Below are 207,199 nucleotides of genomic sequence, written 5' to 3'. Positions count from 1 at the left end.
GACTTCCTACATCACTACAATCACCACCGCGGCCACACCGCACTCAAGGGCGCCTCACCCGCCGACCGCGTACCCAACCTCCATGGGCAGAACAGCTAGCGTGCGCCAGGAGTCACCCCAGGAGCGCACGCACCTCCTCGGCGGACTCGCACCGTAGGGCACGCCCGGCCAGGTCCTGAAGGTCGGTCAGGCTGCTCTCCCGCAGGCGAGCCTTGACGTCGGGCACGGTCGCCGCCGTCGCGCTGAGCTCCTCGACGCCGAGGCCGATGAGCAGGGCCGCGGCCGCCGGGTCACTGGCGGCATCGCCGCACACGGCGACCCGCACACCTTCGGCCACCTCGGTGCACACCGTGTGGACGAGCCGAAGGACCGCCGGGTCGAGGGGGTCGGTGAGACCGGCGAGGGCAGCGCTGCCGCGCTCGGCCGCGAGCGTGTACTGCGTGAGGTCGTTGGTCCCGATGCTGACGAAGTCCAGCTGGGCCGTCATCGCCTCGGCCCGCAGCGCGGCCGCCGGCACCTCGACCATGATGCCGACCTCGAGCCCCTCGGGTCGTCCGCCGCCGGCGCGGACAGCGGCCTCCTCCAGCCGGGCCAGCGACCACTCGACCTCCTCGACCGTCGCGACCATCGGGAACATCAGCCGCACGGCGTGCCTGCGGGCGACCCGGCACACCGCCTCGAGCTGGTCGAGCAGCAGTGCGGGGTCGCGACGGAACGACCGCACCCCGCGCACACCGAGGAACGGGTTGGTCTCGGGCTCCTGACGCAGGTAAGGCAGCGGCTTGTCCGCGCCGATGTCCCAGGAGCGCACCGTCATGGGCCGTCCGTCCATCGCGACGGCGATATCGGTCAGGGCACGCACCTGCTCCTCGACCGTCGGCGGGGTCGTCCAGGCGCCGAAGACGACCTCGGTGCGGACGAGGCCCGAGCCCTCCGCTCCCTGACCGACGGCCTCGGCCGCCTCCTCGGGGTCGGTGACATTGGCCTTCACCACGACCGTGTGGCCGTCCGACGTGGTCGCGGGTTCGCCGGCCCGGGCCTGGTGCTCACGGCGGGTGTCGGCCCGCTGCACGAGCATGGCCTCGAAGTCGGCCCCCTCCTGCGGGTCGGGGTCGACCAGCAGCCGCCTGGCGCGCTCGTCCAGGGCGACGAGCGTGCCGGTCTCGACGTCGGCACGCTGCCCGGCACCGGTGAGCACCGGCACGCCACGGGCCCGCAGCACGATCACGCCATGCCCTGTCGCACCTCCGGCGATGGTCACGACCCCTTGGCACAGGGTGGTGTCCAGCGTGGCTGCCGTCGCAGGGTCCAGCTCGTCCACCACCAGGATCCCGGTGGCGTCCGGGTCCTCCTCGGGCATGCCGAGCAGGGCGCGCTCCACCCGGTGCATGACACTACGGACGTCCTCTGCGCGGTCCCGCTGGTAGGGGTCGGCCAGCCCCGCGAAGTCGGCGGCGACCCGGCTGACCTCGTCGTGCCAGGCCGCGGTGGCAGCACGCCCGGTGCGCAGCACCCGCGTCACGGGCTCCACCAGCGAAGGGTCGTCCAGCAGCGCCAGGTGGGCCTCGAAGATCCCGGCCTCACCGTCCCCACCGCCGGCCCGGGTGCGCCGGACGAGCGCCCGGAGGTCGGCGCGTGCGGTGTCCATGGCTCGCCGTAGCCGCTCGGCCTCCTCGCCGGGGTCGCCCGTCCCGCGGTAGGCGCTGAGGTCAGGCGTGGTCCGCCGCCGGATGGCAGGCCCCATGGCGGCACCGAGTCCCAGGCCCAGTGCACGGGTGCGACGTCGCGGCGGCACCTCCTCCGGCCGTGCCCTGTCCTCGGGGTCGGCCCGATCTCCGGCGACAGCACCGTCGGCGGCGTCGTCGGCACGCTCGACGGGACGGTCTCCGAAGCCCTCGTCCGCCAGCTCGGAGAGGGCGGCCAGCACCTCGGAGGCCTGGGGCCCGGAGGCGAGGAACTCCACGTCGTGTCCTTGCAGCACGCCCAGCGTGGCCACGGCAGAGAGGCTGCGGGCGTCCGCCGGTCCCTTGCCCGTGTCGAGGTCGGTGATCCGCACGACGGCGTCGGGGTGCCGGTTGACCGTCGCCACGAGCCGGGCGGCCGGCCTGGCGTGCAGGCCGTGCTCGACAGCGACCGTGACGCGCAGGTGCTGCTCCTCGCCGACAGGCGCCGCCTCGACGGTCTCCTCCTGGCCGGTGGCTGCGCCGGCGTCGGTGCCACCGTCACCGACGTGGTCCGCCTTGGCGCTCAGCCCGCGACGTGCCTCTGCGGCGACGGTGTCCAGGTCGGCACCGGCGGCGGCCGTGACGACGGCCGCGACCAGCCCCTCCACCAGCGGTGCGCTCGACAGCCTCGTGCGCGAGGCGAGGTCGCTGTCGACGAACTCCAGGGCCATCTCCGCCGAGAGCACAGCACTGCCCAGGTCGAGCAGCACCAGCACACCGTCGGGCGAGTCGGCGCGGCCGATCGCCTCGGCGACCGCCGCCGCGTCGGTGCCGAAGGTGTGCTCGTCGAGCCCGGCCGCGACCTCCACCACGGGGCGCGTGGACTCGTCGACCATCTCGGCGGCGAGCTCCACGGCGGCCGTGCCGAGGGCATGGCTGTGACTGACCACGACGATCCCGATCATCGTCGGCAGCGCTCAGGCCAGCGTGCGCGCAGCGGACTCCAGCAGCAGCGTGGTGCTGGTGGCGCCGGGGTCGATGTGACCGCGACTGCGCTCACCGAGGTAGCTGGCACGGCCCTTGCGAGCGACCAGGTCGAGCGTGTCGTCCCGGCCTCGCGCCGAGGCGGCAGCCGCCGCCTCCAGCGCGCCGCGCAGGTCGGCGCCGTCCGCCGTAGCGGTGGCGTAGGCATCCAGGGCCGGTGCCCACGCGTCATACATCGTCTTGTCCTCCAGCTCGGCCTTGCCGCGCGCCAGGATGCCGTCGACCCCGGCCCGCAGAGCCGCACCGACCTCCTCGACGCCGGCGTCGGCGACCCCGGCCAGAGGACCCGCCAGGCGCAGGAAGAACGTGCCGTAGAGCGGTCCGGAGGCACCTCCCACGGTGCTGACGAGCGTCATCCCCACCTTCTTGAGATAGGCCTCGCTGGAGGCGAAGTCCTCCGCCTCCGCCAAGGCTGCGACCTTGACCGTCCCCCGCGCCATGTTGATGCCGTGGTCGGCGTCACCGATGGCCCGGTCGAGGTCGGTGAGGTAGTCGGCCTGCTCCTTGACGACCTCGGCGTAGTCGGCCATCCACCCCTGGAAGCTCTGCAGGTCGGCCATCAGGCTCCCCAGCGCAGCCCAGGCGTGTTGACCGGCGCGTCCCACAGGCGCACGGTCTCGTCGTCCGCCCGCAGCAGGGTCACCGAGCAGCCGGCCATCTCAAGGGACGTGATGTAGTTGCCCACGAGCGAGCGCGCCACGCTCACACCCGCGCCCTCGAGGAGCTGCGAGACCTCGTGGTACATGAGGTAGAGCTCGATGAGCGGGGTGCCGCCCATGCCGTTGACGAAGGCGATGACGCCGTCACCCCGGCTGAGGCCGAGGTCGCTGAGCACCGGCTCGACCAGCATCGCCGCGATGTCCTTGGCCGGCGCCAGCGGCTTGCGCTCGCGCCCGGGCTCACCGTGGATCCCGATGCCGATCTCCATCTCGTCCTCGGCGAGGTCGAACGTCGGCCTGCCGGCGGACGGCACCGTGCAGGACGTGAGCGCCATCCCCATCGACCGTCCGGCGCGGTTGACCTGCGTGGCCAGGTCGGCGCACTCCTGCAGCGAGCGGCCCTCCTCGGCGGCGGCCCCGACGATCTTCTCCAGCAGGACCGTGACGCCGACGCCACGACGCCCGGCGGTGTAGAGCGAGTCCTGGACCGCGACGTCGTCGTCGGTCACGACGGACTTCACCTCGGTGCCGGCATCGGCCGCCGCGAGCTCGGCAGCCATCTCGAAGTTCATCACGTCACCCGTGTAGTTCTTCACGATGTGCAGGACGCCCGCGCCACCGTCGACCGCCTTCGTGGCGGCCATCATCTGGTCGGGCACCGGGGAGGTGAAGACCTCGCCGGCGCAGGCGGCGTCGAGCATGCCGGTGCCGACGAAGCCACCGTGCATCGGCTCGTGCCCGGAGCCTCCTCCGGACACCAGCCCGACCTTGCCCTCACGGGGCCCGGCCGCGCGGTAGACGATCTTGTGGTCGTGGTCGACGCGGAGCCGGTCAGGGTGCGCCGCAGCCATGCCGAGCAGCGCCTCGCTGACCACGTCGGCGGGGTCGTTGATGAGTTTCTTCATGGATCTCACTCAACCACTAACCGTTGCGGGTGACCAGAGCGGGTCGGCTAGAACCCCAGCCGCTGCAGCTGCTTCGGGTCGCGCTGCCAGTCCTTGGCGACCTTGACATGGAGGTCGAGGTAGACCCGGTGGCCGAGCAGGGCCTCGATGGCGTGCCGGGAGCGGGTGCCGACCTCTCGCAGGCGGGACCCACCGCGGCCGATCACGATGGCCTTCTGGCTGGGCCGCTCGACGAAGACGTTGACCCGCACATCCGTCAGCGGGTCCCCCTCCGGGCGGTCGGGGCGCGGCACCATCTCCTCGACCACGACCGCGAGCGAGTGCGGCAGCTCGTCCCGCACGCCCTCCAGCGCCGCCTCCCGGACGAGCTCGGCGATCATGACCACGGTGGGCTCGTCGGTGAGGACGTCGTCGGGGTAGAGCGCCGGGCCCTGCGGCAGGTAGGACGCGAGCACCTCGGCCACCTCGTCGACCTGGTCTCCGCGCACCGCGGAGCAGGGCACGATCTCGGCCCAGTCCCCGAGCTTGTCGATGGCCATCAGGTGCTGAGCGAGCCGGTCACGGTCGACCGCGTCGGACTTCGTGGCGATCGCGACCACCGGCACCCGCTTGGCGCGCTGCAGCTCGAGCAGGTCGCTCGCGATGTACTGGTCCCCCGGGCCGGGCCGCTGGTCGGCCGGCAGGCAGAAGCCAATGACGTCCACCCCGAGCAGGGTCTCGCGCACCAGGTCGTTGAGCCGCTGCCCGAGGAGGGAACGGGGACGGTGCAGGCCAGGGGTGTCGACGAGGACGAGCTGCGCGGAGTCCGTGGTGCGCACCCCCCGGATGGCGTGCCGGGTCGTCTGCGGCTTGCTCGAGGTGATGGCGACCTTGTGCCCGACCAGGGCGTTGGTGAGGGTCGACTTGCCGGCGTTGGGTCGTCCCACCAGGCAGGCGAACCCGGATCGGTATGCCGTGCTGTCGGTGCTCATGGTCGTCCTCGCGCTGGGCGTCGGGCTGTCGGGACCATCATGCCCGCACACCCACGCCCCGAGGGCCGAACCAGGCTCGGAGCAGGCCGCCGGACCGGCCCGTAGGGTCGGTGAGCCGGGTGTCGGCGTGGTCTGTGTTGCGCTGCTGGACGTCGTCGCGGGCACCGGGATGGCCCACCCCCGCAGCCTGCCCTCCGGGACCGTCACCCGGCCGGTCGCGCGTCGGCTCCCCCCGGGGCCCCGCGTCGGGGCCGACGTCAGCAGCGCCCGCGTCGCCGGAGCCGGGGCGGCCTCGCACGGCGTCCGGCTCCTCCGCTGGGCGCAGCTCGTCCTTGTCCATCTTGCGGGCGAGCACGGTGGCCACGCGACGGCGCCGGCCGGCCATGCGCTCTGCGGTGAGCTCCAGTCCGGCCACCTCGCAGGACGACCCCACGATGGGCACCATCCCGATGGTGGCCGCCAGCAGGCCACCGACGCTGTCGACGTCGTCGACCTCGATCTCGACGTCGAACAGCTCCGCGAGGTCGTCGACCGGCATGGTGGCCGGCACCCGGAACCGGCCGTCGCCCAGGGGCTCGACGCCCATGACGTCACGGTCGTACTCGTCGGTGATCTCGCCGACGATCTCCTCCAGGATGTCCTCGATGGTGACCAGGCCCGCGGTGCCGCCGTACTCGTCGACGGCGATGGCGAAGTGCAGGCGCTGCTGCTGCATCTCCCTCAGGAGGGCGTCGACGGGCTTGCTGTCGGGCACCCGCAGCACCGGCCGCATGATCTCGGTCACCGGCACGCCGGTCGCCTGGTCCCCGTGCGCGTTCACGTGCCGCGCCACGTCCTTGAAGTAGAGCACCCCCAGCACGTCGTCGGCCCCGTCGCCGATCACCGGCACGCGGGAGAACCCGGAACGGAGGAAGAGCGACATCGCCTGCCGCAGGGTGCGGTCGCGCGCGACCGTCACCATGTCGGGGCGTGGCACCATCACCTCTCGGGTCACGGTGTCACCCAGCTCGAAGATCGAGTGGATCATCTCGCGCTCCTCGGCCTCGATGACCGAGGACTCACCGGCGAGGTCCACGAGGTCGCGCAGCTCGGCCTCGGAGGCGAAGGGGCCCTCGGAGTAGCCGCGGCCCGGCGTCACGGCGTTGCCGATCGTCACCAGGGCCTTGGCCAGCGGGCCGAGCACGGTCCGGAGCAGGCTCACCACGGGAGCGGCCAGGAGGGCCACCGGCTCGACGTGCTGTCGGCCGACGGTGCGCGGCGAGACGCCCACGCCGATGAACGAGACGACCGCCATGATGCCGACGGCCAGGAGCGCTGTCTGCCAGTGGCTGTCGGTGCGGGTGTCCACCGCCACGGCGACCGCGACGGCGGTCAGCGCCTCGGCCGTGACCCGCACGAAGGTGGCGACGGCCAGGTAGGGAGCAGAGTCGGTGACGATGCGCAGCAGTGCGGTGGCACCGCGGCGCTCCTCCTCGACGAGCTGCTCGGCCCTATGTCGGGACATGCGCTGCAGGGCCGTCTCGGCGGCTGCCAGCAGTGAGGCGATGAGAGTCGCCGCGACGGCGACGATGATCAGGGGGGTCATGACCGTTTCCGTGGTGTGGGTGGGGACGTCGTGGCGTCGTGGAGGGTCAGGCGTCGTCGAGACGGGCAGCGGGCGCCGCCGTCGTCGTCCGTCCGCGCTGGGCGAGGTAGGTGAGCAGCAGGGTGCGTTGCAGGTCGAACATCTCCTGCTCGCCCGCGGGCTCGGCATGGTCGAAGCCCAGCAGGTGGAGGATGCCGTGGGTGGTCAGCAGGAGCAGCTCGTCGGCCACGGAGTGGCCGGCCTGGGCGGCCTGCCTGCGGGCGACCTCGGGACAGAGCACCACGTCACCCAGGATGCCCTCGGGGCTCGTGCCGTCCTCGGTGCCTGGACGCAGCTCGTCCATCGGGAAGCTCATCACGTCGGTGGGGCCTGACAGGTCCATCCACTGGACGTGCAGGGCCTCCATCGCCGCCTCGTCCACCAAGGTGATGGTCAGCTCGGCCCGCGGGTGGACCTGCAGCTGGTCCAGCACGTAGCGCCCGAGGTCGTGGAGCTCCTGCTCGCCGACCGGCGAGGGCACGACGCCCGACTCGTTGAGGATCTCGATGCTCACCGCGTGCTCCGCGCGGCGCGCGTCCTTCCGGCGGCACGAGCACCGGCGTCGTGCCGGCCGTAGGCGTCGACGATCGCGCTCACGAGCCGGTGACGGACGACGTCCTGGCTCGTGAGGGTGGCGAAGTGGACGTCCTCCACCCCGCGCAGGATGTCCTGCACGATGCGTAGCCCCGAGGTGGTGCCGCCGGGCAGGTCGACCTGCGTGACGTCGCCGGTGACGACCATCCTGGACCCGAAGCCGAGCCGGGTCAGGAACATCTTCATCTGCTCCGCCGAGGTGTTCTGCGCCTCGTCGAGGATGATGAACGCGTCGTTGAGGGTGCGTCCCCGCATGTAGGCCAGCGGGGCGACCTCGATCGTGCCGGAGGCCATGAGCCGCGGGATCGAGTCGGGGTCGATCATGTCGTGCAGCGCGTCGTACAGCGGCCGCAGGTAGGGGTCGATCTTGTCGTTGAGCGTGCCGGGCAGGAAGCCCAGCCGCTCCCCCGCCTCGACGGCCGGACGGGTGAGGATGATGCGGGTCACCTGCTTCGCCTGCAGCGCGGCGACCGCCTTGGCCATGGCCAGGTAGGTCTTGCCGGTGCCCGCAGGGCCGATGCCGAAGACCACCGTGTGCTGGTCGATGGCCTCGACGTAGTGCTTCTGGTTGAGCGTCTTGGGTCGGATCGTGCGACCACGGTTGCTCACGATGTTCATCGTCAGCACATCGGCCGGCCGGTCCGAGGTCTGGCTGCGCAGCATGCCGACGGCACGCTCGACGGCGTCGCGGTTGAGCGGCTGCCCGGCGCCGACGATCGCGATGAGCTCGTCGATCAGCCGCTCCACCAGGGCCAGCTCGGCCGACTCCCCGGTGAGCCGGAACTCGTTGCCGCGCACGTGCACGTCGACACGCGGGAAGCTGCGCTCCATGGTGCGGAGGAGCTCGTCACGCGACCCGAGCAGCGCCACCATGGGCACGTCGGACGGGATGACGACGGTATGGGTGGGCACCGCTGAGGGGTGCTCCGGATGCGGAAGGTCTGTCATCAGGGCGTCAAGTCTACCCGCGCGTGGCGACCATGGGGCCCACGCGCTGCCCGCCGAGGAGGTGGACGTGCACGTGCCCCACCTCCTGGCCGCCGTCCTCGCCGACGTTGCTGATCAGTCGGTACCCCGTGTCGGCGATGCCCTCCGCCGCCGCGACCTCGCCCGCCAGCGTGAACAGGTCGGCAGCGCCCTGCGCGTCGACGGCGGCCATCCCCGCCAGTGTCTCGTGGTGGTCGCGGGGGACGACGAGCACGTGCACGCGCGTGCGTGGCTGGATGTCGCGGAACGCCAGAGCTGTGTCGGACGTGGCCACGACGTCGGCAGGGATCTCCCCCGAGGCGATCTTGCAGAACAGGCAGTCGCTCATGGGCCGAGCCTAGCCCGGGTGCGCGAGGCCGTCAGCACGGCGGCCAGACCGGCGACCACACTGCTCAGGGCCACCGCGGTGAACGCGACGCGCGCCGAGGCGGCATACAGCGCCGTGAAGGCGACCCCGGCACCCGCCAGCACCGCGGCACTGGCCAGCGCCTCGCTCACCTGGAGCGAGGAGGAGTTGGCACCGACGCTCGCCGGCGGCGACAGGCGGAGGGTGAGCAGCGACGTCGTCGGGTAGGCGAAGCCCACGCCCAGGGTCGTCCACCCCCAGATGGCCAGGATGGTCCACCCCGGCCAGTCGCCCAGCACGGCCGCGACGAGCAGCACGGCGCCGGACAGGATCACGAGGCAGCCGACGACGAGGAGGCGGTAGCGGTCCACGTGGTCGGCCAGGCTGCCCTGCCACCACGAGCCGAGGGCCCAGGTGACGGACCCGACGGCCAGGACTCCTCCGGCCCCCGTCGGCGAGTAGCCGTGCAGCTGCTGCAGGAGCAGGGGTAGGTAGGCCTCGGCCGCCAGGAATGACGCCCCGATGGCCCCACGGGAGGCGATCACCGAGGGCAGCCCCCGCCGCAGGGTCAGGGTCCCGGGCGGCAGCAGCCGCACGGTCGCCAGCAGGAGCAGCACCACGACCGGGGCGCCCACCAGCAGGTCACGGCTGTTGACCTGCGGGCCCGCGAGGTTGAGAGCGGCCACGCTCACCGCCGCGACCAGGGCCCACACGATCGTCGACGGTCGCAGGTATGCCGCGTCGCCCGCCGGGCCGGTCCACCCCAGAGCAGGTCGCAGCACCCACAGGGACGCCAGCACCAGGGGCACCACGGAGAGGAAGACCCAGCGCCAGCCGAGCGTCTCGACGACTGCGCCGGCCAGCACCGGCCCGGCCAGCCCGGGCACCACCCAGGCCGCGGCAAGCAGCGAGAACATCCTCGGTCGCAGCACGTCGGGCACCCCCTGGGCGATCACGACGTAGATGGCGACCGAGGCCAGCCCGATGCCCAGTCCCTGGAGCCCGCGGGCAGCCACGAAGACCTCCATGGTGGGCGCCAGACCTGCGCCCACCAGGCCGGCCGCGAACGTGAGGCAGCCCGCCAGCACCGCGGGCGCCGGGCCGGCGTGGTCGGACCACCAGCCGCCCAGGATCATCCCGACGACGCCGGCTGCGATGGTGGCCCCGAAGGCCAGGGAGTAGAGCGCGAGCCCGTCCAGGTCGGCGGCGACGGTCGGCATCGCGGTGCCGACAGCGATGTACTCGACGGCGAAGAGACCGACCAGTCCCGTGGCCCCGATGCTGACGTTGCGGACCGGAGGACGCCACAGGCTCGGTGCCTCCGGCGCGGTCACCGCCAGCGGGCCTGGCCGGACAGGACCGCGATCGCGGCAGACCCCGCCGTGGACGTGCGCAGCACGGTCGACCCGAGCCGCACGGCCCGGGCCCCAGCCTCGACGAAGGCGTCGGTCTCCTCGGGGGTGATGCCGCCCTCGGGGCCGACGACCAGCACGACCTCACCGGATTCGGGGAGGTCGACGGTGGCCAGCGGCTCCGTGGCCTCCTCGTGCAGCACCAGCGCCAGGTCGGCCCCGGCGATGCGCTCCACGACCCCCCGGCGGTCGGCGAGGTCCGTGAGCTCCGGCACCCGCGCCCGGCGGGCCTGCTTGGTCGCTGCGAGCAGGGTCTGCTCCCACCTGCGCAGGCCCTTGGCGACCCGCTCACCTCGCCAGCGCGAGATGCTGCGGTCCGCCTGCCAGGGCACGACGGTGTCCAGGCCGAGCTCGGTGCCGACCTCGACGGCCAGCAGGTCACGGTCACCCTTGGCGAGCGCCTGCACGAGGGTGAAGGACGGGTCGGGCACAGGCTCCTCGGCCAGAGACACGGTCACGGCGTCCAGGCTGCCGCGGTCGACCCGCGTCACCTCGCAGCGCGCCAGGCGACCGGAGCCGTCGGCGAGCAGCACGGGCTCGCCCACCCGGAGCCGAGTGACGTCGGCGGCGTGCCTGCCCTCAGGACCGTCCAGGTGCAGCGCCGAGCCCGGCGCGGCCGTGGCCAGGGCCCCGTCCGGCAGCAGGAAGAGGGGCGCGCTCACCGTCCGCTGAAGGCTTCCTTGAGCTTGCCGAAGATGCCGCCGTGCGCCGGTGACATCAGGCCCTGGGGACGGGACTCGCCCCGGGAGGCGGCGAAGTCCTTGAGGAGCTGGCGCTGCTCGTCGCTGAGACGGGTGGGCACCTTGATGTCGAGGTGGACGACGAGGTCGCCACGGCCCGTGCCCCGCAGGTGCGTCACGCCCTGCTCGCGCAGAGTGACAGTGTCCTGGGGCTGGGCCCCGGCCTGCAGGTCGACCTCGGTCGGCCCGTCGAGCGTCTCGACGGTGAGGGTGGCACCCAGGGCGGCCGCCGTCATCGGCACCTCGATGGAGCAGTGCAGGTCGTCACCGCGGCGCCGGAAGGTCTCGTGAGGGCGCACGGCGATCTCCACGTAGAGGTCACCGGCCTCGCCGCCGGCCGGGCCGACCTCTCCCTCCCCCGACATGCGGATCCGGGTGCCGCTGTCCACGCCGGCGGGCACCTTGATGGTGATGTCGCGGCGCAGGCGCACGCGACCCTCGCCGGAGCAGTCGAAGCAGGGATTCTCGATGACCTCGCCGAAGCCGCGGCAGGCGCTGCACGGCCGTGAGGTCATGACCTGGCCCAGGAACGAGCGCTGCACCGTCTGCACCTCGCCGCGCCCACCGCAGACGGAGCAGGTGCGTGTGCCCGTGCCGGGCTGCGCCCCGGACCCCGAGCAGGTGGAGCAGTGCACGGCGGTGTCGATCGTGAGCGTCTCCTCGCCGCCGAACACGGCGGTCGCCAGGTCGATGTCGAGCTGGACGAGTGCGTCCTGGCCTCGCTGGGTGCGCGAGCGCGGCCCCCGGCCACCGGCGGCGGTGCCCCCGAAGAAGGCGTCCATGATGTCGGTGAAGGTGAAGCCCTGGCCGAAGCCGGACGTCGCGCCGCCGTAGGGGTCCTGGCCGCGGTCGTAGGAGGTCCGCTTCGCGGGGTCGGACAGCACGTCGTAGGCCTGGGAGACCTTCTTGAACTCCGCCTCGGCGTCGGGACCGGGGTTGACGTCGGGGTGCAGCTTGCGCGCCATCTTGCGGTAGGCGCGCTTGACGTCCTCCGCGCTCGCGTCCCGGGGCACCCCGAGGTCGGCGTAGTAGTCGTTCACGTGCGTTGTGTCCTGTCGGTCGGGGTCAGGTGTCCAGGATGGTCGAGACGTAGTGCGCGACCGCGCGCACCGCCGCCATCGTCATGGGGTAGTCCATGCGGGTCGGGCCCACGACGCCCAGTCCGCCGGCCGGACCGTAGGTGGAGGTGACCACCGAGGTGGTGCGCAGGCCGGCATACGGGTTCTCGGCGCCGATGCTGACGGCCACCGCCTCGTCGTCGAGGGTGGCCATACTTCCCATCAACTTCAACAGCACCACATGTTCTTCCAGGGCCTCCAGCACCTCGCCCAGGGAGGTCGGGAAGTCGCTGCCCACGCGGGCCAGGTTGGCGGTGCCCGCGAGGACCACGCGCTCCTCGGTCTGCTCCTCCAGCGCGTCCTCCAGCGCGGAGACGACGGCCCGCGCGATGTCACGGTCGGCCGGGTCCACCTGCTCCAGCGCACCCTGCAGCAGGGCAGGAACTGCGGTGAGGGCCTGCCCCGCGGCGGTGCGGTTGACCAGGGAGCGCAGGTCGGCGACGACCTGCTCGTGCCCGGCGGCAAGGTCGCGGCCGACGTCCACGACGCGCTGCTCCACCCGACCGGTGTTGACGATGAGCACGACCATGAGACGCGTGCCACCGATCGGAACGAGCTCCACGTGGCGGACCGTGGAGCGGGTCAGCGAGGGGTACTGCATCACCGCCACCTGATGGGTCAGCGACGAGAGCAGGCGCACGGTGCGGCCCACCACGTCGTCCAGGTCGACGGCGCCCTCGAGGAGTCGCTGGATGGCGACCTTCTCGGCCTTGCTCAGCGGCTTGATGCCGGAGAGCCGGTCGACGAACATGCGGTAGCCCGCGTCGGTGGGCACACGGCCGGCACTGGTGTGGGGGGCGGTGATCAGCCCGTCCTCCTCCAGCGCGGCCATGTCGTTGCGCACGGTGGCTGCGGACACGCCGAGGGAGTGTCGTTCCAGCAGTGCCTTGGAGCCCACCGGCTCACTGGTGCGCACGTAGTCCTGGACGATGGCACGCAGCACGTGCAGCCGACGGTCCTCGCTCACGGGCGGTCACCTCCTGCGGACATCACATGTTCTGGCACTCGGGGGTTGCGAGTGCCAAGTCTACCCGGCCTCCCACCGGACCGTGCTCACGGCAGTCGTGCGTGCTCCGCCGGGTGCGCCTGCGACGGCCCGTCGTCGCAGGCTGGCACACTCGCGTCCGTGATGGATCGGTATGGAGCTGACGTGCTGTCCGGCGACTGGAAGGCACCGCGCCGGGGGCGGGCGCAGCCCGTGGAGGCGCAGACGGGGCTCGTCGTGGAGGACGTGGAGACCGGCTGGGTGGGAGCGGTGGCCCGCGTCGAGAAGGCCGGTGGCATGCACGTGGTGCACCTCGAGGACCGTCGCGGCCGACTCAAGGGCTTCCGGCTCGGGCCAGGGTTCCTCCTCGACGGCCGACCGGTCGTGCTCACCGCACCGACGCCGGTGCCGGCAGCGGCGTCGACCGCGGCCCGGCAGGCAGCCTCGCGCACGGCCAGCGGCTCACGGGCGGTCCAGGACCGACAGGCCCGCGTGGCAGCGGGGTCCCGCATCTTCGTCGAGGGACGGCACGACGCCGAGCTCGTCGAGAAGATCTGGGGTGACGACCTGCGCGTCGAGGGCGTGGTCGTCGAGCTGTTGGAGGGCGTCGACGACCTGGACTCGGTCATCCGCGGTTTCGCGCCCACCCGGGAGCGGCGCATGGGGGTCCTCGTCGACCACCTCGTGCCCGGCACGAAGGAGCACCGGGTCGTCGCCGAGGCCGCCCGCGTCACGCCCCACGCGCGCTGGGTGAAGATCCTCGGGCACCCCTACGTCGACGTCTGGCAGTCGGTGCGGCCACACCGGCTCGGGCTGGATACCTGGCCCGTCATCGAGCGCGGCACGTCGTGGAAGCACGGTGTCCTGGCGCACCTCGGCTGGCCCCACGCCGACCAGGCCGACGTCGCGCATGGTTGGAAGCGCATCCTCGGCTCGGTACGGTCGTATCAGGACCTGGAACCCACACTCCTCGCGAGCGTCGAAGAGCTGATCGACTTCGTGACCGTCAACCCTCAGGAGTAGGACATGAGCACCACCCCCCCACCGCCCCCGCCCCAGCCCGACGACCGCGACCAGGAGACCGAGCAGCACGACGGCGAGCACACCGCGACCCCGCCTGAGCAGCAGCCCTACGAGTCCCAGCCGCAGCACGGCGAGGGCCAGCAGCAGTACGGCACCCCGCCGCACGAGGCCCAGCAGCAGTACGGCGAGGGCCAGCAGCAGTACGGCGAGGGCCAGCAGCAGTACGGCACCCAGCAGCCTCAGTTTGCCCCGGCGCAGGCTGCCCGCCCGCTCGGGGACTCCGAGGAGCGCACGTGGGCGATCTTCTCGCACCTGTCGGCGCCGATCGCGTTCCTGCTCAGCGCCGGGTCGCTCAACTTCCTGGGCCCGCTGATCATCTGGGCCATCTTCAAGGACCGCAGCCAGCTGGTGCGCACCGCGTCAGCCGGGTCGTTCAACTTCAACGTGACCATCTGGATCATCAACGCCGTCGCGGGACTGATCGCCGTGCTGACGCTGGGCCTCGGGCTCCTGCTGGCGATCCCGGTGTGGATCACCACCTTCGTGGTGGCCGCGGTGCTCCACATCATGGCGGCCATCAAGGCGAGCAACGGGGAGGCCTACACCTACCCGCTGCAGATCCCGATCCTGAAGTAGCTCCGGCCTGTGGACCCGTCTGCCCCGCTCAGGGGCAGGCGGGTTCGACGTCCTCGGTCAGCAGCCGGTGCACCACGGTATCCGCGAGCATCCGCCCCTGCCGGGTCAGCACGACCCGGCCGCGCACGGCGGCGGCCCCGTCCACCAGGCCCTCGGCGATCATCGCTGCCACGGCCCGCCGACCTGGCGGGTGGACGACGTCCAGCGGCAGCCCTGTGGCCAGGCGGACGCCGAGCAGCACGCGCTCGTCGTGCCGCTGACCCGGTGTCAGGACCTCGCGCCCGTGCGCCGGGCTGGTGCCCTCGCCCAGGCGGGCCGCGTAGGCAGCAGGGTGCTTGACGTTCCACCACCGCACGCCGCCGACATGGCTGTGGGCGCCCGGACCGATCCCCCACCAGTCGTCCCCGGCCCAGTACGCCACGTTGTGGCGGCACTGCCGGTCAGCGGCCCTGGCCCAGTTGGAGATCTCGTACCAGTCGTATCCCGCGCCGGCCAGCATCGTGTCCGCAAGCTCGTACTTGTCGGCCTCGTCGTCGTCCTCCGGCATCGGCACGGTGCCACGGCGCACCTGCGAGGCGAGCTTGGTGCCCTCCTCCACCGTCAGCGCGTAGGCGCTCACATGGTCGGGCTCCAGCGCCAGGGCCGTCTCCAGGCTCGTCCGCCAGTCCTGCAGGCTCTCCCCCGGTGTGCCGTAGATCAGGTCGAGGCTCACCTGCAGGCCGACGGCCCGGCAGGCGGCGACGGCCGCGGCGACGTTGGCAGGGTCGTGCGTGCGCTCCAGCGTGGCGAGCACATGCGGGACCGCCGACTGCATGCCGAGGCTGACCCGGGTGAACCCTCCCGCGGCCAGGGTCTCCGCCACCTGAGGGGTCACGGTGTCGGGGTTGGCCTCGGTGGTGACCTCGACCCCCGCCTGCAGCCCCCACGCGTCGGCGACGCCGTCGACGACGCCCACCAGGTCGCCGGGCGCCAGCATGGTCGGGGTGCCGCCGCCGACGAAGACCGTCGACACCGCCGGCACCGCGGCCCCCTCCAGCGCCCGCCTGGCCAGCGCGACCTCCGCGAGGGCGGCCTCGGCATACGTCTCCACACCGGCGCCGTGCCCGCCCAGCTCAGGGATCGTGTAGGTGTTGAAGTCGCAGTAGCCGCAGCGGACGCGGCAGAACGGGACGTGCACGTAGACACCGAAGCGGCGGCTGCCGACCTGCGCCAGGGCGTCCGGAGGGAGCGAGCCGTCGGCGGGTGCGGGGTCTCCGAGGGGCAGTGCCGGCATACCCCCAGTGTCCCAGCCCGTCACGGGTGCCTCGGTCCCGCGCTCAGCCCCCAGGGGTGTCCCAGTGCGTGCTGCTGGACGGTCGACATGGGGCACGGGCGGCCGTCTCCACGCACTCGGTGGCCCGGTCGACGCCTGTGGACAGGGAGCTCAACGGTCGCTCCTACCGTCGTCTGGCCAAGGCATCTAGGTGTCTGCGGAGATCATCCCCGGCACTTTTGTAATGGCACGAGCAGCGCTGCCGGCGACCGGCGACGACCGAGCGGTGGCCAGCCCCCACATCGCTGCGCTGCTGGGGGGCGGTGTGGTGCCCCACCACCACCTCGTGCAGTCACCCGTCCCGGCGGGTGGCGTGCGGGTCACCGCTCCGGTCCACACCTTCCTCGACCTGGCCGCGGTGCTCGATGTGGTCGACCTGGTCGTCCTCGGCGACTCGCTCGTCCGCCGGGGCGTCGGGGTGTGCCGACCGCACGCCGCGCCGCGTGAGTGGTCCGCGCAGGTGTCGACTCGGCCATGGGGTCGCGCTCCCGCATGCTCATCCTGCTGGCATGCCTGCCCGAGCCCGTCGTCAACCACACGCCTACGACGACCACGGCAACGTGCTGCTGCGCCTCGACCTGAGCTACCCCGAGCTCCGTCTGGCGGTGGAGTACGACGGTCGCCAGCCTGCCGAGAGCGCCTCGCAGTGGAAGCGCGACGTGCGTCGTCGCGAGGAGCTCGACAGCCTGGGATGGCGCGTGGTCGTCCTGCTCGCCCAGGACGTCTACCGCACACCGCAGGACACGCTGGACCGGATCTGCGGCGCGCTGCAGGCTCGTGGGCTGAAGGTGGCCGTCCGCAGCGACGAGTGGAGGCGGTACTTCCCGGGACACACGCGTTGACCGAGTGCGTGGAAGTGAACGCCGGGCCGGCCGAGGGTGGACGACCTGCAGCCCAGCTAGGCGCGGTAGGCGAGGTCGACGATCTCGCGGCCTGCGGCAAGGCCCTTGAGCTCGAAGCGCGTGCGCGGACGCAGCGGCGCCCGTCCGGTCGACGCCAGGGTCCAGCGGCTGTCCGCGGCCATCACCTCACGCAGGTGCGCGGCGTAGTCGGACCAGTCGGTGGCGATGCGCCAGAGCCCCCCCGGCTCCAGCAGGCGGTGCACGGTGTCCACGAAGGCCGGCTGGATCAGCCGCCGCTTGTGGTGCCTGGCCTTGGGCCAGGGGTCGGGGAAGAAGGTCCAGACCTCGTGTGCGGCGCCCGCCTCCAGCATCGTGGACAGCGCCAGGCAGGCGTCGGCCTCGACGAAGCGGACGTTCGGCAGCGGGTGCTCCCCCATCCGGGCCAGGGTCTGGGCGATGCCCGGTCGCCACACCTCGACGGCCAGCACGTCCCAGTCCGGGCGTGCCTGGGCGCCCGCACGCAGCGCGTCCCCCGAGCCCGACCCCACCTCGACCACGAGAGGAGCCTGCCGGCCGAAGGTCCCGGGCAGGTCGAGCCGGAAGTCCGGGTCGACCGTGGTGACACCGCCGGCGCCACGGGGCACGTCGACGACGTACCTGCCCGCCAGATGCTCGTAGGCCGTGCGGTGGCCCTGCGGCATACGTCCACCGCGCCGGGAGAAGGACCGGGTGCGGGACAGGTGCGGCGAGGTGCCGGCAGCCCGGCCCGGGTCCCCGGAGCCGCGCGGCTCCGGGGAGGTGGGCGCAGTCACTTCTTGGCCTTCTCCGCCGCCGCTCCGCCGTCCTGGGAGAGCGCCGCGATGAAGGCCTCCTGCGGCACCTCCACGGTGCCGACCATCTTCATCCGCTTCTTGCCCTCCTTCTGCTTCTCCAGCAGCTTGCGCTTGCGGCTGATGTCCCCGCCGTAGCACTTCGCCGTGACGTCCTTGCGGATCGCGCGGATGGTCTCGCGGGCGATGACGCGCGAGCCGATCGCCGCCTGGATCGGCACCTCGAACTGCTGCCGCGGGATGAGCTCGCGCAGCTTGCCGACCATCATCACCCCGTAGGCGTAGGCCTTGTCCCGGTGCACGACGGCGCTGAACGCGTCGACGGTGTCGCCCTGCAGCAGGATGTCGACCTTGACGAGGTCGGACTCCTGCTGCCCGTCGGGCTCGTAGTCGAGCGAGGCGTAGCCCTTGGTGCGGGACTTCAGGGCGTCGAAGAAGTCGAACACGATCTCGGCCAGCGGCAGCGTGTAGCGCATCTCGACCCGCTCCGGGGACAGGTAGTCCATCCCGCGCAGCGTGCCGCGACGCGACTGGCACAGCTCCATGATCGTGCCGATGAAGTCGCTCGGCGCCAGGATGGTCGCGCGCACCACCGGCTCGGTGATCGAGGCGACCCTGCCGCCGGGGAACTCGCTGGGGTTGGTGACCTCGATCTCCTTCCCGTCGTCCATCCGCACCTCGTAGACCACGTTGGGCAGCGTCGAGATGAGGTCGAGGTTGGACTCCCGCTCGAGACGCTCCCGCACGATCTCCAGGTGGAGCATCCCGAGGAAGCCGACGCGGAAGCCGAACCCGAGCGCCGCCGACGTCTCGGGCTCGTAGACCAGGGCGGCGTCGTTGAGCTTGAGCTTGTCGAGCGCGTCGCGCAGCGTCGGGTAGTCGGAGCCGTCGATGGGGTAGAGACCGGAGAAGACCATCGGACGCGGGTCCTTGTAGCCCCCCAGCGACGTGGTGGCACCATGGCGCTCCGAGGTGACCGTGTCGCCGACCCGCGACTGGCGCACGTCCTTCACCCCGGTGATCAGGTAGCCCACCTCGCCGACGCCGAGGCCGCGGGAGACGACCGGCTCCGGGGAGATCACCCCGATCTCCAGCAGCTCGTGGACGGCCCGGGTCGACATCATCTGGATGCGCTCGCGGGGGCGCAGCGCCCCGTCGACGACCCGCACGTAGGTCACCACACCGCGGTAGGTGTCGTAGACCGAGTCGAAGATCATCGCCCGGGCGGGTGCGTCGGCGTCTCCGACCGGCGCCGGGACCTCGTCCACGATGCGGTCCAGCAGCTCGGGCACGCCCTCCCCGGTCTTGCCCGAGACCAGCAGCACGTCCTCCGGGTCGCAGCCGATCAGCCCGGCCAGCTCCTCGGCATACCTGTCCGGCTGCGCGGCCGGCAGGTCGATCTTGTTGAGCACCGGGATGATGGTGAGGTCGTTCTCCATCGCCAGGTAGAGGTTGGCCAGCGTCTGCGCCTCGATGCCCTGGGCGGCGTCCACGACGAGGACCGCCCCCTCGCACGCGGCCAGCGACCGGCTGACCTCGTAGGTGAAGTCGACGTGCCCCGGGGTGTCGATCATGTTGAGCACGTATGCGGTGTCGCTCCCGGTCGCGGGGTCGGTGACCCCCCAGGGCAGCCGGACCGCCTGCGACTTGATCGTGATGCCGCGCTCTCGCTCGATGTCCATCCGGTCGAGGTACTGGGCTCGCATCTGCCGCTCCCCGACCACGCCGGTGACCTGGAGCATGCGGTCGGCCAGGGTGGACTTGCCGTGGTCGATGTGCGCGATGATGCAGAAGTTGCGGATGACCTCGGGCGGGGTGGCCGCGGGCTGCGGCGCGGTCTGGGCGATCGGGGACACGCGGGATGGACCTCATCGGGCTCGGGGACAGTCCTGGCCAGTGTCCCACGCGAGAGGGTCGCTGCGACCACCCACCAGATGCGGCAGCCGAGCGGCAGGACTATCGTGATTCCGAACAGTGCCAACGTCATTCCGCTCAATGGAACGAGGTCACGTCCATGCCGTCACTGCACCTGCCCGAAGGCGTCCAGGTCACCGGCCCGGTCGAACCGGGCTACGAGGAGATCCTCTCCCCCACCGCGCTCAAGCTCGTGGCCGCGCTGCACCGTGCCCTCGAGCCGCGCCGGCGCGAGCTCCTGGCAGCGCGCACCGAGGTGGTCGACCGCATCGACGCCGGAGGCAGCCTCGACTTCCTCGAGGAGACCCGGCACATCCGTGAGGACGAGACCTGGCAGGTGGCCGAGCCCGCCCCCGGCCTCGTGGACCGGAGGGTGGAGATCACCGGCCCCACCGACCGCAAGATGACCATCAACGCGATGAACTCCGGTGCCCGCGTGTGGCTGGCCGACCAGGAGGACGCCAACACCCCCACCTGGGGCAACGTCATCGAGGGACAGGTCAACCTGCGCGACGCGATCACGCGCGACATCGACTTCACCTCCCCCGAGGGCAAGGAGTACTCCCTCGACGAGGGCGACCTCGCCGTCATCGTCATGCGGCCCCGGGGCTGGCACCTGGACGAGAAGCACGTCACCGTCGACGGCGAGCGGGTCTCCGGCGGCCTCGTCGACTTCGCCCTGTACATGGCCAGCTCTGCCCAGCCGCAGATCGACGCCGGCTACGGGCCCTACTTCTACCTGCCGAAGATGGAGCACCACCTCGAGGCACGGATGTGGAACGACGCCTTCGTCCTGGCCCAGGAGCACCTGGGCATCCCGCGCGGCACCATCCGGGCCACCTGCCTCATCGAGACCTACCCCGCGGCCTTCCAGATGGAGGAGATCCTCTACGAGCTGCGCGAGCACTCCTCGGGCCTCAACGCCGGCCGGTGGGACTACATCTTCAGCGTCATCAAGACCTACCGGAACCGCGGCGACGAGATGCTGTTGCCCGACCGGAACGCCGTGACGATGACGGTGCCGTTCATGCGCGCCTACACCGAGCTGCTCGTCCGCACCTGCCACAAGCGCGGCGCCCACGCCATCGGTGGCATGGCCGCCCAGATCCCCAGCAAGGACGAGTCGGTGAACGAGGCGGCCTACGCGAAGGTCGCGGCCGACAAGACACGTGAGGCGAACGACGGCTTCGACGGGTCCTGGGTGGCCCACCCCGGCATGGTGCAGACCTGCAAGGACGCCTTCGACGCCGTCCTCGGGGACGCGCCACACCAGCTGCACCGCAAGAGGGAGGACGTGTCCGTCACCGCTGACGACCTGCTCGCCGTCTCGCAGACCCCCGGCGGGGTGACCGAGGCTGGCCTGCGCAGCAACATCTCGGTGGCGGTCCAGTACCTCGCGACCTGGATGACCGGCCGCGGAGCCGTCGGCATCTTCGACCTCATGGAGGACGCCGCGACGGCCGAGATCTCCCGCTCCCAGATCTGGCAGTGGCTGCACAACGACGTCACCCTGGACACGGGTGAGACGGTCACGCGCGAGCTCGTCGACCGCCTGGTGCAGGAGGAGGTCGCCAAGCTGCACGGGGACCCGGCGCAGTACGAGCAGGCGCAGGCGCTCTTCCTCGAGGTGGCCGTGGCCGACGACTTCGCCGACTTCCTCACGCTGCCCGCCTACGAGCGCATGCCCTGACCGCCCGACCACCCCCGGAGGCGACGATGGCGACCCACCCAGGACACCCCTCGGTGCCCGACCGGTCCGACGGCATGATGCACGGCCTCGACCCCGCTGCCGAGGACCGCGCCCAGACCGCACCGGCCGGTGCACCGAGCCGGGGCGGGACGGTCGCCGACGTCCTGGCCGAGCTGCGCGGGACGCTCCCGGATGAGGCCCTGCTCACCGACCCCGCGCGCCTGGCGACGTACGAGTGCGACGGTCTCGCCGCCTACCGGGTCACGCCCGGCCTCGTGGTCCTGGCGTCGACGCCCGAGCACGTCGCGGCCACCGTCCGTGCCTGCGCCAGGCACGCCGTACCGTTCGTCGCCCGCGGCTCCGGGACGGGGCTGTCCGGCGGAGCCCTGCCGCACGCCGAGGGCGTCCTGGTGGTGACCAGCCGGCTCCGCACCCTGCACGAGGTCAGTGCTGCCGACCAGCGTGCCGTGGTCGACCCCGGGGTCATCAACCTGCAGGTCACCAAGATGGCGACCCCGGAGGGCTACTACTTCGCCCCTGACCCCTCCAGCCAGCAGATCTGCTCGATCGGCGGCAACGTGGCGGAGAACTCCGGCGGTGCGCACTGCCTGAAGTACGGCTTCACGACCAACCACGTGCTCAGCCTCGACATCGTCACGCCCGACGGTGACCAGGTGACCCTGGGCACCCGCGCCCCCGACGCACCCGGCTACGACCTGGTCGGCGCGTTCGTCGGCTCGGAGGGCACGCTGGGCGTCGCCACCCGGGCGACGGTGCGGCTGGTCCGGCTGCCGCAGGAGGTGCGCACGGTCCTGGCGGGCTTCGCCGGCACCGACGAGGCGGGCGCGGCCACCAGCGCGATCATCGCGGCGGGCATCGTGCCCGCCGCGATCGAGATCATGGACGCCCTGGCCATCGAGGCCGCCGAGGCAGCGGTGTCCTGTGGCTACCCCGCCGGTGCCGGCGCGGTGCTGGTCGTCGAGCTGGACGGCGCCCGGCACGAGGTCGCGGACGAGTACGCCGCGGTGGAGCGGATCTGCCGGCAGGAGGGCGCCTTCGAGTTCCGCATGGCCACCGACGCCGCCGAGCGGGCCGCGATCTGGAAGGGTCGCAAGTCCGCCTTCGCCGCCGTGGGACGTATCTCCCCCGACTACATCGTCCAGGACGGCGTGGTGCCCCGCACCGCCCTGCCCGAGGTGCTCCGGCAGATGACCCGGATCTCGGCCGAGCAGGGGGTCCGGGTGGCCAACGTCTTCCACGCCGGGGACGGCAACCTGCACCCGCTGGTGCTCTTCGACGGCAGCAAGGCCGGGGAGACCGAGCGCGCCGAGGCGGTGTCCGGGATGATCCTCGACCTGTGCATCGAGCACGGAGGGTCCATCACCGGGGAGCACGGCGTCGGCTCGGACAAGGCGAAGTACATGCCGCGGATGTTCACCGACGACGACCTGGACACCATGCAGCTCGTCCGCTGCGCCTTCGACCCGCACGGCATCGCCAACCCGGGCAAGATCTACCCGACGCCCCGGTTGTGCGGCGAGCGTTCCGGGCGGCGCCAGGGCGCCCACCCGCTGCAGGAGGCCGGGCTGGGAGAGGTGTTCTGATGACCTTGCTGGACGAGCTCGCCGACATCTGTGCGGTGCGGGAGGCGGGCGAGGCCGACGAGGTCGACGGGGTGGCGGCCCGGGTCGTGGCGCGGCCGGCCTCGACGTCCGAGACCTCCGCCCTGATGCGCGCCTGTCACGAGCGCGGCGTCGCCGTCGTGGTCCGGGGCACCGGCAGCAAGCTGACCTGGGGGTCGCCGCCCACGCGGCTGGACCTCGTCCTGGAGACAGGGGCCATGGACGAGCTCGTGGAGCACGCGCACGGGGACCTCATCGCGACCGCCCAGGCCGGTATGCCGGTGCGCGCGCTCGCGGCCGCGCTCGCCGGTCGGCACCAGCAGCTGCTCGTCGACGACCCCGTGGGTGCCAGCACGCTGGGCGGGATGCTGGCGGCGAACGTCTCCGGCCCGCGCAGGATGCTCCCCGGCGCCATCCGCGACCTGCTCATCGGCGTGACCATGGTCAGGGCCGACGGCACCGTCGCCAAGTCCGGCGGCAAGGTCGTCAAGAACGTCGCCGGCTACGACCTGGGCAAGCTGCTGGTCGGGTCCTACGGGACGCTGGGGGTCATCACCGAGGCGACCTTCCGGCTCCACCCCGTGCCCCCGGCCACACGCTGGGTCGAGGCCCCGGTCCCCGCCGGGCGGCTCACCGACACGCTCGGCGCCCTGGTGCACTCCCAGCTCGTGCCCGGCGCCCTCGAGGTGGACCGGCCGGCCGGTGAGGACACCACCACCGTCGCGGTGCTGGTCACCGGCACCGAGGGGGGCGTGGAGTCCCGCGCGGCGGCCCTCTACGAGATGCTGCCCGGCGCCCAGCTCGGCGACGACCTCTCCTGGGCGTCCCACTACCCCTGGCAGCACCGCGGGTCCGACACTGAGCACCTCGCCCTGAAGCTGACGACCCGTCTCAGCGGCGTCCCGACCCTGCTTGCTCAGGCCGCGGACGCCGGCGTGCACATGCGGGGCTCAGCCGGCGTCGGGGTGCTCTACGGGTCGGTGCCGGCGGCCGACAGCACGCCCGAGACCGTCGCACAGCTGCGGGAGACCTGCACGATGCTCGGCGGGAGCCTGGTGGTGCTCGACGCCCCCCGCGCGTCCAAGGAGACCCTGGACGTCTGGGGCCCGGTGCACGGACTGGACCTGATGCGCCGGGTCAAGCACGAGTTCGACCCCACCGGGGTGCTCGCCCCGGGCCGCTTCGTGGGAGGAATCTGATGACACACAAGCAGGTGCGGCTCGGCATGCCGGGTGTCCGGGGCCAGGACGAGCCCGCGTTCGACAGCCTGCGCCCACCGAGCCCCGAGCTCGTCGACGACTGCGTCCACTGCGGCTTCTGCCTCACGACGTGCCCCACGTATGCGCTGTGGGGCGAGGAGATGGACTCGCCCAGGGGCCGCATCCACCTGATGAAGACCGGGCTGGAGGGCGCTCCGCTGAGCGACACCATGGTCGGTCACTTCGACGCCTGCCTGGGCTGCATGGCCTGCGTCACCTCCTGCCCGTCCGGCGTGCAGTACGACCGCCTCATCGAGGCCACCCGTGCCCAGGTGGAGCGCCGGCATGACCGCACCCCCAAGGACCGCGCCCTGCGCTCGGCCATCTTCGCCCTGTTCCCCTACCCGCGTCGGCTGCGCATCCTCCGTGGCCCGCTGCGTCTGACCCAACGGCTGGGCGCGGACCGGCTGCTCCGGCGCTCCGGGCTCCTGGAGCGGCTCAGCCCCCAGCTGGCCACCATGCAGTCCCTGGCCCCGCAGCTGGGCAAGGCCGAGCCGACGCCGGAGCGCACCCCGGCCGTGGGTGAGCGGCGAGCGGTCGTGGGTATGCTCACCGGCTGCGTCCAGCGCGAGTTCTTCCCCGGGGTCAACGCGGCCACCGCCCGCGTGCTGGCCGCGGAGGGCTGTGACGTCATCGCGCCCCGCTCGCAGGGTTGCTGCGGCGCGCTCAGCACACACACCGGCCGGGAGGAGGAGGGTCGCGCCTTCGCCCGGGCACTGATCGACACCTTCACCGCAGCGGGGGTCGACCACGTGGTGGTCAACTCGGCGGGGTGCGGGTCCTCGATGAAGGAGTACGTCCACCTGCTGGCGGACGACCCCGACTACGCGCAGCGAGCGGCCGACTTCTCCGCCCGGGTGCGCGACTTCGCCGAGATCATCGCCGAGCTCGGCCCGGTCGCACCGCGGCACCCGGTGGAGGCGGTCGCCGCCTACCACGACGCCTGTCACCTGGCGCACGCCCAGGGGATCCGCAGCCAGCCGCGTGAGCTGCTGCGGGCTGTGCCCGGCCTGGAGGTGCGGGAGATCCCGGACAGCGAGATCTGCTGCGGCAGCGCCGGCGTCTACAACGTCCTCAACCCCGAGCCCGCCCGCGAGCTCGGCGACCGCAAGGCGGCCAACATCCTGTCCACCGGCGCAGAGCTGCTGGTCACCGCCAACCCCGGGTGCCTCATGCAGGTGGCCACCTCGCTGGAGCGGTCCGGCCGGCGCATCCGCCTGGCGCACACCGCCCTGGTGCTCGACGCCTCGATCCGCGGGGTGCCCCTCGAGACGATCTGAGGCGTGCCCACGGGTCCGTGGTCAGTCCGTGAGGGCGTCCCGGGCGCGCCCGACCAGCTTGGTGTCCGGGGCGAATACCACCTCGTGGTCCTTGCCCTCGTAGTCGAACTGGTGCAGGAAGGCGCGGATCGCGTTGACCCTCGCCCGCTTCTTGTCGTTGCTCTTGATCGTCGTCCAGGGGGCGTGGTCGGCGTCCGTGTGCGCGAACATCGCCTCCTTGGCCTCCGTGTAGGCCTCCCACTTGTCCAGGCTCTCCAGGTCCATCGGGGACAGCTTCCAGCGCCGCACCGGGTCGATCTGGCGGACGGCGAAGCGCGTGCGCTGCTCGTCCTGGGTCACGGAGAACCACAGCTTGGTCACCGTGGTGCCGGAGTCCACCAGCATCTGCTCGAACTGCGGCGCCTGCCGGACGAAGACGTCGTACTCCTCGCCGCTGCAGAAACCCATGACCCGCTCCACCCCTGCCCGGTTGTACCAGGAGCGGTCGAACAGCACGATCTCCCCGGCGGTGGGCAGGTGGCCCACGTAGCGCTGGAAGTACCACTGACCCATCTCGGTCGTCGTCGGCTTGGTGAGCGCCACCACCCGGGCGGCCCGGGGGTTGAGATGCTCCATGAAGCGCTTGATGGTGCCGCCCTTGCCTGCGGCGTCCCGGCCCTCGAAGACGATGACGTGCTTGGCGCCCGTGTCGATGGTCCAGTACTGGAACTTCAGCAGCTCGATCTGCAGGAGGTACTTCTCCACCTCGTAGCTGTTGCGGGACATGAGCCGGGGGTAGGGGTAGTCCTGCTTCCACGTCTCCACCGCACGCCCGTCAGGAGCGATGAGCACCGGGTCGTCCCCGTGGTCGTCCCGCACCGTGTAGCCGCCGAGCTTCAGCTTGTCGATGTACTCACGCAGACTCATCTTTTGCGCCATGAGGCCAATCTAGGGCCCAGGTCGCCCGCCCCGGGAGTGGCAGGGCCCATGCAGGTCGCGGAGCGTCAGCCGGTCGACGGCCCCGGCGTCAGCCGGCCAGCACGACGACAAGCGTGCGGGGGCCGTGGACCCCTTCCACGCGGTCGAGCTCGATGTCGCTGGTGGCACTCGGCCCCGCGACCCAGGTCTGGGGCCGGCGGGGGTCCAGCCGGGCCACCGCCTCCGGCGGAAGACCCACGACCTGGTCGGTCCGCACCACACAGACATGGACGTCCGGCACCAGGCTGATGGCTCGACGCCCGCACCACACGTCGCCGTCGAGCACGATGACCCCGGTCTCTGCGATGGCCAGCGCGGCGCCGGTCACCACGGCTGCCACGCCGTCCAGGTCGCCGGTGCTCACCTCCGGGTCGTCGGCGACCACCTGCACCTGCTGCCCGGACGCCGGCTCCTCGAGCCACTCCACCACTACCCGGGGCGGCGCGACGACGGAGGTCAGCCCGTGCTCGACGAGCACGCCGGAGACCGCCGCGGAGATCTCCTCGCGCGTGTCCCCGCACGCCACCACCTGCGCCTTGTAGTCCTGCAGGCGCTCGGTCAGCAGCTCCCGGAGGACGTCGACGTCATACCCTGCCTCCGTGCGGTAGCCACGCGGCACGACCGGGACGTGCGGCTCCTCGCCGATCGCCGACCGGATCCGGCGCAGGATCTCCGTGCGGGCCTCACCCACCGTGGCCACCGCTCTCCCGCTCGGCCCACCACTCGCGGAAGGTCTGGTCCGGCAGGGTGGGCACGTCGCGCGAGCTCGACCAGCCGGTCATCACCGAGGAGAGCGGACCGCGCAGGTGCCCGTCCTTCATGAAGGGACGCCCCCATCGCATCGAGCGGGTGGCGGCGGCGAACCGCTTCTCGTCGCGCATGACGTAGGCCGCGGCGGCCATGGCGACCGCCTCGGGGCTGGGCACACGCAGGCCGGTGCGGCTCTGCTGCGCCTCGACGTGCCGCGCCCGCAGGTCGACGAGGATGGACGGGATGTCGATCTTCACCGGGCACACGTCGTAGCAGGCCCCGCACAGCGAGGAGGCGTAGGGCAGCGAGTCGTTGACCGAGTCGCCGGTCAGGCCGGTGAGCTGGGGGGACAGGATCGCACCGATGGGCCCGGGGTAGACCGACCCGTAGCTGTGCCCGCCGGTGCGCTCGTAGACGGGGCAGACGTTGAGGCAGGCCGAGCAGCGTATGCAGTGCAGGGCGGCCCGTCCAACCTCGTCGGCCAGCACGTCGGTGCGGCCGTTGTCGAGCAGCACCAGGTGGAACTCCTTCGGCCCGTCGGGCCCGGTGGTGCCCTCGGTGTGCCCCGTCGTGCCGGTCCAGAACGTGGTGTAGGGGTTCATCCGCTCGCCCGTCGACGAGCGGGGCAGGAGCTGGAGGAACACCTCGAGGTCCCGCCAGCGGGGCAGCACCTTCTCGATGCCCATCACCGTGATCAGGGTCTCCGGCAGGGTGAGGCACATCCGCCCGTTGCCCTCGGACTCCACGACCGTGAGCGTGCCGGTCTCGGCGACCGCGAAGTTCGCGCCGCTCACCCCGACCTTGGCCCGCAGGAAGAGCTCGCGCAGGTAGGTGCGCGCTGCCATCGCCAGCGCGCGCGGCTCGCTGGTCAGCAACGGGTCGACACCGGGCATCCGGGTGGCGAAGACCTCGCGGATCTCCGTGCGCGAGAGGTGGATGGCCGGCACCAGGATGTGGCTGGGCTGGTCCTCGGCGAGCTGCACGATGAGCTCGGCCAGGTCGGTCTCGTAGGCCGTGATGCCCTCGTCCTCGAGGTGCTCGTTGAGCCCGATCTCCTGGGTGGCCATCGACTTGACCTTGACGACCTCGGTCTCGCCGGTCGCCCGGACGAGCTCGGTGACGATGCGGTTGGCCTCGTCGGCGTCGCGTGCCCAGTGCACGGTGCCGCCGGCGGCCGTCACGTTGGCCTCCAGCTGCTCCAGCAGCTCGGGCAGGCGCGCCATCGTCTCGGTCTTGATCGCCTCGGCGGAGTCCCGCAGCGCCTCCCAGTCGGGCACCTCGCCGACCACCGCGGCCCGCTTGCCGCGGATGACCGACGTGGCGTGCCCCAGGTTGCGGCGCAGCACCGAGTCGCCGAGTGCCTGGCGGGCCGCGGCCGGGAAGTCCCTCACACCCTGGATCGGTGAGGACGGCTCCTGGACCCGCCGCGACGGCATACCGAGGTAGGTGCTCATGACACCGCCCCCGCTCCGTCGGTCGAGGCGAGGATCTCGGCCAGGTGCATGGTGCGCACCCCGGTGCGCTGGTGTCTCAGCCCGCCACCCATGTGCATCAGGCAGGAGGCGTCGCCGGCCGTCAGCACGGCGGCCCTGGTCTCGCGCACGTGGGTGACCTTGTCGCTCAGCATGGCGGTCGAGGTGTCGGCGTTCTTCATGGCGAACGTGCCACCGAACCCGCAGCACTCGTCGGCGGCAGGCAGCTCGACCAGGTCGATGCCGCGGACCTCGCGGAGCAGCTGCAGGGGCTTGTCCCCCACCCGCAGCATCCGCAGGGAGTGGCAGGTGGGGTGGTAGGTCACGCGGTGCGGGAAGGAAGCGCCGACGTCGGTCACGCCGAGCCGGTCGACCAGCAGCTCGGACAGCTCGAAGGTCTGCTCGGCGACCCGCTCCGCGCGCTGCGCCAGCGCCTCGTCCCCGGCTCGCCGCGCCACCATGGCGTGCTGGTGCCGCACCGAGCCCACGCACGACCCCGACGGTGCGACGACCGCCTCGGCTCCCTCGTCCAGGGCGCGCTCGAAGGTCGTGACGTGGTGCTCCACCAGCCCCAGCGCGTGCCCCTGGTAGCCGGTGTTGGTGTGCATCTGCCCGCAGCAGGTCTGTGCCGTGGGGAAGACCACCTCGTGGCCGAGCCTCTCCAGCACGGTCACTGTCGCCCGGGCGGCCTCGGGGAAGAGGCTGTCCGCCAGACAGGTGACGAAGAGGGCGATGCGCATGGCTCAGCCTCGCACGCGCACGGCGTTCAGGCCACCGTGCTCTGCTGCGGCCGACTGGCGTCGCGGCGCAGCATCCACATCACCAGGGCGGCCAGCCCCGCGAGCAGCAGCACCAGCGCGACCGTGCCGAGGTTGAGCCCGAAGCCGTAGATCATGAGGTAGCCGACCGCTCCGCCTGCGATGCAGTAGTAGAGGGTGACCAGGACCGTCTTACGGATCAGGTCGCCCTCACGACCGAGCAGCCCGACGGTCGCCGAGGCCGCCACGATGTTGTGGATCGCGATCGGGTTGCCGCCGGCGCCGCCGACGGCCTGGGTGGCGACGACCTGCTCCGGCGGGACACCGATCTGCTCACCGGTCGAGAACTGGAAGAGCGCGAAGGTGAGGTTGGACACCGTGTTGGATCCTGCGATGAACGCTCCGAGCGCCCCGATGGTCGGGCTCAGCATCGGCCAGCTGGCCCCGCTGACCGCGGCCGCCCCTTCGGCGAGGACCACCGGCATGCTGGCCAGGCCGGAGTCGTTGAAGTCGGCACCGGAGCGGATGAGCACCCGCACCAGCGGCAGGGCGAACAGCAGCGCCACCGCGGTGCCGGCGAGCTGCCGTCCCGAGATCCGCCAGGTGGCGGCGATCTGGCTGCCGCTCATCCGGTAGAGGCCGTAGGCGACGACGCTGGTGAGCACCAGGATCGACCCGGGCGAGTAGAAGATCTGCACGGCCGAGAAGTCCATCCCGGTGCCCAGTGCGTTCTGCCAGGTCAGCGACAGCGGGGGTGTGTCGGAGGTGAGGAACTGCTGGATGGGGTCGATGACCCGGGTGCCGACGAGGAGCACGGCGAGCACGACGTAGGGCAGCCAGGCGTACCACGTCTTCATGGTGTGGCTGGTGTCGGCCGCCTTCTCCGGGTCGACGTTGCCCATCCACCGCTCCTCCCAGGACGACCGCGGCCCGAAGTCGAAGGTGTCCTTGGGCATGAGGAAGCCCCGGCTGGAGGTGAACATGACGAGCACCAGGCCGAACAGGCCGCCCAGCAGCGAGGGGAACTCCGGGCCCAGGAAGCGTGCGACGAGCACCGAGGGGACCACCATGGCCAGTGCCGCGTACAGCGCGAAGGGCGCGACCTTCAGGCCGTCGGAGAAGCGGCGGTCGGGGCCGAAGAAGCCGGTGAGCATCACCGCCAGGATGAGCGGGATCAGCAGACCCACGATCCCGTGGATCAGCGCCACCTGGAAGCCGATCTCCGCCACGAACTCCGGGTAGGTCAGCCCCATCTCGGCCGCCCGCTCGTTGACGCCGTCACCGTCCCGCAGCCCGTTGCCGACGCCCACGATGATCGGGGTGCCGACAGCACCGAAGCTCACCGGGGTCGACTGGATGATGAGCCCGACCATGACCGCCGCCATCGCGGGGAAGCCGAGGGCCAGCAGCAGCGGCGCGACCACGGCTGCCGGCGTGCCGAACCCTGAGGCACCCTCGATGAAGGACCCGAACAGCCAGCCGATGATGATCGCCTGGACCCGGCGGTCCGGGGAGATGGTCGTGAACCCCGAGCGGATCGTCGACATCGCCCCGCTCACCGTCACGGTCGACAGCAGCAGCAGAGCTCCGAAGACGATGTAGAGCAGCGTCGCCGCGACGATCAGGCCCTCGATGGACGCCGCTGCGACGGCAGTGAAGTCCATCTCCCAGACGAGCAGCGCGATCAGCACGACCACGACGTAGCCCACCGGCATGGCGTACTTCGCCGGCCATCGCAGACCCGCGAGCAGCACCCCCACCACCAGGATCGGCGTCAGGGCCAGCAGGCTCAGCACACCCAAGTTGTCCACGATGACACGTTCCCTCCGTCGGCGGTGACCCGGGCGTGACACTAGACCCATTCCGGCCGTCGCGCCATGGGTCGGCTCGAGCCGGCTCGGCCACCTGCGCCGTCACGGATCGCTACGCTGGACTCCTCTCACCGCAACAGCCCTTTCACTGAACGGAAGAACTCACTGTGCCGACCGTCGATCGCACCGACACCCGCGTCTGCGGACATCTCGGCTGACCGTGCAGTCCGTCGACCGGGTCCTGGACGTCCTGGAGGCGCTCGCCGCCGCGGGTGCCCCGCTGGGGGTCACCGAGGTGGCGCGTCGCGCCGGACTCCCCCAGGCCAGCACACACCGGCTGCTGACGGCCCTGGCCGACCGGGGATACGTCCGCCAGGACGCCGACCGCCGGTATGCCGTGGGGCTCGCGGCGCTCCGCCTCGGCGACCAGGCCTACCGCGAGCTCGGGGCCCTGGCCCTGCCGCACCTGCGGCATGCCGTCGTGCGGACCGGGGAGACCGTCAACCTCGCGGTCCTGGAGGGCGGCCTCATGGTCTACGTGGCGCAGGCACCGTCTCCGCACACCCTGCGCATCTTCGCCGAGGTCGGCCGCCGCGTGCCGGTGCACTCGACGGCGGTGGGCAAGGTCGCGCTCGCAGGGATGAGCGACCACGAGGCGGCCCGGCTGCTCGGCACGCGACCGATGGAGGCACGCACGCCGCATACCCTCACCACGCGCGAGGCGGTGCTGGCCGCGGTCCGGCGGGCCAGGGTGGAGGGCTACGCGCTCGACGACGAGGAGCAGGAGGTCGGGGTCCGCTGCGTCGCCGTCCCCGTCGGGGTGCGCGCGGCGCTCTCGGTCTCCGCACCCGTCGAGCGGCTCTCCGCAGAGGCGGCCGTCGGCCTGGTCGCCGACCTGCAGGAGGTGGCGACCGACCTGGCACGAGCGTTCTGACCCCGCTCGGCGTCGGGGGGCCGGCAGTACGAAGGGGCCCCGTCCGGTCGGACGAGGCCCCTTCGACACGCCCTGGCGGACGCTCACGGTGGAGCTGAGGGGACTCGAACCCCTGACCCCCTCCATGCCATGGAGGTGCGCTACCAGCTGCGCCACAGCCCCGTGAGGACCGGAGAATCATACGCACAACGGGGGGTGGTGCACCAAATCGTCGGCCGGCCACCGCGCGGAATGCCCGGCAAACGGAGCGCGTTCCGGATGTGTCCTGTCACCGACCGCGCAGAAGGCCCACGATGACTCTCGTCGACACCGTCCGCACCGCAGCCACCGCCGTCCCGATCCTCGAGGTCCTGGCGGAGCGCTGGAGCCCCCGGGCCTTCGACCCGCGGGGCGAGGTCGAGGACGCGGCGATCGACCGCGCCCTGGAGGCCGCACGCTGGACCCCTTCGGCCAACAACTCCCAGCCGTGGCGGTTCGTCGTCGCCCGCAGGGGCTCGCCGACCTTCCACCTCGTCCACGGCTCCCTGGCCGGCGTCAACCGGACCTGGGCCGACAAGGCGGCGGTGCTCGTGGTCAGCATCGCCGAGGTGGCCGACGCGGACGGGCGGCCCCGGCCGTGGAGCCACTACGACCTCGGCCAGTCCGTGGCCTACCTGACGGCACAGGTCCACCACGACGGCCTCCACGCCCACCAGATGGCGGGGTTCGACACCGAGGCGCTGCGAGCGGCTCTGTCCCTTCCCCCCCGGCTCGACCCGGTCACCGTCGTCGCCGTCGGGCCCCTGGGGGACGCTGATGCGCTCCCCGAGCCGCTGCGCGAGCGCGAGCGCGCTCCCCGGCAACGACGTGCGGTCACCGACCTGGTGCTCCACCGCGACCCCGCCTGACGGCATACTGCCCAGGTGACCGCTCCCGAGGCGCCGAGGCCGACCAGGTCCTGCGCCGGCTGCGGCCGGACGATCACGTGGCGCAAGGCCTGGGAGCGGGACTGGCAGCACCTCCGATGGTGCTCCTCCGCCTGCCGCCGACGGGGTCTCACCCCGGTGGACCGGCAGCTGGAGGACGCCCTGGTGCAGCTGCTGCGGGAGCGTGCCCGAGGGGCCACCGTCTGCCCCAGTGAGGCGGCCCGCGCCGTGGGCACCGGCGAGGGGTGGCGGGAGCTCATGGAGCCCGCGCGCGCCGCGGCACGTCGGCTGGTCGTGGCGGGGCAGGTCGAGGTCACCCAGGGTGGTCGCGTCGTCGACCCGTCCACCGCCAGAGGTCCGGTCCGGGTGCGCCTGGTCGGCCGTGGCTGAGCCGCTGCCGACGCCCGGACCCGGGCCCGAGGCGGCACGCGCCTGGGTCGCCGACCATCTCGGCCACCTCACCGCCGAACCGGCCGGGAGGATCCGGCCCAGCCCCCGGTTCCGGGGAGGCCAGCAGGCGGCCGACACGGCTCTGGCCGCCTTCGACGTCACGGGCTATGCACGTCGGCGCAACGAGGTCTGGCCGGTCGGGCGTCGCGGGGCGAGCGCACTGTCCCCCTGGGTCAGGCACGGCCTGCTCCCCCTGCGGACGGTGTGGGAGCACGTGGCGCAAGGGCCACCGGAGGACGTGCGACGGTTCCGTGACGAGCTCCTGTGGCAGGAGTTCGCCCGGCACGCCTACGCCCGGCTCGGCACCAGGAACGGCCGGTCCCTGCGGTATGCCGTGCCCGAGCGGACGGTGCCCGCTCCGCCGCCGGACGCGGTGTGGGACCCGCGGATGGCCTGCCTGGACCTCGCCTCGCAGGAGCTCCTCGAGGACGGGTGGGTGACCAACCAGACCCGGCTGTGGCTCGCGTCGCACTGGTCCGTGCGCGGGGAGTGGGGGTGGCGTGACGGGGAGGACCACTTCTTCCGGCACCTGCTCGACGGCTCGCGTGCCGCCAACCGCCTGGGCTGGCAGTGGACCGTGGGGGCCGGGACCGGCCGACCGTACGGCTTCTCGCGGTGGAACGTCCGCACACGGGCCCCCGGGCTGTGCGCCTCCTGCGCGCTGGCGAGCGCCTGTCCGGTCGAGGACCGGCCGCCCGAACGCCCTCTCGCCGCAGCACCGCCCGCTCCCCTGCTGCGCACGGACCCCGCGTCGTCGGAGACCGCGGGACCCGACCGGCCCACCGGCGCCGGCAGGCCCGGCGTGGTCTGGCTGACGGCGGAGTCACTGGGCGACGCCGACCCTGCCCTCACGGCCCACCCGCGGCTCCCGGTCACCTTCGTCTTCGACGAGCCGCTGCTCACGCGGCTGCGCCTGTCCGGCAAGCGCCTGGTCTTCCTCGCCGAGACGCTCGCCGACCTGGCGTCGCGACGCGAGCTGCAGGTGCTGCTCGGCTCCCCGGTCGAGGCGATGACCGACCGCCGTCCGGCCGTGACGTTCGCGCCCGTGCCGGGCTTCCGACGCAGCCTCGAGCGTCTCGACGTGGCCGCGCTGCACCCTTGGCCGTGGCTGGTCAGACCGCACGGCGGCCCGGTGACCTCGTTCAGTGCGTGGCGGAGGCGTTCCAGCTGACCAGGCGCCAGCCGGTCGACTGCTCCTCCAGCTCGGCCCAGTGACAGTTGCGCAGACCGACCAGGCACAGCCACGCGTCACGCTGGGTCCAGCCGAGCAGCCCGGCCACCATGGTGCGGCCGGCCATCCCGTGGGTCGCGACGACCACCAGGTCGTCCGGGCCCATCGCCGCGGTGATGTCGGCTGCGGCCGCGGCGGTGCGCCGGGCGACGTGCTCGACGCTCTCACCGTGCTCACCCCGCACCACGTCGTGCCCCCGGGCGATGGCGGCAGTGTCCTCGGGGTAGGCCTCGACGATGTCGGTGTGGCTGCGACCGGCCCAGGAGCCGACGTCGATCTCCCGCAGCCGGGGGTCGTGGTCGACGGCCAGCCCGGTCGCAGCAGCCAGGGCTGCGGCGGTGTCCATGGCACGTGCCAGGTCACTGGCCACGATCCGGTCCGGGGCATGACCGGCCAGGACCGCCGCGGCGCGCCGCGCCTGCTCGTGCCCCCGTGAGGACAGGTGCGTGTCGAGCTGTCCCTGGTAGACGCCGCCCGCGTTGTGGTCGGTCTCCCCGTGGCGCCAGACGACGAGCCGGCGGCTCACGAGTCGTCGTCGCCCGCTGTCTCGGGCTCGGCAGCGCTGTCCTGGTCGGGCACGTCGTGGATGGCGAGTGCCACGGTCGGGCAGTCCTTCCAGAGACGCTCCAGGGCGTAGAACTCGCGGTCGTCCGAGTGCATCACGTGCACGACGATGTCGCCGTAGTCGAGCAGGACCCAGCGCGACTCCTTGTGCCCCTCCCGGCGCAGCGGCTTGGCCTTGAGCTGCAGCAGCCGCTCCTCGACGGCGTCGACGACGGCGTCGACCTGTCGCTCGTTGGGGGCGGAGGCGATGACGAAGACGTCCGTGAGGGCCAGCTGCTCGCTGACATCGAGGGCCACCACCTCCTTGGCCAGCTTGTCCGCGGCCGCCGCAGCGGCTGCCTGCGCGAGGTCGAGGGCCCGTTGGGTCGCCGCCACTCAGTGCTCCTTGGTGTAGAGGTCGTACTTGCCGATGTACTGGACGACGCCGTCGGGCACGAGGTACCAGACCGGTCGGCCGGAGGCCCGCCGCTCACGGCAGTCCGAGGATGAGATCGCCATCGCCGGCACCTCCAGCAGGGTGACCCGGTCCTCGGGCAGCCCGTCGTCGGACAGGTGGTGACCGGGGCGGGTCACGCCGACGAAGTGCGCGAGCCGCCACAGCTCGTCCACGCCCTTCCAGGACAGGATCTGGGCCAGGGCGTCGGCACCGGTGATGAAGAACATCTCGGCGTCCGGCCGCTCGGCCCGCAGGTCGCGCAACGTGTCCAGCGTGTAGGTCGGGCCCGCCCGGTCGATGTCGACCCGGCTGACCGTGAAGTGCGGGTTGGATGCGGTCGCGATGACGGTCATGAGGTAGCGGTGCTCGGCCGGCGTCACCGTCCTGGCGTCCTTGCGGTAGGGCTGGCCGGTGGGCACGAACACCACCTCGTCCAGGTCGAGCAGGGCTGCGGCCTCGCTGGCGGCCACCAGGTGGCCGTGGTGGATGGGATCGAAGGTCCCACCCATCACACCCAGGCGCATCAGTGGCTACTGCGTCCCGAGTCGGGGCTGGCGCTCACGTCGGTGCCGGTCTCCTCGTGCTCGGTGTGCGGGTCGAGCGCCAGGGTGTTGCGGAAGCTCCAGAGCAGCGCCAGCAGCGCCATCAGCAGCCCGAAGGCGATCACGCCGAACCAGATCGGGTCGAAGATCAGCTCGTTGTGGTGGGCCTCGCCCTCGGCAGCCGCGAACAGCACAGACGTCATGGGCACACCTTACCCGTCGTCCGCCGCCTACAGTGGTGGGCATGTCCGTGCACCTGTCCGTCGTCGTGCCCATGTACGACGAGGCCGAGGTGCTGCCCCTGCTGGTCGCGCGCCTGCGGCGTGTGCTCGACGGCCTCGACGTCACCTACGAGGTGGTGGCCGTCGACGACGGCAGCCGCGACCAGACCCCCGTGCTGCTGCAGCGGCACCGGCGGGAGTGGCCGCAGCTGCGGGTCGTCCGGCTGCGGGCCAACGCCGGCCACCAGGCCGCCATCTCCGCCGGTCTGGCCTGCGCGCGGGGTGACTGGGTCGTCACCCTCGACGCCGACCTGCAGGACCCACCCGAGGTGATCGTGCCGATGCTGCAGGCCGCCCGGTCGCAGGGTGTCGACGTCGTCTACGGCGTGCGGACCGACCGTTCGTCGGACTCGCTGTTCAAGCGCTCCACCGCGCGCGCCTTCTACGGCGTGATGCGCGCCGCGGGCGCACGGGACGCCCCCGACGACGCGGGCGACTTCAGGATGATGTCGAGGGCGACGGTCGACGCGGTCAACGCCTTGCCGGAGGCGCACCGGGTGCTGCGGCTCGTGGTGCCCTCCCTCGGCTTCCCGTCGGCCTCGGTGGGCTACGTCCGCGACGCCCGGGCGGCAGGCACCAGCAAGTACCCCCTCGGCACGATGCTGCGCCTGTCGGTCGACGGCTTCACCGGCTTCTCGCTGGCCCCGCTGCGCCTGGCCACGTGGTTCGGTCTCGGAGGCTTCGTCGGCGCGCTGCTGCTGCTCGCGTATGCCGTCGCGGCCAAGGTCGCAGGGTTCACCGTGGCCGGCTGGACCTCCACCGTGGTCGTCGTCGCGGCCGTCGGGGCCGTGCAGCTGCTCTGCCTGGGGGTGCTCGGAGAGTACGTCGGGCGCATCTACGCCACCCTGCAGGGACGCCCGACCTACTACATCGCCCACGACTCAGCGTCCCTGGGCCTCCAGGACGAGCACGTCCCGGGAGAAGGACCACAGGAGTAGCCCCAGTCCCACGGCAGCGGCCAGCGCCGCCAGCCACCAGGGCACGACCGGCCCGGTGATCCCCGCCAGGATCCCGCCTTGCGTCGCGGCGACCGTCCGACGGGCCTGGCTGTAGGGCAGCGGACGGCGCCAGCGCGGTCGCAGCCACTGGCCCAGGAGGAACAGGTAGCGCATCAGGCCGCTCAGCAGGACCCACCAGCCGACGACCTGCGCCGCGACGACCGACAGGACCAGGATCAGGGCGGCGTCGGTCTCCGCGTCGAGCCGCCCACCTGCACCGCTCGAGGACGCGGTCCGACGCGCGATCGCCCCGTCGACCCCGTCCAGCACCAGCGCGGTCACGCTGATGCCGAGCAGCCACCAGGACTGCGCCGGGAGAGCTCCCTGCAGCGTGAGCACCATCCAGCACGTGCAGACGGAGGCCAGACCTGCACGCACCAGGGTGACCGTGTCCGCCGGACCGTACCGGCGCGGCCGCCGACGGGACAGCCCTGCCAGGAAGACCAGCAGGAAGGCCGTGCCCGCCGCCACGGCCGCGACTGCGCCGGGCCCCGAGGGCCGCGGGGAGCCCTGCCCGAGGATGAGCACACAGGCCAGGACCGTGAGCACCAGCGCGGCAGCCCCCTGCGCCCCCATGCGCAGGGGGGGCACGGCCGGAGACATGGGCACACCCTACGGAGCGCAGAGCCCTTCGTATGCTGGTGGGTGATGCCATCCCCCGACGACGCCCCGGAGGCCCCTGACCAGGCCCGCACCTGCCGTGCCTACTGGACCGTCGCGCCCGGCGCGGGCGAGATCCGCACCGCCGACCTCCCCGCCCCGGGGCCGGGCGAGGCGAGCGTGCGCACGCTGCACAGCGGGGTGAGCCGCGGCAGCGAGACCCTGGTCCATCGCGGCGAGGTGCCTCCCGAGGTCGCCGCGGCGATGCGGGCTCCCTTCCAGGAGGGCGACCTCCCGGGCCCGGTGAAGTACGGCTACCTCTCGGTCGGCGTCGTCGAGGAGGGCGCCCCCTCGTGGGTGGGCCGCCGGGTCTTCTGTCTGCACCCGCACCAGGACCGCTATGTCGTGCCCGTCTCGGCGCTGGTCCCGGTGCCCGATGACGTCCCCTCGGCCCGGGCCGTGCTCGCCGGCACGGTGGAGACCGCGGTCAACACCGTGTGGGACGCCGCCCCGCGCTGGGCCGACCGGGTCGCGGTCGTCGGGGCGGGCATGGTGGGCGCGTCCGTGGCGGCCCTGCTGCGCGACCATCCCCTGAGCGAGCTGGTCCTGGTCGACCCGGACCCCGGTCGTGCCGAGCTGGCAGGGGCCCTGGGCGTCCCCCTGGTCCGTCCCGAGGACATTCCTGGCGACCTGGACCTGGTCGTGCACTGTTCGGCCACCGAGGCAGGTCTGGCGACCGGGCTGGACGCCCTGGGCTTCGAGGGCACGCTGGTCGAGGTCTCGTGGTTCGGGGCCACGGCGCCGCGGGTGCCGCTGGGCGGCGCCTTCCATGCCCGCCGCCTGACGATCCGGGCCAGCCAGGTGGGCGCGGTCTCCCCCTCGCGCCGGGCCCGGCGCAGCACCCAGGACCGCCTGGCCCTCGCGCTCGCCGAGCTCGCCGACCCCGTGTACGACGTCTTCCTCACCGGCTCCTGCTCCTTCGAGGAGCTGCCTCAGACCCTCGACCGGCTGGCACGGCCGGGGCCCGCCGGGCTCTGCACCGTCGTCGACTACACCTGAAGGAGACCTCTGTGTTCAGCCTCACCGTCCGTGGCCACATGATGATCGCCCACAGCCTCCCCGACCCCTTCTTCGGACCCGCGCAGGGCCTGCACGGAGCCACCTACGTCGCCGAGACCACGTTCAGCCGTCCCGAGCTCGACGAGCACGGGGTCGTCCTCGACATCGGCGCCGCCCAGGGCCATCTCGACGCCGTGCTGGGCGCGCTGAGCTACCGCAACCTCGACGAGCACCCCGACATGGTGGGGCAGCTGACCACGACCGAGGTGCTGGCACGTCACGTGGCGCTGCGCGTGGTGGAGCGGATGCGCAGCAGCGACCCCGCGCACGGCATCGAGCGCGTCCAGGTCACCTTGCGTGAGCACCCCGACGCCTGGGCGACCTACGAGGTGGCCGTCGCCGATGCCCCCGACTGACCGCCCGCCCCTGGTCCTGTCCCCCGCCGACCTGCCGGGCCCCAGCGGCGGCACGGTCTACAACACCCGCCTGGCCCGGGAGTGGGGCACCGAGCCGGTGCCGGTGGCCGGGGCCTGGCCGCACCCGGATGCCGCCGACCTCGCCCAGCTCGAACAGGTGCTGCACGCACACGCCGGGGACCGCCCGCTCCTCGTGGACGGCATCATCGGGTGTGCCGCGCCGGAGGCCGTCGCCCGGGTCTCGGCGCACGCCGCCGTCTGGCTGCTGGTCCACCTGCCGCTGCCGGCCGACGCAGCGTCAGCCGAGGCGCCCCGGCTGGCCCGCTCCGAGGGCGCCGCCCTGCACGCCGCCACGGGTGTGGTCGTCACCAGCGGATGGGCCGAGAGGGACGTGCGCCGGCGCTACGGTGACCTGCCCCTCCTGGTCGCCGAGCCCGGCACCGACCCGTCCCCGCCGTCCCGAGGCAGCGAGCCGCCCCGGCTGTTCACCCCGGCGGCCTACACCGTGCGCAAGAACCACGTGCTGCTCCTGCAGGCCCTCACCGCGGTGCAGGACCTCTCCTGGACCGCCCACTGGGTGGGCACCGGACCGGACCGGGGCACCGGTCCGAGCCTGCGCGCCGGGATCGAGGCGGGCCACCTCGCCGGGCGGGTGCGGATGGACGGGCCGGCGACCGGCACGTTGATGGAGCGCGCCTGGGACGCTGCCGACCTGCTGCTCCTGCCCTCGACGAGCGAGACCTACGCGATGGTCGTGGCCGAGGCCCTGTCCCACGGCATACCGGCCTTCGTCTCCGCGGGCACGGCGGCCGCGCAGACCCTGGTGGGGACGGACGGCGACGACCCCGCCGGGGCGGCCCTGGACCCGCAGCTGCCGCAGGAATGGGCGGCCACCCTGCGCCGTTGGCTCGAAGACACCGCGCTGCGCCGCCACTGGAGCACCCGGGCACGTAGCCGCGGTCGACAGCTGCCCACGTGGGCCGACACCGCCCACACGGTGCACACGCACCTGAGCCAGGAGCACCGATGAGCACGACGCCGACCGGCGGGGCCCGCAGGATCGCCGGGGACTGGCTGGCCGCCCGACGGTCAGCCGACACGGCGGCGCGCGAGGCGGCACTCCCCCTCGTCCGCGACCTGGCACGGCAGGTGGGCACGAGCGGCGAGCTGAGCCTCGTCGACCTGGGCGCAGGCACCGGGGCCAACCCCGCCTGGCTGGTGCCGCGGCTGGCCCGGGCCGGGGCCGACGCCCAGCGGTGGGTCCTGGTCGACCACGACAGCGACCTGCTCACCGCAGCCGACCTGCCCGCGCACGAGGCCCTGCGCGCCACCGAACGGGTGGTCGGCGGCGTGGACGACCTGCCCCGGGTGCTGGCCGACCGGGCGCGTCCTAGGGTGGTGACCTGTTCGGCCCTGCTGGACCTGCTCACACCGGGCCAGGTCGTCCGGTGCGTGGCCGACGTCGTGGCAGGAGCGGAGGCCGCGCTGTTCTCCCTCACCGTCACCGGGTCCTTCCTCGTCACGCCCGAGCACCGCGACGACGCGACGCTGGTCCGCGCCTTCAACGCGCACCAGCGTCGTCGCCTCGAGGCCATGGCAGAGCCCCTCGCCGGCCCGGACGGGTGGCAGGTGGCCGCGCAGGCCTTTGCAGCCGCCGGCTGGCGGGTCACCGAGGCGGCGACCCCCTGGGAGCTGGGGCCCGGCCACGAGGCGCTGCTGCGCCGCTGGCTCGCCGAGCGCGTCGACGCCGCCCTGGAGGTCGTCGGCGGCGACCCCGAGAGCACCCGACGGATCGAGGGCTGGTGGCGAGACCGCTCCGGGCAGCTCGACGACCACGCGCTGAGCGCTGTCGTGGACCACGTGGACGGCCTGGCCGTGCCTGGGAGCCCGTCGTGAGCGAGCCGGCACGCCCCGCGCGGCATCGCGGGTGGACGGTCGTCCAGGTGCTGGTCTCGGTGCTGCTCGTGGCGCTCCTGGTCGCTGCCTTCGGCGCCGAGCCGTTCATGCGTGCGGCGCGGGCCGTGGACGGCCCGGCGGTCGTCGTCGCCCTGCTGCTGGGACTGGTGGCGGTGGGCGCACAGGCGGACCGGTGGCGACGGATCGCCCACGGGTATGCGGCTCGCCCGCGGGTCCGCGAGGCGGTCTCGCTGACCTACGAGGCGACCTTCCTCAACCTGGTGCTGCCCGGTGGCGTCGCGGGTGACGCCGTCCGGGCCCTGCGGCACCCGACAGAGGAGGGCGCCCGGCTGCGCACCGGGGTCACCGTGGTGGCTCTCGAGAGGCTGCTGGGCACCCTCGTCACCGTGCTCGGTGCTGCTGTCGCCCTGGCCGTCGGTGGCCGCACCCCGGTCGTGACGGCGCTGGCCTTCGTGGGCAGCGCCGCGCTGCTGGCCGCCCTGTGGCCGGGCCTACGCCGCGTGCGACCCGGGGAGCTCGCGCGGGCGCTGCTGGCCTCGCTGGCGATGTGGGGCTCGCTCATGGCCCTCTTCGTCTACGCCGGCACCACCAGCGTGCCCGGTCTGAGCATCGGCGACGCCCTCCCTCTGGGCGCCGTGTGCCTGGCGGCCATGGCCATCCCGGTCAACGTCGGTGGGTGGGGACCCCGCGAGAGCGCCACGGCCGTCGCGGCCATGCTCTGGGGCCTGCCCATGGTCGACGGCGTCACCGCTGCGGCGACCTACGGCGTGCTGGCCATGGTCGGCTCGCTGCCGGGAGGGGCGCTGGTGCTGCTGGCCGTGGTCCGGTCGCGCCGGCTGAGCGCGCCGCGTGAGGGCGTCGCCGCCGACGCCTAGACACCCCAGGGCGCCGCTTGTCCGGCCCGGTTCAGCTGTCAGGCCGGATGCGCCCGGGCAGCGCTGTCGTGGCCCACGTCGGTCAGCCAGAGCTCGGTGCACACGTCGTCCCCCAGCAGGAAGCGCCGCACGGTCGGTCGCAGCGCCCCGGAGAGCCGCTCGGCCCCGTCGAAACGGATTCCCGGCACACCGTCGCCGATGAGCATCGGCGCGGTCGTGACGTAGAGCCGGTCCAGCACCCCGGCGTCCAGGAAGGCCGACACGGTCCGCCCCCCACCCTCGACCAGCACCCGGCGCAGACCCCTCCTCCGCAGCAGCCGCAGGACCTCCGCCGGGTCGAACCCGCCCTCGCGCAACGGCATACGCACGACCTCCACGTGCTCCCCCAGGCCTGTCGGCGCCGGCGTGCCGGCGGCGAGCACCCAGAAGGTCGGGGCGGCGCCGTCGGCGAGGACGTGCGCCGTCGTGGGCACGCGGCCCCGAGGGTCGAGGACGACGCGGACGGGGTCCTGCCCCGGCACGGCACGCACGGTCAGCCGGCAGTCGTCGGCACACACGGTGGCTCCGCCGACGACCACGGCGTCCACGAGGCCGCGCAGCCGGTGCAGGTGCTCACGGTCCTGCTCCCCGGAGACGTACTCCGCGTGGCCGCTGCGGGAGGCGATGAACCCGTCGAGACTCTGCGCGAGCTGCGCCAGCACCAGGTCGGGGCCCGCCGACACGACCGGGCCGTACCGCTCGACGAGGACCTGGTCGGCCGGGTCGGTCACGACGTCAGGGACGATGCCCTCCAGCAGCTGCTCCCACACGAGGTCACCCTGGGGGTGGTCGTGCGACATGCGCAGCCGCTTGGTCGCGAGGTACATCGCGTTCTCGACGCGGTCAGGGACGATGAGGCTGCGGCGTTCCTGCACCGTGATGCCGTGTGCCTCGACGGCACGCTCCTTGGCGGGGTTGGACGAGAGCAGCACGATGCTGTCCAGCCCGAGGTCGTGCAGCATGGCAGCAGCGGGACCGTAGTCGCGCGCGTCAGGTGGATGCCCCAGCTCGGTGTTGGCGTCCACCGTGTCCAGCCCCTGGTCCTGCAGCGCGTAGGCCTTGAGCTTCTCCAGCAGGCCGATCCCCCGCCCCTCGTGGCCCCGGAGGTAGAGGACCGCTCCCCGGCCGTGTCCCGCCACGATGCCGAGGGCGGCGTCGAGCTGCTCACCGCAGTCGCAGCGGCGCGAGCCCAGCGCGTCACCGGTCAGGCACTCGGAGTGCAGCCGCACCAGGGGCACGGGTGCCTGCGGGTCGTCGTCATCGTCGTCACCCATGACCAGCGCCACGCTCTCCTGGCCGGAGGGCCCGAGGTAGCCGAGCAGCCGGAAGACCCCGTGCCTGGTCGGCAGCGTGGTCTCCACCACCCGCTCCACCTGCGCCGTTGTGTGCGACGGTGTCCGATCGACTGCCATGGCCCAACTGTAAGCGGGCTTCAGCGCGTCTGCCCCTCACCCTCCACGACCCACTTGGTCGTGGTCAGCTCCGGCAGCGCCATGGGTCCTCGTGCGTGCAGCTTCTGGGTGGAGATCCCGATCTCGGCGCCGAAGCCGAACTCGCCCCCGTCGGTGAACCGGGTGGAGGCGTTCACCAGCACCGCCGCAGCGTCCACCTCGGCGACCCAGCGGCGTGCGGCAGCGCGGTCACCGGTGACGATCGCCTCGGTGTGGCCCGAGGTGTGCTCCTGCACATGAGCCAACGCGGCGTCGAGGTCGGGCACCACCCGGGCGCTGATGTCCAGGCTGAGGAACTCGGTGTCGTCGTCCTCCGCGGTGACCGGGACGTATGGCGTGCCGGCCTCCTGTGCGTAGCGCCCCATGGCGTGGTCCCCGTGGACGGTCACCCCTGCCTCGGCGAAGCGCCGCATGATCTCCGGCAGCACCTGCTCGGCGATGCCGGCGTGCACCAGCAGAGACTCGGCGGCGTTGCACACCGACGTGCGGTGGGTCTTGGAGTTGAGGACGAGGTCGACCGCCATGTCCGGGTCCGCCCCTGCGTCGACGTAGACGTGACAGTTGCCGGTGCCTGTCTCGATGACCGGCACGGTGGACTCCATGACCACGGTCCGGATCAGGTCGGCACCCCCGCGCGGGATGACCAGGTCGACGAGGCCGCGCGCCGTCATCAGAGCCCGACCGGCGTCGCGGCCGCCCTCGCTGAGCAGGTTGACGGCGTCGGCGGGCAGGCCGCAGCCGGAGAGCGCCTCGCGCAGCACGGCCACCAGGGCGGCGTTGGTCGACCCGGCTGCCGAGCCGCCCCGCAGGATGACGGCGTTGCCGGACTTCAGCCCCAGACCCGCGGCGTCGACGGTGACGTTGGGCCGCGCCTCGTAGATCATGCCGACCACCCCCATGGGCACCCGGACCTGCCGGAGCTGTAGCCCGTTGGCCAGCGTGGACCCCCGCACGACCTCGCCGACGGGGTCGGGCAGACCGGCGACCTGGCGCAGCGCGTCGGCCACGGCGTGCACCCGGGGCGCGTCGAAGGTCAGACGGTCCTGGAGGTTGGCGGGCATGCCGCTCTCCCGACCGCGCTGCACGTCCTCCTGGTTGGCGGACACCACCCGTTCGGTGGCGGCGTCGACCGCGTCGGCCATCGCCAGGAGCGCCGCGTCCTTCTCGGCACGGGTCAGCAGCGCCAGGGCGCGGGCAGCGACCCGCGCACGACGGGCGACCTCATGGACGCCGGCGACGACGGCGGGGTCGATCTCGGTGGTCTGGACCGGGCTCATGATGGCGGGGGCTCCTCGGGGATGCGGGACGGTGCCGGGGTCGGAGGACGACGGGTCACAGGACGACGAGGTCGTCACGACGCACGACGGTACGCGGTGCACGCCCGGCCGGAGGTCGGGAGCGCGTGCTCGACGTCGTGTCGAGCCGGCGACCCACCAGGGGGGCCAGCTCGGTGGAGTTGTAGCCGACGAGCCCCCGGGCGACGACGTGGCCGTCCGGCGCACACAGGTCGACCGTGTCCCCCGCGGCGAACCGGCCCTCGATGCGGGTCACCCCGACGGGGAGCAGGGACGTCTGCCGCTGCACGACGGCCTCGACGGCCCCCGCGTCGAGAACCAGCCGGCCCGTCACGTTGCTGGCGTGCGCCAGCCACCGTCGCCGAGCCGACTTCTTGGACCCCGTGGGCGAGAAGAGGGTGCCCACGTCGTCACCCTGGAGAGCCTCGTGGGCCTGGGCCGCCGACGTCAGCACGACCGTGATGCCCTCCTCGACGGCCATCGTGGCAGCCGCCAGCTTGGTCACCATGCCACCGGTGCCCACGTGTGAGCTCCCGCTGGAGACGTCGACACCGACCAGCTGCTCGGTGCTCGTCACGAGGGGGATGCGCGCGGTGCCCGCCACCCGCGGGTTGCCGTCGTAGAGGGCGTCCACGTCGGAGAGCAGGATGAGTGCGTCCGCGTCGACGAGGTGGGCCACCAGCGCGGCCAGCCTGTCGTTGTCGCCGAAGCGGATCTCGTCGGTGGCCACCGTGTCGTTCTCGTTGATGACCGGCACCACCTCGAGCTCGAGCAGCCGCTCCAGCGTCCGTGAGGCGTTCACGTAGTGGCTGCGGCGGTGCATGTCGTCAGCGGTGAGCAGCACCTGCCCCACAGTCAGTCCGTGCGGGGAGAAGGCCTGCGTGTAGGCCGCCATGAGGCTCCCCTGGCCGGCACTGGCGGCGGCCTGCTGGGTCGCGAGGTCCTTGGGCCGGCGGCTGAGCCCCAGGGGCGTCATCCCTGCCGCGATGGCACCCGAGGAGACCAGCACCACCTGGGTCTCCCCCTGCCACCGCTTGGCGATGGCGGTGGAGAGCGCCTGGACGCGGTAACGGTCGATCCCGCCCTGAGGTGCGGTGATGGACGAGGACCCCACCTTGACGACGATGCGGTGCGCGTCGCGCACAGCGGAGCGGAGATCGGACACGCACAGCATACTAATCCATCACCGCACATAATCATGCATGCAAGGTCCGTCTACTCCTCGTCGACCCAGCGTCCCGCCTGGCGGTCGGCCGCGAGCTCCTCGCGCGCCGCCTGGGCGGCATCCATCTTGGCGTAGAAGGACTCGCGCTTCTCGCTGCGGGTCGGCCGGTCACGCTCCTGCAGGCGCAGGTCCTGGCCGCGCTGACCGAGCAGCTCGGCCCCTGAGGACAGGGTGGGCTCCCAGTCGAAGACGACCGCGTCGTCCTCGGGCCCGACGAGCACGGTGGAGCCGGCGACGGCACCGGCCTTGAGCAGCTCGTCCTCGACCCCGAGACGGTTGAGCCGGTCGGCGAGGTAGCCGACCGCCTCGTCGTTGCTGAAGTCGGTCTGGCGCACCCACCGCGTGGGCCGCTCGCCGATGACGCGGAAGAGCTCTCCGTCGGAGGTGTTCTCGCGGCGGACCGTGAAGCCGCTGTCGTCCACGGCCTTGGGTCGCAGCACCACGCGTGTGGGCTCGGCCGGCGGGGCCGCCGCGCGGGCACGGACGACGTGGCCCGACAGCGCGTAGGTGAGCTCCTTGAGCCCCTGGTGCGCGACGGCAGAGACGATGTGCACCTCCAGGCCGCGGGCCTCCAGGTCGGGCCGGACCATCTCGGCCAGCTCCCTGGCCTCGGGCACGTCGGCCTTGTTGAGCACGACGATGCGCACGCGGTCGGCCAGGGGGATGCCGCCGAGAGAGGCATCGGGGACGTACTCGGCGAGCTCGTGCTCGATCACGTCGAGGTCGGTCAGCGGGTCGCGCCCGGGCTCCAGCGTGGCGCAGTCGATGACATGGACCAGCAGGTGGCAGCGCTCGACGTGGCGCAGGAACTGCAGGCCCAGCCCTTTGCCCTCGGACGCCCCGGGGATGAGGCCCGGGACGTCGGCCACGGTGAACCGCTCGCCACCGGCGGTGACCACCCCCAGGTTGGGCACGAGGGTGGTGAACGGGTAGTCGGCGATCTTGGGCTTGGCCGCGCTGAGCACGGAGACCAGGGAGGACTTGCCCGCGGACGGGAAGCCGATCAGCGCCACGTCCGCCAGGGTCTTGAGCTCGAGGACGACGTCGCGCTCCTCGCCCGGCTCACCGAGCAGGGCGAACCCCGGGGCCTTGCGGCGCGGTGAGGCCAGCGCCTTGTTGCCGAGGCCACCGCGCCCGCCCTGGGCGGCGACATACTCGGCCCCGTCCCCCACCAGGTCGGCCAGCACCTCCCCGTGGCGGTTGGACACCACCGTGCCCTCGGGCACCGCCAGCACGAGGTCCTCGCCGTTGGCGCCATGCTTCTCGCTGCCCCCACCCGGCTGGCCGTTGGGAGCACTGCGGTGCGGGCCGCGGTGGTAGTCCAGCAGCGTCGTCATCTGGCTGTCGACGCGCAGCACGATGTTGCCGCCCCGACCCCCGTTGCCTCCGTCGGGCCCCCCGAGCGGCTTGAACTTCTCACGGTGCACGGAGGCAACGCCGTGCCCGCCGTTGCCCGCTCGCAGGTGCAGGACGACACGGTCGACGAACGTGGTCATGGTTCATCCTCTCAAGGGACGGATACAGCAGGACGCCGGTGGAGAGCTCCTCGCTCCCACCGGCGTCCGGCTGTTGGCTGCGTGTGCGGCGTGTCCGCGTCAGACGGAGACGTCCTCGGTCAGCACGTTCACGGTCTTGCGGCCCCGCTTGGAGCCGAACTGGACGGTGCCGTCGACCAGGGCGAACAGCGTGTCGTCGCCGCCACGGCCGACGCCGTCACCGGGGTGGAAGTGGGTGCCGCGCTGGCGCACGAGGATCTCCCCCGCGCCGACGACCTGACCACCGAAGCGCTTGACGCCCAGACGCTGTGCGTTCGAGTCGCGACCGTTGCGGGTCGAGGACGCACCCTTCTTGTGTGCCATGGCTGATGCCTACCTTCTGCTCAGTGATGGAGGGGTTGTGAGCGGCGCTCAGGCGTTGATCGCGGTGATCTTGACCTGCGTCAGCGGCTGGCGGTGGCCCTGACGCTTCTTGTAGCCGGTCTTGTTCTTGTACTTCTGGATGATGATCTTCGGACCCTTGGTGGCCTGGACGACCTCGGCGGTGACGCTGGCCTTGGCCAGCGAGTCCGCGTCGGAGGTGACCGAGGAGCCGTCGACGAGGAGCAGCGGAGCGAGCTCGACGGACTCGCCGGCCTGGGCGCTCACCTTGTCGATGATGAGGACGTCGCCGACGGAGACCTTCTCCTGGCGGCCGCCAGCACGAACGATCGCGTACACGTTGCTACTCACTTCCTGCAGTCTGATGGAGGGACGACGTCCCTTTCGTGGTGCTCGGGTGGGACTCTCGTCCCGGACGGGCCGGACCCGCTGCCCGGAGGGCAAGATCCTGGGCGCGCACCGACGAGTAAGCCTACAGCCCTGGTGGGCCGGCGGCCAAACCCGGCTCAGCTGGCCGACACCTCCGTGGTCTCCGTGGCTCCGGGCGGGCCTGCCGGTGCCACGACGCGGCCACGCCGACGCCGCGGGCGGGCCGCCGGTGCCGGCTCCACCGGCTCCGGGACCACGGCCGGCGCGGGCCCGGTGGTCTCCGCCGGCTCGCCAGCCTCCGGGGCATCCGAGGACCCGGCCTCCGCGCCGTCCCGAGGCGCGGCGGCCCCGGGAGTGTCCGCGGCCGCCTCAGAGACCGGAGACGGCGTCCTCGTCGTCGCGTCGTCCTCGGACATCTCCTGCACGACCGCCTTGGCCTGGGCGTTGGCGGTCTCGTCGCTGGACCCGGCGTTGAGCGCCGCAGCATGGGCCGCCGCAGCGATCTGAGCCGGCGTCGGGCCGTTCGGGTTGGGCGGCGGCAGCACGTTCGGCGCACCCTGGCCGGTGACCTCACCGGAGCCCGCACCACGGCCCTTGCGCGAGCGTCCCTTGCCACTGCCACCGTTGCCGTTGCCCGCGTCCCCGGAGGACCGCTCGACCGGCTCGGTGTGCACGACCAGGCCGCGTCCGCTGCAGTGGGCACAGGGCTCGGAGAAGACCTCGATGAGCCCGGAGCCCACCCTCTTGCGGGTCATCTGCACGAGCCCCAGTGAGGTGACCTCGGCCACCTGGTGCTTGGTGCGGTCGCGGCCCAGGCACTCGAGCAGGCGCCGCACCACGAGGTCACGGTTGCTCTCCAGCACCATGTCGATGAAGTCGATGACGATGATGCCGCCGATGTCACGCAGGCGGAGCTGGCGGACGATCTCCTCGGCCGCCTCGATGTTGTTCTTCGTGACGGTCTCCTCGAGGTTGCCACCGGAGCCGACGAACTTGCCCGTGTTGACGTCGACCACCGTCATCGCCTCGGTGCGGTCGATGACCAGCGACCCGCCGGAGGGCAGCCACACCTTGCGGTCCATGGCCTTGGCGAGCGCCTCGGTGACCCGGTAGTGCGTGAAGACGTCCTGCTGGCCGGTCCACTTCTCGACCCGGTCGGCCAGGTCGGGCGCCACACTCTCGATGTAGTCGCTCACCTCGGTCCAGGCACGCTCACCGGAGACCACCAGACGGGAGAAGTCCTCGTTGAACACGTCCCGGATGACCCGCACCGTCATGTCGGGCTCACCGTGCAGCAGCACCGGGGCGCTGGCGCCCTTGGCGGCCGACTTGGCCTGGATGCGCTCCCAGACGGCCGTGAGCCGCTCCACGTCGGCGCGGAGCTCGGCCTCGCTGGCACCCTCGGCCGCCGTGCGCACGATGACCCCGACACCCTCCGGCACGACCTCCTTGAGGATCTTCTTCAGGCGTGCCCGCTCCGTGTCGGGCAGCTTGCGGGAGATGCCCGTCATCGTGTTGCCGGGCACGTAGACCAGGTAGCGCCCCGGCAGCGAGATCTGGGAGGTCAGCCGGGCTCCCTTGTGACCGATCGGGTCCTTGGTCACCTGCACCAGCACGGAGTCCCCGGAGGAGAGGGCGTTCTCGATGCGCTTGGCCTGGTTGACCTCCAGACCGGCGACGTCCCAGTTCACCTCACCGGCGTAGAGGACCGCGTTGCGGCCCTTGCCCACGTCGACGAACGCTGCCTCCATGCTGGGCAGCACGTTCTGCACGCGACCGAGGTAGACGTTGCCGACCATCGTCGCCTGGGTCTCCCGCGAGACGTAGTGCTCCACGAGCACGCCGTCCTCGAGGACACCGATCTGGGTGCGGTCCTGCAGCCCGCGGACGACCATCACCCGCTCGACGCTCTCGCGGCGAGCCAGGAACTCGGCCTCGGAGATGACCGTGCGGCGGCGACCCGCCTCGCGTCCCTCCCGGCGGCGCTGGCGCTTGGCCTCCAGCCGGGTCGACCCCTTCACCCCCGACACCTCGTCACGGGCGGCACGCTCGGTGCCCTCCCCGCGGCGGCGGCGACGACGTCGTCGGCTGCCCGACTCCCCCTCGTCGGAGTCGTCGTCGGAGCCGGAGGCAGACCCGTCCTGCTGGCCGTCGTCGGACCCGCCACGCTGTCCCCGGGCGGAGTCCTTGTCGCCGTCGCCTCGGCTCCCGTCCCCGGCGCCCGGCTTGTCCTCGTCCTGCTCGTTCGTGTCCTCGGTGCCGCCCCTGCTGCGCCGGCCCTTGCCCCCGCGCCGGCGGCGGCGCCCGCGCGAGCCCTGCCCGTCGCCGGCGTCGTCGTCGCCGTCCTGGTCGGTGCCGTCGGACTCACCCTCGTCGGTGGGCTGTCCACCCTGGGGCGAGGCACTGCTTTTCGAGTCCCCCTTCGCGGCCGTGTCCTCGCCCTTCTTCTTCGTCCTGGGCTCCTCGCCCTGACGGGCCCTGGGCGCCTGCTCCTCCGTGGGCTGCTCGTCGTCCTTCTCCCCCGCAGCCTGATCGGACTCGTCGCGCCGGCGGCGCGGCCGTGCCGGGACCTCGGAGAGGTCGGGCGCCTGGAAGACCAGCCCGAAGGGCGAGCCTCCGGAGGCTGGGGCCGGGGCCGCGGCCGGGGTGGGGGAGAGCGGCTGCGGATCTGCCGGCTCGGGGGCCGAGAAGAGGGACGGCGGTGCGTCCGGGTGGGTTGCTGCCGGGGTCTCGGGGGTGGAGTTGTCCGTCATGGACGTGTCGTCCTTCCATGCCGGGCGAGAGGGCCCACACCGGGCCGTATGGCCCACCCTCTGCCTGGCGCGGGTGCGTCGTCGGACCCAGGCGGGCCGGACGGAAGTCAGTCCGCTGCATCTCCGGGCTCGCGCACCTCGCGCGTCATCCGGCGATGCCGGTGCCCCCGAGCGCCGGAGCGGCGCCACGCGTGCCGGCTGGAGGCCGCACTGCGGGTGAGGTGTCACCGGGACTCGCGGCGGGTGTGGGATGACCGCGAGGCCATCGGCAGTATCGCACAGCCGGCCGAGGACGGGCTGCTTCGCCAGGTCAGACCGGCGGGTCGAGGACTGCACCGTCCTCGGTCAGCGGCCCCTGTCGCAGCCGCGTGCTCACCGGCCTGGGCAGGTCGGCACCCGTGACGGCGCGCATCGCCGTCCAGATCTCCTCCGGCCGGATGGTGGGGATCGTATGCCGGACCGTGGCCTCGACCCGTGCCCCGTGCTGGGCCGTCTCGACGCCCACCAGCGCCGCCCTGACGTCGAGCTCCCGCGGGCCCTGCTTCATCATCCGGGTCACCCGGAGCTCCTCGGTGGCCAGCAGCCCCGTGGCCGCCGCGCGGACCGCCCCGGCGTCGCCGTCCCGGAAGTCCATCTCCCAGACGCTGGCCTGGAGCGCGTCGGCCAGGGCCCCGGGCGGGGAGCGGACCACGGAGACGACGTCCAGACCGGCCGGCAGCGCCGCGTCGAGCAGAGGACCCACGGAGTCGGGGTCCACCTCGCGGGTCAGCGAGATCTCGACGTACTCCGCCTCGCTGGCGGCCCCGGTCGGCGCCGCGTTGGCATAGCTGATCCTGGGATGGGGGTGGAAGCCGGCCGAGAACGCCATCGGCAGCCCTGCCTTGCGCACCGCGCGCTCCAGGGCACGCTGGAAGTCGCGGGTGGAGGTGAACCGCATACGCCCGCGCTTGGCGTACCGGATCCGCAGCTTCTGCACCGCGGGGTCGGGGGCCGGCCCCTCCGGTGTGCGCCGGGCCACGGTCAGCCTTCGCGCCGGGCCACCACGAGGCCTGCCCGGGCCTTGGGCGTGAACCACGTGGACTTGCGCGGCATCTTGGCCCGGTCGAGGTTGACCGCCACGAAGTCGTCGACGCGCACCGGCGCGATGAGCACCGCGACAGCGGCATGCCCCGCGTCCACCTGCTCGCGTAGCCAGGCCGCGGGGTAGTCGCCGCCGATGTAGCGGATGCGCTTGTCCCCCGGGTCCCAGCCCAGCACGCCCCGCACCACCACGGCCTCGACGACGGCGTGGTCGAGGCGGTCGACGCCGGCAGCGCCCGCGGGCACCGGCAGGCGCACGGCATACCCGCCCGTGGGCGTGTGCAGGTGGACGACGCCGGGCTCGCCGGGCACCTCTGTGGGTCCCTCGAGTGGTGAGACCTGGGCGCCCCGGCTGCGCAGTGCCTCGACCAGGTCGGGCACCTCTTCGGGCAGCGCGGAGAGAAGCCGGTGGTAGGGGTCGAGGTCGACCGAGCCCGGAGTCGTCACGACAGACAGGAAGCGGGTGAGCCCGGCGGTCTGCGCGGCCAGGCTCCGGTGGTTGCCGTCGGCCACCACCAGCTCGCCGCCGCCGGCCAGGTCACAGATCCGTCCCACGACGGCAGGGTCGGAGACTGCCCAGACCTCGTGGACACGCCCCGCCTGGTCGACGTCCCGCACGTCCGGCGCCACGGTCTCGGTGACCTGCACCAGCGCATCCTGCAGCGCGGCGTCGTGCTCGGTCTGCAGCAGCAGCACCGGCGAGAGCAGGTGGTCCACGGCCTCGATCAGGGCGACCCGCTCCCGCACCTTGTCGAGGAAGACGTCCTCGTTGCGGATGACCAGACCCGGCTCGTCCGCACGGCCGGAGATCTCTGCCGTGTCGACCATGGCGAACACCCCGTGGGACGCACGACCCCCGGGGCGGCCCGAGATGCGGTAGACGCCGAGCACGTCCCGGGCCGAGCGGTAGGCTCCCGCCCGCTGGGCGGCAGCCAGCCTCTCGGCCGCCGCCGGCAGCGCCTCGGCGAACGTGGCACCGAGGCTGTCCGGTGCCCGATGCGGCATCTCGACCCCCAGCGCACTGTGGGGGGCGTCCTGCAGGATCCGGCTGATCTCGGCGTCGTCGGCGAACTCGTCGTAGTTCTGGGCACCGGTGCCACCGGTGCTGATCCAGGCCTGGCTGATGGGGTGCACGGCGCTCATGCCGCAGGAGGCTACCGGGGTTGCCGCGTGGTCAAGCACGCCGCTGCAGGTTGCTACGCTGTGGCCTCCGCAATCACGACCCTGAAGGTGGAAGACCTGTGCGTGTCTACAACTTCGCCGCGGGGCCGGCGACGATGCCCCTCGACGTCCTCGAGCAGGCGCGGTCCGAGCTCACGGACTGGCGCTCCAAGGGCATGTCCGTGATGGAGGTCTCGCACCGCAGCAAGGACTTCGTCGCCGTCGCAGAGCAGTCCGAGGCCCTGGTCCGTGAGCTCCTGGGCGTGCCCGCGGGCTACCACGTGCTCTTCCTGCAGGGCGGGGCGACGGGACAGTTCTCCGCGATCCCGCAGAACCTTGCCCCCGAAGGCGCCTCCGTGGACGTGGTCAACACCGGGGCCTGGTCGGCGAAGGCGATCGCCGAGGCCGAGAAGTACGCACCGGTCACCGTCGTGGCCGACGAGGCGGCCTCCGGCTACAGCACGGTGCCCGCCCAGGGCGCCTTTGGCTCGAGCGACGGAGCGGCCTACCTCCACTACACCCCGAACGAGACCATCGGCGGGGTGGAGTTCGGGTACGTCCCGGAGGTGGACGTGCCCCTGGTCGCGGACATGTCCTCCACAATCATGTCCCGCCCGCTGGACGTCTCGAGGTTCGGCCTCATCTACGCCGGAGCCCAGAAGAACCTCGGGCCGGCCGGGCTGTGCCTGGTCATCGTGCGCGAGGACCTCGTCGGCCACGCGCGGCAGAGCACCCCCTCGGTGTGGGACTACTCCCGGATGGCGGCCAGCGGCTCCATGCTCAACACCCCTCCCACCTTCGGGTGGTACCTCCTGGGGCTGACGCTCGAGTGGATCAGGGACACCGGCGGCCTGCAGGCCATGGGCGAGCGCAACAAAGCCAAGGCCGACCGCCTCTACGCGGCCATCGACGCCTCGGACTTCTACTCCAACCCGGTCGCGCCGCAGGCGCGGTCCTGGATGAACGTGCCCTTCCTCGTCGCCGACCCCGCCCTGGAGAAGGACTTCGTCAGCGGCGCCGCAGCCGCAGGACTGGCCAACCTCGAGGGCCACCGCTCCGTGGGCGGCATGCGAGCCAGCATCTACAACGCCATGCCCATGGAGGGCGTCGAGGCCCTCATCGACTTCATGAAGGAGTTCGAGCAGAAGCACGCGTGAGCGGCCGACTGCGGACACGACCATGACCCAGCGCATCAGGACCTACAACGCCATCAGCCCGATCGGGCTCGCCCGCCTGCCTCGGGACTTCGAGGTCGGCCCCGACGTCTCCTCTCCGCAGGGCATCCTGCTGCGGTCCGCGGACCTCCACAAGGAGCCCGTCGACGAGTCCGTGCTCGCCATCGCCCGGGCGGGGGCGGGCACCAACAACGTGCCTGTGGCCCGGATGAGCGAGCGCGGGGTGGTGGTGTTCAACACCCCAGGCGCCAACGCCAACGCCGTGAAGGAGCTGGTCATCGCCGGCATGCTGCTGGCCGCCCGCAACATCTGGCCGGCGGCGAGGTTCACCGCCGACCTCACCGACGACGCGGGAGACCTGGACCCGGCGGTGGAGCAGGCCAAGAAGCAGTTCGCCGGGTTCGAGCTGCCCGGTCGCACCCTGGGAGTCATCGGCCTGGGTGCCATCGGGGTGCTCGTCGCCAACGCGGCCGCAGGCCTGGGCATGCGGGTCCTGGGCTACGACCCTGCACTGACCGTGACCCGGGCGTGGCAGCTCAACTCGTCGGTGCAGCAGGCGACCTCGCTGGACGAGCTCTTCCGCCGCGCCGACATGGTCACCGCGCACGTGCCCTTGGTGGACGCCACCAGGGGCCTCGTGGGTGCCGAGCAGCTCGACAGGATGAAGCCGGGGGCGACCATCCTCAACTTCGCCCGCGGTGGGATCGTCGACGAGCAGGCGGTGGTCTCGGCGCTCGACGACGGTCGGCTGCACGCCTACATCTGTGACTTCCCCTCCCCGACACTCGTCGCTCACCCCAAGGTCGTGGCCCTGCCCCACCTGGGTGCGTCGACGGCCGAGGCGGAGGAGAACTGCGCCGTCATGGCGGCCGACCAGATGCGCGACTACCTGCTGGACGGGACCATCCGCAACAGCGTCAACTTCCCGGAGGCGCAGCTGCCTCGCAGCGCCGGCGCCACGCGGGTCGCCATCGTCAACGCCAACGTGCCCAACATGGTGGGCCAGATCTCCGGCACCCTGGCCGAGGCAGGCCTCAACCTGGCGGACCTGCTCAACAAGTCGAAGGGCGAGATCGCCTACACCCTGATCGACGTCGACGGGGGCCTGCCGGCCTCCCTGGCCGAGCGCCTGCGCTCGATCGCGGGAGTCATCCGCGTCCGCATGCTCTGAGCGAGCCTGGCCGTCGACGCCGATGGTGCTGCGTGCCTCGCGGCCGGAGCGGATCGTGACCTCGGGCGCCCGCCCCCGGTCAGACGACGCTGAGCGGCAGCAGCCTCTTGCCGGTCGGGCCCACCTGGATCGCCGTGTTCATCTGCGGGCAGACCCCGCAGTCGAAGCACGGGGTCCAACGGCAGTCCTCGACCTCGCGACCGTCCAGGGCGTCCTGCCAGTCGTCCCAGAGCCACTCCTTGTCCAGCCCGGAGTCGAGGTGGTCCCACGGCAGCACCTCGCTCTCCCCCCGCTCCCGCGTGGTGAACCACGCGACGTCCACCGGGGTGCCGGCCAGCACGCGCTCGGCCGCGCTCATCCACCGCTGGTAGGAGAAGTGCTCGCTCCAGCCGTCGAACCGGCCCCCGTCACGCCACACCTGCTCGATGACGGCACCGAGGCGGCGGTCGCCGCGTGACAGCAGCCCTTCGACGATGCCCGGCTGGCCGTCGTGGTAGCGGAACCCGATGGCCGAGCCGTACCGGCGGTCGGCCCGCAGGGCCTCCCGCAGCCTCGCGAGGCGGGCATCGGTCTCCTCGGCCCCCAGCTGCGCCGCCCACTGGAAGGGGGTGTGCGGCTTGGGCACGAAACCCCCGATCGAGACCGTGCACCGGATGTCCCTGCGGCCGCTGACCTCGCGTCCGGTGTCGATGACCCGCTTGGCGACCTCGGCGATCTGCAGCACGTCCTCGTCGGTCTCCGTCGGCAGCCCACACATGAAGTAGAGCTTCACCTGTCGCCACCCCGCGGCATAGGCGGCCGCGACGGTGCGGATGAGGTCGTCCTCCGTCACCATCTTGTTGATCACCCGGCGCATCCGCTCACTGCCTCCCTCGGGAGCGAACGTGAGCCCGGAGCGCCGCCCGTTGCGGGTCAGCTCGTTGGCGAGGTCGATGTTGAAGGCGTCGACCCGGGTCGAGGGCAGGGACAGGCCCGTCTGCGTGCCCTCGTAGCGGTCGGCCAGGCCCTTGGCGATGTCACCGATCTCCGAGTGGTCGGCGCTGGAGAGCGAGAGCAGCCCCACCTCCTCGTAGCCGGTGCTGTCCAGCCCACGCTGCACCATCTCGCCGATGCCGGTGATCGAGCGTTCGCGCACCGGCCGGGTGATCATCCCGGCCTGGCAGAACCGGCACCCGCGGGTGCAGCCGCGGAAGATCTCCACACTCATCCGCTCGTGGACCGACTCGGTGACCGGCACCAGGGGCTGCTTGGGGTAGGGCCAGGCGTCGAGGTCCATGACCGTGTGCTTGGACACCCGCCACGGCACGCCGGGCCGGCGCGGCGCGACCCGCTGGATGCGGCCGTCCTCCAGGTAGTCGACCGTGTAGAACGCGGGCACGTACACCCCACCCGTCGCGGCCAGACGGGCGAGCACCTCCCCGCGCCCACCGGGCCGCCCGGCGAGCTTCCAGGCACGGATGATCTCCGTCGCGGCCAGCACCGCCTCCTCGCCGTCACCGATGACCGCGGCGTCGACGAAGTCGGCGATCGGCTCGGGGTTGAACGCAGCGTGTCCGCCGGCCAGCACGATGGGGTGCTCCAGGGTCCGGTCCCTGGCGTGCAGGGGGATCCCGGCGAGGTCGAGTGCCGTGAGCATGTTGGTGTAGCCGAGCTCGGTGGCGAACGACAGGCCCAGCACGTCGAAGTCGCCGACCGCGCGGTGGCCGTCGACGGTGAACTGCGGCACTCCTCGCTCGCGCATCAGCGCCTCCAGGTCTGGCCACACGGCATACGTACGCTCCGCCAGCGCGTGGGGGTGCTCGTTGAGCACCTCGTAGAGGATCATGACGCCCTGGTTGGGCAGGCCGACCTCGTAGGCGTCGGGATACATCAGCGCCCATCGCACCGTGCCCTCCTCCCCGAGGGGACCGTGTCCGCCGACGTGCCAGTCCTTCGTGCGGGAGTTGAGCTCACCGCCGATGTACTGCACCGGCTTGGTGACCTCCTCCAGCAGCGGCTCCAGGGACTCGAAGATGCTCTCGCCGGGTGCTCGGCTCGGAGTGGAGGTCATGGCACCAGGGTAGGCCGACGCCCGGTGTGCTGGGCCGATGCGAGCAGCCCCACCGCCATCCAGCAGGCCAGCATCGAGGACCCGCCGTAGGAGACGAAGGGCAGCGGCAGCCCGGTCACGGGCACCAGTCCCAGGTTCATCGCGATGTTCTGGAAGGTCTGGAACGCGAACCACGTCGCCACCCCGACGGCGACGAGGCGACCGAAGGGGTCGTCGGTCACCACGGCGACCCAGAGTGCTCTCATGACGAGGAAGCCCAGGAGCACCACGAGTCCGGCCGCCCCCCAGAACCCCAGCTCCTCACCGGCCACCGAGAAGACGAAGTCCGTCTCCTGGAAGGGCACGTAGCCACCCTGGGTGCGCGGGCCGGAGCCCAGCCCGGTCCCCTCCCACCCCCCGCTGCCGATGGCGATCCGCGCCTGTCGGGTCTGGTAGCCGATGCCCTCCGGGTCCAGCGACGGGTCGGCGAACGCCAGGAGCCGGTCGACCTGGTAGCGGTCGAGCAGCGGCACCCGCACCGCAGCGACCACCGCGGTGGCCGTCCCCGCCGCCGCCGTCGCGGTCCACCACCACGCCGCCCCCGAGGTGGCCACGACGCCCACCGTCATCGCCGCCAGGACCACCGCGGTGCCGAGGTCGGGCTGGGCGAGGACCAGCAGCACGGGCACACCACCGAGCACCCAGGCCGGCAGCACCTCGGCGGCACCGGGACGTCGACCGGGGTCGCGCCCGGAGGCCAGGATCATGGCCAGCCCGATGCACAGGGAGATCTTGGCCAGCTCCGCAGGCTGGAGCGAGAACCCGCCCGGCAGGAACAGCCAGGACCGTGACCCGTTGACCGTCTGGCCCCACGGGCCGAGCACGACCAGCAGGCCCACCATCCCGGCGAGGTACGCCCACGGAGCGGCGGCCCGCAGCCACCGCACGTCGACCCGCACGAGCAGGACCGCCACCGTCAGCCCGACCGTGGTGTTCACCAGGTGGCGCACGGTCAGCGCCGCACCGACCCGCTCATGGGTCGCCGACCACACCAGGAGCGCCCCGACCAGGGACAGGCCCAGGGCGGCGACGTACAGCCCCCAGTCGGTGCGCAGGTACCGGGTGCGCACGCTCCCGGGGGCCGAGGACGGCATGTCAGCCCAGGAGCAGGGAACGGCTGGCGGTCACGTCGCGCGCCATCTGCTGTGAGAGCTGGGCGACGGTCTCGAAGCGCAGGTTGCCGCGCAGCCGGGCGACGAAGTCGACGGCGACACGCTCGTCGTAGAGGTCGAGGTCGGTGCGGTCCAAGACGTAGGCCTCGACGGTGCGCTCCAGCACGTCGTCGAAGGTCGGGTTGGTCCCGACGGAGATCGCGGCGGGGAGCCGATGGTCCTCGTGGTCCTCCGGCAGGGAGGGGCGCTCGAGCCACCCGGCGTACACGCCGTCGCCGGGCACCATACCCTCGCTGTCCGGACCGAGGTTAGCCGTGGGGTAGCCGAGCTCACGACCCCGGTGGTGACCGTGCACGACCGTGCCGGTCACGCGGTGGGCCCGGCCGAGCACCTCTGCGGCCGTGGCGACGTCTCCGGCCCGCAGTGCTGACCTGAGCCGCGTGGAGGACCATGTGCGCTGCCCGTGCGTGCACTCCCCGACGGGGTCCTGGGTGACCACCTCGAAGCCGTAGCGCTCCCCGAGCGCGCGCATCGTGGTGATGTCCCCCGAGTTGTGCACGCCGAAGCGCGTGTCCTCGCCGACCACCACGACCTGGGCACGGAGGGCCTCCACGAAGGTCTGCCGGACGAAGTCCTCCGGGGTGAGCCGGGCGAACTCCCGGGTGAACTCCAGCACGAGCGTCGCGTCCAGCCCGCAGCGGTCGAGCAGGTCGAGCCGGTGCTGCAGCCCGGTGATCTGCTCCGGAGCCCGTTCCGGGTGGAGCACGGCGACCGGGTGAGGGTCGAAGGTGATGGCCACGGCAGCTGCCGAGCGGGCGTGCGCGATGCGGACGACGGTGTCGAGCACCGCACGGTGGCCGCGGTGGACGCCGTCGAAGTTGCCCAGGGTCACGACCGTCGGGCCCAGGTCGGGAGGGATCTGCTCCAGGTCGGTCCAGCGGTGCACGGCGGCCACTCTAACTGCCTAGCGGGGCGCGAAGACGACGTGACTGCGCGTCCGGGCTGCTGACTCGTCGAGCACGGCGACCAGCTCGCCGGCCGGGCCCAGCGCCGCGACCGGGTCACGACGCCCGGGCTGCTCCGACTCGACGCGTCCGCCGTAGCCGAGGGCGCGCGCCTGCTCCTCGTCGAGGTGCCGCACCGGCATGACCGCGGCGGCGGCGTCGGCCAGCGGGACCAGGCGGGACCCCGGGTCACCCTCGGCCGCGGTCAGGGTGACCGCCTGGTCGAGGTCGATGTCGCCGACCCGGGTGCGCCGCAGCGCGGTCAGGTGCCCCCCCACCCCCAGCACTGCGCCGAGGTCACGCGCCAGGGCACGCACGTAGGTGCCCGAGCTCACCTCGACCTCCACGTCGACGTCGGTATGCCGGGGCTCGCGGGCGGTGCGCACCTCCAGCACGTCGAACCGGTGGACGGTGACGGGACGGGCACGGAGCTCGACGTCCTCGCCCGAGCGCACCCGGGCGTAGGACCTCCTGCCGTCGACCTTGATCGCGCTGACGGAGCTGGGGACCTGCTGGATCGCACCGGTCAACGTGCCCACAGCGGCCTCGATGCGCGCCCGGTCGAGCCCGGACGCGTCGTGGTCCTGCGTGACCTCACCCTCGGCGTCGTCGGTCACGGTCGACTGCCCGAGCCGGATGGTGGCGGTGTAGGACTTGTCGCACCCGACCAGGTAGGTGAGCAGCTTCGTGCCGCGGTTGACCCCCAGGACCAGGACTCCGGTCGCCATGGGGTCCAGGGTGCCCGCGTGGCCCACTCGGCGCGTGCCGCACAGCCGCCGGACCCGACCGACCACGTCGTGGCTGGTCCACCCGGCCGGCTTGTCCACGACCAGCAGGCCGTCCCCGACCTGCCTGCTGTCGTCAGCGACCCCGGGACCGCGCACCCTCACCCGCGGTCCGGGTCGAGGCCCTCGACGTCCTCGTCCTCGTCGCGCGGCTTGCGGTAGGGGTCGGGCTCCCCGGCATACGCCGCCGCGTCGCGCGCCGCAGCCAGCTCTGCGTCGCGCTGCTGGACCTGGCGCAGCACCTCGTCGAGGTGGGCGGCGTCCTCGGGCAGCGCGTCGGGCACGAACTCCAGGGTGGGCGTGAGCCGGATGCCCAGGCCCTTGCCCACGAAGGAGCGCAGCCGCCCTCGGTAGGCCTCGAGGACCTCCGCGGTGGCGGCCCGGTCCGCGTCCTCGCCCAGCACGGTGTAGAAGACCGACGCCTGCTGCAGGTCACCGGTGACCCTGACGTCGGTGACGGTGGTGAACCCGAGCCGGGGGTCCTTGACCAGCGTGTCCAGGCCCTGGGTGACGAGCACCTTGATGCGCTCGGCGACCTTGCGTGCGCGGGCGGGATCAGCCATGACTCCTCCTCGGATGACGGGCGGGGCGGTGCCGGACCAGTCTAGGTGTGGGCTCGGCCGTGTCGTCGCCACGGCGAGGGCCGGACACCCGTGCGGGTGTCCGGCCCTGCCGCTGACAGCGGCCACTCAGCTGCGGGGGATCTCCCGCATCTCGTAGGTCGTGATGACGTCCTCGACCTGGACGTCGTTGAACGACCCCAGGTTGATGCCGCACTCGAAGCCCTCGCGGACCTCGGTGACGTCGTCCTTGAAGCGCCGCAGACCGGCGATCTGCAGCCCCTCGGTGACGACCACGCCGTTGCGCGTGATCCGTGCCTTGGCGCCGCGACGGATCTCGCCGTCGCGCACGATCGAACCCGCGACGTTGCCGAACTTCGAGGAGCGGAAGATCTCGCGGATCTCGGCGGACCCGGTCTCGAACTCCTCGTACTCTGGCTTGAGCATGCCCTTGAGCGCGTTCTCGATGTCCTCGATGGCCTGGTAGATCACCGAGTAGTAGCGGATCTCGACGCCCTCGCGGTCGGCGACGTCGGCGTTCTGTCCCTCGGCCCGCACGTTGAAGCCGAGGATGATCGCGTCCGAGGCCATCGCCAGGTTGATGTTGTTGAGGGTGATCGCGCCGACACCACGGTCGATGATGCGCAGGTCCACCTCTTCGCCCACGTCGATCTGCAGGAGCGCGTCCTCGAGCGCCTCCACCGAACCGGACACGTCGCCCTTGAGGATGAGGTTGAGGGTCTCCACCTTGCCGGCGGCGAGTGCCTCGTTGAGGTCCTCCAGGCTGATCCGCTTGCGTGCCTTGGCCAGGGAGGCCTGACGGTCAGCAGCCTCCCGCTTCTCGGCGATCTGCCGGGCCGTGCGGTCGTCCGGGGCCACCACGAAGGTGTCACCCGCACGCGGCACGGACGCCAGGCCGAGCACCTGCACGGGGCGCGACGGGGTCGCCTCGGCGACGTTGTTGCCGTGCTCGTCGAGCATGGCGCGCACACGGCCGTGGGCCGCGCCCGCCACGATCGAGTCGCCGACCCGCAAGGTGCCCTGCTGGACCAGCACCGTGGCCACCGGACCGCGGCCGCGGTCCAGGTTGGCCTCGATCGCCACGCCGCGCGCGTCCTTGTCGGGGTTGGCCCGCATGTCCAGCGCAGCGTCGGCGGTCAGCAGGACGGCCTCGAGGAGCTCCTCGATGTTCTGGCCGGCCTTGGCGGAGACGTCGACGAAGAGCGTCTCGCCGCCGTACTCCTCGGCGATGAGGTTGTACTCGGTGAGCTGCTGGCGCACCTTCTGGGGGTTGGCACCCTCGACGTCGATCTTGTTGACCGCCACGACGACCGGCACGTCCGCCGCCTGGGCGTGGTTGAGCGCCTCCACCGTCTGCGGCATGACACCGTCGTCGGCGGCGACGACCAGGATCGCGATGTCGGTCACCTTCGCACCACGTGCACGCATGGCGGTGAACGCCTCGTGCCCCGGGGTGTCGATGAAGGTGATCGCGCGGTCCTCGTCCTCGTGCTCGGCGTGGACCTGGTAGGCACCGATGTGCTGGGTGATGCCACCGGCCTCACCCTCGGCGACGTCCGCCTCGCGGATCGCGTCGAGCAGGCGGGTCTTGCCGTGGTCGACGTGACCCATGACGGTGACGACCGGGGGCCGCGGGAGCAGGTCCTCGTCCGTCTCGGCGTCGGCCTCGGCGTCCAGGTCGATGTTGAAGGCGTTGAAGAGCTCGCGCTCCTCCTCCTCCGGCGAGACCAGACGGATGTCGTAGCCGAGCTCGGAGCCGAGGATACCGAAGGTGACCTCGTCCAACGACTGGGTCGCCGTCGCCATCTCACCGAGGTGGAACAGCACGGTCACCAGCGATGCCGGGTCGACGTTGATCTTGTCGGCGAAGTCGGTCAGCGACGCACCGCGGCGCACCGTGACGGTCTGGCCGTTGCCGCGTGGGACGTTGACGCCGCCGATGGCGGGCGCCTGCATCTGCTCGAACTCTGCGCGCTTGGCCCGCTTCGACTTGCGTCCGCGGACCTTGCCGCCGCCACGACCGAAGGCACCCTGGGTGCCGCCGCGACCGCGCGGACCGCCACCGCGGCCACCTCCGCGGAACCCACCGGGCGCACCGCCGGGGCCGCCCGGACCACCACCGGGTGCACCGGGGCGACCACGACCGCCACCAGGGCGGGCCGGCCGGTCGCCCGGCCGCGGAACCGCAGCCCGGTCGGGCATCATGGCGGGGTTGGGGCGGGCGCCGCCGGGTCGAGGCGCCGCCGGACGAGGACCGCCGGGGCCGGACTGGCCACCGCGCGTGCCACCGGGCCTGGGCATGCCCTGGCTCGGGGCGAAGGGGTTGTTGCCGGGACGGGACGCTCCCCCGCGGTCCCCGCGCTCGGGGCGCTCGCCACCACGGCCGGAGCGCATGCCCTGGCTGGGGGCGAACGGGTTGTTGCCGGGACGGGGCCCTGGCTTCACGCCGGGGCGGGACGCGTCGCCGCGCCCCCCGGAACGTCCGCCCTCCGGCCGCTCGGCCCGGGGTGTGGGCCGCGGTCCGGGGCGTGCCGAGGCGGCAGCGTCCTTGGTCTCGGCGGCAGCCGGCTCTGCGGCGTCCGCTGCCGGCTCGGCAGCGGGAGCCGCGGGCTCGGCAGCGGGAGCGGCGGGCTCGGCAGCGGGTGCCGCCGGCCCGGGACGCGGCCCGGGAGCAGGCGTCCCGGACCCGGTGCCTGCGTCCTTCGGGGCGGCCGGAGCGCCGGTCCCGGGTGCAGCGGGCGTGGACTCCGCAGGAGCCGCGGGACGTGCCGGGCCCGGCGTGGGCGACGGCGTGCTGGAGGCGCCGGGCTTGCCGGACGCCGGCTTCTTCTTCTCCGGGGCAGGCTTGCCTGCTGCCGCGGGAGGGCTCTCTCGAATCTTGCGAACGACAGGGGGTTCGATGGTCGACGACGCCGACCGGACGAACTCTCCCTGCTCCTTCAGATGGGCGAGCAGTTCCTTGCTCTCGACCCCGAGCTCCTTGGCGAGCTCGTAGACCCGGACCTTGGCCACGTTTCTCCTTGTGTTGCGCCGCGGCTCGGGCCCTGGGGGGCACGCAGCCGTGACTAGTGCTGGTGGGTGCTCATCGCTGAGTACTCATCGGGTGCTCATCAGCGTCAAACCCGCTTCCGGTTCCTCGATGACAGAGCCAGGTGGCTCCGCCCTGTGGCGACCGGGCCTGGTGGCCCGGTCGTTGTGCCCTCCGTCCGCGTGGGACGACGGGCCCGTCACGTCTCCTGCTGCCCCAGCCACGCCTCCAGCGCACGGATGTCCGGCCGCCCGCTTCTCCGCAGGGCCCTGCCGAACGCCCGGCGCTCGGTCGCGAGCCGGACACAGGCCGGGTCGGGGTGCACGTAGGCACCACGACCCTGGCTGCGGCGTCGTGGGTCAGGGACGACCTCCCACGGCATACCCGTGGGGCCCGGCTCCTCCCCGACGACGCGCAGTAGTGCCGCCTGCTCGTCACGGTGCCGGCATCCCACACACGTGCGCACCGGAACGGTGCTCGATGCGATGGGAGGCTGCTGACGACGACGAGCAGACACGACCATCCTACAGGTTCACCGCGCGGGGTTCACTGCTCGGGCGCTGTGTCGGGCCGGATGTCGATGCGCCACCCGGTCAGCTTGTTGGCCAGACGGGCGTTCTGGCCCTCACGCCCGATCGCCAGGGACAGCTGGTAGTCCGGCACGACCACCCGCACCTGCTTGGTGCTCTCGTCCACCACCCGGGCCGAGAGCACCCGTGCGGGCGACAGGGCCGAGGCCACGAACTCCGCCGGGTCCTCGGACCAGTCGACGATGTCGATCTTCTCGCCCTGCAGCTCCGCCATCACCGCACGGACGCGCTGCCCCATGGGGCCGATGCACGCGCCCTTGGCGTTGATGCCCGGCACGGTGGCCCGCACCGCGATCTTGGTCCGGTGGCCGGCCTCGCGCGCCAGCGCTGAGATCTCCACCGACCCGTCCGCGATCTCCGGCGCCTCGAGCGCGAAGAGCTTGCGGACCAGGTTGGGGTGCGTCCGGGACAGGGAGATGAGGGGCCCGCGCGGGCCACGCTTGACGCTGACCACGTAGCAGCGCAGCCGCTGACCGTGCTGGTAGCGCTCCCCGGGGACCTGCTCGGCGCTGGGCAGCTCGCCCTCGACGTTGCCGAAGTCGACGAGCACCGTGCGGGGGTCGCTCGACTGCTGGATGACCCCCGAGACGATCTCGCCCTCACGGCCACGGAAGTCGCCCAGCACGGCGTCGTCCTCCAGCTCGCGCATGCGCTGGAAGATCACCTGGCGCGCGGTGGCGGCAGCGACGCGGCCGAAGCCCTCCGGGGTGTCGTCGAACTCCGGGCCCGGCTCCCCGCGCAACCCGTGCTCGTCGGTCTCACCGGGCTCGCGCGCCCAGACCGTGACGTGACCGGTCTTGCGGTCGAGCTCCACGCGGGCATGGCTGTAGTGGCCCTCCACGCGCTCGTAGGCGCTCAGGGTGGCCTGCTCGATGGCGGTGACGAGCACCTCCAGCGGGATCTCGCGCTCTGCGGCGAGACCACGCAGGAGCGCCATGTCGATGTCCATCAGTTGTCCTCCTCGGCGTCGTGGCGGGTGAACTCGACCTGGACCCGCGCTCGGGAGATCTCGTCGTACAGCAGGGTGCCGTCGGGGTCGTCCGTCAGCCGGATGCCGTCGACTCCCGCACGCACGACGCGGCCCTGGCGGCTCGTGCCGTCCACGAGCGTGAGCTCGACGAGGCGACCGACGTTGCGCCGGAACCTCGCGGGCGTCGTGAGGGGCTGGTCCACCCCGGGTGAGCTCACCTCGAGGGTGTAGGGCGCGGGCCCCATCAGGTCGCCGTCCTCCAGGACGTCGTCGACCGCACGGCTGGCCAGGGCGACCTCGTCGAGGGTGAGGGGCAGGACCGGAGTCCCGGTGTCCGAGTCCAGGAGGGCACCGACGTCGCGCGCCACGGTGACGCGCACCAGGCGCCGCTTGCCGGCGGGCTGCACGCTCACGTCCTCGACCACCATCTCGGTGCCGGCCAACGCGTCGTCGACCACGCTACGGATCTGCTCGGCCCGGGTCCGCTGGTCCATGCGCGTCTGCCTCTCTTCTCCTGTCGGCTCCGGCGGAGGGCAGCACGCTGCCTCGCTCCACGCGGAACGACCACTGTAGCCGCTTCCGGCGAGGCCCCCGACCGTCTGCGATGATCCAGCCATGCCCTCCCGTCCGACCCGCCGCACGCTGCTGGCCGCTGTGGGCCTCGGCGGATGGGTGGCGCTGACCGGCTGCCAGGAGCAGCCGGAGAGCCTGGCGGAGGTGGCCCCCACCGACGGCGCGGGCAGACCGATCCGGTCCGAGGCCGCCGACGTGCTGGTCATGTTCCGGGCGCTGGAGCGCACCCGGTCACTGCAGATGATGGCTGCTGGGCTGCTGGACGGGGCACCGGACAGCAGCACCGTCCCGGAGATCCACGAGGCCCTGAGCGGACAGGCCGAGGTCCTGGAGGAGCTGCTGCGCGCCGCCGAGGTCGAGCCGGGCCCGGGGCCGGCACGACGACCTGTGGCGGACGACGCCGCCGCGACGTCCGCCTCGCGGTCCGGCGGGGCGGACGACAGCACCGCGACGACGGGAGGCATCCCTCGGGCGGACCGCGTCGCCACGCTGGCCGACGCGCTGGCCGACGACGCCGGCGCCGAGGCGCTGGCCGAGGTCGCGGGCACGAGCCCGGCCAACCTGCCGGTGCTGCTCTCCCTGCACGGGCAGCGCGCCGCCGCCGCCGTCCTGCTGCGCCGGACGCCGGACTGGCCACCGCTGTCAGGACCCGAGGGAGCCGCCGCGGTCGGCATGCTCGTGGCGCTGCGCGAGGTCGTCTATGCCCTCGAGGTGGCTGCGGCCAGAGCGTCCGGCGACGAGCGGGCAGAGCACGAGGTCGTGCTGAGCTCGATGCGGACCCTCACCGACCGGCTGGTGACCCTCGCCGGGCCGGCCGCACCTGCGCCGCCGCTGGGCTACGGGCTGCCAGGGCCTGTGGACAGTGCGGACGCACGTCGGGCGCTGGTCGTCCGGACCCTCGAAGCCGTCCCCACGGCTGTGCTGGACGGCAGTGGGGGGCTCGTCCAGGACGAGGTGGCCGTCGCAGGCTGCACCCAGGTGCTGGCCGAGGTCGTCTCGCAGGCCCAGCGGCTCGGCTCGCCGCTCCCGGCGTTCCCCGGCCTGAGGACACCGTGACCCGGTGGGACGGGACCACGCTTCCGCAGGAGGTCGTCGACCGGTTCCGGTCCCTGCCGCCGGACAGCCCCGACGGCCCCTCCGGAGACGCCTGGCTCTCCGGTCTGCCCGTGCAGGTCGACGAGCTCCTGGACCGGTGGAGGCTCCGGGTCGAGGGACCTGCCCGGCACGGTGTCGCTGCCCTCGTGCTGCCCACCCTGCGCGAGGACGGCTCGAGGGCTGCACTCAAGCTCTCCTGGCCGCACCGCGAGGCTGCATACGAGCACCTCGCCCTGCGCGCCTGGGACGGACGGTCCGCGGTGCGCCTGCTGGCCGCCGACCCCGCCCGGTGGGCCCTGCTGCTCGAGTGGCTGGATCCTGACCACGACCTGGACCGGCTCGACGACGTCAGCGCCTGCAGGGTCGTCGGCTCGTTGCTGCGCGCCCTGGACAGGCCTCGTCTTCCACAGATGGACACCTTGTCGGCTCACCTGGCCGCCCTGGTGGACGACATCGACCGAGTCCGGGCCACCGGCCGGGGTGGACCTCTGCCGCGCCGCCTGCTGGACCAGGGCCGGGCCATGGCCCTGGGTCTGGCCGACCATCCCGCGGTCGACGCGCGCCTGGTCCACACCGACCTCCACGGCCAGAACGTGCTGCGCCGCCCTGGCACCGGTGCCTGGGTGGCCATCGACCCCAAGCCGCTGTCCGCGCTGCCGGAGATCGGTGTGGCTCCGGTGCTGTGGAACCGCTGGTACGAGGTGGCCGGCTCCGACGACCCGCGCGGGGTGCTGAGACGACGCGTGGAGACGGTCTGCGAGCACGGTGGGCTCGACCCCGACCTCGCCCGTGTCTGCAGCATCGTGCGGATGGTGCGCACCGCGCTGTGGGCGGCCGGGACACCGGGTCGGCACACCGACGAGGTGACCGTCGCGGTGACGGTGGCCAAGGCCCTGCTGCCCGACTGAGCGCCGGCGTCACACGGGCTGCGGCAGCCCGAACCGGGTGCGCACCCCTGGTGAGTAGAGCACGCTGTCCGGGGCGGCGCGGGCAGGCAGGTCAGGGATGCCGGTCGCCTGCACGAGCTCGTCGTCGAGCCGGGTGAGCACAGCACGGTGCAACGGCCAGGGGCCATGGGTGTTGGGCACCCACAGCGAGCGGTTCAGCAGCGAGGTGTGCAGCCCGAACCGGGCGGTCAGGAAGAGCTCGAGCGGGCTCGGCTCGGCGACCGCGTCTCCGACGGTCACGCTGAGCCGTGAGACCGGACGGGACCGGTGGGGCCACAGACGCTGGGTCTCGTAGTGGGCCTGCCGACCCTGGACCGCACCGGTCATCCGGGCCCAGAAGTAGGGGACGTTGAACGCGGCACGGGCCCCCAGCACGACCGCGGCCCGCTGTGCCTCGAGCGACAGGAAGGTCACGCCCCGGCGCCCGTGGTCGTCGGTGCTGTAGACACGGACGTTGGTCTCCCAGAACGTGCCCAGCCACGGCACGCCGGGCAGCAGGCCGGGTGCGGCACCCACCATCCGGAAGGGGATCAGCCCCACCCACGCCGAGCCGTCGAACAGGTCCGGACGGACTCCTGGTGCCAGGAACGGCGCGACGAGCTCAGGTGGCACCTTCCAGTGGACGAAGGTGATGTCCCGCCACCACTGAGTCATGATGACCGGCCCTCGCAGGGGTGCGCCCTGGGCCCGCAGCGGCTCGGGGCCTCGCGGTGCGCGCTGCTGTGCGACGTCGGGCATGACACCAGTGTGGTGGTTCACCTCCTCGAGACCGCGCCCGGCCCTCACCTGTCGGCGCTCACCCGTCCCGCCAGCTCCTCGCCCCAGGCACGCGCGCGGCCGAGCTCGCCGTCGATCAGCGGCCCGGAGACCCCGTTCACCCAGAAGGACATCGTCGGTCCCTGGGCGTAGCCCAGCCGGGCCAGCCGCTTCTCCGCGCCCCGGGCGGCCGACCCAGGGATCCCTCGCTTCCGGACCCGTGTGTCGAAGGCCGCCGACGCCACCCCGGGCTCGGCGGGCTCGAGCGCCGCGAGCCACTCACGGAGCCCGGTGTCCGCCCCGCCGTCCGGGTGCCCGCCCTGGCGCACCGCATCGGCACGGGTGCCCTCACGGCTCAGCCCGAACGCGTGGGTGGGACCCCCGACGACGAGCAGGCGCACCTCGGGAGCGACCTGGCTCGGTGCCTCGGTGACGGGCACGGCGTCGCCGTCCACCCCACCGGCCGACAGCCCCTCGACCACCGCCCGCGCCACAGCGAGGGTGTTGCCGAACATCGACTCGACCACGACCAACGCACGCATGCCGTCTCCTCCGGCCGTCAACGTGCGATCGCGACCGGGCAGTGCGCCCGGTGCATGACGCTGCGGCTCACCGAGCCGAGCAGCAGGCTCACCAGGTCACCGTGACCTCGGGCGCCCACCACGACCAGGGCGGCGTCGCGGGACGCGTCCGCCAGGAGCAGGTCCCCGCGCCCCTCCTGGACGAGCTCCCGCACCACCACCTCCGGGTGGGTGCCTTCCACGACCTCCTTGGCCCGCGCCACGTGGGCGGCCCCGGCCGAGCGGGCGGCGGCGATGCTCTCGTGACGCCAGTCGTCGTCGGCGAGGTACAGACGGCTCCAGTGGTCGATGGCCGGGGTCTCCCAGGCGCTGGCGACCACCAGCTCGGCGCTGGTCCCGGCGGCCATGTCGGCCGCCAGCCTCACCGCCTTGTCGCTCCCGCTCGACCCGTCGACACCGACCACGATCGGGTGCTCCGGTCCCGGGTAGACCTCGCTCTCGGCCGGCACCACGACCACGGGGCAGTGTGCGTGGGCCGCAGCGGCGAAGGCCACCGACCCGAGCAGCACCCCCGTCACCCGGCCGTGCTTGCGTCCGCCGACCACGATGATCCCGGCGTGCTCGGACAGGTCCTTCAGCGCCGCGGCAGCACCCCGGTGGCTGGTCCTGACCTGCACGACGACGCCGGGGTGCGCCGCACGAGCGCGAGCCTCTCCGGCGGCGACGATCCCGTCCGCCGCCTCCTGGACGGTGGCGGGGCTCCACGCGTCCAGGAACTCCGGGCTCACCCGGAGACGGTCGTAGTCGGAGGCGAAGAGGACCAGCAGCGGCCGGTCCCGACGCACCGCCTCCGCAGCCGCCCAGTCGACGGCCCGGTCGGCCTCCGGTGACCCGTCGTAGCCCACCACCACTGCACCAGTGACGTCACTCATCGAACCCTCCTTCACCGGCGACTCGACCGCTGCCCCACTCGGCGGCGGCTTCACCATCACCTCGGGCACCACCTTCCTCTCCTGGAGGGCATGACGCTAGGGACCAAGGTCCCCGCTGCGGTGGGAGCCGGCGGGCGGACCGGGAGGGCTCAGCTCGGGTAGAGCTGGTCCAGCTGGTCCTTGTACTTGCGGGTGACGACCCGGCGCTTGAGCTTCATGCTGGGCGTCAGGTCCCCGCTCTCGACGGACAGGTCGTGGTCCAGGATGACGAACTGCTTCACCTGCTCCCAGCGGTTCAGCTGGGCGTTGAGCTGGTCGACATACCCCTGGACCATCTCCCGCGCCTCGGGTGAGCCGACGATGTCCTCGTAGCTGCGCTCCCCCATGCCGTGGTGCTCGGCCCAGGTGCGGATGGCGTCGGGGTCCAGCGTGATCAGGGCGGAGACGAAGTTGCGGCCGTCGCCCTCGATGACGAGCTGGCTGGCGTAGGGGCAGATGCCCTTGAACATGGACTCGATGACCGAGGGCGCGACGTACTTGCCGCCCGAGGTCTTGAAGAGGTCCTTCTTGCGGTCGGTGATCCGCAGGAAGCCGTTCTCGTCGAGCACCCCGATGTCGCCGGTGTGGAACCAGCCGTCGTCGTCGAGCGACTCGTGCGTGGCCTGGTCCAGGCCGTGGTAGCCCTGGGTCACCCCGGGCCCCCGGAGCAGGATCTCGCCGTCCTGCGCGATGCGCACCTCGGTGCCGGGCAACGGCCATCCGACCGAGCCGAACTGGTAGCTGCCCGGCAGGGGACGGTTGACGAACGAGGCGGCACTGGTCTCGGTGAGCCCGTACCCCTCCAGGATGAGCAGCCCGACCGAGTCGAACCAGCGCGCGACGTCCTCGTTCAGCGCCGCCGAGCCGGAGATGAAGAAGCGGATCCGACCGCCGAAGCGCTCGCGGACCTTGTGCAGCACGAGCTTGTCCGCAAGGCGGTACTGCGCTGCCAGTGCCCCGGTAGGCTCCTTGCCCTCGGCCCGCAGCGCGGCGACCCGGGCACCGACCTTGGTCGCCCATCCGAACAGCCGTGCCTTGACCCCCCCTTCCTCGGCCACGGTCGTGGTGATGCGTCCGTAGGCCTTCTCGAAGATGCGCGGCGCCGCTCCCATGAACGTGGGACGGACGACAGCGAGGTTGGGCACGATCTGGTCGATGCGCCCGTCGACCACCGTGGGGAAGCCGATCTGCAGCGGGAGAATGAGCAGCACCTTGCCGAAGACGTGGGCCAGGGGCAGCCAGAGGTACTGCAGGTCGCTGGTGTCCAGGATGCGGATCGCGTCGACCGCGGCACCCTCGTACGTCAGCGCGGAGTGGGTCAGCCGCACTCCCTTGGGTCGGCCGGTGGTCCCCGACGTGTAGATGATCGTCGCCAGGTGCTGGGGTGTGAGGGCGTCGGTGCGCTCCTGCACGACCCCGGGCCGCTCGGCCAGCAGCGCCCGCCCCCGGGACTCCAGGTCAGCGAAGGACAGGACCCAGTCGTCCTCCCCCTCGCCTGCCCCGGCGTCGATGACGACGACCGCCACCACGTCGGGCATCTCCTCGCGGTGGGCACGCAGCTTGTCCAGCTGCTCGGCGTCCTCGGCGATCACGACCCGGCTGCCGGAGTCGGCGATGATGTAGGCGACGTCCGAGCTCAGCGTGGTGGGGTAGATGGTCGTGGTCGCGGCACCGGCGCACATGACGGCCAGGTCCGACAGCACCCACTCGATCCGGGTGGCGCTGGCGAGCGCCACCCGCTCCTCGGGCTGGACCCCCAGCGCGACCAGGCCCGCGGCGAGGGCGTACGCCCGGTCGGCCGTCTGCTCCCAGGTGAGGGACACCCACTCCTCGCCCTCCCGGTAGCGGAAGGCCTCCGAGCGCCCCGAGGTCGCCACCCGGTTGCGGATGAGATGCCCCACGCTCTCCGCACGGTCGTCGATCACCTGCTGGTCGAACTGCTCGTCCTTCGCTGAACGGGCCATCCCCACTCCTTCGTCGGCACATCACGGGTGTTGCGGAGATGATGTCAGTCCGACGCACCGCTGACCAGTGATCCACGCCACCCGAGGGGACCCGTCCGATGAACCGCCTCGCCCGCAGCACCAGCCCGTACCTCGCCCAGCACCGGGACAACCCCGTCGACTGGTGGGAGTGGGGCCAGGAGGCCTTCGACGAGGCACGCCGTCGCAACGTGCCGGTGTTCCTCTCGGTGGGGTATGCCGCATGCCACTGGTGCCACGTGATGGCACACGAGTCGTTCGAGGACGAGGAGGTCGCCCGGGTGCTCCGCGACGGCTTCGTCGCGGTCAAGGTGGACCGCGAGGAGCGCCCCGACATCGACGCGGTCTACCTCAGCGCGACCACCGCCATGACCGGGCACGCGGGATGGCCGATGACGTGCCTGCTCACCCCCGAGGGCGAGCCCTTCTGGTGCGGCACCTACCTGCCGCGCCCACAGCTCCTCCAGCTGCTCGGTGCGGCCGGCACCGCGTGGGCCGAGCGGGAGCAGGAGGTGCGGGCCGGCGGCGAGCACGTCGTGCGCACCCTGCAGCAGGCGCAGGCGGCCTCCCGTCGCGAGGGCGCGGTGACCGAGGACGTGCTGGCCGGTGCCGTCGCGGCACTCTCCCGCGACTTCGACGTCGAGCACGGCGGGTTCGGTGGCGCACCCAAGTTCCCCCCGTCCATGGTGCTGTCCTTCCTGCAGCGCCACCACGCCCGCACGGGGAGCGCCACCGCCGCACGCATGCTGCTCGAGACGACCACCGCGATGGCGCGCAGCGGCATGTACGACCAGCTGGGCGGCGGTTTCGCCCGGTACGCCGTGGATGCCGGCTGGGTCGTGCCCCACTTCGAGAAGATGCTCTACGACAACGCGCTGCTGCTCGGGGTCTACGTCGACCTCCTGGCGAGCCTCGACGGGCCTGACCGCACACTCGCAGAACGGGTCGTGCGGGACACGGCCGGCTGGCTGCTGCGCGAGATGCGGACACCGGAAGGCGGCTTCGCCAGCTCGCTGGACGCCGACACCGAAGGTGTCGAGGGAGCGACCTACGTGTGGACGCCCGCACAGCTCACCGAGGTGCTGGGCCCGGAGGAGGGCCGGCAGGCAGCCACGCTCCTGGGGGTCACCGACAGCGGCACCTTCGAGCACGGCCGGTCGACCCTGCAGCTGCCTGTGGACCCGGCCGACCCGCAGTGGTGGGAGCGCACCCGGGGCGCCCTGCTGGCCGCCCGTGCAGAGCGGCCGCAGCCAGGCCGCGACGACAAGGTCGTCACGGCCTGGAACGGGCTCCTCGTCGGCGCCCTGGCCCGGGCCGGTGCGTGGTGCGACGAGCCGGAGTGGGTTGATGCCGCCCGCCGCTGCGCGCACCTGCTGACGGACCTGCACCTCGTGGGGGGACGGCTGCGGCGCAGCTCCCGGGACGGCAGGGTGGGAGCGGCCGAGGGCGTGGCCGAGGACTACGGCAACCTGGTCACGGGGCTGACCGTCCTGCACACGGTCACCGGTGAGGCCCGGTGGCTGCACGAGGCGAAGGCACTGCTCTCCGATGCCATGGACCGCTTCTCCGACAGGTCGGGCGGCTTCCACGACACCGCGCACGACGCGGAGCCCCTCGTGCTGCGCCCGCAGTCCTCGGGGGACAACGCCGAACCGTGCGGGCACTCGGCTCTCACCGCGGCCCTGGTGAGCTACGGGGCCGTGGCGGGCTCTGCCGACCATCTGGCACGCGCCGCCCAGGCGGTGGACGCCCTCGGTGGGCTGGCGCGCACGGCGCCCCGCTTCGCAGGATGGCTGCTGGCCGCGGCCGAGGACCTGGCCCGGGGCCCGCTGCAGGTCGCCGTGGCGACCGGAGGCGACGCCCCAGGGGCGGCGGGCCTGGTCGAGGCGGCCCGACGCGCTGGTGCCGGCGTGCACGTCGTCGTCGGTGAGGGCGACGACCACGGCATCCCCCTGCTGCGAGGACGGGGCACGGTGGACGGGGCCCCGGCGGCCTACGTCTGCCGCGGCACGGTGTGCGACGTCCCTGTCACCGACGTGGGCGCGTTGGCGCGGGCCCTGCCTCCGGTCCGCCTACCCTGAGGTCATGTGGAACGCACTGACCGCAACTGCCGTCGCGACGGCGCTGCTGGTGGCCGGGTGCGCCGGGGCGTCGAGCGACGAGTCGGCCGGCACACCCGCGCCACCCGCGGAGGAGGTCTCCGGCACGGCGCCGGTGGCCGGGGAGACGGGGGACGCCGGACCCGGGACGGCGCCGGCGGACACAGCCAGGGACACCGCGACGCACCCGGAGGACACGTCGGCGGAGGACGACCCCGGAGAGCTGTCGGTGACGGTCGGCGCGGCGGGCGACCTGCTCCCGCACGCGAGCGTCATCGCCAGCGCCGCCGACTACGCCGGAGGGGCCGAGGGCGGCTACGAGTTCGGCCCGATGTTCGACGACGTGGCCGACCTGCTGTCCACGTCCGACCTGACCCTGTGCCACCTGGAGACTCCCCTGACCCCCGACAACACCGGGCTCACGACGCAGGGCGTCCTGTCGTTCAACACGCCCTACCAGCTGGCAGGGACCCTGGCCGAGGTCGGCTTCGACGGGTGCGAGTTCGCCTCCAACCACACGATGGACCGCGGGCTGGACGGCGTGGCCGACACCGAGCAGGTCGTCCGTGACGCCGGGCTGGGGTATGCCGGGCCGACCGCGCAGGAGGACCGGGCCGGACTGGCGGAGGTCTACGACACCGCGGGCGCGGCGGTGGCCCACCTGGCCTACACCTACACCTACCCCAACGACGGCAGCCCCACCACGGTCGTGCCCGGGGAGGCCCCCTGGCTGGAGCGCAACCTGTGGCCGGTCGTCGGGGCGGAGGGCATCCTCGAGGACGCGGCGGCGGCCCGTGGCGACGGGGCCGACTTCGTCGTGGTGAGCATGCACTGGGGCCAGGAGTACGCCACCGAGCCCACCACCGACCAGCGCCGCATCGCCTCCGAGCTCCTGGAGTCCGACGACGTGGACCTCGTGCTGGGCACGCATGTCCACGTCGTCCAGCCGTGCGAGGTGGTCAACGGCAAGCACGTGCTCTACGGCCTGGGCAACTTCCTGTCCAACCAGTCCCCCGACACCACGGGCGGCGCCCTGCGTCCGGAGACGCAGGAGGGCATGGTCGCCGAGGTGACCCTGCATCGCGACGGGTCCGGCGCGGTCACCTCGGAGCTGCGGGTCCAGCCCACCTGGGTCGACCTCGACGGGCACGTCGTCCGCCCGGCGACCATCGCCACGCGTCCCGAGACCTACCGGCGCACCCTGGAGGCCCTGACCTCCCTGGGCACCTGCGACCCTGGGCCCCTGGAGCCCTGACCCTTGGCCGGGCTCCCTCAGGCTGTGAGCTGCACGACGGTGTCGTAGCCGATCTTGAGGATGAAGGCGCCCACCAGGACGACGAAGACGACCCTCACGAAGCGGTCGCCCCTGGCCACCGCCGTCCGGGCGCCGAGGTAGCCGCCCAGCACGTTGCAGACCCCCATGACCAGCCCGATCTGCCACATCACGGCCCCCTGCGGCACGAACACGCACAGGGCGGCGAAGTTGGTGGCCAGGTTGGCGATCTTGGCCTTCGCGCTGGCCTGCAGGAAGCCGTAGCCGAGGACGCCGACCAGGGCGAAGACGAGGAACGACCCTGTGCCCGGGCCCAGGGCACCGTCGTAGACCCCCACCGCAAAGCCGATGGTGCCCGCGGTGACGTGGTGCCGACGACCCTGGAAACGTAGCGCTGACAGCGCTCCCATGCTCGGCCTGGCCAGGGTGTAGCCCCCGACGCCGACCAGCACCAGCAGGATGAGCGGGTTGAACAGCTCCTTGGGGATCACCGACCCGATGAGCGCCCCCACCAGGCCACCGGCGAACGCGAAGCCCGCCATGGGCAAGGCGGTGCGCAGGTCGGGACGGACCCGACGCCAGTAGGTCAGGGAGCTGGTGGCGGTGCCACAGATGGACCCGAGCTTGTTGGTCGCCAGGATCTGCACCGGGCTGGCCTGGGGGAAGCCGATGAGCAGCGCAGGGAGCTGGATGAGTCCGCCACCTCCCACCACGGCGTCGACCCAGCCGGCCACCAGCCCGGCCAGTGCCATGGCGGCGAAGAGCCACGGCGAGATGTCCTCGATCACCCGTCGCCCGCCCCGGACCTCCACCCGTGCACGATGCCGGCGATGTCGGCCAGGTGGTGCGCGACCGCGTGCGGGGTCACGTCCACCGCGACGGTCTGGTCACCGGGGATGTCACTGTGCGGGATGTGCACCGTGCGCATGCCCACCTGGCGCGGGCCGTGGACGTCCTCGTAGAGACGGTCGCCGACGTAGATGCACTCCCCCGGGTCGGCCTCCACGGCGCGCGCCGCCGCGAGGAAGGCCTCGGGATGGGGCTTCACCACGTCGAGCTCACTGGTGTAGACGTCGCCGTCGACGAGCTCCAGCACACCGTCACGAGCGAACAGCCCGCGATGGTAGTCGCGGCTCCAGATCGTGTTGGACAGCACACCCACCTTGATCCCCTGCGTGCGCAGCCAGGCCCACAGGGGGTGCACGTGCGGGTCGGTGAAGGTGTGCGGCTCCCACCAGCGCTCGTAGCTCGCGCGCACCGTGGGGCCGTCGACGGCCGACGGGTCGAGGCCCACGGCGGCGCAGGCGTGCTCCAGCACCTGCTCCAGCGTGGAGCTGCGGTGCTCCTCCCGGCCCAGCCGCACGTGGTGGGCGTCGGCGTCGCACAGCGCGTCGGTGAGGGCCTCGGCCGCCGCGTGGTCGTCCGGGTGCGCGTGCGCGGCATACGTCTGCCGCCACTGTGCCCGGACGTCCACGGTGTGCCAGGGCGTCAGGGTGCCGCCCCAGTCGAAGACGACCGCTGCCACCCGCATCAGCGGAAGGAGACCGCGGCGGGGTGACCGATCTCGACCAGGACCTCACCGACCGCGTCACCGACGGCCACCTGACGACGCTCGGCCGTCTGGCGGTCCTTGATCTCCAGGACCCCCTCTGCCAGGCCCCGGCCCACCACCACGATCGTGGGCACCCCGAGCAGCTCGGCGTCCTTGAACTTCACCCCGGGTGAGACCTTCGGGCGGTCGTCGTAGATCACCTCGACCCCGTGCGCCTCCAGGTCCACGACGAGCCGCTCGGCCGTCTCGAAGACGGCGCGGTCCTTGCCGGTGGCGACGATGTGGACGTCCGCCGGGGCCAGCTCGCGCGGCCAGCACAGGCCGCTGTCGTCGAGGGTGCCTTCGGCGACCGCCGCCACAGCCCGGCTCACACCGACCCCGTAGGAGCCCATGGTCACCGTCACGAGCTTGCCGTGCTCGTCGAGCACCTTGAGCTCGAGCGCCTCGGCATACTTGCGACCGAGCTGGAAGATGTGGCCCATCTCGATGCCCCGGTCCAGGGTCAGCCGCCCCTGACCGTCGGGGCTGGGGTCGCCCTCGCGGATGCCGGCGGCCTGGATGGTGCCGTCGGCAGTGAAGTCGCGGCCGTGCACGAGGTCGAAGACGTGCCTGCCGTGCTCGTCGGCACCGGTCACCCAGGCGGAGCCCTCGGCGACGGAGGGGTCGAGCAGGTAGCGGATCCCACTCGCCTTCTGCGCACCGAGCACGCCTGGCCCGATGTAGCCCTTGGCCAGCACGGGGTGGGCCGCGAACTCCTTCTCGTCGAAGGCCTCCGGCACGGCCGGCGACACGGCGGCCTCGAGCCGTTTCCGGTCCACCTCACGGTCCCCGGGGACACCGATGGCCAGGGGCTCGCGGCTGCCGTCGGGGTGGACGAGCATCACCAGGACGTTCTTGAGGGTGTCGGCCGCAGTCCAGGGCCTCCCGTCGGCGCGGGGGTGGTCGGCGTTGGCCGCGGCCACCAGGGTGTCGATGGTCGGGGTGTCGGGGGTATCCTCCCCGTGGGCCGCCGGGACCTGCGAAGCGTCGACCGGGGTGGCCTGGGGCATGACGACGGCCTCGACGTTGGCGGCATACCCGCTGGCCTCGCAGCGCACGAAGGTGTCCTCGCCGTGCGGGCTCACCGCGAGGAACTCCTCGGAGGCCGAGCCCCCCATGGCTCCGGAGTCGGCGTGCACGATGACGTAGTCGAAGCCGAGGCGGTCGAAGATGCGCACGTAGGCCTCGCGATGCCGCTGGTAGGCGGCGTCGAGCCCGGCGTCGTCGACGTCGAAGGAGTAGGAGTCCTTCATGATGAACTCCCGGCCCCGCAGGAGACCGGCGCGCGGACGCGCCTCGTCGCGGTACTTCGTCTGGATCTGGTAGAGCGTCAGCGGCAGCTCCTTGTAGGAGCTGAACATGTCCTTCACCGCGAGGGTGAACATCTCCTCGTGCGTCGGCCCGAGCAGCATGTCGACGCCCTTGCGGTCCTGGAGACGGAACAGGTTGGGGCCGTACTCCGTCCATCGTCCGGTCGCCTCGTAGGGCTCGCGCGGCAGCAGCGCCGGGAAGGACAGCTCCTGGCCGCCGATGGCGTCCATCTCCTCGCGCACGACGCGCTCGACCTTGCGCAGGACACGCAGACCCAGCGGGAGCCAGCTGTAGACCCCGGGCGCGGCGCGGCGGATGTAGCCCGCCCGCACGAGCAGCTTGTGCCCCGGCATCTCGGCGTCGGCCGGGTCCTCGCGCAGGGTCCGCAGGAACAGGGTCGACAGGCGCAGGGCCACGGTGTCACTCCTTCAGGAGGTATGCGGTGGGAAGGGTCCGGGCGCGCGCCGCGGGCCTCGTGTGAGGGTACCTGTCAGCCGCGGAGTGCGGCGACGCCGTCAGCCACGGCGTCGACGAGCCGTTCGACGTCCCCGGCGTCGGTGTAGGGGGCGATGCCGGCCCGGACCGCGCCGGTGTCGCCGAGCCCCAGACGGCGTGCGGCCTCGATCGCGTAGAAGTGGCCTGCCGGGGCGTTGACCCCGGCCTCGGCCAGGTGCCGGCTGAGCGCGGCGGACTCCACTCCCTCGACGGCGAAGTAGACCGTGGGGGTGCGCCGGGCCGCCCGCGAGTGCAGCACCACCCCGTCCACGCCGCGCAGCCCGGCCTCCAGCCGCTCGCGCAGCCCGTCCTCGTGGGCCTCGACCGCCGCCATCGACGTCTCGATCCGGGACCGCCGGCTGCCGATGGCGTCCAGGTCGAGCGCGGCGATCGCCTCGACCGCAGCCGTCGTGCCGGCGAGCATCTCGTAGGGCAGCGTGCCGAGCTCGAAGCGCTCGGGCACCTGGTCGGTCGAGGGCAGCAGCTTGTCGGGGTGCAGGGTCTCGAGCAGGGCCGGGTCGGCGGCCTGGACACCCAGGTGGGGGCCGAAGTGCTTGTAGGGCGAGCACGCCAGCACATCGGCCCCGAGCGCGTGCCGGTCGACCACGGCGTGCGCTACGAGGTGCACCACGTCGACGTGCACGAGGGCACCGACGGCATGCGCGGCCGCCGCGACCGCCGGCACGTCCGGCCGGGTGCCGACCAGGTTGGAGGCACCGGTGACCGCGACCAGCCGGGTGCGCTCCGAGAGCTGCTCCTCGACCGCTGCGACAGGCAGCTCCCCGGTGGCGGGGTCGAACTCCGCCCAGCGCACGGTGGCACCGGCCCGCTCGGCCGCCTGCACCCAGGGCCGGATGTTGGCGTCGTGGTCGAGAGAGGTGACCACCACCTCGTCACCGGCGCTCCAGCCCCGGGCCAGCGTGCGCGCCAGGTCGTAGGTCAGCGCGGTCATGCTCCGCCCGAAGACGACCCCGCCGGCCTCGGTCCCCAGCAGGTCACCCATGGCCGCGCGCGCCTCGAGCACGATGTCGTCGGCCCGCCGCTCGCTCGCGGTGACCCGGCCGCGGTTGGAGATCGACGAGGTCATGGTGCGCGCGACCGCCTCCGCCACCGACGCCGGGGTCTGGGAGCCACCCGGTCCGTCGAAGTGGGCGGTGCCCTCCCGCAACGCCGGGAAGCCTGATCGGACGGTCTGCACGTCGAAAGCCATGTCGCGGACCCTAGACCGTCCGTCCCGGTGCCACGAGCGGGGGCCCTGGTCGGGCGGGCACGCACCGCCGCCCCTGGCTAGGCTCACCCGCATGAGTGGACGGGTGCGCTTCGGGCAGTGGTCGCCCTACCGTCGCGACAGGGGCGTGCAGGGTGACCTCAGGGTCATGCAGGAGGTGCACGTGCCGTCGCTGGGTCGCACGACGGACCTCTACGCCTGGCTGCCGCCCGGTCACGACGAGCACGAGCGCCGCTACCCCGTCGTCTACCTGCACGACGGTGGCAACCTCTTCGACCCGGCGCTGTCCTACAGCGGTGCGACATGGCGGGCCGACCAGGCCCTGGGCGCGCTGTCGGCCAGAGGCCTCGACGCCATCGCCGTGGGGGTGCCCTGCTCGCCCACAGCTCGGGCCGAGGAGTACACGCCCTACCCCCACCCCGAGTCCGGCGGTGGCCGCGCCGACGACTATGTCGACTTCCTCGTCGAGGACCTGTTGCCGGCGGTCGACCGCACGCTGCCGACCCTGACGGGGCCGAAGTCCACCCTCGTCGCGGGGTCGTCGCTGGGCGGCGTCGTCAGCATGCACGCCTGGACGCGCCGTCCCGACGTCTTCGGGGGCGCCGGGGTCTTCTCCCCCGCCTTCTGGTGGCCGGGCCGGCCCATGCTCGACGACCTGCAGGAAAGGCTGTTCTCGTGGCCGCACCAGCCCCACCAGCGAGTCTACCTCGACGTCGGTGGCCGGGAGCAGCCCGACGACGCCGCCATCGAGGCCGCCTACGTGCGCGACGCCGAGCTCGTGCTCGGCTGGCTGCGCGGCGCCGGAGTGCCGGTGCGCTACCTGTTCGAGAGCCAGGCGCACCACGCCGAGAGCGCCTGGGCAGAGCGGCTGCCGGCCGCCCTGCACTGGCTGCTCTCGGGGTATGCCGTGCCCGCACCCCCCCGTGACGCAGGACCTGCACGGGAGGGCGTCCCGCCGTCGTGATGGGGTAGGCCCCATGAGCACCGACCCGCATGCCTGGCTGGAGGACGTCCACGGCACCGAGGCGACGGCCTGGGTCCACGCCCGGAGCGGTGAGGCCGAGGCGGACCTGCAGTCCGAGCCGCTCTTCGAGGAGCTGCGCGCCGGCATCCAGGACGCGCTGGAGGCCGAGGACCGGATCCCGCTGGTCACCCAGGTGGGTGACCACCTCTACAACCTGTGGACCGACGCGGCGCACCCGCGCGGCCTGTGGCGCCGGACGACGTGGGAGTCCTACCGCACGGCCCACCCGGAGTGGGAGGTGCTGCTGGACGTCGACGCGCTCGGCGAGGCCGAGGGCGTGCCGTGGGTGTGGCACGGCGCCCGCCTGCTGCGTCCCGACCACGACCGGGCGCTCGTGGACCTGTCCCCGGGAGGCTCCGACGCCGACGTCACCCGGGAGCTCGACCTGCGCACACGCACCTTCGTCGAGGACGGCTTCGTGCGCCCCGAGGCCAAGGGCGGGCTCGCCTGGGTCGACCGTGACACCGTCTTCGCGTTCACCGACGTGGGAGAGGGCTCCCGGACACGGTCCGGCTACCCCCGCACCGTGCGACGCTGGAGCCGCGGCACCGCGCTCGCCGACGCACCCGAGGTGTACGCCGGTGGGGTGGACGACCTCCTCGTGAACGCCTCCCACGACAGCACCCCCGGGTTCGAGCGCGACGTCGTCCACCGTGCCCTCGCGTTCTACCGCAGCCGCACCTACCTTCTGCAGGACGGGGAGCTCGTCCTCGTCGACGTCCCCGAGTCCGCGGAGGTCTCGCTGCACCGGCAGTGGCTGGCCGTCCTGCTGCGCCACGACTGGGCACCGCACGACTGGGCACCGCCGGGCGAGCACCCGACCGGCGCCACGGCATACCCGGCGGGGTCACTGCTCGTGGTCGAGCTCGACCGCTTCCTCGCCGGCGACCAGGACCTCATCCCGCTGTTCGTCCCGGACGGCAGCAGCAGCCTGGTCGACCACACATGGACCCGGTCCCACCTGGTGCTCACGGTGCTGCGTGACGTGCAGCACGAGGTGGTCGTCTGCACCCCCGGCCCGGACGGCTGGTCGCAGCGGCCGCTCGACACCCAGGCACCCGACCTGGCGACGGTCTCCGTCGCCGCCGTCGACGACGAGCACCAGGACGACCTGTGGGTGGTCACCACCACCTGGACCCGGCCGATGGCACTGTCTCTCGCCCGTCTCGGCGACGACCCGGCCTCCGCCACCCTCGAGGTGCTGAAGCAGGCACCCGCGCGGTTCGACGCGACCGGGCTGAGCGTCACGCAGCACTGGGCGACCTCGGCCGACGGCACCCGTGTGCCCTACTTCCAGGTGGGCCCCGCGGACCTGCCCCTCGACGGCACCACGCCGACCGTGCTGCACGGTTACGGGGGCTTCGAGGTGCCGCTCACACCCGCCTACGACCCTGTCGTCGGCCGCGCCTGGCTGGCACGAGGGGGCGTGTACGTGGTCGCGAACATCCGCGGCGGTGGGGAGCTCGGCCCCGCGTGGCACCAGGCGGCCCTGCGCGGACACCGCCACCGCGCGTACGAGGACTTCGTGGCCGTGGCGCGGGACCTCGTGGCGCGTGGGGTCACCGCCGTGGCGCACCTCGGGTGCTCGGGCCGGTCCAACGGAGGCCTCCTCGTGGGCAACATGCTCACCGGGTGTCCCGAGGACTTCGGCGCTGTCGTCTGCCAGGTGCCGCTGCTGGACATGCGCCGCTACACGCACCTGCTGGCGGGCGCCTCGTGGATGGCCGAGTACGGCGACCCGGACGACCCCGAGCAGTGGGAGCTGATGCGGACGTTCTCGCCCTACCACCGCTTCGCCCCTCACCGGCCCACGCCCCCGGTCTACCTCGCGACCTCCACCCGGGACGACCGCGTGCACCCCGGCCACGCCCGGAAGATGGCCGCGTTGCTCGCCGCCGCCGGGCGGGACGTGACCTACTGGGAGCAGACCGAGGGCGGCCACGGAGGTGCCTCGACGGCCGATCAGTGGGCGCTGTGGCACGCGCTGCCCTGGGCCTTCCTGCACCGCCACCTGGGCTGAGGAGCGAGGTCAGAGCAGGACGGTGGTGAACATCCCGGTCTGCTCGAAGCCCACGTGCCGGTAGGTCGCCAGCGCCGCGGCGTTGAAGTCGTTGACGTAGAGGGTCACGACCGGGGCGATGTGCGCCAGCGTGTGCTCGACCACCGCGGCCATGGCCGGCACGGCGATGCCCCTGCCGCGGCTCAGCGGGTCGACCCACACCCCCTGCACCTGAGCCACCCCGAGAGCCACCGAACCGAGGTCGGCCTTGAACACGACCCGTCCGTCCTCGACGCGCACCAGCGTGTGCCCACGGTGCAGCAGGTTGGCCACGCTCTGCCGGTAGGCGGCGTCGGACCCCCGGTAGGGCGGGTAGCCGATCTCCTCGGTGAACATCGCCGCCGCTGCCGGCGCGACGAGGTCCACCTCGTCAGGACGGGCCACGCGGACGAGCGGGTCCACCGTGACACCGGCCGCGGACGGGGGGCGGGAGATCGTCAGCACCGGCTGCTGCGCCCGCACCTCACGCGCCGGCCCCCAGGACGGTGACAGCAGGGACCACAGCCGCAGGACCTGCTCGGAGGGTCCGAACACCGAGGAGGCGAAGCGCCGGCGCTTGACGACCCGGGAGGCGAGGGCCCGCAGCGCGGCCGGGCTGCCGCCGACCGGCACGACGTTGGCGGACGACCAGCACAGGGCACGCTCCCCGCCGCGGTCGTAGGCGAACATGGCTGCCCTGCTGTGGCCCAGCGCCCCGTCCACCAGACGGGCCGCCACGAAGACATGGCTGACCGGGTCCTCGGCGCACACCTCCAGGGCCCAGGCCCGATCGGCAGGACCCAAGGTCCGGGTCGCACCGACGCCGCGCAGCATGCCGGCAAGCCTGCCGCACACCCGCACACGTGTCGATCTCGGCGTGCTAGTAACGTACGTCACACCGGCCCTGCGACGAGGCATCTGACCTCGACGTTCGGCGGTCGACCTGTTCGCACACCCGGGAGGACATCGTGCACGCACAGCCGCTCACCGCCCAGTCCAGACAGGACGCCCTTGACGTCCTCGCCGCCAGCGGGGAGGGCGGACCCGAGCTCGACGTGCTGGTCATCGGCGGTGGTGTCACCGGTGCCGGCGCCGCGCTCGACGCCGCCACGCGCGGGCTGCGGACCGCTGTCGTCGAGGGCCAGGACTGGGCCTCCGGCACCTCTCAGTGGTCGACCAAGCTCGTCCACGGCGGTCTGCGCTACCTCCAGATGCTGGACTTCAAGCTGGTGCAGGAGGCGCTCACCGAGCGCGGGCTCCTGCTGCAGAAGCTCGCCCCGCACCTGGTCAAGCCGATGCCCTTCCTGATCCCCCTGGAGCACCGGGTCTGGCAGCGCGCCTACTACGGGGCCGGGGTCTCCCTCTACGACGCCCTGGCCAACCTGATGCCCGGCCGCCGTGCGCTGCCGATCCACAAGCACCGCACGCGCAAGGGGCTGGAGCAGTCCTTCCCCGACCTGCGGCACGAGACGGCGATCGGCGCGGTGCAGTACTACGACGCCACCGTCGACGACGCGCGGCTGGTCGCCATGCTGGTGCGCACGGCCGTCACCTACGGTGCCCACGCCGCCAGCCGCACCCAGGTGGTCGAGATCACCAAGGACGAGACAGGACGCGCCAACGGAGCCGTGCTGATGGACCTGGAGACGGGCACCCGGATCACCGCTCGCGCCCGGCACATCATCAACTGCACCGGGGTGTGGACCGAGGACGTCGAGGACCTCGCCGACACCAGTGGCGGGCTCAACGTGCTCGCCTCCAAGGGCATCCACCTGATCATCCCGCGGGACCGCATCCAGGGCACCTCCGGCCTGTTCATCCAGACCGAGAAGTCGGTGCTCTTCTTCATTCCCTGGTCGCGCTACTGGATCCTGGGCACGACGGACACCCCCTGGGAGCTGGACCGCCACAACCCGGTGGCCACCGCGGCGGACATCGACTACGTCCTCGACCACGCCAACGACGTCCTGAAGAAGACGCTCACCCGTGACGACGTGATCGGGTGGTATGCCGGGCTGCGCCCGCTGCTCCAGCCGGGCACCAAGGAGGGCACCAGCTCGGCCAAGGTGAGCCGGGAGCACACCGTGGCCAGCCCCATCCCCGGTCTCACCGTCATCGGCGGCGGCAAGCTGACGACCTACCGGGTCATGGCCAAGGACGCGGTCGACTTCGCCCTGGGCAACCGGGCCGAGGAGCTGGCATGCATCACTGACGAGATCCCGCTGCTGGGCGCTGTCGGCGAGGCTGCCGTGCGCCGCCGCATGCCCGAGCTGCAGCGCCGCTTCGGCTGGTCGGACATGATGGTCGACCACCTGCTGCACCGCTACGGCTCGCTCATGGACGAGCTGCTCGACCTCATCGCCGAGGACGAGTCGCTGGCCACGCCGCTGGAGCACGCGCACGCCTACCTCCGGGCCGAGATCGCCTACGCCTGCACCAGCGAGGGGGCGCTGCACCTGGAGGACATCATGTGCCGACGCACCCGGCTGGTCTACGAGGTGCTGCACCAGGGCCTGGACGCCGTCCCGGAGATCGCCGACATCGCCGCCGACCGGCTCGGCTGGGACGAGGCGCGCAAGGAGAAGGAGGTGTCCGCCTACCGTGCGAGGGCGGAGGCCGAGGAGGCTGCTGCCCGGCAGCCGGACGACGCCTCGGCGGCTGCGGAGCGCAGCAAGGCCGAACCGATCACCCCGCTGCACCCCATCGGCTCCGGTGGCTGAGCGCCTCGGCCACGTGCCGAGCGTGTCGTCACCGAAGCGACGCCGGCATCACGCCTGCGCCGTGACCCACCACTAGGTCGAGATCGGAGAACTACATGGACATGGGAGAGGTCTTTCTCTCTGAGGTGTTGGGCACAGCGATGCTGCTGCTGCTCGGTGCAGGTGTGGTCGCCAACGCCATCCTGCCCAAGACGAAGGGCTTCAACGGCGGCTGGCTGTTGATCAACTTCGGATGGGGGCTCGGTGTCTTCGCCGGAGTCTTCGTCGCCTTCAAGTCCGGCGCCCACATCAACCCCGCGGTGACGGTCGGCCTGCTGGCCAACGGCGCCGAGGAGTTCGCGGCCGGGGTGGAGGCGTCCTTCGTCAACGCGCTGATCTACATCGCCGCCCAGCTCATCGGTGCCTTCATCGGAGCCGTGCTGGCCTGGCTGGCCTACAAGGACCACTTCGCACAGGACGCCGACCCGGCCGTCAAGCTCGGCGTGTTCTCCACCGGCCCGGAGCTGCGCAACTACACCTCCAACCTCATCACCGAGGTCATCGGCACCTTCGTGCTGGTGTACGTCGTGCTGATGTTCGGGAACACCCCCCAGGAGCTCGGCCCGCTGGCCGTGGCGCTGCTGGTCGTCGGTATCGGCGCCAGCCTCGGTGGACCCACGGGCTACGCCATCAACCCTGCCCGTGACCTCGGCCCCCGCATCGCCCACGCCATCCTGCCCATCCCGGGCAAGGGCTCCAGCGACTGGGGCTACTCCTGGGTGCCGATCGTCGGCCCGCTCATCGGTGGCGCCCTGGCCGGCCTGCTCGCCGCGGCCGTCGGCTGACCCGCCCGTGACCACAGGGGTGCCGGGCGCTGACCTGGCCGCACGGCACACCTGACCGAGTCCGACCCGGTCGGGTCGTCCGCGAGGGCGGCCCGGCCGGGGGCCAGGTACCAACCGCACAACGACGTGGAGGAGAAGACCATGGCAGACTACGTACTCGCCATCGACCAGGGCACGACCAGCACGCGTGCCATCGTGTTCACCAAGGGCGGCACGATCCACTCGGTCGGCCAGCACGAGCACGAGCAGATCTTCCCGAAGGCCGGGTGGGTCGAGCACAACCCCGTCGAGATCTGGGACAACACCCGCGAGGTCATCGGCCAGGCGATGGGCAAGGGCAACCTCAGCAACGACGACATCGCGGCCATCGGCATCACCAACCAGCGCGAGACCGCCGTGGTCTGGGACAAGAACACCGGTGAGCCGGTCTACAACGCGATCGTCTGGCAGGACACCCGCACCTCCAAGATCGTCGCCGAGCTCGGCGCCGACGAGGGTCCCGACCGGTTCAAGGCCAGCTGCGGTCTCCCACTGGCCACCTACTTCTCGGGCCCCAAGGTGAAGTGGATCCTGGACAACGTCGAGGGCGCGCGGGAGCGTGCCGAGGCCGGCGACCTGCTGTTCGGCAACACCGACTCGTGGGTCCTGTGGAACCTCACCGGCGGCGTCGACGGCGGTGTGCACGTCACCGACGTGACCAACGCCTCCCGCACGATGCTCATGAACCTGGAGACGCTCAGCTGGGACGAGGGCATCGCCGGGGCCATGGGCATCCCGATGTCCATGCTGCCGGAGATCAAGTCCTGCTCGGAGGTCTACGGCCACAGCACCAAGCTCGGCGTGCCGATCGCCGGCATCCTGGGTGACCAGCAGGCGGCGACGTTCGGCCAGGCGTGCTTCGAGAAGGGCATGTCCAAGAACACCTACGGCACGGGCAACTTCATGCTGCTCAACACCGGCACCGAGATCGTCCCGAGCCACAACGGCCTGCTCACCACGGTCTGCTACAAGATCGGTGACCAGGACGCCGTCTACGCGCTCGAGGGCTCCATCGCGGTGACCGGGTCGCTCGTCCAGTGGCTGCGCGACAACGTCGGTCTCATCAAGGAGGCGCCCGAGATCGAGACCCTGGCCAAGGAGGTCGACGACAACGGCGGCTGCTACATCGTCCCGGCGTTCTCGGGTCTCTTCGCCCCCTACTGGAAGGACGACGCGCGCGGTGCGATCGTCGGCCTGACGCGCTACGTCAACAAGCACCACATCGCCCGGGCCGCGCTGGAGTCCACCGCGTTCCAGACCCGCGAGGTCTCCGACGCGATGACGGCGGACTCCGGTGTGGAGCTGGCCGAGCTGCGCGTGGACGGCGGCATGGTGGCCAACGAGACGCTGATGCAGTTCCAGGCGGACATCCTCGGCGTCGACGTGGTGCGCCCGGAGGTCGCCGAGACGACGGCGCTGGGAGCCGCCTACGCGGCCGGCATCGCCGTGGGCTTCTTCTCCGGTGAGCAGGACGTCATCGACAACTGGAAGGAGGGCAAGCGCTGGTCGCCCTCCATGGACGAGACCGAGCGCGAGCGGCTCTTCCGCAACTGGAAGAAGGCCGTCACCAAGACCTTCGACTGGGTCGACGACGACTCCGAGGCCGAGGAGAAGTCCGCCTCGGAGGACGCCGACGCCTGACCACCGGAACGTGGAGCCCGGTCCCGCCGAGGCGGGGCCGGGCTCCACGATGCCCGCGGTGTCGGCGTCAGACCACGGGCTCGTCCTTGTCACCGTGGAAGAGGTCGGGTCGTCGCAGGTCGGTGTTGTCCAGCACCCACGTGGCCTGCTGCACCGGGGCCTGGTCGAGGTAGAACCGCTGGGCCTCGACGTAGCGGGCGTGCGTCGGATGGCCGGGGTCCTCGTCGCCCGCGACCCGTCGGTCGGGGAATCGGGCTGCGCCCCGAGGCACGGACACCTCGAAGGGCACGTGCACGAACAGCGTGGCGTCCCATCGCGCCACCAGCTCGGGGCGGTGCAGGAAGACCCCGTCGACCAGGAGAAGCGCGTCGTCGTCGGCCTCGACCGGGTCGGGGTGCACAGCGACGTCCCGGGTCACGTCACGCACGGCCGGCACGATCTCCCGGCCGGCCCGGAAGGGCTCGAGCACGCTGCGCTGGAAGGCGTCGTAGTCGAAGGCGTCCCGGTAGTAGGTCTGGGCGGTGCGACCGTCCCGGTAGCGACGGGCGCGGGGATGGTGGAAGCCGTCCATCGAGACGCTGAGCACCTGCCGCCCCGCAACGTGCTCCGCCAGGGTCACCAGCTCGGCCGCGAGGTGCGACTTGCCCGCGCCGTCCACCCCGTCGATCGCGACGACCGCCCGCTCCCCCGGCCGGACGCCGAGCATGAGGCCGAGCAGGTCGACGAGGACCAGCTGGCGGACGGGCACGAAGCCGGGGTACGACATACCCCGAGCCTAGGCACGGTGGTGCGCCGTGGACGAACCCGGCGCGTGGGGCCCGGCGTCAGCCGACGGTGACCGAGGGCGCGCCGGCGGCCTCACCGTCGACGGGCTCCCCCATCTCCTCGGCGATGCGCATGGCCTCCTCGATGAGGGTCTCGACGATCTGGCTCTCCGGCACTGTCTTGATGACCTCGCCCTTGACGAAGATCTGGCCCTTGCCGTTGCCGGAGGCCACCCCGAGGTCGGCCTCGCGGGCCTCGCCCGGACCGTTGACCACGCAGCCCATGACGGCCACCCGCAGCGGCACCTCCATGCCCTCCAGCCCGGCGGTGACCTCCTCCGCCAGCGTGTAGACATCCACCTGGGCACGGCCGCAGGAGGGGCAGGAGACGATCTCGAGCTTGCGAGGCTTGAGGTTGAGGCTCTGCAGGATCTGGTTGCCGACCTTGACCTCCTCCACCGGTGGCGCCGAGAGGGACACCCGGATGGTGTCCCCGATGCCCTGGGACAGCAGCGCACCGAAGGCGACCGAGGACTTGATGGTGCCCTGGAACGCCGGACCGGCCTCGGTCACACCCAGGTGGAGCGGCCAGTCACCACGCTCGGAGAGCATCTCGTAGGCCCGGACCATGACCACCGGGTCGTTGTGCTTCACGGAGATCTTGAAGTCGTGGAAGCCGTGCTCCTCGAACAGCGAGGCCTCCCACACGGCGGACTCGACGAGGGCCTCCGCCGTGGGCTTGCCATACTTGTCCAGCAGCCGCTTGTCCAGCGACCCGGCGTTGACGCCGATGCGGATCGACACGCCGGCGTCCTTGGCCGTGCGGGCGATCTCCTTCACCTGGTCGTCGAACTTGCGGATGTTGCCGGGGTTGACCCGCACCGCCGCGCAGCCGGCCTCGATGGCCGCGAACACGTACTTCGGCTGGAAGTGGATGTCGGCGATGACCGGGATCTGCGACTTGCGTGCGATCACCGGCAGAGCGTCGGCGTCGTCCTGGGTCGGACAGGCCACGCGCACGATGTCACAGCCGGTCGCGGTGAGCTCGGCGATCTGCTGCAGGGTGGCGTTGATGTCGGTCGTCGGCGTCGTGGTCATCGACTGCACGGAGATGGGTGCGTCGCCGCCGACCTCGACCTTGCCGACCCGGATCTTGCGGGTCGGTCGTCGAGGTGCGAGCACCGGCGGGGGTGCGGACGGCATACCGAGTGAGATGGGGGTGCCAGCAGTCATGTCTTCCAGTATCTCTCAGCCGCCGAGCCGGATGGGGTTGACCAGGTCGGCGTAGACGAGCAGCAGGGTCATCGCGATCAGGCCGATCGCGACGGAGTAGGCCACCGGTAGCGCCTTGGCGACGTCCACCGGCCCCGGGTCGGGCAGTCCGCGCAGCCGGGCCCAGGTCTTCTTGAGCCCCTCCCACAGCGCACCGGCGATGTGGCCGCCGTCCAGCGGCAGCAGCGGGATCATGTTGAACACGAAGAGCGCGATGTTGAGCGAGGCGAGCAGGGAGAGCAACAGCACCATCCGGGCGCTCACGCTGTCCGAGAGGAGCCCGAGGTCGCCGGAGGTCACCTCACCGGCGACGCGGCCCACGCCGACGACGGACATCGGTCCTTCGGCGTCCCGCTCTTCGCCGACGAAGGCTGCCTCCCAGACGCCCACGAGCTTCTGCGGGAGCTGGAGGAAGATGGCCGCGGTGTCCATCAGCGCCTGTCCCACGAACGCAGGAGCCTCGGTGAGTGGCTGCGTGACGTACTCCAGCGACCCGCTGGCTCCCAGGTAGCTGACCGGGCCGACGACGGGGGCGCCGGCCTCGTCCACCTGGACGCTGCCGTCCGGGTTGAGCAAGGGGCGGTCGCGCACCACCATGTCGGCGACCAGCGTCTGCTGGGCACCGTCCCGCTCGACGAGCAGCTCGGCCTGGCTGCCGGACTGCTGGATGAGGTAGGACGCACCCGTCCAGTCGTCCACCGCCTGCCCGTCGACGGCCAGGATGCGGTCGCCCACCTCGAGCCCCGCGGCGGCAGCCGGAGCCGCGGGTTGTCCCTCGCAGTCCTCGGCCGTGACATCGGTCGGCGCGCATGCGGCGACCGCGGACACCTGTGCGGTCAGCTGCGGCAGCCCGTAGACGGTGATGATGCCGGTCAGCAGGACGGTCGCGATGAGCAGGTTCATCAGCGGCCCGCCGGACATCACGACGAGGCGCTGCCAGACGGGGAGCTTGTAGAAGACCCGGTCCTCGTCGCCGGGCCCGACCTCCTGCAGCGACTCGGCGCGCACCTGCTCGCTCATCTGGCTCCAGCGCCCGGTGCTGGAGGCGCGCAGCCTGCCCTCGTCCTGGGGTCGCGGCGGGAACATGCCGATCATCCGTACGTACCCGCCCAGCGGGATCGCCTTGACGCCGTACTCCGTCTCCCCGCGGACCCGCGACCAGATGGTCGGGCCGAACCCGACCATGTACTGCGTGCACTTGACGCCGAACTTCTTGGCCGGCACCAGGTGCCCGATCTCGTGCAGGGCGATGGACACGGCGATCCCGACGAGCATCAGGAGGACGCCGAGCAGGTAGAGCATCAGCGGGTCCCCTTCCCTCGTGAGCCGGTCGTCGTCTCCATCATGGCGCGTGCGGCGCCCCGCGCCCAGGCTTCCGCCTGCAGCACGTGCTCCACCGTGAGGTCAACCGACGAGACAGCCGCGGAGTTCCCGGCCTCATACTCGTCGACCACGGCCGCCACCGTGTCGACGATGTCGGTGAAGGTGATGACGCCGGCGTGGAACGCCGCGACGCACACCTCGTTGGCAGCGTTGTAGACGGCCGGGTAGGTGCCGCCGGCCTGTCCGACCTGCCTGGCGAGCCGCACCGCGGGAAAGGCCTGGTCGTCGAGCGGGTGGAACTCCCACGAGCTCGGCCCGCTCCAGTCGCACGGCTCGTCGACGTCCGGGAGGCGCTCCGGCCAGGACAGCCCCAGGGCGATCGGCACGAGCATCCGCGGTGGACCCATCTGGGCGATGGTGGACCCGTCGTGGAACTCGACCATCGAGTGGACCTGCTGCTGCGGATGGACCACGACGTCGATCCGGTCGAAGGGCACCCCGAAGAGCAGGTGCGCCTCGATCACCTCCAGGCCCTTGTTGACCAGGGTCGCGGAGTTGGTCGTGATGACCGCGCCCATGGCGAAGTTCGGGTGCCGCAGCGCCTCCTGCGGCGTGACCTGAGCCAGCTGGTCCCGGGTGCGGCCACGGAACGGGCCTCCACTGGCGGTGAGGACCAGTCTGCGCACCTCGTCGGCGCGTCCACCGCGCAGACACTGGGCGATGGCGCTGTGCTCGGAGTCGACCGGCACGATCTGACCGGGTCCCGCTGCGCCGGTGACCAGGGGCCCCCCGACGATCAGTGACTCCTTGTTGGCCAGTGCCAGGGTGCTGCCGCCTCCCAGAGCCGCCAGGGTGGGCTCCAGCCCGATGCTGCCGGTGATCCCGTTGAGCACCACGTCGGCCCCTGACCCGGCCAGCTCGGCCGAGGCGCCGGGCCCGGCCAGGACCTCCGGTCGGTATGCCGGGTCGCCGGCCGCCCGCGCGGCCGCCGCGACCGCCTCGGTGAGCCGGTCACGGCCCTCGGGGTCGGCGACCGCCACCCGCTCCACCCGCAGCCGCACCGCCTGCTGCGCCAGGAGGGACAGGTCGGACCCACCCGCTGCGACGGCCTCCACTCGGAACCGGTCGGGGTGGGACCCCACGATGTCGACCGCCTGGGTGCCGATGGACCCCGTCGAGCCGAGCAGGACCAGGGAGCGTGTGTCTGTCACGCGTCCATTGTCACCCGTGGGCCCCGGGTGCCCGCGCCGTCGCCCGGTGCGCCACCTGGGACGGCGAGCCCGGCTGCACCGTCCACCCCGTGTCGTCACGGGCCTCCAGGACGTAGCACCCGCTCGGTCCCAGGGCGAGGAGCAGGGCTGGTGGCGGCGGCCGGTCGGTGTGGAGCTGCACCGACTCCGCCAGCACCACCGGGTGCCCCAGGGTGGCCAGCAGGTCGGCAGCCGCGGTGCCGCCCGGCACCTGCCAGGACGTGCGCTCGGGTGCCGGAGCAGCATCGGGCGGGACCAGGAACTCCACCCCCAGCGCCTCCCTGTCCTTCGCCTCCACGACGGACAGGGTGTGCACGCCGCCCTCGGTCAGGTCCTCGCAGACGACGACCGGATCCAGCACGAAGAGGTAGCGGGTGAGCGACGTCTCCCCGACCCGCCGGTGCAGCACGACGACCTCCGGCGCACCGGCCCGCACCGACAGGACCGAGCCCAGGCTCGTCGCCTCTCCGTCCGGTCCGCTCCCCTCGGCCGGCAGCAGCCCTCGAGCGGTGAGCGAGCGCGCCGCGGCCCGTCGTGCGGCGGCACGCTCCTCGTGCTCGAGGACGGACAGATGGGGCCGGGACACGACGTCGTCGCAGCCGTCGGTGAGGACGTCGAGCTCCTCGTCGGTGAGGTGGGCCACCACGACCCGCGGCACTCCCGCGTCACTCATGGGGCACCGGGCCGAAGGACGTCAGGGACGGGCGGCCAGGGCAGCGGGCCCGGGTGGACCGGAAGTCGCGGCACCGCCACCCCGGGGGTCAGCTCCAGCACGCTGCCGGACGGCGGGACGACCTGGTCGGCCGGGGCCGGCGGCAGCTCGACCGGACCGATCGGGACGGCCGGCGGAGCCGGAGCACCCGTCCACCATGGCACGAGCTCGGTCAGGCGGGGCACCCGGATGTCGGCCAGGTCGACGCGGGGCAGCTCGCCGAGCCGGAGCGGGCGCCCCAACGGGAGCCACCCCTCGGCCATCGCCTCCCGGACCTCCTGACCCACCCGTCCCAGACCCTGGGCCACCCCGTCCCGCCCCCGCGTGGCGGTGCGGTCCGCTTCCTCGCGGCCCTCGCGGAGCACCCCGACGAGGTGCGCAGCCCCGCGGCGTCCCGCGGCGTGGGCCGCCCCGCCGACCCGTGCCAGGGTGTGCCGGTGGTCGTACGCGACGTTGCCGGCGGTCCACAGGCTGTAGCTGCCCAGCACGGCGAGGCTGCCACCGATGGCGACCGGGTGCGGCGCGAAGACACCCACGGAGGCCGGCAGCGACGCTGCGGCGAGCGCCCGGGTCGTCCACCCTCGGGCTCCGGAGTAGCCACCTCCCGTGACGACGTCGGGCACAGCGGTGAGCCAGACGACCAGCGGTGTCTTGACCACGGCGAAGCGGGACAGCTGGGAACCTCGCCGAGCCCCGGCGAGGACGCGCTGCGCGGCGTCCCGGGCATGCTCCCGCAGGGCGGCCCGCACAGCGAGGTCGGCGGTCCGGGCGTAGTCCACCGCCCAGCGGAGCACCTGCCCTGAGACGAGCAGCTGGGCGCCGGCTCGTCCGGCCTGGACCACCGCCCCGCCCAGCGCATGCACCTCGCGAGCGACCTCGACGGTTGCCGTGCTCCAGAGCTGCTCCAGCCGCTCGGCCACGTCGTCGGCGGCACACTCCACCCGCGCATCCGCGGCGGCGATCTGCTCGCCGGCCCGGTGCACGAGACCCAGCAGCTCGACGCGCCGCCGCATCAGGACCGGTCGCGTGGTCTCGTCGGCCAGCCCCATCCGGACGTCCAGATGGCGGATCTCCGCGGCCCAGGTGTCCCTCTGCGCGGTCCACGACCGCACGTCAGCCTGCGCGGTGTCGACGTCGGCTGCGAGCAGGGCGAGGTGCGTGGCCAGCTCCTCGACCGGGTCCGCGCACCGCCCCACGCCCCCGGACCAGCTCTCGAGCGCGGCCCGGGCCGACACGGCCGCCAGGCCCGACCAGTCCGCGTACGACCCACTCAGCAGGCCCGCGCGTGCCACCTCCCGGGCGCTCGTGCCGTGGGCATGGAGCCGGCGGGAGGCCACCCGCAGCTCGGCGGGCGACATCGTCAGCGCTGTCACAGCACGTCTGTCCCGTCATGCCGGTGCGTGTGCCAGCGCACGGTCTGCTCGGTCTCCACGACCCGGTAGGCCGTCGCGGCCGCTCCGGCCGCCCGGGCCAGCTCCGCACCCGCACCGGCGAGGTCACCCACACGTCCTGCCCACTGGTGTGCCGCACCCTCCGCCGCGACGGCCAACCGGGTCCGGCCGGACGCGGCCGCCACCTGACGCAGGGTCGTGCCGAGCGCCCGCGCCATGCCGTCGACCTCGGCCGACAGCCGTGCCACCTCCCGCGCCGACCCGGCCAGCGCCTCGGGGTCGACCCTGTAGCTGTTGGACACCCGCACCACCCCTTGACCCGCCCGTCCCGGTCCTCACCCGGCTCCCGGCCACCGTAGGGCCGTCGTCACCGGGACGCGGAAGCCTGTCCACAGGCTCGCAGCGTGTGCGCCAGGTCACATGTAGTGGCAGTCTGGGTCTGTCGACCCGGAGGGTGGGCCGACCTCCATCCACGGAAGGCACGACATGAGACACCTCACCAAGGCCGCCCTCGGCGGCATCGCTGCCGCTGCACTGGTCGCAGCGACGTACGCGCCCGTGTCGGCGCATCCCGGGCATGACCTGAAGAACCCCGGCACCGAGCAGCTCAAGGGGGTGAACTACACGGGCGTCCTGGGTGAGGTCAGCCCCGGCGGCGTGCCCATGGAGGCCATGTCCGACGTCCGCTGCGAGGACGGCATGGCGGGCATCTTCCCCTGCCACAAGGTCGACCTCGCCTCGTTCACGCCGCTGCCGGACATGGAGGCGACCTTCGTCAACGACGTCTGGGGCTGGGAGGACGAGCAGACCGGCATGCAGGTCGCCATCGTCGGCAGCTTCGAGGGCACCGCCTTCGTCGACGTCACCGACGGGAGCAACCCGGTCTACCTCGGCACCCTGGAGTCGCAGGTCCCTGGCGACTACGGCAACATCTGGGGCGACATCCGGGTCTACGAGGACACCGCCTACATCGGCAGCGAGGCGATCGACCTCGGCACCTATGACCCGGCCACCGGTGAGATCGAGGGCTTCGGCATCCAGGTCGTCGACCTGACCCAGTTCCGCGGCGCCACCGGCGAGGTCGACGTCGAGCTGACGAACCACCTCGACGACGTCACCAACTCCCACAACATCTCGCTCAACGAGGAGACGGGGCGGATGTACGTCGTGGGCTCGGTCTACAACGTCGAGGAGTGTGGCACTCCCAACCCGGGCTTCCCCGTGCTCAACGGCAACGGCGGCGCCATCGTCTACGACGTGGCCGGCGACCCGCACAACCCCGAGTTCCTCGGCTGCCTGACGGAGGACGGCTACACGCACGACATCCAGTGCGTGGAGTACGCCGGCCCGGACGCGGACTACACGGGCCGTGAGATCTGCATCGGCTCCAACGAGGACACGGTGACCCTCTACGACGCCACGGACCCGGCGGACCCGAGAGTGATCGACCGGCTCACCTACGTCGACGAGGATGAGCTCGACGACATCTACACCCACCAGGGATGGCTCAGCGAGGACCACAGCTTCTTCTTCCTCGGTGACGAGCTCGACGAGATCAACGGCGTCGTGACCGAGCGCAGCACCTACATCTGGGACATGACCGACCTGGACGACGCACGCCTCGTCGGAACGCACACCGACGGCAGCTCCTCCATCGACCACAACATGTTCGTCAAGGACTCGCTGCTCTACCAGGCCAACTACACCTCCGGGCTGTGGATCTACGACACCTGGAAGAAGGAGCAGGGCCGGGTCACCATGCGCGGCTACTTCGACGTCTTCCCGGCCAACGACGAGACCGTCTTCGCCGGCTCGTGGGGCACCTACCCGTACTTCGGGGACGGCAAGGTCGTCGTGACCAGCAGCGACGAGGGCGTCTTCGTGGTGCAGTCGCGAGCCAAGAGCTCGGACAACAGCGACAAGGGCAACGGCCGCGCCGGCCAGGGCAGGGGCGGCTCGACCCGCTAGCCGCCCGGCCGGTCCCGCAGCACCGCCGCCAGGTCGCCCAGCACCGTCGGATCCTCGATGGTGCTGGGCACCGGCGGCGTCTCGCCGTCGGCGATCTGGCGCATGGTGCGCCGCAGGATCTTGCCCGACCGGGTCTTGGGCAGGGCGTCCACGATGTCGACCCGCCGCAGCGCGGCCACGGCGCCCACCTCGGAGCGGACCCGGTCGACCAGCGCCGCCACGAGGGCAGCCCGCTGCTCCTCGCCGTCGACCTCGACCCCGGCCTTGAGCACGACCAGCCCGCGTGGCACCTGGCCCTTGAGCGGGTCGCTCACCCCGATCACCGCACACTCGGCCACGGCGGGGTGGCCGGACAGCGCCTCCTCCAGCGACCCGGTCGACAGGCGGTGGCCGGCGACGTTGAGCACGTCGTCGGTGCGGCCCATGACGTAGAGGTAGCCGTCCTCGTCGAGATAGCCCCCGTCACCGGACAGGTAGTAGCCCTCGTGGGCCGACAGGTAGGACTGCACGTAGCGGTCGTCGTCGCCCCACAGGGTGGGCAGCGTCCCCGGGGGTAGCGGCAGCCGGATGCAGATCGCGCCCTCGGTGTCCGGCCCCACCGGTCGCCCTCGCTCGTCGAGCACCTGCACGTCGTAGCCCACGGTGGCCGGGCCGGGTGACCCGGGCTTGATGGGCAGGGCACCCACCGGGTTGATGGCGATGGGCCAGCCGGTCTCGGTCTGCCACCAGTTGTCGATGACGGGCACGCCCAGGGCGGTGCTGGCCCACTCCCACGTGTCGGGGTCGAGCCGCTCTCCGGCGAGGTAGAGCGCCCGCAGCCGGGACAGGTCGTGGCGGCCGACCAGCTCGCCCGCCGGGTCGACCTTCTTGATCGCCCGGATCGCGGTGGGGGCGGTGAACGCCGCGACCACACCGTGCTCCTCGATGAGCCTCCAGTAGGCCGCAGCGTCAGGGGTCCCCACCGGCTTGCCCTCGTAGAGCACGGTCGTGGCACCGGTGAGCAGCGGCCCGTAGACGATGTAGGAGTGCCCGACCACCCACCCCACGTCGGACCCGCAGAACCACGTCTCCCCGGGCTGCAGTCCGTAGAGGTGCTCCATCGACCAGCGCAGCGCGACGGCATACCCGCCGGTGTCCCGCACGATGCCCTTGGGCCGGCCGGTGGTGCCGGAGGTGTAGAGCACGTAGAGCGGGTCGGTCGCCTCCACCGGCACGACCGAGGCCGGCTGGACCGCGTCCGGACGCATGAGCAGCGACCAGTCCAGGTCCCGGTCCCCCATCTCGCACTCGAGCTGCGCGCGCTGCAGGATGACGCAGTGGTCGGGCTGGTGGGACGAACGGCGCAGCGCCTCGTCGAGCATCGGCTTGTAGGGCACGACCCGGCTCGGCTCGACGCCGCACGACGCCGACACCACGACCACCGGCTCTGCGTCCTCGATGCGCGCTGCGAGCTCGGCGGGCGCGAAGCCGCCGAAGACCACCGAGTGCACCGCCCCGATGCGAGCGCACGCGAGCATCGCGATGACCGCCTCGGGCACCATCGGCAGGTAGATCACCACCCGGTCGCCCTTGCCCACCCCCAGCTCGCGCAGGACTCCGCCGAAGCGGGCGACGAGGTCGAGCAGCTCGGCGTAGGTGTAGCTGCGTCTGCTCCCCGTCACCGGGCTGTCGTAGACCAGCGCCGTCTGGTCGGCGCGGCCGTGCACGACGTGGCGGTCCAGGGCGTTGAAGCACATGTTGAGACGCCCCCCGCGGAACCAGCGGTAGAACGGCGGAGTGCTGTCGTCGAGGACCTGCCGGGGGTCGGTGAACCAGCTGATGCCCGCGGCCGCCTCACCCCAGAAGCCCTCGGGGTCGGCCACGCTGCGCTGCACCAGGTCGCGGTAGTCACTCATGACGACATCGTGCTGGCTCGGCAGGCCACGCGCCAGGGCTCGCTGTGGCTACCCTGCACAGTATGACGAACCTCACCCCTGCGGACGGGATGCGCCCGCACGAGGTCCGCTACACCCGCCCCACCCACTCCGGGCCCGCTCCCGCGCTGCGCGAGGTCGAGGACGAGCAGCAGCTGGCCGACCTGCTCGCACAGGGGCGGAGCCTGGAGGGCCGGCGGCTGCAGGGCCTGGACCTCACCGTGTTCGAGGACCGCCTGCTGCGTCACGACGACCTGCACGGGCTGGTCGTGCTCGGCGGCACGGTGCCTCCACGCCTGGAGTCGCACCTGAGGACGCACGGCGCGATCATCTTCCCCTCCGACCCCGCAGCGCCGGTCAGGCCCTACCGGGGAGAGCTCTACACCGCGCGTGAGCTCTACGCGGGCATGGCCGACCGCGGCTACCCGGCGACCCCCGATGCCCTGGCCTACACCTGGGCGGAGGATGCCGCCCTGCGGCACGACGCCTACGTCACCGCGCTGCGCGCGATCCATGACGACGCCATGAACGACGCCCTCACCGGCCTGGTCCTCGGCCGGGACGTCGTCGGCGTGATGGGTGGCCACGCCGTCGCGCGGGGCACAGCCGACTTCGCGCAGGCGGCGCGGCTGGGACACGCCCTGGCCGCGCAGGGGTGTCTCGTGGCCACCGGTGGGGGCCCGGGTGCGATGGAGGCCGCCAACCTCGGTGCCTGGGCGACCGACACCGCCGAGCTCAGCCGCGCCCTGGGTGCGCTGGCCGCGGTGCCCTACTTCGACACCGGGATCGAGGGCTGGGCCGGCGCTGCCCTGCAGGTGCTGGACTGGCACCACGACATACGGTCGGCTGCCGACGTGCGCAGTCTCGGCATCCCGACCTGGCACTACGGCCACGAGCCGCCCAACGTCTTCGGCGACCGGATCGCCAAGTTCTTCTCCAACGCCCTGCGTGAGGACCTGCTGCTGGAGCAGAGCACCGCGGGCCTCGTCGTGCTGCCCGGCGCGGCAGGCACGGTGCAGGAGGTGTTCCAGATGGCCACCCGTCTCTACTACGAGGTCGACGTGCCGCTGACACCGCTGGTGCTCGTCGACCGGGGGCACTGGACCGAGCACCTGCCCGTGTGGCCCTTGCTGCAGTCCCTGGCGCGGGACCGCCCGATGCGCGGCGCGCTGCACCTCGTCGACGACATCGGGGACGTGCCCGGCCTGCTCCTGGGCTGAGCACCCGCCCGGGCGAGCCCGACGACGAAGGACCCGGGACCTTCGGCCCTAGGCCGCGCAGCCTCCACGGAGCGAGGCTGGAGTGTCCAGATCCACTGACACTGTCGTCGAGGAGTGATCACTCATGAACACCGAGCTGAGCCGGACGAGTCCCATCGCGGACATGATCGACTGGTTCGAGAACGGAGCCCCCCGCGCCCTGCGCACCCTCGGGCTGACCCCCTACGTCCGGGTGGAGGACTACGTGGAGGACGGCACCTACGTCGTGCGCGCGGAGATGCCGGGCATCGACCCGGACGAGGACGTGACCCTCAGCGTCTCCGGGGACGTCCTGACCATCGCCGGCGAGCGACGCGAGGAGACGAAGGAGAAGAACCGCCAGGAGCTCCACTACGGCTCGTTCCGCCGCAGCGTCCAGCTGCCCCGAGGGGTGCAGCCCGACCAGATCTCGGCCACCTACACCGACGGCGTGCTGGAGGTCCGGGTCCCCGGGGTCGACCGGGAGAGCACGACCGTGACGGTCCCCGTGAAGACCGCACCGAGAGGGGAGACGTCATGAGGGCGAAGGTGGGCGACCACATCGTGCTCGCGGCCGAGCACGTCGACGACGCCACCCGCGACGGCACCATCACCGAGGTGCGAGGTGCCGACGGGAGCCCGCCCTTCCTCGTCCGGTGGAGCGACGGCCACAGCGGTCTGATCTACCCCGGGCCGGGCTCCGTGCTGCGTCTGACCGGGCCCGGGGAGTCGACGTCGCCGGACGCCCATCGGCCGCCGGAGGACGAGGCGACCGCGACCGGCCGGATGCACGAGTGGACGGTGCGGGTGTCCATCTTCGAGAGCGGCGACGACACCAGCGCCACGGCCGTCCTGCTCTCGGACTCACCCCTGCACATCACCGCCAAGGGCGAGAGCCACCGTTCTCCCGACGACGACGTCGTGCCCGAGATCGGCGACGAGGTGGCGGCCGCGCGCGCCCTGCGACACCTGGCGGAGAAGCTCGTGGCGACAGCCGAGAGCGAGATCGAGGACATGACAGGCCGGGAGGCCCACATCAGGCCGAGGTGACCTCGGACGTGGCTGCAGGACCGTCCATGACCAGCACGGCCGCGCCGTCGACCCGGTCGTGGGCGAGGTCGGCCAGGGCGAGGTCGGCCTGCTCGAAGCGCGCCGGAGTGGTGTGCACGCGCAGCCCGAGCCGAGCCGCGAGCAGCAGGAACTCCTCCCCGTCGCGCCTGGTGTTGCTGGTCACGCTGCAGAGGGAGCGCTCCTGGAAGAGGTGCCGCTGGTAGTCCAGGGGCGGGACGTCGCTGAGGTGGATGCCGGCGACCGCCAGCGTCCCGGCCGGGCCCAGCGCCTCGAGGGCGACCGGGACCAGGTCGCCCGCGGGGGCGAAGATGATCGCCGAGTCCAGCCTCTGCGGAGGCCGCTCCCCCGGGCCACCCACCCAGCTCGCGCCGAGACGGCGCGCCAGCCGGCGGCCACGCTCACCACGGGTGACGACGTGCACCTGGGCTCCCTGGGCCAGGGCCAGCTGGGCGGTCAGGTGGGCACTCGCCCCGAAGCCGTAGATGCCGAGACTGCCACCCGGCGGCAGCTGCGACCGGACCAGGGACCGGTAGCCGATGATCCCCGCGCAGAGCAGCGGCGCGGCCTGCTCGTCGTCGAACTCCTCGGGCAGCCGGTAGGCGAAGGCCTCCGGCACGGTGGTGAGCTCGGCGTAGCCTCCGTCGACGTCCCAGCCGGTGTAGCGGGACGACGGACAGAGGTTCTCCCGGCCGGCCCTGCACCAGCGACAGGCCCCGCATGTGGAGCGCAGCCAGGCGACGCCGACCCGGTCCCCGGGGCGGAACCGCACCGCGCCGGCACCCAGGTCGACCACCTCCCCGACGACCTCGTGGCCGGGCACCACGTGGTCCCGGCGTGGAGGAAGGTCACCCTCGGCGACGTGGAGGTCGGTGCGGCACACGCCGCAGGCTCGGACCCGGAGGAGGACCTCGCCCGGTCCCGGTGTCGGGTCAGGCAGGTCCACCAGCTCCAGCGGATGCTCGTCCACCGGTGCCGGCTGCCGGACCCTCCATGCCCGCACGACGCCGCCTCAGGTGACCGCCGCGAGCTGCCCGCAGGCTCCGTCGATCTCCGAGCCCCTCGTGTCGCGCACGGTCGTGGGGATGCCGTGGGCGCGCAGCCGTTCGACGAACTGCTGCTCGACCCCTGGCCTCGACGCGGTCCACTTCGACCCCGGCGTGGGGTTCAGCGGGATGGGGTTGACGTGGACCCACCCCTTGCCGCGAGCACGGAGTTTCTGGCCCAGCAGGTCGGCACGCCAGGCGTGGTCGTTGATGTCCCGGATGAGGGCGTACTCGATGCTGACCCTCCGCCCGGTCACCTCGTAGTAGCGGTAGGCGGCGTCCAGAGCCTCGTCGACCTTCCACCGGGTGTTGATCGGCACCAGCTCGTCGCGCAGCTCGTCGTCGGGAGCGTGCAGCGACAGCGCCAGGGTGACCGGGATGCCCTCCTCGGCGAGCCGGTCGATGGCAGGGACCAGCCCGACGGTCGACATCGTCACCCCACGCGCCGACATGCCCAGGCCCGCCGGGGTGGGCTCCACCAGCCGGCGGATCGCGCCGATCGCAGCCTTGTAGTTGGCCAGCGCCTCGCCCATCCCCATGAAGACGACGTTGCTCACGCGCAGCGCCTGCTCGGTCGAGACCTCCTCACCGCCCTCGCCCGCCAGGTCTCCGTGTCGCAGGGCTCGGGCTGCCGCCACCACCTGCTCGACGATCTCCGCGGTCGAGAGGTTGCGCGTGAGACCGGCCTGCCCGGTCGCGCAGAAGGGACAGTTCATCCCGCAGCCGGCCTGGCTGGAGATGCACATCGTCACCCTGCCCGGATAGCGCATGAGGACGGACTCGACCATGGCCCCGTCGTGCAGGCGGTGCACCTGCTTGAGGGTGGCGCCCTCGTCGGTGGAGAGGGTGCGCACCGGGGTGAGCAGGGGCGGCAGCAGGGTGCTGACCAGCTCGTCCCGGCCGGCGGCCGGCAGGTCGGTCATCCGGGTCGGGTCGGCCACGAGACGCTCGAAGTAGTGCCGCGAGACCTGGTCGGCGCGGAACCCCTGCAGACCCAGCTCCTCGACCCAGGCGCGGCGCCCGGCGAGGTCCAGGTCGGCGAGGTGACGTGGGGCCTTGCCCCGTCGCGGCGCGGTGAAGGTCAGCGCCCCAGGGGCGGGCGGTGTGCTGGTGGGGGTCGGCAGGTCGGTGCTCATCGACACCAGTGTCTCAGGTCGTCCGGGCTCCCCGCTGCGCTCAGGCGGGCACGAAGAGCGTGAGCAGGGCCCAGCTGACCGGCACGGTCATCAGCAGCGAGTCCAGGCGGTCCATCACGCCACCGTGGCCGGGGAGGATCGAGCTCATGTCCTTGATGCCCACGTCACGCTTGAGGGTCGACTCCGCCAGGTCGCCGACCGTGGCGAAGCAGGCCACGGCGACGCCCAGCACCACACCCGCCCACCAGGGACCGTCCAGCAGCACCACGATGCTGACCACCCCGACCAGCACACAGCTCAGCACGGAGCCGGCGAAGCCCTCCCAGGACTTCTTGGGGCTCAGCGACGGCGCCATCGCGTGCCTCCCGAACAGCACGCCCACGGCATACCCGCCGATGTCGCTGGAGATGGTGACGAGCACGAAGACGAGGATGCGCTGCGGACCGTCGTCCTCAGCGAGCATCAGTGCGCTCAGGCCCGCCAGCAGCGGCACGTAGGCCAGCACGAAGACCCCACCGGCGATGTCCCGCAACGCCCCGTGGGAGCCTTCCACCGCGCGCCACAGCAGCACCCCCAGACAGCCCAGCGCGAAGCCGGTGGCCAGCCCCTCGGCGCCGCCGAGGTAGGCCGCGGGCACGAGCAGAAGCCCGGCCACCACTGTCGGCACGAGAGGCACCTCGATGTGGCCGGAGCGCAGCGCCTCCACCAGCTCCCACATCGCCACCCCCACGGCGAGGGTGACCACGATCGCGAAGGCGGGCTTCCAGAAGTACAGCGACGCCATGATCAGCGCGACCAGGACCACACCCACCGCGACCGCGGCGGGCAGGTTGCGGCCCGCCTTGGACGGCACCGGGGTCGTGTCCTGGCCGGCGCCGGCACGCAGACGGGCCTTGTAGGAGCGTCGGGACGTCACTGTCTCGGGCATGCGGCTCACACCTCCAGGAGCTCGGCCTCCTTGTGCTTCAGCACGTCGTCGATGGCGTCGACGTGCTTCTTGGTCAGCGCCTCCAGCTCCTTCTCGGTGCGGGTGCCCTCGTCCTCACCGATGTCGCCGTCCTTGACCGCCTTGTCGATGGCGTCCTTGGTGTGCCGGCGGATGTTGCGCACCGACACCTTGGCGTCCTCGCCCTTGCTGCGGGCGAGCTTGATGTAGTCACGTCGCCGCTCCTCGGTGAGCTGCGGCATCACGATCCGGATCTGGACACCGTCGTTGCTCGGGTTGACACCGAGGTCCGAGTCGCGCAGCGCCTTCTCGACGGCGGTCATCGAGCTCTTGTCGTAGGGCTGGATCAGCACCGTGCGCGCGTCCTGCACCTGGAACGACGCGAGCTGCTGCAAGGGGGTCGGGGCCCCGTAGTAGTCGACCTCGAGCTTGCTGAACATGCTGGGGTGCGCCCGGCCGGTGCGGATGGAGGCCATGTCCTCACGCACCACCTCCAGGGCCTTGCCCATCTTGTCCTCGGCCTCCAGCATGGCCATCTCCGTGCTCTCGGACATCGTGTTCGCTCCTCGCGGTGTGTCTGTCGGGTCTCCGTGCGTCGCGGGTGTCAGTCCGCGGTGACCAGTGTGCCGATCCTCTCACCCCGGATGGCCCGGGTGATGCTGTCCTCGCCGTCCATGCCGAAGACGAGCATCGGCAGCTCGTTGTCCATACACAGGCTGAAGGCTGCCGCGTCGACGACCCGCAGGTTCTGGGTCAGCGCCTCGTCGAAGGTCAGCGCGTCGAGCTTGACGGCGGCCGGGTCGGTGCGGGGGTCGGAGGTGTAGACACCGTCCACGCCGTGCTTGCTCATCAGCACCGCGTCACACTTGATCTCCAGTGCCCGCTGAGCCGAGACGGTGTCGGTGGAGAAGTAGGGCATGCCGGCGCCGGCGCCGAAGATGACCACACGCTCCTTCTCCAGGTGCCGGATGGCGCGGCGCGGGATGTAGGGCTCGGCCACCTGACCCATGGTGATCGCGGTCTGCACGCGCGTCGGGACCCCTTCCTTCTCCAGGAAGTCCTGCAGTGCCAGGCAGTTCATCACGGTGCCGAGCATCCCCATGTAGTCGGCACGCGCACGCTCCATGCCACGCTGCTGGAGCTCGGCGCCCCGGAAGAAGTTGCCCCCACCCATCACGACGGCCACCTGGATGCCCTCCCTGGCAGCCACGGCGATCTGTCGCGCGATACCGCGCACGACGTCGGGGTCCACCCCGATCCTGCCTCCGCCGAACGCCTCACCGGACAGCTTCAGGAGCACCCGGCGGATGTGACCGGGGGCCTCGACAGGGACGACCCCGTGCTGGTGGAGCGCCTGGTGGGTGGGGTCCTCGTGGGCATGGTTCATCGAAGCCTCCCGGCAGATCGTGCGACGCGGTCGATCGATCCTTCCACAGTCCCCTCGCCCGGGGCAGGTCGAGCACGAGCACGGCATGATGTGCTCCGTGGACGACGAACGGGTGCGCACGGAGCTGGTGGCGGTCATCACCGCCGTGGTCGACGGCGTCCCCCGTGTCCTGACCGCGGACGACGGTCCCCGCCTGCCCTCCGGTCCGCTGCGCTCGGACCACCGCTCCCTGCAGGGCGGTCTTCGTGCCTGGGTGGAGCAGCAGACCGGGCACCGGCTGGGCTACGTCGAGCAGCTCTACACGTTCGCCGACCCCGGACGCGCGTCCGCCGGCGGACGGCGGGTGATCTCGGTGTCGTACCTGGGACTGACCCGGGTCGGAAGCAGCGGTCCGGCCTGGGCCGGCTGGTACGACTTCTTCCCGTGGGAGGACCGACGCCCCGAGCCGGACCTTCCCGACCCGGTCGCCCAGCTCGGCGAGCGGCTGCTGCAGTGGACCGGCCGCGGGGACGACGACGAGACGGCCCGGCGCCGCCTGCGCGCCGAGGTGACCTTCGGCCTCCACGGTCGCCCGTGGCGCCCCGAGCTGGCGCTGCAGCGCTACGAGCTGCTCTACGAGGCCGGGCTGGTGCCGGAGTCCCCGTTCGGCGCCGCCGACGTGCGCCTGGCGCCCGGCGCGACGATGGCCCACGACCACCGCCGCATCCTGGCCACCGGGGTCGCCCGGCTGCGCGCGATGATCCAGTACCGCCCCGTGGTGTTCGAGCTGATGCCGGCGGAGTTCACCCTGGGCCAGCTCCAGGACGTCGTCGAGGCTCTGGCCGGGCAGCACGTGCACAAGCAGAACTTCCGCCGGCTCGTGCAGCAGCAGGACCTGGTCGAGGAGACAGGACACACGCACGCCGGCACCGGAGGCCGTCCGGCGATGCTCTTCCGGTTCCGGCGCGAGGTGCTCGACGAACGGCAGGTCGGCGGCACCAAGCTGCCCGTGCAGCGGGTGCGCTGACAGGGCTGGACGACTTTACTTATGCTCATATCTAGCAATACACTCGGCGGCAGATGGCCGGCACCCTGACGGACATCCCGACCCACGGAGGCCGCCATGACCGACGTCCTTTTCTCCACCGACGCGCTCTACGACCGGGTCAAGCACGTCGTGCCGGCAGTCGAGTGGCCCTCCTTCGCCGAGGACATCGCGGCGATCGAGGACCTCAAGCGCACCCGCAGCGCCGTCGTCCTCGCGCACAACTACCAGACCCCCGAGATCTTCCACTGCGTCTCGGATATCGTGGGCGACTCGCTGGCCCTGGCACGCGAGGCCCAGCAGGTCGAGGCCGACGTGATCGTGATGGCCGGGGTGCACTTCATGGCCGAGACGGCCAAGCTGCTCAACCCTGCACGCACCGTGCTCATCCCCGACCTGCGGGCGGGCTGCTCGCTGGCCGAGTCGATCACCGCTGCGGACGTGCGAGCCCTCAAGGCAGCGCACCCCGGGGTGCCCGTCGTCACCTACGTCAACACCTCCGCCGACGTCAAGGCAGAGAGCGACATCTGCTGCACGTCCGGCAACGCGGTCAAGGTCATCGAGTCCCTCGGCGTCGACCGCGTCATCATGATCCCGGACGAGTACCTCGCCCAGAACATCGCCCGACAGACCGGCGTCGAGGTCATCACCTGGGCCGGTCACTGCGAGGTGCACGAGCGGTTCACCCCACAGGACATCCGGCAGATCCGGGTCGACCACCCGGACGCCGTGATCCTGGCGCACCCCGAGTGCCCACCGGACGTCGTGGACGAGGCCGACCTGTCCGGGTCGACGGCGCAGATGCTCGACTACGTCACCCGACAGCGGCCCCGTCAGGTCGCCCTGATCACCGAGTGCTCCATGAGTGACAACATCGCGGCCGCTAACCCCGACATCGACTTCGTGCGGCCCTGCAACCTGTGCCCGCACATGAAGCGCATCTCGCTGCGCCGCATCCGGCACGCGCTGGAGACGATGACCCACGAGGTGACGATCCCCGACGACGTCGCTGCGCGGGCGAGGGTGGCCGTCCAGCGGATGCTCGCGGTATGACGCAGCACCCGCCGGTCGTCATGGGCGCCGGCCTGGCCGGGCTCACCACGGCGCTGGCCCTGGCGCCGCTGCCGTGCCTGGTCCTGTCCCCGGCCCCGCTGGGTGAGGGGTCGGCGAGCGGCTGGGCGCAGGGCGGGATCGCGGCGGCGCTCGATGACGCCGACTCGACCGCGCTGCACGCCGCCGACACCCTCGCGGCCGGAGCGGGACTGTGCGACGAGGAGGCGGTGGACGCCATCACCGCCGAGGCGCCCGGCGCGGTGGACTGGCTCTCCGCCCTGGGCGCGCGCTTCGACCGCGAGCCCTCGGGCAGGTACGCCCTCGGTCTGGAGGGCGCGCACAGCCGCCACCGCATCGTGCACGCCGGTGGTGACGGGAGTGGGGCCGAGGTGCTGCGCGCCGTCGTCGCCGCGGTGCGGGCGACCCCCTCCATCACCGTCCTGGCCGGTGTTCGCGCCCGCAGGGTCGTGACCTGCGACGGTGTGGTGACCGGCGTCGTGGTGCAGGACGAGGCCGGGACCACCCGGCTGGTCCCCACCACGCAGGTCGTCCTGGCGACCGGGGGCGTCGGAGGGCTCTGGCGGCACACGACCAACCCGCTCGGGGCCCAGGGACAGGGGCTGGCCCTGGCCGCGCGCTGTGGCGCAGAGCTGCGCGACCTGGAGATGGTGCAGTTCCACCCGACGGCGCTCGACGTCGGGTGCGACCCCATGCCGCTGGTCAGCGAGGCGGTGCGCGGTGAGGGCGCCGTCCTGGTCGACGCGTCCGGGCGGCCGCTCGTGCGCGACTCCCTGGCGGCCCGCGACGTCGTGGCCCGCGCCGTCTGGGAGCACGGCTCCTCCGGCGCCCAGGCCTACGTCGACGCACGGTCGGCTCCGGGGCCGGCCTTCGCCTCCCACTTCCCCGCCGTCGCGCGGGCCTGCGTCGCCGCCGGGATCGACCCGGCCCGCGACCTGGTGCCCGTCCGACCGGCCGCGCACTACCACTGCGGCGGGGTGAAGGTGGACCTGTGTGGGCGCACCAGCGTGCCGGGGCTGTGGGCCTGCGGGGAGGTGGCCAGCACCGGGCTGCACGGTGCGAACCGGCTCGCCAGCAACTCGCTGCTCGAGGCCGTGGTCACCGGTCGACGGGTCGCCGCCGACCTGCGGGAGAGCGGCCCGGTCGAGCTCGCAGCCGTGCCGGCCGCTCCGGCATCCGACGCCTGCGCCGTCCCTCCCGAGCCGACCGCCGACGAGCTCGCTGCGCTCCGGCAGACCCTCGGCCGGTGGGTGGGCGTGCTGCGTGACGGGCAGGGGCTGGCGCGGGCGACCACAGCGCTGCAGGACGAGGTGAGCGCCCGGGGTGTCACCGGCACTCCAGACGCGCAGCTGGTCGCGATGCTGGTCAGCGCCTCCGCCCTCGCGCGACGCGAGAGCCGCGGTGGTCACCTGCGCCGCGACCACCCGTGGACCGCGCAGCCGGCCCTGCACACCACCGTGCGGCTCGGTCCCGAAGGCACCCTGACGACCCTACGCACCCCCGTGCGCACCCGCACCGAACCCGTGAGGACCCCCGCATGACGCCGACCCCTCTGCCCCGGCTCCTGGTGGAGCCGGTGGTGCGTGCCGCGCTGGCCGAGGACCTCGGACGTGCCGGCGACATCACCAGCGCTGCGGTCGTGCCGGCCGACCGGCACGACGCCTTCCTGGTCACGGTGCGCGAGGACGGGGTGCTGGCCGGGATGGACGCCGTGCGCCTGGCCTTCGGGCTGGTCGACCCTTCGGTCGTCCTCACCGCACACCGGCAGGACGGTGACCGGGTGGCGGCGGGGACCGTGCTGGCGGAGGTGCGGGGACCGGCCAGGTCACTGCTGTCGGCAGAACGGGTCGCCCTCAACCTCCTCGGACACCTCAGCGGCGTCGCCACGGCCACCGCCGGCATCGCCGACGCCATCGCCCACACGCCGGCCCGGGTCTGCTGCACCCGCAAGACGACCCCGGGGCTGCGCGCGCTGGAGAAGTATGCCGTGCGCTGCGGCGGCGGGGTCAACCACCGCTGGGGCCTGGACGATGCTGTGCTCGTCAAGGACAACCACATCGCCGTCGCCGGGAGCCTGCAGGAGGCCGTGCGCAGGGTCCGCGCGGACGTCGGGCACCTCGTCGCGGTCGAGGTCGAGGTGGACACCCTCGACCAGCTGCGCGAGCTGCTGCTGGACCCCGTGGACGCCGTCCTGCTGGACAACATGGACCCGGACACGGCAGGCGAGGCGGTGCGGCTCGTGCAGGGGACGATGACCGTCGAGGCGTCCGGCCGGATCACGGCGGCGACCGCACCGGCCCTGGCGGAGGCCGGGGTCGACCTGGTCTCGGCCGGCTGGATCACGCACAGCGCCCCCACCCTGGACGTCGGCCTGGACCACTCCGGGTAGCCGAAGGGGCCGGGTCCACGACGGACCCGGCCCCTTCGGCCGACACGCAGGCCGTGCGCGTCAGACGCCGACCTTGAAGCGCGCGAACGAGGTGATCTCCGCGCCGCCCTCCTTGGTGACCTGGGCGACGGACTTCTTGGCGTCCTTGGCGAACGCCTGGTCCAGCAGGACGTTCTCCTTGAAGTAGCCGTTGACGCGACCCTCGACGATGCGCGGCAGGGCAGCCTCGGGCTTGCCCTCCTCGCGGGCGGTCTCCTCGGCGATGCGACGCTCGTTCTCCACCGTCTGGGCGTCGATCTCCTCACGGGTCAGCACGGTCGGGCTGAAGGCCGCGACATGCATCGCAATGTCACGCGCCAGCTGCTCCTCACCACCGGTGGTGGCGACCAGCACGCCGATCTGCGCGGGCAGGTCCGGGCTGGTCTTGTGCAGGTAGGACACGACCGTCCCGCCCTCGACCGCCTCGACCCGGGCCACACGACGCACCTCGATCTTCTCGCCGATGGTGGCGTTGGCCTCGTCGAGCACGGTCTGGACGGTCTTGCCGCCCATGTCCGAGGCGAGCAGGGACTCCGCGTCGGACGCGCCCACGGCCACGGCCTGGGCCAGGACCTCGTCGGCCAGCTCGCCGAACTTCTCGCCCTTGGCGACGAAGTCGGTCTCGCAGTTGACCTCGACCAGCGTGCCGACGCCGTCGGCGACGTGCACGCGGACCAGACCGTTGGAGGCCGAGCGACCCTCGCGCTTGGTGACGCCCTTGAGGCCCTTGACGCGCAAGATCTCGGTGGCCTTGGCGGTGTCGCCGTCGGCCTCGTCGAGCGCCTTCTTGACGTCCATCATGCCGGCACCGGTCTGCTCACGCAGCGCCTTGATGTCTGCGGCGGTGTAGTTCGCCATGTGCTTGGTGTGCTCCTTCGGTTCAGGGCGGAGAGTCAGGACTCGGTGGCGGCGGTCTCGGGCGCCTCGGCCGGGGTCTCCTCCGCCGGGGTCTCCTCCGCCGGCGTCTCCTCCGCCGGGGTCTCGGCGGCCGGGGTCTCCTCGGCTGGGGTCTCCTCCGCCGGGGTCTCGGCGGCCGGGGTCTCCTCGGCTGGGGTCTCCTCGGCCGGGGTCTCCTCGGCCGCAGTCTCGGCGGCCGGGGTCTCCTCGGCTGGGGTCTCCTCGGCCGGGGTCTCCTCGGCCGCAGTCTCGGCGGCCGGGGTCTCCTCGACGGCAGGTGCCGCCTCGGCAGCGGCCGTCTCCTCACCGCCGGACAGGAGCTCGCGCTCCCACTCGGCCATCGGCTCCGGGGCCTCGTCGCCCTCAGCGGCGGCTCCGCCACCTGAGCGCGAGATCAGACCGTCGGCGACGGCGTCGGCGATCACGCGCGTCAGCAGGGTGACCGAGCGGATGGCGTCGTCGTTGCCCGGGATCTTGTAGTCGACCTCGTCGGGGTCGCAGTTGGTGTCCAGGATCGCGATGACGGGGACGCCGAGCTTGCGGGCCTCGGTCACCGCCAGGTGCTCCTTCTTGGTGTCCACGACCCAGACGGCCGAGGGCACCCGGCCCATGTCACGGATACCGCCCAGGGTGCGGTCCAGCTTCTCGTACTCACGACGCATCATGAGCAGCTCCTTCTTCGTCCGGCCGGAGCCGGCCACGTCGTCGAAGTCGATCTCCTCGAGCTCCTTGAGACGGGAGAGCCGCTTCGAGACGGTCTGGAAGTTGGTGAGCATGCCGCCGAGCCAGCGGTGGTTGACGTACGGCATGCCGACCCGGGTCGCCTGCTCGGCGATGGACTCCTGCGCCTGCTTCTTCGTGCCGACGAACAGGATCGTGCCGCCGTGGGCCACGGTCTGCTTGACGAAGTCGTAGGCCTCGTTCAGGTAGTTGAGCGACTGCTCGAGGTCGATGATGTAGATGCCGTTGCGCTCGGTCATGATGAAGCGCTTCATCTTGGGGTTCCAGCGACGGGTCTGGTGCCCGAAGTGGACGCCGCTCTCGAGGAGCTGGCGCATGGTGACGACGGCCATGCCGTGTCTCGCTTTCTGTGAGATGTGCAGTTGCTCCTGGCACGGGCGACGGTCCCCACCTGCACCGGCGGCACAGGACTGCGGGGCACGCCCCGCCGCCTCAGGGTGGCAGCGGTGGGCTCGTGCGCGAATTCGTCCGGTGGACACACCGGACGTGGGGCCATGGTACGCCGTTGCCGCGCCCCCGCGGAAATCCGTCGTCGTGGGAGTCGCTACCGTGGCGGGATGGGAACTCCACTGGTGGACCGCATGTCCGGCTTCGGCACCTCCATCTTCGCTGAGATGACGCAGCGCGCCCTGCGCTTCGAGGCCGTGAACCTCGGGCAGGGCTTCCCCGACACCGATGCTCCCGCGGAGATCAGACGCGTCGCCGTCGAGGCCATCGAGGCCGGTCTCAACCAGTACCCCCCGGCCTCCGGCATGCCCGTGCTACGGCAGGCGGTGGCCGAGCACCAGGAGCGCTTCTACGGCCTTCACCCCGACCCCGACAGCGAGGTCCTCGTGACCGTGGGGGCCACCGAGGCACTCTCCGCGACCCTGCTGGCCCTGGTCGAGGCCGGGGACGAGGTAGTCACCTTCGAGCCCTACTACGATGCGTATGCGGCCCTGGTCGCCCTGGCCGGTGGTGTCCACCGCAGCGTGCCGTTGCACTTCCCGGACCTCGACTTCGACCCTGCCGACCTGCGCCGCGCCGTGACGGAGCGGACCCGGATCATCCTCCTCAACAACCCCCACAACCCCACCGGCAAGGTCTTCTCCGAGGCGGAGCTCCTGCAGGTCGCCGAGGTCGCACGCGAGCACGACCTCGTCGTGGTCACCGACGAGGTCTACGAGCACCTGACCTTCGACGGTCTGCGGCACATCCCCCTGGCCACACTGCCCGGCATGGCGCAGCGCACCCTCACGATCTCCTCCGGGGGCAAGACCTTCTCGGCCACCGGGTGGAAGGTCGGCTGGGTGCACGGTCCGGCTGAGCTCGTCGGCGCGGTGGCGGCGGTCAAGCAGTTCCTCACCTTCGTGGGCTCGGGCCCCTTCCAGCCGGCGATCGCCCACGGCCTGCGCATGCCCGACGCCTTCTTCGCCGGCCTGGCCACCGAGATGTCCGCGAAGCGGGACGTCCTCGTCGAGGCCCTCACCGACGTGGGTGTCCCGGTCTCGCCGTGCCAGGGCACCTACTTCGTCATCGCCGACATGACACCGCTGGGGGTGACCGACGCCGTGCAGTTCTGTCGTGACCTGCCCGAGCGCATCGGTGTGGTCGGCGTGCCGGTCTCGGCCTTCTGCCATACACCCGACCGCGTCGCGGGTCTCGTGCGCTTCGCGTTCTGCAAGGAGGAGCACGTGCTGCGCGAGGGAGCCCGCCGCCTGTCCGGCCTGCGCTCCTGACCCTCGTGCTCCGCAGCACGCACCCCAGCGCGCAGGCCGGGCGTGGCGGCGGTCCGTCCTGGGGTCGGCGTGCCACGGTGGAGACGTGCAGACCGACCAGCCCTCCGTGATCGGCGAGCAGGCCCTCTCCGAGTTCGAGCAGCACCTGCTCGGCGAGCGCAGCAGGTCGGTGCACACGGCGCGGGCCTACCTGGGTGACCTGCGCTCGCTCGACACCACCCTGCGCATGCTGGGAGTCGCGGCGCTGGACGACGTGCGGTTGGCGGACCTGAGAGCGTGGCTGGGCGCCCAGTCCGAGCAGGGGGTGGCGAGGTCCACGGTGTCCCGCCGGGCCGCCGCCGCGAGGACCTTCTTCCAGTGGGCGCAGCGCCGGGGCCTGCTCTCCCAGGACCCCGCGGTGCGGCTGACCGCTCCCGGGAAGGAGCGCCACCTCCCCGGTGTCCTGGCCCAGCCGCAGGCGACTGCTCTGATGGACCTGGCCGCCCTCGCCGGGGACGACGACGACCCTGTGCACGTCAGGGACCGCGCGATGGTGGAGCTGCTCTACGCCTCGGGCATGCGGGTCGGGGAGCTCACCGGGCTCGACATCGACGACGTCGACCTCACCCAGCGCTCCGCACGCGTGCTCGGCAAGGGCAGCAAGGAGCGGGTCGTGCCGTTCGGTGCACCGGCCGCTCGTGCCGTCGACGCCTACCTCGTGCGGGCCAGGCCTCAGCTCGTCGTGCCCGGCTGCGGGGCCGCGCTCTTCCTGGGCCGTCGAGGTCGCCGGGTTGACCAGCGGCAGGTGCGTGCCGTCGTGCACGAGCTGCTCAGCCACCTCCCCGACGCCCCCGACCTGGGCCCGCACGGACTGCGGCACAGCACCGCCACCCACCTGCTGGACGGGGGTGCCGACATCCGCACGGTGCAGGAGGTCCTGGGCCACGCGAGCCTGGCGACCACGCAGATCTACACCCATGTCTCGACCGAGCGTCTGCGCACGGTCTACCGCCAGGCTCACCCCCGGGCCTGAGGCCCCTGGGGTGTCTGCGGGAGCAGTGAGACGGTCCACACCCGGAGCAGCAGGAGAGGGTCGAGGTAGAGCTCGCCGCGGCGTGCACCCAGATGCAGGCAGCTGCGCAGCAGGCAGTGTCCGCCCGGTGCCAGGGCTCCCACGGTCTCTCCGGCCCTCACCGGGCTGCCCGTGGCTGCCCGGTCCTCCACCGGTTGGTAGGTGCTCAGCACACCGTCGCCGTGCCGGATGGACAGCACGCCGGTGCCGGCCACGACGCCGCTGTAGGAGACCACCCCGTCGGCCACCGCCCGCACCGGTGACCCGGTGAACCCGGCCAGGTCGATGCCTCGGTGGCCAGGCAGCCATCGCTGCGCCGGCGGGTCGAACCTGCGGGCGACCACCTGCGGTCCGGGCAGCGGCCACTCCCATGCGGGGGCCCGGGAGGCCGCGCCCCCTGAGCCCTGCCGCGACCCACGACGGTCCCAGCTGTCGGAGGTGACGGACGAGCCCTGCACCGGGTCTCCCGTGCGGCCCGCGGCGAGGTCGGGTGATGACACGACGGCAGGGGCCTGCCTGTGGGCCGTGTCAGGGGCGCCGACCGTCGTGCCGACCACGGCGAGGACGGCAGCAACGGTTCGCACCGTCAGGCCCCGCACCGCACCCACCCCGACTCGTGCCGCCGCGCCACGCCTGCCACCTCAAGACGGCCGAGGGCACCGATGGTCTCCACCACCTCCAGGCCAGCCACCCGCGTCAGGGTGTCGACCGTCATCCCGCCGGCTCGCGGCAGCACCTGCCAGACCCGGTGGGCGATGTCGTCGAGGTCGTCCTCGGGCCGGACCTCACCCCGCTTCTCCGGCGCCAGGTCCTCACCGATCAGCCCGACCAGGTCCGCGACCTCGTCCGCATCGGTGACCAGCACGGCTCGCGCGTTGCGGATCTCCTCGTGGCACCCTGCCGAGACCATCGAGGACACCGGACCGGGCACTGCGCCGACGGGCCGTCCCAGGTCGGATGCGGCGCGCAGGGTGCTTCGTGCCCCGGAGCGCAGCCCGGCCTCCACGAGGACCGTGCCGCCGGCGAGGGCAGCGATGAGACGGTTGCGCGCCAGGAAGCGGGTCCGCATGGGCGCCGCACCCGGTGGCACCTCACTGAGGACCAGGCCCTGTTCCCGGATGGCGTCCAGCATCCTGGAGTGTGCGGCCGGGTAGGACCGGTCGACCCCGCAGGCGAGCACCGCGACGGTGTCGCCCTCCACGGCCAGGGCACCACGATGCGCGGCCCCGTCGATGCCGTATGCGGCTCCGGAGACGACGGTGAAGCCTCGTCCGGCCATCCCTGCGGCCAGCTCCGTCGCCATGGCGTCCCCGTAGGCCGTGCTGGCCCGTGCGCCCACGACGGCGACGCTGCGCCGGGTCGCCTCGTCGAGTCGCAGCGGCCCCTGCGCCCACAGCACCCACGGCGGTGACTCCAGGTCGTCCAGGGATGCCGGCCACTCGGGACCGCCCGGAGCGATGACCCGTGCTCCGATCCGCGAGGTGACCTCCAGGTCCCGGTCCACGTCCAGCTGACCCAGGCGCGAGAGGAAGCGGTCGGAGCCGTGCTCCGCGTCACCCGAGCGACCCTGTCGGGCGACGTCCAGGGCGTCGACGATGCCGTGCACGTCGATCAGCCGACGGGCGATCGGGTCCTGCGGCTCGGCGATCCGTGCCCAAGCCACCCGGGCGCGGAGCTCGGCCTCGTCGTCGTGCACAGCGGTCCACGGCAGGGTCGGCTCCGTCATGCGGCCACCCCCGACTCGGTCCGCAGGGTCAGCGCGAACTCCGTGTCGCCGGCGTCGGGCTCGTCGCGCCCCGCCAGGTCGGCCACCGTCCAGGCGACCCGAAGGCACCGGTCGTAGCCCCGCAGGGTGAGCGCGTGCCGGTCCATCGCCTCGTCCAGCGTCCGGGTGGTCCGGCGTGGCAGCCGCAGGGGCCCGTCCCGCAGGTAGGGGCCCTTCACCTCGGCGTTGACACTCCACGGGGTCGCAGCGAGCCGGGAGCGCTGAGCGTCGCGCGCCGATGCCACGCGGGCGGCCACCGTGGCACTGTCCTCCACCTCCTGCTCACCGAGATCGGCTCGCGTGATCGGGTGCACCCCGATCCGGAGGTCGATGCGGTCGAGCATGGGCCCGGAGAGCTTGCCGAAGTAGGAACGGCGAGCCAACGGGGTGCACTCGCACGCGCGTCCCTTGCCGTACCCCCGACCACAGGGACAGGGGTTGGCTGCGAGCACGAGCTGGAAGCGCGCCGGCAGGCGCACGTGCCGGTCGGCCCGCGCGATGACGACCTCACCTGACTCCAGCGGCTGCCGCAGACCGTCCAGGACGTCGCGCCGGAACTCCGGGGTCTCGTCCAGGAACAGGACCCCACGGTGCGCCCGGGACACCGCCCCCGGACGGACCCGCCCGCTGCCACCTCCGATGACGGCGGCCATGGACGCCCCGTGGTGCGGCGCCACGAAGGGGGCTCGCTGCAGCAGGGCCCCGTCCCGGGGCAGCACGCCCAGCACGGAGTGGATGCTCGTCACCTCCAGCGCCGACCGTTCGTCGAGGGGAGGCAGCAGGCCGGGAAGGCGCTCGGCCAGCATGGTCTTGCCCGCTCCGGGCGGTCCTGTGAAGAGGACGTGGTGCCCTCCCGCGGCGGCGACCTCCAGGGCGACGCGTGCCTCGGCCTGCCCGACGACCTCGGCCATGTCGGGCATCACGGAGGGTTCGGCGGCGGACGGCGGAGGCATGAGGTCCACGGGAGTCCGACCGGCTGCCAACGCGCGGTAGAGCTCGATGACGTCCGCCAGGCTTCGCACCGGGTGGACTCGCACGGCACTCACCAGCGCCGCCTCACGGGCGGCAGCTGCCGGCACCATCACGTCCCGGACTCCACCGGCGGCCGCAGCCATCACCATCGGCAGCATCCCGGGCACGGGACGCACCGTGCCGTCGAGCCCCAGCTCGCCGAGGTGGGCGTGCTCACGCACCAGCGAGGACGGCAGCTCGCCGTCCGCAGCCAGCAGGGAGACGGCGATGGCGAGGTCGAAGCCGCTGCCGGTCTTGGGCAGGCCGGCAGGCGAGAGGTTGACGGTCCATCTGCAGGGTCGTAGCTGCACCCCCGAGGTGGTGGTGGCTGCACGGACCCGGTCGGGTGCCTGTGCACAGGCCGAGTCGGGCAGCCCGCTGACGACGAAGGCCGGCAGACCCTGGTGCCCGTAGGCCTCCACGGTCACGACGTGTCCCTCCACTCCACTGAGTCCCACGGCGAGGGTCTGTGCGAAGCCCATCAGGCGACCCCTTCCAGGTGCACCAGCTCTGGCGGGGCGGCCGGCCGCAGCAGAACCCCCACCACGTCGATCCGGATCTGCCCCGCCGGCACGTCGTGTGCCCGCAGCCACACGCCGGCCAGACGCCGCAGCCGGGCCGCCTTGACCGGGGTCACGGCCTCCGCAGGCGAGCCGAAGCGCTGCGAGCGACGGGTCTTGACCTCGCAGAAGACAACCCAGCCACCGTCCCGGGCGACGATGTCCAGCTCCCCCTGGGGGCAGCGCCAGTTGCGGTCCAGCACCTCCCAGCCGCGCGCTTCCAGGTGCTCGCAGGCCAGCTGCTCACCCTGCTCCCCCACCGCGCGCGCCGCCCGGCTCGCTGTAGCCATCCGAGCCGCCTGGTGCGGCATACCCGCAGTGCTCATCTGCACCACCTCCGCGCCCAGCCTCGTCCCAGCACGGGGCGACGGCGGCGGCATCGGGTGTTCGCTGTGGACACTGCGCCGGAGTCCGCGCGGCTGTGGACAGACCCGCCGCGCGAGGTGCGTCAGTCCTGGAAACCGCTCTTCGGGATCTCCAGGTCGGACTTGGCGAGCTCCTCGACGTTGACGTCCTTGAAGGTGATCACCCGCACGTTCTTCACGAACCGCGCCGGGCGGTAGACGTCCCAGACCCAGGCGTCGCTCATCGTCACCTCGAACCAGGTCTCCCCGTCGCCGGTGCGCACCTGCACGTCCACCTCGTTGGCGAGGTAGAAGCGCCGCTCGGTCTCGACCACATGGGTGAAGAGCCCCACCACGTCGCGGTACTCCCGGTAGAGCTGCAGCTCCATGTCAGTCTCGTACCGCTCCAGATCCTCCGCGCTCATGCCTGGCCCACCTCCTGGCTCGTGCCGGTCAGGTTCCAACTGCGTCGGTGGTGCCGACACGGTCCGTGCTCACGCAGCGCCGCCTGGTGCTCCGGAGCTGCGTAGCCCTTGTTGATGCCCCAACGGTATGCCGGGTGCTCGGTGCCCAGCTCCACCATCAGCGTGTCGCGGGTCACCTTGGCCAGCACGCTCGCCGCCGCCACCGAGGAGCAGCGCAGGTCGGCCTTGACCAGGGTGCGCACGGGGGGTGGGGGTGACCCACCCTCGACCAGGCCCAGGAGCCCTGCCCGGCTCGGATCGGTCAGCCAGTCGTGGTTGCCGTCCAGGATGACCAGGTCCGGGGTCAGGGCGAGCTGCTCCAGAGCACGCTCGCCCGCCAGCCGCAGTGCCCCCATGATCCCGACGGCGTCGATCTCCTCGGGCCACGCGTGCCCGACGCCCCATCCCTGGCACCAGCGTCGGATCCGAGGCACCATGCGCTCCCGCGCGGCACCGGTGAGCAGCTTGGAGTCCTTGACCCCGGTGGGAGCCGAGCGGCAGGTGGCGTCGACCGCCACGACACCGACACTGACCGGGCCCGCCAGGGCTCCGCGGCCGACCTCGTCCATGCCGACGAGCAGCCCGTAGCCCTCCCGCTGCAGCGCTCGCTCCAGCCGTAGGCTCGGCCGGCCGGTGCGGGGAAGGGACGTGGTCCGTGCGGGAGCGGTCACGGCACGGCGCTCAGGGTCGCCGGGTTCTCGAACCACTCGAACCGGTCCAGCGGCCAGACCAGCAGCATCGCCTGGCCCACGACGCTGTCCTCCGGCACCGACCCCGCGACGCCGGAGCCGTCGTCGTTGCCGCGCGAGTCGCGCGAGTTGGAGCGGTGGTCGCCCATCAGCCACACGTGTCCGTCCGGCACGACGATGTCGAAGGGGGTCTGGCTCGGGTCGTCGCCGGGATACAGGTAGTCCTCCTCCTGCAACGCCTGGCCGTTGACGCTGACCTGGCCGTCCTCGTCACAGCACACGACCTGGTCGCCACCGACACCGACGACCCGCTTGATCAGGTGGTTGCCCTGCGACGCAGGCAGGAGGCCCACGAACTCCAGCCCGCGCATCAGCGGGTTGAGCAGCGGCCCCCGGTCGACCTGGACCGTCGGCGGCAGCCATCCGCCCGGGTCCTCGAAGACGACGATGTCACCACGGTCGATGTCCATCGGGCCGGCCTGGATCTTGCTGACCAGGACGCGGTCGCCGATCTGCAGGGTGTCCTCCATCGACCCCGACGGGATCCAGAACGCCTGCATCACGAACGTCTTGATGAGGAAGGAGATGACCAGCGCGATGGCCGCCACCGAGACGACCTCGCGCACCGCATGCCAGAGTCCCCCGCGACGCGACGACGCCGCCGCCCGACGCGAAGTGGCTTCGCTGTCGTGCGGCGGCGTGCCGGGATCGAGATCCCGGGAGGTCTTGTCCGTCACTGCGCCCGTCCTTCGCGGCTGGTCGCTGCCGTCGGCAGCCAGTCTGGTCCTGAGCGGACCCTAGTACGCCGGGCTGGACGCGGCCCCCGCAGATCGCGCTCAGCGCGCCGGGGTCGTCTCGCGCTTCTCGTGGATGCGCGCAGCCTTGCCGCGCAGGTTGCGCAGGTAGTAGAGCTTGGCGCGGCGCACGTCGCCGCGCGAGACGCGCTCGACCTTCTCCACGTTCGGGGAGTGCACCGGGAAGGTGCGCTCGACCCCCACGCCGAAGCTGACCTTGCGGACGGTGTAGGTCTCGCCGACGCCACCGCCATGGCGACGGATCACGATGCCCTGGAAGACCTGGATACGGGAGCGCGTGCCCTCGATGACCTTGACGTGCACCTTGATGGTGTCCCCGGCGCGAAAGTCCGGGATGTCGTGCCGGAGGCTGGCGGCGTCAACGGCGTCGAGCTTGTGCATGGTCGCTTCGCTTTCTCGTGGGTGCCACAGGTCACTCACGGCGGTCTGTCACCCGGGGTTCCGGGTGGCTGTTGTCCAGGGTTGCGTCCTCGGCACGGTCGCACTCACCCCCTGTGGCAGGGGCACGACGGAGCAGTCTCCGAGGTGGACGCAAGGGGCAAGTCTGCCACAGGGCCCACCAGCGACGAAATCAGTGGACCTGCGGCGCTCACCGGCGACGGGGCTTGGTGAGACGCACGGTCGGCACGCCACGGAAGTCCGACCGTTCGACGACACGGTAGCCCGCCCGCCGGTACATCCGCAGGTTGTCCACGGACCGGGCACCGGTGACCAGCCCGTAGGTGCTGACCTGCTCGGGTGCGCTCTGCTCGGCGTGCTCCAGCAGTGCCCGACCCAGCCGCCGGCCCTGGAGGTCCGGAGCCACCATGAGCCGGCCGATGTCCCACAGCCCGTCCTCCTGGCGGGCCCGCACCGAGCCGATGAGCCGGCCGTGCGATCGCAGCACCCAGGTGTGCCACCGGGTCAGGTCCTCCCGCACGGTGTCGAGATCCTCGACCAGTGCAGGGATGGCGAAGCTGTCGTGGGCCCTCCCTTCCTCGAGCCAGCACGCGCGCGAGAGAGTGAGGATCTCGCCGGCGTCGGCCGGCACGGCCGTGGTCAACGCCAGCCCCTCTACGCCGGCCAGCGTGGTGACGGACGCCGGGAGCGCCGCAGCGAGGAGGTCTGGGCGTCGCGCTGCAGTGCGCTCGCGCCGCTGCTGGTCGCGCCAGGCGGCAACCGCCCCGTGGTCACCGGAGCGCAGGACGTCCGGGACCTTCCGCCCCCGCCACACGGGCGGCTTGGTGTAGACGGGGTACTCGAGCAGCCCTCCGGTGTGCGACTCCTCCGCGAGGGAGGCGACGTTGCCGATCACGCCGGGGACGAGACGGGCGAGCGCCTCCACCATGGCGAGCACCGCCACCTCGCCGCCGTTGAGCACGTAGTCGCCGAGCGAGACGGTGCTCAGCCGCTCGCCGTACTCGTCGTAGACCCGCTCGTCGATGCCCTCGTAGCGACCGCACGCGAAGACCAGCCACGGCTCGGCGGCGAGCTCGGCCGCCATGGCCTGGGAGAAGGGCACCCCTCCGGGCCCGGGGACGACGATCCGCGGCAGGTGCTCGCCGTGACCGCTCACCTCGTCGATCGCCTCGCCCCAGGGCTCGGGACGCATCACCATGCCGGCACCGCCGCCGTAGGGGGTGTCGTCGACGGTGCGGTGGCGGTCGCGCGTCCAGGCACGCAGGTCGTGGGTGCGCACGTCGAGCAGCCCCTGGCGCCGTGCCTTGCCGATGAGGGAGAGGCCCAGGGGCGACAGGTAGTCGGGGAAGATGCTGATGACGTCGATCCGCACGGCTGTCACTGCCCTGGGGCGTCGAGGTCGAGCAGTCCGGGGGGCGGCTCGACCACCACGCGACGGCTCTCCTCGTCGACCTCCGGCACGAGCTCCTCGACGAACGGCACGAGCGCCTGCCGGCCGTCGCTCAGGCGCACCTCGAGCAGGTCCTGGACGGGCCGGGTATGCAGTGCGCTCACCTCGCCGACGACCGTGCCGTCGGCCAGCGCGACCGTGAAGCCGAGCAGGTCATCCTCGTACCAGCCCTCATCCTCGTCCGCCGCCTCGGCCTCAGTGACGACGAGCCCGGTGCCGCGCAGCGACTCTGCTGCGGTGCGGTCAGGGACGCCGTCGAAGCCGAGCAGGTAGACCCCCTGGTGGACCCGCACCGTCTGCAGCGTGAGCGGACCCCGCTGCGGGGGGTCGGTCGCGAAGGCAGCACCCGGGACGAACCGGTCCTGCGGGTTGTCGGTGTGCACCTGCACCGTGACCTCGCCGCGCAGGCCGTGGGGCTTGCCGATGCGGGCGACGCGGTGCGTGGAGGTGGGGGTCATGTCGGTCATCCTCGCAGTGTCGGCGGGGTGTGGACCCGTGGCTGCGGCCCCCGTGCGCGTCACAACGCTCACGGGGCCGCAGGCCTGGTGGAGGTCCCGGCCGGGTCAGCGCACCCGGTCGGTGTCGACGATGTCGATCCGCACCTTCTGGCCCCCGGCCAGGGCGCCCATGACGGTGCGCAGGGCGGCGGCCGTCCGGCCGCGTCGCCCGATCACGCGCCCCAGGTCGTCGGGGTGGACCCGGACCTCGAGCACGTCACCGTGCCGAGCGTTCTTCTGCCGGACGACGACGTCGCCGTCGTGGTCGACGATGCCCTTGACCAGGTGCTCCAGGGCTTCCTCGAGCACGGTCAGGCCTCGTCGGTGGCAGCCGGGGCGTCGTCGGTCGCGGGCTCCTGCGCAGGAGCCTCCTCGACCTTGGGCTCCTCGGCCTTCTCGGCCTTGGGCTCCTCGGCCTTCTCGGCCTTGGGCTCCTCGGCCTTCTTGGCCTTGCGCGGGGTCGGGGCCGAGGACGAGTCGGCACCGTCGGCAACCGCGAGCGCAGCCTCGTAGAGAGACTTCTTGTCGGGGCGGGCCTCACGCGTCCTGAGCGTGCCCTCGGCGTCACCCTCGCCCGTGAACTTCTGCCAGTCGCCGGTGACCTTGAGCAGCGCCTGCACCTGCTCGGTCGGCTGCGCCCCGACACCGAGCCAGTACTGCGCGCGCTCGGAGTCGATGTCGATCAGCGACGGCTCCTCGGTGGGGTGGTACTTGCCGATCTCCTCGATGGCACGGCCGTCGCGCTTGGTGCGCGAGTCCATGACAACCACACGGTAGAACGGTGCACGGATCTTGCCCATGCGCTTCAGACGGATCTTGACAGCCACGTGTGCGGTGTCTCCTCATTCTTGGTCAGGGTGAACCCCAGCAGGTCCGCGTGGGGAAACACGCGCGGTGCGGGGGTTCGAGATGGACGCATCCGGGCGCGGAGAGAGGGGCCGTGCCGGACGAGTACCCGGACATTGTGCCAGAGATCCGGCCAGACCCGCCAAACGGCACAAGCGAAAGCCCGTCCTCAGCCGGTCGGGTCGGCATGGTCGGCCACGAACTCCAGCACCTCGGTGTCGTCGACGCCGGGAAAGACCCCCGGTGGCATCACGGCCAGCAGGTGCGAGTGGGCCCTGGCGCTCGGCCAGACCCGCCCCGCCCACTGCCGCTGCAGGTCCGGTGGCGGCTGGCTGCAGCACCGGGGGTCCGGACAGCGCGAGGCGCTGCGTGCCGTGGTGTCCCGACCGCGCATCCAGCGCACCTCCGCGTACGGCACCCCTACGCTCACCGAGAAGGCGCCGGCGGGCGTCTGCTCGACCACCGCTGTGCACCAGTACGTGCCGCTGCGGGTGTCCGTGTACTGCTGGTAGGCCTCCCCCGCGACCTGGTCGAAGACCACACGGGCCGTCCAGTGACGGCATACCCGGGCACCCTCGATCGAGCCGGTCGCATCCATCGGGAACCGCACGCCGTCGTTCTCGTAGGCCTTGTAGATGGTGCCGTCGGAGCTGATCCGCATGAAGTGCACGGGCAGCTGCAGGTGGCGCGTGGCCAGGTTGGTGAACCGGTGGGCGGCCGTCTCGTAGGACACGCCGTAGGTGTCGCGGAGGTCCTCGACGGCGATGTCCCGGGCCTTCTTGGCACCCTGCAGCAGCGCGACCGTGGGGGCTTCGGGCAGCAGGACGGCCGCCGCGAAGTAGTTGATCTCCACCCGCTGCGCCAGGAACTCGGCGTAGTCGCGCGGCGGCCGGTGGTCCAGGACGAGGTGGCCGAGCGCCTGCAGCGCGACCGCCCGACCGTCGCGACCACCCGGGCGGATCGGGGGCACGTAGATCCGCCGGTTCACCATGTCCGTGACCGTCCGTGTCGAGGCCGGCAGGCTGTCGACCGGCACGACGGAGTAGCCGACGTGGGCGGCGAGCCGGTCGACCCCAGAGCGGGTGATGGGGCTGGCGCCGTGGTCGATGGCCGCCAGCAGCCTGGCTGCCTCGCCCTCGATCTCGGGGAAGTAGTTGTCCGCCTCGCGCATCCGGCGCCGCAGGTCCGCGTTGGCGAGCCGGGCGAACTCCGGTGTGGCGGCGCGCTGCTGCTGCAGCCCCACCACCGTCTCGTACATCCCGACCAGGGCCTCCAGAGCGTCCGTCGGCAGCCCCGGCCCGACGCGCACCGGGGGGATGCCGAGGGTGTCGAAGCCGGGCGCCCGCTGGGCCCGCTCCCAGGTCACCTCGAGCGCGTCACGGCGCGAGGGCTGCCCTCCGCTGAGGAGGGACTCGACCTCGACTCCGAGCGCTGTCGCCAGATCGGCCAGCACGCCGACCCGAGGCTCACGCTTGCCGTTCTCGATCAGGGACAGGGCCGAGGCGGACAGACCCACCCTGGCGGCCAGCTCCGCCAGCGTCAGGTCATGGGCGCGCCGGTGGTGTCGGACCTGCCGGCCCACCGACAGCGCGTCGGGCCTGCCCGGGGCACGTCGCGGCGGGGAGTGCTCCGCGAGCTCCCCCGAGGGCACGAAGGGGAGCAACCTGCCCGTCGTCGTCGTCATTCCTGCACATTAGCGAAAGAAACGCCAATATTCACATCACATTCCCGGTTCCTGGCCTCAAGAATCGTGCAACCTGACATCACCGCCCAGACCAGCACTCGACGAGGAGCGCGCCATGACCGCACTGACCGACCGCCGCACCGGCACCCCCCAGCAGAGCACGTTCGCCCAGCAGGCCCTGGAGCTCCAGCAGCAGTGGGAGAGCGACCCACGCTGGCGGGGCACCCGGCGTGACTACGCGGCCGCGGACGTCGTGCGGCTGCGGGGCTCGGTCGTCGAGGAGCACACCCTGGCGCGCCGAGGCGCGGAGCGGCTGTGGGACGCCCTGCAGACGCGCCCGTTCACCCGTGCCCTGGGCGCCCTGACCGGCAACCAGGCGGTCCAGATGGTCCGCGGTGGGCTCGAGGCGATCTACCTGTCCGGCTGGCAGGTGGCCGCGGACGCCAACCTGGCCGGCCAGACCTACCCCGACCAGAGCCTCTACCCGGCCAACTCCGTCCCGGCCGTCGTCCGGCGCATCAACAACGCGCTCATGAGGGCCGACCAGATCCAGTGGTCCCAGGGCGACCCCGACGCGCAGGAGCTCGTCGACTACCTGGTGCCGATCGTCGCCGACGCCGAGGCCGGCTTCGGTGGTCCCCTCAACGTCTTCGAGCTGATGAAGTCCATGATCGCCTCCGGTGCCGCCGGGGTGCACTTCGAGGACCAGCTCGCCTCGGAGAAGAAGTGCGGGCACCTGGGTGGCAAGGTGCTCGTCCCCACGCAGCAGCACGTGCGCACCCTCACCTCGGCCCGGCTGGCGGCCGACGTCCTCGGGGTCCCCAGCATCGTCATCGCCCGCACCGACGCCCTCGCCGCCGACCTGCTGACGAGTGACATCGACCCGGTCGACCAGGCGTTCACGACCGGGGAGCGGACCCAGGAGGGCTTCTTCCGCGTGCGTCCGGGGATCGAGCCCGTGCTGGCCCGCGCCAAGGCCTACGCGCCCTACTCGGACCTCATCTGGGTCGAGACCGGCACGCCGGACCTGGGGCTGGCCCGCGAGTTCGCCGAGGAGATGCACAAGGACTTCCCCGACCAGCAGCTGGCCTACAACTGCTCACCGTCCTTCAACTGGAAGGCAGCGCTGTCCGACACCGAGATCGCCCAGTTCCAGGACAAGCTCGGCGAGCTGGGCTACGCCTTCCAGTTCATCACGCTGGCCGGGTTCCACGCCCTGAACCACTCGATGTTCCAGCTGGCGCACGGCTACGCCCGCTCGGGCATGAGCGCCTACGTCGAGCTGCAGGAGGCCGAGTTCGCGTCCGCCGACCAGGGCTACACCGCGGTGAAGCACCAGGCCGAGGTCGGCACGGGATACTTCGACGAGGTGAGCCGTGTCATCAACCCCGACAGCGGCACGCTGGCCCTGACCGGGTCGACCGAGTCCGAGCAGTTCCACTGACCCCTCCCCCACCCACCGGACCACCCGTCGTGCCCGAGGAGCTCACCATGGACGCCACCACCCCGCTGCACCCCCCGGCCGCACTGCGCGGCGCTGCCGACGCCGGCCTGCTGGACGAGCGGGTGACGCAGGTGCTCGCCGAGCTGCACCGGACGGCCGAGCCCCAGCGGCAGGAGCTGCTGCGGGCCCGCAAGGACCTCGCCCACCGGGTCACGACGGGTGCGGAGCTGGGGCAGGACCCGGTGACCCGGGATCTGCGCGAGGACGGGTCGTGGCAGGTGGCTGCACCTCCGCGGGACCTGCAGAGGCGCAGCGTGGAGCTCGCCGGGGCGGCCACTGCCGACATGGCGGCGGTGGCCCGCACCAGTGGTGCGGACGTCTGGGTCGCCGACCTCGAGGACGCCCTGGTGCCCACGTGGGAGCGGCTGACGGCCGCCCACCGCACGCTCACGGACTGGGTCCAGGACCCCGCCGGCGACCTGCCGACCCTGGTGGTGCGCCCGCGCGGCCTGCACCTCGACGAGGCCCACCTCCTGGTGGACGGTGCGCCCGTGGCCGCGCCGGTCGCTGACACGACCCTCTTCCTGGCCCACCAGGCCGCGGCCCTGCTGGAGCGCGGCAGCGGGCCCTACCTCTACCTGCCCAAGATCGAGACGCACGCCGAAGCACAGTGGTGGGACAGCATGCTCGCCCACGCCGAGGAGCTGCTCGGTCTGGCCCACGGCACGGTGCGGGTGAGCGTGCTCATCGAGACCGTGCACGCGGCATACCAGATGGAGGAGATCCTGCACGCGTTGCGCGGACGCGTCACCGCCCTCACTGCGGGGCGGTACGACTACGTCTTCTCGCACCTGCGCACCTACGCCCGGCGCGCCGACCACATCCTGCCCGACCGCGACTCCTTCACGATGTCCACGCGGTTCCTGCGGGCCTACACCGACATCCTCGTGCACACGTGTCACCGCCGGGGGGCCCACGCGATCGGTGGCCCGGTGGCCGAGGTGCCCGGTGGCACGCTGGACGACTCGACCCTGCAGGTCCAGGCACGGGTCAGCCGGGAGAAGGTCCGTGAGGCCCGGCAGGGTTTCGACGGCGCCTGGGTGCTGCACCCGGCCCTGGTGCCGGTGGCCCGGGCAGCCTTTGCCACGGTGCAGCGGGGAGCGGCCGGGTCAGCCCGTCCCCGCCCCGACTCACCGGCCGTCGTCGACCCCCAGGTGCTCTCCGACATCAGCATGCTGCCCGGCACCCCCACGCTGTCCGGCCTGCGCACCAACATCCGGGTCTCGCTGCGCTATCTCACCAGCTGGCTGTCCGGTCAGGGCACCCTGGAGATCGACGGTCACCTGGAGGACTTCGGCACGGTCGAGCTGGCCCGGCTGCAGGTCTGGCAGTGGTCGCACCACGAGGTGCAGCTCGCCGAGGGGCCCACGGTCGGCCCCCTGCTCCTCGGCCGGGTCCTGGAGGAGGAGATCGCCATCCTGACCCGTCGGCTGCCCGCAGCCGGACGGCACATCACGCTGGCAGCCGACCTGCTCCGGGAAACCATCGGGCCCGACGAGCCGCCGGCGTTCATCTCCCACCGGGCCTATGCCGTGCTGCTGGGCCTGGAGGGTGAGCCCGGGGCCGAGACAGCCGCCTGAGTCGCGCCGGGCCACCGCGCCATGGGCACCGGACGGCAGGTCAGCCGCGGGCTCCGGAGGGGCTCATGACACGCCCTCTGAGGACCACACGGTGCGGGTCGGCCAGGGTGCGCAGGTCCTCCCGCGGGTCGTCGCGGTAGACCACGAGGTCGGCCGACTCCCCCTCCACCAGACCCGGCCTGCCGAGCCACTCGCGGGCCGACCAGGTGGCCGCCGAGATGGCCTGCACGGTGCTGAACCCGGCGTGGGTCAGTGCCTGCACCTCGCGGGCCACCAGCCCGTGCGGCAGCTGGCCCCCCGCGTCGGTGCCGACGTGGACCGGGATGCCTGCCTCACGTGCCTTGGCGACGGTCTCGAACCGGCGGGCGTAGAGGTCGCGCATGTGCGCAGCGTAGGCGGGGAACTTCGCCTCTCCGCTGCTGGCGAACGCCGGGAAGTTCTCGATGTTGACCAGGGTCGGCACGATCGCGATCCGCTGCTCGGCGAAGGTGTCGATGGTGTCGTCCTGCAGGCCGGTCGCGTGCTCGATGCAGTCCGTCCCCGCCGCGGCGAAGTCACGCAGCGACTGCTCCCCGAAGCAGTGGGCGGTGACCCGTGCGCCCTCCTCGTGAGCCGCGGCGATCGCCTCGGTGAGCACGTCGACGGGCCAGCACACGTCCAGGTCGCCCACGTCACGCTCGATCCAGTCGCCGACGAGCTTGACCCAGCCGTCCCCGAGGCGGGCCTCCCGGCGCACGTAGGCCACCAGGTCCTCGGGCTCGATCTCGTGGGCGAAGTTGCGCATGTAGCGACGCGTGCGCGCGATGTGCCGCCCGGCCCTGATGAGTCGTGGCAGGTCCTCGCGGTCGTGGACCCAGGAGGTGTCGAGCGGGCTGCCGGCGTCGCGCAGCAGCAGCGCACCTGCGTCACGGTCGGCCAGCGCGTGCTCCTCCGCCCGCGCGTCGTCGACCGCGCCGTGGGCCTCGAGTCCCACGTGGCAGTGGGCGTCGACCAGACCGGGCAGGGCCCAGCCGTCCACGGTCTCGACCTCGCCGCCCGCAGGCGGGGTCAGGCTCACCCGACCGTCCACCACCCACATCTCGGACAGGACCTCCTCCGGCCCGACCAGGACCTGACCCCGGACGTGCAGCACCGGTGCGCTCATCTGACCACTCGCCTCCTCGCGGTATGCCGTCCGGGCAGGCTACCGGGGTCCGCACTACGGTGGCGGGTATGAGGTATGACGCCGTCGTCGTCGGGGCAGGGCACAACGGGCTGACCAGTGCGGCCTACCTGGCCAGGGCAGGTAGGTCGGTCCTGGTCCTGGAGCGGGCCGCCCACATCGGCGGCGCGGCACGGTCGGCACAGGTGTTCCCGCGTCACGACGCGCGGCTGTCGGCCTACTCCTACCTCGTGAGTCTCATGCCGCAGCAGGTCATCGACGAGCTCGGGCTGGACCTGCGGCTGCATCGCCGTCGGATCTCGTCCTACACCCCGGTCGGCGAGGGAGGGATCCTGGTCGACCACGGCGACCCGGCCCGCACCACAGCCGACCTCGGTGGCGACGCCCAGGCGTGGGACGACTTCTACGGCATGACCGGTGAGCTCGCGCAGCGGCTCTTCCCGACGCTGACCGAGCCACTGCGCTCGGCAGACCAGGTGCGCGCGCTGGTGGGTGACCGGGCCTGGGACGACCTCTTCGCCCGCCCGGTGGGTGAGGCCGTCGAGCGCCGCTTCGCCTCCGACACGGTCCGGGGCATCGTGCTCACCGACGGGCTGATCGGCACGTTCGCGCGCGCCCGCGACGCCGACCGGCTGGCCAACCGCTGCCTGCTCTACCACGTCATCGGCCGGGGCACCGGCGACTGGGACGTGCCGGTAGGTGGGATGGGCCGTGTCACCGACGCCCTCGCCGAGGCGGCCGTCGCCGCCGGGGCGCAGGTCCGGTGCTCGACCGAGGTGGACGCCATCGAGACCGACGGCGAGCTGGCGCGCATCCGCACCACGGACGGCTCCGTGGTGGAGTGCGACGCGGTCTTCGTCAACGCGGCGCCCAGCGTGCTCGACCGGCTGCGCCGGCGGCCGTCCGACAGGCCTTACCCCGAGGGTGCCCAGCTCAAGGTCAACATGCTGCTGTCCCGTCTCCCCGCACTCAAGGACGCCTCTCTCACCCCGGAGCAGGCCTTCGCCGGCACCTTCCACATCAACGAGGGCTATGCGGCGCTCGAGGAGGCCCACCGCACAGCGGCGGCCGGGCGGTTCCCCGACGTGCCGCCCTGCGAGGTCTACTGCCACTCCCTGTCGGACACCTCGATCCTGGGCGCCGACCTGGTGTCGGCCGGCGCCCACACGCTGACGCTCTTCGGGCTGCACATGCCCGCCCGCCTCTTCCGCGACGACCCCGAGGGGGCCCGGCAGCAGGCCCTGGAGCTGACACTGACGTCGATGAACAGCGTCCTGGCCGAGCCGATCCAGGACTGCCTGCTCGACCCGGACTCGGTCGAGGCACGCTCACCGCTGGACGTCGAGGCCTCCGTGGGCATGCCCGGCGGTCACATCTTCCACGGCGACCTGCAGTGGCCGTTCGCCGAGTCAGTGGACGAGGTGGGCCGGTGGGGCGTGGAGACAGCTGACCCCAACATCTACCTCTGCGGCTCCGGAGCGAGAAGAGGCGGCGGTGTCAGCGGCATACCGGGGCGCAACGCCGTGGCGGCCGCCCTCGGGGAGAGCACCCTCTGAGCTGTCCTGGGCATCCGCCGCCTCGTCAGCGGCCCTCCGCGACCCTGTGGGCGCGCCGACGCAGGCGCAGGCGCACCAGCTTGTCGGTCTCGACGATGACCAGGATCGAGAGGCCCAGCAAGAAGCAGGCGCCCCACTCCGTCGCGGTCAAGGGCACCAGCCCCAGCACGTCGGCGCTGACGGGCCAGGTCATGGCTCCGTAGTAGAGCAGCAGCGCTGCGAGGGAGCTGACGATGAGCAGCACGTTGCCGAACGGGTTCATGGTGAGAAGCAGACGGTGCTCGGAGCGCGACGCGCCCACGAGGTAGAAGTTCATCACGACGAAGAGGGTGATGACGAGCGTGCGCGCGTGCTCCTCGGAGTAGCCCTGGTCCAGGCTCCAGCGGAACACCGCCAGCAGCGCCACGGCCATCCACGCCCCGACGAGCGCCAGACGGGCCCACAGCACACCCGACAGCAGGCCCTCCGAGCGGGGGCGCGGAGGATGGCTGAGCTCGTCCCCCTCGGGCGGCTCGAAGGCCAGCGCGATGTCCTGGATGCCGTTGGTCACCACGTTGATGAAGAGCATCTGCACCGGGAGCAGCAGCAGCGGTCCTTGGGCCATCACGTTGACCGAGACCGCCAGCAGCGCCGCGATACCGGTTGCCAGCAGGAAGAACGTGGCCTTGCGGATGGCAGAGAAGGTGACCCGCCCCTGGGTCACGGCATGCACGATGGTGACGAAGTTGTCGTCGGTGAGCACGATGTCCGCGGCCTCCCGCGCGACGTCGGTGCCGGAGCGGCCCATGGCGACACCGATCGAGGCTGCCTGCAGCGCGGGGGCGTCGTTGACCCCGTCACCGGTGACCGCGACGACCTCCCCCTCGCGCTGCAGGAGCTGCACGATGCGCAGCTTGTCCTGCGGGGTCACCCGCGCGGCCACCGGGGTGTGGGCAAGCCGCTCGGCCAGCTCGGCGTCCTCCATCCGGGCCATCTCCTGCCCTGTGACGGGGGGGCTGTCACCGACCAGGCCCAGTCGGCCGGCGATGGACGACGCCGTCGCCGGGTGGTCCCCCGTGATCATGGTGACCGTGATGCCGGCCCGCTGGCAGCTGCGGACCGCCTCGGCCACCCCGGGCCGGGGAGGGTCCTCCATCCCCTCCATGCCGAGGAAGGTCAGCCCCGAGGGGGTGGGCATGGGCTCGGGCAGGCGCTCGTCGGGCCCCAGCGTCCGGTAGGCGGTGGCGATGACACGCAGACCCCGTCGGGCAAGGGCGTGGTTCGCCTCCTCGATGAGGTCGTGGTCGACGGGACGGCCACCGCTGTCGTCGGCCAGCCGTTCGGCGTGATGCGCGAGCACGTCAGGAGAGCCCTTCACGTAGAGCACCCGACGGCCGTCGGCGTCGGTGCGCACCGTCTGGGACAGCCGTAGGGCGGGCTCGTAGGGCGCGTCGCACTCGGGCGTCGCAGCGCGCTCGTCAGGGGTGACCGCCTCGCAGGCGAGTGCCGCATGGGCCATCGCCACGTCGACGGCGTCGCCGGTCAGCGACAGCGGGTCGTCGGGGTCGGCGACCGCCTCGTTGGTGAGCGCACCCGCGCGCATCAGGTCGCGAAGGCACCCCTGCGGAGTGCGCGCCAGGGGCAGGTCCTCGAACCCCTCCGCGGTCCAGACCCTCTCCACGGTCATCTCGTTGAGGGTCAGGGTGCCGGTCTTGTCCGAGCCGATGACAGTGGTCGACCCCAGGGTCTCCACCGCCGGCAGGGAGCGCACGATGGCATGAGCCTTGGCCATCCGGGCGACGCCCAGGCTCATCGCGACCGTGAGCACGATGGGCAGGGACTCGGGCACGGAGGCGACGGCCAGGGCGACCGCGGTCCTGAACATCTCCGAGGGGTGGTGGCCGAGGGCGATGCCGGCGACGAAGACGAAGGTGGAGACGGCCGCGACGACGACGCCGATGCGCCGCTCCAGGCTGTGGGTGAGCACCTGCAGCGGGGAGAGCCCGCTGGGCCCCTGCACGAGCTCGTTGATGAGACCCAGCTCGGTGCTCGCCCCGGTGGCGACCACGACCCCCCGGCCCCGCCCGGAGGTGACGAGCGTCCCGCTGAAGCAGATGTTCGTGCGGTCGGTGGGGGCAGTGTCGTCGGGCAGGGCCTCATGGCCCTTGTCGACCGGCATCACCTCGCCGGTGAGCATCGACTCGTCGACACGGAGCCCGTTGACGACGAGCAGGCGCAGGTCGGCGGGGACCCGCTCCCCGCTCTCGAGCAGCACGACGTCGCCCGGCACCACGTCGGCCGCGGGCAGGGAGGTCTCGACGCCGTCGCGCAGGGCCCGGCAGGTGGGCGCGCTCAGCTGCTTGAGGGCTCTGACCGCCGACTCCGCCTTGCGCTCCTGCCAGAAGCCGATGCCGGCGTTGATGACCAGCACGACCAGGATGGCCCCGGCGTCGACCCACTCCCGCAGCGCCAGGGTCACGAAGAAGGCGATGACGAGGATGCCGATCAGGGGACTGACGAACTGCCGCGCCAGCACGCGCCACCAGGGGTCGGGCTCCTTGACCTCCAGGACGTTGGGTCCGACGCGGGACAGGGTCTCCGCGGCGCGGTGGGTCGTGAGCCCGTCCTCGTCCGCCTCCAGGAGCCGGAGCACCTCGTCGGTGCCGAGGACGTGCCAGTCATCCGCCTCGCCGGTGCGGGTGGCACCGGTGGACGGGTCCGCCTCGCGGTCGCTCACCACCGGTCGCGCCGAGGTGGCGCGTCGACTGGCCCGTGCTCGCGCCGACGTGCCTGAGCAGAGCTGCCCGTGCGGAGGTGCACGTGCTCAGCCTATCGGTCGGGGCAGGTGCTGTCCGTGAGCGTCACCACACCCCGAAGGCCCCCCTACCTGCCGTCGAGGAACTTCTCGAAGCCCTTAGGCAGCTGCAGGTCGGACAGGTCCTGGCCCTCGGGCGCCCCACCCTCGGCTCCGGCGCCGAACGCCTTGCCGAAGGCGTTCTCCTTGGCCGCGGCCTGACGCTGCGCGGCGGCCTTCTCCTCGGCCGCGCGCTTGGCGGGGTTGCCGCTCTTGGACTTCTTGCGCTGCGGCTGCTGCTTGCCCTTGCCGCCACCGCCCGCACCCGGCATCCCCGGCATCCCCGGCATCCCCGGCATGCCACCGCCCTTGCGCATCTGCCGCATCATCTTCTGTGCCTGGCCGAAGCGCTCCAGCAGCTGGTTGACCTCGCTGACGCTGACGCCGGACCCCTTGGCGATCCGGGCCCGGCGCGAGCCGTTGATAGCCTTGGGGGTCTTGCGCTCGTAGGGGGTCATCGACCGCACCATCGCCTCGACGCGGTCGAACTCCTTGTCGTCCAAGGCGTCCAGTTGCGCGCGCATCTGCTGCATCCCCGGCATCATCCCGAGCATCTGCTTGAGGGAGCCCATGCGCTTGATGGCGGCCATCTGCTCGAGGAAGTCCTCGAAGGTGAAGTCCTCCTCCGCCATGAACTTGCGGGCCATCTCCCGCGACTGGGCGGCGTCGAAGGCCTTCTCCGCCTGCTCGATGAGCGTGAGCACGTCCCCCATGTCGAGGATGCGGCCGGCCATGCGGTCGGGGTGGAAGACCTCGAAGTCCTTGGCCTGCTCGCCGGTGGAGGCGAAGAGGATGGGCTGACCGGTGACGGTCGCGACCGAGAGCGCGGCACCACCGCGGGCGTCGCCGTCGAGCTTGGTCAGCACCGAGCCGGTGATGCCGACGCCGTCGGCGAAGGCCTTGGCGGTCTCCACGGCAGCCTGCCCGATCATCGCGTCGATGACGAACAGCACCTCATCGGCCTCGGTCTCCAGGCGGATGTCGTGCGCCTGGCGCATCAGGTCGACGTCGACGGCCAGGCGGCCCGCGGTGTCGATGATGACGACGTCGTGGCCCTTGGCGCGCGCCTCTGCTACGCCGTCGACGGCGACGTCGACCGGGTCGCCGAACGAACGCGTGCCCTCCCCCGACTCCAGCGCGGCGTCGTGCCCGAACACGTTGCCTCGCTCGGGGGCGAACACCGGCACCCCGGCCCGCTCCCCCACGATCTGCAGCTGGTTGACCGCGTTGGGCCGCTGCAGGTCCGCCGCCACGAGCAGCGGCGTGTGCCCCTGGTCCTTCAGCCACAGGCCCAGCTTGCCTGCCAGGGTCGTCTTGCCGGAGCCCTGCAGGCCGGCGAGCATGATGACCGTCGGCGGGCTCTTGGCCAGGTTGAGCCGGCGGGTCTGGCCCCCGAGGATCTCGACGAGCTCCTCGTTGACGATCTTGACGACCTGCTGGGCGGGGTTGAGGGCCTTGGACACCTCGGCACCCAGCGCCCGCTCGCGGATCCGACCTGTGAACTGCTTGACGACGGGCAGGGCCACGTCGGCATCGAGCAGGGCGATCCGGATGTCGCGGATCGTCGCGTTGACGTCGGACTCCGACAGCGATCCCTTGCGCTTGAGGTTGCGGAAGGTGACGGTCAGTCGGTCAGAGAGGCTGTTGAACACTGGTCAAGGCTAACGAATGGTTCAGCCGACGATGGCGTCGACGAACGCCTCGGGGTCGAAGGGCGCCAGATCGTCCGGTCCCTCGCCGAGCCCGACGAGCTTGACGGGCACCCCGAGCCTGCGCTGGACGTTGACCACGATGCCGCCTTTCGCGGTGCCGTCGAGCTTGGTCAGGACGACCCCGGTGATGTTGACGACCTGCGCGAACACCTCGGCCTGGCGCATGCCGTTCTGCCCGGTCGTGGCGTCCAGGACCAGCAGCACCTCGTCCACCGGGCTGCGCTTCTCGACGACCCGCTTGACCTTGCCGAGCTCGTCCATGAGCCCCACCTTGTTGTGCAGTCGGCCGGCCGTGTCGATGAGCACGACGTCGGCCTCCATCTCGGCCGCGGCGGCGACGGCGTCGTAGGCGACCGACGCAGGGTCCGCGCCCTCCCGGTCGGACCGCACCGTGGCCACGCCGACGCGCTCGCCCCAGGTCTGCAGCTGGTCCGCGGCTGCGGCGCGGAAGGTGTCGGCGGCGCCCAGCACCACGTCCTTGTCCTCGGCCACCAGCACCCGGGCGAGCTTGCCGACCGTGGTCGTCTTCCCGGTGCCGTTGACGCCGACCACCATGACGACGGCGGGACGGCCGTCCACACGGGAGCCGGACACCCGGCGGTCCATCGACGGGTCGACCAGGCGCAGCAGGTCCGCACGCAGCCAGGACCGGACCGTCTCCACGTCCGTCTCACCTTCGACCCGCACCCGGTTGCGCAGCGAGGCCACCAGCTCCTCGGTCGCCTCGACACCGAGGTCGGCCTGCAGGAGGGTGTCCTCGACCTCCTCCCAGGCCTCCTCGTCCAGACCGTCGCGAGAGAGCAGCGCGAGCAGCGCCGCCCCGATCGCAGTGTTGGAGCGCGCCAGCCGCGAGCGCAGCCGCGCCAGGCGCCCACGCGCCGACTCCGGTCGTTCGAGGGTGGGGGCCGTGGGCGGTGGCTCCTCGACCAGGACACCGCCGCCGGTGTCCTCGACCTTCCGGTCCGCCACCGCCGGAGAGGCACCGTCGGCGTCGCCGGTGGGTGCCCCACGCTGCGCGGGGGGGAGGGTCTTCGACGAGCCGCCACGCCCGCGGACGAGGCCGACGAGCAGTGCCAGACCCGCGAGGGCGACCACGGTGGCAACGGTCAGGTACTCCCAGAGATTGTCCATCGCACCCCATTGTCACAGAGATACCGGGAGCCCTGGGCCCCCGGCGAGGGCGGTCCCCACAGGGGCCCCGGCCACGCGCTCAGGCGCTCTCGTCGTGCCCCTTCGGCCGGCCGACGTGTGCCATCGTGCGGTGCCGCCAGTCGTCCCCGCGGTGCCTGAGCTCTCCTCCGCGGCGCCGCATGTCGGCGATGAGCTGCTCCCCCTCGGGGGTCCAGAACTCGCGGGACTCGCGCCGGGCCTCGGCGGCGACATAGCCCAGCACGACCGCTCCTGCGACCACGCAGAGCACCATCACCAGCACGACGACAACCATGTCTCCCACTGTCCTCCGGATCAGGCTGCGCACCAACTCACTGCGCGGCGTGTCCCGCAGGAACACACCGCGCAGTGAGCGGACTCACACCGCCGGGGTCAGCGACCGGCCAGGCTGTTGAGCAGGCCGTTGTCGAGGGGCTTGCGCAGCGAGCGCTTGAGCTCGGCGAAGGAGGGCCAGGTGGCCAGGGTGGTGACGGCCTCCCACAGCTTCACAGCATCCTCGTCGGTGGGGGTGTCGGAGATGACGGGGCCGAAGAAGGCCGCACCGTCCGAGCCCTCGAACGCCAGGATCGGCGTGCCGACGTCGCCGCCGGTGCGCTCCATGGCCTCGCGGGTCGAGGCTGCGAGCTCAGCGTCGTACTGCGCGTCTCCCGCGGCCTCGGCGAGCCCCACCGGCAGACCTACCGCCTCCAGGATGTCCGGCAGCTGGGCCAGCACGGAGGCCTGGTGGGGCCGGATCTCGTCCCACAGCCGGTCCCCCTCCAGGGGCCCGTCGACGTCCGGCGCCGTCTCCCACAGCCGCCGACCCATCTCCTCGTACAGGGGCCCGACGACGTCGGCACCGTGCGCACGCTGCGCGGCGGCAGCCACCCGCAGCATCTTGTGCCCGGCGGCATGTCCGTCGACCTGGTCGACCTCGTCCATCTCGTCGTTCAGGACGGCGAGGGAGATGAAGCGCCACACCGGCTCGATGTCGACCTGTCGGGCGACCTGGCGGAACCACTTGGAGGTCTGCCAGCAGAAGGGGCAGGCGGGGTCGAAGAAGAACTCGACGCGTCGGCGGGTCGTGGTGGTGTCAGTCATGGTCCCCACAACCTCGTGCGTCCACGGAATGTTCCGTCACCGCAGGCCCGGGCGCCTCCGTCTGCTCCCGGCCGCGACGGCGAGCCTCAGGCGGGGCGCGCTTCGGGCTGCACGTCGCGCAGGCGTTGCGACACGACCGTCGTGACGCCGTCCCCCTGCATCGAGACGCCGTAGAGAGCGTCGGCGATCTCCATGGTGCGCTTCTGGTGGGTGATGACGATGAGCTGGCTGGAGTCGCGGAGCTCCTCGAACAGCACGATCAGACGCCCCAGGTTCGTGTCGTCCAACGCCGCCTCGACCTCGTCCATGATGTAGAACGGGCTGGGGCGTGCCTTGAAGATGGCCACGAGGAGCGCGACCGCCGTGAGCGAGCGCTCGCCGCCGGAGAGCAGCGACAGCCGCTTGATCTTCTTGCCCGGCGGCCGGGCCTCGACCTCGATGCCCGTCGTCAGCATGTCGTCCGGGTCCGTGAGCACCAGTCGCCCCTCGCCACCCGGGAAGAGCCGGGCGAACACGCGCTCGAACTGCTCGGCCGTGTCGTGGTAGGCCTCGGCGAACACACGCTCGACGCGCTCGTCGACCTGCCGCACGATCTCCAGCAGGTCGGTCTTGGAGCGCCGCAGGTCCTCCACCTGCTCCGTGAGGAACTTGTGGCGCTCCTCCAGAGCGGCGAACTCCTCCAGCGCGAGGGGGTTGACCTTGCCCAGGGAGGCCAGACGACGCTCGGCTGCCCGTAGGCGCTTCTCCTGGGCCTCCCGCACGAACGGCTGCGGCTCGGGCAGGTCGTCGGGGTCCTCGGCGCCGGGTGCTCCGGGCACCGGAGGCACCAGCTGGTGCGGACCGTAGTCCTCGACCATCACGTCGGGGTCGACACCGAGCTCCTCGACGGCCCGGGCGCGCACCTGGTCGATGCGCAGACGCTGCTCGGCGCGGGCGATCTCGTCCTGGTGCACCGAGTCGGTCAGCTCGCGCAGCTGCTCCCCGAGGTCCTGCAGGCCCGACCGGGCCTGGGCGAGGCCCCGCTCGTGCTCGTGCTGCTCCGTCGCCGCCTGGTCGCGTTGGGCGGCGGCGACGCTCGCCAGGTCGCTCGTGCGTGCGACGAGGTATGCCGTGGCCTGAGCCACCGCTGTGGCCACCGCCGCCTCCTGCTCGCGCCGTCGCCGTCGCGCAGCGGCCCGCTCCCTGGCAGCGAGCTCGTTGCGCGCAGCGGCCTCCAAGGACTCGGCACGGCCCGCGACGGCGCGGACCCGCTCCTCGGCCGTCCGCAGCGAGAGCCGTGCCTCGGTCTCCCGGCTGCGGGCCAGGGCCGCTGCCTCGGCCAGCCGGTCACGCTCCCTGGTCTCGGGTTCGTCGCCGGCGCCGTCCACGGGTGCCGCCTCAGCCGCAGCCAGCCGTTCCTCCAGGCCGGCCAGCTCGGTGCGGGTGGCACCCAGCGTCCGCTCGGCCTCGGCGATGGCCAGCTCCGTGCGCTCCCGTTCCGCCTTCGCCGCACGCATCGTGGAGCCGAGCTGGCCCAGCTGCTCGGCGACGGCGGCCATCCGCGCATCGGAGTCGTGCAGCTTCTCGAGGGCAGACTCCGTGGCGGCGGAAGCCTCCTCCAGGATGGCCGTGCACCGCTGCACCTCGAACCCTGCCTGCTCGACACGGGAGGTGGCGGACTGCAGCTGCTCGACGGTCTCGTCCAGGGCCGACTGGACCTCGATGAGGCTGGGGCCCGAGCTGCTGCCGCCCCGCACCCACCCGGGCCCGTAGACGTCACCGGTCGCGGTCACGGCCACGACACCCGGGAGGGACTCGTCGAGCACCAGCTCCTGGGCGTGCTCGGGGGTGTCGACCAGCGCGGCACGGTCCAGCAGGCCGAGCAGAGCCCGCCCGAGGTCGCCCTCGGCGGTCACGACGTCGACGGCCCACACGGCATACCCCGGCAGGCTCCCCCACCCGGTGGGGTCGGAGGGTGCGGCCGTGCCCGGCACGATGAGCCCGGCCTGGCCCTCGTCGTGCTCCCGCAGCCAGGCCACGGCAGCTCCGGCCTCAGCCAGGCCGTGCACCACCAACGCCTCTCCGGACCACCCCAGCGCCGCCGCCACCCCCGCTTCCTGGCCGGCGCGCACGGTGAGCAAGGTCGACACGGTGCCCACGAGCCCGGGGCTCTGCGAGGCCAGGAGTGCAGCCGCCCCGTCCTTGCGCCTGAGGCTGAGCTCCAGTGCCTCCCGGCGTGCCTGCAGGCTGCCCTGTTCGGCCTGGGCCGTGCGCAGGGACTCCCGCCACTGCTCCAGTCGGCTCACGGCCTCGTCCCGGGCCTGCTCGGCGGACTCGTACTCCTGGTCCAGCCCCTCCTCGCCCTGCTCCACGTCGAGAATGGTCGCCTCGAGGGCGGCGAACTGCTGCTCTGCGGCCCGGGCACGCTCGAGGACCGCCTCCGCGCTCTGCCGCAGCCGCCCGACCTCGGCCTCACCCGCCTCGATCCGGCTCCGTCGCGCTGCGACCTGGCCTGCGAGACGGGCCAGGCCCTCGCGCCGGTCGGCCGCAGCGCGAGCCAGCCGCGTCAACCGTGCCTGCTCGTCGGCGTGGGCCGTCTCGGCGGCTGCCCGGTCGCGCTCCGCGAGGGCCAGCACCTCGGCCAGCTCCTCGATCTGCTCACGCACCCGGCGCTCCTGCCCCCGCATCTCCTCCGCCTGGGCCCGCAGCTGCTCGGGGTCGCGGCCCCCGTGACCGGCCGGCTCGTCCTGCGCCTCGGCAGCCATCAGGCGCACCCGCTCGGTGGCCAGGTCGCCGGTCGAGCGCAGACGCTCCACGAGAGAGGAGAAGGCGTACCACCGCTCCTGGGCGCGAGTCAGCCGAGGAGCGGCGGCGGCCACCCGCTCCTCCAGCTCGGTGACCGTGGCCCGAGAGGCCTGCATGGCCTGCTCGACGGCCGTGCGCCGCTCGACGAGGGCCGCCTCGTCGGCCATCTCCTGCTCGAGGGTGGCGGTGAGCTGCACCAGGTCGTCGGCCAGGATCCGCAGACGGGCGTCGCGCACCTCCGCCTGGATGGTGCCGGCCCGCCGGGCGGTCTCGGCCTGCCGGCCCAGGGGGCCGAGCTGCCGACGGATCTCGGTCGTCAGGTCGCCCAGACGGGTGAGGTTGCCCTCCATCGTCTCGAGCTTGCGCAGCGCACGCTCCTTGCGCTTGCGGTGCTTGAGGACGCCTGCGGCCTCCTCGATGAAGCCCCGCCGCTCCTCCGGCGTCGCCCGCAGCACCTGGTCGAGCTGGCCCTGGCCGACGATCACGTGCATCTCACGGCCGATGCCCGAGTCGGACAGCAGCTCCTGGACGTCCAGCAGCCGGCAGGACGTGCCGTTGATCGCATACTCGGACCCGCCGCTGCGGAACATCGTCCGGGTGATCGTGACCTCGGAGTAGTCGATGGGCAGGGCGCCGTCGGTGTTGTCGATGGTCATCGACACCTCGGCCCGGCCCAGGGGCTGGCGGCCGGAGGTGCCGGCGAAGATGACGTCCTCCATCTTGCCGCCTCGCAGGCTCTTGGCCCCCTGCTCGCCCATGACCCAGGCGAGGGCGTCGACGACGTTGGACTTGCCGGAGCCGTTGGGCCCGACGATGCAGGTGATGCCGGGCTCGAGCCGCAGGGACGTCGACGACGCGAAGGACTTGAACCCCTTGAGGGTCAGGCTCTTGACGTACACGCGACTGTGTCTCCCTGGGCTGGCCGGTGCGGCTGCGCGCCACTGTACCGCCGGGCGGCGCCCTGACCGGGGACCTCGGCACCGGGGGCCGCGGCTGCCCTCCTGGTGCTCACCGCTCGACGAACCCCGTGGTGTCCTCCCGTCCCGGATGCCACTGCACCGTGACGCCGGCCACGTGCCCGGGTCTGCTGCGCATGGAGGGCTGCTCGTCCAGCAGCGCGACGAGCTGCTCGACCGCGGCACGAGGGCCCTGGGCGCTGACCTCCACCCGGCCGTCGGGCAGGTTCCGGGCGTGGCCGACCAGGCCCAGCTCGAGGGCCCGGGCACGCGTCCACCAGCGGAACCCCACGCCCTGCACCCTTCCGCGGACGAAGATCAGCGCGCGCTCGTGCTCGGCCATGCCCTGCAGACTAGCGACGGCCCGCCGGCAGGGCCCGGGGACGGGGCTGGCAGCGGGGACACGAGTGGGAGGAGCGGTTCATGAACTGCTCGCGCCGAATGGGCGACCCGCATCGACGGCAGGGCCTCCCGGTCCGGCCGTAGGCGTCCAGGGACCGGTCGAAGTAGCCGCCGGCGCCGTTGACGTTGACATAGAGCGCGTCGAAGCTCGTGCCGCCCTGGGCCAGGGCCGAGGACATCACGTCGGCGGCATGGTCCAGGATGCGCCCGAGCGTCGGCTTGGTGAGCGCAGCGCAGGGCCGGAGCCCGTGCACACCGGCGCGCCACAGGGCCTCGTCGGCGTAGATGTTGCCGATGCCGCTCACCAGCCGCTGGTCGAGCAGGGCCCGCTTGACCGCGGTGTCGCGTGCCTTGAGCAGGCGCACGACCAGCGCACGGTCGAAGGAGGGCTCGAGGGGGTCGGCGGCGATGTGGGACACGGGCAGGGGCACCCCTCTCGGGTGCGACGACACGGCATACCGGTCGGGCACGAGCGCGGTGAGAGCGAGGCCACCGAACGTGCGCTGGTCCACGAACCGCAGCTGGATGCCGCCGTCGAGGTCGAAGCGGGCGTGCAGGTGCCGCTGCGCCGCGGCCGTCGGCGACGTGACCAGCATCTGGCCGCTCATCCCCAGGTGGACCACGAGCGCCTGAGGGTCGTCCTCGGGGGTCTGCACGACCAGCCACAGGTACTTCCCGCGGCGGTCTGCCTGGAGGACCCGGGCACCGTCGAGGCGGGCAGCGAGGTCGGCGGGGCCGGCGGCGTGCCTGCGAGCCACCCGGGCGCCGGTCAGCGTGGCGCTGACGATGGTGCGGTCGACCACGTGCTCGGCCAGACCGCGCCGCACGACCTCGACCTCGGGGAGCTCCGGCATCGTGTCAGTCGGAGGCGACGGTGTCCGCAGCCGGTGGCCGGCCGGCCGAGGCCCTGGCCGAGAGCACGGTCCACGCGACCTCTGCCGCGTTCTGCTCCGCCGCCTTCTTGGAGCGGCCGGTGCCCGAGCCCAGGACCTCACCCGCGACGACCGCGCTGGCAGTGAAGACCTTGTCGTGGTCCGGCCCCTCGGCCTCGATGCGGTACTCCGGGCTGCCGAGCTCCGCACCGGACACGATCTCCTGCAGGCTCGTCTTCCAGTCCAGGCCGGCTCCGAGGGAGGCGCTGTGCCGCATCAGCGGGTCCAGGAGGTGGTGCACCAGGCCGGCTGCGGCGTCCATGCCCAGCTCGAGGTAGACACAGCCGATCGTGGCCTCGGTCGTGTCCGCCAGGATGCTGTCCTTGTCCCGCCCCCCGGTCGACTCCTCACCTCGACCGAGCAGCACGTAGTCCCCCAGACCGATCGTGCGGGCCACGTCGGCCAACGCCCGGGTGTTCACCACGGCCGCCCGCAGCTTGGCGAGCTGGCCCTCCGGGAGCTCGGGGTGGTCACGGTAGAGGGTGTCGGTGACGATCACGCCGAGGACGGCGTCCCCCAGGAACTCCAGCCGTTCGTTGTGCGGAAGGTTGCCGTTCTCGTAGGCGTAGGACCGGTGCGTCAGGGCACGACGAAGCAGCGCCCCGTCGATCGGACCGCCAGCGACCTGCTGGAGCTGCTCCAGCAGGTCGGCGAGCGGCAGAGCGGCGGACGCTGCCTGCCCCGGTGAGGGGGCGGTCCCGGAGCTCACGACGGGGAGCCGGAGACCGGTCAGCCCTGGTGCTCGGTGCGCTCGGCGGCGTCGTAGTGCCGTCCGCCGTAGGTGCCGCAGGAGGGGCAGGCCCGGTGCGGCTGCGCCGGAGCCTGGCACTGCGGGCAGGTCGTCAGCACGACCGGGGCAGCCTTCCAGTTGGAACGGCGGTGCCGGGTGTTGGCGCGCGACATCTTGCGCTTCGGGACGGCCACGTCAGGTCCTCTTCTCGTCGTCGGTGGGCGCTGCGGCCAGGTCGGCCAGAGCGGACCACCGGGGGTCGATCACGTCGTGGTGGTGGTCCGGGTCGTCCGCCAGGCGGGCTCCGCACTCGGAGCACAACCCGGGGCAGTCGTCCCGACACACCGGCTGGAACGGCAGGGCGGTCACCACTGCGTCCCGCAGCACCTCCTCGAGGTCCATGAGGTCATGGTCGAGGGTGTGCTGCTCATCCTGCTCCTCGTCAGCCGCCACCTGCTGGTGGTGGGCTGCCCGGTCGGGATAGGCGAACAGCTCCTGGAAGCCGACGTCCACCCTGACGTCGAGGTCCTCCAGGCACCGCACGCACACCCCGCTCGCGGAGGAACGGACCGACCCGGTGGCCAGGACGCCCTCGACGACCGACTCCATCCGCAGCTCCACCTCGACCGGCCGGCCGGGGGGAATGGCGATGACGTCGGTCCCGATGACCTCCGGGGCCTCGACGACACGGGTGAGCGCGCGCATGGTGCCCGGACGCCGGACCAGCTCCCTGGTGTCGAAGACCCAGGGGCCCTCGATGTCCTGGTGTGCCATGCGAAACGTTGCCCTTGTCGTCGTGTGGATCGGCCTGTCCACCACGGGGTGCAGGCCGACGTGCAAGATTACCGGAGCGCGGCGCTCCCACCAAGTCGGCACCCGCTGTCCGGGCGCGCGGTGACCGGCGGGACCGGGCTCAGCCCTGACGCCAGGCCTCGAGCACGGCGGCGGGCACCATGCCGGACACGTCGCCACCGAAGGCGGCGACCTCGCTGACCAGCGAGCTGGAGACGTGCTCCCACTGCGGCGCACCCGGGAGGAAGACCGTCTCCACTCCGCTCAGGTGGCGGTTCATGAGTGCCATCGGCACCTCGTAGTGGAAATCGGTGCCTCCACGCAGGCCCTTGACCACGGCGACCGCTCCCACGTCCCGGCAGACGTCGACGAGCAGCCGGTTCGCGAAGGCCTCGACCCGCACCGGCGCATCGGCGGACAGCGACCGGCGCAGGAACTCCAGGCGCTGCTCGACGGGAAACCGCCCGCGCTTCGCGGGGTTGTGCAGCACTGCGACCACGACCTCGTCGAAGAGCACACCAGCACGCTCGATGACGTCCAGATGGCCGTTGGTCACCGGGTCGAAGGAGCCGGGGCACACGGCACGTCGGGTCGTCCTGGCTGCGCTCACCCCTCCATCTTGCCCTGTCGCCGGTCACGCTCGACGATCCGGCGCACCGACTCCAGGCTGCCGCAGCCGGCGTCGAGGTGCCGGCTCCTGGCGGCGACGAACCTCATGCCGAGGTCGGCACGCACCGTGTCGGAGACCTCGGTGCGGGCCGGGTTGAGGATGGTCTGCTCCTCCTCCCCCAGGTGGTGCATGAGCGCCTCGGACATCGCCTCCACCGCGTCGTCGAACTTCTGTGTGTCGGTGCCCACACACTCCAGGAGTGCCAGCAGCGCCTCGTTGCCCTCGGCGTGCTCGTGCTCACCGTGCTCGGCCTCCTCCTCGGAGATGGCGTCCTTGCGCTCCAGGTTGGGGTAGACCTCCTCCTCCTCCGCCTCGCCGTGCGCGACGAGCACGGCGGAGAAGGCAGCCCTGGCCGCCGCGCGGTCCGCGGTGATGTCCCGCATGTCGCGCAGCAGAGCCTCGAAGAGACGGTGGTCGTCGAGGATCAGGTCGACGACGTCGCCTGAGGTGGGTCGGGGGATGGTGTAGTCGGACATGCCGGCGATCCTGCCACCGGTGCCGGTCACCCGCTCGGCGACGTGCAGGCAGGTCTCGCCGTAGCGGCGCGTGCGCAGCAGCTGCAGGTCGGAGGGCCACTGCGGCGCGGGGCTGCGGGACGAGCGTTCCACCACGACGACCCCCTCCTGCGTGAGCCAGCCCCGCACCAGGAGCGAGGACAGCACCCCGGCGAGGCGCTCCTCGTCCAGCGGGTAGGGCGGGTCGGCCAGCACGAGGTCGTATGCGGCACCGCTCGGGCCCCGCTCCAGCACCCGCTCGACCCTGTCGTTGACGACCTCGACCTGAGACAGGCCGAGGTCGCGCGCGTTGCCACGGGCCAGCGCGGCGGTGGGCGCGTCCGACTCGACGCAGAGCACGTGCGCCGCCCTGCGGGACGCAGCCTCCAGCCCCAGGGCCCCGGAGCCCGCATACAGGTCCAGCACCCGCGTGTCCTCAAGCCCGAGCAGGGCCTCGACCCGCGAGAAGAGGGCCTCACGCACGCGGTCGGTGGTCGGGCGGGTGGCCGAGCCCTTGGGGGTCCGCAGACGCCGGCCGCCGGCGGTCCCCGCGATGATCCGAGTCACCGCGTCATCATGACAGCCGGGTCAGCCGCGGCGTCGCCGTGCCCGACGCGAGCGGGTGAGGCGGCCGTAGCCCGCGCCACGGTCCTTCCCTGTGCGGGCCCAGGAGGAGACCATGACGGCCGACCCGCGGTCGAGGAGCACCTGCGCGCTCCAGCGGTAGGTCGTCGGCCAGGTCCGGAACACCGGGACCACGCGGGTCACCAGGCGCACCAGCAGTGGCTGTCCGGGCGGCGGCACCCATCCCCGGGTCACCTCGAGCGCGAGGGCGACCTCGTCGGCCTGCCGCCGGGCGCTCCAGGTGCCGCCGACCACCGGTGCGTCGTCGACGTCGACCAGCCACGAGCCCGTCCGCTGCTCCCCGTCGCCGAGCGAGGACAGCGCGGGCAAGGGTGGATGGAGCGCCAGGATCGCGCCGGCACCGTCGTGACGTGCGACGCAGCCGAGGACCCCCGTGCCCGCGGCGTCCAGGACCACGTCTCCCGGGTCGTCGACGTCGACAGGGGTGAGCGGACCCGACCGGGCCCGGCAGAGGGTGGCGACGGTGAGCGGAGCAGCGGCCTTCACCAGGTGACGGCGGTGCAGCAGCCCACCGGGCAGGACACCCGTCGACACCTGCTCGCCGTCGATGCGGACCTGGGGAGCGATGTCACCGTGCCGCAGCAGGTCGAAGCCGTGCAGCTGGACGAGCATCAGGGACACCGGGTCCTCGATGCCGCTCGAGACCGGCGCGAGCAGGTCGGTCGTGCGGCGTGGGCCGGCGGACCGGTCGTCCACCGACACCTCGACCACCCGGCCCTCCATGTCGGTGAACCGCACGTCCGCGACCACGCCCTCCGGCGTCACCTCGAGCAGCGCCACGTCGAAGTCTGCCTCGCCCCAGCGTCCGAGGCCTGCCCCGATCGCGTATCCGTCGGGGTCGACGCGCAGGCCTCGCTGCAGGTAGTAGTCGACCCGACCGTCGGCGCGCCGGGACAGGAAGGCCAGCACACCGCGCCCGTGGGCGGGGTCGTCGAACCACTGCAGCTCGAACCCGTCGTAGACGGGGTGGTCGGCGAGCTCGCCGTTGAGCAGCGCCCCGATGGTGTCGACCGCCAGGTCGAACGGGCACCACAGCACGCCCCCGGCCGGTGGCCCCTCGGTGCTCATCGGCCGGAGCGCCCGGGCCGCCGGGCGCGTGCTGCTGTCGGGCCCTGTCGCATCGCCCACCTGCTCCTCCGTGCGGCTGGGTCCACACCGACGGTCGATGCGGCATCACGGCCCACGCCCGACAGCCTTCCCCCGGCCGGGGACGGGCGGTAGGGCCGTTGGTCCCTCCGTAGGGCCCTAGCCACGTTCGAGGAAGGCGGCACGCTCCGCGTCGAGCCGGGCGATCTCCTCGCGCAGGGCGGGATGCCCGACCAGGTCGGGGTCGTCCTCGACGACAGCCCAGGCGTCCTCGTGCGCCCCGACGATGAGCTCCTCGTCGCGGGCCAGCCGGAGGAACCGCAGTCCGCTGCGGCCACCGCTCTGTGCGGCTCCCAGCACGTCACCCTCGCGGCGCTGCTCCAGGTCGACGCGCGCCAGCACGAAGCCGTCGGTCGTCGCCGCGACGGCGTCCAGCCGCTCCTGCGAGGGCCCGTCCAGCTCCTGGGTCATGAGCAGGCACAGACCCGGCTGGTCGCCCCGGCCCACCCGGCCCCGCAGCTGGTGCAGCTGGGAGATGCCGAACCGGTCGGCGTCCAGCACGACCATCACCGTGGCATCTCTCACGTCGACCCCCACCTCGATCACCGTCGTGGCGACCAGGACGTCGAGGTCCCCGGCGGCGAAGGCGCCCATCACCGCCTCCTTGTCGGCCGGCGCCATCCGCCCGTGCAGCAGACCGATGCGCAGACCTGAGGTCGCCGGCAGCGCCTGCAGCGCCCGATGCACCTGCAGCACGCCGTGCAGCGGTTTTCCCTCCTGCCCCTCCGCCGGCGCCACCGGACCCCCCGGCCCGGTCTCGGCGTCCAGGTCGGGGTCCTGCTCCTCCCCGATGCGTGGGCACACGACATACGCCCGGTGTCCCTTGGCCGCCTCCTCGGCGACGCGACGCCAGGTGCGGTCCACCCAGGAGGCCAGCTCTCCGGGCACGACGTGCGTGGTGATCGGCTGCCGGCCGGCCGGCAGCTCGCGCAGGGTCGAGATCTCCATGTCGCCGTAGACCGTCATCGCCACGGTGCGCGGGATCGGGGTCGCGGTCATCACCAGCACGTGGGGGGCGTCACCCGCCTTGGCGCGCAGCGCGTCGCGCTGCTCGACCCCGAACCGGTGCTGCTCGTCGACCACCACGAGCCCGAGCTCGGCGAACTGCACGTGCTCCTGGATGAGCGCGTGCGTGCCGACCACGATCCCGGCCTCCCCGCTCGCGGCCATCAGCAGGTTGGCGCGGCGCTCCGCCACCGGCTGGCTGCCCGTCAGCAGGGCCACCCTCGTCGCGCGCTCGACACCGCCGAGCAGACCGGCCTCGGCGAGCGGACCGAGCATCGCCGTGATCGAGCGGTGGTGCTGCTGCGCCAGCACCTCGGTCGGTGCGAGCAGCGCCGCCTGCCCTCCCCCGTCGATGACGGTGAGCATCGCCAGCAACGCGACCACCGTCTTGCCGGAGCCGACCTCACCTTGCAGCAGACGGTGCATCGGGGAGTCACCGGCGAGGTCGGCGGTGACCGAGGCGAGCACCTCCTGCTGCCCGGCGGTCAGGTCGAAGGGCAGGCGGCGCCGGAAGGCCTCGACGAGCCCGGCCTGCGCGGCCCTGCGCGGCACCGCCCGCACGGCGTCGTCGGCCATCCGCCGCTGCGCCAGTGCCGCCTGGATGACGAACGCCTCCTGGAACTTCAGCCGCCACCGTGCCTTGCGCTGTTCCGCCTCGGTCTCGGGCTGGTGCACCATCCAATATGCCGTGAGCAGGTCGGGCAGCCCGCGACGGGCACGCACGGTGGCCGGGACGGGGTCGGGCACGTCCTCGAGCGCGTGCAGGGCCAGCTGCACCGAGGAGATCATCTGCACCGCGTTGACCCCCTTGGTCGCGGTGTAGACGGGGACGAGCCCGCTCTCCAGCGCCTGGGCCAGGCCCGGGTCCCCCAGGCGCCGCGGTCCGACGACCTGGTAGTCCGGGTGGGTCAGCTGACGACGACGCTGGAAGGAGCTCACGGTGCCCGAGCAGACGACCCTCCTGCCGGGCACGAGGGCCTGCTCGTGCCCGTAGGGCTTGAAGAAGGTGAGGTCCAGCTCCCCTCCCTGCTCGTCGACCACGGTGGCGATGAGCATCGACCCGCGCCGGTTGCGCATCCGCCGGGTGACCGCCTGCTTCACGGTGGCCATCAGCACGACGTCCTCGCCGTCGGCCAGGGTGGCGAAGTCGGACGGGCGGGCCGGGTCGAGATAGCTGCGCGGCAGGAAGTCGAGCAGCTCGCCGACCGTGGTGATGCCCCGCGCCTTCTCGAGCTTGGGGGCCGTCCTGGCGACCACGTCGCGCAGGCGCGTGGTGAGGGTGACCGCCATCACTCCATCCCGATGAGCCAGCGGAAGGTCCGCTGGCCGCCGTCGACCCGGTGCACCTCCACGTCGCGGTGCCGGCGGCTCCACGCGGCGACAGCACCGTCCAGCTCGTGCTCCTCGGCGTCGCGGCCGGCGATGACGGTGAGCAGCTCGGGGTCGTGCGGAGCAGCCTCCGCGAGCGCGGCGAGCACGTGCCGGACAGCCCTGGCCAGCTGGTCGTCGACCACGACGATCTCGCCGGAGACGAGCCCGAGCCACTGACCTGTCCGGCAGTCACCGACGGGCGTCGGTCCGTCGTTCGCGGCCTCCGTGAGGGAGCCGTAGGAGACCGAGGCAGCGGCGTCGGCCATGGCCAGCAGGGTCGTCTCCACCTCGCCGCCGAGGTCGCAGACGGCCATCGCGGCCAGCCCCTGCACGGCGGCGCGCGTCGGCAGCACCCGCACGTCGAGCCCCTCCTCGGCTGCGGCCCGCGCCGCAGCCTCGGCGGCGAGGATCGTGTCGTGGTCGTTGGGCAGGACCACCACGGTGTCGGCCCTGACCGCCCGGGCGGCACCGAGCAGCTGACCGGTGGAGGCGCGGGCGCGGGCCCCGGAGTGCACCACCTCGGCTCCGGCATGCGCCAGGAGAGCACCGATGCCGTCCCCGGGTGCACAGGCCACGACACCGAGCGGGGCGTGGCGGGCCGGGGCGGCCGGTGGGGCCTGACGGCCGCTGTCGAGGCCGGCCGGGCCGGCCGACACCTCCAGCGCCGTGATGGCCACCTGCTCCACCCGCCCGGAGAGCGAGCCCGCCTCCACGGCTGCGGCAGGGTCGTCGAGGTGCACGTGCACCCGCCACTCCCGTGGCCCCCCCACGACGAGGACGGAGGAGCCGATGCGCAGGAGGTGGGTCTGCAGGTGGTGGGCCCGCTCGGGGTCCGACCCCTGCACGAGGTACATCACCTCGTAGGCCCCGTCGCCGGCCTCGCAGCCCTCGGCCGGCCGGCGCGGCGGGACCTCCACCGGCCCTTGCTCCCACCAGCCGGCCAGGTCGCCCAGACCCTCGTGCGGCCGGTCCGCCAGGACACTCTCCAGCGCCTCGACGACCAGGACCAGGCCTGCTCCTCCCGCGTCGACCACGCCGGCCTGGGCCAGCCGTGGCAGCTGCTCCGGCGTGCGGGCGAGGGCTGCCCGGGCGGACTCCAGCGCGGCGAGGGCGACGTCGTGGCTCGTCGCTCCGGGGACGGCCGCTGCACGTGCTCCGGCGGCGGCACCGGATGCCACCGACAGGATGGTGCCCTCCACCGGACGGGACACCCCGGCCCACGCCACGTCGGCTGCGCGCTCGAAGGCCTCGGCCAGCACCTCGGGGGCGATCTCGTGCACCCCCGGGCCGGCGTCGGCGACCGCCTCGGACATGCCGCGCGCCAGCTGGCTGAGGATCACCCCGGAGTTGCCCCGCGCGGAGAGCAGCATCCCGCGGGCGAGCAGCGCCAGCCCCTGGTCCAGGCGCAGTGGGGCACCGGTGACCTCGTGCTGGCCCCGGATGACGTCCAGGGCGCCGTCGACGGTGAGGAACATGTTGGTCCCGGTGTCGCCGTCGGGGACCGGGAAGACGTTGAGGGAGTCGATGCGCTCCCGTGCCTCGGTCAGCAGCGCACGCGCCGTCACCGCCCAGCGTCGGGCGGCGGCCAGGTCGAGCACGGTGTGCGGCACGGTCGGCAGGGTAGCCCCCGGTCAGCCCCGGTCCGCCAGCAGGGACAGACGCACCGTGCGCTCGGCGTTGTCGACGTTGAGATCCACCAGGCAGATGCTCTGCCAGGTGCCGAGCGCCAGCTCTCCGTCGAGCACCGGCACGGTGGCATAGGGGGGCACCATGGCCGGCATGACGTGGGAGCGGCCATGACCCCGGCTCCCGTGTCGGTGGACCCAGCGGTCGTCGGCGGGCAGCAGGTCCTGCAGTGCCGCCAGCAGGTCCTCGTCGCTGCCCGCACCGGTCTCCAGGACGGCGATGCCGGCGGTGGCGTGGGGGACGAAGACGTGCAGCAGCCCGTCCCCTCCGCACTTCCGGGCGTAGGCTGCGCACTCCCGGGTGAGGTCGTGGACGGTCTCCTGTGCTCCTGTGTGCACCTGCAGCGTGTGGCTCCGCATGGGGCCATGGTGTCAGGCCGGTCCGATTTGGGCGCCCCGTGCCTCCTCGGATAGTCTGACCCGGTTCCCCGGGCGCCTTGCGGCACGCGGGGCTGCCCGAGACATTCAACGACTTTCAGGAGACACCGTGGCTGCCACTTGCGACGTCTGCGGCAAGGGACCGAGCTTCGGTCACGCCATCTCGCACTCCCACCGCCGCACCAAGCGCCGCTGGAACCCGAACATCCAGCGTGTCCGCGCCCTCGTCGGCCCCTCCGGCACGACCCCGAAGCGCGTCAACGTCTGCACGTCCTGCTTGAAGGCCGGCAAGGTCACCACCCGCTGACCTGCGCACCGCCGGGCCGACGTCACCTCGTGGCGTCGGCCTTCGTGGTCTCCGGGGTCGCGTCGCGACCCTGCGAGACCGGCCCGTGAGGCGGCGGACGGCGCCCCTCGACGTCGGGACCGGACCCGTGGCTCAGCCTCCGAAATGGTCCCACCCGCCGCGCCGGACCCTCTCACCGCGCCACCAGACGCCGGGCTCCTCCTCCCCCGGTGCGCCCACCAGCCCGACCTCCGTCCAGCCGGGTGGGGTCTGGCCGGGCAGGAAGGTGGCCAGGAGCACATGCTCCTCACCGCCGGTCAGCACGCACTCCAGCGCGCGCTCACCCCCGAGCACCTCGGCCAGGGGCACCGCGAGCTCGGCCACCGCCAGGGCGTCGAGGTCGATGCGGACCCCGCTGGCGGTGGCGACCCGGCCGGCGTCCCGCAGCAGCCCGTCCGAGACGTCGATCATCGCGCCGGCTCCGGCAACGGCCGCGACCGGCCCCTGGTTCAGGTCGGGGTCCGGCGCGCAGTGGTAGCCGACGTAGTCGCCGGCCCGCTCCGCCTGCTCCGGCGGTGGCCACCGGTCGGCGTCGCCGCGACGCAGGAGCTCCAGGCCCGCAGCCGACCGGCCCAGCGGACCCGAGACCGCCAGGGCCTGCCCCGGCACCGCTCCGCTGCGACGCACCGGCGCGGACACACCGGGCGCGAGCTCGCCCAGCGCCGTGACCGACACCATGACGACCTCACCGGAGGACAGGTCACCGCCGACGACCGGGACACCGGCGCTGTCCGCGGCCGCCGCCAGTCCCTCCGTGAGCGCCACGGCCCACGACAGCGGCAGGGTCTCCGGCGCCACCAGGGTCACCAGCAGCGCCGTGCCCACACCCCCCATGGCCGCGATGTCCGCGAGGTTCTGCACGACCACCTTCGCCCCGACGTCGGCCGCACCCGACCACCTGTCCACCCAGTCCCTGCCCTGCACGACGGTGTCGGTGGTGGCCAGCACCGCCCCCCCGGTGCGCAGGTATGCCGTGTCGTCGCCCGGGCCCACGAGCACCCGCCCGTGCCGGTCGGGCCGCAGCCGGGCGAACACCTCCGCCAGCACGCCGGCCTCGCCCACCTCGCCCAGCGTCGGCCCGCCCGCTCCCGGCTCCGACGACTCCTGATGCTGCATACGACCTCCTCCGCCGGTGTCCGTCACGGGCACGGTAGCGTCTGGGACTGTCAGCCCCAGTCACCCGAGCCGGAGGCCCACCATGGTGCACGCCTACATCCTCATCCAGACCGAGGTCGGCAAGTCCTCGGCCGTCGCGCAGGCGATCGGCGAGCTGGAGGGGGTGAGCGCCGCCGAGGACGTCACCGGACCCTACGACGTCATCGCCCGCATCGAGGCACCGACCGTCGACGACCTGGGCAGGCTGGTGATCGCCAAGATCCAGGACGTGCCGCACATCACCCGCACCACCACATGCACGGTCGTCCACTTCTCGGGCTGACCCTCACGACCGTGCTCCTGGCCGGGTGCAGCTCGGCCGTGAAGGTGGTCCCCTACGAGGGTGCCGACGCCTCGGCGGGCTGCGCTGCGGTCGCGGGTGCCTGGCCGGCCGCGGTGGCCGGCCTGGAGCGACGGGAGACCGCGGTGGAGTCGGCGACCGTCGCCGCATGGGGGGACCCGGCCGTCATTGCCCGCTGCGGGGCCCCGGTGCCCGGACCGACCACCGCCCAGTGCCTCGACATCGACGGAGTGGACTGGATCGCCGTCCAGCTGGACGACGGCATCGAGTTCACCACCTACGGCCGTGACCCCGCCGTCGAGGTGCTGGTGCCCGACTCCTACACCCCGGAGACCCTCCTGATGCCGGCCTTCGGGGAGGTCGCCCGCATCGTCGAGCAGACCGGCCCTGGCTGCACCTGAGGGCTGCGGCCAGGCTCGTCACCGACCCGCCGGTGAGACCCGTGTTCAGCGCAGCCCGAGAGGACGCGCCAGGGCGAGGTCGATCAGCTCGTGGACGAGCTCGGGGTAGGTCATCCCGCTCGCCCCCCACACCTGGGGGTACATCGACCAGGGGGTGAAGCCCGGCATGGTGTTGACCTCGTTGACCATCACCTCACCCTGCTCGGTGTAGAAGCAGTCGACGCGCGCCAGGCCCTCGCACCCCGCGGCCTCGAACGCCACGGCGGCGATGCGCTGCACCTCGGCCCGCGCCTGCGCAGGCAGGTCCGCCGGGCAGGAGAGGCGCACGTTGGCCTCGTCCAGGTACTTCGCCTCGAAGTCGTAGAACTCGTGCCCGCCCACGACGGTGACCTCCCCGACCTCGCTGACCCGGGGATGGTCGGAGCCCCGGCCCTGGAGGACCCCGCACTCCACCTCCCGCCCGAGGACGCCGGCCTCGACGACGACCTTGGGGTCGTGGCGGCGTGCCTCGTGGACCGCCGCTTCGACCCCGTCGGGCGAGAGCACCTTGGTGATGCCCACCGAGGAGCCGGCACGTGCCGGCTTGACGAAGACCGGGAAGGGCAGGGAGGCGACGGCATCGAGGGCGGCCGCCGGGTCCCTGCGCCACTGCGTGTCGGTGATCACCGTGTAGGGCCCCACGTGCAGTCCCGCCGAGGCGAAGATCACCTTCATGACGTGCTTGTCCATCATGGCCGCGGAGGCCAGCACCCCGCAGCCGACGTAGCGGATGTCGGCCATCTCCAGCAGGCCCTGGATGGTGCCGTCCTCGCCGAAGGGCCCGTGCAGCACCGGGAACACGACGTCCACCTCGCCCAGGACCCGGGGCACCTCCCCGGGACGCTGCACCCGCAGCACCTGGTCGAGCCCTCCCATCGGCACGATGACCTGGTCACCGGTGTCCGGCACCTCCGGCAGCCGCCCGTCCCGGATCTCCAGCGCCCTGGGGTCGTCGGCGACCTGCACCCAGTGGCCCTCGCGGGTGATGCCGATCGGCACCACGTCGTAGCGCTCGCGGTCGACGGCGCGCAGCACGCTGGCAGCCGTCGCGCACGAGATCGCGTGCTCCTCGGAGCGGCCGCCGAACACCACCGCCACCCGTGGTCGGGCACGGCCGGCCGAGGCGGCGTGGACGGCGTCGTGGGAGGGCTGCTCGGTGTCCATCGCCGCCGAGCCTAGCCGCCCCGCGACACCGGGGGACGAGCGCCTCGCCGCGGTGCGGTGCTCCGCCGGTCAGTGCCGCTCGTGCTTGCGGGCCCGGGACATGAGGGCCTCGGCCAGCTCACGCGGCGAGAGGTGCTGCTCGACGACGGCCGTGACCCCTTCGCAGATCGGCACGTCGACGCCCAGGGAGTGCGCCAGGTCCACGACCGAGCGGCAGGACTTGACCCCCTCGGCTGTCTGGTGCGGGACCGCCGAGACCTCCGCGACGGACCTGCCGCGGCCGAGGTTGACCCCGACAGAGTGGTTGCGCGAGAGCGGCGACATGCAGGTCGCGATCAGGTCCCCGACACCGGCGAGCCCCATGAGCGTCGCCGGGTCCGCCCCGAGCGCCGACCCCAGGCGCGCCGTCTCGGCCAGCCCCCGGGTGATGATGCTCGACTTGGTGTTGTCGCCGTAGCCGAGCCCCTCGGCCATCCCGACCGCCAGGGCGACGACGTTCTTGACCGCGCCGCCGATCTCGGTGCCGACCACGTCGGTCTGGGTGTAGGGCCGGAAGTAGGGCGCGGCGCTGGCCTCGGCGACCAGCTCGGCCGCTGCGTGGTCGAGACCCGCGACGACACTGGCCGCAGGCTGCTTGGCCGCGATCTCCTTGGAGAGGTTGGGCCCTGAGACCACCACGATGCGTGCGGGGTCGACATGGCCGGCCTCGGCGATGACCTGGCTCATCCGCAGACCGGTGCCCAGCTCGATCCCCTTCATGAGGGAGACGACGACGGCCTGGTCCGGCAGCAGGTCGGCCCAGGTGGCCAGGTTGCCGCGCAGCGTCTGCGAGGGGACGGCCACGACGACCAGGTCGGCCCCGGCCGCGGCCTCGGCCGGGTCGGTGGTCGCCGTCACGCTCTCCGGGAGCAGGAGGTCCGGCAGGTAGTCGTGGTTGACGTGCTCCTCGCGGATGGAGGTCGCGACCTCCTCCCTGCGCGCATGGATGGTGACGCCGGTGCCGGCGTCCGCGAGGATGGCCGCGTAGGCCGTGCCCCAGGACCCCGCGCCGAAGACGGCGGCATGCCTCATCCGCGGTCTCCCCGGTCACGCCGCTGCCGGGCCATGTCGAAGGGCTCCTCCGGCGGGTCCTCGCCCCGCAGGCCGGCCACCAGGTCGGTGATCGCCCGCATTACCCGCTCGGTGGCCTCGTTGAGCGCCGTGGGGTCCTCCTCGCGGCCGTAGAGGTCGGACAGCTCCACCGCCGGTCCTGCGGCCACGTGCATGGTGACCCGTGAGAGGAGGTTGGTGGGCCGGCGCGCGTAGGGTGCCAGCAGCTCCTGCGCGCCCCACTGGCCGACCGGTATGACGGGGGCACGGGTGGCCAGCGCCAGACGGCCGACACCGCTGCGTGCCTTCATCGGCCACAGGTCCGGGTCCCGGGTCAGGGTGCCCTCGGGCATGATCGCGACGCACTGGCCGGCGCGCACGGCGTCCTCGGCCGCCTTGAGCGCGTCGGCCGCACGCCGTGTGCCGCGGTGGACCGGCACCTGGCCCAGCGGGCCCAGGGCCTTGCCGAGCACCGGGATGTCGAAGAGCGTGGACTTGGCCAGGAACATGGGGGGACACCCGTGGTCGACCAGGAAGTGGGCCACCATGAAGGGGTCGATCTCGGACATGTGGTTGGCGGCCACGATGAAGCCGCCCTCCCGCGGGAGGTGCTCACCGCCGCTCCAGTCCCGCGAGGTCAGGGCCATCAGCGGGGGCCGCAGCGCGGCGACGGCCCACCGGTAGGGCTTGGGGGCTGGTGTGCGGGCAGGCTGACGCTTCACGGGGCCATCTTGTCACTGGCGACGGCGCCGTGGGTGAGGATGGGACGGTGTCGACTCATCCCTGCTGGCGGCTGGTGGTGCCGGTCAAGCGGGCGCGCGAGGCCAAGAGCCGCCTGCGCCCGCCGCACGGCGTCCGTCGCGCCGACCTGGCGCACGCCATGGCCCACGACACCCTGGCCGCCGCCTGCGCCGGACTCGGGCCGCACCGGGTCGTCGTGGTCACCTCGGACGCGTCGACGAGCGAGACGGTGCGACGTCTGGGAGCGCACCGTGTGCCGGACCCGGGCACCGGGCTGGACGCCGCGGTCGCGGCGGGGCTGGAGCGCTGCCGTCGCGAGGAGCCGGGAGGGCACGTGGCGGTGCTCCTCGGCGACCTGCCGGCGCTGCGCCCCGCCGACCTGCTGACAGCCCTGCAGGAGTGCGCGCGGCACACCCGGACGGTCGTGCCCGACCACACCGGCACCGGCACGGTCCTGCTCGCCACCACCGGCCCCGACCTGCGGCCGGCCTTCGGCAGCGGGTCCGCGGCACGGCACGCGGCGGGCGCGACCCGTCTCGAGCTGGACCTTCCACGGCTGCGCCAGGACGTCGACGACCGCGACGACCTCCTGCGCGCCGTCGGCCTGGGTGTCGGCCCGGCGACCCGCGCCGTGCTGGCGGACGCCGACCACGCGTGAGGCCGAGGGGAGGACGCGGCCGTAGGGTGAGAGCCATGCAGGCCAGCGTGCACACCTTCGACGGCACCGACGGCAGCGGGACGGTGCTGCTCGACACCGGACGGGTCCTGCCGTTCGACGGCGACGTCTTCGCCGGCAGCGGGCTGCGTCACCTGCGTGCGGGGCAGCGGGTCAGCATCGTGGTCGACCGTGCCGACAGCGAGGACCCGGCGGCACGGGTCAGCCGTCTGTGGATCGTCGGGATCGGGGAGGGTCAGCCCATCCGCTGAGCCCGGGCTCAGTCGCTCGTGCTCACCCTGGCCCCGGCGAGCCCGTGCTCGGGCAGCAGACCCGGGTCGGCGACGACCTGCTTGAAGTAGGTGCCCGGCCGGAACCGGGGGGCCCGCGTGCCCGGGATGGGCACCGGCTCTCCCGTGCGGGGGTTACGGCCGGTGCGAGGAGCCCGGTCGACGGGCTCGAAGGTGCCCAGACCGGTGATCCCCACGTTGCCGCCCGCAGCCACCTCGCGCAGGATGGCATCCACGACGACCTCGACGGCGACCGTCGCCTGGCGGCGCCCACCCAGACGGGCCGACACGTGGTCGATGAGTTCTGCCTTGTTCATGTCGGCGTCCTCCGCTCGGAGGGCTCGCGCGTGACCGTCACGGGTCGGATCGGCACGGAAACCCTTGTCCTCCACGCTACGACGTGAGGATCGTCGCCGTCTACGGTCTTGGACACCTGAGCCTGGGCCACCGCTGCTACAGGTGCGACACGGCCCCCGACCACAGTGGGTCGGGGGCCGTGCTCCTCGGGTAGCCCCGACGGGATTCGAACCCGCGCTACCGCCTTGAGAGGGCGGCGTGCTAGGCCGCTACACAACGGGGCCGAGGTTGTCGACTGCCTGGCAGCCGAGGAGACACCTTACCCTACGGTGCGGTGTCCACCGAATCGGCTCCTCCTGGGTCAGGAGGAGCGCTTCGCGCTGGGGTACCAGGACTCGAACCTAGACTAACTGAACCAGAATCAGTCGTGCTGCCAATTACACCATACCCCATGGGGTATCACCCACGAGCTCGCTCGGGGGGTGAACCGAGGTGGAACTTTACCGGTCCGGCCCTCACACCCCAAATCGTCGCACCGCGGCCGTCAGAGCTCGCTGCGCAGCCTGCGCAGGCGGGCCATCGTGGAGTGCTTGCCCAGGATCGCCATCGACTCGAAGAGCGGCGGGGAGACGCGCTGGCCCGAGACCGCGGTGCGCAGCGGGCCGAAGGCCAGGCGGGGCTTGACCCCGAGACCGTCCACGATCGCCTCGCGCAGCGCCAGCTCGATCCGGTCGGCCGTCCACTCCACGCCTCCACCGAGCGGGTCACCGACAGAGCCGGACAGCGGCTCCAGCGCTGCGACGGCAGCGTCCAGCACCTGAGGTGCGGTCTCCTTGAGCTGGGCGCGCGCGTCGTCGGCGATGGGCAGCTCGTCGTCGGCCGTGTAGAAGGGCGCGACCAACGGGACGGCCTCGGCGAGCACCTGGACACGCGTCTGGATGAGCTCGGCGACGTCGACCAGGCGCGCCAGCTGCGCCATGGTCGTGGGCACCGGGATGGCTCCCTCGTCCTGCAGCAGTGGCAGCAGCCGTGAGGTGAACTCACCGGTGTCGAGCAGCCGCAGGTGCTCGGCGTTGATGGCCTCGGCCTTCTTCTGGTCCCAGCGGGCGGGGTTGGGGTTCACCTCCCGCACGTCGAAGGCCGCCACGAGCTCATCCGGCGTGAAGATGTCGCGGTCCGCCCCGATCGACCAGCCGAGCAGTGCCAGGTAGTTGATCATGCCCTCGCGGACGAAGCCCCGCTCACGGTGCAGGAACAGGTTCGACTCGGGGTCACGCTTGGACAGCTTCTTGGCACCGTCCCCGAGCACCAGTGGCAGGTGGGCGAAGGCCGGCACGCGCTCGGCCTCCCCGATCGCGGTCAGCGCCCGGTGCATCGCGATCTGCCGCGGCGTCGAGGACAGCAGGTCCTCGCCGCGGATGACGTGGGTGATCCGCATGGCTGCGTCGTCGACCGGGTTGACCAGCGGGTAGAGGGGCTGGCCGTTGCCGCGCACGATGACGAAGTCGGGCACGGAGCCCGCACGGAAGGTCACCTCACCCCGGACGAGGTCCTGGAACGTGATGTCCTCGTCCGGCATCCGCAGCCGCAGGACGGGCTCACGGCCCTCGGCCCGGTAGGCAGCGCGCTGCTCGGGGGTGAGGTCGCGGTCGGCGTTGTCGTAGCCGAGCTTGACGTCCCGGCCCGCCGCACGGTGGCGCACCTCCACCTCCTCCGGCGTGGAGAAGGACTCGTAGGCGTAGCCCGCCTCGAGCAGCGCGGTGGCCACCCGGTGGTGCTCGTCGCGCCGCAGGCTCTGGCGGTAGGGCTCGTGCGGCCCGCCGACGTCCGGCCCCTCGTCGTAGTCCAGCCCCAGCCACTCCATGGCCTCGAGGATCTGCTCGAAGGAGGCCTCGGAGTCACGCTGGGCGTCGGTGTCCTCGATGCGGAACACGAGCGTGCCGCCGTGGTGGCGGGCGAAGGCCCAGTTGAACAGGGCGGTGCGGGCCAGGCCGACGTGCGGGGTGCCGGTCGGCGACGGGCAGAAGCGGACCCGGACGTCGCTGCCGGTGACCTCGGCGCCCTCGGTCGTGGAATGGGGTGCGGGGTGCGTCGTCATGATGGCGACAGACTACTGCCGACGGCCGGCCACAGGACCTGCCGTGGTGGGCCGGGCGGGCCGCGCTCAGCGCTCCAGCATGGCCGTGGTCAGCGTCTCCTGCAGCCAGGAGAGGAAGTCGTAGTAGGCCATCTGCTGCGCCAGCGCCGGGTCGATGTCCCGCTCGCCCGACAGCGCCTCCTCCAGCTCGCGGTGCAGACGTTCGGAGTCCTCGTCGGTGCGCAGTCCCAGCCGCTCCCCCAGGATCAGCCGGATGTCGGTGAGCGCCACGGCCAGCGCCTGCGCCTGCCCGTCGTCGAGGTCGATCCGCGGCGGCGTCGACTCCTCCAGGACCGAGATGGCCGTCGACAGCGTGGTGGCCTTGCGCGTGCGCACCGAGTGCTCCGTCAGCCGGCGGAACTCGGCAGCCTGCTCACCGTCGGTGCGGTGCGCCGGCGGCAGCAGCCTGCGCAGCGCCGGGTCACTGGGCTCGGTCGGGTCCGGGTCGGCCTCGCCGAGGCCGGCGACCAGGTCGAGGAAGGGGTCGCCGGTGTCGGCCCGCTCCGGCGCCACGAAGTCCCGGGTCAGGCGCAGCAGGTCCAGGACCACCGCGACCTCGTCGTCGTCGAGCCGGCCGACCACGCGTCCACGCTTGCGGCGGAAGGCGGTCGCCACTCAGGCGTCCTTCTGGAAGGTCGCCCACAGGCCGTAGCCGTGCATGGCCTCGGTGTCGGCCTCCACCTTCTCGCGGCTTCCCGTCGAGACCACCGCCCGGCCCTTGGTGTGCACGTCCATCATGAGGGACTCGGCCCGCTCCCGGGGGTAGCCGAAGTGGGTCTGGAAGACCCAGGTCACGTAGGACATCAGGTTCACCGGGTCGTTCCAGACCAGCGTCACCCAGGGCGTGTCCTGCTCGGGCCGGTCGAGCAGCCCGACCTGCTGCCGGCGCTGCGGCAGGGGTTCGCTCGGTGCGGCGGGAGGCTCGGGTGGGGCATCGGACACGTCTCCCACTCTAAGGTGCTGACATGACCAGCACCGCCCTGCTGACCGACCACTACGAGCTCACCATGCTCCAGGCCGCCCTCGCCGGCGGCCACGCGCACCGCCGGTGCGTCTTCGAGGCCTTCGGACGCCGCCTGCCCGGGGGCCGACGCTACGGCGTGGTGGCCGGCACCGGGCGCATCCTGGAGGAGCTGGCCGACTTCCGCTTCGGGGAGGCCGAGCTCGACTTCCTGCGTCGCACGCAGGTGGTCGACGAGGCGACGCTGGACTACCTGGCGGGCTACCGCTTCACCGGGGACATCCACGGGTATGCCGAGGGCGAGTGCTACTTCCCCGGCTCCCCGGTGCTCGTGGTCGAGTCGACCTTCGCCGAGGGGGTCGTCCTCGAGACGCTGGTCCTGTCGATCCTCAACTACGACTCCGCAGTCGCCACGGCCGCCTCTCGCATGGTGGCCACGGCGCACGAGCGTCCCTGCCTCGAGATGGGGTCGCGCCGCACCCATGAGTGGTCGGCGGTGGCGGCGGCCCGTGCGGCCTACGTCGCAGGCTTCGCGGCCACGTCGAACCTCGAGGCGGGTCGCACCTACGGGGTGCCGACGGTGGGCACGGCAGCCCACTCCTTCACCCTGCTGCACGACAGCGAGCGTGAGGCCTTCGTCTCACAGCTGAGCAGCCTCGGGCACGACACGACCTTGCTGGTGGACACCTACGACGTGACCGAGGCGGTGGCCCTGGCGGTCGAGCTCGCGTCCCCGGAGCGACTGGGCGGTGTCCGTCTCGACTCCGGTGACCTCGTGTCCCAGGCCGAGGAGGTGCGGGCACAGCTGGACTCCCTCGGCGCCACCGGCACCCGCATCGTCGTCACCTCGGACCTGGACGAGCACGCGATCGCGGCCCTGCAGGCCGCGCCGGTGGACGCCTACGGGGTGGGTACGTCGGTGGTGACCGGGGCCGGGGCCCCGGCAGCGGGCATGGTCTACAAGCTCGTGGCGCGCGAGGACTCCTCGGGGCACCTGGAGAGTGTCGCCAAGGTCAGCAAGGACAAGGCGTCCGTGGGCGGCCGCAAGTACGCCCTGCGCCGCCGCAACTCCGTCGGGGTCGCCCACGCGGAGATCGTCGGCATCGACACCCCGCCGGAGGACGACGGGGACGACCGCGACCTCATGGTCCAGCTCGTCCGCGGTGGGGAGGTCCTGGTGCCCACCGACGCCCACACCGCGCGCGCACACCATGCCGTCGCACGGGCCGAGCTGCCCACCCGGGCACTCCGCCTCTCCCACGGCGACCCGGCCATCCCCACCGTCTTCCTCGACCAGGAGTGAGCACCGCGGCCTCGGGCTGCCCGCTCGGGCTAGGGTCGGGTCATGAAGCGCGCACTGATCGTCGTGGACGTCCAGCACGACTTCTGCGAAGGGGGGTCTCTCCCGGTCACGGGCGGCATCGCCGTCGCCGGCAGGATCAGTGAGCACGTGGAGCGCCACCGGTCCGACTACGACGCGGTCGTCGCGACGGCCGACTGGCACGTCGACCCGGGTGAGCACTGGTCGAGCACCCCTGACTTCGCACGCTCCTGGCCGGTGCACTGCAAGGTCGGCACGCAGGGCGCCGAGTTCCGTCCCGAGCTGGACGGTGCCCTCGCGCACGTGGGCGCCGTCTTCCGCAAGGGCGAGCACACCGCGGCCTACAGCGGCTTCGAGGGCTCGCTCGAGCTCGACGACGGGTCGAGCATCAGCCTGGAGCGCTGGCTGCGCGAGCGCGGGGTCGAGGCCGTCGACGTCGTCGGCCTCGCCACCGACCACTGCGTGCGCGCCACAGCCCTCGACGCGGTCCACGCGGGCTTCCGGACCCGGGTGCTGCTCGAGCTGACGGCCGGCGTCGCGCCCGAGACCACCGACAGCGCCACGACCGAGCTGGCTGCCGCCGGCGTCACCCTGGTCTGAGCCGGGACTGCCCGCGCGTCGGCTCCGGGGTCACGTGCCCGGCGCTGCACTGCTCAGCTGGTGGTGAACACCTCACCGCGGCCCGGGTCGTCCTGCTGGTCCCCGGAGGCCCGCGCGGCCAGGCCGCGCTGCCACGAGGCGGCATACACCCCGTCGTCGACCGCCCGGCCCGCCTCCCCGAGCTCCAGCGGTCGGAAGGTGTCGACCATCACCGCGGTCTCGTCGAAGAACTCGACTCCGATCGAGGCCTCGGTGGCACCGGGCTGCGGGCCGTGCGGGTGTCCGCCCGGGTGCACGGAGATCGACCCCTTGCCGATCCCCGAGCCCTTGCGCGCCTCGTAGTCGCCGTCGACGTAGAACATGATCTCGTCGGAGTCGACGTTGGAGTGGTAGTAGGGCACCGGGATCGCGAGCGGGTGGTAGTCGACCTTGCGGGGCAGGAAGTTGCACACGACGAAGTTCCAGCCCTCGAAGACCTGGTGCACGGGCGGCGGCTGGTGCACCCGGCCAGTGATGGGCTGGTAGTCACGGATGTTGAACGCGTAGGGGTAGAGACAGCCGTCCCAGCCGACGACGTCGAACGGGTGGAAGGGCAGGGTGTGGACCGTGCCGACCAGACCACCGCTGGACTGCTCGCCGGAGCCGCGGTGCTTGAGGTAGACCTCGGTGTGCCCCGCAGGGTCCTCCCCCACGTCCTCTGCGAGCACCGGGCCCTGCGGACCGCGCAGGTCGCGCTCGCAGTAGGGCGCGTGCTCCAGGAACTGCCCGTACTTGCTGAGGTAGCGCTTCGGGGGCCCGATGTGGCTGTTCGCCTCGATGCAGTAGGCGCGCAGCGGCTCGGTGAACCCCTCGTCACCGTCGACGAGCGGGACCCACCGGTGCGTGGTCGCCCGGGGGATGACCAGGTAGTCACCCTGCGCCACGTCGAAGACCCCGAACACCGTCTCGACCCGGGCACCACCGCGTTCGACGTAGACGCACTCGTCACCGATGCCGTTGCGGTAGAACGGGCTCGGAGTGTCCGCCACGACATAGAGCAGGCGCACGTCACCGTTGCCGAGCACCAGCCGGCGCCCGGTCACCACGTCGACCCCGGCGGGATCCTGCTCGGTGGCGAAGAGGTCATGGAGCCGGAGGTGTCGTGGCGTGAGCGGGTGGTTGGGCGTCGTCGCCATGTCGCCGACGTCCCAGGCGCGAGCGTCGGCGATGGCGGAGGGAATGTTGCGGTGGTAAAGCAGGGAGGAGTCCGAGGAGAAGCCCTCCTCACCCATCAGCTCCTCGTAGTAGAGGGACCCGTCCGGTGCTCGGTGCTGCGTATGACGGGTGGGCGGGACGTGCCCCTGGGATCGGTAGTGGGCCATGTGTCGCCTCTCCTGCAGAAGTGTCCGATAAACGGACGACAGCGTCTCGATGCGACTTCACCATGCAGTAGCGTGAGACGCATGTCAACGACGACGCCCTCCCCGCGGCTGAGCGCCCGCCTCGTGGACGACGCGGCCGTCTTCCCCCCCGCCCGCACCCCCGTGGACCGCGCCTGGCGTGCCCACGTGAGCAGGCGCGACCAGCCCTGGGGCGAGCACGTCGGTCCGCTGCTGGTCGCCCCGGTGCACGCGGAGCTGCTCGCCACCGTCGCCCGGGCCCACCCGGCCGACCGGCCCGTCGACACGGTGCTCGTCGCGCGGGCCGGCACCGTCCTGGCCGACGTGGACGAGGCCATGGCGACCCTGGAGCCCGTCGCCTGCGTCCGCATGGTCGGGGTCGAGGTGACGCACGGTGAGCACTGGCGTGACGCTCTGCCCTGGCAGCTGCCCCTGGCCGTGGAGGTCGACCCCGACCCGCGCCTGCGCGACGCCGCGCTCGACGACCTCGCCCGCGCCCGCGCACAGGGTCATCCGGTCGTGGCCAAGCTGCGCACCCAGAGCACCCCAGAACGTCCGTTGCCCGGGGCCGTGGCGCTGGCCGGCTTCCTCGTCGCCTGCGCCTCCCGCGACCTCACCTTCAAGCTCACCGGCGGGCTGCACCACGGGGTCGCCGGGACGGTCGACCTCGGCGACGGCCTGCACGAGTGGCAGCACGGCGTGGTCAACGTGCTGGCCGCCACCCGTGCGGCCCAGGCCGGGGAGCCACGTGACCGGGTGGCGGCGCTGCTGGAGCGCAGCGACGCGGAGCCGCTGTGCCACGAGCTGCGTGCCCTCACCACGGAGGAGGCGGAGCAGCTGCGCCAGCAGTTCACCTCGTTCGGGTGCTGCGACGTGACCGACCCGCTGCACGACCTCACCAGGCTCGGCCTGGTCGCCCCCGCCCCCACCGTCCAGGAGGAGCCCGTATGACGTCCACCCTGCCGGACCTGCCCGCCGACCACCCGTTCGGGCTGCACCACCTGCCCTACGGAGTCTTCAGCACCAGCGGCTCGCCGGACCGCCGCCGCGTCGGGGTGCGCGTGGGGGACCGGGTGCTCGACCTGGCTGCCCTGGCCTCGGATGCCCGGGTGAGCTGGTCGACCGCGCTTCAGCAGCCCAGCCTCAACGCGTTCCTGGCCGAAGGACCCGCCACGTGGGCCGCCGCCCGGGCCTGGCTCCAGGACCGGCTGACCGACCCCGGCCACCGCCCGGACGTCGAGCCGCACCTGCTGGACCTCCACGAGGTGCGCCTGCACCTGCCGGTCGACGTGGCCGACTACGTCGACTTCTACGCCAGCGAGCACCACGCCTCCAACGTCGGGTCGATCTTCCGCCCGGACGGCGATGCGCTGACGCCCAACTGGAAGCACCTGCCGATCGGCTACCACGGCCGCTCCTCGACGGTCGTCGTGTCGGGCACCGACATCGTCCGCCCCCTGGGACAGCGCAAGAGGCCCCAGGACCCCGCTCCGGTCTTCGGGCCCAGCACCAGGCTCGACATCGAGGCAGAGCTCGGCTTCGTGGTCGGGGGTGCCACGCAGGTCGGCACCCGGGTGCCCGTCGGCGAGGCCATGAGCCACGTCTTCGGGGTCGCCCTGTTCAACGACTGGTCGGCGCGGGACATCCAGGCCTGGGAGTACGTCCCGCTGGGCCCCTTCCTCGGCAAGTCCTTCGCCTCCTCGCTCGCCGCCTGGGTGACGCCGATGGAGGCCCTGGCCTCCGCGCACGTGCCGCTGCCCACCCAGGACCCGACGCCCCTGGACTATCTGCACGGCACCGAGGAGACGTCATACGGCCTGGACATCACGATGGAGGTGCGGGTCAACGGCACGCTCGTGGCCCGGCCGCCCTACCGCACGATGTACTGGTCCCCCGCCCAGATGCTGGCCCACCTGACGGTCAACGGCGCCGCGCTCTCCGACGGCGACCTGTTCGCCTCCGGCACGACGTCAGGAGCGGAGCCCGACACCCGCGGCTCGCTCCTGGAGCTCACCTGGAACGGCACGGAGCCCATCACCCTGGCCGACCGCAGCACCCGCACCTTCCTCCAGGACGGCGACGAGGTGGTGATCTCGGCGTCGGCCCCCGGAGCCGGCGGCCACCGCATCGGCCTCGGCGAGGTCAGCGGACGGGTCCTGCCCGCCCGCTGAGCCTCACTTCAGGACGACGTTGGTCTTCGCGGCCTTGTCGTTGAGGGACTGCCTCTTGGCGTCCCACAGCGGCCAGAGCCCGTTGACGACCGGGAAGATGCTGGCGAGGAAGCCCACCACGGGTACGCTGCCGAGCAGGCTCGGGCCCTGCCACACGAGGGCGCGCAGCGCCGCCGTGTTCCAGGCCAAGGAGCCGGGCTCGTCGCGCAGGCGCACGCGCATGCCGAGGGCCAGCTTGCCGAGGGTGCCCGAGGCCGTCTTGAGCAGGACCACCTCGTAGGCCAGCGCCAGCAGGGCGGAGGCCAGGGTGAAGGTCGCCAGCTGGGAGTAGAAGCGGTCGGGCAGGTCCGGGACGGCCGACGACCCTCCCTCCGTGACTGCCATGACCTCCTCGAACCAGGAGCTCATGTCCTCGATCACGTTCGGGGCAACGAGGGGGAAGACCAGCAGACCGAGGATGCCCAGGACAAGCCCGTCGATGATGCGGGCCAGGAGACGCCGACCCCACCCCGCCAGGCGCTGGCCGTCCGGCGTGACGGGCCCTTCCTGCATGCCTGCGTAGCCGGGCATCGGCTGGTTCCAGCCGCCCTGCTGCGCACCCCACTGCTGGTTGCCCTGCTGCCCGTACCCCTGCTGGCCGTAGGGCTGCTGGCCGTACCCCTGCTGGCCGTAGGGCTGCTGGCCGTACCCCTGCTGGCCGGAGGGCCGGCCCCCCTGCCCGGCCGAGGTCTGCCCGGCGGACCCCTGGGGGTAGCCACCGGACTGGCCGGCCTGGTCGAGGTCGGGGCGCACCCGCGGGCTGGTGTGCTGGGTCCACTGGACCCCGTCCCAGTAGCGGAGCAGGGCGTTGTCCTGCGGGTCGTCGTACCACCCTGGCTGTTGGCTCATGCCCCAACTGTGCCACGCCCCGCCGGCTCAGCCGCCGTCGACGACCTCGACGCGCAGCGACTCCCCCCGCACCCCGCCCATCCACAGGTCCTGGCAGGCATGCGCCATCTGCTCCAGGCCCTCCACCACGGTGCCGAAGACGTTGCCCGGCACCCATCCCTGGTCCCCGTTGACCAGCAGGTTGTTGCGACCGTAGAAGAGGGCGAGGTCCACGATGGCGCCCTGGGCCCGGTGCTCCTGCTCGGTCTCGTACCCGTAGGCCGGGTTGCCCAGGTCGTCGCCGGAGAAGGTGAACCAGCACAGGTCACCCGGGATGGGCGTGACCGTGGTGTTCTCGGCACCGGGGTCCTGCTCGGCGAACTGGGGGAAGAGGGCGTAGATCTCGTTGCGCGCGTACTTGCCGTGGTAGACCTGCGCCGCGAGGGGCAGGGCCGCCAGCACCGCGGCGCACGTGCGGGGCGCCTCCTGCTCCAGCAGCCGAGCGACGCAGCTCACGCCACGCTGCTCCAGGGTGATCCTCACGTGGGTGCTCATCGTGCTCCTGCCATGGGTGGGCGTCGGGTCTGCCAGTCGGTGGCGTGCTCGTAGGCGTGACCCACGCGCAGCACGAGGGCATCCCTGTGCCGTGGGCCCACCACCTGCAGGCCGACGGGCAGCCCGTCGGCGGTGAACCCGCAGGGCACACTGAGCGCCGGCTGCTGCGTCATGTTGAACGGGTAGGTGAAGGGCGTCCACGAGGTCCACAGGTCGCTGGGCCACCCCGGCGGTGCCGACCTGTCTGCCGGGAAGGGGGCCACCGGCACGGTCGGGCAGACGAGCACGTCGTGGCTGCGATGGAGCTGTCCCATCGCGCGGCCCAGCTCCATCCGCACCGCCGTGGCGTCGAGGTAGTCCTGAGCCGTGGCACCGGCGTAGCGGCGCACCTGCTCGGCCAGGCCGGGGTCGACCCGCTCGAGAGCGCCCTCCCCGTAGGCCCGCAGCACCTTGGCGGCACCGGTGAACCACAGCACGTGGAAGGCCTCCTCGAGCACGGACAGGTCCCCCAGGGGCGGACGCACCTCCTGCACCTCGGCGCCCAGGGTGGCCAGCACGTCGACCGCGGCTGTGGTCAGCCTGCGGACCTCGGGCGCAACACCTCCCCAGCCCAGGTCGGGCGACCATGCGACGCGCAGGCCGGCGACTCCGGCGTCGAGGGTGGCCGAGGTGGAGCCCGGCACGGCCGCCAGGTGCGACCAGTCGCGGTCGTCGGGGACGCCGACCAGGTCGAGCAGCACAGCGGTGTCACGCACCGTCCGGGTCATCGGCCCGGCGTGGGCCAGGGTGCCGTAGGGGCTGGCCGGCCACAGGGGGATCCGCCCGTAGGTCGGCTTGAGCGCCACCGTGCCCGTGAAGGACGCCGGGATGCGCACCGACCCGCCTCCGTCGGTGCCGATGGACCAGGCACCCATGCCGAGGGCCACGGCAGCAGCCGACCCGCCGCTGGACCCTCCCGGCGTGAGCTGTGGGTCCCACGGGTTGCGGGTGACGCCGTGCCGCAGCGAGTCGGTCGTGCCCTTCCACGCAAACTCCGGGGTGGTGGTGCGACCGATCACGACGGCCCCGCCCTCCCGCAGCCTGGCCACGGCGGGCGCGTCCTCGAGCCACGGCCCCGCAGCGTCCACCAGCAGGCTTCCCCGCAGGGTCGGCCGGTCGCGCGTGAGGAAGATGTCCTTGACGGTGGTGGGGACGCCGTCGGCGGGACCGAGCGGCCGACCCTCCTGCCACCGCCGCGCCGAGGCGTGAGCCGCGGCGAGCGCAGCCTCCCGCTCGGTGCTCACCACCGCGTTGACCACCGGGTCGTGCTCCGTGACCGCCGCCAACGCGTCCTCGCACGCCGTGACCGGGTCGAGCGTGCCGGCGGCATACGCGTCGTGCAGCTCGGTGGCGCTGAGCCCGCGCGGTCCGCTCATCGCACGCCCCCGCTCATCGCCCGCCGCCGGGCACGTAGCCCAGGCGGGTGTCCACCACGTTGCGCAGCGGCCGGCCGTCGAGCCAGCGCTCGGCGTTGGCGACGAACTGGCGGGCCAGCGTGTCACGCCACCCCACGACGTCACCGCTCATGTGCGGGGTGATGACCACACCCGGCAGGTCCCACAGCGGGGAGTCCTCCGGCAGCGGCTCGGGGTCGACGACGTCCAGGCTCACGCCGTCCAGGCTGCCCGCCCGCAGCGCCGCGACGAGGTCGTCGGTGACGACCGACTCACCCCTGCCGACGTTGACCAGGTGCGCGTGGGCCGGTAGGGCGGTGAGCACCGCCGCGTCGACCAGGCCGCGCGTCGCCGGGGTGAGGGGGGCGGCGTTGACGAGGTAGTCCACGTCGCCCAGGTGCTCGACCAGCGCGTGGCTGGGCACGACGGTGCCGAAGTCGGGGTCGTCGGTGCGCGCCGTGCGGCCGGCACCCGTGACGCGCATGCCCACGGCGCGCAGCAGCCGGGCGGTCTCGCGCCCGATGCCGCCGGTGCCGACCACCATGGCGTGGGCACCCTTGGCCGAGCGGGTCTCCCGATGCCGCCAGACGTGTCGTCGCTGCAGGTCGTGGCTCAGGTGGGTCTGCTTGGCGTGCGCGAGGACCGCACCGAGGACGTATTCGGCGATCGGCCGGTCGAAGACCCCACGCGCGTTGGTGACCACCACGTCCGAGGCGGCGAGCGCGGGGAAGACCAGCTTGTCGACACCGGCCGCCGCGACGTGGATCCAGCGCAGCCCGGTGCACTGCGCCCAGACGTCCTGCACGGCCGTCGAGAAGAAGTGCCAGAGGAAGAGGACCTCTGCTCCCTGCACCGCGTCGGGCAGCCCGTGCTCGTCGGTGAACCGCAGCTCGACCCGGTCTGCGATGGGTTCCAGGTGCTCTGGCCGGTCCTGGGCGTGCTCGCCGAGCACGACGACAACGGGTCTGCGGCTCACCGCGCCAACGTAGGTAGGGTGTGTCTTATTGTCAACAATCCGCGGGCACGGCAGGATGCGCCAATGAACGCAGATGTGACCGGGGCCTGGCTGCCGGCCCCCGACACCTCCGCCAAGCCGGTCACCCCGATCGGCAGCGTCGGGGTCGGTGTGATCGCCCCCTACGACTTCGCCCTCGACCGCGAGCTCTGGCGCTGGGTGCCCGACTCCGTCAACCTGCTGCTCACGCGCACCCCGCACCAGCAGCTGCCGGTCTCCGTCAGCCAGGCCGAGGTCGTCAGTGCGGCCACGGTGCTCCACACCTGCACCCGGACCATCACCGAGACAGCTCCGGACGTCGTCGCCTACGCCTGCACGTCCGGGTCGTTCGTGCGAGGAAGCACCGGTGAGGTCGCCCTTCGGCAGGCGATCGAGTCCGCCGGTGTCCCCCGGGCGGTCACGACCAGCGGGGCCCTCGTCGACGCGCTGACAGCGCTGCAGGTGCGCCGGCTGGCGGTGGCCACGCCGTACGACGACCTCGTGACCGGACGGCTGCGCGCGTTCCTCGCCGCCGCCGGCATCGAGGTCGTCTCGTGCTCGTTCCTCGGGCTCACCGAGCGCATCTGGGCCCTGAACTACGAGCAGGTCTCCCATATGGTCCGCGGCTGCGTCGTGCCCGGGGCCGAGGCCGTCTTCGTGTCGTGCACCAACGTGCCCACCTTCGACATCCTCGGCTCGCTCGAGGCCGAGCTGGGGCTGCCGGTGCTGTCCTCCAACCAGGTCACCCTGTGGGCCGCCCTGGCCGCGGTCGGGCTCGAGCTCAGCACGCCGACCCAGGCACTGGCCTCCGCCCCACGGCCGCCGCGCGTCCTGCGCCCACCCGGGGTGATGGCATGAGCACGTTCACCGAGGGGGACCTCAGCGAGGACCGGCTGACCGTGGTGGGGGACGGCGACGTGGGCATGGTCGAGCACGACCAGCTCTGGTCCAGACCGTTCCCGGTGGTGGAGTACGAGCAACGCCTGGTCCGGGTCCAGTCGGTGATGGCCGAGCGGGGGTTCGGGGCGCTCGTCGTCGCCGACCCCGCCAACCTCTACTACCTCACGGGGTACAACGCCTGGTCCTTCTACATGCCGCAGTGCCTGGTGGTGCCGGCGACCGGGACGCCGCACCTGTTCGCCAGGGCCATGGACGCCCAGGGTGCGACCCACACGGCATACCTCCCCCCGGACCACGTCCACGGCTACCCGGAGACCTACGTGCACCGCCCTGACGTGCACCCCTACGACTGGATCGCGGCCACGGCCGTCGAGCTCGGGCTCGTCTCCAACAGCTCCGAGATGGTCGTCGCGGCCGAGCTGGACGCCCACTACTTCTCGGCGCGTGGCTTCCTCGCACTCTGGCAGGCGCTGCCGAGCGCGACGATGGTCGACAGCCATGAGCTCGTCAACTGGGTGCGGGTGGTGAAGTCCGCGGCGGAGCAGGACATGCTGCGGGTCGCCGGCGAGATCGCCGAGCGGGTCATGCAGGTGGCCATCGAGAACATCGCCGTGGGCCGCCGGCAGTGCGACGTGGTCGCCGAGATCCAGTACGCCCAGACGCTCGGAGCGCGCACGCTGGGCGGGGACTACCCGGCGATCGTGCCGATGCTCCCCACCGGCATCACCGCCGGCACCCCGCACCTGACGTGGTCGGACCTGCGGCTGCGCGCCCACGAGGCGACGACCGTGGAGCTGGCCGGGGTCTACCGGCGCTACCACGCCCCCCTGGCCCGCACCGTCTCGCTGGGCACCCCACCGGACCGGCTGGCGCACTGCGCGGACGCCACCGCCGAGGGTATGGAGGCCGCGCTCGCGACCATCCGCGCCGGGGCCAGCGGACGGGACGTCCACCGGGCCTTCCGCGAGGCCATCGGCCGGCACGGCCTGGTCAAGGAGTCGCGGATCGGCTACTCCATCGGCATCGGCTACCCCCCCGACTGGGGTGAGCACACGATCAGCCTGCGCGCCGAGGAGGAGAGCGTGCTGGAGGCCGGCATGGCCTTCCACGTGATCCTCGGGATGTGGATGGACGGCTGGGGCTACGAGGTGTCCCAGTCCGTGCTCGTGCAGGAGGACCATGCCGAGCTGCTCACCCATCTCCCCCCGCACCTGACCGTCAAGACCTGACCGCTTGTCCCCGTCCGCAACACGAAGGAGCCATCATGACCACCCCCACCACCAGCCTCCCGCTCGCGGCCCGCGCCGACGACCTGGTCGGCTCGGTGATCGACTCGAGCACCTCCCTGCTCGCCAGGCAGTCGCACGACATCGTGCGCTTCGCGATGGGGTCACCGGCCGCCGAGGCCATCCCGACGCGAGCCCTGGCCGAGGTCTCGGCGACGGCCCTGGGGGTGCACCGGCCCGACTCCTTCGACTACGCCGCCACCGAGGGTGACATGCCCCTGCGCGAGGCGCTCGTGGCCGCGCTGGAGGGCACGACCGACGCCACCACCCTGGACCGGGTCACCATCACCTCCGGTGGCATGCAGGGGCTGGACCTTGCGTGCAAGCTCTTCGTCGACCCCGGTGACCTGGTGACGGTGGAGTCGCCTACGTACACCAACGGCAGCGCGACCGCCCTCTCCTACCAGGCGCAGCTGCTCGAGGTGCCGGTCGACCAGGAAGGCATGGACGTCGACGCGCTCGTCGCCCTGGTCGACCACGCAGGACGGACGCCGAAGGCGATCTACACCGTCCCGACCTTCCAGAACCCCTCCGGCACCTCCCTGAGCCTGGCTCGCCGTCACCAGCTGCTCGAGGTGGCGCGGGAGTGGGGGTCCCTGGTCATCGACGACGACCCCTACGGGATGCTGCGCTTCGCCGGCGAACCCGTGCCGTCGCTGCACCAGCTCGCCGACGGCGACCCGCTGGTCTTCTCGGTGCGCACCTTCAGCAAGATCGTGGCCCCTGGGCTGCGGGTGGGCTGGGTCGACACCGACCCGTCGCTGCAGCGGCTGCTCATCAACGCCAAGCAGGCCATGGACACGTGCACCAACCTGCCTGCCCAGCGGATGCTCGAGGGCTTCCTGCGAGAGGGCTACCTCGCCGAGCACCTCACGCGCACCCGGGCCGCGTACCACGAGCGCAAGGTGGCGATGCAGCAGGCGCTGACGGAGCACTTCGGCGACCTGGCACGGTGGACCGACCCCGAGGGCGGCTTCTTCCTCTGGGTGACGTTCGACCCGGCGGTGGACACCGAGGCGCTCTTCGAGGTGGCCCTGGCCGAGGGCGTCGCCTACATCCCGGGCAACGCGTTCTCCCCCAGCCGCCGGTTCCCCGACGCCTTGCGCCTGTGCTTCGCCTCGACACCGCCCCCGCGCATTGCCGAGGGTGTGGCCCGGCTGCGGGCGGCGGTCGACCGCCTGGCCGGCTGACCCGGGCATGGAGGTGAGACAGGACACCCTGTCCGACCTGGAGCGTCGGGTGCTGGCGCTCGTCGACGCCGACGACCTGGTCGCGATGACCCGGCGGCTGGTGCAGGCACCTGGACAGAACCCGCCCGGTGATGAGGCCGCCACGGCCGACGTCCTCGTCGACCTTGCGGTGGGCGCCGGACTGGAGGCACACGCGTGGGACGTCCGACCGGGGCGGCCGAACGTGGAGGTCGTCCTGCCCGGCGGAGGCGGTCCGGGCCTGCTGGTCCTCGGGCACACCGATGTCGTGCCGGTCGGCGACGGCTGGAGCCTCGACCCCTTCGGTGGTGAGGTCCGCGACGGCCGCCTCCACGGGCGTGGGAGCAGCGATATGAAGGGCGGGCTCGCTGCGGCGCTGGTCGCGATGCGTGCCCTCCGTGCAGCAGACGTCAGGCCGTCCGGCCCCGTGCTCCTCGCCGCCCTCGCCGACGAGGAGCAGGAGGGCATCGGGGTGCGGGAGTGGATCGCCCGGCGGCCGCGCCACGACCTGCTGGGGTGCCTCGTGGCCGAGCCCACCGACCTGCAGACCATCGTGGCGGCGCGGGGTGCGTGCTACCTGGTCGTGACCGTCCACGGGGTCGCCGCGCATGCCGGACGGCCCGGCGACGGGCGCAACGCCATCCACGGCGCGGCCGCCGTCGTGGCGGAGGTCGAGCGCTGGCACGCCGAGCTGGCCCGCAGCCCCCATCCCCTGGTCGGGCCCCCCACCTTCAACGTCGGCGTCATCACGGGTGGCACCGGTGGGTCCGTGGTGCCGGCCGAGTGCCGGGTGGAGGTGGACCGCCGGCTCCTGCCGGGTGAGTCCATCGCCTCTGTCGTCGAGGCGGTCCAGGCTCGCCTGGCCTCGCTGCGCCTGGACGAGCGCGGGCTGAGCTGGACCCTCGAGTCGCCCATGGACATGCCCGGCTTCGAGACACAGGCTGACCACCCGGTGGTCGTGGCGACCGACCGGGCGCTCGCCGACGCCGGAGGACCGGGCCTGCCGCTCGGTGGGTGGACGGCGGCCTGTGACGGCGGTTTCGTGGACGCCGAGTGGGGTCTGCCCGTCGTCGTGCTGGGCCCCGGCTCGGTGAGCGACCAGGCGCACCGACCCGACGAGTCGGTGGGGGTGGACGAGCTCGTCGTGGCCGCCCGCGCCTACGCCCTGGCTGCCCTGCGCCTGCTCACTCCGTGATCTCGATCGGGGTCCCGAGGGGCAGCAGAGCGGAGAGGGTCGTGATGTCGTCGTTGTCCATGCGGATGCAGCCGTGGCTGGCGGCTCGACCGATGCTGCCCGCGTCGTCGGTGCCGTGCAGCCCGATCTGGCCGGGTCCACCGAGGAACTCGTTGAGCACATCCGAGTAGGCCGAGATCCCGTAGGCGAACGGTCCGTAGCCCTCGTTCGTCGGCGCCACCAGCTCGGTGAGGTAGAACGTGCCCAAGGGCGTGGGCGTGTCGCCCGTGCCGGTCGCGACCGGGAGCTGCTGCACCAGCTCTCCGTGGCGGTAGAGCTCCAGCGTGTTGGCCGAGGTGGAGACCCGCAGGAAGTGACGGACCTCGCGGACCGTGACCTGCTGCGCCTCGACCCAGCCGGTGGTCCCGTTGGGCCGCACCGGCAGCTGCACCTCGAGCCAGCCCTCACGGCTGTCGAGCACCGCGAAGGTCAGCGGGACCCCCGTCGGCGTGGGGTTGTCGAAGGTATGGGTGACCGGGCCGTCCACGGTCGCGCGGACAGCCACCGTGCTGCCCACGGACTCCGCGGCCAGCGACGAGGACGGCACGACCCGGGCGCTGTCCCCGGGGGCGCCCACGTCCACCGCCGAGGCGGACGCGGCCGTGGTCGCGCGCTCGCTCGCGGTGGTCGCCGAGGGGTCGGTCGTCGGGGCCGAGCATCCGAGCAACAGCAGCAGCGCGGCGGCCCCCCAGCCCACGTGCCTCGTCAGCCGGGGGTGCACGACTCCCCCGACGGCGGCGGGCTGTGGCACCCAGGTAGCGGCGGCGGCCCGGGTGTCCCTCCGGGCCGCCGCAGGGTCGCGTGCCTCACCCGGTGTAGTCGACCTCACCGGTGACCGGGGTCGCCGGCTTCGCCGGCTCGACGGGCTCCGCGGGCGTGACCGGCTTCGTGGGCTCGACGGGGGTCACGGGCTTCTCGGGCTGCTCCGGCTTCTCGGGCTCCTCGGGCTGCTCCGGCTTCTCGGGCTCCTCCGGCTCCTCGGGCTCCTCGGGCTCCTCCGGCTCCTCCGGCTCCTCGGGCTCCTCCGGCTCCTCGGGCTCGACCAGGACGCACCCGGCGGCCAGGATCTCGGCCCCGGTGACGCCGGAGCCGAACACGGTGTCGAGGTTGAGACCGGGGTACTCCCCGTCGTCATAGGTGAACGCGGGGATGATGTCGGCACCGTGACCGTCGTGGCCCTGCCGGATGATCGCGTTGCCGTCGGTGGTGATCGCGTTCCAGCCCTGGGCCGCGGTGGCGGGTGGGGTGGCGTGGCAGAAGGTGACCCTGCGCGAGTCCTCCTCGTGCTGGTCGGCTGTCGCGGCGCTCGCGCCCAGGAACCCGAAGGCCACCAGCGCAGCAGCCGAGAACACTCCGGTCGCCTGCTTCGATCGTTGCATGCATCACTCCTGGATCCGTGTGACCTCGCGCCCCGAGCACGGAAGGTCACGTGTGGACGGAGCATCCCACGATGGCGACGCCGTGCGCAGCACCCTGTGGATGACGATCTGGTAACGGAGAACCCAGGTCAGAGGGTCTTTGCGACGTGCTCCTCCGGTCTTCGCCCACGCAGCGTCGTCCTTCCGTCGGCTCTCAGCCGAGCTCGGTCGGCTCTGGTCCCTCATCCGGATCTGGCCTCACGGCCGCCCCTGTGTCGAGGGCGACGGGTCCGGTGGGGGCGGAGGCCGCGGCGACGGCGGCAGCTCCTGGGTGGGCTCGGACGTCTGTGTCGTCGGCGCGGGAGGGTCGGTCGTCGGAGGGGGCTCGCTCGTCGGTGGCGGGGTCGTCGGCTCCGGCTCCGTGGTCGGCTCCGGGTCGGTCGTCGGCTCCGGCTCCGTGGTCGGCTCCGGCTCCGTGGTCGGCTCCGGGTCGGTCGTCGGCTCCGGCTCCGTGGTCGGCTCCGGCTCCGTGGTCGGCTCCGGCTCCGTGGTCGGCTCCGGGTCGGTCGTCGGCTCCGGCTCGGTCGTCGGCGACGGTCTCGTCGTCGGTTCCGGCGCGGGAGGGGGCGTAGGGGCGGGGGCCGGCGAGGCGGGAGCCGGCGGCTCCGGGGGTGGGGGTGGTGGCGGCGGTGGCGGTGGCGGTGTCGACGCCACGACCAGCACCACGTCGGTGCCGTAGTCCACCACGGCACCCGCCTCCGGTCGATGCTCGACCACCGTGCCGGGCGCAGCCTCGGAGGTGGGCACGCGCTCGATCTGGCCCCGCAGCCGGTTGTCGAGCAGCAGGCCCACTGCCTCGACCGAGCGCAGGCCCACGACGTCGGGCACCTCGGACTGCCCGCTGGCCAGCACGAGCGTCACCGACGTCCCCGGGCTGACCTCCTCACCAGCCGCCGGGTCGGTGTCCGACACAGCCCCGTCCGCGAGGTCGACGTCGATGGTCTCGCTCACCTCCTCGGCGACGCGGAGCCCACGTTGCTCCAGGATGGTGCGCGCGGCCGACTCGCTCGACCCCCGGACATCGGGCACGGTCACCGCATCCGGGCCGGACGAGACACGGACGAGCACCGAGGAGCCCTCCGGCACCGAGACCAGGGCTTGCGGGTCCTGGCCGATGACGGTGCCGACAGCCCTGGTGCTGGCGACGAGCTCGACCTGCGCCACCAGTCCGAGCGCGGCGAGGTCGGCCTCCGCCTCGTCCCTCGTCAGTTCGGTCAGGGACGGCACTGTGACACCGGCTGCCTGGGTGGTCGCCGTGCCGGGACCGAACACCTGGAAGACGACCCATCCGACGCCGACCAGAGCGAGCAGCGCCACGGCCGCCGGTGCGGTCCAGGTGCGACGCCGGCCGACCCCGCGCGACGGTGCCGGTGCCTCGTCCCCACCGCGCGGCCCGCCGGCCGTGACCTCCGACATGGGCAGCCCCAGGGCTGCCAGCCCAGCAGCCGCCCTCCGCGCGCCCTGGGACGCCGGCGCATGGGGCAGCGAGGAGGCCGGCACGCCCTCGAGCGCCGCCAGGAGGTCCTCCCGGAACTCCCGGGCGGAGGCGTAGCGCTCGGCCGGGTCCTTCCGCAGGGCATGCAGGCACACGGTGTCCAGGGCCTCGGACACGTCCGGGCGCACCGACGAGGGCCGTGCCGCCTCCTCGTGGATGTGCTGGTGGACCAGGGACATCGGGTCACCGACGAAGGGGGCCCGGCCCGCCAGCAGCTCGTAGAGCAGACAGGCCGTCGAGTACAGGTCGGAGCGGGCGTCCACGTCCTGGCCCTGCGCCTGCTCCGGCGAGATGTAGCGCGCGGTGCCCAGCACGTCGTTCTGCAGGGTCGTGGTGCCGCTGTCGGCGAGAGCCCGCGCGATGCCGAAGTCCATGACCATGACACCCCCGTCTGCGGTGAGCATGACGTTGGCGGGCTTGATGTCACGGTGGACGATGCCGTGTGCGTGGGAGAGCTCCAGGGCAGAGAGCACCGCGGCCACGATGCGCGCAGCCTCGTCGGGGTCGACCCCCTCCACGCCGTTGAGCAGCTCTCGCAGGGTGTGTCCCTGGATGTGCTCCATGACGATGTAGGCCACGGGTAGCGGTGCGCCTCCCGACTCGATGACCTCGTGCTCGCCCCAGTCGTAGACGGTGACGATGGAGGGGTGGTCGAGCTGCGCAGCGGCGCGCGCCTCCCTGCGGAAGCGGGTGAGGAAGGAGGGGTCTCGGGCCAGCTCGCTGCGCAGGATCTTGACGGCGACGTCACGGCCCAGCTTGAGGTCACGGCCGGCGTGGACGTCGGACATCCCGCCACGTCCGATCAGCTCCCCGATCTCGTAGCGGCCACCGAGCACCTTCAGCTCCTGACCCGTCATGTCAGCCCCCGGTCAGACCCTCACAGGAGCGGAGGGCGTGACAGGCCGCGGGCCGGCGACACGCCGCGGACGCCGAGTCCGTCGGGGCGCATGGGTGGTCCTGGGCATGACTCCAGGGTCGCACGCCGGCCGCCCGGCGACCAGCGCTGACGGAGGCCAGGGCCGGCTCGGCGACGGCCGTGACCGACGGGTGGCGCGTGTTCGGCGACCTTCAGCCGGACAGCCCGTCCGCCAGGAGCTCCGCCAGATGGCGAGCCCTCCGGGGCGTCTCCTGCGCGATCTGGGTGCGGCAGCTGAACCCGTCGGCGACGACGGCGACGCCCTGCCCGGCAGCCCGTACGGCCGGGAGCAGCACTCGCTCACCCACCGCGCGCGACACGTCCTCGTGCCCGGCCTCGAAGCCGAAGTTGCCCGCCAGCCCGCAGCACCCGGAGTCGGGGACGGTGACCTCGATGCCGGCGGCGGCCATCAGGTCGCGGTCCGCGGAGAAGCCCATGACCGAGTGCTGGTGACAGTGCACCTGGACCAGGGCCTGTCCACCGACCTGCGGGGGTCGCCAGTCGCCGGCCCGGTCCCGTAGCAGCTCGGCGAGGGTGACCACCTGGCTCCTGGCCCGGACGGCGAGGTCTGCACCACCGAGCAGGTCTGCGGCGTCGTGCCGGAGCATCGCCGTGCAGCTGGGCTCGAGGCCCACCACCGGGGCTCCGGCCCGCAGCGCCGGCCCGATCGTGTCGAGAGACCGGCGCAGGACCGCCTGGGCCACCCCCAGCTGTCCCGTCGAGACCCAGGTCAGCCCGCAGCAGACGGGCCCGCGAGGGAGGTGGACCTCGAACCCTGCAGCCTCCAGGACCCGCACCGCCGCCTGCCCGACCTCAGGAGCGAGGTAGGTGCTGAAGGTGTCGGGCCACAGCAGCACCGGGCCTCGGTGCCCGGTCCCCTCCCGTGCTCGGTCGGCGAACCATCGCGTGAGACTGCGTCGGGCAAAGCGGGGGATCTCCCGGTCGGCGATGCCGCCGACGGTCCGCAGCGCCGGTGCTGCCGGCGAGCCGGTGACCGCGTTGACCAGGCTGGGCGCCAGGCTTGCCGCACGTGCCCACACCGGGAGCCAGCCCATGGACCAGTGGGACCGTGGTCGCCGCCACGGTCGGCCCTTGTAGTGGTGGTGGGTGAACTCGGCCTTGTAGGTCGCCATGTCGACGTTGACCGGGCAGTCCCCCAGGCACCCCTTGCAGGACAGACAGAGGTCCAGTGCGTCGCGCACCTCGGTGGAGCGCCAGCCGTCGGTGATGACGTCGCCCTCCAGCATCTCGAACAGGAGATGGGCGCGTCCCCTCGTGGAGTGCTCCTCCTCCCGGGTGACCTGGTAGCTCGGGCACATCACACCGCCCGAGGTCTGACGGCACTTGCCGACACCGACACACCGACGCTGGGCCTGCGCGAAGTCCCCGTGGTCCTCGGGGTAGGAGAAGATCGTGGCGACGTGCCGGTGCTGGGCCCGACCGGCCACCCGGAGGTCCTCGTCGACCGGTCGAGGGTCGGTGATGACGTGCGGGTTGAGCACACCGGCCGGGTCGAAGATGCTCTTGACCTGCTCGAAGACGGCCATGGTGTCCGTGCCGTACATCCGCGCCACCATCTCCCCGCGCGCCCGGCCGTCCCCGTGCTCCCCCGAGACGGAGCCACCCAGACCGACCACGAGGTCGGTCGCCTGCTCCAGGAAGGAACGGTAGTCACGTCTGCCTGCGTCGGTGAGGAAGTCGAAGTCGATCCGCATGTGCATGCAGCCCTCGCCGAAGTGCCCGTAGGAGGCACCGGAGTAGCCGTAGCGACCCAGCAGCTCGTCCAGGCCGCGCAGGTAGGCACCCAGCCGCTGCGGCGGCACGGCGGCGTCCTCCCAGCCGCACCAGGCCTCGGCGCCGTCGGCGCGCCGCGTGGCCAGCCCGGTCCCGTCACGGCGGCACCTCCAGAGCACGGACTGTGCCGCCGGGTCGGTCACGGCGGAGGAGGTGGAGCCGGGTATGCGGTCGCGCACCTCCTCGGCGATGCTCGCGGCCCGGGCGCCCGCCGCGTCGAGGTCGTCGTCGCCGACCTCGACGAGCAGCCACATGAAACCGGCGGGCAGCCCTGCGGACGTCGCGGCTGCGCGCACGTCGGCCGGCAGCCGGTCGACCAGGGTGGCGTTGATGGACTCCATCGTCAGGGGCCGGTGGGGCAGCACGACCGGCACGCTGTCGGCCGCCGCGCCGGCGTCGGGGAAGCCCAGGGCCAGCAGCACGCTCGCCGTCGGGAGCTCCACCAGCCGCAGGGTCGCCTGGAGGGTGGTGGCGAGCGTGCCCTCGCTGCCACCCAGCAACCGCGCGACGTCTACGCCACGCTCCGGCAGGAGGTGCTGCAGGGCGTAGCCGGAGATCTGCCGGGAGAAGGTGCCGAACCGCCGCTCGACCAGCCTCCGGTGCTCCTCCCCCAGCGCCAGGAGACGCCGGGTCGTCTCACCTTCGGGGCCGCTCAGCGCCGCGATCTCCTGGCGGCCGCGCGCACGGCCGTCGGGAGACTGCAGTGACAGGCGCTGGCCGTCACCGGTGACCACCTCGAGGCCGAGCACGTTGTCCGCCGTCGTACCCCAGGCCACCGAGTGCGCCCCGCACGCGTTGTTGGCGATCATGCCCCCGAGCGTGGCCCGCGTCGCCGACGAAGGGTCGGCCGCGAAGGTCAGGCCGTGCGCGCGCGCTGCAGTGTTGAGATGGCTCAGGACGACACCTGGCTCGACCGTGGCGGTGCGGGCCACCGGGTCGAGGTCGAGGATGCCGGTGAGATGCCGGGAGACGTCGAGGACCACGCCCCCGATCGCGTTGCCGGCCATGGTCGTGCCCCCGGCCCGCAGCACGGTGGGCGCACCGGCCTCCCGGGCCACGGCCAGCGCCACCACGAGGTCGTCCACGTCCAGCGGGGTGACCACAGCGTCGGGGACGACCCGGTAGTTGCTGGCGTCGACGGCATACAGTCCTTTGGCCGTGGGGTCGTCGGCGACCGGCCCCCGGACCTCTGCCCGTAGGCGCTGCACGGTCGACACGATGTCGTGGTTCATGGGGTCCTCTCACCGAACCGGGACGCTCCCGGGCCATACTATTGTCGACAATCGAGATCTGGAGGGACACATGGCCACCGTCGGCCTGCTCTACCCGGGGCACTCCGCCGAGGACGACTACGTCCACGCGGAGCGGATCCTCGACGCGGCGGCACCCGGGGAGCCGCATCGCTTCCCGCTCACCCACACCTCCGTGGGCGAGGACGCGCACCGGGTCGACGCACTGCTGGACCTCGGGTCGGCGGAGCGGCTGGCCGAGGGGGCTGACCGGCTCGTGCGGGACCACTCCCCGGACGTGGTCGTCTGGGCCTGCACCTCGGGCAGCTTCGTCTTCGGCTACGACGGCGCCCGCCGACAGGTCAAGCAGCTGCGGGAGCACACCGGCCGCCCGGCCACCTCCACCTCCCTGGCCTTCGCCCGGGCCGTGCGGCACCTGGGACTGTCCCGGGTCGCCGTGGCGGCGTCCTACCCCCGCGACGTCGCGGTCCACTTCGTCGACCTGCTCCACCGTGCGGGGGCCACGGTGACCGACATGACCAGCCATGAGATCGTCACGGCTGCCGAGGTGGGCACCCTGGACGCCGACCAGGTCGCCCGTCTGGTCCGGGAGGCTCCTCGGCGGGGTGCGCAGGCCCTGCTCGTGCCCGACACCGCGATGCACACGCTGGGGCTCGTCCCTGCCCTGGAGGAGGCAGCAGGCATGCCCGTGCTCACCGCCAACCAGGTCACCGTCTGGGACGGCCTGCGACTGCTGGACCACGTCCCGCACGCACCTGGCCTGGGGCGGCTGTTCGACCATGAGGCGTCCCGGTGATGCCCCCTGCCGTGACCGACCCCTCGTCGCTCACCCTGCAGCCGGTGGTGCAGCAGTCGACCCCGATGATGATCGCGGCGCGGGTGCGCACGGCGATCGCCCGCGGGGACTTCCCACCCGGAGCACAGCTCTACGAGGCCGAGCTGGCCCGGCAGCTGGGGGTCAGCCGGGGGCCTCTCCGGGAAGGGCTGCAGCGGCTGACCCAGGAGGGGCTGCTGGTCTCGATCCGTCACCGCGGCCTGTTCGTGGTCGAGCTCACCCCGGAGAACGTGCGGGACATGTACCTCGCCCGTGAGGCGATCGAGCGCTGCGCCATCGCCGTCGTCGTGGAACGGGACCCCCAGGGCACCGCCGACGCGCTGCAGCCCGTGCTCGACGAGATGACGCTGGCAGCGGACCGGTCCGACTACCGCGGGGTCGCCGAGGCCGACATCCGGTTCCACGAGGTGCTCGTCGACCGCGCCGGCAGCGAGCGCCTCGCCCGCGTGCACGCGACGCAGGCGACCGAGGCGCGCGTCTGCATACAGGCCCTGGGCCAGAGCCCGCAGGACGCGCTGCTGCGGGTGGAGGAGCACCAGCGCATCGCCGACGCGATCCGTGCGGCCGACGGCCCCCTCGCGCAGTCGCTGCTGGCGCAGCACATGGCCGACGCGGTCGCGGACCTGACCCAGCAGCCGCGCGAGGCCCCCGCAGGCTGACCCCCGCGGCTCCGCGGGTCAGCCCATCGCGATCCCGATGTACTTCGTCTCGAGGAACTCCTCGATCCCGACCGACCCGCCCTCTCGCCCCAGACCCGACTCCTTGATGCCGCCGAACGGTGCGTAGGGGTTGGACACCACGCCCTGGTTGAGGCCGACCATGCCGGCCTCGATGCGCTCGGCGACGCGCAGAGCCCTCCTCAGGTCGTTCGTGAAGACGTAGGCGACCAGACCGTAGGGGGTGTCGTTGGCTGCCGTGACCGCCTCGTCCTCCGTGGAGAACGGGGTCAGCGCGGCGACCGGCCCGAAGATCTCCTCGGCGGCCATCCGGGCCTCACCCGACACACCGGTCAACACGGTCGGCGGGTAGAAGAACCCTGGCCCGTCGGGGCGTCGACCCCCGGTGAGGACGTCCGCACCGCGGTCCACGGCATCGCGCACCAGCATCTCGACCTTGTCCTGGGCCGCGTCGTCGATGAGCGGGCCGACCTGGCTGCCGTCCTTCGTGCCGTCACCCACCGTCAGATCCGACATCCGGGCCGCCAGCCGTTCGCCGAACTCGCCGATGACCGACTCGTGGACGTAGATGCGGTTGGCGGCGGTGCAGGCCTCACCCATGTTGCGCATCTTGGCCTGCAGACATCCGGCCACCGCCTCGTCGAGGTCGGCGTCCTCGAAGACGACGAAGGGTGCGTTGCCACCCAGCTCCATGGACGTGCGCAGGACCTTCTCGGCGGACTGCTCGAGCAGGACCTTGCCCACCTTGGTGGAGCCCGTGAAGGACAGCTTGCGGGCCAGCCCGGAGCGGATCAGCGGCTCCATCACCTCGCCGGAACGCATCGCCGGCACCACGTTGACCACACCCGCGGGCACCCCGGCCTCGCTCAGGACGTCCGCCAGCGCCAGCATCGACAGCGGTGTCTGGTGCGCGGGCTTGATCACGCTGGTGCACCCCGCAGCAAGGGCCGGGCCGATCTTGCGGGTGCCCATCGCCATGGGGAAGTTCCAGGGCGTGATGAGCAGACAGGGGCCCACGGGCTGCTTGGTGACCAGGAAGCGTGCCCCACCCTGAGGGGAGGACTGGTAGCCACCGTCGATCCGCAGCGCCTCGCCGGCGAAGTGACGGAAGAACTCCGCGGCATAGGCGATCTCGCCCCTGGCCTCGGCCACCGGCTTGCCCATCTCGAGGGTCATCAGCAGCGCGAGCTCGTCCTGACGCTCCATCAGCAGCTCGAAGGCCCGCAGCAGCATGCCGTGCCGCTCCAGGGGGGTGGTCGCAGCGAACGAGGCCTGGGCGGCCGACGCTGCCTCCAGGGCTCGGCGGCCGTCCTCCGGGCTCGCGTCAGCCACCGCGCAGAGCACCTCGCCGGTGGCAGGGTTGACGACGTCGAAGGTCGCCCCACCGGTCGCGTCCACCCACTCACCGCCGACGTACATCCGGGTGCGTGTCCGTGCGAGCAGCTCCTGGGCGGCAGTGGTGGTCATCCGTCCTCCTTGATCGGTGTCGCGCCTACGCTACGCTCATCGCAACATTGTCGACAATCGGACAACACTGCCGATGTCCGAGGAGGAACCCCATGGCCCAGCTCTCATCCGTCCTGGCTCAGGCCACCCCCGTCGTCGCCGCGAGGGGCGAGGGCGCGCTCCTCTTCGACGAGCAGGACCGTCGGTATCTGGACTTCACCGCCGGCATCGGCGTGACCAGCACCGGCCACTGCCACCCGCATGTCGTCAAGGCCGCACAGGAGCAGGTCGGCCGGATGATCCACGCGCAGTACACGACGGTCATGCACCGCCCGCTGCTGGACCTGGTGGACCGTCTGGGCGAGGTGCTCCCCCAGGGGCTCGACCGGCTCTTCTTCGCCAACTCCGGCTCTGAGGCCGTCGAGGCTGCGCTGCGCCTGGCCCGCCAGGCGACGGGACGGCCGAACATCGTCGTCTTCCACGGCGGCTTCCACGGCCGCACGGTCGCGGCCGCGTCACTGACCACCTCGGGCACGAAGTTCCGCTCGGGCTTCTCGCCGCTCATGGCCGGCGTCACGGTCTCCCCGTTCCCCGACCCCGCCCACTACGGATGGTCCCAGGAGCAGGCGACCGAGTTCGCGCTGGACCAGCTCGACTACACGCTGCAGACGCTCAGCGCACCGGCCGACACGGCCGCCTTCATCGTGGAGCCCGTCCTGGGAGAAGGAGGCTACGTGCCCGCCAGCACGGAGTTCTTCGCCGGACTGCGGGAGCGCGCCGACCGTCACGGCATCCTGCTGGTCGTGGACGAGGTGCAGGCGGGCTACGGGCGCACCGGCCGGTTCTGGGGCCACGACCACTTCGCCGGCCGGCCGGACATCCTGGTCACGGCCAAGGGGCTCGCCTCCGGCTTCCCCCTGTCGGCGATCGCGGCGTCTGCCGACCTCATGGGGAAGGCCTGGCCGGGGTCGCAGGGGGGCACCTACGGTGCCAACGCCGTCGCCTGTGCGGCCGCCCTCGCCACCCTCGACGTCATCCAGCAGGAGGACCTCGTCGGCAACGCCGCGACCCGCGGGGCGCAGCTGCGCGCCGGCCTGGAGAAGGTCGCGGCCCGCCACGACGGGATCACCGACGTGCGGGGCCTGGGCCTGATGCAGGGCTGCGAGTTCCGTGACGCCGCAGGCAAGCCGGACCCGGTGGGCGCGAAGGCGGCACAGCAGGCGGCCCACGAGCACGGTCTGCTGCTGCTCACCTGTGGCGCATGGGGTCAGGTCGTCCGGTTCATCCCGGCGCTGGTGGTCACCGAGGCACAGGTCGACGAGGCGCTGCAGACCTGGGAGCGGGTGGTTGACAGCGTGCGGTGAGGCACCGCCTCCGACGAACGTCGTATTCCCTCGGCCGTGCGGTCGGCGTGACGCTGGAAGTGCGTCACCCGACCGTGGCGACGCACTTCGCACCGGAAGAGGGAAGACCATGGAACACACACCGAAGAAGCGCTGGTGGGGCGTGGCACTCCTGTGCAGCGCCGCTCTGGCCGTCGGCGCGGGGGCCGGAGCCCAGGGCCAGGAGGCGCCTGCACAGCCCGACCCCGCGGTCGAGAGCTGCGGCACCTCCACCACGGAGGCGCCGAGCGGCCTGTGGTCCGGCGGCCGGACCCACAACCACGCCGTCTGACGGCAGGGCGACGGGCAACGCAGCCGTGGCCTCGCTGCCCGTCGCGACCCCAGGACCCCTCCCCGTGCGCGGGGAGGGGTCCTGGCCTCGGTGGCCGTAGGAAGCCCGGCGGCTCAGAGGTTGCCGCGCCGCTCCTGCTCGCGCTCGATGGCCTCGAACAGCGCCTTGAAGTTGCCCTTGCCGAAGCCGAGCGACCCGTGGCGCTCGATCAGCTCGAAGAACACCGTCGGCCGGTCCTGCAGGGGCCGGGTGAAGATCTGCAGGAGGTAGCCGTCCTCGTCCCGGTCGACCAGGATGCCGCGCTTCTGCAGCTCCTCGATCGGCACGCGGACCTCACCGATGCGGGCCCGCAGTGACGGGTCCTCGTAGTAGGAGTCAGGGGTCTCGAGGAACTCGATGCCCTCCTTGCGCAGCTCGTCCACGGTCCGCAGGATGTCGTTGGTGGCCAGGGCGAGGTGCTGGGCTCCCGGGCCACGGTAGAAGTCGAGGTACTCGTCGATCTGCGAGCGCTTCTTGCCCACGGCCGGCTCGTTCAGCGGGAACTTCACGCGATGGTTGCCGTTGGCCACGACCTTGGACATCAGGGCCGAGTAGTCGGTGGCGATGTCGTCGCCGATGAACTCCGCCATGTTCACGAAGCCCATCACCTTGTTGTAGAAGGTGACCCACTCGTCCATCCGGCCCAGCTCGACGTTGCCCACGATGTGGTCGAGCGCCTGGAAGAGACGCTTGGGGGCGCCCTCCCGCTTGACGTAGGTCGAGGACCGCTCCACGTAGCCCGGCAGGTAGGGGCCGGAGTAGTCGCCACGCTGCACGAGGGTGTGCCGCGTGTCGCCGTAGGTGGCAATGGTCGCGACCCGCACCGTGCCGTGCTCGTCGGTGAGGTCCTCCGGCTCCGCCAGCACGGTGGCGCCCACACTGCGGGCATGCTGGATGCATCGGTCCACATCCGGCACCTCGAGGGAGATGTCGAGGACTCCGTCGCCGTGCCGTCGAACGTGCTCGTGCAGAGGGCTGTCCGGGTCCACACCCCCCTTGACGACGAAACGGATCGAGCCGGACCGCAGCACGAAGGACTTGTGGTCGCGGTTGCCCGTCTCGGGCCCGGAGTAGCCGATGAGCTCCATGCCGAATGCGGACTGGTAGAAGTGCGCGGTCTGGGTGGCGTTGCCGACGACGAAGACGATGGCGTCCCAGCCGGTCACCGGGAAGACGTCGGTGGACTCGTCGTAGGGCACCAGGCCGACGAGCTGCTTGAGCTGGTCGAGCTCGAGGTCGGCGGTGCGCTCCTGCTCGGTCAGGGTGAAGGTGGTGTCGGTCATGGTGTCAGGGTGGGCGCAGGCACCGTGCTACGCAAGACATCCCACGAGGAATGGTCAGACTGCACAGAATGCGTCGTGCCTGCGCGGCGACGGTGCACACTGTGTCCATGCCACTTCCCGCCTCGCACCAGCTCGACACCCTCGACGCGCGCCTGTTGCAGCTCCTGCACGACGAGCCCCAGATCGGTGTGCTCGGGGCTTCACGTGCCCTAGGCGTGGCCCGGGGCACGGTCCAGAGCAGGCTGGACCGGATGACCGCACGAGGAGTCATCACGACACTCGCCCCTCAGCTGGACCCCGCGGCCATGGGCTACCCGGTCACCGCCTTCTGCACCCTCGAGATCCGGCAGGGCACGGGACCGGAGCCGGTCGTCCGGCACCTGTCGGACATCCCCGAGGTGCTCGAGGCGCACACCATCACCGGCGCCGGCGACCTGATGCTCCGGGTCGTGGCACGGGACAACGCAGACCTGCAACGCGTCATCGACCTCGTCGTGGTGCACGACCTGGTGGAGCGGTCCTCGACGGTGATCGCGTTGGCCACGAAGATCGCCTACCGCACCCAGCCCCTCGTCTCGGCCGCTGCCGACGCCTGAGCGGCAACGGTCCGCAGCACGTCGACCCCGAGCTCGTCGAGCACGGTCTCCACGGGGTTGGCGAAGGTCATCGACCCGTCCGTGGCTCCCGCGAACAGCAGCCCGACCACGTTGCCCTCGAGGTCCACGACCACCGACCCCGAGTCACCTCCGTCGGAGAACCGTGCGTTGCGTGCCCGGTCGGTCACCACCCTGACCTGGTGGCGCAGCGTGCGCTCACCCAGGTCTCCTCCGTAGTCCAGGCTCACGGTGAAGTCGACGGAGACCACCTGGCCGAACGTGTGTCCGGTGGTCCTCCCGCTCTTGTGCACCGCCGTCCCGACACCGGCCGGCCGGTGTCCCACCACGTCACCGACGGAGGCGATCTCGGCGGACCAGGAGACCCTCTCGTCGATCTCCACCACGGCCCCGTCGACCCCCTCGGAGAGCACTGCACGTGCCAGCGACCCGAACGGGGCGGCTGCCTCGGGGTCGTCGACCACCGAGGGATGGACCATGCGGTCACCCACGGACCACGAGCTGTCCACACAGGCGACGTGGTAGTTGGTGAGCGCCATGGTCACTCCCGTGGCCCGGTCACGCACGAGCGCCCCGAGCGTGCCCACGACATGGAACTCCCCCGGGCTCGGCACGTCCGGAGGGTCGAGGCGGATGCTGCGCTCGGGCCCCATGCTGATGCCGCCGACGATCGTGCCCCGAGGCTGCACCCCTGCCCGGAGCTGCACGCCGACCGGCACCACCAGGCCAGGCTGGAGCTGGACGAGGAGCTCCTGCACGTCGGTGCGCACCCCGTCGATCGACGGCGGCACCAGCTGGTCCGGAGGCAGCTCGCCCGCTGGTCGCTTGTGCCGGACGAAGACGACGATGCTGAGCTCGCCGGTGTCCTGTCCCCCGACCTGCTTGGTGTCGATGTCGACGCCCACCACTCCCGGACGTGCGATGAGCTGGTCCTCGACCCGCTCCTTGAGGGGACGGATCGACTCCCGTGCCTCCTCGTGCGACCGGTCCACCATCAGTCCACCTTCCTCTCCTGAGCCTTTCCCACGCTGTCACCGCACCACACGCCACCGACAGTCCCGGCCTCGTTGCCGGTCAGGGCCGTGGAAGCGGACCGGTCAGGGCCAGCGCGAGAGCCTGCGCTGCGTCCGTCACCGCCTCTGCCACCTGGGGCGAGGCGAAGGCCTGCAGCGCGACCACTCCCACCGAGGCCTCCAGCCCGGGCACCCCCTGCACCGGCGCGGCCAGACCGTGGGCTCCACTCTGCAGCTCACCGGCCGTCTCCACCACCGCGGAGCCTCCGGTCCGTCCGGCGAGGATGGCTCGCCCGGCGGCGCCCTGACGCAGAGGGTGACGGCTGCCGACGCGGTAGGCCACGTGGAAGTCGGTCCAGCTCGGCTCCACGACCACCAGCGCGAGCGCCTCCCCCGCCTCGGCGATGGTCAGGTGCGCCGTGGCCCCGGCACGCTCGGCCAGGTCCCGGAGGACAGGCCTGGCCACCTCCACCAGGACGGGGCGCATCGAGACCGCGAGCCGGGACAGGGCCGGCCCGAGACGCACCCGGCCGTCGGCCGCCCGGGTGGCGAAGTCGCGGGCCACCAGGGTGGCGACGAGCCGGTAGACCACCGCCCGGCCCACCCCGAGGTGCACGGCCAGCTGGCTGATGGTCAGCCCGGCGTGACCCTCCGACGACCCGAGCAGCTGCAGGATCTGCAGCCCACGGTCGAGTGTCTGCGCCCTCTCGGCGGCCGGTGCGGCCGTGTCGGCCTGGCCCTGCGGACCAGGCTTCGAGCCGGGTGCGGGCGGCTGCGGCGACGCGCTCCGGCTCACCCGACGCAGGCTAGCAACGCCACCCGCGCGTGCCACACGACACGGCCCGCACCCGGCATACCGGCAGCCCGGGCCGACCCGTACCATGGCGGCGCCAGGTGTGAACCACCTCACACGTCACAAGTGAAGGGCAGCAAGAGCATGCGGATCGGCATCCTGACCGGCGGAGGCGACGTGCCGGGCCTCAACCCCTGCATCAAAGCGGTGGTCAACCGCGTCCACGACGAGGGCCACGAGGTCGTCGGCATCCGTCGGGGATGGGCGGGCCTGGTCACCACCGACCTCGACGACCCCGGGTCCGTCAAGGCCAACCTGCTGCCGCTGGACCCCAACCGGGTGAGGACCGTCGACCGCAGCGGCGGCACCTTCCTGCACAGCTCGCGCACCAACCCCGGCCGCATGCGCCGCAGCGAGGTGCCCGAATTCCTGGCCGACCAGGCCGTGGGTGAGGGGCCCTACGACTTCACCCCGCACGTGCTCAAGGTGCTCGAGCACGCGGGCATCGACGTGCTCATCCCGATCGGCGGCGACGACACCCTGTCCTACGGCCTGCGCATGCACAACGAGGGTGTGCCGACGATCGCCATCCCCAAGACGATGGACAACGACGTGCACGGCACCGACTACTGCATCGGCTTCTCGACGGCCATCACACGCGGTGTGCAGTTCATCCACAACCTGCGCACGTCCACCGGCTCCCACGAGCGCATCGCCGTGGTGGAGCTCTTCGGTCGCTACAGCGGGGAGACCTCCCTCATCACCGCATACCTGGCCGGTGTGGACCGCGCACTCATCTCGGAGGTGCCCTTCGACATCGACAAGGTGTGCGACCTGCTGGTCGGTGACAAGGCACGCAACCCCTCGTCCTACGCGATGCTGACGATCTCCGAGGGCGCCACCATCAAGGGCGGGGACATGATGCTCAGCGGTGAGGAGGACGCCTACGGCCACCGCAAGCTCGGCGGCATCGGGCAGCTGACCGGCGAGCTCATCAAGGAGCGCACCGGGCAGGACATCGTCTACCAGCAGGTCGGCTACCTGATGCGCTCGGGCAGCCCGGACTCGTTGGACCTCATGGTGGCCAGCAACTACGCCGTCATGGCCGCCGACCTGGCACTCGACGGCTCCACCGGCCGCATGGTCGCCCTGCGCAGCGGCACCTACACCAGCGTCCCGATCTCGGTCACCGGTGACGGAGTCAAGCGCGTCGACGTGGGCGAGCTCTACGACGCCGACAACTACCTTCCGAAGGTGCGCCACGTGCGCGGCAAGCCGATGTTCCTGTACTGACCGGCAGCAACTCGCCCCGGGCGGCCGGCACTGCGGCGCCGCGTCGCCCGGGTCCACGGTCAGCCGCTCCCCGCTGTGGGGTGCATAATGACAGTGATGCCAACTTTGCCTGCACGGCGGCGACATCTCGCCACGAGTCCCTTCCGGCCCGACCCCGAGCCGGTAATCGCCCAGTTCAGCTGCGCCGACCGGGTCAACCACGACTCGTACGGCATGGGCCGCGTCGTCGGGGTGGAGGCAGACGCGGTCACGGTCGACTTCGGCGCGCAGACGGTGCGTATCCCGAGCCCGTTCCACAAGCTGGCGATCCTGTAGCAGCGGAGGCCGTCGCGACGGGCGTGGTGAGCCATGCTCAGCCGGTGACCTCCGCGGCACGCACGTCGGGGCCCGCGTCGTCGAAGGCGGGGTGGTGGGAGCCCACGTTGCGCGCGGCTGCGAGGTGCCCACCCAGGTAGGCGCCGACTCCGGAGACGGTCACCCCGGCAAGTGCGAGGCCTGCACCGAGGTCATGCCTGCCCTTCCTGCGGGTGACCCACGACGCCGCATACGCGCCGATCGCGACGGCGTTGGCCGCCGCGTGCACGAGGCCCACCCGCTTGTCGCGCGTGTCCGCCGCCGACCACTCCGCCCACCCGGTCCACGCCGTGGGACCGACCGCCAGGAGCCCGGTGCCGACGAGCCTCTGGGCCGCCGGCGAGGACTCGCGCCCGCCGAAGATGTCCAGCACGGTGGCGGAGGTCCAGGTGCCGATGACGACGTCGGTGAGCACGGGGTGCAGGGCGTGACCCAGCCAGTCGCCGCGCAGCACCGCACCACGCGTCCCGCTGCCGAAGGCGGAGCGGATCGACGGCTCCAGCGCGTGGACGGGCCCGTCGAGGGCAGTGGCCTCCTCGAGCTGGCGCGTCCAGCGAACGATCGCGGGGGGCCGTTCGACCGAGCTCATGTGCTTCTCCTCACGGGTGTGGATGTTCTTTCCACCTTGGCACCCCCGGCTGCACCTCGCACCCCGGAGGCTCGAGGGCCGGGGGCGGAGCGGCCGGCTTCATGAGGGTCGATGCGGCGAGGTCATGAGCTGCTCGGTGATGCGGTCGGCCTCGGCCAGGAGCCACTGTTCCGCCCTGGGCAGCCGGTCCTTGACCCCGGCTTCCCACCACCGCCGGAAGACCGGGTCGGCGACGGCGGCTGCCCGCATCGTCACCGTGCTGTTGCGCGCCCGCTGCACGGCGAGGGGCACTACCTGTGCCCGCATGCCGGGCGGCATGTCGTAGGCGTCGGCGAACAGCCGGACGCGCTCAGCCACGTCGGCCTCGACCAGCGAGGGCGCACGGTCGAGGGGGTGCAGCAGCGGCACCCACCAGTGCAGCGCGTTGACCAGGTCAGCGACCCGCGTCGTGGGCCGGGCGAGGTCGAAGTCGATCAGCGCGGTGGGCCGGCCGCCCACAAAGACGACGTTGCCGGGGCAGTAGTCCTGGTGCGAGACCAGCTCCGGCTCCTCGAAGAGCGGGACGACACCGCGCGGCGGTTCTCCCGGAAGGGTCCCCCAGACGGCGTCGGGCGGAGGCACGAAGCCCGCCGATGCGTCGTGTAGCCGCCGGACCAGCACCGCGAGGTCGGCGAGCACGCGGTCCCCGGTGGCGTCGTCGGGGAGGGGCTCGGTCGGCACGTCACCCTCGACGAACGAGAGCACCTCCCGGCCCTGCTCGTCGTACCCGAGCGGCCTCGGCGCCGAACGGAAGCCGTGGGCGTGCAGGTGAGCCAGGTACACCTGGACGGTCGCGGTGAACGGACGCACCGGACGCCGGACGGTGGTCCCGACCCGGACCACGTGAGTCACGCCCTGCGTGCCCAGCGGCGTCGGCTCCTCCTCGGCGTCAGCCCCCACGTCTGAAGCCTAGGTCCGGGCGAGGCGCTCACCTCGCGGCCCTCGGACGCGCCGTCGGTGGCGAAGGACCAGCGTGACCGACGTCAGCGCCAACAGGCCGGCCATCACATAGGCACCGAAGACGTCGGAGGTCTCGCTCACCAGGACGAGCAGGCCCGCCACGCACTGCACGGCTCCCGCGACCAGGAAGGCGGGCTCCCCGTAGAGGTGCGAGAAGGGGAGGTAGTGAGCGCCGACGGCCACCATCGCGAGCGGGAAGAAGGCCCCGGGCACCACCGACGAGACCATCCACAACGCCAGGAGCATCACCGCCATGGTCGCTGCGGTCTGCATCGCCAGGCCTCGCATCGGATGTCCTGCCGGCAGGTCGACCTCACCGCTCACCAGCCGGTTGAGCGCGAGGTTGACCGGGAAGATGAGCGCGGCCCCGGCGAGGAAGAGGACCGCCGCACCCGCGCTCGTGCCGAAAAGGTCGGCGGTCACACCGGCTGCGAGCCAGATGAGCGCAGAGACGGCCGGGCCGCCCCAACCGCCTGAGTAGGTCCTGCGCACGTCGGCCTGTGCCTGCGCGATCTCCATCGTCGTGTGACCGTCCGTCCCATCGAAGTGTCCAGCCCGGCGGACCCAGGCCAGCCGGGCCGCGCTTACCCGACCGCCCTGGTCACCAGTGCGGCAACCCTCCCCTTGACGGCCGGGGTCAGCTGCGTGACGGCATACCCGGTGGGCCACATGACACCGTCGTCGAGCTGGGCGTTGTCGTTGAAGCCGAGCGTGCAGTAGCGGGTGCCGAACTTCCCGGCCGGTTGCACGAAGAGGAGCACCTTGCCGTCCCTGGCGTACGCGGGCATGCCGTACCACGTCCTCGGCTCCAGCTCGGGCGCAGTCTCGGTGATGAGCGTGTGCAGACCGGCGGCGACCTCCTGGTCGGCCGGAGGCATCTCGGCGATCTTGTCGAGGAGCGCCTGGAGGTCGGCCTCCTTCTTCCTGCCGCCCTTCTGCGCTCGGAGCTCAGCGGCGCGCTCCTTCATGGCCGCCTTCTCCTCGGCGGTGAAGCCGCCGGAGCTGTCCTGCTCGGTGGCGGGGGCCATCGGGTCACTCCTACTCGGGTATGCGGCGGAGCATCGCTCTCGGGTGCGGGCCGGGGTGCGCGACCGGTCCGCCCTCCACATCGTGGCACGGCTGCACTGCGCCCGCCTGCGGGTCCTCGGCCGCCATGGGGCCTCCTCGGGAGGGTGACCTCGTCGCCGGCCCTGCTGGAACGCGTGGAGACCTACGACGACACGGTCCCCCGCGCGACGGCCGCCGCCGAGGACGTCGGCCCGTTCACGCTGTTCGTCAGGACCGACCCGGGAGGGTGGGACCTCTACGCCCGTCCCCGGCCCGGTCTCGACGGGTCGATCAGCGCACGGGACGCCGAAAGAGTGCTCGACCGTCAGCGTGAGCCCGGTGTGGGGCGACAGCCGCACGGGTGGCCCGCGGTCGGTCTCAGCCTCTCAGCGGCGGCCGACGAACCATCGGCGGATGGCGTCGATGCGGGCCAGGACCTCCTCGGTGCTGGCGGTGGCCAGCTCCGGGCCACCGCAGGTGCGACGCAGCTCGGCGTGCACGACGGCATGGGGCTGGCCCGACTTGCGGGCGTAGGCCGAGACCAGCGTGTTGAGCTCCTTGCGCTGCTCAGCCAGGGCACGGTGGGTGGCCACCCGCTCGGCGACCTCGCGCCCCCCTCCGGAACGCTGCTGCTTGCGCTGCCGGTCGCGCAGCACATGGGCGACCTGGTCGGGCTCCAGCAGACCGGGCAGTCCGAGGTATGCCTCCTCGTCCTCGCTGCCCGGCAGGCCACCCATGCCGAACTGCTCCGCGTCGAAGAGCACGTGGTCGAACTCTGCGTCCGACTCCAGCGCCTCGAAGGCCGTCGTGGAGTCGAGGGCCTGCTCACCGGTCTGGGCCTGGCGCAGCAGCCCCTCCTCCGCGGACCACAGGTCGTCCTCGTCCCCGGGGCTCCGGGGCTTGTCGAGGGCGTGGTCGCGCTCGAGCTCCAGGTTGCCGGCGTGCTCGAGCACGGGTGGCACGCTGGGCAGGAAGATCGAGGCGGTCTCGCCACGGCGCCGGGCGCGCACGAAGCGGCCGATCGCCTGGGCGAAGAACAGCGGCGTCGAGGTCGACGTGGCGTAGACCCCGACGCACAGGCGGGGCACGTCGACCCCTTCGGAGACCATGCGCACCGCCACCATCCACCGGTTCGTGCCCTCGGCGAACTCCTCGATGCGACGGGAGGCCCCCGCGTCGTCGGACAGGACCACCGTCACCGGCTCGCCGCAGATCTCCTCCAGGCGACGCGCGTAGGACTTTGCGGCCCGGTGGTCGGTTGCGATCACCAGGCCCCCGGCGTCGTCCACGTGGCGGCGCACCTCACTGAGCCGCTTGTCGGCGGCCTGCAGCACCGAGGGCACCCACTGACCCGCCGGGTCCAGCGCGGTGCGCCAGGCCTGGGCCGTCACGTCCTTGGTCACGGGCTCACCGAGCCGAGCGTGGACCTCGTCGCCGGCGCGGGTGCGCCACCGCATGCTGCCGCCGTAGGCCAGGAAGAGCACCGGGCGCACCACACCGTCGCGCAGAGCCTCGGCGTAGCCGTAGGTGTAGTCGGCGCTGGAGCGCAGGACCCCCTGCTCGTCCATCTCGTAGCGCACGAAGGGGATGGCGGCGGTGTCGGAGCGGAACGGTGTGCCGGTCAGGGCCAGGCGCCGGGTCGCCGGCTCGAACGCCTCACGGATCGCCTCGCCCCACGACAGCGCGTCCCCACCGTGGTGGACCTCGTCGAGGATGACCAGGGTCCGGGCCGCCTCGGTGCGGGCACGGTGCAGCAGCGGCTTGCTGGCCACGCCCGCGTAGGTCACCGCCACGCCCTGGAACTCCCGCCCGTGGCGGCCCTGGGCGTTGGAGAAGCGCGGGTCGATCCGGATGCCGACCTTGGCGGCCGCGTCGGCCCACTGCGTGCGCAGGTGCTCGGTCGGCGCCACGACGGTCACCCGCTCGATCTCACCGCGGTCGAGCAGCTCGGTAGCCACCCGCAGCGCGAACGTCGTCTTGCCGGCCCCGGGGGTCGCGACGGCCAGGAAGTCACGCGGACGCTCGGCGAGGTAGGTCCTCAGGGCCTGGGCCTGCCAGGCGCGCAGCTTGCCGGCGGTGCCCCAGGCCGCCCGCTCCGGGTAGGCGGGCGAGAGGTGCGAGGCGGCAGTGGTGGACATCGTGGTGAAGGATAGGCAACTTCGCCGACCGACATGCCCGGGGCGCCGGTGAGGCACCCCACAGCCCTGCTCGTGTTATTACCCGCGAGAAGCCGGTGAGCAGCCGCTCGTGCGGCGAGCTCTCACTCGCCGCCGTCCTGCGGGGCGCGCAGGCCCTCGTAGATCTCCTTGCAGGTCGGGCACACCGGGAACTTCTTGGGGTCCCGGCCGGGCACCCAGACCTTGCCGCACAGGGCGGTCACGGGCTCCCCGGACATCGCGCTCTCGAGGATCTTCTCCTTGCGCACGTAGTGCGCGAGACGCTCGTGGTCGCCCGGCTCGCTGAGCTGCGGGTCCGTGCGGGTGTCCTCCCGCTCGAGCACCGCGGTGCGCGGAGTGGGCGCGCTCGGCGCCTCGGGGCTCTCGAGAGGCTGCTGGCTCATCGCGTGGATCGGCAGGTCCATGTGCCCACTGTATGCCGCCCGCCTGCGCGCGCCCGCTCAGTTGTGGTCGGGGTGGGAGGTGTAGGTCGTCAGCAGTGACAGGGTGTTGCGCTGACGCAGCAGGACGTGGCGCCACAGGCCCGAGGCGTCGGCCCAGAACGGGTCGCTGTCCTCACGCGACACGACATACCAGGCGCCCTCCTCGATCTCCGCCTCGAGCTGGCCGGGCGACCACCCGGCATACCCGACGAAGATGCGCACCGCGCTGACCTGGTGGGTGACGATCTCGGGCGGTGCATCCAGGTCGACCAGCCCGATCCCGTCCAGCGACATCTGCACGCCCACGACCGCCTCGTCCTCGCCGACCTCCGGCAGCATCGCCAGACCCATGGCGCTGTCCATCCCGACCGGACCGCCCTGGTAGAGCTGCGGCGGGGCGACCACGTGGTCCTGCCACTCGGGCAGCACCGCGACGACCTCGGCGTCCAGCGGCTTGTTGAGGATGAGGCCCTGGGCCCCCTCGCTGCTGTGGCCCAGGACCAGCACCACGGACCGGTCGAAGACGTCGCCGGTCTTGGGGGTCGCGACGAGGAGACGCCCCGCCAGGGACTCGCTCACGGTCGCCCCCCGGCCCGACGCATGCTCTGCATGACCACCACGCCCAGCACGATACCGACGAGGTCGGCCACCGTGTCCCACACGTCGGCCTGGCGGGTCGTCGTCGTCCACGCCTGCAAGGGCTCGCTCACGAGGGCGTGCACCACGAGCAGGCCCAGCGCCCAGCGGCTCCGCACCGCCGTGGCCACCGCTGCCGGCGCGGCGAAGACGGCCGCATGGACGAGCTTGTCCGCATGCGGGAACGGTGGCGGACCGGTGCCGGTGGTGAGGTAGAGGACCTGCACCTGCACCAGGAGGAGCAGCACGAACAGGCCCCACCCCGCGGCCCTGCTCACGTGATGGGCGGCCGCTCGGGTGCGGTGTGCCCCCCGCCCTCCGCGCGTGCCTCGGCCTCCACGGCGGCTGCCACGGCCTTGGTGGTCCGGGGGTTGAAGACGCTCGGGATGATGTAGGTGGGGTTGCGCTCGTCCTCGTGGACGACGTCGGACAGGGCCACCGCGGCGGCGAGGAGCATGTCGTCGGTCACCTGCTCGGTGCCGGAGTCGATCAGGCCGCGGAAGACCCCCGGGAAGACGAGCACGTTGTTGATCTGGTTGGCGAAGTCGCTGCGCCCCGTGGCCACGACGGTCGCGTGCCGGCTGGCCTCCGCGGGGTCGACCTCCGGCACCGGGTTGGCCATGGCGAAGACAATGGCGTCGGTGGCCATCGTCGCGATGTCGTCGCCGGTGAGGATGTTGCCCGCGGAGACCCCGATGAACACGTCGGAGCCGGCGAGAGCCTCCTTGAGCGAGCCGGTCACACCGTCGGGGTTGGTGTTCTGCGCGATCCAGGTCAGCGTCTCGTCCGCGGAGTCGACCAGGTCGGCCCGCTCCGGGTGCAGCACGCCGTTGATGTCGGCCACCACCAGGTGCACGGCACCGGCCTTGATGAGCAGCCGCAGGATGGCGGTGCCGGCCGCACCCGCACCGGAGAGGACGATGCGCACGTCCTTGATGTTCTTGCCGACCACCCGCAGCGCGTTGCGCAGCGCGGCGAGGGCCACGATCGCGGTGCCGTGCTGGTCGTCGTGGAAGACCGGGATGTCCAGCTCCTCGCGCAGCCGACGCTCGATGTAGAAGCAGCGGGGGGCCGAGATGTCCTCGAGGTTGATGCCCGCGAAGCCGGGTGAGATCGCCTTGACGATGGCGACGATCTGGTCGGCGTCGGTCGTGTCCAGGCAGATCGGGAAGGCGTCGATGTCGCCGAACCGCTTGAACAGCGCCGCCTTGCCCTCCATCACCGGCATGGCGGCCAGCGGGCCGATGTCGCCCAGGCCGAGCACCGCGGTGCCGTCGGTGACGACCGCGACGGTGTTGCGCTTGATGGTGAGCCTGCGGGCGTCGTCGGGGTTCTCGACGATGGCCTGGCAGATCTTGGCCACACCAGGGGTGTAGACGAGGGACAGGTCGTCACGGTTGCGGATCGGCAGCTTGGACTCCACGCTCAGCTTGCCGCCCAGGTGCACCAGGAAGGTGCGGTCGCTGACCTTGCCGATCTCGACCCCGTGCACCTCGCGCATCGCCGCCACGCACTCGTCGGCGTGCTCGCTGCCGAACGTGGCGATGGTCAGGTCGGCACGCAGCCGCTGCTGTCCCGACTCGGTGATGTCGACGGCCGTGACCATGCCCCCCGTCCGCTCGACGGCCCCGGTGATCTCGCTCACCGCGGTCACGCGCGCGGGGAGCTCGAGCCTGACGGTGATGGAGTTGGACACGGACGGCACTGGAGTCATGAGCGTCATTGTTGCGTATGCCGTGACGCCGGAGCGGGGAATCTTGCGGCGGTTCGGTAGGTTTGCCTTCCCATGAGCACCGTAGACCTGACCGCAGAGACCTTCGAGCAGACCGTCATGGACAACGACATCGTCCTGGTCGACTGGTGGGCCGAGTGGTGCGGCCCGTGCAAGCAGTTCGGTCCCATCTACAAGGACGCCTCCGAGCAGCACGACGACATCGTGTTCGGCAAGGTCGACACCGAGAGCGAGCAGCAGCTCGCAGCAGGCGCCAACATCACCTCCATCCCCACCGTGATGGCGTTCCGCCAGGGCATCCTCGTCTTCGCGCAGCCGGGGGCGCTGCCTGCCAACGCCCTGGAGTCCCTGATCACGCAGGTGAAGGAGCTGGACATGGAGGACGTCCGCCGCCAGATCGCCGAGCAGGAGGCCGCGGGGGCTCAGGGCAGTGGTTCGTGAGGCGTGACCTCACCTGGGTCATCGCCCTGGCGGCTGCCCTCTGGGGCACCTCGGCGCTGCTGAGGGAGCCGCTGGCCCGGGGCCTGGACGCCCCGACCATCGTGTTCGCGGAGCACCTGGTGCTCCTGCTCTTCGTCAGCCCTTGGCTGGTGGGCGCGGTGCGCGCCTGGGCCGCCTCCCCCGCCCGGGTGCGGGCCGCCGCCGTCATCATCGGGGCCGGGTCCTCGGCGCTGGCGACGACGCTCTTCACCGCTGCCTTTGCCTTCGGTGACCCCGTCACCCCTCAGATCCTGCAGAAGCTGCAGCCCCTGGTCGCCATGGTGCTGGCGGCGGTCGTGCTGGGTGAGCGGCTGCGACCCGTGTTCGCCGTCTTCGCCGTCCCTGCCCTGGCGGGGGCCTGGCTGCTCTCCTTCGCCGACCCTCTCGACGTGCGCATCGGCGACCTGCAGGCCGCGGCGCTGGCCCTGGGTGCGGCGGTCCTGTGGGCCGGCGGCACCGTGCTGGGCCGCCTCGTCGACGGTCACATCGGTCCGCGGCACACCCTCGTGCTGCGCTTCGCCTTCGGGCTGCCGGCCGCCGCGGTGATCGTGGCGGTCACGGGGTCGGACTGGACGATGCCTGCCTCCGACGTGCCCACGCTCGTGATGCTCGCGCTCATCCCCGGTCTGCTGGCACTGACCCTGTACTACGTGGGTCTGCGCCGCACTGCCGCCTCCCGGGCGACGCTGGCCGAGCTGATGTTCCCGGTGACCGCGGCCGTGGTCGGCGTGACCCTGCTGGACGCCACGCTCACCCCCAGCCGATGGCTCGGCATGGCGGTCGTCGTGGCCAGCGTCACGGCACTGGCCTGGCACGAGAGCCGTGGCCGCAGGCCCGCGGTGCAGACCCCGGAGGCCCCGCAGCAGGTCGACGCGGTGGGCAGGGTCGCCGGCTGAGAGACCGAGCACGTCATCGACGCGGTAGCGCCCCGGGGGCCGATGAGCGTTGCCTGCTGTGGCGGGCTGGGTGACAGTCAGCCGGGATGGTCCGTGAGGGTCAGAAGGTGAGGACGGTGTCTGCCTCGACGGTCCACGCAGCCAGCTCTGGCATGGAGGAGCGGGGTGCCCCGTCGATGAGGTCTGCCTCGATGAGTCCGCGGGCGTCGAGGCAGGTTCCGCAGCAGGCGACCTGGCCGCCGTGGCGGATGAAGCCCTTCAGCATGCGGTCCAGGGTGTAGTAGCCGTCGGGGGTCTTCTGGCCGGCGATCGCACAGGTGACGGCGTCGCCCATGAGGAAGACCTGGACCTGGGTGTCCTCGCGCTTGCTCAGCGCGACGGCGAGGCGGACGGCGTTGAAGGTCTCGTCGGCTCCGTAGGCGGGTCCGTTGATGACGAGCAGGATCTTCTTCATGGGGTGCTCCTTCGGGCGGCTCCTCGTGGGGTCAGGCGGCGTCGGTCTGGACCGGGAGCCCGGCCAGTCGCCATTCCAGAAGCCCGTCGGCGGCGCGGCGGGCGTGGTGTCCGTGGGCCGTGAGCAGGCGGACGGCGTCGTGGGCCAGGACGCAGTAGCGGCCTCGACAGTAGGCGATGATCTCCTGGTCCGCGGGCAGCTCGGCCAGTCGGGCGGCGAGGTCCTGCAAGGGGATGTGGAGAGCGCCGGGCAGGTGGCCCGCGGCGTACTCGACCTCGGGGCGCACGTCCAGGACGACCGTGTCTCCGCGCTCGAGGCGGGCGCGCAGCTCGTCGGTGCCCACGGCCTGGGTGTCCTCGGGTCCGAGGTAGGCCTGGCGTGCGTGCTCGGTCTGCGGGCGGTGGGTCTGGGCGACGGTGCGGAGATGGTCCCAGAGCTCGGCGACGTCCTCCCCGGTCAGGGAGTAGTAGATCCGTTTGCCCTCGCGGCGGGTCTGCACCAGCCCGGCCTCGCGTAGGGTCTGGAGGTGGGCGGAGCAGGTGCTCATGCCCAGGCCGGCTTCGGCGGCCAGGTGCTCCACGCTGCGTGGTCCCTGGGCGAGCAGGTCCACCAGCTCCAGTCGCGCGGGGTGGCCCAGGGCCTTCGCGACAGCGGCGAACTGGGTGAAGAGTGCGTGCTTGGTGGAGCGGTCACTCACGGGCGGGCTCCTGGGGGGGTGGTGTCAGCGGGGCGGTGGTGGGTCTCGTACATGCGGACGGCCACGACCAGCGCAGAGACCAGGGTGACGGCGGCGGAGACCCACACGGCGGCCCGAAGGCTCCACAGGTCGGCGACCACGCCGCCCATGACCGCACCGACGGCGTAGCCCAGGTCCCGCCAGACCCGGTAGACGCCGACGGCCCGGCCCCGCCAGTCCGGGTGGGCCACGTCCCCGATCGCGGCGAGCAGGGTGGGGTAGACCATGGCGGTCCCCGCGCCCAGCAGCACCGTGCCGACCGCCCACACGGTGAAGGTCCCACCGAGCGCGATGACGACCAGCGCAGCCACCTGGGTGAGCATGCCGGTGGTGATCAGGTGCTTGCGGCCCCACCGGTCCGACAGGGCCCCGGTGAACAGCTGCCCCACGCCCCACACGCCGGGGTAGAGCGCGAACAGCACCCCGATCTGGTCCACCCGCAGCCCGGAGCCGGCGAACAGCAGCGGGAACAGACCCCAGGACAGGCCGAAGTTGAGGTTGTTGACCAGGCCGGCCTGGCTAGCCGAGGACAGCGCCGGCTCCCGGTAGCTGGTCTGGGCGAACACCTCGCGGCTGCTCAGCGCACCGTGCAGGTGGTCGTGCCGGCCGTCGGCGCGGGGGGTATGCGCCGCCGCCTCGACCCTGGCGTGGCCGCGGGTCTCCTTGACCACCAGCGTGGACAGGCCCAGCGCCAGCGCGGTGTAGGCCAGTCCGAGCAGGAACGGCGCCGGGCGCAGGCCGTACTCGGCGGCCAGGTAGCCGGCGGCCATCGAGGTCACCGCGACCGCGCCGTACCCGGCGGCCTCGTTCAGGCCCATCGCCAGGCCCCGCTGGCGGGGTCCGACCAGGTCGATCTTCATGATGACGGTGGTCGACCACGTCAGCCCCTGGTTGATGCCCAGCAGCACGTTGGCCGCGATCACCCAGCCCCAGCTCGGAGCCCACATCAGCAGCAGCGGCACGGGGATGGCGAACAGCCACCCGGCGATCAGGACCGGCTTGCGGCCGTAGCGGTCGGACCAGGTCCCGGCGACGTAGTTGGCCGCCGCCTTGGTGATCCCGAAGGCGGTCACGTAGGTGAAGATGAACGTGTAGCCGGTCAGGCCGAACTCGTCCTCGGCCAGCAGCGGCAGCACCGTCTGCTGCTGCCCGACCATGCCGCCGACCAGCGCGTTGACCGCCACGAGGATCGCGAACTGTGCCGCGTTCGCCCGCAGCCCCAGACTCACCGGTCGTCCGGTGCCGGGAGCACCCCTCGTGCTCACGCCCCCACCTCCACCGACCCGCCGGTGGCCTCGGCCCAGTCCTGGGGGCCGCCCTGCAGGACCGTGACGTCGGATGCCCCGGCACGGGCGAGCAGGCTGGCCCCGCCCATCGCCCGCTCCCCGTGCCCGCACATGACGACGGTGGGACCCGCAGGCAGGTCGACCGCGGGCGGGGCCAGGGACCCGAGCTCGATGTTGGCCGCTCCCGGCACGTGCCCGGTCTGGAACTCCTGGCGCTGGCGCACGTCGACGACCGTGCGTCCGCTCAGCGCCCCGGGATCCACCAGAGGGATCGCGGCCGTGGCCGACCCGGCCGTGGTCCAGGCGCCCAGGCCACCGTCGAGCTCACCGACGATGAGGTCGTGGCCGATCTTGCGGGCCTGCCACAGGACCTCCCCCGGGTCCTCGTCGCGGACGATGACCAGGGGCCGGTCGTGCTCGGTGAGCCACCCCAGCCAGGTGGCGAACACCGGCCGCAGCGGGATCGACACCGACCCGGGCACGTGCGCGGCGGCGAAGTCGGCGACAGGTCGCACGTCCACCACCAGGGCGCCCTCGGTCAGCAGCTGCTGGACCTGGGCGGTCGGCAGCGCTGCCAGCCGGTCGTCCTCGCCGACCAGCGGCGGTCCCTGCCGGTTGGTCTCGCCCAGGCGCAGGAAGTAGGGCGGGAAGGTGCCCAGGGAGTCCAGCAGCGCCCGGACGAAGGTGTCCTCGTCCTCCGCGCGCAGCAGCGCGTTGGTGGCACGCTCAGTCCCGATGGTCGAGGTGCGCTGGCTCCCGGGAGGGGCCGAGCAGAACGACCCCGCCCCGTGCGTCGGCCAGACGCTGACGTCGTCGTCCATCCCCGCCAGACGCTGCAGGGACCGGTACTGCGCCCTGGCCAGCTCCTCGGTGCGCTCCGGGGCGACCAGGTCGGTCCGTGCGGCCGAGCCCACGATCAGGGACCCACCGGTGAAGACGCCCTCCGTCGTGGGGCCGTCGAGCAGCTCGAACGCCACGTGCTCGTGGGTGTGGCCCGGCGTGGACAGGGCACGCAGCCGCAGGCCGCCGAGGTCCACCTCGTCCTCGTCGGCCACCGCGAGGTGGGGGTACTGCCGGTCTCCGGCCGCCGAGCCGATGATCTGCGCCCCGTCGGTCCGGGACAGCTGGACCGCGCCGGTCAGGAAGTCCGCGTGCAGGTGGGTGTCCGCCGCATACGCCACCCGGAGTTCCCTGGTGGCGGCGACCTGCCGCAGCGTGCGCAGGTCGCGGCTGACGTCGACCGCCAGCGCCCGCCCGTCGCCCAGCTCGACCAGGTATGCGGAGTTGCCGAGGCCCTCGTCGACCAGCGGGACAACATTCAGGTCAGTCACGGTCCTACCTCCAGACGTCGGAGCACGACCAGAACGCTACAACATTTCGCGTAACTATGAAGTGTTAGTCCCGACACGGTCCACCGCATCGGCGATGGCCCGTGCTGCGGCGTCGACCTCTGCCGCCGTGGCCCAGCGACCCAGACGGAGCCGAAGCGCACCCAGGGCCCGGTCGGTGCTGCTCCCCATCGCCTGCAGGACCGGGGAGGGGCGGTCGTGCCCGGCGTGGCAGGCCGACCCGGCCGACGCCGCGACCGTGTCCAGGTGGGAGCACGCTGAGGGCCCGTGCGCCGTCGATGCTCACGTTCAGCGTGTTCGGCAGGCGCTGCTTGCGGTGGCCGTTGAGGTGCACCCGTCCGGGCAGCAGGACACGCAGGCGATCCTCGAACCGGTCCCGATGCCCGGTCAGCCGAGCGGTCTCCCCTCGTCCCGGTGCGTCCACGGCCAGGTCCGCGGCCCGGCCCATCCCTACCGCGAACGCGACGTTCTCGGTCCCCGACCGCAGACCACGTTCCTGACCGCCACCGCGGACCACCGGATGCATGGCCACGCCGTCGCGCACGTACGGCACGCCGACGCGACACGCTCCCGGGCGTCTTCCAACGCCTCCCGGGCCGCCACCCCACCGGCATACGAGCTGGACGGTTTGCCGAAGCCCGTCGAGAGCCACGGCAGCACCGCGTCCAGCACCGAAGGATCCACCGGGGTCGTGGCGTTGTAGTCCAGGTACACGACCCCACCACTGTCGGCAGGGTCCGCCGAAACGCTCACCAACCAGGCCTCCCCCATGCTCACGACCCTCTACCGCGGGGGGGGATGCGCCGCGTCAGGTCGTCCTCCGCCTGGTGCCTACGGGCAAGTCACGTCGGCAACCCGGCTGCCTCCAGGCACCACTCCCCGGTGCGCGGCCGGGATGTCTCCGGCCCCGCCGAAGGGTTGAGTGCACATGAGACACCTGCCGCACGGGTCCGCGCCGACCAGGATCACCGACATCGTCTTCCCCGGGGCGTTGGGCACAGCGCTCGCGGCGACCCTGGAGCTCCCAGCGGGGCGACCTCGCGCTTTCGCGGTCTTCGCCCACTGCTTCACCTGCACCAGCGAGTCTCGCGCGGCCTCGCGGATCTCCGGGGCCCTGGCCGGCCTGGGGCATGCAGTGCTGCGATTCGACTTCACCGGTCTGGGGCGTTCCGGCGGCGACTTCTCCCATACCTCCTTCACCACCAACGTCGACGACCTGGTCGCCGC

198 protein-coding genes and 3 tRNA genes (1 of these 201 running past the window's edge) are annotated in these 207,199 nt (G+C 72.3%); 64 read left to right on the top strand and 137 right to left on the bottom strand.

Annotated elements, in window-relative coordinates; all coding sequences use genetic code 11:
• Nucleotides 1-112: 112 nt before the first annotated feature.
• Genes ptsP through hrcA form a run of 12 tightly spaced genes read right to left on the bottom strand, consistent with a single transcriptional unit; the run spans nt 113 to nt 13,031 of the window.
• Complete coding sequence (ptsP, locus tag LVO85_RS07795) at nt 113-2,629, bottom strand: phosphoenolpyruvate--protein phosphotransferase (RefSeq protein ID WP_232746832.1); 2,517 nt, start codon at nt 2,627-2,629, stop codon at nt 113-115.
• Between the two features lie 12 nt (nt 2,630-2,641).
• A complete protein-coding gene (gene dhaL, locus LVO85_RS07790) occupies nt 2,642-3,268 on the bottom strand; it encodes a dihydroxyacetone kinase subunit DhaL (RefSeq protein ID WP_232746831.1) in 627 nt (208 codons plus the stop codon).
• Entirely contained in the window at nt 3,268-4,272 is a 1,005-nt protein-coding gene (dhaK, locus tag LVO85_RS07785; protein WP_232746830.1) for a dihydroxyacetone kinase subunit DhaK, read from the bottom strand. Before dhaK ends, dhaL begins: the two co-directional genes overlap by 1 nt.
• Before the next feature lie 47 nt (nt 4,273-4,319).
• Nucleotides 4,320-5,243 carry a GTPase Era gene (gene era, locus LVO85_RS07780; RefSeq protein WP_232746829.1) on the bottom strand — a complete coding sequence of 308 codons (924 nt, stop codon included), beginning with the start codon at nt 5,241-5,243 and terminating at the stop codon, nt 4,320-4,322.
• Between the two features lie 37 nt (nt 5,244-5,280).
• A complete protein-coding gene (locus LVO85_RS07775; RefSeq protein ID WP_332875417.1) occupies nt 5,281-6,828 on the bottom strand; it encodes a hemolysin family protein in 1,548 nt (515 codons plus the stop codon).
• A gap of 46 nt (nt 6,829-6,874) precedes the next feature.
• Complete coding sequence (ybeY, locus tag LVO85_RS07770; protein WP_232746828.1) at nt 6,875-7,381, bottom strand: rRNA maturation RNase YbeY; 507 nt, start codon at nt 7,379-7,381, stop codon at nt 6,875-6,877.
• Nucleotides 7,378-8,409: a PhoH family protein gene (locus LVO85_RS07765; protein WP_232746827.1), complete on the bottom strand. Its 1,032-nt coding sequence runs from the start codon at nt 8,407-8,409 to the stop codon at nt 7,378-7,380. Before LVO85_RS07765 ends, ybeY begins: the two co-directional genes overlap by 4 nt.
• A 13-nt stretch (nt 8,410-8,422) precedes the next feature.
• Entirely contained in the window at nt 8,423-8,776 is a 354-nt protein-coding gene (locus LVO85_RS07760; RefSeq protein ID WP_232746826.1) for a histidine triad nucleotide-binding protein, read from the bottom strand.
• The gene (locus tag LVO85_RS07755; RefSeq protein ID WP_232746825.1) at nt 8,773-10,128 is read right to left on the bottom strand and encodes an MFS transporter; all 1,356 of its coding nucleotides are present in this window, start codon (nt 10,126-10,128) and stop codon (nt 8,773-8,775) included. Before LVO85_RS07755 ends, LVO85_RS07760 begins: the two co-directional genes overlap by 4 nt.
• Nucleotides 10,125-10,868: a 16S rRNA (uracil(1498)-N(3))-methyltransferase gene (locus LVO85_RS07750; RefSeq protein WP_232746824.1), complete on the bottom strand. Its 744-nt coding sequence runs from the start codon at nt 10,866-10,868 to the stop codon at nt 10,125-10,127. The genes LVO85_RS07755 and LVO85_RS07750 overlap by 4 nt, the downstream gene beginning before the upstream one ends.
• Nucleotides 10,865-11,986: a molecular chaperone DnaJ gene (gene dnaJ, locus LVO85_RS07745; protein ID WP_232746823.1), complete on the bottom strand. Its 1,122-nt coding sequence runs from the start codon at nt 11,984-11,986 to the stop codon at nt 10,865-10,867. Before dnaJ ends, LVO85_RS07750 begins: the two co-directional genes overlap by 4 nt.
• A gap of 25 nt (nt 11,987-12,011) precedes the next feature.
• The gene (gene hrcA / locus LVO85_RS07740) at nt 12,012-13,031 is read right to left on the bottom strand and encodes a heat-inducible transcriptional repressor HrcA (RefSeq protein WP_232746822.1); all 1,020 of its coding nucleotides are present in this window, start codon (nt 13,029-13,031) and stop codon (nt 12,012-12,014) included.
• A gap of 159 nt (nt 13,032-13,190) precedes the next feature.
• On the opposite strand from hrcA, the gene LVO85_RS07735 reads away from it, so the two are divergent.
• Together LVO85_RS07735 and LVO85_RS07730 are read left to right on the top strand one after the other, a co-directional pair.
• The gene (locus LVO85_RS07735) at nt 13,191-14,072 is read left to right on the top strand and encodes a DUF3097 family protein (protein ID WP_232746821.1); all 882 of its coding nucleotides are present in this window, start codon (nt 13,191-13,193) and stop codon (nt 14,070-14,072) included.
• A gap of 3 nt (nt 14,073-14,075) precedes the next feature.
• A complete protein-coding gene (locus tag LVO85_RS07730) occupies nt 14,076-14,708 on the top strand; it encodes a DUF4870 domain-containing protein (protein WP_232746820.1) in 633 nt (210 codons plus the stop codon).
• A 28-nt stretch (nt 14,709-14,736) separates the two neighbouring features.
• On the opposite strand, the gene hemW is transcribed toward LVO85_RS07730, so the two are convergent.
• Both hemW and LVO85_RS07720 read right to left on the bottom strand, forming a co-directional pair.
• Entirely contained in the window at nt 14,737-15,981 is a 1,245-nt protein-coding gene (hemW, locus tag LVO85_RS07725; protein ID WP_232746819.1) for a radical SAM family heme chaperone HemW, read from the bottom strand.
• A 331-nt stretch (nt 15,982-16,312) separates the two neighbouring features.
• Nucleotides 16,313-16,453: a hypothetical protein gene (locus LVO85_RS07720; protein WP_232746818.1), complete on the bottom strand. Its 141-nt coding sequence runs from the start codon at nt 16,451-16,453 to the stop codon at nt 16,313-16,315.
• Between the two features lie 76 nt (nt 16,454-16,529).
• Between LVO85_RS07720 and LVO85_RS07715 the strand changes: the two genes are divergently transcribed.
• Complete coding sequence (locus tag LVO85_RS07715) at nt 16,530-16,862, top strand: DUF559 domain-containing protein (protein ID WP_232746817.1); 333 nt, start codon at nt 16,530-16,532, stop codon at nt 16,860-16,862.
• A 56-nt stretch (nt 16,863-16,918) separates the two neighbouring features.
• On the opposite strand, the gene trmB is transcribed toward LVO85_RS07715, so the two are convergent.
• Nucleotides 16,919-17,674 carry a tRNA (guanosine(46)-N7)-methyltransferase TrmB gene (gene trmB / locus LVO85_RS07710; protein WP_232746816.1) on the bottom strand — a complete coding sequence of 252 codons (756 nt, stop codon included), beginning with the start codon at nt 17,672-17,674 and terminating at the stop codon, nt 16,919-16,921.
• On the bottom strand, nt 17,671-19,548 hold the full coding sequence (lepA, locus tag LVO85_RS07705; protein WP_232746815.1) for a translation elongation factor 4: 1,878 nt from the start codon (nt 19,546-19,548) through the stop codon (nt 17,671-17,673). The genes trmB and lepA overlap by 4 nt, the downstream gene beginning before the upstream one ends.
• Nucleotides 19,549-19,706: 158 nt before the next feature.
• On the opposite strand from lepA, the gene aceB reads away from it, so the two are divergent.
• The 4 genes from aceB to LVO85_RS07685 are packed head-to-tail and all read left to right on the top strand — an operon-like array spanning nt 19,707 to nt 25,457.
• Nucleotides 19,707-21,296, top strand: coding sequence for a malate synthase A (gene aceB / locus LVO85_RS07700; RefSeq protein ID WP_232746814.1), 1,590 nt, complete (start codon nt 19,707-19,709; stop codon nt 21,294-21,296).
• A 26-nt stretch (nt 21,297-21,322) separates the two neighbouring features.
• On the top strand, nt 21,323-22,900 hold the full coding sequence (locus tag LVO85_RS07695; protein ID WP_232746813.1) for an FAD-linked oxidase C-terminal domain-containing protein: 1,578 nt from the start codon (nt 21,323-21,325) through the stop codon (nt 22,898-22,900).
• On the top strand, nt 22,900-24,117 hold the full coding sequence (locus LVO85_RS07690; RefSeq protein ID WP_232746812.1) for an FAD-binding oxidoreductase: 1,218 nt from the start codon (nt 22,900-22,902) through the stop codon (nt 24,115-24,117). The genes LVO85_RS07695 and LVO85_RS07690 overlap by 1 nt, the downstream gene beginning before the upstream one ends.
• Nucleotides 24,117-25,457 (top strand): heterodisulfide reductase-related iron-sulfur binding cluster, encoded by a 1,341-nt coding sequence (locus tag LVO85_RS07685; protein ID WP_232746811.1) that lies wholly within the window; start codon nt 24,117-24,119, stop codon nt 25,455-25,457. The genes LVO85_RS07690 and LVO85_RS07685 overlap by 1 nt, the downstream gene beginning before the upstream one ends.
• Before the next feature lie 21 nt (nt 25,458-25,478).
• Here LVO85_RS07685 and ppk2 read toward each other — a convergent pair whose 3' ends face one another.
• The 5 genes from ppk2 to LVO85_RS07660 form a co-directional block, all read right to left on the bottom strand.
• A complete protein-coding gene (gene ppk2, locus LVO85_RS07680) occupies nt 25,479-26,375 on the bottom strand; it encodes a polyphosphate kinase 2 (RefSeq protein ID WP_232746810.1) in 897 nt (298 codons plus the stop codon).
• Nucleotides 26,376-26,463: 88 nt separating this feature from the next.
• Entirely contained in the window at nt 26,464-27,105 is a 642-nt protein-coding gene (locus LVO85_RS07675; protein WP_232746809.1) for a LutC/YkgG family protein, read from the bottom strand.
• Nucleotides 27,098-28,618 carry a LutB/LldF family L-lactate oxidation iron-sulfur protein gene (locus LVO85_RS07670; protein WP_232746808.1) on the bottom strand — a complete coding sequence of 507 codons (1,521 nt, stop codon included), beginning with the start codon at nt 28,616-28,618 and terminating at the stop codon, nt 27,098-27,100. The genes LVO85_RS07675 and LVO85_RS07670 overlap by 8 nt, the downstream gene beginning before the upstream one ends.
• Nucleotides 28,615-29,376 carry a (Fe-S)-binding protein gene (locus LVO85_RS07665; protein WP_232746807.1) on the bottom strand — a complete coding sequence of 254 codons (762 nt, stop codon included), beginning with the start codon at nt 29,374-29,376 and terminating at the stop codon, nt 28,615-28,617. The genes LVO85_RS07670 and LVO85_RS07665 overlap by 4 nt, the downstream gene beginning before the upstream one ends.
• Nucleotides 29,377-29,402: 26 nt before the next feature.
• Nucleotides 29,403-31,205 carry an L-lactate permease gene (locus LVO85_RS07660; RefSeq protein ID WP_232746806.1) on the bottom strand — a complete coding sequence of 601 codons (1,803 nt, stop codon included), beginning with the start codon at nt 31,203-31,205 and terminating at the stop codon, nt 29,403-29,405.
• A 220-nt stretch (nt 31,206-31,425) separates the two neighbouring features.
• Here LVO85_RS07660 and LVO85_RS07655 point away from each other — a divergent pair, with 220 nt between their 5' ends.
• Nucleotides 31,426-32,139, top strand: a complete 714-nt coding sequence (locus LVO85_RS07655) for an IclR family transcriptional regulator (protein WP_232746805.1) — start codon at nt 31,426-31,428, stop codon at nt 32,137-32,139.
• Between the two features lie 89 nt (nt 32,140-32,228).
• On the opposite strand, the gene LVO85_RS07650 is transcribed toward LVO85_RS07655, so the two are convergent.
• Nucleotides 32,229-32,301 (bottom strand) — tRNA-Ala (locus LVO85_RS07650).
• 131 nt (nt 32,302-32,432) lie between these two features.
• Between LVO85_RS07650 and LVO85_RS07645 the strand changes: the two genes are divergently transcribed.
• The 3 genes from LVO85_RS07645 to LVO85_RS07635 are packed head-to-tail and all read left to right on the top strand — an operon-like array spanning nt 32,433 to nt 34,665.
• Nucleotides 32,433-33,026, top strand: a complete 594-nt coding sequence (locus LVO85_RS07645) for a nitroreductase family protein (RefSeq protein WP_232746804.1) — start codon at nt 32,433-32,435, stop codon at nt 33,024-33,026.
• A gap of 15 nt (nt 33,027-33,041) precedes the next feature.
• Nucleotides 33,042-33,434 carry a DUF2256 and DUF3253 domain-containing protein gene (locus LVO85_RS17005; RefSeq protein ID WP_232746803.1) on the top strand — a complete coding sequence of 131 codons (393 nt, stop codon included), beginning with the start codon at nt 33,042-33,044 and terminating at the stop codon, nt 33,432-33,434.
• A complete protein-coding gene (locus LVO85_RS07635; RefSeq protein ID WP_232746802.1) occupies nt 33,427-34,665 on the top strand; it encodes an FAD-binding domain-containing protein in 1,239 nt (412 codons plus the stop codon). Before LVO85_RS17005 ends, LVO85_RS07635 begins: the two co-directional genes overlap by 8 nt.
• Here LVO85_RS07635 and LVO85_RS07630 read toward each other — a convergent pair.
• The 4 genes from LVO85_RS07630 to LVO85_RS07615 are packed head-to-tail and all read right to left on the bottom strand — an operon-like array spanning nt 34,637 to nt 36,470.
• On the bottom strand, nt 34,637-35,251 hold the full coding sequence (locus LVO85_RS07630) for a histidine phosphatase family protein (protein ID WP_232746801.1): 615 nt from the start codon (nt 35,249-35,251) through the stop codon (nt 34,637-34,639). The two genes, LVO85_RS07635 and LVO85_RS07630, sit on opposite strands and share 29 nt — an antisense overlap.
• Complete coding sequence (gene rsfS, locus LVO85_RS07625; protein WP_232746800.1) at nt 35,248-35,664, bottom strand: ribosome silencing factor; 417 nt, start codon at nt 35,662-35,664, stop codon at nt 35,248-35,250. Before rsfS ends, LVO85_RS07630 begins: the two co-directional genes overlap by 4 nt.
• A complete protein-coding gene (gene nadD, locus LVO85_RS07620; protein ID WP_232746799.1) occupies nt 35,665-36,249 on the bottom strand; it encodes a nicotinate-nucleotide adenylyltransferase in 585 nt (194 codons plus the stop codon). It lies immediately after the preceding gene.
• Complete coding sequence (locus tag LVO85_RS07615; protein ID WP_232746798.1) at nt 36,249-36,470, bottom strand: hypothetical protein; 222 nt, start codon at nt 36,468-36,470, stop codon at nt 36,249-36,251. The genes nadD and LVO85_RS07615 overlap by 1 nt, the downstream gene beginning before the upstream one ends.
• A 41-nt stretch (nt 36,471-36,511) precedes the next feature.
• Here LVO85_RS07615 and LVO85_RS07610 point away from each other — a divergent pair, with 41 nt between their 5' ends.
• A complete protein-coding gene (locus tag LVO85_RS07610; RefSeq protein ID WP_232746797.1) occupies nt 36,512-37,486 on the top strand; it encodes a glycosyltransferase family 2 protein in 975 nt (324 codons plus the stop codon).
• Here LVO85_RS07610 and LVO85_RS07605 read toward each other — a convergent pair.
• Complete coding sequence (locus LVO85_RS07605) at nt 37,430-38,149, bottom strand: CDP-alcohol phosphatidyltransferase family protein (protein ID WP_232746796.1); 720 nt, start codon at nt 38,147-38,149, stop codon at nt 37,430-37,432. The genes LVO85_RS07610 and LVO85_RS07605 overlap by 57 nt on opposite strands.
• Before the next feature lie 45 nt (nt 38,150-38,194).
• On the opposite strand from LVO85_RS07605, the gene LVO85_RS07600 reads away from it, so the two are divergent.
• The 5 genes from LVO85_RS07600 to LVO85_RS07580 are packed head-to-tail and all read left to right on the top strand — an operon-like array spanning nt 38,195 to nt 42,413.
• The gene (locus LVO85_RS07600; RefSeq protein ID WP_232746795.1) at nt 38,195-39,205 is read left to right on the top strand and encodes an MDR/zinc-dependent alcohol dehydrogenase-like family protein; all 1,011 of its coding nucleotides are present in this window, start codon (nt 38,195-38,197) and stop codon (nt 39,203-39,205) included.
• 11 nt (nt 39,206-39,216) lie between these two features.
• Nucleotides 39,217-39,621 (top strand): 6-pyruvoyl trahydropterin synthase family protein, encoded by a 405-nt coding sequence (locus LVO85_RS07595; RefSeq protein ID WP_232746794.1) that lies wholly within the window; start codon nt 39,217-39,219, stop codon nt 39,619-39,621.
• Complete coding sequence (locus LVO85_RS07590; RefSeq protein ID WP_232746793.1) at nt 39,608-40,651, top strand: glycosyltransferase family 4 protein; 1,044 nt, start codon at nt 39,608-39,610, stop codon at nt 40,649-40,651. Before LVO85_RS07595 ends, LVO85_RS07590 begins: the two co-directional genes overlap by 14 nt.
• The gene (locus LVO85_RS07585; protein WP_232746792.1) at nt 40,648-41,517 is read left to right on the top strand and encodes a hypothetical protein; all 870 of its coding nucleotides are present in this window, start codon (nt 40,648-40,650) and stop codon (nt 41,515-41,517) included. The genes LVO85_RS07590 and LVO85_RS07585 overlap by 4 nt, the downstream gene beginning before the upstream one ends.
• Nucleotides 41,514-42,413 carry a lysylphosphatidylglycerol synthase transmembrane domain-containing protein gene (locus LVO85_RS07580; RefSeq protein WP_232746791.1) on the top strand — a complete coding sequence of 300 codons (900 nt, stop codon included), beginning with the start codon at nt 41,514-41,516 and terminating at the stop codon, nt 42,411-42,413. Before LVO85_RS07585 ends, LVO85_RS07580 begins: the two co-directional genes overlap by 4 nt.
• 38 nt (nt 42,414-42,451) lie before the next feature.
• Here the strand turns inward: LVO85_RS07580 and ribA are convergent, their stop codons facing one another.
• The 9 genes from ribA to LVO85_RS07535 all read right to left on the bottom strand — a co-directional run bounded on the left by ribA (nt 42,452) and on the right by LVO85_RS07535 (nt 53,645).
• Nucleotides 42,452-43,864 (bottom strand): GTP cyclohydrolase II RibA, encoded by a 1,413-nt coding sequence (gene ribA / locus LVO85_RS07575; RefSeq protein WP_232746790.1) that lies wholly within the window; start codon nt 43,862-43,864, stop codon nt 42,452-42,454.
• 20 nt (nt 43,865-43,884) lie between these two features.
• Nucleotides 43,885-45,180 (bottom strand): glutamate-5-semialdehyde dehydrogenase, encoded by a 1,296-nt coding sequence (locus LVO85_RS07570; RefSeq protein ID WP_232746789.1) that lies wholly within the window; start codon nt 45,178-45,180, stop codon nt 43,885-43,887.
• Nucleotides 45,181-45,235: 55 nt separating this feature from the next.
• On the bottom strand, nt 45,236-46,372 hold the full coding sequence (proB, locus tag LVO85_RS07565) for a glutamate 5-kinase (RefSeq protein ID WP_408637677.1): 1,137 nt from the start codon (nt 46,370-46,372) through the stop codon (nt 45,236-45,238).
• A 41-nt stretch (nt 46,373-46,413) separates the two neighbouring features.
• Complete coding sequence (obgE, locus tag LVO85_RS07560) at nt 46,414-47,919, bottom strand: GTPase ObgE (RefSeq protein WP_232746787.1); 1,506 nt, start codon at nt 47,917-47,919, stop codon at nt 46,414-46,416.
• A 99-nt stretch (nt 47,920-48,018) separates the two neighbouring features.
• The gene (gene rpmA / locus LVO85_RS07555) at nt 48,019-48,282 is read right to left on the bottom strand and encodes a 50S ribosomal protein L27 (protein ID WP_232746786.1); all 264 of its coding nucleotides are present in this window, start codon (nt 48,280-48,282) and stop codon (nt 48,019-48,021) included.
• A gap of 48 nt (nt 48,283-48,330) precedes the next feature.
• Entirely contained in the window at nt 48,331-48,639 is a 309-nt protein-coding gene (gene rplU / locus LVO85_RS07550) for a 50S ribosomal protein L21 (protein WP_232746860.1), read from the bottom strand.
• Between the two features lie 167 nt (nt 48,640-48,806).
• Nucleotides 48,807-51,422, bottom strand: a complete 2,616-nt coding sequence (locus LVO85_RS07545) for an Rne/Rng family ribonuclease (RefSeq protein WP_232746785.1) — start codon at nt 51,420-51,422, stop codon at nt 48,807-48,809.
• 310 nt (nt 51,423-51,732) lie between these two features.
• Complete coding sequence (locus LVO85_RS07540) at nt 51,733-52,440, bottom strand: TIGR03936 family radical SAM-associated protein (protein ID WP_232746784.1); 708 nt, start codon at nt 52,438-52,440, stop codon at nt 51,733-51,735.
• Nucleotides 52,441-52,442: 2 nt separating this feature from the next.
• Nucleotides 52,443-53,645 carry a DUF1015 family protein gene (locus LVO85_RS07535; protein ID WP_232746783.1) on the bottom strand — a complete coding sequence of 401 codons (1,203 nt, stop codon included), beginning with the start codon at nt 53,643-53,645 and terminating at the stop codon, nt 52,443-52,445.
• A 98-nt stretch (nt 53,646-53,743) separates the two neighbouring features.
• On the opposite strand from LVO85_RS07535, the gene serC reads away from it, so the two are divergent.
• Nucleotides 53,744-54,820, top strand: coding sequence for a 3-phosphoserine/phosphohydroxythreonine transaminase (gene serC, locus LVO85_RS07530; protein WP_232746782.1), 1,077 nt, complete (start codon nt 53,744-53,746; stop codon nt 54,818-54,820).
• 22 nt (nt 54,821-54,842) lie between these two features.
• Nucleotides 54,843-56,009: a phosphoglycerate dehydrogenase gene (locus tag LVO85_RS07525; protein ID WP_232746781.1), complete on the top strand. Its 1,167-nt coding sequence runs from the start codon at nt 54,843-54,845 to the stop codon at nt 56,007-56,009.
• A gap of 79 nt (nt 56,010-56,088) precedes the next feature.
• Here the strand turns inward: LVO85_RS07525 and LVO85_RS07520 are convergent, their stop codons facing one another.
• The 9 genes from LVO85_RS07520 to LVO85_RS07480 all read right to left on the bottom strand — a co-directional run bounded on the left by LVO85_RS07520 (nt 56,089) and on the right by LVO85_RS07480 (nt 66,662).
• A complete protein-coding gene (locus LVO85_RS07520) occupies nt 56,089-58,059 on the bottom strand; it encodes a TIGR03960 family B12-binding radical SAM protein (RefSeq protein ID WP_232746780.1) in 1,971 nt (656 codons plus the stop codon).
• Nucleotides 58,056-59,192, bottom strand: a complete 1,137-nt coding sequence (gene rodA, locus LVO85_RS07515) for a rod shape-determining protein RodA (RefSeq protein WP_232746779.1) — start codon at nt 59,190-59,192, stop codon at nt 58,056-58,058. Before rodA ends, LVO85_RS07520 begins: the two co-directional genes overlap by 4 nt.
• Nucleotide 59,193: 1 nt before the next feature.
• The gene (locus LVO85_RS07510; RefSeq protein ID WP_232746778.1) at nt 59,194-60,156 is read right to left on the bottom strand and encodes a bifunctional riboflavin kinase/FAD synthetase; all 963 of its coding nucleotides are present in this window, start codon (nt 60,154-60,156) and stop codon (nt 59,194-59,196) included.
• A gap of 18 nt (nt 60,157-60,174) precedes the next feature.
• Nucleotides 60,175-61,104 (bottom strand): tRNA pseudouridine(55) synthase TruB, encoded by a 930-nt coding sequence (truB, locus tag LVO85_RS07505; protein ID WP_232746777.1) that lies wholly within the window; start codon nt 61,102-61,104, stop codon nt 60,175-60,177.
• A complete protein-coding gene (rbfA, locus tag LVO85_RS07500) occupies nt 61,101-61,562 on the bottom strand; it encodes a 30S ribosome-binding factor RbfA (protein ID WP_232746776.1) in 462 nt (153 codons plus the stop codon). Before rbfA ends, truB begins: the two co-directional genes overlap by 4 nt.
• A 126-nt stretch (nt 61,563-61,688) precedes the next feature.
• Complete coding sequence (infB, locus tag LVO85_RS07495) at nt 61,689-64,592, bottom strand: translation initiation factor IF-2 (protein ID WP_232746775.1); 2,904 nt, start codon at nt 64,590-64,592, stop codon at nt 61,689-61,691.
• A gap of 215 nt (nt 64,593-64,807) precedes the next feature.
• Complete coding sequence (locus LVO85_RS07490) at nt 64,808-65,074, bottom strand: YlxR family protein (RefSeq protein ID WP_232746774.1); 267 nt, start codon at nt 65,072-65,074, stop codon at nt 64,808-64,810.
• 80 nt (nt 65,075-65,154) lie between these two features.
• Nucleotides 65,155-66,147, bottom strand: a complete 993-nt coding sequence (nusA, locus tag LVO85_RS07485) for a transcription termination factor NusA (protein ID WP_232746773.1) — start codon at nt 66,145-66,147, stop codon at nt 65,155-65,157.
• Nucleotides 66,147-66,662: a ribosome maturation factor RimP gene (locus tag LVO85_RS07480; protein WP_232746772.1), complete on the bottom strand. Its 516-nt coding sequence runs from the start codon at nt 66,660-66,662 to the stop codon at nt 66,147-66,149. The genes nusA and LVO85_RS07480 overlap by 1 nt, the downstream gene beginning before the upstream one ends.
• A gap of 121 nt (nt 66,663-66,783) precedes the next feature.
• Between LVO85_RS07480 and LVO85_RS07475 the strand changes: the two genes are divergently transcribed.
• Both LVO85_RS07475 and LVO85_RS07470 read left to right on the top strand, forming a co-directional pair.
• Nucleotides 66,784-67,797, top strand: coding sequence for a hypothetical protein (locus LVO85_RS07475; protein WP_232746771.1), 1,014 nt, complete (start codon nt 66,784-66,786; stop codon nt 67,795-67,797).
• On the top strand, nt 67,794-68,744 hold the full coding sequence (locus LVO85_RS07470) for an aminoglycoside phosphotransferase family protein (protein WP_232746770.1): 951 nt from the start codon (nt 67,794-67,796) through the stop codon (nt 68,742-68,744). The genes LVO85_RS07475 and LVO85_RS07470 overlap by 4 nt, the downstream gene beginning before the upstream one ends.
• 9 nt (nt 68,745-68,753) lie before the next feature.
• On the opposite strand, the gene LVO85_RS07465 is transcribed toward LVO85_RS07470, so the two are convergent.
• From LVO85_RS07465 to LVO85_RS07450, 4 genes are all read right to left on the bottom strand, one after another.
• Nucleotides 68,754-69,521, bottom strand: a complete 768-nt coding sequence (locus tag LVO85_RS07465; protein WP_232746769.1) for a YqjF family protein — start codon at nt 69,519-69,521, stop codon at nt 68,754-68,756.
• A 44-nt stretch (nt 69,522-69,565) separates the two neighbouring features.
• The gene (locus LVO85_RS07460) at nt 69,566-70,081 is read right to left on the bottom strand and encodes a flavodoxin family protein (protein ID WP_232746768.1); all 516 of its coding nucleotides are present in this window, start codon (nt 70,079-70,081) and stop codon (nt 69,566-69,568) included.
• 17 nt (nt 70,082-70,098) lie between these two features.
• Nucleotides 70,099-70,992, bottom strand: coding sequence for a universal stress protein (locus LVO85_RS07455; RefSeq protein WP_232746767.1), 894 nt, complete (start codon nt 70,990-70,992; stop codon nt 70,099-70,101).
• 149 nt (nt 70,993-71,141) lie between these two features.
• Nucleotides 71,142-72,995 carry an AMP-dependent synthetase/ligase gene (locus tag LVO85_RS07450; protein ID WP_232746766.1) on the bottom strand — a complete coding sequence of 618 codons (1,854 nt, stop codon included), beginning with the start codon at nt 72,993-72,995 and terminating at the stop codon, nt 71,142-71,144.
• A gap of 98 nt (nt 72,996-73,093) precedes the next feature.
• On the opposite strand from LVO85_RS07450, the gene LVO85_RS07445 reads away from it, so the two are divergent.
• Together LVO85_RS07445 and LVO85_RS07440 are read left to right on the top strand one after the other, a co-directional pair.
• Nucleotides 73,094-75,094 (top strand): thioredoxin domain-containing protein, encoded by a 2,001-nt coding sequence (locus tag LVO85_RS07445; protein ID WP_232746765.1) that lies wholly within the window; start codon nt 73,094-73,096, stop codon nt 75,092-75,094.
• A 4-nt stretch (nt 75,095-75,098) separates the two neighbouring features.
• On the top strand, nt 75,099-76,367 hold the full coding sequence (locus tag LVO85_RS07440; RefSeq protein WP_232746764.1) for a CapA family protein: 1,269 nt from the start codon (nt 75,099-75,101) through the stop codon (nt 76,365-76,367).
• 17 nt (nt 76,368-76,384) lie between these two features.
• Here LVO85_RS07440 and LVO85_RS07435 read toward each other — a convergent pair whose 3' ends face one another.
• The 4 genes from LVO85_RS07435 to LVO85_RS07420 all read right to left on the bottom strand — a co-directional run bounded on the left by LVO85_RS07435 (nt 76,385) and on the right by LVO85_RS07420 (nt 80,992).
• On the bottom strand, nt 76,385-77,137 hold the full coding sequence (locus tag LVO85_RS07435; protein WP_232746859.1) for a sulfite exporter TauE/SafE family protein: 753 nt from the start codon (nt 77,135-77,137) through the stop codon (nt 76,385-76,387).
• Between the two features lie 32 nt (nt 77,138-77,169).
• Nucleotides 77,170-77,916 (bottom strand): HAD family hydrolase, encoded by a 747-nt coding sequence (locus LVO85_RS07430; RefSeq protein ID WP_232746763.1) that lies wholly within the window; start codon nt 77,914-77,916, stop codon nt 77,170-77,172.
• A complete protein-coding gene (locus LVO85_RS07425) occupies nt 77,916-79,703 on the bottom strand; it encodes a proline--tRNA ligase (protein WP_232746762.1) in 1,788 nt (595 codons plus the stop codon). Before LVO85_RS07425 ends, LVO85_RS07430 begins: the two co-directional genes overlap by 1 nt.
• Nucleotides 79,704-79,777: 74 nt before the next feature.
• Nucleotides 79,778-80,992, bottom strand: coding sequence for a cysteine desulfurase-like protein (locus tag LVO85_RS07420; RefSeq protein WP_232746761.1), 1,215 nt, complete (start codon nt 80,990-80,992; stop codon nt 79,778-79,780).
• A 91-nt stretch (nt 80,993-81,083) separates the two neighbouring features.
• On the opposite strand from LVO85_RS07420, the gene LVO85_RS07415 reads away from it, so the two are divergent.
• Together LVO85_RS07415 and LVO85_RS07410 are read left to right on the top strand one after the other, a co-directional pair.
• Complete coding sequence (locus tag LVO85_RS07415) at nt 81,084-81,974, top strand: alpha/beta hydrolase (RefSeq protein ID WP_232746760.1); 891 nt, start codon at nt 81,084-81,086, stop codon at nt 81,972-81,974.
• A 13-nt stretch (nt 81,975-81,987) separates the two neighbouring features.
• The gene (locus tag LVO85_RS07410; RefSeq protein ID WP_232746759.1) at nt 81,988-84,054 is read left to right on the top strand and encodes a prolyl oligopeptidase family serine peptidase; all 2,067 of its coding nucleotides are present in this window, start codon (nt 81,988-81,990) and stop codon (nt 84,052-84,054) included.
• Between the two features lie 9 nt (nt 84,055-84,063).
• Here the strand turns inward: LVO85_RS07410 and LVO85_RS07405 are convergent, their stop codons facing one another.
• The gene (locus LVO85_RS07405) at nt 84,064-84,906 is read right to left on the bottom strand and encodes a GNAT family N-acetyltransferase (protein ID WP_232746758.1); all 843 of its coding nucleotides are present in this window, start codon (nt 84,904-84,906) and stop codon (nt 84,064-84,066) included.
• A 134-nt stretch (nt 84,907-85,040) separates the two neighbouring features.
• Between LVO85_RS07405 and LVO85_RS07400 the strand changes: the two genes are divergently transcribed.
• The 3 genes from LVO85_RS07400 to glpK all read left to right on the top strand — a co-directional run bounded on the left by LVO85_RS07400 (nt 85,041) and on the right by glpK (nt 89,296).
• The gene (locus LVO85_RS07400) at nt 85,041-86,792 is read left to right on the top strand and encodes a glycerol-3-phosphate dehydrogenase/oxidase (RefSeq protein ID WP_232746757.1); all 1,752 of its coding nucleotides are present in this window, start codon (nt 85,041-85,043) and stop codon (nt 86,790-86,792) included.
• Nucleotides 86,793-86,893: 101 nt separating this feature from the next.
• Entirely contained in the window at nt 86,894-87,616 is a 723-nt protein-coding gene (locus LVO85_RS07395) for an MIP/aquaporin family protein (RefSeq protein ID WP_232746756.1), read from the top strand.
• Between the two features lie 141 nt (nt 87,617-87,757).
• Entirely contained in the window at nt 87,758-89,296 is a 1,539-nt protein-coding gene (gene glpK / locus LVO85_RS07390; protein ID WP_232746755.1) for a glycerol kinase GlpK, read from the top strand.
• Nucleotides 89,297-89,363: 67 nt separating this feature from the next.
• Here the strand turns inward: glpK and LVO85_RS07385 are convergent, their stop codons facing one another.
• Genes LVO85_RS07385 through LVO85_RS07355 form a run of 7 tightly spaced genes read right to left on the bottom strand, consistent with a single transcriptional unit; the run spans nt 89,364 to nt 96,310 of the window.
• Complete coding sequence (locus tag LVO85_RS07385) at nt 89,364-90,062, bottom strand: nucleoside/nucleotide kinase family protein (RefSeq protein WP_232746754.1); 699 nt, start codon at nt 90,060-90,062, stop codon at nt 89,364-89,366.
• Between the two features lie 58 nt (nt 90,063-90,120).
• Complete coding sequence (gene ispG, locus LVO85_RS07380; RefSeq protein ID WP_232746753.1) at nt 90,121-91,293, bottom strand: flavodoxin-dependent (E)-4-hydroxy-3-methylbut-2-enyl-diphosphate synthase; 1,173 nt, start codon at nt 91,291-91,293, stop codon at nt 90,121-90,123.
• A 15-nt stretch (nt 91,294-91,308) separates the two neighbouring features.
• A complete protein-coding gene (locus LVO85_RS07375; protein WP_232746752.1) occupies nt 91,309-92,634 on the bottom strand; it encodes a M50 family metallopeptidase in 1,326 nt (441 codons plus the stop codon).
• A complete protein-coding gene (gene dxr / locus LVO85_RS07370; protein ID WP_232746751.1) occupies nt 92,634-93,866 on the bottom strand; it encodes a 1-deoxy-D-xylulose-5-phosphate reductoisomerase in 1,233 nt (410 codons plus the stop codon). The genes LVO85_RS07375 and dxr overlap by 1 nt, the downstream gene beginning before the upstream one ends.
• Before the next feature lie 10 nt (nt 93,867-93,876).
• Nucleotides 93,877-94,578: a hypothetical protein gene (locus LVO85_RS07365; protein WP_232746750.1), complete on the bottom strand. Its 702-nt coding sequence runs from the start codon at nt 94,576-94,578 to the stop codon at nt 93,877-93,879.
• Nucleotides 94,575-95,990, bottom strand: coding sequence for a hypothetical protein (locus LVO85_RS07360; RefSeq protein WP_232746749.1), 1,416 nt, complete (start codon nt 95,988-95,990; stop codon nt 94,575-94,577). Before LVO85_RS07360 ends, LVO85_RS07365 begins: the two co-directional genes overlap by 4 nt.
• Nucleotides 95,987-96,310 (bottom strand): hypothetical protein, encoded by a 324-nt coding sequence (locus tag LVO85_RS07355; RefSeq protein ID WP_232746748.1) that lies wholly within the window; start codon nt 96,308-96,310, stop codon nt 95,987-95,989. Before LVO85_RS07355 ends, LVO85_RS07360 begins: the two co-directional genes overlap by 4 nt.
• Nucleotides 96,311-96,494: 184 nt before the next feature.
• On the opposite strand from LVO85_RS07355, the gene LVO85_RS07350 reads away from it, so the two are divergent.
• Entirely contained in the window at nt 96,495-97,976 is a 1,482-nt protein-coding gene (locus LVO85_RS07350) for a choice-of-anchor B family protein (RefSeq protein WP_232746747.1), read from the top strand.
• Here LVO85_RS07350 and LVO85_RS07345 read toward each other — a convergent pair.
• A complete protein-coding gene (locus LVO85_RS07345; RefSeq protein WP_232746746.1) occupies nt 97,973-99,871 on the bottom strand; it encodes a propionyl-CoA synthetase in 1,899 nt (632 codons plus the stop codon). The two genes, LVO85_RS07350 and LVO85_RS07345, sit on opposite strands and share 4 nt — an antisense overlap.
• A 62-nt stretch (nt 99,872-99,933) precedes the next feature.
• Between LVO85_RS07345 and LVO85_RS07340 the strand changes: the two genes are divergently transcribed.
• From LVO85_RS07340 to LVO85_RS17000, 3 genes are all read left to right on the top strand, one after another.
• Nucleotides 99,934-101,109 (top strand): LOG family protein, encoded by a 1,176-nt coding sequence (locus tag LVO85_RS07340; RefSeq protein ID WP_232746745.1) that lies wholly within the window; start codon nt 99,934-99,936, stop codon nt 101,107-101,109.
• Between the two features lie 124 nt (nt 101,110-101,233).
• A complete protein-coding gene (locus LVO85_RS07335; protein WP_232746744.1) occupies nt 101,234-101,668 on the top strand; it encodes an Hsp20/alpha crystallin family protein in 435 nt (144 codons plus the stop codon).
• Nucleotides 101,665-102,177, top strand: coding sequence for a dsRBD fold-containing protein (locus tag LVO85_RS17000; RefSeq protein ID WP_332875416.1), 513 nt, complete (start codon nt 101,665-101,667; stop codon nt 102,175-102,177). Before LVO85_RS07335 ends, LVO85_RS17000 begins: the two co-directional genes overlap by 4 nt.
• Here the strand turns inward: LVO85_RS17000 and LVO85_RS07320 are convergent.
• From LVO85_RS07320 to pyrH, 5 genes are read right to left on the bottom strand one after another with little or no spacing between them, the layout of a single operon-like run.
• Nucleotides 102,164-103,198, bottom strand: a complete 1,035-nt coding sequence (locus LVO85_RS07320; protein ID WP_408637676.1) for a zinc-dependent alcohol dehydrogenase family protein — start codon at nt 103,196-103,198, stop codon at nt 102,164-102,166. The genes LVO85_RS17000 and LVO85_RS07320 overlap by 14 nt on opposite strands.
• Nucleotides 103,199-103,207: 9 nt before the next feature.
• Nucleotides 103,208-104,377 (bottom strand): 23S rRNA (adenine(2503)-C(2))-methyltransferase RlmN, encoded by a 1,170-nt coding sequence (rlmN, locus tag LVO85_RS07315; protein ID WP_232746742.1) that lies wholly within the window; start codon nt 104,375-104,377, stop codon nt 103,208-103,210.
• A gap of 40 nt (nt 104,378-104,417) precedes the next feature.
• Nucleotides 104,418-105,305, bottom strand: a complete 888-nt coding sequence (locus LVO85_RS07310; RefSeq protein ID WP_232746741.1) for a phosphatidate cytidylyltransferase — start codon at nt 105,303-105,305, stop codon at nt 104,418-104,420.
• Nucleotides 105,306-105,310: 5 nt separating this feature from the next.
• Nucleotides 105,311-105,877 (bottom strand): ribosome recycling factor, encoded by a 567-nt coding sequence (frr, locus tag LVO85_RS07305; RefSeq protein WP_232746740.1) that lies wholly within the window; start codon nt 105,875-105,877, stop codon nt 105,311-105,313.
• Nucleotides 105,878-105,927: 50 nt separating this feature from the next.
• A complete protein-coding gene (gene pyrH, locus LVO85_RS07300; protein WP_232746739.1) occupies nt 105,928-106,710 on the bottom strand; it encodes a UMP kinase in 783 nt (260 codons plus the stop codon).
• 97 nt (nt 106,711-106,807) lie between these two features.
• Here pyrH and LVO85_RS07295 point away from each other — a divergent pair, with 97 nt between their 5' ends.
• From LVO85_RS07295 to nadC, 4 genes are all read left to right on the top strand, one after another.
• On the top strand, nt 106,808-107,716 hold the full coding sequence (locus tag LVO85_RS07295) for an NUDIX hydrolase (RefSeq protein ID WP_232746738.1): 909 nt from the start codon (nt 106,808-106,810) through the stop codon (nt 107,714-107,716).
• Nucleotides 107,717-107,812: 96 nt separating this feature from the next.
• Nucleotides 107,813-108,787: a quinolinate synthase NadA gene (nadA, locus tag LVO85_RS07290; RefSeq protein WP_232746737.1), complete on the top strand. Its 975-nt coding sequence runs from the start codon at nt 107,813-107,815 to the stop codon at nt 108,785-108,787.
• Nucleotides 108,784-110,346, top strand: a complete 1,563-nt coding sequence (locus LVO85_RS07285) for an L-aspartate oxidase (RefSeq protein ID WP_232746736.1) — start codon at nt 108,784-108,786, stop codon at nt 110,344-110,346. The genes nadA and LVO85_RS07285 overlap by 4 nt, the downstream gene beginning before the upstream one ends.
• Nucleotides 110,343-111,194, top strand: a complete 852-nt coding sequence (gene nadC, locus LVO85_RS07280) for a carboxylating nicotinate-nucleotide diphosphorylase (protein WP_232746735.1) — start codon at nt 110,343-110,345, stop codon at nt 111,192-111,194. The genes LVO85_RS07285 and nadC overlap by 4 nt, the downstream gene beginning before the upstream one ends.
• A 60-nt stretch (nt 111,195-111,254) precedes the next feature.
• On the opposite strand, the gene tsf is transcribed toward nadC, so the two are convergent.
• Nucleotides 111,255-112,091, bottom strand: coding sequence for a translation elongation factor Ts (tsf, locus tag LVO85_RS07275; RefSeq protein WP_232746734.1), 837 nt, complete (start codon nt 112,089-112,091; stop codon nt 111,255-111,257).
• Between the two features lie 35 nt (nt 112,092-112,126).
• Nucleotides 112,127-113,203 carry a 30S ribosomal protein S2 gene (gene rpsB / locus LVO85_RS07270; protein ID WP_232746733.1) on the bottom strand — a complete coding sequence of 359 codons (1,077 nt, stop codon included), beginning with the start codon at nt 113,201-113,203 and terminating at the stop codon, nt 112,127-112,129.
• A gap of 225 nt (nt 113,204-113,428) precedes the next feature.
• On the opposite strand from rpsB, the gene LVO85_RS07265 reads away from it, so the two are divergent.
• Together LVO85_RS07265 and LVO85_RS07260 are read left to right on the top strand one after the other, a co-directional pair.
• Nucleotides 113,429-114,589, top strand: a complete 1,161-nt coding sequence (locus tag LVO85_RS07265) for a pyridoxal phosphate-dependent aminotransferase (RefSeq protein WP_232746732.1) — start codon at nt 113,429-113,431, stop codon at nt 114,587-114,589.
• Between the two features lie 85 nt (nt 114,590-114,674).
• Nucleotides 114,675-115,601 carry a tyrosine recombinase XerC gene (locus LVO85_RS07260; protein WP_232746731.1) on the top strand — a complete coding sequence of 309 codons (927 nt, stop codon included), beginning with the start codon at nt 114,675-114,677 and terminating at the stop codon, nt 115,599-115,601.
• Here the strand turns inward: LVO85_RS07260 and LVO85_RS16995 are convergent.
• From LVO85_RS16995 to LVO85_RS07195, 13 genes are all read right to left on the bottom strand, one after another.
• The gene (locus LVO85_RS16995) at nt 115,586-116,140 is read right to left on the bottom strand and encodes a murein hydrolase activator EnvC family protein (protein ID WP_232746730.1); all 555 of its coding nucleotides are present in this window, start codon (nt 116,138-116,140) and stop codon (nt 115,586-115,588) included. The two genes, LVO85_RS07260 and LVO85_RS16995, sit on opposite strands and share 16 nt — an antisense overlap.
• A gap of 86 nt (nt 116,141-116,226) precedes the next feature.
• Nucleotides 116,227-117,366 carry a DNA-processing protein DprA gene (gene dprA / locus LVO85_RS07250; protein ID WP_232746729.1) on the bottom strand — a complete coding sequence of 380 codons (1,140 nt, stop codon included), beginning with the start codon at nt 117,364-117,366 and terminating at the stop codon, nt 116,227-116,229.
• Nucleotides 117,363-118,898 carry a YifB family Mg chelatase-like AAA ATPase gene (locus LVO85_RS07245; RefSeq protein WP_232746728.1) on the bottom strand — a complete coding sequence of 512 codons (1,536 nt, stop codon included), beginning with the start codon at nt 118,896-118,898 and terminating at the stop codon, nt 117,363-117,365. Before LVO85_RS07245 ends, dprA begins: the two co-directional genes overlap by 4 nt.
• Nucleotides 118,898-119,302 carry a YraN family protein gene (locus LVO85_RS07240; protein ID WP_232746727.1) on the bottom strand — a complete coding sequence of 135 codons (405 nt, stop codon included), beginning with the start codon at nt 119,300-119,302 and terminating at the stop codon, nt 118,898-118,900. Before LVO85_RS07240 ends, LVO85_RS07245 begins: the two co-directional genes overlap by 1 nt.
• Nucleotides 119,303-119,424: 122 nt before the next feature.
• Nucleotides 119,425-119,745, bottom strand: coding sequence for a DUF2469 domain-containing protein (locus tag LVO85_RS07235; protein WP_232746726.1), 321 nt, complete (start codon nt 119,743-119,745; stop codon nt 119,425-119,427).
• A complete protein-coding gene (locus LVO85_RS07230; RefSeq protein ID WP_408637679.1) occupies nt 119,742-120,353 on the bottom strand; it encodes a ribonuclease HII in 612 nt (203 codons plus the stop codon). Before LVO85_RS07230 ends, LVO85_RS07235 begins: the two co-directional genes overlap by 4 nt.
• A 98-nt stretch (nt 120,354-120,451) precedes the next feature.
• Nucleotides 120,452-121,099: a signal peptidase I gene (lepB, locus tag LVO85_RS07225; protein ID WP_232746724.1), complete on the bottom strand. Its 648-nt coding sequence runs from the start codon at nt 121,097-121,099 to the stop codon at nt 120,452-120,454.
• 210 nt (nt 121,100-121,309) lie between these two features.
• A complete protein-coding gene (rplS, locus tag LVO85_RS07220) occupies nt 121,310-121,669 on the bottom strand; it encodes a 50S ribosomal protein L19 (RefSeq protein WP_232746723.1) in 360 nt (119 codons plus the stop codon).
• Between the two features lie 208 nt (nt 121,670-121,877).
• Nucleotides 121,878-123,059: a tRNA (guanosine(37)-N1)-methyltransferase TrmD gene (trmD, locus tag LVO85_RS07215; RefSeq protein ID WP_232746722.1), complete on the bottom strand. Its 1,182-nt coding sequence runs from the start codon at nt 123,057-123,059 to the stop codon at nt 121,878-121,880.
• A gap of 5 nt (nt 123,060-123,064) precedes the next feature.
• Nucleotides 123,065-123,604: a ribosome maturation factor RimM gene (gene rimM, locus LVO85_RS07210; RefSeq protein WP_232746721.1), complete on the bottom strand. Its 540-nt coding sequence runs from the start codon at nt 123,602-123,604 to the stop codon at nt 123,065-123,067.
• 96 nt (nt 123,605-123,700) lie between these two features.
• Nucleotides 123,701-123,943, bottom strand: coding sequence for an RNA-binding protein (locus LVO85_RS07205; protein ID WP_232746720.1), 243 nt, complete (start codon nt 123,941-123,943; stop codon nt 123,701-123,703).
• A 2-nt stretch (nt 123,944-123,945) separates the two neighbouring features.
• Nucleotides 123,946-124,461 carry a 30S ribosomal protein S16 gene (gene rpsP / locus LVO85_RS07200; protein ID WP_232746719.1) on the bottom strand — a complete coding sequence of 172 codons (516 nt, stop codon included), beginning with the start codon at nt 124,459-124,461 and terminating at the stop codon, nt 123,946-123,948.
• 188 nt (nt 124,462-124,649) lie between these two features.
• Nucleotides 124,650-126,164, bottom strand: coding sequence for a helix-turn-helix domain-containing protein (locus LVO85_RS07195; protein WP_232746718.1), 1,515 nt, complete (start codon nt 126,162-126,164; stop codon nt 124,650-124,652).
• A gap of 115 nt (nt 126,165-126,279) precedes the next feature.
• On the opposite strand from LVO85_RS07195, the gene aceA reads away from it, so the two are divergent.
• The gene (aceA, locus tag LVO85_RS07190; RefSeq protein WP_232746717.1) at nt 126,280-127,608 is read left to right on the top strand and encodes an isocitrate lyase; all 1,329 of its coding nucleotides are present in this window, start codon (nt 126,280-126,282) and stop codon (nt 127,606-127,608) included.
• Between the two features lie 47 nt (nt 127,609-127,655).
• On the top strand, nt 127,656-129,248 hold the full coding sequence (locus LVO85_RS07185; protein WP_232746716.1) for an aldolase/citrate lyase family protein: 1,593 nt from the start codon (nt 127,656-127,658) through the stop codon (nt 129,246-129,248).
• A gap of 40 nt (nt 129,249-129,288) precedes the next feature.
• Here the strand turns inward: LVO85_RS07185 and LVO85_RS07180 are convergent, their stop codons facing one another.
• The gene (locus tag LVO85_RS07180; RefSeq protein WP_232746715.1) at nt 129,289-130,392 is read right to left on the bottom strand and encodes an amidohydrolase family protein; all 1,104 of its coding nucleotides are present in this window, start codon (nt 130,390-130,392) and stop codon (nt 129,289-129,291) included.
• 68 nt (nt 130,393-130,460) lie between these two features.
• Here LVO85_RS07180 and LVO85_RS07175 point away from each other — a divergent pair, with 68 nt between their 5' ends.
• Complete coding sequence (locus LVO85_RS07175) at nt 130,461-131,966, top strand: phytoene desaturase family protein (protein WP_232746714.1); 1,506 nt, start codon at nt 130,461-130,463, stop codon at nt 131,964-131,966.
• Between the two features lie 25 nt (nt 131,967-131,991).
• On the opposite strand, the gene LVO85_RS07170 is transcribed toward LVO85_RS07175, so the two are convergent.
• The 17 genes from LVO85_RS07170 to LVO85_RS07085 all read right to left on the bottom strand — a co-directional run bounded on the left by LVO85_RS07170 (nt 131,992) and on the right by LVO85_RS07085 (nt 152,733).
• On the bottom strand, nt 131,992-134,682 hold the full coding sequence (locus LVO85_RS07170) for a cation-translocating P-type ATPase (RefSeq protein WP_232746713.1): 2,691 nt from the start codon (nt 134,680-134,682) through the stop codon (nt 131,992-131,994).
• A gap of 146 nt (nt 134,683-134,828) precedes the next feature.
• Nucleotides 134,829-136,451 carry a signal recognition particle protein gene (gene ffh / locus LVO85_RS07165; protein WP_232746712.1) on the bottom strand — a complete coding sequence of 541 codons (1,623 nt, stop codon included), beginning with the start codon at nt 136,449-136,451 and terminating at the stop codon, nt 134,829-134,831.
• A 21-nt stretch (nt 136,452-136,472) separates the two neighbouring features.
• Entirely contained in the window at nt 136,473-137,642 is a 1,170-nt protein-coding gene (gene ftsY, locus LVO85_RS07160) for a signal recognition particle-docking protein FtsY (RefSeq protein WP_232746711.1), read from the bottom strand.
• Nucleotides 137,643-137,721: 79 nt separating this feature from the next.
• Nucleotides 137,722-137,955, bottom strand: coding sequence for a hypothetical protein (locus tag LVO85_RS07155; protein ID WP_232746710.1), 234 nt, complete (start codon nt 137,953-137,955; stop codon nt 137,722-137,724).
• A gap of 98 nt (nt 137,956-138,053) precedes the next feature.
• Complete coding sequence (locus LVO85_RS07150) at nt 138,054-138,761, bottom strand: mycothiol-dependent nitroreductase Rv2466c family protein (RefSeq protein WP_232746709.1); 708 nt, start codon at nt 138,759-138,761, stop codon at nt 138,054-138,056.
• Between the two features lie 86 nt (nt 138,762-138,847).
• Nucleotides 138,848-142,444, bottom strand: coding sequence for a chromosome segregation protein SMC (gene smc / locus LVO85_RS07145; protein ID WP_232746708.1), 3,597 nt, complete (start codon nt 142,442-142,444; stop codon nt 138,848-138,850).
• Between the two features lie 109 nt (nt 142,445-142,553).
• A complete protein-coding gene (locus tag LVO85_RS07140; protein WP_232746707.1) occupies nt 142,554-142,844 on the bottom strand; it encodes an acylphosphatase in 291 nt (96 codons plus the stop codon).
• A 10-nt stretch (nt 142,845-142,854) separates the two neighbouring features.
• The gene (mutM, locus tag LVO85_RS07135) at nt 142,855-143,757 is read right to left on the bottom strand and encodes a bifunctional DNA-formamidopyrimidine glycosylase/DNA-(apurinic or apyrimidinic site) lyase (RefSeq protein ID WP_232746706.1); all 903 of its coding nucleotides are present in this window, start codon (nt 143,755-143,757) and stop codon (nt 142,855-142,857) included.
• Nucleotides 143,758-143,761: 4 nt separating this feature from the next.
• On the bottom strand, nt 143,762-144,544 hold the full coding sequence (gene rnc, locus LVO85_RS07130) for a ribonuclease III (RefSeq protein WP_232746705.1): 783 nt from the start codon (nt 144,542-144,544) through the stop codon (nt 143,762-143,764).
• A 20-nt stretch (nt 144,545-144,564) separates the two neighbouring features.
• Nucleotides 144,565-144,759, bottom strand: coding sequence for a 50S ribosomal protein L32 (gene rpmF, locus LVO85_RS07125; protein ID WP_232746704.1), 195 nt, complete (start codon nt 144,757-144,759; stop codon nt 144,565-144,567).
• Nucleotide 144,760: 1 nt separating this feature from the next.
• On the bottom strand, nt 144,761-145,339 hold the full coding sequence (locus tag LVO85_RS07120) for a YceD family protein (protein ID WP_232746703.1): 579 nt from the start codon (nt 145,337-145,339) through the stop codon (nt 144,761-144,763).
• A gap of 139 nt (nt 145,340-145,478) precedes the next feature.
• Complete coding sequence (gene coaD / locus LVO85_RS07115) at nt 145,479-145,967, bottom strand: pantetheine-phosphate adenylyltransferase (RefSeq protein WP_232746702.1); 489 nt, start codon at nt 145,965-145,967, stop codon at nt 145,479-145,481.
• Complete coding sequence (gene rsmD / locus LVO85_RS16990) at nt 145,964-147,088, bottom strand: 16S rRNA (guanine(966)-N(2))-methyltransferase RsmD (protein ID WP_332875415.1); 1,125 nt, start codon at nt 147,086-147,088, stop codon at nt 145,964-145,966. The genes coaD and rsmD overlap by 4 nt, the downstream gene beginning before the upstream one ends.
• 21 nt (nt 147,089-147,109) lie before the next feature.
• Nucleotides 147,110-148,294, bottom strand: coding sequence for a hypothetical protein (locus LVO85_RS07100; protein ID WP_232746701.1), 1,185 nt, complete (start codon nt 148,292-148,294; stop codon nt 147,110-147,112).
• A gap of 117 nt (nt 148,295-148,411) precedes the next feature.
• Nucleotides 148,412-150,607, bottom strand: a complete 2,196-nt coding sequence (locus tag LVO85_RS07095; RefSeq protein ID WP_232746700.1) for an ATP-dependent DNA helicase RecG — start codon at nt 150,605-150,607, stop codon at nt 148,412-148,414.
• Nucleotides 150,607-152,298 (bottom strand): DAK2 domain-containing protein, encoded by a 1,692-nt coding sequence (locus LVO85_RS07090; RefSeq protein ID WP_232746699.1) that lies wholly within the window; start codon nt 152,296-152,298, stop codon nt 150,607-150,609. The genes LVO85_RS07095 and LVO85_RS07090 overlap by 1 nt, the downstream gene beginning before the upstream one ends.
• Nucleotides 152,299-152,319: 21 nt before the next feature.
• On the bottom strand, nt 152,320-152,733 hold the full coding sequence (locus LVO85_RS07085; RefSeq protein ID WP_232746698.1) for a secondary thiamine-phosphate synthase enzyme YjbQ: 414 nt from the start codon (nt 152,731-152,733) through the stop codon (nt 152,320-152,322).
• A gap of 127 nt (nt 152,734-152,860) precedes the next feature.
• Between LVO85_RS07085 and rpmB the strand changes: the two genes are divergently transcribed.
• Complete coding sequence (rpmB, locus tag LVO85_RS07080; protein WP_232746697.1) at nt 152,861-153,058, top strand: 50S ribosomal protein L28; 198 nt, start codon at nt 152,861-152,863, stop codon at nt 153,056-153,058.
• 132 nt (nt 153,059-153,190) lie between these two features.
• Here the strand turns inward: rpmB and thiL are convergent, their stop codons facing one another.
• Nucleotides 153,191-154,213: a thiamine-phosphate kinase gene (thiL, locus tag LVO85_RS07075; RefSeq protein ID WP_232746696.1), complete on the bottom strand. Its 1,023-nt coding sequence runs from the start codon at nt 154,211-154,213 to the stop codon at nt 153,191-153,193.
• Between the two features lie 82 nt (nt 154,214-154,295).
• Here thiL and LVO85_RS07070 point away from each other — a divergent pair, with 82 nt between their 5' ends.
• Nucleotides 154,296-154,535 carry an Lrp/AsnC family transcriptional regulator gene (locus tag LVO85_RS07070; protein WP_232746695.1) on the top strand — a complete coding sequence of 80 codons (240 nt, stop codon included), beginning with the start codon at nt 154,296-154,298 and terminating at the stop codon, nt 154,533-154,535.
• A 38-nt stretch (nt 154,536-154,573) separates the two neighbouring features.
• Entirely contained in the window at nt 154,574-154,954 is a 381-nt protein-coding gene (locus LVO85_RS07065) for a DUF3515 family protein (protein ID WP_232746694.1), read from the top strand.
• Nucleotides 154,955-154,999: 45 nt separating this feature from the next.
• Here the strand turns inward: LVO85_RS07065 and LVO85_RS07060 are convergent, their stop codons facing one another.
• The 3 genes from LVO85_RS07060 to LVO85_RS07050 form a co-directional block, all read right to left on the bottom strand.
• Nucleotides 155,000-156,157 carry a D-alanine--D-alanine ligase family protein gene (locus tag LVO85_RS07060; protein WP_232746693.1) on the bottom strand — a complete coding sequence of 386 codons (1,158 nt, stop codon included), beginning with the start codon at nt 156,155-156,157 and terminating at the stop codon, nt 155,000-155,002.
• Between the two features lie 69 nt (nt 156,158-156,226).
• A complete protein-coding gene (locus LVO85_RS07055) occupies nt 156,227-157,228 on the bottom strand; it encodes an NAD(P)H-dependent glycerol-3-phosphate dehydrogenase (protein ID WP_232746692.1) in 1,002 nt (333 codons plus the stop codon).
• Nucleotides 157,225-157,968, bottom strand: coding sequence for a lysophospholipid acyltransferase family protein (locus LVO85_RS07050; RefSeq protein ID WP_232746691.1), 744 nt, complete (start codon nt 157,966-157,968; stop codon nt 157,225-157,227). The genes LVO85_RS07055 and LVO85_RS07050 overlap by 4 nt, the downstream gene beginning before the upstream one ends.
• 47 nt (nt 157,969-158,015) lie before the next feature.
• Between LVO85_RS07050 and cofC the strand changes: the two genes are divergently transcribed.
• Both cofC and LVO85_RS07040 read left to right on the top strand, forming a co-directional pair.
• Nucleotides 158,016-158,645 carry a 2-phospho-L-lactate guanylyltransferase gene (gene cofC / locus LVO85_RS07045; protein ID WP_232746690.1) on the top strand — a complete coding sequence of 210 codons (630 nt, stop codon included), beginning with the start codon at nt 158,016-158,018 and terminating at the stop codon, nt 158,643-158,645.
• A 35-nt stretch (nt 158,646-158,680) separates the two neighbouring features.
• Complete coding sequence (locus LVO85_RS07040; RefSeq protein WP_232746689.1) at nt 158,681-158,914, top strand: hypothetical protein; 234 nt, start codon at nt 158,681-158,683, stop codon at nt 158,912-158,914.
• Nucleotides 158,915-158,922: 8 nt separating this feature from the next.
• Here LVO85_RS07040 and LVO85_RS07035 read toward each other — a convergent pair whose 3' ends face one another.
• The 6 genes from LVO85_RS07035 to clpS all read right to left on the bottom strand — a co-directional run bounded on the left by LVO85_RS07035 (nt 158,923) and on the right by clpS (nt 162,263).
• Nucleotides 158,923-159,249 (bottom strand): HU family DNA-binding protein, encoded by a 327-nt coding sequence (locus LVO85_RS07035; protein ID WP_232746688.1) that lies wholly within the window; start codon nt 159,247-159,249, stop codon nt 158,923-158,925.
• A 191-nt stretch (nt 159,250-159,440) separates the two neighbouring features.
• Nucleotides 159,441-159,513, bottom strand: a tRNA-Glu gene (locus tag LVO85_RS07030).
• A gap of 96 nt (nt 159,514-159,609) precedes the next feature.
• Nucleotides 159,610-159,681 (bottom strand) — tRNA-Gln (locus tag LVO85_RS07025).
• 92 nt (nt 159,682-159,773) lie between these two features.
• A complete protein-coding gene (gltX, locus tag LVO85_RS07020; RefSeq protein ID WP_232746687.1) occupies nt 159,774-161,327 on the bottom strand; it encodes a glutamate--tRNA ligase in 1,554 nt (517 codons plus the stop codon).
• A gap of 66 nt (nt 161,328-161,393) precedes the next feature.
• Nucleotides 161,394-161,981, bottom strand: a complete 588-nt coding sequence (locus LVO85_RS07015) for a DUF2017 family protein (RefSeq protein ID WP_232746686.1) — start codon at nt 161,979-161,981, stop codon at nt 161,394-161,396.
• Complete coding sequence (gene clpS, locus LVO85_RS07010) at nt 161,982-162,263, bottom strand: ATP-dependent Clp protease adapter ClpS (protein WP_232746856.1); 282 nt, start codon at nt 162,261-162,263, stop codon at nt 161,982-161,984.
• A 68-nt stretch (nt 162,264-162,331) separates the two neighbouring features.
• Here clpS and LVO85_RS07005 point away from each other — a divergent pair, with 68 nt between their 5' ends.
• The gene (locus LVO85_RS07005) at nt 162,332-163,630 is read left to right on the top strand and encodes a nicotinate phosphoribosyltransferase (RefSeq protein ID WP_232746685.1); all 1,299 of its coding nucleotides are present in this window, start codon (nt 162,332-162,334) and stop codon (nt 163,628-163,630) included.
• 42 nt (nt 163,631-163,672) lie between these two features.
• Complete coding sequence (locus tag LVO85_RS07000; RefSeq protein WP_232746684.1) at nt 163,673-164,248, top strand: isochorismatase family protein; 576 nt, start codon at nt 163,673-163,675, stop codon at nt 164,246-164,248.
• A 53-nt stretch (nt 164,249-164,301) separates the two neighbouring features.
• Here the strand turns inward: LVO85_RS07000 and LVO85_RS06995 are convergent, their stop codons facing one another.
• The gene (locus tag LVO85_RS06995) at nt 164,302-165,609 is read right to left on the bottom strand and encodes a homogentisate 1,2-dioxygenase (RefSeq protein ID WP_232746683.1); all 1,308 of its coding nucleotides are present in this window, start codon (nt 165,607-165,609) and stop codon (nt 164,302-164,304) included.
• Between the two features lie 81 nt (nt 165,610-165,690).
• Between LVO85_RS06995 and LVO85_RS06990 the strand changes: the two genes are divergently transcribed.
• Together LVO85_RS06990 and fahA are read left to right on the top strand one after the other, a co-directional pair.
• Nucleotides 165,691-166,578, top strand: coding sequence for a hypothetical protein (locus LVO85_RS06990; protein ID WP_232746682.1), 888 nt, complete (start codon nt 165,691-165,693; stop codon nt 166,576-166,578).
• Entirely contained in the window at nt 166,575-167,798 is a 1,224-nt protein-coding gene (gene fahA / locus LVO85_RS06985; RefSeq protein WP_232746681.1) for a fumarylacetoacetase, read from the top strand. Before LVO85_RS06990 ends, fahA begins: the two co-directional genes overlap by 4 nt.
• A 3-nt stretch (nt 167,799-167,801) precedes the next feature.
• Here the strand turns inward: fahA and LVO85_RS06980 are convergent, their stop codons facing one another.
• From LVO85_RS06980 to LVO85_RS06965, 4 genes are read right to left on the bottom strand one after another with little or no spacing between them, the layout of a single operon-like run.
• Nucleotides 167,802-168,686 (bottom strand): RDD family protein, encoded by an 885-nt coding sequence (locus tag LVO85_RS06980; RefSeq protein ID WP_232746680.1) that lies wholly within the window; start codon nt 168,684-168,686, stop codon nt 167,802-167,804.
• Nucleotides 168,687-168,713: 27 nt separating this feature from the next.
• Nucleotides 168,714-169,220: a DUF3830 family protein gene (locus LVO85_RS06975; protein WP_232746679.1), complete on the bottom strand. Its 507-nt coding sequence runs from the start codon at nt 169,218-169,220 to the stop codon at nt 168,714-168,716.
• Nucleotides 169,217-170,635, bottom strand: coding sequence for an amidase (locus LVO85_RS06970; protein ID WP_232746678.1), 1,419 nt, complete (start codon nt 170,633-170,635; stop codon nt 169,217-169,219). The genes LVO85_RS06975 and LVO85_RS06970 overlap by 4 nt, the downstream gene beginning before the upstream one ends.
• Before the next feature lie 13 nt (nt 170,636-170,648).
• Entirely contained in the window at nt 170,649-171,629 is a 981-nt protein-coding gene (locus LVO85_RS06965; protein ID WP_232746677.1) for a D-2-hydroxyacid dehydrogenase, read from the bottom strand.
• 63 nt (nt 171,630-171,692) lie between these two features.
• Between LVO85_RS06965 and LVO85_RS06960 the strand changes: the two genes are divergently transcribed.
• From LVO85_RS06960 to LVO85_RS06945, 4 genes are read left to right on the top strand one after another with little or no spacing between them, the layout of a single operon-like run.
• Nucleotides 171,693-172,505: a maleate cis-trans isomerase family protein gene (locus LVO85_RS06960; RefSeq protein WP_232746676.1), complete on the top strand. Its 813-nt coding sequence runs from the start codon at nt 171,693-171,695 to the stop codon at nt 172,503-172,505.
• Nucleotides 172,502-173,776 carry a M24 family metallopeptidase gene (locus LVO85_RS06955; protein ID WP_232746675.1) on the top strand — a complete coding sequence of 425 codons (1,275 nt, stop codon included), beginning with the start codon at nt 172,502-172,504 and terminating at the stop codon, nt 173,774-173,776. The genes LVO85_RS06960 and LVO85_RS06955 overlap by 4 nt, the downstream gene beginning before the upstream one ends.
• Before the next feature lie 35 nt (nt 173,777-173,811).
• Nucleotides 173,812-175,023, top strand: coding sequence for an aminotransferase-like domain-containing protein (locus tag LVO85_RS06950; RefSeq protein WP_232746674.1), 1,212 nt, complete (start codon nt 173,812-173,814; stop codon nt 175,021-175,023).
• 7 nt (nt 175,024-175,030) lie between these two features.
• Complete coding sequence (locus LVO85_RS06945; RefSeq protein WP_232746673.1) at nt 175,031-176,236, top strand: M20 family metallopeptidase; 1,206 nt, start codon at nt 175,031-175,033, stop codon at nt 176,234-176,236.
• Here LVO85_RS06945 and LVO85_RS06940 read toward each other — a convergent pair.
• The 4 genes from LVO85_RS06940 to LVO85_RS06925 all read right to left on the bottom strand — a co-directional run bounded on the left by LVO85_RS06940 (nt 176,226) and on the right by LVO85_RS06925 (nt 183,130).
• Entirely contained in the window at nt 176,226-177,026 is an 801-nt protein-coding gene (locus LVO85_RS06940; protein WP_232746672.1) for a L,D-transpeptidase family protein, read from the bottom strand. The two genes, LVO85_RS06945 and LVO85_RS06940, sit on opposite strands and share 11 nt — an antisense overlap.
• Before the next feature lie 55 nt (nt 177,027-177,081).
• Nucleotides 177,082-177,654 (bottom strand): hypothetical protein, encoded by a 573-nt coding sequence (locus LVO85_RS06935; RefSeq protein WP_232746671.1) that lies wholly within the window; start codon nt 177,652-177,654, stop codon nt 177,082-177,084.
• A gap of 237 nt (nt 177,655-177,891) precedes the next feature.
• Nucleotides 177,892-180,045, bottom strand: a complete 2,154-nt coding sequence (gene pknB / locus LVO85_RS06930; RefSeq protein ID WP_232746670.1) for a Stk1 family PASTA domain-containing Ser/Thr kinase — start codon at nt 180,043-180,045, stop codon at nt 177,892-177,894.
• A 211-nt stretch (nt 180,046-180,256) separates the two neighbouring features.
• Entirely contained in the window at nt 180,257-183,130 is a 2,874-nt protein-coding gene (locus tag LVO85_RS06925; RefSeq protein WP_232746669.1) for an FAD-binding and (Fe-S)-binding domain-containing protein, read from the bottom strand.
• Between the two features lie 70 nt (nt 183,131-183,200).
• Here LVO85_RS06925 and LVO85_RS06920 point away from each other — a divergent pair, with 70 nt between their 5' ends.
• Nucleotides 183,201-183,944, top strand: coding sequence for a maleate cis-trans isomerase family protein (locus tag LVO85_RS06920; RefSeq protein ID WP_232746668.1), 744 nt, complete (start codon nt 183,201-183,203; stop codon nt 183,942-183,944).
• Nucleotides 183,944-184,642, top strand: coding sequence for a GntR family transcriptional regulator (locus tag LVO85_RS06915; RefSeq protein WP_232746667.1), 699 nt, complete (start codon nt 183,944-183,946; stop codon nt 184,640-184,642). Before LVO85_RS06920 ends, LVO85_RS06915 begins: the two co-directional genes overlap by 1 nt.
• Nucleotides 184,643-184,660: 18 nt before the next feature.
• Here the strand turns inward: LVO85_RS06915 and LVO85_RS06910 are convergent, their stop codons facing one another.
• Nucleotides 184,661-186,127: an NAD-dependent succinate-semialdehyde dehydrogenase gene (locus LVO85_RS06910; RefSeq protein WP_232746666.1), complete on the bottom strand. Its 1,467-nt coding sequence runs from the start codon at nt 186,125-186,127 to the stop codon at nt 184,661-184,663.
• A 92-nt stretch (nt 186,128-186,219) separates the two neighbouring features.
• Between LVO85_RS06910 and LVO85_RS06905 the strand changes: the two genes are divergently transcribed.
• Both LVO85_RS06905 and LVO85_RS06900 read left to right on the top strand, forming a co-directional pair.
• Entirely contained in the window at nt 186,220-187,470 is a 1,251-nt protein-coding gene (locus LVO85_RS06905; protein WP_232746665.1) for an aspartate aminotransferase family protein, read from the top strand.
• Nucleotides 187,471-187,579: 109 nt separating this feature from the next.
• Nucleotides 187,580-187,780, top strand: a complete 201-nt coding sequence (locus LVO85_RS06900) for a hypothetical protein (RefSeq protein WP_232746664.1) — start codon at nt 187,580-187,582, stop codon at nt 187,778-187,780.
• 113 nt (nt 187,781-187,893) lie between these two features.
• Here LVO85_RS06900 and hppD read toward each other — a convergent pair whose 3' ends face one another.
• The gene (gene hppD / locus LVO85_RS06895) at nt 187,894-189,102 is read right to left on the bottom strand and encodes a 4-hydroxyphenylpyruvate dioxygenase (RefSeq protein ID WP_232746663.1); all 1,209 of its coding nucleotides are present in this window, start codon (nt 189,100-189,102) and stop codon (nt 187,894-187,896) included.
• A 107-nt stretch (nt 189,103-189,209) separates the two neighbouring features.
• Here hppD and LVO85_RS06890 point away from each other — a divergent pair, with 107 nt between their 5' ends.
• Nucleotides 189,210-189,698, top strand: coding sequence for an Lrp/AsnC family transcriptional regulator (locus tag LVO85_RS06890; RefSeq protein ID WP_232746662.1), 489 nt, complete (start codon nt 189,210-189,212; stop codon nt 189,696-189,698).
• Here the strand turns inward: LVO85_RS06890 and LVO85_RS06885 are convergent.
• Nucleotides 189,656-190,711, bottom strand: coding sequence for a S1 family peptidase (locus LVO85_RS06885; RefSeq protein WP_232746661.1), 1,056 nt, complete (start codon nt 190,709-190,711; stop codon nt 189,656-189,658). The two genes, LVO85_RS06890 and LVO85_RS06885, sit on opposite strands and share 43 nt — an antisense overlap.
• A 79-nt stretch (nt 190,712-190,790) precedes the next feature.
• Entirely contained in the window at nt 190,791-191,525 is a 735-nt protein-coding gene (locus LVO85_RS06880; RefSeq protein WP_232746660.1) for an IclR family transcriptional regulator, read from the bottom strand.
• A gap of 141 nt (nt 191,526-191,666) precedes the next feature.
• Between LVO85_RS06880 and LVO85_RS06875 the strand changes: the two genes are divergently transcribed.
• On the top strand, nt 191,667-192,815 hold the full coding sequence (locus LVO85_RS06875; RefSeq protein ID WP_232746659.1) for a 6-phosphofructokinase: 1,149 nt from the start codon (nt 191,667-191,669) through the stop codon (nt 192,813-192,815).
• A 96-nt stretch (nt 192,816-192,911) separates the two neighbouring features.
• On the top strand, nt 192,912-193,130 hold the full coding sequence (locus tag LVO85_RS06870; RefSeq protein ID WP_232746658.1) for a hypothetical protein: 219 nt from the start codon (nt 192,912-192,914) through the stop codon (nt 193,128-193,130).
• Between the two features lie 37 nt (nt 193,131-193,167).
• Here LVO85_RS06870 and LVO85_RS06865 read toward each other — a convergent pair whose 3' ends face one another.
• The 9 genes from LVO85_RS06865 to LVO85_RS06825 form a co-directional block, all read right to left on the bottom strand.
• Nucleotides 193,168-193,758, bottom strand: a complete 591-nt coding sequence (locus LVO85_RS06865; RefSeq protein WP_232746657.1) for a DUF2231 domain-containing protein — start codon at nt 193,756-193,758, stop codon at nt 193,168-193,170.
• Nucleotides 193,759-193,857: 99 nt separating this feature from the next.
• On the bottom strand, nt 193,858-194,697 hold the full coding sequence (locus tag LVO85_RS06860; RefSeq protein ID WP_232746656.1) for a phosphotransferase enzyme family protein: 840 nt from the start codon (nt 194,695-194,697) through the stop codon (nt 193,858-193,860).
• Nucleotides 194,698-194,706: 9 nt separating this feature from the next.
• Nucleotides 194,707-195,276 (bottom strand): DUF7010 family protein, encoded by a 570-nt coding sequence (locus LVO85_RS06855; RefSeq protein WP_232746655.1) that lies wholly within the window; start codon nt 195,274-195,276, stop codon nt 194,707-194,709.
• 65 nt (nt 195,277-195,341) lie between these two features.
• On the bottom strand, nt 195,342-195,785 hold the full coding sequence (locus tag LVO85_RS06850) for an iron chaperone (protein ID WP_232746654.1): 444 nt from the start codon (nt 195,783-195,785) through the stop codon (nt 195,342-195,344).
• A 405-nt stretch (nt 195,786-196,190) separates the two neighbouring features.
• Nucleotides 196,191-197,942 (bottom strand): DEAD/DEAH box helicase, encoded by a 1,752-nt coding sequence (locus LVO85_RS06845; RefSeq protein WP_232746653.1) that lies wholly within the window; start codon nt 197,940-197,942, stop codon nt 196,191-196,193.
• Nucleotides 197,943-198,064: 122 nt separating this feature from the next.
• The gene (locus LVO85_RS06840; protein ID WP_232746855.1) at nt 198,065-198,364 is read right to left on the bottom strand and encodes a DUF3039 domain-containing protein; all 300 of its coding nucleotides are present in this window, start codon (nt 198,362-198,364) and stop codon (nt 198,065-198,067) included.
• A 57-nt stretch (nt 198,365-198,421) separates the two neighbouring features.
• Nucleotides 198,422-198,982: a YqgE/AlgH family protein gene (locus tag LVO85_RS06835; protein ID WP_232746652.1), complete on the bottom strand. Its 561-nt coding sequence runs from the start codon at nt 198,980-198,982 to the stop codon at nt 198,422-198,424.
• A complete protein-coding gene (locus LVO85_RS06830) occupies nt 198,979-199,317 on the bottom strand; it encodes a VanZ family protein (RefSeq protein WP_232746651.1) in 339 nt (112 codons plus the stop codon). The genes LVO85_RS06835 and LVO85_RS06830 overlap by 4 nt, the downstream gene beginning before the upstream one ends.
• A complete protein-coding gene (locus LVO85_RS06825; RefSeq protein ID WP_232746650.1) occupies nt 199,314-200,753 on the bottom strand; it encodes an NAD-dependent malic enzyme in 1,440 nt (479 codons plus the stop codon). Before LVO85_RS06825 ends, LVO85_RS06830 begins: the two co-directional genes overlap by 4 nt.
• A 72-nt stretch (nt 200,754-200,825) precedes the next feature.
• Between LVO85_RS06825 and trxA the strand changes: the two genes are divergently transcribed.
• Both trxA and LVO85_RS06815 read left to right on the top strand, forming a co-directional pair.
• Nucleotides 200,826-201,212 carry a thioredoxin gene (gene trxA / locus LVO85_RS06820; RefSeq protein ID WP_232746649.1) on the top strand — a complete coding sequence of 129 codons (387 nt, stop codon included), beginning with the start codon at nt 200,826-200,828 and terminating at the stop codon, nt 201,210-201,212.
• Nucleotides 201,209-202,147: a DMT family transporter gene (locus LVO85_RS06815; RefSeq protein ID WP_232746648.1), complete on the top strand. Its 939-nt coding sequence runs from the start codon at nt 201,209-201,211 to the stop codon at nt 202,145-202,147. The genes trxA and LVO85_RS06815 overlap by 4 nt, the downstream gene beginning before the upstream one ends.
• 100 nt (nt 202,148-202,247) lie before the next feature.
• On the opposite strand, the gene LVO85_RS06810 is transcribed toward LVO85_RS06815, so the two are convergent.
• The 5 genes from LVO85_RS06810 to LVO85_RS17180 form a co-directional block, all read right to left on the bottom strand.
• Nucleotides 202,248-202,601, bottom strand: a complete 354-nt coding sequence (locus LVO85_RS06810) for a DsrE/DsrF/TusD sulfur relay family protein (protein ID WP_232746647.1) — start codon at nt 202,599-202,601, stop codon at nt 202,248-202,250.
• A gap of 31 nt (nt 202,602-202,632) precedes the next feature.
• A complete protein-coding gene (locus tag LVO85_RS16985) occupies nt 202,633-203,298 on the bottom strand; it encodes an ArsR/SmtB family transcription factor (protein WP_232746646.1) in 666 nt (221 codons plus the stop codon).
• Nucleotides 203,295-204,602 (bottom strand): MFS transporter, encoded by a 1,308-nt coding sequence (locus tag LVO85_RS06800; protein WP_232746645.1) that lies wholly within the window; start codon nt 204,600-204,602, stop codon nt 203,295-203,297. The genes LVO85_RS16985 and LVO85_RS06800 overlap by 4 nt, the downstream gene beginning before the upstream one ends.
• Complete coding sequence (locus tag LVO85_RS06795) at nt 204,599-205,954, bottom strand: MBL fold metallo-hydrolase (RefSeq protein ID WP_232746644.1); 1,356 nt, start codon at nt 205,952-205,954, stop codon at nt 204,599-204,601. The genes LVO85_RS06800 and LVO85_RS06795 overlap by 4 nt, the downstream gene beginning before the upstream one ends.
• A 468-nt stretch (nt 205,955-206,422) precedes the next feature.
• Nucleotides 206,423-206,743 carry an aminotransferase class V-fold PLP-dependent enzyme gene (locus tag LVO85_RS17180; protein WP_408637675.1) on the bottom strand — a complete coding sequence of 107 codons (321 nt, stop codon included), beginning with the start codon at nt 206,741-206,743 and terminating at the stop codon, nt 206,423-206,425.
• Between the two features lie 157 nt (nt 206,744-206,900).
• On the opposite strand from LVO85_RS17180, the gene LVO85_RS06790 reads away from it, so the two are divergent.
• Nucleotides 206,901-207,199, top strand: the beginning of a protein-coding gene (locus tag LVO85_RS06790) for a bifunctional alpha/beta hydrolase/OsmC family protein (RefSeq protein WP_232746643.1). It continues 1,018 nt past the right edge of the window; 299 of the gene's 1,317 nt are visible here — the first part of the coding sequence; the start codon lies at nt 206,901-206,903; its stop codon lies beyond the right edge, outside the window.

Source organism: Ornithinimicrobium sediminis (genome assembly GCF_021272345.1).
Classification (GTDB): domain Bacteria; phylum Actinomycetota; class Actinomycetes; order Actinomycetales; family Dermatophilaceae; genus Ornithinicoccus; species Ornithinicoccus sediminis_B.
This window is presented reverse-complemented; position numbering and strand designations above follow the sequence as displayed.

Excerpts from the sequence above, each read along its gene's own strand:
- LVO85_RS07420 (WP_232746761.1), bottom strand. The coding sequence starts at position 80,992 with ATGGCTTTCGACGTGCAGACCGTCCGATCAGGCTTCCCGGCGTTGCGG.
- LVO85_RS07185 (WP_232746716.1), top strand. The coding sequence starts at position 127,656 with ATGGACGCCACCACCCCGCTGCACCCCCCGGCCGCACTGCGCGGCGCT.
- ispG (WP_232746753.1), bottom strand. The coding sequence starts at position 91,293 with ATGACTGCTGGCACCCCCATCTCACTCGGTATGCCGTCCGCACCCCCG.
- LVO85_RS07340 (WP_232746745.1), top strand. The coding sequence starts at position 99,934 with ATGACGAACCTCACCCCTGCGGACGGGATGCGCCCGCACGAGGTCCGC.
- LVO85_RS07310 (WP_232746741.1), bottom strand. The coding sequence starts at position 105,305 with ATGCCCGAGACAGTGACGTCCCGACGCTCCTACAAGGCCCGTCTGCGT.
- LVO85_RS06990 (WP_232746682.1), top strand. The coding sequence starts at position 165,691 with ATGTCAACGACGACGCCCTCCCCGCGGCTGAGCGCCCGCCTCGTGGAC.
- LVO85_RS07180 (WP_232746715.1), bottom strand. The coding sequence starts at position 130,392 with ATGAGCGCACCGGTGCTGCACGTCCGGGGTCAGGTCCTGGTCGGGCCG.
- aceB (WP_232746814.1), top strand. The coding sequence starts at position 19,707 with ATGCCGTCACTGCACCTGCCCGAAGGCGTCCAGGTCACCGGCCCGGTC.
- obgE (WP_232746787.1), bottom strand. The coding sequence starts at position 47,919 with ATGACCACGTTCGTCGACCGTGTCGTCCTGCACCTGCGAGCGGGCAAC.
- LVO85_RS07395 (WP_232746756.1), top strand. The coding sequence starts at position 86,894 with ATGGGAGAGGTCTTTCTCTCTGAGGTGTTGGGCACAGCGATGCTGCTG.
- LVO85_RS07465 (WP_232746769.1), bottom strand. The coding sequence starts at position 69,521 with ATGCCCGACGTCGCACAGCAGCGCGCACCGCGAGGCCCCGAGCCGCTG.
- LVO85_RS07775 (WP_332875417.1), bottom strand. The coding sequence starts at position 6,828 with ATGACCCCCCTGATCATCGTCGCCGTCGCGGCGACTCTCATCGCCTCA.
- LVO85_RS06950 (WP_232746674.1), top strand. The coding sequence starts at position 173,812 with ATGACCACCCCCACCACCAGCCTCCCGCTCGCGGCCCGCGCCGACGAC.
- LVO85_RS07095 (WP_232746700.1), bottom strand. The coding sequence starts at position 150,607 with ATGGCGGTCACCCTCACCACGCGCCTGCGCGACGTGGTCGCCAGGACG.
- LVO85_RS17180 (WP_408637675.1), bottom strand. The coding sequence starts at position 206,743 with ATGGGGGAGGCCTGGTTGGTGAGCGTTTCGGCGGACCCTGCCGACAGT.
- LVO85_RS06875 (WP_232746659.1), top strand. The coding sequence starts at position 191,667 with ATGCGGATCGGCATCCTGACCGGCGGAGGCGACGTGCCGGGCCTCAAC.
- LVO85_RS07055 (WP_232746692.1), bottom strand. The coding sequence starts at position 157,228 with ATGAGGCATGCCGCCGTCTTCGGCGCGGGGTCCTGGGGCACGGCCTAC.
- frr (WP_232746740.1), bottom strand. The coding sequence starts at position 105,877 with ATGTCCGAGAGCACGGAGATGGCCATGCTGGAGGCCGAGGACAAGATG.
- LVO85_RS06900 (WP_232746664.1), top strand. The coding sequence starts at position 187,580 with ATGGAACACACACCGAAGAAGCGCTGGTGGGGCGTGGCACTCCTGTGC.
- LVO85_RS06865 (WP_232746657.1), bottom strand. The coding sequence starts at position 193,758 with ATGAGCTCGGTCGAACGGCCCCCCGCGATCGTTCGCTGGACGCGCCAG.
- era (WP_232746829.1), bottom strand. The coding sequence starts at position 5,243 with ATGAGCACCGACAGCACGGCATACCGATCCGGGTTCGCCTGCCTGGTG.
- LVO85_RS07765 (WP_232746827.1), bottom strand. The coding sequence starts at position 8,409 with ATGACAGACCTTCCGCATCCGGAGCACCCCTCAGCGGTGCCCACCCAT.
- rpmA (WP_232746786.1), bottom strand. The coding sequence starts at position 48,282 with ATGGCACACAAGAAGGGTGCGTCCTCGACCCGCAACGGTCGCGACTCG.
- LVO85_RS07645 (WP_232746804.1), top strand. The coding sequence starts at position 32,433 with ATGACTCTCGTCGACACCGTCCGCACCGCAGCCACCGCCGTCCCGATC.
- LVO85_RS06890 (WP_232746662.1), top strand. The coding sequence starts at position 189,210 with ATGCCACTTCCCGCCTCGCACCAGCTCGACACCCTCGACGCGCGCCTG.
- LVO85_RS06975 (WP_232746679.1), bottom strand. The coding sequence starts at position 169,220 with ATGAGCACCCACGTGAGGATCACCCTGGAGCAGCGTGGCGTGAGCTGC.
- LVO85_RS07375 (WP_232746752.1), bottom strand. The coding sequence starts at position 92,634 with ATGCTCTACCTGCTCGGCGTCCTCCTGATGCTCGTCGGGATCGCCGTG.
- LVO85_RS07120 (WP_232746703.1), bottom strand. The coding sequence starts at position 145,339 with ATGGCACACCAGGACATCGAGGGCCCCTGGGTCTTCGACACCAGGGAG.
- LVO85_RS07365 (WP_232746750.1), bottom strand. The coding sequence starts at position 94,578 with ATGAGTGACGCGGGAGTGCCGCGGGTCGTGGTGGCCCACCTCACCGAC.
- LVO85_RS07665 (WP_232746807.1), bottom strand. The coding sequence starts at position 29,376 with ATGCGCATCGCCCTCTTCGTCACCTGTCTGGCGGACAGCCTCTTCCCC.
- LVO85_RS07600 (WP_232746795.1), top strand. The coding sequence starts at position 38,195 with ATGCCATCCCCCGACGACGCCCCGGAGGCCCCTGACCAGGCCCGCACC.
- LVO85_RS07350 (WP_232746747.1), top strand. The coding sequence starts at position 96,495 with ATGAGACACCTCACCAAGGCCGCCCTCGGCGGCATCGCTGCCGCTGCA.
- LVO85_RS07040 (WP_232746689.1), top strand. The coding sequence starts at position 158,681 with ATGCAGGCCAGCGTGCACACCTTCGACGGCACCGACGGCAGCGGGACG.
- LVO85_RS07230 (WP_408637679.1), bottom strand. The coding sequence starts at position 120,353 with ATGGACGAGGTCGGCCGCGGAGCCCTGGCGGGCCCGGTCAGTGTCGGT.
- ppk2 (WP_232746810.1), bottom strand. The coding sequence starts at position 26,375 with ATGGCGCAAAAGATGAGTCTGCGTGAGTACATCGACAAGCTGAAGCTC.
- gltX (WP_232746687.1), bottom strand. The coding sequence starts at position 161,327 with ATGACGACGCACCCCGCACCCCATTCCACGACCGAGGGCGCCGAGGTC.
- LVO85_RS06810 (WP_232746647.1), bottom strand. The coding sequence starts at position 202,601 with ATGAAGAAGATCCTGCTCGTCATCAACGGACCCGCCTACGGAGCCGAC.
- LVO85_RS07445 (WP_232746765.1), top strand. The coding sequence starts at position 73,094 with ATGAACCGCCTCGCCCGCAGCACCAGCCCGTACCTCGCCCAGCACCGG.
- LVO85_RS06945 (WP_232746673.1), top strand. The coding sequence starts at position 175,031 with ATGGAGGTGAGACAGGACACCCTGTCCGACCTGGAGCGTCGGGTGCTG.
- LVO85_RS07685 (WP_232746811.1), top strand. The coding sequence starts at position 24,117 with ATGACACACAAGCAGGTGCGGCTCGGCATGCCGGGTGTCCGGGGCCAG.
- rbfA (WP_232746776.1), bottom strand. The coding sequence starts at position 61,562 with ATGGCTGATCCCGCCCGCGCACGCAAGGTCGCCGAGCGCATCAAGGTG.
- LVO85_RS06840 (WP_232746855.1), bottom strand. The coding sequence starts at position 198,364 with ATGAGCCAGCAGCCTCTCGAGAGCCCCGAGGCGCCGAGCGCGCCCACT.
- tsf (WP_232746734.1), bottom strand. The coding sequence starts at position 112,091 with ATGGCGAACTACACCGCCGCAGACATCAAGGCGCTGCGTGAGCAGACC.
- LVO85_RS07035 (WP_232746688.1), bottom strand. The coding sequence starts at position 159,249 with ATGAACAAGGCAGAACTCATCGACCACGTGTCGGCCCGTCTGGGTGGG.
- LVO85_RS07590 (WP_232746793.1), top strand. The coding sequence starts at position 39,608 with ATGCCCCCGACTGACCGCCCGCCCCTGGTCCTGTCCCCCGCCGACCTG.
- hemW (WP_232746819.1), bottom strand. The coding sequence starts at position 15,981 with ATGCCGGCACTGCCCCTCGGAGACCCCGCACCCGCCGACGGCTCGCTC.
- LVO85_RS07155 (WP_232746710.1), bottom strand. The coding sequence starts at position 137,955 with ATGGTTGTCGTCGTGCTGGTGATGGTGCTCTGCGTGGTCGCAGGAGCG.
- pknB (WP_232746670.1), bottom strand. The coding sequence starts at position 180,045 with ATGACGGGTCAGGAGCTGAAGGTGCTCGGTGGCCGCTACGAGATCGGG.
- LVO85_RS07085 (WP_232746698.1), bottom strand. The coding sequence starts at position 152,733 with ATGCGGAGCCACACGCTGCAGGTGCACACAGGAGCACAGGAGACCGTC.
- LVO85_RS07140 (WP_232746707.1), bottom strand. The coding sequence starts at position 142,844 with ATGGCCGAGCACGAGCGCGCGCTGATCTTCGTCCGCGGAAGGGTGCAG.
- LVO85_RS07535 (WP_232746783.1), bottom strand. The coding sequence starts at position 53,645 with ATGAGCGCCGTGCACCCCATCAGCCAGGCCTGGATCAGCACCGGTGGC.
- thiL (WP_232746696.1), bottom strand. The coding sequence starts at position 154,213 with ATGCAGCATCAGGAGTCGTCGGAGCCGGGAGCGGGCGGGCCGACGCTG.
- LVO85_RS07450 (WP_232746766.1), bottom strand. The coding sequence starts at position 72,995 with ATGGCCCGTTCAGCGAAGGACGAGCAGTTCGACCAGCAGGTGATCGAC.
- LVO85_RS07000 (WP_232746684.1), top strand. The coding sequence starts at position 163,673 with ATGAAGCGCGCACTGATCGTCGTGGACGTCCAGCACGACTTCTGCGAA.
- ribA (WP_232746790.1), bottom strand. The coding sequence starts at position 43,864 with ATGGCAGTCGATCGGACACCGTCGCACACAACGGCGCAGGTGGAGCGG.
- LVO85_RS07175 (WP_232746714.1), top strand. The coding sequence starts at position 130,461 with ATGAGGTATGACGCCGTCGTCGTCGGGGCAGGGCACAACGGGCTGACC.
- LVO85_RS07520 (WP_232746780.1), bottom strand. The coding sequence starts at position 58,059 with ATGACCTCCACTCCGAGCCGAGCACCCGGCGAGAGCATCTTCGAGTCC.
- proB (WP_408637677.1), bottom strand. The coding sequence starts at position 46,372 with ATGCTGTGCGTGTCCGATCTCCGCTCCGCTGTGCGCGACGCGCACCGC.
- nadA (WP_232746737.1), top strand. The coding sequence starts at position 107,813 with ATGACCGACGTCCTTTTCTCCACCGACGCGCTCTACGACCGGGTCAAG.
- glpK (WP_232746755.1), top strand. The coding sequence starts at position 87,758 with ATGGCAGACTACGTACTCGCCATCGACCAGGGCACGACCAGCACGCGT.
- LVO85_RS07245 (WP_232746728.1), bottom strand. The coding sequence starts at position 118,898 with ATGGGCTTCGCACAGACCCTCGCCGTGGGACTCAGTGGAGTGGAGGGA.
- LVO85_RS07715 (WP_232746817.1), top strand. The coding sequence starts at position 16,530 with ATGCCTGCCCGAGCCCGTCGTCAACCACACGCCTACGACGACCACGGC.
- fahA (WP_232746681.1), top strand. The coding sequence starts at position 166,575 with ATGACGTCCACCCTGCCGGACCTGCCCGCCGACCACCCGTTCGGGCTG.
- rodA (WP_232746779.1), bottom strand. The coding sequence starts at position 59,192 with ATGCCGTCCTCGGCCCCCGGGAGCGTGCGCACCCGGTACCTGCGCACC.
- LVO85_RS06955 (WP_232746675.1), top strand. The coding sequence starts at position 172,502 with ATGAGCACGTTCACCGAGGGGGACCTCAGCGAGGACCGGCTGACCGTG.
- LVO85_RS06935 (WP_232746671.1), bottom strand. The coding sequence starts at position 177,654 with ATGCAACGATCGAAGCAGGCGACCGGAGTGTTCTCGGCTGCTGCGCTG.
- rlmN (WP_232746742.1), bottom strand. The coding sequence starts at position 104,377 with ATGAGCACCGACCTGCCGACCCCCACCAGCACACCGCCCGCCCCTGGG.
- LVO85_RS07440 (WP_232746764.1), top strand. The coding sequence starts at position 75,099 with ATGTGGAACGCACTGACCGCAACTGCCGTCGCGACGGCGCTGCTGGTG.
- LVO85_RS07335 (WP_232746744.1), top strand. The coding sequence starts at position 101,234 with ATGAACACCGAGCTGAGCCGGACGAGTCCCATCGCGGACATGATCGAC.
- LVO85_RS07525 (WP_232746781.1), top strand. The coding sequence starts at position 54,843 with ATGACCCAGCGCATCAGGACCTACAACGCCATCAGCCCGATCGGGCTC.
- LVO85_RS06855 (WP_232746655.1), bottom strand. The coding sequence starts at position 195,276 with ATGGAGATCGCGCAGGCACAGGCCGACGTGCGCAGGACCTACTCAGGC.
- LVO85_RS17000 (WP_332875416.1), top strand. The coding sequence starts at position 101,665 with ATGAGGGCGAAGGTGGGCGACCACATCGTGCTCGCGGCCGAGCACGTC.
- LVO85_RS07285 (WP_232746736.1), top strand. The coding sequence starts at position 108,784 with ATGACGCAGCACCCGCCGGTCGTCATGGGCGCCGGCCTGGCCGGGCTC.
- LVO85_RS07410 (WP_232746759.1), top strand. The coding sequence starts at position 81,988 with ATGAGCACCGACCCGCATGCCTGGCTGGAGGACGTCCACGGCACCGAG.
- LVO85_RS07585 (WP_232746792.1), top strand. The coding sequence starts at position 40,648 with ATGAGCACGACGCCGACCGGCGGGGCCCGCAGGATCGCCGGGGACTGG.
- LVO85_RS06825 (WP_232746650.1), bottom strand. The coding sequence starts at position 200,753 with ATGACTCCAGTGCCGTCCGTGTCCAACTCCATCACCGTCAGGCTCGAG.
- LVO85_RS06845 (WP_232746653.1), bottom strand. The coding sequence starts at position 197,942 with ATGTCCACCACTGCCGCCTCGCACCTCTCGCCCGCCTACCCGGAGCGG.
- LVO85_RS07265 (WP_232746732.1), top strand. The coding sequence starts at position 113,429 with ATGGGAACTCCACTGGTGGACCGCATGTCCGGCTTCGGCACCTCCATC.
- dhaK (WP_232746830.1), bottom strand. The coding sequence starts at position 4,272 with ATGAAGAAACTCATCAACGACCCCGCCGACGTGGTCAGCGAGGCGCTG.
- LVO85_RS06970 (WP_232746678.1), bottom strand. The coding sequence starts at position 170,635 with ATGAGCGGACCGCGCGGGCTCAGCGCCACCGAGCTGCACGACGCGTAT.
- rplS (WP_232746723.1), bottom strand. The coding sequence starts at position 121,669 with ATGCACAAGCTCGACGCCGTTGACGCCGCCAGCCTCCGGCACGACATC.
- ftsY (WP_232746711.1), bottom strand. The coding sequence starts at position 137,642 with ATGGACAATCTCTGGGAGTACCTGACCGTTGCCACCGTGGTCGCCCTC.
- LVO85_RS07730 (WP_232746820.1), top strand. The coding sequence starts at position 14,076 with ATGAGCACCACCCCCCCACCGCCCCCGCCCCAGCCCGACGACCGCGAC.
- LVO85_RS07415 (WP_232746760.1), top strand. The coding sequence starts at position 81,084 with ATGAGTGGACGGGTGCGCTTCGGGCAGTGGTCGCCCTACCGTCGCGAC.
- LVO85_RS07615 (WP_232746798.1), bottom strand. The coding sequence starts at position 36,470 with ATGACGTCTGTGCTGTTCGCGGCTGCCGAGGGCGAGGCCCACCACAAC.
- nadD (WP_232746799.1), bottom strand. The coding sequence starts at position 36,249 with ATGCGCCTGGGTGTGATGGGTGGGACCTTCGATCCCATCCACCACGGC.
- LVO85_RS07460 (WP_232746768.1), bottom strand. The coding sequence starts at position 70,081 with ATGCGTGCGTTGGTCGTGGTCGAGTCGATGTTCGGCAACACCCTCGCT.
- LVO85_RS06995 (WP_232746683.1), bottom strand. The coding sequence starts at position 165,609 with ATGGCCCACTACCGATCCCAGGGGCACGTCCCGCCCACCCGTCATACG.
- nusA (WP_232746773.1), bottom strand. The coding sequence starts at position 66,147 with ATGGACATCGACATGGCGCTCCTGCGTGGTCTCGCCGCAGAGCGCGAG.
- LVO85_RS06980 (WP_232746680.1), bottom strand. The coding sequence starts at position 168,686 with ATGAGCCAACAGCCAGGGTGGTACGACGACCCGCAGGACAACGCCCTG.
- LVO85_RS07070 (WP_232746695.1), top strand. The coding sequence starts at position 154,296 with ATGGTGCACGCCTACATCCTCATCCAGACCGAGGTCGGCAAGTCCTCG.
- rpsB (WP_232746733.1), bottom strand. The coding sequence starts at position 113,203 with ATGGCCGTCGTCACCATGCGCCAGCTCCTCGAGAGCGGCGTCCACTTC.
- LVO85_RS07435 (WP_232746859.1), bottom strand. The coding sequence starts at position 77,137 with ATGGCACTGGCCGGGCTGGTGGCCGGCTGGGTCGACGCCGTGGTGGGA.
- LVO85_RS07695 (WP_232746813.1), top strand. The coding sequence starts at position 21,323 with ATGGCGACCCACCCAGGACACCCCTCGGTGCCCGACCGGTCCGACGGC.
- LVO85_RS06920 (WP_232746668.1), top strand. The coding sequence starts at position 183,201 with ATGGCCACCGTCGGCCTGCTCTACCCGGGGCACTCCGCCGAGGACGAC.
- LVO85_RS07060 (WP_232746693.1), bottom strand. The coding sequence starts at position 156,157 with ATGGACACCGAGCAGCCCTCCCACGACGCCGTCCACGCCGCCTCGGCC.
- LVO85_RS07005 (WP_232746685.1), top strand. The coding sequence starts at position 162,332 with ATGACCAGCACCGCCCTGCTGACCGACCACTACGAGCTCACCATGCTC.
- LVO85_RS07150 (WP_232746709.1), bottom strand. The coding sequence starts at position 138,761 with ATGACTGACACCACCACGACCCGCCGACGCGTCGAGTTCTTCTTCGAC.
- aceA (WP_232746717.1), top strand. The coding sequence starts at position 126,280 with ATGACCGCACTGACCGACCGCCGCACCGGCACCCCCCAGCAGAGCACG.
- dprA (WP_232746729.1), bottom strand. The coding sequence starts at position 117,366 with ATGACGGAGCCGACCCTGCCGTGGACCGCTGTGCACGACGACGAGGCC.
- LVO85_RS07760 (WP_232746826.1), bottom strand. The coding sequence starts at position 8,776 with ATGAGCGACTGCCTGTTCTGCAAGATCGCCTCGGGGGAGATCCCTGCC.
- LVO85_RS07235 (WP_232746726.1), bottom strand. The coding sequence starts at position 119,745 with ATGAGCGCGGAGGATCTGGAGCGGTACGAGACTGACATGGAGCTGCAG.
- LVO85_RS07475 (WP_232746771.1), top strand. The coding sequence starts at position 66,784 with ATGCCCTCCCGTCCGACCCGCCGCACGCTGCTGGCCGCTGTGGGCCTC.
- LVO85_RS06905 (WP_232746665.1), top strand. The coding sequence starts at position 186,220 with ATGGCCCAGCTCTCATCCGTCCTGGCTCAGGCCACCCCCGTCGTCGCC.
- LVO85_RS07455 (WP_232746767.1), bottom strand. The coding sequence starts at position 70,992 with ATGAGTGACGTCACTGGTGCAGTGGTGGTGGGCTACGACGGGTCACCG.
- trxA (WP_232746649.1), top strand. The coding sequence starts at position 200,826 with ATGAGCACCGTAGACCTGACCGCAGAGACCTTCGAGCAGACCGTCATG.
- LVO85_RS06885 (WP_232746661.1), bottom strand. The coding sequence starts at position 190,711 with ATGGTGGACCGGTCGCACGAGGAGGCACGGGAGTCGATCCGTCCCCTC.
- ptsP (WP_232746832.1), bottom strand. The coding sequence starts at position 2,629 with ATGATCGGGATCGTCGTGGTCAGTCACAGCCATGCCCTCGGCACGGCC.
- nadC (WP_232746735.1), top strand. The coding sequence starts at position 110,343 with ATGACGCCGACCCCTCTGCCCCGGCTCCTGGTGGAGCCGGTGGTGCGT.
- LVO85_RS07430 (WP_232746763.1), bottom strand. The coding sequence starts at position 77,916 with ATGCGGGTGGCAGCGGTCGTCTTCGACTGGGGCGGCACCCTGACGCCC.
- LVO85_RS07570 (WP_232746789.1), bottom strand. The coding sequence starts at position 45,180 with ATGAGCCCGGTCCAGACCACCGAGATCGACCCCGCCGTCGTCGCCGGC.
- LVO85_RS06850 (WP_232746654.1), bottom strand. The coding sequence starts at position 195,785 with ATGGCCCCCGCCACCGAGCAGGACAGCTCCGGCGGCTTCACCGCCGAG.
- hppD (WP_232746663.1), bottom strand. The coding sequence starts at position 189,102 with ATGACCGACACCACCTTCACCCTGACCGAGCAGGAGCGCACCGCCGAC.
- LVO85_RS07480 (WP_232746772.1), bottom strand. The coding sequence starts at position 66,662 with ATGGACCAGCGGACCCGGGCCGAGCAGATCCGTAGCGTGGTCGACGAC.
- dhaL (WP_232746831.1), bottom strand. The coding sequence starts at position 3,268 with ATGGCCGACCTGCAGAGCTTCCAGGGGTGGATGGCCGACTACGCCGAG.
- mutM (WP_232746706.1), bottom strand. The coding sequence starts at position 143,757 with ATGCCGGAGCTCCCCGAGGTCGAGGTCGTGCGGCGCGGTCTGGCCGAG.
- pyrH (WP_232746739.1), bottom strand. The coding sequence starts at position 106,710 with ATGAACCATGCCCACGAGGACCCCACCCACCAGGCGCTCCACCAGCAC.
- LVO85_RS07605 (WP_232746796.1), bottom strand. The coding sequence starts at position 38,149 with ATGTCTCCGGCCGTGCCCCCCCTGCGCATGGGGGCGCAGGGGGCTGCC.
- rimM (WP_232746721.1), bottom strand. The coding sequence starts at position 123,604 with ATGACCGACATGACCCCCACCTCCACGCACCGCGTCGCCCGCATCGGC.
- LVO85_RS07345 (WP_232746746.1), bottom strand. The coding sequence starts at position 99,871 with ATGAGTGACTACCGCGACCTGGTGCAGCGCAGCGTGGCCGACCCCGAG.
- LVO85_RS06960 (WP_232746676.1), top strand. The coding sequence starts at position 171,693 with ATGAACGCAGATGTGACCGGGGCCTGGCTGCCGGCCCCCGACACCTCC.
- LVO85_RS07610 (WP_232746797.1), top strand. The coding sequence starts at position 36,512 with ATGTCCGTGCACCTGTCCGTCGTCGTGCCCATGTACGACGAGGCCGAG.
- LVO85_RS07195 (WP_232746718.1), bottom strand. The coding sequence starts at position 126,164 with ATGACGACGACGACGGGCAGGTTGCTCCCCTTCGTGCCCTCGGGGGAG.
- LVO85_RS07545 (WP_232746785.1), bottom strand. The coding sequence starts at position 51,422 with ATGACGGACAACTCCACCCCCGAGACCCCGGCAGCAACCCACCCGGAC.
- LVO85_RS07670 (WP_232746808.1), bottom strand. The coding sequence starts at position 28,618 with ATGAGCACCTACCTCGGTATGCCGTCGCGGCGGGTCCAGGAGCCGTCC.
- LVO85_RS06925 (WP_232746669.1), bottom strand. The coding sequence starts at position 183,130 with ATGAACCACGACATCGTGTCGACCGTGCAGCGCCTACGGGCAGAGGTC.
- LVO85_RS07690 (WP_232746812.1), top strand. The coding sequence starts at position 22,900 with ATGACCTTGCTGGACGAGCTCGCCGACATCTGTGCGGTGCGGGAGGCG.
- LVO85_RS07385 (WP_232746754.1), bottom strand. The coding sequence starts at position 90,062 with ATGTCGTACCCCGGCTTCGTGCCCGTCCGCCAGCTGGTCCTCGTCGAC.
- LVO85_RS06870 (WP_232746658.1), top strand. The coding sequence starts at position 192,912 with ATGCCAACTTTGCCTGCACGGCGGCGACATCTCGCCACGAGTCCCTTC.
- LVO85_RS07240 (WP_232746727.1), bottom strand. The coding sequence starts at position 119,302 with ATGAGCACTGCGGGTATGCCGCACCAGGCGGCTCGGATGGCTACAGCG.
- LVO85_RS06910 (WP_232746666.1), bottom strand. The coding sequence starts at position 186,127 with ATGACCACCACTGCCGCCCAGGAGCTGCTCGCACGGACACGCACCCGG.
- LVO85_RS06915 (WP_232746667.1), top strand. The coding sequence starts at position 183,944 with ATGCCCCCTGCCGTGACCGACCCCTCGTCGCTCACCCTGCAGCCGGTG.
- LVO85_RS07405 (WP_232746758.1), bottom strand. The coding sequence starts at position 84,906 with ATGCTGCGCGGCGTCGGTGCGACCCGGACCTTGGGTCCTGCCGATCGG.